The sequence below is a fragment of the Obesumbacterium proteus genome (assembly GCF_001586165.1).
Lineage (GTDB): Bacteria > Pseudomonadota > Gammaproteobacteria > Enterobacterales > Enterobacteriaceae > Hafnia > Hafnia protea.
Map to the genome: position 1 here is coordinate 1,207,385 of NZ_CP014608.1, position 230,686 is coordinate 1,438,070.

Annotated in this window: 183 protein-coding genes, 1 tRNA gene, 1 other RNA gene and 6 pseudogenes (2 of these 191 cut by a window edge); 102 read left to right on the top strand and 89 right to left on the bottom strand. The window is 49.2% G+C overall.

Annotated features, from left to right (window positions below; genetic code table 11):
• The 3 genes from pyrB to ridA form a co-directional block, all read left to right on the top strand.
• Positions 1-796 carry the 3' portion of an aspartate carbamoyltransferase gene (pyrB, locus tag DSM2777_RS05750; RefSeq protein WP_046459714.1) on the top strand. The gene continues 140 nt to the left of window position 1, outside the view, so only the last 796 of its 936 coding nucleotides appear in the window; the start codon falls outside the window, past its left edge; the stop codon is at positions 794-796.
• A gap of 14 nt (positions 797-810) precedes the next feature.
• Positions 811-1,275: an aspartate carbamoyltransferase regulatory subunit gene (gene pyrI, locus DSM2777_RS05755; protein WP_043489007.1), complete on the top strand. Its 465-nt coding sequence runs from the start codon at positions 811-813 to the stop codon at positions 1,273-1,275.
• A gap of 138 nt (positions 1,276-1,413) precedes the next feature.
• On the top strand, positions 1,414-1,800 hold the full coding sequence (gene ridA / locus DSM2777_RS05760; protein WP_025798421.1) for a 2-iminobutanoate/2-iminopropanoate deaminase: 387 nt from the start codon (positions 1,414-1,416) through the stop codon (positions 1,798-1,800).
• A gap of 74 nt (positions 1,801-1,874) precedes the next feature.
• Here ridA and kch read toward each other — a convergent pair whose 3' ends face one another.
• The 8 genes and pseudogenes from kch to glpT form a co-directional block, all read right to left on the bottom strand.
• Entirely contained in the window at positions 1,875-3,059 is a 1,185-nt protein-coding gene (gene kch / locus DSM2777_RS05765) for a voltage-gated potassium channel protein (RefSeq protein WP_046459713.1), read from the bottom strand.
• Positions 3,060-3,205: 146 nt separating this feature from the next.
• Positions 3,206-4,741: an acetaldehyde dehydrogenase ExaC gene (exaC, locus tag DSM2777_RS05770; RefSeq protein WP_061553392.1), complete on the bottom strand. Its 1,536-nt coding sequence runs from the start codon at positions 4,739-4,741 to the stop codon at positions 3,206-3,208.
• A gap of 200 nt (positions 4,742-4,941) precedes the next feature.
• On the bottom strand, positions 4,942-6,810 hold the full coding sequence (selB, locus tag DSM2777_RS05775; protein ID WP_061553393.1) for a selenocysteine-specific translation elongation factor: 1,869 nt from the start codon (positions 6,808-6,810) through the stop codon (positions 4,942-4,944).
• The gene (gene selA, locus DSM2777_RS05780; RefSeq protein WP_061553394.1) at positions 6,807-8,210 is read right to left on the bottom strand and encodes an L-seryl-tRNA(Sec) selenium transferase; all 1,404 of its coding nucleotides are present in this window, start codon (positions 8,208-8,210) and stop codon (positions 6,807-6,809) included. Before selA ends, selB begins: the two co-directional genes overlap by 4 nt.
• A 71-nt stretch (positions 8,211-8,281) precedes the next feature.
• Positions 8,282-8,892, bottom strand: a pseudogene (locus tag DSM2777_RS05785) (glutathione S-transferase).
• A 137-nt stretch (positions 8,893-9,029) separates the two neighbouring features.
• On the bottom strand, positions 9,030-9,308 hold the full coding sequence (locus DSM2777_RS05790) for a YdgH/BhsA/McbA family protein (protein ID WP_025798408.1): 279 nt from the start codon (positions 9,306-9,308) through the stop codon (positions 9,030-9,032).
• A gap of 295 nt (positions 9,309-9,603) precedes the next feature.
• Complete coding sequence (gene glpQ / locus DSM2777_RS05795) at positions 9,604-10,656, bottom strand: glycerophosphodiester phosphodiesterase (RefSeq protein WP_418009387.1); 1,053 nt, start codon at positions 10,654-10,656, stop codon at positions 9,604-9,606.
• 183 nt (positions 10,657-10,839) lie between these two features.
• Positions 10,840-12,195, bottom strand: a complete 1,356-nt coding sequence (gene glpT / locus DSM2777_RS05800) for a glycerol-3-phosphate transporter (RefSeq protein ID WP_061553396.1) — start codon at positions 12,193-12,195, stop codon at positions 10,840-10,842.
• Between the two features lie 452 nt (positions 12,196-12,647).
• On the opposite strand from glpT, the gene glpA reads away from it, so the two are divergent.
• The 6 genes from glpA (at position 12,648) to DSM2777_RS05830 (ending at position 21,388) form a co-directional block, all read left to right on the top strand.
• On the top strand, positions 12,648-14,303 hold the full coding sequence (gene glpA, locus DSM2777_RS05805; RefSeq protein WP_025798402.1) for an anaerobic glycerol-3-phosphate dehydrogenase subunit A: 1,656 nt from the start codon (positions 12,648-12,650) through the stop codon (positions 14,301-14,303).
• Entirely contained in the window at positions 14,293-15,564 is a 1,272-nt protein-coding gene (glpB, locus tag DSM2777_RS05810; protein ID WP_061553397.1) for a glycerol-3-phosphate dehydrogenase subunit GlpB, read from the top strand. The genes glpA and glpB overlap by 11 nt, the downstream gene beginning before the upstream one ends.
• Positions 15,561-16,760: an anaerobic glycerol-3-phosphate dehydrogenase subunit GlpC gene (glpC, locus tag DSM2777_RS05815; protein WP_061553398.1), complete on the top strand. Its 1,200-nt coding sequence runs from the start codon at positions 15,561-15,563 to the stop codon at positions 16,758-16,760. The genes glpB and glpC overlap by 4 nt, the downstream gene beginning before the upstream one ends.
• A gap of 856 nt (positions 16,761-17,616) precedes the next feature.
• Positions 17,617-19,032 carry a PTS trehalose transporter subunit IIBC gene (treB, locus tag DSM2777_RS05820; RefSeq protein WP_043489028.1) on the top strand — a complete coding sequence of 472 codons (1,416 nt, stop codon included), beginning with the start codon at positions 17,617-17,619 and terminating at the stop codon, positions 19,030-19,032.
• Positions 19,033-19,087: 55 nt separating this feature from the next.
• On the top strand, positions 19,088-20,743 hold the full coding sequence (treC, locus tag DSM2777_RS05825; RefSeq protein ID WP_061553399.1) for an alpha,alpha-phosphotrehalase: 1,656 nt from the start codon (positions 19,088-19,090) through the stop codon (positions 20,741-20,743).
• Between the two features lie 177 nt (positions 20,744-20,920).
• Entirely contained in the window at positions 20,921-21,388 is a 468-nt protein-coding gene (locus tag DSM2777_RS05830) for a NanQ anomerase/TabA/YiaL family protein (protein ID WP_040046132.1), read from the top strand.
• A gap of 69 nt (positions 21,389-21,457) precedes the next feature.
• Here the strand turns inward: DSM2777_RS05830 and allS are convergent, their stop codons facing one another.
• The 5 genes from allS to DSM2777_RS05855 form a co-directional block, all read right to left on the bottom strand.
• A complete protein-coding gene (allS, locus tag DSM2777_RS05835; RefSeq protein ID WP_061553400.1) occupies positions 21,458-22,387 on the bottom strand; it encodes an HTH-type transcriptional activator AllS in 930 nt (309 codons plus the stop codon).
• Positions 22,380-23,213: an oxamate carbamoyltransferase subunit AllH family protein gene (locus DSM2777_RS05840; protein ID WP_061553401.1), complete on the bottom strand. Its 834-nt coding sequence runs from the start codon at positions 23,211-23,213 to the stop codon at positions 22,380-22,382. Before DSM2777_RS05840 ends, allS begins: the two co-directional genes overlap by 8 nt.
• A gap of 75 nt (positions 23,214-23,288) precedes the next feature.
• Positions 23,289-24,551 (bottom strand): YlbE family protein, encoded by a 1,263-nt coding sequence (locus DSM2777_RS05845; protein WP_061553402.1) that lies wholly within the window; start codon positions 24,549-24,551, stop codon positions 23,289-23,291.
• 10 nt (positions 24,552-24,561) lie between these two features.
• On the bottom strand, positions 24,562-26,229 hold the full coding sequence (gene fdrA / locus DSM2777_RS05850; protein WP_061553403.1) for an acyl-CoA synthetase FdrA: 1,668 nt from the start codon (positions 26,227-26,229) through the stop codon (positions 24,562-24,564).
• Between the two features lie 15 nt (positions 26,230-26,244).
• Entirely contained in the window at positions 26,245-27,468 is a 1,224-nt protein-coding gene (locus DSM2777_RS05855) for an MFS transporter (RefSeq protein ID WP_046458799.1), read from the bottom strand.
• A 433-nt stretch (positions 27,469-27,901) separates the two neighbouring features.
• Between DSM2777_RS05855 and DSM2777_RS05860 the strand changes: the two genes are divergently transcribed.
• Positions 27,902-28,825 (top strand): carbamate kinase, encoded by a 924-nt coding sequence (locus DSM2777_RS05860; protein WP_061553404.1) that lies wholly within the window; start codon positions 27,902-27,904, stop codon positions 28,823-28,825.
• 49 nt (positions 28,826-28,874) lie between these two features.
• Here the strand turns inward: DSM2777_RS05860 and argF are convergent, their stop codons facing one another.
• The gene (gene argF, locus DSM2777_RS05865; protein WP_174521848.1) at positions 28,875-29,891 is read right to left on the bottom strand and encodes an ornithine carbamoyltransferase; all 1,017 of its coding nucleotides are present in this window, start codon (positions 29,889-29,891) and stop codon (positions 28,875-28,877) included.
• Positions 29,892-30,057: 166 nt separating this feature from the next.
• Between argF and rraB the strand changes: the two genes are divergently transcribed.
• On the top strand, positions 30,058-30,489 hold the full coding sequence (rraB, locus tag DSM2777_RS05870) for a ribonuclease E inhibitor RraB (RefSeq protein WP_061553405.1): 432 nt from the start codon (positions 30,058-30,060) through the stop codon (positions 30,487-30,489).
• 154 nt (positions 30,490-30,643) lie between these two features.
• Here rraB and DSM2777_RS05875 read toward each other — a convergent pair whose 3' ends face one another.
• From DSM2777_RS05875 to pepA, 4 genes are all read right to left on the bottom strand, one after another.
• Positions 30,644-31,147 carry a GNAT family N-acetyltransferase gene (locus DSM2777_RS05875; protein ID WP_061555337.1) on the bottom strand — a complete coding sequence of 168 codons (504 nt, stop codon included), beginning with the start codon at positions 31,145-31,147 and terminating at the stop codon, positions 30,644-30,646.
• Positions 31,148-31,354: 207 nt separating this feature from the next.
• Positions 31,355-34,210 carry a valine--tRNA ligase gene (locus tag DSM2777_RS05880; protein WP_046458791.1) on the bottom strand — a complete coding sequence of 952 codons (2,856 nt, stop codon included), beginning with the start codon at positions 34,208-34,210 and terminating at the stop codon, positions 31,355-31,357.
• A gap of 27 nt (positions 34,211-34,237) precedes the next feature.
• A complete protein-coding gene (locus tag DSM2777_RS05885; RefSeq protein WP_025798359.1) occupies positions 34,238-34,687 on the bottom strand; it encodes a DNA polymerase III subunit chi in 450 nt (149 codons plus the stop codon).
• A gap of 131 nt (positions 34,688-34,818) precedes the next feature.
• Entirely contained in the window at positions 34,819-36,330 is a 1,512-nt protein-coding gene (gene pepA, locus DSM2777_RS05890) for a leucyl aminopeptidase (protein ID WP_061553406.1), read from the bottom strand.
• Between the two features lie 568 nt (positions 36,331-36,898).
• On the opposite strand from pepA, the gene lptF reads away from it, so the two are divergent.
• On the top strand, positions 36,899-37,999 hold the full coding sequence (lptF, locus tag DSM2777_RS05895) for an LPS export ABC transporter permease LptF (protein WP_061553407.1): 1,101 nt from the start codon (positions 36,899-36,901) through the stop codon (positions 37,997-37,999).
• Positions 37,999-39,069, top strand: coding sequence for an LPS export ABC transporter permease LptG (lptG, locus tag DSM2777_RS05900; RefSeq protein WP_046458789.1), 1,071 nt, complete (start codon positions 37,999-38,001; stop codon positions 39,067-39,069). The genes lptF and lptG overlap by 1 nt, the downstream gene beginning before the upstream one ends.
• 58 nt (positions 39,070-39,127) lie before the next feature.
• Here the strand turns inward: lptG and DSM2777_RS05905 are convergent, their stop codons facing one another.
• The 3 genes from DSM2777_RS05905 to ampH form a co-directional block, all read right to left on the bottom strand.
• Positions 39,128-40,642: a methyl-accepting chemotaxis protein gene (locus DSM2777_RS05905; protein WP_237087818.1), complete on the bottom strand. Its 1,515-nt coding sequence runs from the start codon at positions 40,640-40,642 to the stop codon at positions 39,128-39,130.
• Positions 40,639-40,767: a Tar ligand binding domain-containing protein gene (locus DSM2777_RS24875; protein WP_237087819.1), complete on the bottom strand. Its 129-nt coding sequence runs from the start codon at positions 40,765-40,767 to the stop codon at positions 40,639-40,641. Before DSM2777_RS24875 ends, DSM2777_RS05905 begins: the two co-directional genes overlap by 4 nt.
• Positions 40,768-41,001: 234 nt before the next feature.
• Positions 41,002-42,153, bottom strand: coding sequence for a D-alanyl-D-alanine-carboxypeptidase/endopeptidase AmpH (gene ampH / locus DSM2777_RS05910; protein ID WP_061553408.1), 1,152 nt, complete (start codon positions 42,151-42,153; stop codon positions 41,002-41,004).
• A gap of 326 nt (positions 42,154-42,479) precedes the next feature.
• On the opposite strand from ampH, the gene DSM2777_RS05915 reads away from it, so the two are divergent.
• A complete protein-coding gene (locus tag DSM2777_RS05915) occupies positions 42,480-43,400 on the top strand; it encodes a L,D-transpeptidase family protein (protein WP_025798346.1) in 921 nt (306 codons plus the stop codon).
• A 66-nt stretch (positions 43,401-43,466) separates the two neighbouring features.
• On the opposite strand, the gene DSM2777_RS05920 is transcribed toward DSM2777_RS05915, so the two are convergent.
• Entirely contained in the window at positions 43,467-43,868 is a 402-nt protein-coding gene (locus tag DSM2777_RS05920) for a DUF4440 domain-containing protein (RefSeq protein WP_061553409.1), read from the bottom strand.
• 314 nt (positions 43,869-44,182) lie between these two features.
• Between DSM2777_RS05920 and DSM2777_RS05925 the strand changes: the two genes are divergently transcribed.
• The 3 genes and pseudogenes from DSM2777_RS05925 to DSM2777_RS05935 all read left to right on the top strand — a co-directional run.
• Positions 44,183-44,267, top strand: a tRNA-Leu gene (locus DSM2777_RS05925).
• 201 nt (positions 44,268-44,468) lie between these two features.
• Positions 44,469-45,770 (top strand): annotated as a pseudogene (locus tag DSM2777_RS24775) (tyrosine-type recombinase/integrase).
• 154 nt (positions 45,771-45,924) lie between these two features.
• A pseudogene (locus tag DSM2777_RS05935) lies at positions 45,925-46,383 on the top strand (DUF262 domain-containing protein); the annotation flags it as partial.
• Between the two features lie 131 nt (positions 46,384-46,514).
• Here DSM2777_RS05935 and DSM2777_RS23645 read toward each other — a convergent pair.
• Genes DSM2777_RS23645 through DSM2777_RS05950 form a run of 4 tightly spaced genes read right to left on the bottom strand, consistent with a single transcriptional unit; the run spans position 46,515 to position 50,453 of the window.
• On the bottom strand, positions 46,515-46,781 hold the full coding sequence (locus DSM2777_RS23645) for a YkgJ family cysteine cluster protein (RefSeq protein ID WP_064645377.1): 267 nt from the start codon (positions 46,779-46,781) through the stop codon (positions 46,515-46,517).
• Positions 46,778-48,349, bottom strand: coding sequence for a hypothetical protein (locus tag DSM2777_RS05940; protein ID WP_061553411.1), 1,572 nt, complete (start codon positions 48,347-48,349; stop codon positions 46,778-46,780). The genes DSM2777_RS23645 and DSM2777_RS05940 overlap by 4 nt, the downstream gene beginning before the upstream one ends.
• Positions 48,350-48,396: 47 nt before the next feature.
• Positions 48,397-49,494, bottom strand: coding sequence for a hypothetical protein (locus DSM2777_RS05945; RefSeq protein ID WP_061553412.1), 1,098 nt, complete (start codon positions 49,492-49,494; stop codon positions 48,397-48,399).
• Between the two features lie 38 nt (positions 49,495-49,532).
• Entirely contained in the window at positions 49,533-50,453 is a 921-nt protein-coding gene (locus DSM2777_RS05950; protein WP_061553413.1) for a helix-turn-helix transcriptional regulator, read from the bottom strand.
• An 803-nt stretch (positions 50,454-51,256) separates the two neighbouring features.
• Here DSM2777_RS05950 and DSM2777_RS24395 point away from each other — a divergent pair.
• The 8 genes from DSM2777_RS24395 to DSM2777_RS05990 all read left to right on the top strand — a co-directional run bounded on the left by DSM2777_RS24395 (position 51,257) and on the right by DSM2777_RS05990 (position 66,352).
• On the top strand, positions 51,257-51,658 hold the full coding sequence (locus DSM2777_RS24395; protein ID WP_156088284.1) for a hypothetical protein: 402 nt from the start codon (positions 51,257-51,259) through the stop codon (positions 51,656-51,658).
• A gap of 826 nt (positions 51,659-52,484) precedes the next feature.
• Complete coding sequence (gene zorA1, locus DSM2777_RS05960; RefSeq protein WP_061553415.1) at positions 52,485-54,674, top strand: type I Zorya anti-phage system protein ZorA1; 2,190 nt, start codon at positions 52,485-52,487, stop codon at positions 54,672-54,674.
• A 13-nt stretch (positions 54,675-54,687) separates the two neighbouring features.
• On the top strand, positions 54,688-55,431 hold the full coding sequence (gene zorB1 / locus DSM2777_RS05965) for a type I Zorya anti-phage system protein ZorB1 (RefSeq protein WP_061553416.1): 744 nt from the start codon (positions 54,688-54,690) through the stop codon (positions 55,429-55,431).
• Positions 55,407-57,119 carry a type I Zorya anti-phage system protein ZorC gene (gene zorC, locus DSM2777_RS05970; protein ID WP_082790858.1) on the top strand — a complete coding sequence of 571 codons (1,713 nt, stop codon included), beginning with the start codon at positions 55,407-55,409 and terminating at the stop codon, positions 57,117-57,119. The genes zorB1 and zorC overlap by 25 nt, the downstream gene beginning before the upstream one ends.
• A complete protein-coding gene (zorD, locus tag DSM2777_RS05975) occupies positions 57,119-60,367 on the top strand; it encodes a type I Zorya anti-phage system protein ZorD (RefSeq protein ID WP_061553418.1) in 3,249 nt (1,082 codons plus the stop codon). The genes zorC and zorD overlap by 1 nt, the downstream gene beginning before the upstream one ends.
• A 276-nt stretch (positions 60,368-60,643) precedes the next feature.
• A complete protein-coding gene (gene gss, locus DSM2777_RS05980) occupies positions 60,644-62,521 on the top strand; it encodes a bifunctional glutathionylspermidine amidase/synthase (RefSeq protein WP_061553419.1) in 1,878 nt (625 codons plus the stop codon).
• A gap of 210 nt (positions 62,522-62,731) precedes the next feature.
• Positions 62,732-63,856, top strand: coding sequence for a ribosomal protein uL16 3-hydroxylase (locus DSM2777_RS05985; protein WP_043489096.1), 1,125 nt, complete (start codon positions 62,732-62,734; stop codon positions 63,854-63,856).
• A 408-nt stretch (positions 63,857-64,264) separates the two neighbouring features.
• The gene (locus DSM2777_RS05990; RefSeq protein WP_061553420.1) at positions 64,265-66,352 is read left to right on the top strand and encodes a GmrSD restriction endonuclease domain-containing protein; all 2,088 of its coding nucleotides are present in this window, start codon (positions 64,265-64,267) and stop codon (positions 66,350-66,352) included.
• A gap of 46 nt (positions 66,353-66,398) precedes the next feature.
• On the opposite strand, the gene DSM2777_RS05995 is transcribed toward DSM2777_RS05990, so the two are convergent.
• Entirely contained in the window at positions 66,399-67,175 is a 777-nt protein-coding gene (locus tag DSM2777_RS05995; RefSeq protein ID WP_061553421.1) for an NAD(P)H-dependent oxidoreductase, read from the bottom strand.
• 97 nt (positions 67,176-67,272) lie between these two features.
• On the opposite strand from DSM2777_RS05995, the gene DSM2777_RS06000 reads away from it, so the two are divergent.
• Positions 67,273-68,199: a LysR family transcriptional regulator gene (locus tag DSM2777_RS06000; protein WP_061553422.1), complete on the top strand. Its 927-nt coding sequence runs from the start codon at positions 67,273-67,275 to the stop codon at positions 68,197-68,199.
• 16 nt (positions 68,200-68,215) lie between these two features.
• Positions 68,216-69,133, top strand: coding sequence for an alpha/beta hydrolase (locus DSM2777_RS06005; RefSeq protein WP_061553423.1), 918 nt, complete (start codon positions 68,216-68,218; stop codon positions 69,131-69,133).
• Positions 69,134-69,186: 53 nt separating this feature from the next.
• On the opposite strand, the gene DSM2777_RS06010 is transcribed toward DSM2777_RS06005, so the two are convergent.
• The 8 genes from DSM2777_RS06010 to caiF form a co-directional block, all read right to left on the bottom strand.
• Positions 69,187-69,831: an MOSC domain-containing protein gene (locus DSM2777_RS06010; protein ID WP_061553424.1), complete on the bottom strand. Its 645-nt coding sequence runs from the start codon at positions 69,829-69,831 to the stop codon at positions 69,187-69,189.
• Positions 69,832-69,903: 72 nt separating this feature from the next.
• Positions 69,904-71,838, bottom strand: a complete 1,935-nt coding sequence (locus tag DSM2777_RS06015; protein WP_418009389.1) for a TonB-dependent receptor plug domain-containing protein — start codon at positions 71,836-71,838, stop codon at positions 69,904-69,906.
• A 141-nt stretch (positions 71,839-71,979) separates the two neighbouring features.
• Complete coding sequence (modD, locus tag DSM2777_RS06020) at positions 71,980-72,828, bottom strand: ModD protein (protein ID WP_061553426.1); 849 nt, start codon at positions 72,826-72,828, stop codon at positions 71,980-71,982.
• Positions 72,825-73,646: a class I SAM-dependent methyltransferase gene (locus DSM2777_RS06025; RefSeq protein ID WP_061553427.1), complete on the bottom strand. Its 822-nt coding sequence runs from the start codon at positions 73,644-73,646 to the stop codon at positions 72,825-72,827. The genes modD and DSM2777_RS06025 overlap by 4 nt, the downstream gene beginning before the upstream one ends.
• Positions 73,647-73,666: 20 nt before the next feature.
• Positions 73,667-74,416 (bottom strand): ABC transporter ATP-binding protein, encoded by a 750-nt coding sequence (locus DSM2777_RS06030; RefSeq protein WP_061553428.1) that lies wholly within the window; start codon positions 74,414-74,416, stop codon positions 73,667-73,669.
• A complete protein-coding gene (locus DSM2777_RS06035; RefSeq protein WP_061553429.1) occupies positions 74,413-75,405 on the bottom strand; it encodes a FecCD family ABC transporter permease in 993 nt (330 codons plus the stop codon). Before DSM2777_RS06035 ends, DSM2777_RS06030 begins: the two co-directional genes overlap by 4 nt.
• Positions 75,402-76,433: an ABC transporter substrate-binding protein gene (locus tag DSM2777_RS06040; protein WP_061553430.1), complete on the bottom strand. Its 1,032-nt coding sequence runs from the start codon at positions 76,431-76,433 to the stop codon at positions 75,402-75,404. The genes DSM2777_RS06035 and DSM2777_RS06040 overlap by 4 nt, the downstream gene beginning before the upstream one ends.
• Before the next feature lie 212 nt (positions 76,434-76,645).
• Entirely contained in the window at positions 76,646-77,050 is a 405-nt protein-coding gene (caiF, locus tag DSM2777_RS06045) for a carnitine metabolism transcriptional regulator CaiF (protein ID WP_040046101.1), read from the bottom strand.
• A gap of 466 nt (positions 77,051-77,516) precedes the next feature.
• Here caiF and aes point away from each other — a divergent pair, with 466 nt between their 5' ends.
• Entirely contained in the window at positions 77,517-78,485 is a 969-nt protein-coding gene (gene aes / locus DSM2777_RS06050; protein ID WP_061553431.1) for an acetyl esterase, read from the top strand.
• A gap of 53 nt (positions 78,486-78,538) precedes the next feature.
• Here aes and DSM2777_RS06055 read toward each other — a convergent pair whose 3' ends face one another.
• From DSM2777_RS06055 to DSM2777_RS06075, 5 genes are all read right to left on the bottom strand, one after another.
• Positions 78,539-79,855, bottom strand: a complete 1,317-nt coding sequence (locus DSM2777_RS06055; protein WP_061553432.1) for an MFS transporter — start codon at positions 79,853-79,855, stop codon at positions 78,539-78,541.
• Positions 79,856-79,967: 112 nt separating this feature from the next.
• Positions 79,968-80,288 (bottom strand): ferredoxin family protein, encoded by a 321-nt coding sequence (locus DSM2777_RS06060; RefSeq protein ID WP_046458744.1) that lies wholly within the window; start codon positions 80,286-80,288, stop codon positions 79,968-79,970.
• Positions 80,285-81,577, bottom strand: a complete 1,293-nt coding sequence (gene fixC / locus DSM2777_RS06065) for an FAD-dependent oxidoreductase FixC (protein WP_061553433.1) — start codon at positions 81,575-81,577, stop codon at positions 80,285-80,287. Before fixC ends, DSM2777_RS06060 begins: the two co-directional genes overlap by 4 nt.
• Positions 81,578-81,637: 60 nt before the next feature.
• Positions 81,638-82,585: an FAD-binding protein gene (locus DSM2777_RS06070; protein WP_061553434.1), complete on the bottom strand. Its 948-nt coding sequence runs from the start codon at positions 82,583-82,585 to the stop codon at positions 81,638-81,640.
• An 11-nt stretch (positions 82,586-82,596) separates the two neighbouring features.
• Positions 82,597-83,370 carry an electron transfer flavoprotein gene (locus DSM2777_RS06075; protein WP_061553435.1) on the bottom strand — a complete coding sequence of 258 codons (774 nt, stop codon included), beginning with the start codon at positions 83,368-83,370 and terminating at the stop codon, positions 82,597-82,599.
• Between the two features lie 761 nt (positions 83,371-84,131).
• Between DSM2777_RS06075 and caiT the strand changes: the two genes are divergently transcribed.
• From caiT to DSM2777_RS06110, 7 genes are all read left to right on the top strand, one after another.
• Positions 84,132-85,655: an L-carnitine/gamma-butyrobetaine antiporter gene (gene caiT / locus DSM2777_RS06080; protein ID WP_043489156.1), complete on the top strand. Its 1,524-nt coding sequence runs from the start codon at positions 84,132-84,134 to the stop codon at positions 85,653-85,655.
• Positions 85,656-85,708: 53 nt separating this feature from the next.
• The gene (gene caiA, locus DSM2777_RS06085) at positions 85,709-86,851 is read left to right on the top strand and encodes a crotonobetainyl-CoA dehydrogenase (protein ID WP_025798286.1); all 1,143 of its coding nucleotides are present in this window, start codon (positions 85,709-85,711) and stop codon (positions 86,849-86,851) included.
• 167 nt (positions 86,852-87,018) lie between these two features.
• The gene (gene caiB / locus DSM2777_RS06090) at positions 87,019-88,224 is read left to right on the top strand and encodes an L-carnitine CoA-transferase (protein ID WP_061553436.1); all 1,206 of its coding nucleotides are present in this window, start codon (positions 87,019-87,021) and stop codon (positions 88,222-88,224) included.
• 27 nt (positions 88,225-88,251) lie between these two features.
• The gene (gene caiC, locus DSM2777_RS06095) at positions 88,252-89,823 is read left to right on the top strand and encodes a crotonobetaine/carnitine-CoA ligase (RefSeq protein ID WP_061553437.1); all 1,572 of its coding nucleotides are present in this window, start codon (positions 88,252-88,254) and stop codon (positions 89,821-89,823) included.
• 14 nt (positions 89,824-89,837) lie between these two features.
• On the top strand, positions 89,838-90,620 hold the full coding sequence (caiD, locus tag DSM2777_RS06100; protein WP_025798280.1) for a crotonobetainyl-CoA hydratase: 783 nt from the start codon (positions 89,838-89,840) through the stop codon (positions 90,618-90,620).
• Positions 90,621-91,286: 666 nt separating this feature from the next.
• Positions 91,287-92,339, top strand: a complete 1,053-nt coding sequence (gene parM / locus DSM2777_RS06105) for a plasmid segregation protein ParM domain-containing protein (RefSeq protein WP_082790859.1) — start codon at positions 91,287-91,289, stop codon at positions 92,337-92,339.
• Entirely contained in the window at positions 92,332-93,015 is a 684-nt protein-coding gene (locus tag DSM2777_RS06110) for a hypothetical protein (protein WP_061553438.1), read from the top strand. Before parM ends, DSM2777_RS06110 begins: the two co-directional genes overlap by 8 nt.
• A gap of 85 nt (positions 93,016-93,100) precedes the next feature.
• Here the strand turns inward: DSM2777_RS06110 and DSM2777_RS06115 are convergent, their stop codons facing one another.
• Together DSM2777_RS06115 and DSM2777_RS06120 are read right to left on the bottom strand one after the other, a co-directional pair.
• The gene (locus DSM2777_RS06115) at positions 93,101-93,520 is read right to left on the bottom strand and encodes a helix-turn-helix domain-containing protein (protein WP_043489166.1); all 420 of its coding nucleotides are present in this window, start codon (positions 93,518-93,520) and stop codon (positions 93,101-93,103) included.
• Positions 93,517-93,828, bottom strand: coding sequence for a type II toxin-antitoxin system HigB family toxin (locus DSM2777_RS06120; protein ID WP_061553439.1), 312 nt, complete (start codon positions 93,826-93,828; stop codon positions 93,517-93,519). Before DSM2777_RS06120 ends, DSM2777_RS06115 begins: the two co-directional genes overlap by 4 nt.
• A 354-nt stretch (positions 93,829-94,182) precedes the next feature.
• Between DSM2777_RS06120 and DSM2777_RS06125 the strand changes: the two genes are divergently transcribed.
• From DSM2777_RS06125 to tynA, 3 genes are all read left to right on the top strand, one after another.
• Entirely contained in the window at positions 94,183-95,283 is a 1,101-nt protein-coding gene (locus DSM2777_RS06125; protein ID WP_061553440.1) for a DUF1615 domain-containing protein, read from the top strand.
• A 135-nt stretch (positions 95,284-95,418) separates the two neighbouring features.
• Positions 95,419-96,330: a transcriptional regulator FeaR gene (feaR, locus tag DSM2777_RS06130; RefSeq protein WP_061553441.1), complete on the top strand. Its 912-nt coding sequence runs from the start codon at positions 95,419-95,421 to the stop codon at positions 96,328-96,330.
• Between the two features lie 329 nt (positions 96,331-96,659).
• Complete coding sequence (tynA, locus tag DSM2777_RS06135; protein ID WP_156088287.1) at positions 96,660-98,927, top strand: primary-amine oxidase; 2,268 nt, start codon at positions 96,660-96,662, stop codon at positions 98,925-98,927.
• Positions 98,928-99,193: 266 nt separating this feature from the next.
• Here tynA and DSM2777_RS06140 read toward each other — a convergent pair whose 3' ends face one another.
• Positions 99,194-100,693 (bottom strand): aldehyde dehydrogenase family protein, encoded by a 1,500-nt coding sequence (locus DSM2777_RS06140; protein ID WP_061553443.1) that lies wholly within the window; start codon positions 100,691-100,693, stop codon positions 99,194-99,196.
• A gap of 485 nt (positions 100,694-101,178) precedes the next feature.
• Between DSM2777_RS06140 and DSM2777_RS06145 the strand changes: the two genes are divergently transcribed.
• From DSM2777_RS06145 to DSM2777_RS06160, 4 genes are all read left to right on the top strand, one after another.
• On the top strand, positions 101,179-102,252 hold the full coding sequence (locus DSM2777_RS06145) for an HlyD family secretion protein (RefSeq protein WP_061553444.1): 1,074 nt from the start codon (positions 101,179-101,181) through the stop codon (positions 102,250-102,252).
• Positions 102,249-105,008, top strand: a complete 2,760-nt coding sequence (rbbA, locus tag DSM2777_RS06150; RefSeq protein WP_061553445.1) for a ribosome-associated ATPase/putative transporter RbbA — start codon at positions 102,249-102,251, stop codon at positions 105,006-105,008. The genes DSM2777_RS06145 and rbbA overlap by 4 nt, the downstream gene beginning before the upstream one ends.
• Complete coding sequence (locus tag DSM2777_RS06155; RefSeq protein WP_040046084.1) at positions 105,008-106,132, top strand: ABC transporter permease; 1,125 nt, start codon at positions 105,008-105,010, stop codon at positions 106,130-106,132. Before rbbA ends, DSM2777_RS06155 begins: the two co-directional genes overlap by 1 nt.
• 336 nt (positions 106,133-106,468) lie before the next feature.
• A complete protein-coding gene (locus DSM2777_RS06160) occupies positions 106,469-106,888 on the top strand; it encodes a hypothetical protein (protein WP_061553446.1) in 420 nt (139 codons plus the stop codon).
• 66 nt (positions 106,889-106,954) lie between these two features.
• Here the strand turns inward: DSM2777_RS06160 and DSM2777_RS06165 are convergent, their stop codons facing one another.
• From DSM2777_RS06165 to DSM2777_RS06185, 5 genes are all read right to left on the bottom strand, one after another.
• The gene (locus DSM2777_RS06165; RefSeq protein WP_061553447.1) at positions 106,955-107,836 is read right to left on the bottom strand and encodes a pirin family protein; all 882 of its coding nucleotides are present in this window, start codon (positions 107,834-107,836) and stop codon (positions 106,955-106,957) included.
• Between the two features lie 95 nt (positions 107,837-107,931).
• Positions 107,932-108,726, bottom strand: a complete 795-nt coding sequence (locus tag DSM2777_RS06170) for an MgtC/SapB family protein (protein WP_234559435.1) — start codon at positions 108,724-108,726, stop codon at positions 107,932-107,934.
• Between the two features lie 509 nt (positions 108,727-109,235).
• Complete coding sequence (gene dcuC, locus DSM2777_RS06175; RefSeq protein ID WP_040046081.1) at positions 109,236-110,492, bottom strand: C4-dicarboxylate transporter DcuC; 1,257 nt, start codon at positions 110,490-110,492, stop codon at positions 109,236-109,238.
• Positions 110,493-110,505: 13 nt separating this feature from the next.
• Complete coding sequence (locus DSM2777_RS06180) at positions 110,506-111,621, bottom strand: adenosine deaminase family protein (RefSeq protein ID WP_061553448.1); 1,116 nt, start codon at positions 111,619-111,621, stop codon at positions 110,506-110,508.
• A gap of 139 nt (positions 111,622-111,760) precedes the next feature.
• Positions 111,761-112,672: a LysR family transcriptional regulator gene (locus tag DSM2777_RS06185; RefSeq protein ID WP_061553449.1), complete on the bottom strand. Its 912-nt coding sequence runs from the start codon at positions 112,670-112,672 to the stop codon at positions 111,761-111,763.
• A 489-nt stretch (positions 112,673-113,161) separates the two neighbouring features.
• On the opposite strand from DSM2777_RS06185, the gene DSM2777_RS06190 reads away from it, so the two are divergent.
• Complete coding sequence (locus DSM2777_RS06190) at positions 113,162-113,779, top strand: DUF3156 family protein (RefSeq protein ID WP_061553450.1); 618 nt, start codon at positions 113,162-113,164, stop codon at positions 113,777-113,779.
• A 250-nt stretch (positions 113,780-114,029) separates the two neighbouring features.
• Positions 114,030-114,650, top strand: a complete 621-nt coding sequence (locus DSM2777_RS06195) for a DUF3156 family protein (protein WP_237087820.1) — start codon at positions 114,030-114,032, stop codon at positions 114,648-114,650.
• Between the two features lie 27 nt (positions 114,651-114,677).
• Here the strand turns inward: DSM2777_RS06195 and DSM2777_RS06200 are convergent, their stop codons facing one another.
• A complete protein-coding gene (locus DSM2777_RS06200; RefSeq protein WP_025798246.1) occupies positions 114,678-115,499 on the bottom strand; it encodes an IclR family transcriptional regulator in 822 nt (273 codons plus the stop codon).
• A gap of 298 nt (positions 115,500-115,797) precedes the next feature.
• Here DSM2777_RS06200 and yiaK point away from each other — a divergent pair, with 298 nt between their 5' ends.
• From yiaK to DSM2777_RS06270, 14 genes are all read left to right on the top strand, one after another.
• Positions 115,798-116,796 carry a 3-dehydro-L-gulonate 2-dehydrogenase gene (yiaK, locus tag DSM2777_RS06205; RefSeq protein ID WP_061553451.1) on the top strand — a complete coding sequence of 333 codons (999 nt, stop codon included), beginning with the start codon at positions 115,798-115,800 and terminating at the stop codon, positions 116,794-116,796.
• 12 nt (positions 116,797-116,808) lie between these two features.
• Complete coding sequence (locus DSM2777_RS06210; RefSeq protein WP_061553452.1) at positions 116,809-117,276, top strand: NanQ anomerase/TabA/YiaL family protein; 468 nt, start codon at positions 116,809-116,811, stop codon at positions 117,274-117,276.
• Positions 117,277-117,313: 37 nt separating this feature from the next.
• Positions 117,314-118,276, top strand: coding sequence for a DUF4862 family protein (locus DSM2777_RS06215; protein ID WP_061553453.1), 963 nt, complete (start codon positions 117,314-117,316; stop codon positions 118,274-118,276).
• A gap of 124 nt (positions 118,277-118,400) precedes the next feature.
• Positions 118,401-119,738: an MFS transporter gene (locus DSM2777_RS06220; protein ID WP_061553454.1), complete on the top strand. Its 1,338-nt coding sequence runs from the start codon at positions 118,401-118,403 to the stop codon at positions 119,736-119,738.
• A 260-nt stretch (positions 119,739-119,998) separates the two neighbouring features.
• Positions 119,999-121,525 (top strand): FGGY-family carbohydrate kinase, encoded by a 1,527-nt coding sequence (locus DSM2777_RS06225; protein WP_061553455.1) that lies wholly within the window; start codon positions 119,999-120,001, stop codon positions 121,523-121,525.
• Positions 121,526-121,538: 13 nt separating this feature from the next.
• The gene (ulaD, locus tag DSM2777_RS06230) at positions 121,539-122,198 is read left to right on the top strand and encodes a 3-keto-L-gulonate-6-phosphate decarboxylase UlaD (protein ID WP_061553456.1); all 660 of its coding nucleotides are present in this window, start codon (positions 121,539-121,541) and stop codon (positions 122,196-122,198) included.
• Complete coding sequence (locus DSM2777_RS06235; RefSeq protein WP_061553457.1) at positions 122,195-123,067, top strand: L-ribulose-5-phosphate 3-epimerase; 873 nt, start codon at positions 122,195-122,197, stop codon at positions 123,065-123,067. Before ulaD ends, DSM2777_RS06235 begins: the two co-directional genes overlap by 4 nt.
• The gene (gene araD / locus DSM2777_RS06240; protein ID WP_061553458.1) at positions 123,061-123,762 is read left to right on the top strand and encodes an L-ribulose-5-phosphate 4-epimerase; all 702 of its coding nucleotides are present in this window, start codon (positions 123,061-123,063) and stop codon (positions 123,760-123,762) included. The genes DSM2777_RS06235 and araD overlap by 7 nt, the downstream gene beginning before the upstream one ends.
• A 330-nt stretch (positions 123,763-124,092) precedes the next feature.
• A complete protein-coding gene (locus DSM2777_RS06245; protein ID WP_061553459.1) occupies positions 124,093-124,665 on the top strand; it encodes a C40 family peptidase in 573 nt (190 codons plus the stop codon).
• A 147-nt stretch (positions 124,666-124,812) separates the two neighbouring features.
• Positions 124,813-126,216 carry a GH1 family beta-glucosidase gene (locus tag DSM2777_RS06250; protein ID WP_061553460.1) on the top strand — a complete coding sequence of 468 codons (1,404 nt, stop codon included), beginning with the start codon at positions 124,813-124,815 and terminating at the stop codon, positions 126,214-126,216.
• A gap of 157 nt (positions 126,217-126,373) precedes the next feature.
• Positions 126,374-126,637 carry a YdgH/BhsA/McbA-like domain containing protein gene (locus tag DSM2777_RS06255; RefSeq protein WP_040046064.1) on the top strand — a complete coding sequence of 88 codons (264 nt, stop codon included), beginning with the start codon at positions 126,374-126,376 and terminating at the stop codon, positions 126,635-126,637.
• Positions 126,638-126,777: 140 nt separating this feature from the next.
• Positions 126,778-128,226, top strand: coding sequence for an ATP-dependent RNA helicase DbpA (gene dbpA, locus DSM2777_RS06260; protein ID WP_418009154.1), 1,449 nt, complete (start codon positions 126,778-126,780; stop codon positions 128,224-128,226).
• Between the two features lie 1,294 nt (positions 128,227-129,520).
• The gene (locus tag DSM2777_RS06265) at positions 129,521-135,700 is read left to right on the top strand and encodes an inverse autotransporter beta domain-containing protein (protein ID WP_061553462.1); all 6,180 of its coding nucleotides are present in this window, start codon (positions 129,521-129,523) and stop codon (positions 135,698-135,700) included.
• A 239-nt stretch (positions 135,701-135,939) separates the two neighbouring features.
• Complete coding sequence (locus DSM2777_RS06270) at positions 135,940-136,284, top strand: hypothetical protein (protein WP_061553463.1); 345 nt, start codon at positions 135,940-135,942, stop codon at positions 136,282-136,284.
• 98 nt (positions 136,285-136,382) lie between these two features.
• Here the strand turns inward: DSM2777_RS06270 and DSM2777_RS06275 are convergent, their stop codons facing one another.
• The 5 genes from DSM2777_RS06275 to adiC form a co-directional block, all read right to left on the bottom strand.
• On the bottom strand, positions 136,383-138,350 hold the full coding sequence (locus tag DSM2777_RS06275; RefSeq protein WP_061553464.1) for an FUSC family protein: 1,968 nt from the start codon (positions 138,348-138,350) through the stop codon (positions 136,383-136,385).
• Between the two features lie 11 nt (positions 138,351-138,361).
• Positions 138,362-139,381, bottom strand: a complete 1,020-nt coding sequence (gene mdtN / locus DSM2777_RS06280) for a multidrug transporter subunit MdtN (protein WP_061553465.1) — start codon at positions 139,379-139,381, stop codon at positions 138,362-138,364.
• Between the two features lie 11 nt (positions 139,382-139,392).
• Positions 139,393-139,686 (bottom strand): YtcA family lipoprotein, encoded by a 294-nt coding sequence (locus DSM2777_RS23655; protein ID WP_082790860.1) that lies wholly within the window; start codon positions 139,684-139,686, stop codon positions 139,393-139,395.
• 106 nt (positions 139,687-139,792) lie between these two features.
• Positions 139,793-142,099, bottom strand: coding sequence for an Orn/Lys/Arg family decarboxylase (locus tag DSM2777_RS06290; protein WP_061553466.1), 2,307 nt, complete (start codon positions 142,097-142,099; stop codon positions 139,793-139,795).
• A gap of 81 nt (positions 142,100-142,180) precedes the next feature.
• Positions 142,181-143,509 (bottom strand): arginine/agmatine antiporter, encoded by a 1,329-nt coding sequence (gene adiC / locus DSM2777_RS06295; RefSeq protein WP_061553467.1) that lies wholly within the window; start codon positions 143,507-143,509, stop codon positions 142,181-142,183.
• A 677-nt stretch (positions 143,510-144,186) separates the two neighbouring features.
• Here adiC and evgA point away from each other — a divergent pair.
• Genes evgA through DSM2777_RS06310 form a run of 3 tightly spaced genes read left to right on the top strand, consistent with a single transcriptional unit; the run spans position 144,187 to position 148,400 of the window.
• Positions 144,187-144,801 carry an acid-sensing system DNA-binding response regulator EvgA gene (evgA, locus tag DSM2777_RS06300; RefSeq protein WP_046459798.1) on the top strand — a complete coding sequence of 205 codons (615 nt, stop codon included), beginning with the start codon at positions 144,187-144,189 and terminating at the stop codon, positions 144,799-144,801.
• Between the two features lie 4 nt (positions 144,802-144,805).
• The gene (locus tag DSM2777_RS24400) at positions 144,806-145,300 is read left to right on the top strand and encodes a type 2 periplasmic-binding domain-containing protein (protein ID WP_156088283.1); all 495 of its coding nucleotides are present in this window, start codon (positions 144,806-144,808) and stop codon (positions 145,298-145,300) included.
• A complete protein-coding gene (locus DSM2777_RS06310) occupies positions 145,278-148,400 on the top strand; it encodes a response regulator (RefSeq protein ID WP_156088282.1) in 3,123 nt (1,040 codons plus the stop codon). The genes DSM2777_RS24400 and DSM2777_RS06310 overlap by 23 nt, the downstream gene beginning before the upstream one ends.
• A 124-nt stretch (positions 148,401-148,524) precedes the next feature.
• On the opposite strand, the gene glsA is transcribed toward DSM2777_RS06310, so the two are convergent.
• From glsA to hha, 4 genes are all read right to left on the bottom strand, one after another.
• Positions 148,525-149,463 (bottom strand): glutaminase A, encoded by a 939-nt coding sequence (gene glsA, locus DSM2777_RS06315; RefSeq protein WP_061553469.1) that lies wholly within the window; start codon positions 149,461-149,463, stop codon positions 148,525-148,527.
• A gap of 103 nt (positions 149,464-149,566) precedes the next feature.
• Positions 149,567-151,114 carry a glutamate/gamma-aminobutyrate antiporter gene (gene gadC, locus DSM2777_RS06320; protein WP_061553470.1) on the bottom strand — a complete coding sequence of 516 codons (1,548 nt, stop codon included), beginning with the start codon at positions 151,112-151,114 and terminating at the stop codon, positions 149,567-149,569.
• A gap of 152 nt (positions 151,115-151,266) precedes the next feature.
• Positions 151,267-152,667 (bottom strand): glutamate decarboxylase, encoded by a 1,401-nt coding sequence (locus DSM2777_RS06325; protein ID WP_071889870.1) that lies wholly within the window; start codon positions 152,665-152,667, stop codon positions 151,267-151,269.
• Between the two features lie 230 nt (positions 152,668-152,897).
• Positions 152,898-153,107: a hemolysin expression modulator Hha gene (hha, locus tag DSM2777_RS06330; protein ID WP_046459786.1), complete on the bottom strand. Its 210-nt coding sequence runs from the start codon at positions 153,105-153,107 to the stop codon at positions 152,898-152,900.
• A 715-nt stretch (positions 153,108-153,822) separates the two neighbouring features.
• Here hha and DSM2777_RS06335 point away from each other — a divergent pair.
• The 4 genes from DSM2777_RS06335 to DSM2777_RS06350 all read left to right on the top strand — a co-directional run bounded on the left by DSM2777_RS06335 (position 153,823) and on the right by DSM2777_RS06350 (position 156,810).
• Entirely contained in the window at positions 153,823-154,137 is a 315-nt protein-coding gene (locus tag DSM2777_RS06335) for an HdeA/HdeB family chaperone (RefSeq protein ID WP_046459785.1), read from the top strand.
• 213 nt (positions 154,138-154,350) lie between these two features.
• Positions 154,351-155,811, top strand: coding sequence for an NAD-dependent succinate-semialdehyde dehydrogenase (locus DSM2777_RS06340; RefSeq protein ID WP_046459795.1), 1,461 nt, complete (start codon positions 154,351-154,353; stop codon positions 155,809-155,811).
• 256 nt (positions 155,812-156,067) lie between these two features.
• Positions 156,068-156,526, top strand: coding sequence for a ribonuclease domain-containing protein (locus DSM2777_RS06345; RefSeq protein ID WP_061553471.1), 459 nt, complete (start codon positions 156,068-156,070; stop codon positions 156,524-156,526).
• Positions 156,527-156,531: 5 nt separating this feature from the next.
• Positions 156,532-156,810, top strand: coding sequence for a barstar family protein (locus DSM2777_RS06350; RefSeq protein ID WP_061553472.1), 279 nt, complete (start codon positions 156,532-156,534; stop codon positions 156,808-156,810).
• A gap of 87 nt (positions 156,811-156,897) precedes the next feature.
• Here DSM2777_RS06350 and yjgA read toward each other — a convergent pair.
• Positions 156,898-157,454: pseudogene (gene yjgA / locus DSM2777_RS06355) on the bottom strand (ribosome biogenesis factor YjgA).
• 188 nt (positions 157,455-157,642) lie between these two features.
• Between yjgA and pmbA the strand changes: the two are divergent.
• The 3 genes from pmbA to DSM2777_RS06370 all read left to right on the top strand — a co-directional run bounded on the left by pmbA (position 157,643) and on the right by DSM2777_RS06370 (position 160,511).
• Positions 157,643-158,983 (top strand): metalloprotease PmbA, encoded by a 1,341-nt coding sequence (gene pmbA, locus DSM2777_RS06360; protein WP_046459781.1) that lies wholly within the window; start codon positions 157,643-157,645, stop codon positions 158,981-158,983.
• A gap of 620 nt (positions 158,984-159,603) precedes the next feature.
• Positions 159,604-159,996, top strand: coding sequence for a cytochrome b562 (gene cybC, locus DSM2777_RS06365; protein WP_046459780.1), 393 nt, complete (start codon positions 159,604-159,606; stop codon positions 159,994-159,996).
• 14 nt (positions 159,997-160,010) lie between these two features.
• Entirely contained in the window at positions 160,011-160,511 is a 501-nt protein-coding gene (locus DSM2777_RS06370) for a cytochrome b/b6 domain-containing protein (protein ID WP_237087821.1), read from the top strand.
• 61 nt (positions 160,512-160,572) lie between these two features.
• Here the strand turns inward: DSM2777_RS06370 and DSM2777_RS06375 are convergent, their stop codons facing one another.
• The gene (locus DSM2777_RS06375; RefSeq protein WP_061553474.1) at positions 160,573-161,664 is read right to left on the bottom strand and encodes a transglutaminase-like domain-containing protein; all 1,092 of its coding nucleotides are present in this window, start codon (positions 161,662-161,664) and stop codon (positions 160,573-160,575) included.
• Positions 161,665-161,821: 157 nt separating this feature from the next.
• Complete coding sequence (rnk, locus tag DSM2777_RS06380) at positions 161,822-162,232, bottom strand: nucleoside diphosphate kinase regulator (RefSeq protein WP_046459777.1); 411 nt, start codon at positions 162,230-162,232, stop codon at positions 161,822-161,824.
• Positions 162,233-162,662: 430 nt separating this feature from the next.
• Between rnk and DSM2777_RS06385 the strand changes: the two genes are divergently transcribed.
• From DSM2777_RS06385 to DSM2777_RS06425, 9 genes are all read left to right on the top strand, one after another.
• Complete coding sequence (locus tag DSM2777_RS06385) at positions 162,663-163,010, top strand: transcriptional regulator (RefSeq protein WP_040047141.1); 348 nt, start codon at positions 162,663-162,665, stop codon at positions 163,008-163,010.
• A 2-nt stretch (positions 163,011-163,012) separates the two neighbouring features.
• Positions 163,013-163,375: a glycine-rich SFCGS family protein gene (locus tag DSM2777_RS06390; RefSeq protein ID WP_040047142.1), complete on the top strand. Its 363-nt coding sequence runs from the start codon at positions 163,013-163,015 to the stop codon at positions 163,373-163,375.
• Positions 163,376-163,378: 3 nt separating this feature from the next.
• Positions 163,379-163,678 carry a DUF4312 family protein gene (locus DSM2777_RS06395; RefSeq protein WP_025801112.1) on the top strand — a complete coding sequence of 100 codons (300 nt, stop codon included), beginning with the start codon at positions 163,379-163,381 and terminating at the stop codon, positions 163,676-163,678.
• A gap of 172 nt (positions 163,679-163,850) precedes the next feature.
• Positions 163,851-164,627 (top strand): DUF4311 domain-containing protein, encoded by a 777-nt coding sequence (locus DSM2777_RS06400; RefSeq protein ID WP_025801113.1) that lies wholly within the window; start codon positions 163,851-163,853, stop codon positions 164,625-164,627.
• Positions 164,628-164,645: 18 nt separating this feature from the next.
• A complete protein-coding gene (locus DSM2777_RS06405; RefSeq protein ID WP_046459776.1) occupies positions 164,646-165,293 on the top strand; it encodes a DUF4310 family protein in 648 nt (215 codons plus the stop codon).
• Between the two features lie 76 nt (positions 165,294-165,369).
• Complete coding sequence (locus DSM2777_RS06410) at positions 165,370-166,503, top strand: amidohydrolase/deacetylase family metallohydrolase (RefSeq protein WP_061553475.1); 1,134 nt, start codon at positions 165,370-165,372, stop codon at positions 166,501-166,503.
• Entirely contained in the window at positions 166,493-167,605 is a 1,113-nt protein-coding gene (locus DSM2777_RS06415) for a DgaE family pyridoxal phosphate-dependent ammonia lyase (RefSeq protein ID WP_061553476.1), read from the top strand. Before DSM2777_RS06410 ends, DSM2777_RS06415 begins: the two co-directional genes overlap by 11 nt.
• A gap of 16 nt (positions 167,606-167,621) precedes the next feature.
• Complete coding sequence (gene dagF / locus DSM2777_RS06420) at positions 167,622-168,362, top strand: 2-dehydro-3-deoxy-phosphogluconate aldolase (RefSeq protein ID WP_046459773.1); 741 nt, start codon at positions 167,622-167,624, stop codon at positions 168,360-168,362.
• Between the two features lie 373 nt (positions 168,363-168,735).
• Positions 168,736-170,655 (top strand): BglG family transcription antiterminator, encoded by a 1,920-nt coding sequence (locus DSM2777_RS06425; RefSeq protein ID WP_061553477.1) that lies wholly within the window; start codon positions 168,736-168,738, stop codon positions 170,653-170,655.
• A 78-nt stretch (positions 170,656-170,733) separates the two neighbouring features.
• Here the strand turns inward: DSM2777_RS06425 and DSM2777_RS06430 are convergent, their stop codons facing one another.
• The 12 genes from DSM2777_RS06430 to DSM2777_RS06485 form a co-directional block, all read right to left on the bottom strand.
• Positions 170,734-175,110 carry a S6 family peptidase gene (locus tag DSM2777_RS06430; RefSeq protein ID WP_167669502.1) on the bottom strand — a complete coding sequence of 1,459 codons (4,377 nt, stop codon included), beginning with the start codon at positions 175,108-175,110 and terminating at the stop codon, positions 170,734-170,736.
• Between the two features lie 305 nt (positions 175,111-175,415).
• Complete coding sequence (gene npr / locus DSM2777_RS06435) at positions 175,416-175,688, bottom strand: PTS phosphocarrier protein NPr (protein ID WP_025801118.1); 273 nt, start codon at positions 175,686-175,688, stop codon at positions 175,416-175,418.
• A gap of 10 nt (positions 175,689-175,698) precedes the next feature.
• Positions 175,699-176,550, bottom strand: a complete 852-nt coding sequence (gene rapZ / locus DSM2777_RS06440) for an RNase adapter RapZ (RefSeq protein ID WP_046459258.1) — start codon at positions 176,548-176,550, stop codon at positions 175,699-175,701.
• Positions 176,551-176,690: 140 nt separating this feature from the next.
• A complete protein-coding gene (gene ptsN / locus DSM2777_RS06445) occupies positions 176,691-177,155 on the bottom strand; it encodes a PTS IIA-like nitrogen regulatory protein PtsN (protein ID WP_025801120.1) in 465 nt (154 codons plus the stop codon).
• A gap of 124 nt (positions 177,156-177,279) precedes the next feature.
• Complete coding sequence (gene hpf / locus DSM2777_RS06450) at positions 177,280-177,567, bottom strand: ribosome hibernation promoting factor (RefSeq protein ID WP_040047149.1); 288 nt, start codon at positions 177,565-177,567, stop codon at positions 177,280-177,282.
• A gap of 23 nt (positions 177,568-177,590) precedes the next feature.
• A complete protein-coding gene (gene rpoN / locus DSM2777_RS06455; RefSeq protein ID WP_061553479.1) occupies positions 177,591-179,024 on the bottom strand; it encodes an RNA polymerase factor sigma-54 in 1,434 nt (477 codons plus the stop codon).
• A gap of 131 nt (positions 179,025-179,155) precedes the next feature.
• The gene (gene lptB, locus DSM2777_RS06460) at positions 179,156-179,881 is read right to left on the bottom strand and encodes an LPS export ABC transporter ATP-binding protein (protein WP_061553480.1); all 726 of its coding nucleotides are present in this window, start codon (positions 179,879-179,881) and stop codon (positions 179,156-179,158) included.
• A gap of 6 nt (positions 179,882-179,887) precedes the next feature.
• On the bottom strand, positions 179,888-180,517 hold the full coding sequence (gene lptA / locus DSM2777_RS06465; protein ID WP_046459255.1) for a lipopolysaccharide ABC transporter substrate-binding protein LptA: 630 nt from the start codon (positions 180,515-180,517) through the stop codon (positions 179,888-179,890).
• Entirely contained in the window at positions 180,486-181,064 is a 579-nt protein-coding gene (lptC, locus tag DSM2777_RS06470) for an LPS export ABC transporter periplasmic protein LptC (RefSeq protein ID WP_046459254.1), read from the bottom strand. The genes lptA and lptC overlap by 32 nt, the downstream gene beginning before the upstream one ends.
• Positions 181,061-181,627 (bottom strand): 3-deoxy-manno-octulosonate-8-phosphatase KdsC, encoded by a 567-nt coding sequence (gene kdsC, locus DSM2777_RS06475; protein ID WP_046459253.1) that lies wholly within the window; start codon positions 181,625-181,627, stop codon positions 181,061-181,063. The genes lptC and kdsC overlap by 4 nt, the downstream gene beginning before the upstream one ends.
• Positions 181,628-181,652: 25 nt before the next feature.
• A complete protein-coding gene (gene kdsD / locus DSM2777_RS06480) occupies positions 181,653-182,639 on the bottom strand; it encodes an arabinose-5-phosphate isomerase KdsD (protein ID WP_046459252.1) in 987 nt (328 codons plus the stop codon).
• 75 nt (positions 182,640-182,714) lie between these two features.
• A complete protein-coding gene (locus DSM2777_RS06485) occupies positions 182,715-183,698 on the bottom strand; it encodes a calcium/sodium antiporter (protein ID WP_061553481.1) in 984 nt (327 codons plus the stop codon).
• Positions 183,699-184,274: 576 nt separating this feature from the next.
• Between DSM2777_RS06485 and mlaF the strand changes: the two genes are divergently transcribed.
• From mlaF to murA, 7 genes are all read left to right on the top strand, one after another.
• Entirely contained in the window at positions 184,275-185,105 is an 831-nt protein-coding gene (mlaF, locus tag DSM2777_RS06490; RefSeq protein ID WP_025801129.1) for a phospholipid ABC transporter ATP-binding protein MlaF, read from the top strand.
• 4 nt (positions 185,106-185,109) lie between these two features.
• Positions 185,110-185,892, top strand: a complete 783-nt coding sequence (gene mlaE / locus DSM2777_RS06495) for a lipid asymmetry maintenance ABC transporter permease subunit MlaE (RefSeq protein ID WP_025801130.1) — start codon at positions 185,110-185,112, stop codon at positions 185,890-185,892.
• A 4-nt stretch (positions 185,893-185,896) separates the two neighbouring features.
• A complete protein-coding gene (mlaD, locus tag DSM2777_RS06500; protein WP_061553482.1) occupies positions 185,897-186,436 on the top strand; it encodes an outer membrane lipid asymmetry maintenance protein MlaD in 540 nt (179 codons plus the stop codon).
• A gap of 17 nt (positions 186,437-186,453) precedes the next feature.
• Positions 186,454-187,095, top strand: coding sequence for a phospholipid-binding protein MlaC (gene mlaC / locus DSM2777_RS06505; RefSeq protein WP_046459249.1), 642 nt, complete (start codon positions 186,454-186,456; stop codon positions 187,093-187,095).
• On the top strand, positions 187,095-187,409 hold the full coding sequence (gene mlaB / locus DSM2777_RS06510) for a lipid asymmetry maintenance protein MlaB (RefSeq protein WP_061553483.1): 315 nt from the start codon (positions 187,095-187,097) through the stop codon (positions 187,407-187,409). Before mlaC ends, mlaB begins: the two co-directional genes overlap by 1 nt.
• Before the next feature lie 189 nt (positions 187,410-187,598).
• Entirely contained in the window at positions 187,599-187,853 is a 255-nt protein-coding gene (gene ibaG / locus DSM2777_RS06515) for a BolA family iron metabolism protein IbaG (RefSeq protein ID WP_008815209.1), read from the top strand.
• Positions 187,854-187,919: 66 nt separating this feature from the next.
• Complete coding sequence (gene murA / locus DSM2777_RS06520; protein ID WP_040047153.1) at positions 187,920-189,179, top strand: UDP-N-acetylglucosamine 1-carboxyvinyltransferase; 1,260 nt, start codon at positions 187,920-187,922, stop codon at positions 189,177-189,179.
• A 79-nt stretch (positions 189,180-189,258) separates the two neighbouring features.
• On the opposite strand, the gene degS is transcribed toward murA, so the two are convergent.
• The 3 genes from degS to zapG form a co-directional block, all read right to left on the bottom strand.
• Positions 189,259-190,335, bottom strand: a complete 1,077-nt coding sequence (gene degS / locus DSM2777_RS06525) for an outer membrane-stress sensor serine endopeptidase DegS (protein WP_025801135.1) — start codon at positions 190,333-190,335, stop codon at positions 189,259-189,261.
• Positions 190,336-190,457: 122 nt separating this feature from the next.
• Positions 190,458-191,786, bottom strand: a complete 1,329-nt coding sequence (locus DSM2777_RS06530; protein WP_061555342.1) for a Do family serine endopeptidase — start codon at positions 191,784-191,786, stop codon at positions 190,458-190,460.
• Between the two features lie 209 nt (positions 191,787-191,995).
• Positions 191,996-192,391, bottom strand: coding sequence for a Z-ring associated protein ZapG (gene zapG / locus DSM2777_RS06535; protein ID WP_025801137.1), 396 nt, complete (start codon positions 192,389-192,391; stop codon positions 191,996-191,998).
• Between the two features lie 284 nt (positions 192,392-192,675).
• Here zapG and zapE point away from each other — a divergent pair, with 284 nt between their 5' ends.
• The 5 genes from zapE (at position 192,676) to sspB (ending at position 196,441) form a co-directional block, all read left to right on the top strand.
• Positions 192,676-193,824 (top strand): cell division protein ZapE, encoded by a 1,149-nt coding sequence (zapE, locus tag DSM2777_RS06540; RefSeq protein WP_061553484.1) that lies wholly within the window; start codon positions 192,676-192,678, stop codon positions 193,822-193,824.
• Positions 193,825-194,115: 291 nt separating this feature from the next.
• Positions 194,116-194,544, top strand: a complete 429-nt coding sequence (rplM, locus tag DSM2777_RS06545; protein ID WP_004091281.1) for a 50S ribosomal protein L13 — start codon at positions 194,116-194,118, stop codon at positions 194,542-194,544.
• Positions 194,545-194,559: 15 nt separating this feature from the next.
• On the top strand, positions 194,560-194,952 hold the full coding sequence (gene rpsI, locus DSM2777_RS06550; protein ID WP_025801139.1) for a 30S ribosomal protein S9: 393 nt from the start codon (positions 194,560-194,562) through the stop codon (positions 194,950-194,952).
• A 347-nt stretch (positions 194,953-195,299) separates the two neighbouring features.
• Entirely contained in the window at positions 195,300-195,941 is a 642-nt protein-coding gene (gene sspA / locus DSM2777_RS06555; protein WP_004091284.1) for a stringent starvation protein SspA, read from the top strand.
• 2 nt (positions 195,942-195,943) lie between these two features.
• Positions 195,944-196,441, top strand: coding sequence for a ClpXP protease specificity-enhancing factor (gene sspB, locus DSM2777_RS06560; RefSeq protein ID WP_040047157.1), 498 nt, complete (start codon positions 195,944-195,946; stop codon positions 196,439-196,441).
• Positions 196,442-196,563: 122 nt separating this feature from the next.
• Here sspB and DSM2777_RS06565 read toward each other — a convergent pair whose 3' ends face one another.
• From DSM2777_RS06565 to gltB, 6 genes and pseudogenes are all read right to left on the bottom strand, one after another.
• A complete protein-coding gene (locus DSM2777_RS06565; RefSeq protein WP_061553485.1) occupies positions 196,564-197,445 on the bottom strand; it encodes a MurR/RpiR family transcriptional regulator in 882 nt (293 codons plus the stop codon).
• 175 nt (positions 197,446-197,620) lie between these two features.
• The gene (nanQ, locus tag DSM2777_RS06570) at positions 197,621-198,091 is read right to left on the bottom strand and encodes an N-acetylneuraminate anomerase (RefSeq protein WP_046459244.1); all 471 of its coding nucleotides are present in this window, start codon (positions 198,089-198,091) and stop codon (positions 197,621-197,623) included.
• 12 nt (positions 198,092-198,103) lie between these two features.
• Positions 198,104-198,988, bottom strand: a complete 885-nt coding sequence (nanK, locus tag DSM2777_RS06575) for an N-acetylmannosamine kinase (RefSeq protein ID WP_061553486.1) — start codon at positions 198,986-198,988, stop codon at positions 198,104-198,106.
• Between the two features lie 12 nt (positions 198,989-199,000).
• Positions 199,001-199,681 (bottom strand): N-acetylmannosamine-6-phosphate 2-epimerase, encoded by a 681-nt coding sequence (locus DSM2777_RS06580; protein ID WP_061553487.1) that lies wholly within the window; start codon positions 199,679-199,681, stop codon positions 199,001-199,003.
• A 181-nt stretch (positions 199,682-199,862) separates the two neighbouring features.
• The gene (locus DSM2777_RS06585) at positions 199,863-201,281 is read right to left on the bottom strand and encodes a glutamate synthase small subunit (RefSeq protein ID WP_061553488.1); all 1,419 of its coding nucleotides are present in this window, start codon (positions 201,279-201,281) and stop codon (positions 199,863-199,865) included.
• 14 nt (positions 201,282-201,295) lie between these two features.
• Positions 201,296-205,753, bottom strand: a pseudogene (gltB, locus tag DSM2777_RS06590) (glutamate synthase large subunit).
• A 693-nt stretch (positions 205,754-206,446) separates the two neighbouring features.
• On the opposite strand from gltB, the gene mnmL reads away from it, so the two are divergent.
• From mnmL to mtgA, 4 genes and pseudogenes are all read left to right on the top strand, one after another.
• Entirely contained in the window at positions 206,447-207,349 is a 903-nt protein-coding gene (gene mnmL, locus DSM2777_RS06595) for a tRNA modification radical SAM protein MnmL/YtqA (RefSeq protein WP_025801147.1), read from the top strand.
• Between the two features lie 641 nt (positions 207,350-207,990).
• A pseudogene (gene arcB, locus DSM2777_RS06600) lies at positions 207,991-210,412 on the top strand (aerobic respiration two-component sensor histidine kinase ArcB).
• Positions 210,413-210,720: 308 nt separating this feature from the next.
• Positions 210,721-211,374, top strand: a complete 654-nt coding sequence (gene elbB, locus DSM2777_RS06605; protein ID WP_061553489.1) for an isoprenoid biosynthesis glyoxalase ElbB — start codon at positions 210,721-210,723, stop codon at positions 211,372-211,374.
• Positions 211,371-212,108 carry a monofunctional biosynthetic peptidoglycan transglycosylase gene (gene mtgA, locus DSM2777_RS06610; protein WP_061553490.1) on the top strand — a complete coding sequence of 246 codons (738 nt, stop codon included), beginning with the start codon at positions 211,371-211,373 and terminating at the stop codon, positions 212,106-212,108. The genes elbB and mtgA overlap by 4 nt, the downstream gene beginning before the upstream one ends.
• A 71-nt stretch (positions 212,109-212,179) precedes the next feature.
• Here mtgA and dolP read toward each other — a convergent pair whose 3' ends face one another.
• From dolP to DSM2777_RS06630, 4 genes are read right to left on the bottom strand one after another with little or no spacing between them, the layout of a single operon-like run.
• Positions 212,180-212,776 carry a division/outer membrane stress-associated lipid-binding lipoprotein gene (dolP, locus tag DSM2777_RS06615; RefSeq protein WP_025801151.1) on the bottom strand — a complete coding sequence of 199 codons (597 nt, stop codon included), beginning with the start codon at positions 212,774-212,776 and terminating at the stop codon, positions 212,180-212,182.
• Positions 212,777-212,786: 10 nt separating this feature from the next.
• Positions 212,787-213,377, bottom strand: coding sequence for a DnaA initiator-associating protein DiaA (gene diaA / locus DSM2777_RS06620; protein ID WP_025801152.1), 591 nt, complete (start codon positions 213,375-213,377; stop codon positions 212,787-212,789).
• Positions 213,378-213,416: 39 nt separating this feature from the next.
• Positions 213,417-213,827, bottom strand: a complete 411-nt coding sequence (locus DSM2777_RS06625) for a YraN family protein (RefSeq protein ID WP_046459261.1) — start codon at positions 213,825-213,827, stop codon at positions 213,417-213,419.
• Positions 213,785-215,827, bottom strand: coding sequence for a penicillin-binding protein activator (locus DSM2777_RS06630; protein WP_061553491.1), 2,043 nt, complete (start codon positions 215,825-215,827; stop codon positions 213,785-213,787). The genes DSM2777_RS06625 and DSM2777_RS06630 overlap by 43 nt, the downstream gene beginning before the upstream one ends.
• 62 nt (positions 215,828-215,889) lie before the next feature.
• On the opposite strand from DSM2777_RS06630, the gene rsmI reads away from it, so the two are divergent.
• Together rsmI and rnpB are read left to right on the top strand one after the other, a co-directional pair.
• Entirely contained in the window at positions 215,890-216,759 is an 870-nt protein-coding gene (gene rsmI, locus DSM2777_RS06635; protein ID WP_040046162.1) for a 16S rRNA (cytidine(1402)-2'-O)-methyltransferase, read from the top strand.
• Positions 216,760-216,784: 25 nt separating this feature from the next.
• Positions 216,785-217,162: RNase P RNA component class A (rnpB, locus tag DSM2777_RS06640), an RNA gene on the top strand.
• 60 nt (positions 217,163-217,222) lie between these two features.
• Here rnpB and DSM2777_RS06645 read toward each other — a convergent pair.
• Entirely contained in the window at positions 217,223-217,924 is a 702-nt protein-coding gene (locus DSM2777_RS06645) for a YtjB family periplasmic protein (RefSeq protein WP_061553492.1), read from the bottom strand.
• A 111-nt stretch (positions 217,925-218,035) separates the two neighbouring features.
• Between DSM2777_RS06645 and serB the strand changes: the two genes are divergently transcribed.
• The 4 genes from serB (at position 218,036) to DSM2777_RS06665 (ending at position 224,143) form a co-directional block, all read left to right on the top strand.
• Positions 218,036-219,013, top strand: a complete 978-nt coding sequence (serB, locus tag DSM2777_RS06650) for a phosphoserine phosphatase (protein ID WP_061555343.1) — start codon at positions 218,036-218,038, stop codon at positions 219,011-219,013.
• Positions 219,014-219,197: 184 nt separating this feature from the next.
• Entirely contained in the window at positions 219,198-220,580 is a 1,383-nt protein-coding gene (gene radA, locus DSM2777_RS06655) for a DNA repair protein RadA (RefSeq protein ID WP_046459233.1), read from the top strand.
• Between the two features lie 86 nt (positions 220,581-220,666).
• Positions 220,667-221,908: a multifunctional transcriptional regulator/nicotinamide-nucleotide adenylyltransferase/ribosylnicotinamide kinase NadR gene (gene nadR / locus DSM2777_RS06660; RefSeq protein ID WP_046459232.1), complete on the top strand. Its 1,242-nt coding sequence runs from the start codon at positions 220,667-220,669 to the stop codon at positions 221,906-221,908.
• A gap of 447 nt (positions 221,909-222,355) precedes the next feature.
• Entirely contained in the window at positions 222,356-224,143 is a 1,788-nt protein-coding gene (locus DSM2777_RS06665; protein ID WP_061553493.1) for a DUF3300 domain-containing protein, read from the top strand.
• Positions 224,144-224,188: 45 nt separating this feature from the next.
• On the opposite strand, the gene DSM2777_RS06670 is transcribed toward DSM2777_RS06665, so the two are convergent.
• Positions 224,189-225,190, bottom strand: a complete 1,002-nt coding sequence (locus tag DSM2777_RS06670) for a zinc-binding alcohol dehydrogenase family protein (RefSeq protein WP_061553494.1) — start codon at positions 225,188-225,190, stop codon at positions 224,189-224,191.
• A 117-nt stretch (positions 225,191-225,307) separates the two neighbouring features.
• Between DSM2777_RS06670 and DSM2777_RS06675 the strand changes: the two genes are divergently transcribed.
• Positions 225,308-226,213 carry a LysR family transcriptional regulator gene (locus tag DSM2777_RS06675; RefSeq protein WP_061553495.1) on the top strand — a complete coding sequence of 302 codons (906 nt, stop codon included), beginning with the start codon at positions 225,308-225,310 and terminating at the stop codon, positions 226,211-226,213.
• 202 nt (positions 226,214-226,415) lie between these two features.
• Here DSM2777_RS06675 and ettA read toward each other — a convergent pair whose 3' ends face one another.
• Positions 226,416-228,083 carry an energy-dependent translational throttle protein EttA gene (gene ettA, locus DSM2777_RS06680; RefSeq protein ID WP_061553496.1) on the bottom strand — a complete coding sequence of 556 codons (1,668 nt, stop codon included), beginning with the start codon at positions 228,081-228,083 and terminating at the stop codon, positions 226,416-226,418.
• Positions 228,084-228,646: 563 nt separating this feature from the next.
• Here ettA and cspE point away from each other — a divergent pair.
• Positions 228,647-228,859 (top strand): transcription antiterminator/RNA stability regulator CspE, encoded by a 213-nt coding sequence (gene cspE, locus DSM2777_RS06685; RefSeq protein WP_025801164.1) that lies wholly within the window; start codon positions 228,647-228,649, stop codon positions 228,857-228,859.
• Positions 228,860-229,119: 260 nt separating this feature from the next.
• A protein-coding gene (sltY, locus tag DSM2777_RS06690; protein WP_061553497.1) for a murein transglycosylase crosses the window boundary here: on the top strand, positions 229,120-230,686 show its 5' portion. Its footprint extends 362 nt past the window's final position; the window shows 1,567 of its 1,929 coding nt (coding positions 1-1,567); the start codon lies at positions 229,120-229,122; its stop codon lies off the right edge, out of view.

The window sequence follows — 230,686 nt, forward strand, 5'->3', positions numbered from 1 at the left end:
CCTGTTCTTCGAGGCCTCAACGCGTACCCGTCTCTCTTTTGAAACCTCCATGCATCGCCTCGGTGCTTCGGTCGTCGGTTTCTCCGACAGCAGCAATACGTCGCTGGGTAAGAAGGGCGAAACGCTGGCGGATACCATTTCGGTTATCAGCACCTACGTGGACGCCATTGTGATGCGCCATCCGCAGGAAGGTGCGGCGCGACTGGCGACTGAGTTTTGTGGCTCGATTCCGGTGGTAAACGCGGGCGATGGTTCGAACCAACATCCAACCCAAACGCTGCTCGACCTGTTTACGATTCAGGAAACGCAGGGACGTTTGAATAACATCAATATCGCGATGGTCGGTGACCTGAAATATGGCCGCACCGTGCACTCATTGACGCAGGCGTTGGCGAAGTTTGAAGGAAATCGCTTCTATTTCATCGCGCCAGATGCTTTGGCGATGCCCGCATATATCTTGAAGATGCTGGATGAAAAGGGCATTCAATACAGCCTGCATACCAGTATCGAAGAAGTGATGCCGGAGCTGGATATTCTGTACATGACCCGCGTACAGAAAGAGCGCTTGGACCCGTCTGAATACGTCAACGTGAAGTCTCAGTTTGTGCTGCGCGCCGCGTCTTTAGAAGGCGCTCGTGACAACATGAAAGTGCTGCATCCTCTGCCACGCATTGATGAAATCACCAACGACGTTGATAAAACGCCGTATGCCTATTATTTCCAGCAGGCAGGAAACGGCATCTTTGCCCGTCAGGCTTTGTTGGCTCTGGTTTTGAATGCTGAACTGAACTTTTAATCGAGGACGCTAAGATGACACACGATAATAAATTACAGGTAGAAGCGATTAAACGTGGCACGGTGATTGACCATATTCCGGCTCAGGTCGGTTTCAAACTCTTAACGTTGTTCAAACTCACCGAGACAGACCAGCGCATTACTATCGGCTTAAACCTGCCTTCGAATGCGCAGGGGCGTAAAGACCTGATTAAAATCGAAAACGTCTTCTTGACCGAAGAGCAGGTCAACCAACTCTCAATTTATGCGCCTAAAGCGACGGTAAACCGCATCGATAACTACGAAGTGGTTCTTAAGCTCACGCCAACGCTGCCAGAGCAGATTGACCACGTATTGGACTGCCCAAACAGCAACTGCATTAGCCGCAGCGAACCGGTGTCTTCCAGCTTTAAAGTTCGTGTGCGCCAAGATGAAGTGTTATTGAAGTGTAAGTACTGTGAAAAAGAGTTTGAACATCATGCCGTAATGCAGGGTATTTAGATTAAAGCTCAACACAAATTTCTAGATTTAACTCGGGTTTGCGAGGCGGCGGGTGGGTTTTAGCAGGCCGCTTCCCTATAATGGTGACGAATTTATTCTTAATGTTCATCATACATCCGAAATCCTATAGGAGCAGATATGTCACGCATCATCAGTACAGAGAACGCACCTGCCGCAATCGGTCCTTATGTTCAGGGCGTTGATCTGGGTAGCATGATCATCACTTCTGGTCAGATCCCTGTGAACCCGAAGAATGGTCAGGTTGCTGAAGACGTTTCCGCACAGGCGCGCCAGTCTCTGGAAAACGTGCAGGCTATCGTTGAAGCTGCTGGTCTGAAAGTTTCAGATATTGTGAAAACGACCGTTTTCGTTAAAGATCTGAATGACTTCGCGACCGTTAACGCGACCTACGAAGCGTTCTTCACTGAGCATAATGCACCGTTCCCAGCGCGTTCATGCGTTGAAGTTGCACGTCTGCCTAAAGACGTAAAAATTGAAATCGAAGCGATCGCAGTACGTCGCTAGTATCTCGATTATCAATGCTATACAGGCCAGCAAAAGCTGGCCTGTTTTGTTTTTCGCGTATCTGCAAATTAGTTTTAAGCGTCTTTCACTGATGACGTATTACCGAAGAAGAGTTCGGTAATCAGTTTATCGTCGATCGGCTCACCGCTCAGCGTGCGCACCAGCAATTCACTGCCGAGCAGTTGAAGTGAGAACACCATATCAGGCTGCACACGCTTAATTTTCTGTAAGTGCTTGCTGGCATTAACCACCGAAATAGTTTTGGTGTTGGCATTGGCGACCTCTTTCGCCGCCAGCACGATAAACGCATTTTCTGCATCATCATCACGCAGCGCCAGAATGAATTTTGCTTTCGCTGCACCCGCTTCGATCAGCACTTGAGCATTAGACGGATCGCCGATAATTATGTCCGTATCCGGTGGATATTCATGGGAAACATTGGGTGGCACGATGACGGTCAGTGCGTCTCCGCGCTGTTTAAGCCCGAGATAAACGCTCAATGCTAGCGGAGTGGCACCCGCGATAATAAAGTGATTTTTACGCATCACGTGAGAAATCCTGCCTTTCACCAATCGTTTTAAATTACCGCCAATCACTGGCCCAATAATGGCACTGATTGACGTCGCAAATACGGTAATCCCCATAACGATAACGGAGACGGTAAATAGCCGAGCGGTGGCCGTATGGGGAACAATGTCGCCAAAGCCTACCGTTGACATACTGACCACCGAGAAATAGAACGCCGTCGGCATATCTAAAATCGGCGGAACAAATTCGCCACCCAAATAGAGCGAACCAAAAACGGCATACAGTAGTAAAGACGCGAAGCTGACTAACGCAAATAGACCACCGGCAGCTAAGCTGGCATGGTCAAAGCGCCGCCAATAGGCGATGAGTAAAATCAGCAATATCACGGCGTACAGAAACAGGTTCAGCATTTCCTGAGGTGAAAGAAAGCTGAGTAGGCCAGTCACGAATAACAATAATAACGAGAATGCCCACGCCACGCGTGCGCGCAGCAGCAGCCCGAACGCCATCAGTATTAAGCCAAAACCAAGCACAAACTGCGGGATTTCAAGTAGGCCAGTAACAGAAAGCGTCTCTTTCCATGAGCTGAACGAACTGATGGCGTTTGGCACATAGTCAAACGCTCGCAGCATCACCGGACGCATGAAGAGATAGCCATACGCGGCTACCAACACGGCCAGACACCAGTGCGGTTTAAACAAAGATATGAATCTGTGGAATAGTTTTTTCACGGCAAAGGGACTGATTCAAATAAAAAAAGTGTAGCGCGAAACGCCAGTGATGAACAGTTTGAGTCTGGGCGCGTTGCTCGCCAGTTTAACTCTCCCCGGTGAAGGGGAGAGGGAAATAGGGTCTATTGACCTAATACTTTCTCGTATCAGAAGAACCCTTGTGGTTTTTCGCTATAGCTAACCAGCAGGCATTTCGTTTGCTGATAATGTTCCAACATCATTTTGTGGGTTTCACGCCCGATGCCAGACTGTTTATAGCCACCGAATGCGGCATGTGCCGGATAGGCGTGGTAGCAGTTTGTCCACACGCGGCCGGCCTGAATACCGCGTCCCATCTGATAAGCGACGGTGCCATTACGCGTCCATACGCCTGCGCCGAGGCCATAGTCGGTATCGTTAGCCAGCTCAAGCGCTTCCGCCTGATTTTTGAACGTTGTGACGGCCAGCACTGGGCCAAAAATCTCTTCTTGGAAAACGCGCATGCTGTTTTTGCCAAACAGAATAGTGGGCTCTAAATAATATCCGCTGCCTAGTCCGCCCTCTAGAAGCCGTTTGCCGCCGCCGGTCAGTACGCGAGCGCCCTCTTTTTTACCAATCTCGATGTATTTCAGTATGGTATCCATCTGACCTGCGGAAACCTGAGCGCCCATTTGTGTATTGCTATCGAGCGGGTTACCCGAGCGAATGGATTCCACACGCTTAATTGCACGTTCCATAAAGCGTTCGTAGATAGACTCCTGAACCAGCGCGCGGCTTGGGCAGGTGCAGACTTCGCCTTGGTTAAAGGCAAACATGGCAAACCCTTCCAGCGCTTTATCAAAGAAGGAGTCTTCTTTGTCCATCACGTCGGCGAAGAAAATATTGGGTGATTTTCCGCCCAGTTCAAGCGTAACGGGGATCACGTTTTTCGCCGCGTAGCCCATGATCTGCTGGCCAACTTCTGTGGAGCCGGTAAACGCCACTTTGGCAATGCGCGGTGAGGTTGCGAGGTATTCGCCAATTTCACCACCGGCACCGTTTACTACGTTGAGTACGCCTTCTGGCAACAAATCGCCGATCAGCTCCATCATGATCAGCACCGACATCGGCGTTAGCTTAGCGGGTTTTAGTACGATGCAGTTACCCGCCGCCAGCGCTGGCGCCATTTTCCAGCAGGCCATCAGCAGGGGGAAGTTCCACGGAATGATTTGCCCCACGACGCCAAGCGGCTCATGAAAATGATAGGCCACCGTTTCACTGTCAATTTCGCTGATACCCCCTTCCTGAGCGCGAATACAGGAAGCAAAGTAGCGGAAGTGATCGATGGCAAGAGGAACGTCGGCGTTTAGAGTTTCACGGATCGGTTTGCCGTTATCCCACGTTTCAGCGTGAGCCAGCAATTCTAGATTCTGCTCCATGCGGTCAGCGATCTTAAACAGTACGCTGGCGCGTTGTTGTACCGAGGTTTTCCCCCAAGCATCTTTGGCCGCGTGGGCGGCATCGAGCGCTAAATCCACGTCTTTTTTACTGGAGCTGGCCACTTCGCAAAGCGCTTGCCCGGTGACAGGGGTCAAGTTAGAGAAATATTCTCCTTCAACGGGTGGCACCCATTTTCCGCCGATAAAGTTGTCGTAACGTGCTTTGAGTTTGAGGGGGGAGTTGCCGCTGCCGGGAGTGAGAATATCAAGAGCGTGATTCGTCATTACTGTCTCCTTGATTCCATGGTGTCAGGTACAGTGAAACGTTTATACCCTTCATACTTCAAGCTGCTTGCAGTATGGCGGGTATATATAGCTCTATAAGCGTAGCGTGGCTGCACATATGAGGGACAAGGAGGGCGTATTTATTCGGAAGGGATCACAGTTTGGTGCGCAAATGCGCACCAAAAAGCCATGATAGATCGTTAATCGTCTTTGAACAGCGCGCTATCTCGCAGCAGGTGATCGTTTCCACGGCGGCGAGTGAAGCCACTGCGATCAAAAAACTCCAGAATTTGGATCGCTAGCTTGCGCCCCACGCCCAGACGATCGCGAAAATCTGCAGCGGAAGTGCTGCCCTGCGTGGCGTCCATGGCGCGGATCAGATCGGCAAACTGATGCATACGCTCGGTGCGATAGTAACGATCTTTGACCACGGCGGTGATGTAGCCAAGTAATGCCGCCTGACGCAGTAATTGGCGCATTTCATTTTCTTCGGCTTTCACTTCATTGGCCAGATCGCGAACCCACCACGGCGCATCCTGAATCAATGGCTGTGTACGTTCCCACAATGCTTGCTGGGCGTCGCTCATGCTTAAACCATGCTGTGGCAGATGCAGCCAGCCGCGGCTATTGGTGATTTGTTGGTTAGCCAGCAGCTGATTAATGAGGGCAAACACCAGCGACTCGGGTTCGACGGGCAGAGCCATACGGCGCAGGCGAGCACGGCCAACGCCCATCTGATCGTTATGCTGCTCGTGGAACAGCGCCAACGTGTCTAACAAGCGCTGTTGGAAACGTTCCGCTATCTCACGTGATAATGCGTAATCGCCCACGACCAGCAGATTATCGGCATGGAAAAGTTCGCTACAGCGTTCTGCCGTGAGCTGGCGTTCCCAGGCGAACTGAGGAATAGAAAGTGTGCCTTTAGGCAGACGCAAGGCTAATACTTCGGCATCACTTTGGGCATTGGCGAGCTGTTTGAGCCAATCTAAAAATGCAGGCAGACGCTTACCACGGCGCGGTGAGGTGGTTTGCAATACTCGGGCTGCACCCAGCGTGCTGCGGGCTGAAATATCACGCATGATCACCGTGTCATTTTCGACCAGCCACAGCGGGCTATCGAGCACCAACTCAGCCAGCTGAACGCCTTCCATCGGAGCCTGTTCATCCAATAACGAGATACGGCCCGTAATGTGGCTTGCGGCATGATGCAGATGTAACGGCTGCCAATGCTGGATGGGCGCGATGAGATCAAGCGCAACTAAAATACGCGTACTCGCTGTTTCCGAAGGGCGCTGTGCCAGCAGCCAATCGCCGCGGCTGATCTGCTCTTTGCTAACGTCGCCGCTGAGGTTTAGCGCAATACGCTGACCCGCATGGGCATGTTCAGAAGGTTGGTTCTGAGCATGGATGCCGCGCACGCGCACGGGTCTATCACAACCGGTTAGCCATAGGTTTTCACCTACTTCCACGCGGCCTGCGAGCGCCGTGCCGGTAACCACTAAACCCGCGCCTTTTACGCTAAAAGCGCGGTCGATGGCTAAACGAAAACGTTTATCGAGATGGTCTGGTGTTTCGGTTAAGGCAATAAGATGGGTACGCAGCTCATCGATTCCCTCACCTTGAGCGGCTGCCGTGGTAAAAATCGGTGTGTCAGACCATCCCATTTCACGCAGTACGTCAGTGACTTGCTGGTGGACTTCATCCACACGAGCGCTATCGGAGCGGTCGGCCTTGGTTAACGCCACGGTTAATGCCGGTTTGCCCGCTAATCGCAGCAGCGTTAGGTGTTCGCGCGTTTGCGCCATCACGCCGTCGTCGCAGGCCACGACTAACAGGGCGTGAGGAATACCGCCAATGCCTGCCAACATATTGGCGAGGAATTTTTCATGGCCGGGAACGTCGATAAAACCCAACACGTTGCCATCGTCTAATGGCAAATAGGCGTAGCCGAGATCGATGGTCATACCGCGGCGTTTTTCTTCCGGTAAGCGGTCGGCATCCACGCCCGTCAGCGCCTGTAACAGCGTGGTCTTACCGTGGTCAACGTGCCCAGCGGTAGCAATAATCATGGACGTAACTCCTGTAATAACGCGTGTAAAAGTCCTTCTTCATCTTCTAAACAGCGCAGATCGAGCCACAGTTTTCCTTCACTGATGCGACCAATGACTGGGCGGGATAGCGCGCGGCATTGCTGAGACAGCGCTTCGAGTTCGCCGCCCTTACCGCTGTGCGGCATCAGGGTAATAGCAATACTCGGCAGGCGATCAACCGGCAACGATCCGCTGCCGATTTGCGACTGGCAAGGCGTGATGCTCACGTTAAACTGCTTGGCGAAGCGCTGCTGTAATGGCGGTAATAGGCGTTCGGCGCTGGCACGGATTTCGGCTTCGGTGCGCGTCATATGACGCAGCGTCGGCAACGCCTGAGCGAGTTTCTCTGGCTGTTGATAGAGCTGGAGCGTGGCATCAAGCGCTGCCAGCGTCATTTTACCGCAGCGCAGTGCACGCTTAAGCGGGTGGCTTTGCAGCTGTTCAATCAGCTCACGTTTGCCCACGATAATGCCAGCCTGCGGCCCGCCTAATAATTTATCGCCGGAAAAACTGACCAAATCTACGCCGTCGGCAATGAGCTTTTGCGGCATTGGCTCGGCGGGAAGACCGTAGGCGGCCATGTCGATCAGCGAACCACTGCCCAAATCGGTAATAACGGGGACTCCCGTTTCACGGCCTAACGTCACCAGCTCGGCTTCATCTACGGCGGAGGTAAACCCTTGAATCGCATAGTTGCTGGTATGTACTTTCATCAGCAATGCGGTGTTTTCGTTGATGGCCTGACGATAGTCTTTAAGGTGAGTTCGGTTGGTGGTACCCACTTCTGTGAGTTCGCATCCGGCTTGCAACATGACGTCGGGGATACGGAATGCGCCGCCAATCTCAACCAGTTCGCCGCGAGAAACGATAACCTGCTTATGGCTCGCCAGCGCGGCCAGCATTAGCAGCACCGCAGCCGCATTGTTGTTAACGATACAGGCATCTTCCGCGCCGGTTAATTCGCACAGGCGGTCAGCAATAGCGCGATCGCGATGGCCACGGCCTGCGCCGTCGAGATCGTATTCCAGCGTGACGGAGTGACGCATTGCCATGACGCTGGCGTCGATAGCCTGCTCTGCTAACAGGGCGCGGCCGAGATTGGTATGCAATACGGTTCCCGTCAGATTAAAAACCTGCTGGAGTGCGTCTTTTTGGCTGAGCGAAAGCTGATGATCGACTGCGAGAGCCCAGTTTTCACACCATGCGGGAAGCTGTTGCTGAACGCGAATGCTGTCGCGCGCCTGCTGTTGCAGCCTACGTAAGGTTTGGGTGACGAGCTGTGCGCCATAGTTTTCCAACAAGGGTTGGAAAGTTTCGTCGCGTAACAGCGTATCGACGGAAGGGAGCTGGCTATAAAGAGTCTGGCTGTCTGCGGACATGGTGATCTCACGCCTTTATCATCGTAATAGTGAATATGATAAAGGCAGAGAGCCCAAGAATACAGCGAGTATCAGGTTACCGGTGGTTCTGTACGGGTAAAGCTCTCTCGTTGGAACAAACGTTCGGCCAGTTTAACCAGCTCAGGGCGCTCTAAACTCCAGTTTGGCGCGACCCGACGAAAGTTGAGATAGCCAAGACAGCATCCGGTGGCAATATCTGCTAGCGTCATCTGTGCTCCGTTGAGCCACTTACCTTCTTTTGCGTGTCGTTCTAAAGCGTCTAAGCCGCGATCGATTTTGCCACGCTGGCGCACAATCCAGTCGCTATTCTGCTTGTCAGCTGGGCGCATCATTTCCTGAACCAGTAGCACCGCGGCGTCACAGATGCCGTCAGAAAGCGCTTCTAGCTGGCGCACACGCAGCGCCTGTTGGCGATCTTCCGGTACGAATTTTGGCGTGGCGTCTAACAGATCGATATATTCGGCAACGATGGGTGAGTCATAAAAGATCTCACCGTCGGCGGTGACGAGCGCGGGAATTTTCCCTAGCGGGTTATATTGTGGAACATGGCTAGTGCTTTCCCACGGAATGTCGTTAACAAATTCAAATGTCAGCCTTTTTCCAACAACATAACAAAGATTTTGCGCACGTAGGGGCTGGTATAGCTGCCAATGAGTTTCATAGTCCCTGTCCTTATCCACTAACAACGAGTTTATAAAACGATGAGTTTATAAAAGGATACTGGGATGAGTATGGCAGAAACGCTACGCTAGGGAAGTGAGAACCGACCACGGAACAGTGGCCGGTGGCGTAAATAGTTTACTTCTTCTTGTAAATTTCGGCGGTGCCGCGGGCAATATCGCCCATGCCCTCTGTACCGACTGAAGTGATGCGATAAGCATCAGCATCTTTCTCTTCGGCTTTTTTCTCCAGCTTTTTCACGATGTCATCCATGGTGCCATCGCGCACTTCTGCGCTGACATCGCCAATTTTGGTGTATTTTTCCATATCGGAATGTTTGATTTCATCAGCTGCGTTAGAAAATGCAGAGAAAGAGAGCAGAGAGGCACCGGCAATAGCAAGTAGGTATTTGTTCATATCTTATCCTCGATTTTATTTGTGAGTTACCGGCTTTAAAAGTAAAGCCAGCAGTTCATCCTTCAAACGATGGATCTACGACGTATTACAGTACGGAATTTAGGGACGTGGGCGGAGGACAACCGCTTCAATCCTGAACTCATTTTTCAAAACCGCCGAAAATAGATTATTAAAAAAATTAATCAGACGGTTTTTTTATCGCCTTTCAAGCTTAGTGTAGATTCTCAGGATTGATAGTGATGAAGGGGAAATGGTGTTTGCACAGAGGGCAGACGCCCTCTGTGAAGGGTAAATATTATTTATGTTGTCCCTGTTTCTCTAAGAACTGAACGCCCTTGTCTGGGAAGTCAGTGAATACGCCGTCAACGCCCGCTTTGTTGTAGATCAGATCGTAAAGCTGATCGCCGTTGCTGACGTAATTCGGCAAGGCGTCAACGCGAATGGTGTAGGGATGGACCACCATTTTCGCTGCGTGAGCATCGGTTACCATCGCGGTGAGTTTTGGATTAGCTTGGGTGGCATCTTTGCTCACCAGCATGTGGTAATCCGGTCCAATGCCGTCGGCATATTGTGCAATCTGCTTCATCGCACCCGGTTTAAACATCCAGTCGTAGTCGTAGTTCACCCACGTGCCGTCTGGTTTTTTCTCATAGGTTTCATTCCAGTCGGTATAAGCAATCAGCTGAACCAGTTTGAGATCCATGCCCATCTTAGGTTCTAACTCGGTTTTGATACGCTTAAGCTCGTTTGGATCGAAACATTGCAGATAAACATTGTCGTTCTTGCCGGTGTAGCCGTATTGCTTCAGCACCTGTAGCACTTTGGTTGAAATATCTTTGCCTTCTTGCTGGTGGAACCACGGTGCTTTTATTTCAGGGTAAATCCCGATGTTTTTACCTGTTGAATGATTCAGCCCTTGGACAAACTCGATCTCTTCTTCAAAGGTGTGGATACGGAAATCAGACTTGCCCATCGGGAAACGGCCCGGATAGCTTTGCACGCGCTTGCCGTCTTTGATGTCAAAACCTTCGGTGAATTTCAGCGATTTGATTTCATCAAGGGTGAAGTCAATTGCGTAGTAGCGTCCATCTTTACGTGCGCGATCGGGGAAGCGGTCGGCAACATCGGTCACGCGATCCAGATAATGGTCATGCAGAACGACTAATTTGTCGTCCTTGGTCATCACCAAATCCTGCTCGAGAAAATCAGCACCTTGAGCATAAGCCATGGCCTTAGAAGGCAGGGAATGTTCCGGCAGATAGCCGCTTGCGCCGCGGTGTGCAATAACCACTTTATCGGCGGCCTGTGCGCTCATCGCCAGCGTGCCGCTCAATAGTAATCCTGCCATGATGGTATTGAGTCGTAGGGTCATAGAGGTTTTCCTTATTTTTAGAGGTCTATACCCGTCATACTTCAAGCTGCTGATGCGTTGGCTGCGTTCAAGCAACTCGAATTATTTCGGGTCTATTGGGGTAAAAAAAAGGCCGTGACGCAGGAAGCAACGACACGGCCTAGTGAAACGTTTTAAAGATTAGTTCCCGCGGTTTGCCGCGATTTCTGCGTGATGTTTTTTCTCGTTGATCATCACGACTAACAGCAGGATAACGGCGAGGATGCTACCGCCAATCATCACCATAAAGCCGCCGTCCCAGCCGAAGAAGTCAACGGTGTAACCCACGATGGCGCTGGCTGCTACCGAGCCACCTAGGTAACCGAACAGACCGGTAAAGCCCGCTGCGGTACCCGCCGCTTTTTTCGGTGCCAGCTCTAGTGCGTGCAGACCGATAAGCATCACTGGGCCGTAAATCAGGAAGCCGATGATAATCATACAAGCCATATCAACGCCTGGGTTGCCCGCTGGGTTCATCCAGTAAACGATGGTGGCGATGGTGACCAGCACCATGAAGAACACGCCGGTGGCGCCACGGTTACCGCGGAACACTTTATCCGACATCCAACCGCACAGCAGGGTGCCTGGGATACCCGCATATTCATACAGGAAGTAAGCCCAAGAGGATTTATCCAGCGCGAAGTGTTTCACTTCTTTCAGATAGGTTGGTGACCAATCCAGAATGCCGTAGCGCAGCAGATAAACGAACACGTTAGCGATAGCGATGTACCACAGCAGTTTGTTCGGCAGTACGTACTGCATGAAGATTTGCTTAGCGGTCAGCTCTTCTTCAGCTTTTTCAGTGTAATCATCTGGGTAGTCGTTTTTGTACTCTTCAATCGGTGGCAAACCACAAGACTGCGGAGTATCGCGCATCAGGCCAAAGGCAATCAGAGCAACAACAATGGCTGCGATGGCTGGCATATACAGCGCTGCGTGCCAGTCGTTAAACCACGCCATCCCCAACAGGAACAGAAGTGGAGGCAAGCCGCCGCCGACGTTATGCGCGCAGTTCCACACGGAAACGATGCTGCCACGCTCTTTCTGCGACCACCAGTGCACCATGGTACGGCCACATGGAGGCCATCCCATCCCTTGGAACCATCCGCAGAGGAACAGCAGAACGAACATGACCGCAATGCTGGAGGTTGCCCATGGCACAAAGCCCATGAAGAGCATCACCGCGGCGGCCAGAATCAGACCGGCAGGCAAGAACACGCGTGGGTTCGAGCGGTCGGAGACGGAACCCATAATGAATTTCGAGAAACCGTAAGCGATTGAAATCCCAGAAAGGGCAAAGCCCAGATCGCCACGAGAGAAACCTTGTTCGATAAGGTAAGGCATCGCCAGCGTAAAGTTTTTACGTACCAGATAGTAGGCGGCGTATCCGAAGAAGATCCCCATGAAGATCTGCCAACGTAAACGACGATAGGTCGGATCGACCTGTGCGTCAGGCAAGCGCTTGGTGTGCGCTGCGGGTTTAAAAATACTTAACATGTAGATATGCCTCCGATGGCTTTCTCTTCTTTATATGTATCCTGAACCGATTCCCCAGTGAGCTCGGTAAAGGTTTGCTGTGTGCTAATAAGTGGGTAAATAGAACAGCAATGGTGACTTTATTTCGCTATTTTCCGTTCAGTGGTGGTCATTCCATTTTCTTTTTCGAGCGTAGAGTATTCAAACGCGCATATCGTTACTGTGAGAGATCGCGCAAATTGTTACAGTTTTATGAATGCGATGCTGATTTTGAGCGGTTAGTTAATTTTTTGAAACCAAAAATCACATGTATCTAGTGATAATGATCACAAAAATGGTGAAATACGCGCTAATAACTTTCGTTTTGTGCGCGTATTTGCTCCTTATCAAACAATTTCTGTGTGGGTTATGTCTTAATAAGCACAATTACTTATCAGTACATTCATTGTTGTGAATAAGGTCGGGAGCCACACATGCTACAAAGCCCAGCGACACAAGAGACTGATGTCATCATCATCGGGGGCGGTGCTACCGGTGCAGGGATTGCTCGTGACTGCGCACGCCGCGGCCTACGCTGTATTTTATTAGAGCGTCACGATATTGCGACGGGCGCAACAGGGCGCAATCACGGCCTTTTACACAGCGGTGCGCGTTATGCGGTAACCGATGGTGAATCAGCACGTGAATGTATTGAAGAAAACAAAATTCTTAAGCGCATTGCTCGTCACTGCGTTGAACGCTCAGATGGCCTGTTTATCACGCTTCCTGAAGATGATTTGGGTTTCCAATCTGGCTTTATCGAGGCCTGCCAAAAAGCGGGTATTGATGCGCAGGCCATTGATCCTAAAGAGGCGCTACGCCTTGAGCCTGCGGCTAACCCCGCTCTGATTGGTGCAGTACGCGTGCCTGATGGCACCGTTGATCCATTCCGCCTCACCGCAGCCAATATGCTGGATGCGCGTGAGCATGGTGCGCAGGTGCTGACCTATCACGAAGTGAGCGGATTATTACGCCACGGCGATCGTATTACCGGCGTGCGCGTTATCGACCATAAATCGCGTGAAAGCTATGAAATTCATGCGCAAATCGTGGTGAATGCTGCGGGGATTTGGGGTCAGCATATCGCTGAGTATGCCGATTTGCGGGTACGCATGTTCCCAGCTAAAGGCGCATTGTTGATCCTTGGGCATCGCATCAACAATATGGTGATCAACCGCTGCCGTAAGCCTGCCGATGCCGATATTTTGGTGCCGGGCGATACCATTTCTCTTATTGGTACCACCTCAACGCACATCGATTACGATCAGATCGACAACATGATCGTGACGCCGGAAGAAGTCGATATCTTGATCCGCGAGGGTGAAAAGCTTTCGCCTAAACTGGCGAGAACGCGCATTTTGCGCGCCTATGCGGGCGTGCGTCCGTTGGTTGCCAGCGACGACGATCCAAGCGGACGTAACGTGAGCCGCGGCATTGTGCTGCTCGATCATGCGGTTCGTGATGGTCTGGAAGGCTTTATCACGATCACCGGCGGCAAGCTGATGACCTATCGCCTGATGGCGGAATGGGCCACGGATAAAGTCTGCGAGAAACTCGGTATTACAACCGCGTGTACCACGGCGACTGAAGCACTGCCGGGATCACAACATTCAGCCGAAGAGACGCTGCGCAAGGTGATCTCGTTACCTGCCACGATCCGAGGTTCGGCAGTGTATCGTCATGGCGATCGCGCCGATCGTATGTTGGCGGGCGATCGTCTGAGCAACAGTTTGGTGTGTGAATGTGAAGCCGTAACCGCCGGGGAAGTGCGCTATGCGGTTGATTCTCTGACGGTGAATAATCTGGTGGATTTGCGCCGCCGTACCCGTGTGGGTATGGGCACCTGTCAGGGCGAGCTTTGCGCCTGCCGCGCCGCGGGTCTGCTTAATCGTTTTAAAGTTACCACGCCGAAGCAATCTATCGATCAGCTCTCTCATTTCTTGAATGAACGCTGGAAAGGTGTGCGCCCAATAGCTTGGGGCGATGCGCTGCGCGAAAGCGAATTTACGGCTTGGGTTTACCAAGGTTTATGCGGCATGGAAGCACCTGCGCAGAATCAGGGCGCTCAGGAGAATGACAATGAAATTTGACACGGTAATGATTGGCGGCGGTTTGGCCGGGCTATTGTGCGGTATTCGATTAGCTGAGGCTGGGCAGAAATGCGCCATTGTGAGCTCGGGTCAAAGCGCGCTGCATTTTTCTTCTGGCTCGCTGGATCTGTTATGTCATCTGCCTGACGGCAGCGCCGTAGAGCAACCGCTGGCCGCGTTGGAATCTTTGGCGAATCAGGCTCCGCAGCATCCTTATAGCTTAATGGGGCATGATGCGGTGGTACGTTATGCCGCGGAATCTGAACGTTTACTGGAACGCAGCGGATTGGCGTTAGTGGGAAGCTGCCAACAAAACCATTTACGCGTCACGCCGTTGGGAACGCGCAGAGCAACGTGGCTGAGCCCAAACGAAGTGCCGGTGAGCGCACTGGATCAGCCGCTGCAGTGGGAACGCGTGCTGGTTGCCGGTATTGAAGGATTCCTCGATTTCCAGCCGCACCTCGTGGCGAATTCGTTGGCCGAGCAGGGCATAGAAACCAAAATTGCGGAGCTTACGCTGCCCGCGTTAGATCGTTTACGCAATAATCCAAGTGAATTCCGCGCGGTGAATATTGCACGCGTGTTGGATTTACCTGATAACCAACAGTTGCTGATTGACGAACTTAACCGTCTTGCCCAGCAGGTGGATGCCATCATCATGCCTGCCTGTGTTGGCATGGAACAAGCTGATGCATTAGAGCATTTACGCTCGCGGGTGAGAGTGCCGTTATTGCTGTTGCCAACGCTGCCGCCATCGGTGCTGGGAATGCGTTTGCATCATCTGCTTCGCCGCCGTTTTCAGGCGCTGGGCGGCGTGATTATGCCCGGTGATGCGGTGTTAAGAGCCGATCTGGAAGAGGGCTCCGAGGCGAGAATTTATACGCGTAACCACACCGACATTCCTTTGCGGGCGAAAAATGTGGTTCTGGCGAGCGGTAGTTTCTTCAGTAATGGGCTTAAGGCTGATTTCAACGGCGTGACTGAACCCGTGTTTGGCTTAGACGTTATCAGTGAAAACGAGCGGGCTAACTGGAGCACTGAAAATATGTTCACGCCTCAGCCGTATTTGCAGTTCGGTGTGAGCACCGATGAGCAGCTGCGCCCAACGATAGGTGGCAAAGTCGTGAGTAATCTACGCGTCATTGGTGCCGTTCTGGGGGGATACGATCCTATTCAGCAAGGCTGCGGTGCCGGTGTATCAATGCTAACAGCGCTGCATGCGGCGGAACAAATTTTGGCAAAAGCGGAGGGCGCGCTATGAACCTGCTCGCAGATAACAGCTTCGAAAACTGCATTAAATGTACGGTGTGCACCACCTATTGTCCGGTCGCGAAGGTTAACCCGAATTATCCGGGGCCAAAACAGGCCGGGCCAGACGGTGAACGTCTGCGTTTGAAAGATCCTCTGCTTTATGATGATGCGTTGAAATACTGTACTAACTGTAAACGCTGTGAGGTTGCTTGCCCATCAGACGTAAAAATTGGCGATATTATTCAACGTGCTAAGGCGAATTATAGCCAGCATAAACCGACGCTGCGTGACGCAATTCTCAGCCATACCGATCTGATGGGGACGCTATCAACGCCGTTCGCGCCGATTGTGAATATGACTACCGGTCTGAAACCAGTGCGCAAGCTGTTGGATAAAGCGCTGAAGATCGACCATCGCCGTGAGTTGCCAAAATATTCGCTGGGGACATTCCGTCATTGGTACAAAAAACAGGCCGCAGAACAGGCTAAGTTCGCCGAACAGGTCGCTTTCTTCCACGGTTGTTTCGTTAACTATAACCATCCGCAGCTCGGCAAAGATTTGGTGAGCGTGTTTAACGCGATGGGTATTGGCGTGCAGTTGTTGAAGCGCGAAAAATGCTGCGGCGTACCGCTGATTGCGAATGGGTTTATCGAACAGGCGAAAAAGCAGGCTCGCGTTAACGCAGAGTCTTTGACCGACGCCGTGATTGGTAAAGGCATTCCGGTTGTTGCGACGTCTTCAACCTGTGCATTTACCATCCGTGATGAATATCCGCACGTACTGGATGTGGATACCACGCAGGTGCGTGAAGACGTTGAGCTGGCAACGCGCTATCTCTATCGCTTATTAGACGGTGGGCGTGAGCTAAAACTGAAATCGACGCCGATGAAGATCGCTTATCACACGCCGTGTCATATGGAAAAAATGGGCTGGACACCGTATACGCTGGCGCTGCTGCAAATGATCCCCGGCGTGGAGCTGACGGTTCTGGATTCCCAATGTTGTGGTATTGCGGGAACTTATGGCTTCAAGAAAGAGAACTACGAGACATCACAGGGAATTGGCGCAGGGTTATTCCGCCAGATCGAAGAGAGCGGGGTGGATCTGGTGGTGACGGATTGCGAAACCTGTAAGTGGCAGATTGAGATGTCGACGAGTAAGAAATGCGAGCATCCGATTTCGTTGCTGGCACGGGCATTGGGGTAAGGTTTTGTTTGCTGATGCTGCTTATGTGCTTGTGGTGTAAGGTTTCGTTCGCCTATCAATAACGGTTTTCACATGTAACGCCAATCGAAGGCGTCCGATGAGAGCCCCGTTGCGCGGGGGCTCTCAACTCACGCGCTTTTATCCGAGACGCCATCTCCGCGCCGGGTCGGCATGCGCCATCCCTGGCGCCTCCTCCCCTAGTGGAAACATCCTGTTTCCACTGCTCTCACTACCTAAAATTAAACAAGAAACCAGATAGAGTTTTGTCTTTTGTCTTTTGTCTTTTGTCTTTTGTCTTTTGTCTTTTGGTGTTTTCCTGCACATTGTTCTTCAGCTGAATGGAGGAATGTAGGCTAGGATTTGCCGACTGGACGTCGGCAAAAGAACGACGGAGGCATGGATGCCGATTGTCGTTCGTTCCGTTAAAGCCGGAATGACGCAATGAAGGAACCCGCGTAGCGGGCTGGAGAACGGTGCCAAGCCCGGATGCAAGGCGGCGGCGATTGAGCCGCCTTGCTCGGACGCCAGCACTATGCTTATGTGAAACTCGGTATATTCGGCGTACGAAACCCTCCACTGATCTAACATATGCAGTACAGGCGTACGAAACCTTTCACCGCTTCAACCTTTACCACCCCAATATAGAACAAAAATCCGCAATTTCTTGCCCTCTATTCTCCTCCCCCTCCCTCATCCCCCACCACAATTCTTGTGATCAACACCTAGTTTCGGGAACGTTCCCGTTCCATAAAACAATCATAGTGACTACGCTTTATGCAACTCAGTTTTTATGGATCGAATGTATGGCGCCGATCCACGTTACTCTGAAATCAGAACGACTCTACAGGTACTCAATATGAGCAAGGTAAAACAAGATCAGGTTGATCGGCTGATCGCACTGGTGGGCGGGCGTGAAAATATTGCTACCGTCAGTCATTGCCTTACCCGACTGCGGTTTGTACTGAACGATCCGGCGCTGGCTGCGCCTAAAAAGATTGAAGAATTGCCGATGGTGAAGGGCTGCTTCACCAATGCTGGGCAATTTCAGGTCGTCATTGGCACGGACGTGGGTGATTGGTATCAGGCGTTGATTAGCACGGCACACGTCGATGCCAGTAACAAAGAGCAGGCCAAGAAAGCCGCTCGCCAGAATATGAGCTGGTGGGAAATTGCGATTTCGCATTTTGCCGAGATCTTCTTCCCGTTGCTGCCCGCGTTAATCAGCGGCGGTTTGATCCTCGGTTTCCGTAATGTGATCGGCGACATTCCGTTGGTGGATGGACAGCCATTGACGGCATTACATCCGGCGTGGAAAACGGTTTATGACTTCCTGTGGCTGCTGGGCGAAGCAATATTCTTCTACCTGCCGGTGGGAATTTGCTGGTCAACGGTGAAGAAGATGGGCGGCACGCCGATCCTCGGTATCGTGCTGGGGATTACGTTGGTTTCTCCACAGCTGATGAATTCGTACATGCTGGGCCAGCAGTTACCTGAAGTATGGAATTTTGGCTGGTTTACGATTGAAAAAGTCGGCTACCAAGCACAGGTGATTCCATCCGTGATGGCGGGTTTGGCCTTGGGTTGGATTGAGACTCGCTTAAAACGCCTGATCCCCGATTATCTGTATCTGGTCGTCGTGCCGGTGACGTCGCTGCTTCTGGCTGTGTTCCTCGCGCATACCCTGATTGGCCCGTTTGGTCGCATGATTGGCGACGGCGTTGCATGGGCAGTGAAAGCGGTGATGACCGGCAGTTTTGCTCCGATTGGTGCGGCGCTGTTTGGCTTCCTGTATGCACCGTTGGTGGTTACCGGCGTGCATCAGACAACGCTGGCGATCGATATGCAGATGGTGCAAAGCATGGGCGGAACGCCGGTATGGCCGATTATCGCGCTGTCGAATATTGCTCAAGCCTCTGCCGTGTTGGCGATTATTTTCATTAGCCGCAAAGCTAACGAACGTGAAATTTCGGTGCCAGCGGCGATTTCTGCCTACCTCGGCGTTACCGAGCCTGCGATGTACGGTATCAACCTTAAATACCGTTTCCCGATGCTGTGCGCCATGATTGGCGGTGCCTGTGCGGGATTGATTTGCGGCTTGTTTGGCGTGATGGCTAACGGCATCGGCGTGGGTGGATTACCGGGGATTCTTTCTATCCAACCGAAATTCTGGGGAATTTATGCCGTGGCGATGGTGGTTGCGATTGTGGTGCCTCTTGCCCTGACTATCTTGATTTATAAGCGCAAACAGAAACGCGGCGAGTTGCCGGTATAACGAATGAATACGGCTGCGAGTCTCGTGGCCGTAGAGTGGAAATAGGAATATGACGATGAGCGAAACAGTGCCGTGGTGGCAAAACGGTGTGATTTATCAAATCTACCCGAAAAGTTTTCAAGACAGTACCGGCAGCGGCACAGGCGATCTCAACGGGATTATTCAGCGTCTGGATTATCTGCAAAACCTTGGCGTGAGCGCACTGTGGCTGACGCCAGTTTATCCATCCCCGCAGATTGATAATGGCTATGACGTTGCTGATTACTGCGCGATCAATCCTGATTACGGAACGATGGCGGATTTTGAGCGCTTGGTTGATGAAGCTCATCAGCGTGGAATGCGTATCGTGATGGATATGGTATTTAACCATACGTCGACTCAGCATCCATGGTTTGTTGCGGCGCAGGACTCTAGCCACGAAAAGCATAATTTTTATATCTGGCGGGACGGCGAAGCGCAGGCATTGCCGAATAACTGGCGCTCGAAGTTTGGTGGCAACGCGTGGCAATGGTCTGAAAGCGCAGAGAAATATTATCTGCATTTGTTTGCACCGCAGCAGGCGGATCTCAACTGGGAGCATCCAGCGGTGCGTGAAGCACTGAAAGCCGTGTGTCATTTCTGGGCGGACAAAAGCGTTGATGGTTTGCGTTTAGACGTGATCAATCTGGTGTCTAAGCAGCAGGATTTTCCAGACGATCTACAGGGTGACGGGCGTCGTTTTTATACAGATGGCCCACGCATTCATGAGTTTCTCGGTGAGTTTGGCCGTGATGTGTTTAAGCCTCGGGGCTTAATGACGGTTGGCGAAATGTCGTCAACGCAGCTTGAACATTGTCAGCGCTATGCGGCGCTAAACGGCAGCGAGCTTTCGATGACGTTTAATTTTCATCATTTGAAGGTGGATTATCCCGGTGGTGAAAAATGGACGCTGGCGAAGCCGGACTACGTTGAGTTGAAGAAGATTTTTGCCTATTGGCAGCAGGGAATGCATAACCGAGCGTGGAACGCGCTGTTTTGGTGTAACCACGATCAGCCGCGCATTGTGTCGCGTTTTGGTGACGAAGGTGAATGGCGGAGCCTGTCGGCAAAAATGCTGGCGATGGTGTTGCATGGCATGCAAGGCACGCCGTATATCTATCAGGGCGAAGAGCTGGGTATGACTAATCCGGGTTTTACCGATATCGAGCAGTATCGCGATGTTGAAAGCCTGAATATGTTCCGAGAGCTCAGCGAGCAGGGGCGAGACAGCGCAGAGCTGTTAGCGATTCTGGCGACTAAATCACGCGATAACAGCCGCACCCCAATGCAGTGGAATGCGAGTCCAAATGCGGGCTTTACGCAGGGAACGCCGTGGATAGAACCCGCGGGTAATTATACCGAGATTAACGCTCAGGCGGCGGTAGCCGATGAAACGTCGGTTTATTACTGCTATCAAGCGCTGATTAAGCTGCGCAAGCAATTGCCGTTGCTGACCCATGGCGATTATGAAGATCTGCTGCCGAACCATCCGGCGCAGTGGTGTTACTGTCGTAGTTATCAGGGGAAAAGCCTATATGTATTGGCCAACCTGAGCGCGCAAACGCAGACGCTGGAGATTAACCGCGAGTTGCCGAAACAGGGGCATGTGCTGATGAGCAATTATCCTCAGCAAGGCGAAATTCCTCAGTCACTGCGGCCATATGAAAGTATTTATTGGCTTGTAGACGCATAACTGTCTGACGTGAATCCCCCTAAAGTCGAGCTTAAGTTAACGGCGTTACTTGAGTTGGGGGATTTTTGTTGGCGGCAATCCTCACTAAATTGTGGTTGGCACCTCGTTTCAGATATTCCTGTTTCTTTATAATAAAACGATGTTTCAAAATAATATCAGCGAAATGTCGAGGAATGTATGATCACCGGAAATGTTAATCATCTAGAACTGTTGCCGTATTTACCTGCTCAGCTAAAGCAGGCGATTCAATATGTGATGGCAAATTTCAATGCGGATTCTGCGTTAGGCAAGTTTGATATTGATGGCGAAAATCAGTTCGTGATGATTTTTAACGATTCAACTTCTCCAGCGGAGGAGCGTCGTCAGGAATTGCACGGCAAATATTTGGATATCCAAATTGTTTTAGCCGGGCAGGAAAAAATGGTCTTTAGCAATCTAGCCGCGCCGCAAGGCAGCGCTGAATGGCTTGAAGGTAAGGACATTGCCTTTCTACCTCTGACGCAGCAGGGCTTAGAAGAGAAAAGCTTTATCATGAACGCAGGTGATTTCGTGGTGTTCTATCCCGGTGAATTGCATAAGCCTATGTGCGCCGTGGGTGAGAATGCACCGGTTAAAAAAGCGGTCGTGAAGATTTTAGTGAAGTGATTTGATGTAAATAGCTCGGTGATTCATCGCAGCCTGCGCGACTGCGATGATGACGTCTTGCAGATAACCTCATCGCAGCGTGTATTTGTCGATATTGGTTAGAAAACCACGAATCCGCTCATCCCCATGCTTAAACAGTGAAACAATTTCCTGCACCGCTTTGCCATTGCGGTCTTTGCTCCATGCAAGCGACAAAGGTGATGGCTGGCGTTTGTTGTCGACTTCCCGCGTGAGCAACTGGCCGCGATCGATAAAAGGCTGGCAAATATTCTTAGGTAAAAAACCCACGCCGAGCCCGTCAAGATGGCACTCGAGCTTGGTCTGCATATCTGGCACTTTAATTTCTTTTTGACCTGGCAAAAGCCAAGCCACGCGTTTGGTTAAATTCCGCGACGTGTCTTCGATATTGATGGCTGGATAGCCGCGTAATAGCGTGTTGGTTAAAGGCGTTGTGCTGGCGGCTAAGGGATGATTGGGCGCAAGCACAAACACCCAGCTCACTTCACCAAAGGGAAGGGTGCGTATTGAGTTGGAAAGTGACTCGGAGCCGGTAACGCCAATGGCGAGTTGGAAGTCATCGTAAAGCATTGCATCCCAGACGCCCATGTAGACCTGACGTGAAAGCTGAAACTGGGTGAAAGGAAAACGGTGGTTTAACCATGTCAGCAGTTTTGCCGCCGATGCCGCGTTATAAAGCAGGTTATTGACCACAATATTAACCTGCCGTTCTACGCCGTCGTTGACCTGACTGAGCTCATCGGGCATGGCGTCGATCCAGCTTAGCCATTGATGGCAGCGCTCCAGCAAATGAACGCCAGCGGGCGTGAGGCTGACGGTGCGCGTGGTGCGCAGGAACAGCTGTGTTCCCAAGCTTTCTTCCAGCGTTTTAATACGATAGCTGATGGCCGCGGGCGTTTTATGTAGGTATTCCGCCGCCTTAGAGAAGCTGCGTGTTTCAGCGACCCGAATAAACGTGCGGAGCGTCTCTTGATCAAACATCGTATTCAACCCTCCGTTGATGAGCGTATTGCCAGCGCAGAGTGAGATCCATTCCCAACAAAGTGTCCGCCCCCGAAGTATGTCCATGATGCAGGACGCTTTCAAGCGAGCTTTCTGTAGCCTGTGAGCCACGTGCAAGTCGGCGTAACAGGGTATGTATTATGGTGCTGAAATAACCGCGTTTTGCATAATAAAGATAGCTTGCGCTGACGCTGGTGGTTAACGCTATCAGTAGGTTGTCGCTGGGCAGAAGCGAAGGACGCAGCGCCGTCTGTGATGTGGCGTGAAGAATGGCTATCATGCCAACCAACATGTCATCGCCGCTGGGGGTTAAACCGGGGCCTAAACCAATAATAGAACGCCAGTCTGGGGCGAAGCCCTGCGCCCAGCGAGAAAGCTGCTGGGTGAAAATAGCGGTGTAAGGTGACGACGAATGATGAGCTTGATTAAGCGGCCCACACAGTCCGGTGATAGCGCTATGGCGCGAAAGGTATTTTTCAAAGCGCTGTGGCGCAATGGAAAGCTTATCGGACATGCGTAAATACAGCGTTCGCCGTGGTTTGAGCAACTGAATATGCGGGGTAAATAGCCCACCGTTAATCGCCGTCAAACGGGTGCCAGGAGCTAAACAATGGCTGAGTTGGTCAAAGTCAGCGCGGCGTATTAACCATCCCATCGGGCTAATTCCGTGCCCATAACGATGCAAGGTTAATAGCTGATTGGATGCATTACGCAGATTAATGGCGTGATTAAACCGATTTTCGCATACCCAGACGCCATGTATTGGCGGCAGGCAGTCACTGGCGGCTAAAGGAGAGCAAATCATTATCCGTTCTCCTAGGGTTTGAAGGGGAGAAAGCGCCTACGGTGAGGCAGGCGCTTGGTGTGTTATGTATAGACGTTATGCGTGAATATTCATCGCTTCAGCCAGCGCTTCTAGCGCTTGTTCAAAGCAAGGCAGCGGTGCTCGCACGGTGCCTGCGCCGACTTGACCAATACCCGCTTCGCGGTGGGCAATACCGGTATTGATAAGTGGTGTGATCCCCGTTTCGACGACGCGACGTATATCCAAACCTAAACAGGCGCCTTGGAAATTCCATGATGGGATCTGCAGCAGCGGATTGTGTTGCAGATAGATTTCGCTCATCTCTTCCGAAGTTTCTTGAGCTGCATCCATGCCACCGGCACCGACAAAACGGGTTACGCCAGGTGCCGCAATCATCGCCGCACCGCCAATGCCGAAGGTTTCCGTAATGGCGCTATCACCGATGTCAGGATTCGCATCATCTTGGCTAAAGCCGGTAAAGAACAGCCCTTGCGGCGTATTCACCGGAGCTGTAAACCAGCGATCGCCCAGCCCGCTGACGCGAATGCCGAAGTCTCGGCCATTACGTGTCATGGCTGTCACAATGGAACCGGCTTTAATCTCTGCGGCGGCATCCATTACCGCTTTGCAATAGGCCATCGCGAGGTTCAGGAAGAACTGATCGGTCACGCTGAGGAACTGTAATACTTCGCCCAGGCGTGCTTTATCGTCATTCTGTAGCGCAATTTTTGGTGCCAGTGTGCGCATCAGCAGCGCTGAGGCGGCAATATTACGCTGGTGGAATTCATCCCCCATGGTGATGGCCTGAGCCATCAGTGCGCTAAGATCGATGCCGTTTTCCGTTTCGCTGAGTGCTTGTTGCAATACCGGTGCTAAGGTGTCGCGCATCCAGCACAGGCGGCGCTGGACGTCTTCACCGTAGGCACCGAAACGCATAACTTTGCCAATACCTTCGTTCAAATTGCAGTAGGCGCTGTTGCCGTGGACGTGGTTTTTAACTTCAAGCACCGGCATATTGGCCGAAGTGATCCCGCCCATAGGGCCAACGGCGTTAACGTGATGGCAAGGAATAAAGGTGATCTCACCCGTTTCCAACAGCGCATGCGCCTGTTGTTCATTCTGAGCCCAACCTTCATAGAGACACGCGCCGAGACATGCTCCACGCATTGGTCCCGTCATATCCTGCCATTTAATCGGTGGGCCAGCATGCAGCAAGGTTTTTCCTTCACGTAAAGCAGGGATAACCTCTTTAGCCAAATGAACGCCGGTCCAGAATGGGCGGGCTTCTTTAATGCGTGCAACGATCGCCTCATTGGCGTGCGCAATAGATGAGTACATAGCAGACCTCTTAATTTAATTGTTTTAGCAAACTGGCTAAATGAGCATTGCCGCCCGCGATGGGGGCCCATTGGTAATGCACGACAGGGCAACCGGTGCTTTGCAAGTCTTGAGCAAAACTGCGCAGGCCAGCGTTGATGACTTTGACGCCATCAAGCAGTGGATTACGGGGGTAGTGAGGCGTTTCTGGCGCACGAACGATCAGGTGGTGTGCCAGTAACACCGCTTCTTGCAGCGTATTCATAACGACGATGTCGCCGTTAATCAGCGTGTCGATCTGCTCAGCACGTGGCTGAGGATCTTGCTGTGTACCGGTTACGGTTGCGATGACCACCAGTGGATTCTCGGCGCCACGTGCCGCGCGAACTTTATTGACCGCCTCTAACACCGCGGTGGCAGGATCGGCACATGCGCCATAGCCCAACACCACATCGACCAGCAGCACGCCAATTTCTGGCTGGTGGGCAATTTTTTGGATCTCAAGCGAACGGCTGGTAGGGTCAATCATTGGATGTGGGCGGCCAACGGTGTACGCATCGTCACCCAGATCGATAAGGGTATGTCCTTGAGCGTGCAGCATAATGCCGCGATCGTGTTTGCTATCGGTTTTGGCATTTATCTGCTCAGCCAATAACATTGCGGCTTCAGCAGCCAGCGTACCGCCGGCATACAGACCTAGAATTTTCTTGCCGATGACGCTCGGCTGGGCGGCGGCAATTTCTTCGACGCTGGCGAGCATCACGGCAAGGTGAGCAGCTTCGGCTAATGAACTGGCTAACCAAACATTACCTTCATGTTTTTGCTCGGGCTTAGTGCCAAGGAAGAGCGCGACAACCGGCTTTGCCACTGCTTGCATGGCGGTTATCACTCGTTTGCGCACGCTTTCTGCCGGAGGTTTAGACACGAAGGCCAGTACTTTGCTTTGTTCATCACCGGCGAGAATTTCTAGGGCGCTTAACGCGCTGATACCGCCAATGTCCTCGCTAAGATCTCGGCCGCCCAGACCCAGTGCATGAGTGACGCCTTGGCCGAGCAGCGCGATTTGCGACGTAAGTTCTTGAATACCCGTGCCTGAGGCACCAATCACCCCGATAGAACCTTTAGGTAGTACGTTGGCGAAGGCTAACGGCGCACCGGCGACCATGGCGGTGCCGCAGTCTGGCCCCATCACCAGCAGCCCTTTTTCCCGTGCGGTTTGTTTCAGCGCGAGTTCTTGTTCAACGGGGACGTTGTCGGAGAACATCATGACGTTTTTGCCGTTCTCCAATCCCTGACGGGCCAGATCGTTGGCATATTCGCCAGCAACGGAAATGAGCAGCAAATTAGCATCGGGCAGCTTTTGCTGTGCGCTGTCCCAGCGGCGAACCTTTTGTAAGTGTTGCCCAGACGCTTGCCCTTGGGCAATGGCGCTTAGTTCGGTTTCTAGCTGACGGCCGATAAGCTGTGCGATATCGGGGATCTCTTCATGAGTCCGGATGGCTACGCAGATATCATTTGGCGTGGCGCTGGTAAAACTTTCATGCCAAAAACCGGTGGTCTCCAGAAGTGATTTGTTGGCTGGAGTACCCATCATGACGGAGACTTCATCCACCTGAGGTGACTCACTGAGCTTGCGTGATATCAGCATCAGGCTTACAGAATCCTGAAAACTGCCTTTTTTTACAGATGCATAAATCATTTTAATTCCCTCGGATTATTTCTTTTCTTTCAGGAACAACATGCCGCACAGGCCAATGACCAAGAGGGCTGCTGATACATAGAAACTGGAGGCCAAACTGCCAGTGAGATCGCGAGCGGCACCGGCGATGATCGGCGCTAAAATAGAGGAACTCATGCCGATGAAGTTGAATAAACCAAAGGCGGTGCTGTAGTTATTTTCGTCCACGCTATCGGCAACCAACGCCACCAGAACGGGATCAAGCGCCAGCTTGCCCACCAGACCATAAATACAGAGCGCTGCAATAACGCCGCCCATGGTTGGCATCCAAACAATTGAGAGCATGCTCAGAATCGCGAGAGGAACCAGAATTAAAATGAGCGGTTTACGCTTGCCTAAACGGTCTGAAATGGTTGAGAACAGCAGGGCGCCGGGAATTGAAATCCATGCGACTAAGGACGAAATAAAGCCGGTTGCGCTGCCTGGGATCCCACGCTCGCTTTGAAGGTAATACGGCAGCCATGTCAGAATGACGAAGAACCCGAACAGACTGCAAAACACCATCAGATAGACCAGCAGCAGATTGCGGTTTTTAAGCAAATCGCTGAATTTACCTTTTTTAACCGCGACGCCATCGGCGGTGACCGCGCTGCGTTTCTTTTCTTTAACGAAGAACCAAATCGCTAAGCCGGTCAGAATGCTAGGCACGGCCATGGCATAAAATGGCATTCTCCAGCTGTGACCCTGATCGTAAACCAACCAGCTTGACGACATCAGCCCGAGAGCAATACCGAATGCCATACCACTGTTAATGATGGCGCTGCCGAGAGAACGATATTTTTTAGGAATTTGTTCCGAAGATAAACCATATTGAGGGCCGTAATAGGTCCCTTCTCCAGCACCGGTGACGACGCGAGAAAATAGTAGTGTTGTCCATGTTTTTGCCCATCCGGTGACGGCGGTAAAAACACCGAATAATAAAAATCCGGGGACTAATACTTTTTTCTTCCCGATTTTGTCCCCTAAAATTCCGGCGGGAACTTGTAATAGCGCATAGGAAAAATAAAAAACTGAATTAAGTACCCCTAATTGTGTTCCATTTAATCCAAATTCTTTTTGTAGTTCTCCCATAACTGGGTTCAATACAGTACGGTCTGCATACATAAATATCCAGCCGAGCCAGAATAAGAATACGGTTACCCACCAAGCGGGTATTCCTGTTTTTTGCGGTGCGCCCGCATGCTCTATCGATTGTGACATAAGATACTCCCCTGAATACCCTATACTTATCGCTTCTGGAGCGTTAGCTGTTCTGCTTATCCCTATCACTGATTTAATCGGTAGTGCTGGGCATGAAGAATGCTACCGTCCCCAATATTGATATTATTGGGCATAGCTATAATAAAAATGGTTCGTGCCAAATCGCTATGTCGGTAAGCTATAATAATCGTAGGGGGATTCTGGTGAGATAAATCACATTTGATCTATTGTAAGGTAAGTTTTCTTATTTGACGGTCTATTAATAAAAAAAATTAAAAAATCCATTATTCAATTTTATTTAATTAAATGGCGCTGTGATATGTCGATTATAAAAAAATAATAGACTGTATTTTAAATGCAGCAATCATCACATTTTATATTTTAAATAAATTTATGTTTACCCCAACAAATTAACGTTTTTATGGGGAATAAAATGAAACCAACCGTCGTTATTGCGCTGGGAGGAAACGCTATTTTACAGCGTGGTGAAATTCTTTCGGCTCAAAATCAGTACAAAAATATTGCTCAGGTGGCAGAGGTGGTTGCGGGGCTGGTCAAAAATTATCGCGTCGTGATTGTGCATGGCAACGGCCCGCAGGTGGGACTGCTGGCGCTGCAAGGTGCGCTAGATCAGCAAACGCCTGCGTATCCGCTGGATATTTTAGTGGCCGAAACGCAGGGAATGTTGGGCTATATGATTGCTCAGTCGTTAGGGCAGAAAGAGAATATTCCTCAAGTGGTTAGCCTGCTGACGCGTATTGAAGTTGAGGCAGACGATCCTGCGTTCCAGCAGCCGAGTAAATTTATTGGTCCTGTGTATCTTCCCGATCAGCGACATGAACCTAAGCTACGTTATGGTTGGACGATGAAAGCGGATGGCCAATATTTTCGTCGCGTGGTGGCTTCGCCTAAGCCAAGAAAAGTGGTTGAGTTGGCCTCGATCAAGTGTCTGCTAGATAGCGATCATATTGTGGTTTGTGCGGGCGGAGGTGGAATGCCGGTTGTCGCAAGCCAGCAGGGATATTGTGGTGTTGAAGCCGTTATTGATAAGGATTTATCCGCCGCGTTGTTAGCCCAAGAGTTACAAGCGGAATACTTGATGATTTTGACCGATGCGGATGCGGTTTATCAGGATTGGGGAACGCCACAGGCGCGGGCATTGCGTCATGTTACCCCTGAGGTGTTACGTCCGTTTGCGGCTCCTGATGGCGCGATGGGGCCGAAGGCGGAAGCGGTGATTGAGTTTGTTGAACAAACGGGCGGAACGGCATTTATTGGTGCCTTAGCCGACGCCGAAGCGATTTTACGCCGAGAGAAAGGTACCTGTGTTACGCCAGAAACGGCGGCCGTTCTATAAAACAAAATCAGCGCGCCGTGAATATTAGGCGCGCTGATTTATTGAGTTATTACAGTTTACCTAACGTCGCTACCATCACGGCTTTAATGGTGTGCAGACGGTTTTCCGCTTCGTCAAACACGATGCTGTGCTCGGATTCAAACACTTCGTCAGTCACTTCCATTCCGCCATGTAAGCCGTATTGTTCTGCCATCTGTTTGCCCACGGCAGTTTGATCGTCATGGAAAGCTGGTAAACAGTGCAGGAATTTCACCTGTGGGTTGCCGGTCAGTTTGATGACGTTCATGTTGATTTGATAAGGCAGTAGCTGGGCAATACGCTCTTTCCACACTTCTTTTGGTTCGCCCATGGAAACCCAAACGTCGGTGTAAAGGAAATCAGCGTCTTTCACGCCTTCCGCCAGATCTTCAGTTAAGACCAGCTTAGCGCCGGTTTTGTCGGCGATCGCCTGACATTGAGCCACCAGTTCGGCCTCGGGCCAGCAGGCTTTGGGCGCAACTAAACGCAGCTCCATCCCCATCAGCGCAGCGCCTTCTAACAATGAATTGCCCATGTTATTACGCGCATCGCCAAGGTATGCCAGCTTCACCTGCGACAGCGGCTTATTTGGCATATGTTCTTGAATGGTCAGTAGATCGGCTAAGATTTGGGTTGGGTGAAACTCATTGGTTAATCCATTCCAAATAGGCACACCGGCATACTGCGCCAAGGTTTCAACTACGTCCTGTCCCCAACCGCGATACTGGATGGCATCGTACATTCTGCCCAGCACGCGGGCGCTGTCTTTGATGGATTCTTTGTGGCCGATTTGGCTGCCGTTTGAGCCTAAATAGGTGACGTTAGCACCTTGGTCGTAAGCGGCAACTTCGAAAGAGCAGCGGGTTCGGGTGGAGTCTTTTTCGAAGATGAGCGCGATATTTTTGCCTTTCAGCGTTTGAGGTTCATTACCTGCTTTCTTAGCCTGCTTAAGTTCAGCGGCTAAAGTGAGTAGATATGCGATATCTGCAGGCGTGAAGTCCAGTAATCTAAGAAAATGATGCTGATATAGCTGACTCATAGTGCTCATCCCCAGTTGTGTTTTTATTGTGCTGCATGAATTAATATTCACATTATGTGTATTAAAATTCAAAATCAACCCCTGAGAGATAAATATTCACGTTTCTTATGGAGGCATGAGCGCGGCTGTGGGAGAATGAAAGTAGCGTGATTGCATACAGATTGAGGACAAAGGCATGGCAAATCCTGAGCTATTAGAAGAACAACGTGAAGAAACCCGCCTGATCATTGAAGAACTGCTGGACGACGGCAGCGATCCGGACGCGTTATACACCATTGAGCATCACCTTTCGGCTGACAACTTTGAGCTGTTAGAAAAAGCGGCGGTTGAAGCTTTTAAACTCGGCTATGAAGTCACCGACGCTGAAGAGCTGGAAGTTGAAGACGGTACGCTGCTGATGTGCTGCGATGTGATCAGCGAAGTTGGCCTGAATGCGGAAGTGATCGACACTCAGGTTGAACAGCTGGTGAACCTCGCTGAAAAAATGAACGTGAACTACGACGGCTGGGGCACCTACTTCGAAGATCCTAACGGTGAAGACGGTGACGACGACGAAGATGGCGACGCAGAAGGCGTTGATGAAGATGATAATGGCGTTCGCCATTAATCTTTAGATGTTCATCTTTCACGTTGCATGGTTAACGTCATCGTGAGAATAGCGAAATCCGGTGCCAGTGATGGCACCGGATTTTTTTGTGTGTAAAAAGGGAATTTAATGCCAATTCTCGGGCGTTTTTAGGATGAGTGCTTTTTGTTAAACCTTACAGATCTCTCAGCATTCTGACTTCGCAGTCCACATGGCGTGTGCTGCCGAGTGCTTCGGTGATATGGTTAAATCCGAGCTTCTCATAGAGCGCGATAGCCGCAGTGAGAGAGGCCGTTGTTTCTAGATAACATTGGCTAAAACCGTTCTCGCGGGCAAAATCCATGGCTTGGATAGCCAATTGTTTTGCTAAACCTTTTCCGCGCAGCACGGGTAGAAAATACATTTTTTGTAGTTCACACAGGCCGACGTCTGCGCCTTCAAGCGGAGCAACGCCGCCGCCGCCAACAACGTGTCCATCAAGCTCAACCACCCAATAGGCACAGCGTGGCTGGCTATAAACGTCGAAGAGATGATCGAGGTTTGGGTCAGAGACGGTATAGCCTTTGTCTGCGGTGAGGCCGCATTCCGCTGAAACTTCACGAATAACCTGCGCAATGGCAGCGTTGTCGTTTGCCGTCATCCGGCGCACCTGAAGTCGTAAAGGCGTTTCTGTTGTCATAGTCATTACCCGGTTGTTCCGTTGTGTAAGCGTTCTAACGCACATCGCTATTTTAGGCTGTTGTCACGGAGTGTGTCCTCCGCGTGATGGCGCACGAAATTCCTTAATACCACCGCTGATAGTGAGGATGCAAGCGTTCTGCGTGCGAGGTAAAAAAAAGCGGGGAACAATGTTCCCCGCTGATAGGCGTTTTGCTTACCGCGCTAGTTACAGCGCTGCAATTACCGCTTGCTGTTCGATGAGCTTCGCTTTGGCATCGGCGTAGCCGTTCATCTTCTCACGCTCTTTGGCAACAACGGCCTCAGGTGCGCGAGCCACGAAACCTTCGTTAGACAGTTTCGCTTCGATGCGGCCAATTTCAGCTTCGATCTTAGCCACTTCTTTCGCTAGGCGGTCGAGCTCGGCGTCTTTGTCGATAAGGCCAGCCATTGGGATCAGCAGTTCTGCACCGTCAACCAGCTTGGTGACAGAAACTGGACCTTTATCGCCCGCGGCCAGCACGGTGATGCTTTCCAGACGCGCCAGAGCCTGAATGAAGCTTAGGTTTTCCTGTACGCGACGCTGAGCATCCGCGCTGCATTCACGCAGCAGCAGTTCCAGTGGCTTGCTTGGCGCAATATTCATCTCGGCGCGAATGTTACGCACGGCGATGATGGTTTGCTTGATCCATTCCAGATCGGCCAGCGCTTTCTCATCAACCTGAGAAGCGTCGTATTCTGGGAATGGCTGCAACATGATGGTGTCCGCAGTAATCCCTTTTAGGCCTTTCACGCGCTGCCAGATGGTTTCGGTGATGTATGGGATCACCGGATGCGCCAAGCGCAGCAGGGCTTCCAGCACGGTGACCAGCGTATTACGGGTACCGCGCAGTTCAGCTTCAGAACCACCGTTCATGACCGGCTTAGCCAGTTCCAGATACCAGTCACAGAACTGGTTCCATGTGAACTCATACAGAATATTGGCAGCCAGATCGAAGCGGAAGTTATCCAGTGCTTCACGGTAAGCTTTTACCGTCTGGTTGAATTCGGACAGGATCCAACGGTCTGCCAAGGACAGAACCATTTCGCCGCCGTTCAGACCACAATCCTGATCTTCCGTGTTCATCAGTACGAAGCGGCTTGCGTTCCACAGCTTGTTACAGAAGTTGCGATAACCTTCTAAGCGCTTCATATCCCAGTTGATATCACGACCGGTAGAGGCCAGCGCTGCCAAGGTGAAGCGCAGGGCATCAGTACCGTGTGGCTCGATGCCTTCTGGGAACTGTTTTTCGGTACGTTTAGCAATTTTCTCAGCCAACTGTGGCTGCATCATATTGCCGGTACGCTTCTCTAACAGTTCTGGTAGAGAAATACCGTCGATCATATCCAGTGGATCGATGACGTTACCCTTAGACTTAGACATTTTCTGTCCTTCGTCGTCACGGATAAGGCCGGTCACATAGACGGTTTTGAACGGAACCTGTGGTTTGCCATTTTCATCTTTCACGAAGTGCATGGTCAGCATGATCATGCGCGCGATCCAGAAGAAGATGATGTCGAAGCCGCTGGTTAATACGTTCGTTGGGTGGAACGTTTTCAGCGCTTCGGTCTGTTCAGGCCAGCCCAGCGTTGAGAAAGTCCACAGACCAGAAGAGAACCACGTATCCAGAACGTCGTCGTCCTGTTTCAGTTCAACGTCTGCGCCTAAATTATTTTCACGGCGTACTTCGTCTTCGTCACGGCCAACGAACACGTTGCCTTCGTTGTCGTACCAAGCTGGAATGCGATGACCCCACCACAGCTGACGAGAAATACACCAGTCCTGAATGTCGCGCATCCAAGAGTAGTACATGTTTTCATACTGCTTAGGTACGAACTGGATTTCACCTTGTTCAACGGCTTCAATCGCCACTTTCGCCAGCGGCGCAGTGCGAACGTACCATTGGTCGGTCAGCATCGGTTCGATAACCACGCCGCCACGGTCGCCGTAAGGAACGGTAAGATCGTGAGGTTTGATTTCAACCAGCAGGCCAGCTTCATCACAGGCTTTTACCACGGCACGGCGAGCGGCAAAACGCTCCATGCCACGGAACTGCTCTGGGATTTCGTTGCTGTAAACGTCAGTTTCTTCGCCGTTGGTATCCAAGACTTCTGCTTCGTCACGAATGTCGCCGTCGAAGGTCAGAATGTTGATCATTGGCAGTGCGTGGCGGCGGCCAACTTCATAGTCATTGAAGTCGTGCGCAGGGGTGATTTTCACGCAGCCGGTGCCTTTTTCCATATCGGCGTGTTCATCACCGACGATAGGAATGCGACGGCCAACCAGCGGCAGAACCACGAATTTACCGATCAAATCTTTGTAGCGCGGATCTTCTGGGTTAACGGCAACACCGGTATCGCCCAACAGGGTTTCAGGGCGCGTAGTAGCAACCACCAGATAGTCTTTACCGTCGGCGGTTTTAGCACCATCGGCCAGCGGATAACGCAGGTGCCACATGGAACCTTTGGTTTCACGGTTTTCTACTTCCAGATCGGAGATAGCCGTGCGCAGTTTTGGATCCCAGTTAACCAGACGCTTACCGCGATAAATCAGGTCTTCTTTATACAGACGAACGAATACTTCTTTCACCGCATTAGACAGGCCATCGTCCATCGTGAAGCGCTCGCGCTCCCAGTCGACGGAGTTGCCCAGACGGCGCATCTGACGAGTAATGGTGCCGCCAGATTCTTCTTTCCACTGCCAGATTTTGTCGATGAAGGCATCACGACCATAGTCGTGACGAGTTTTGCCTTCTTCGGCTGCAATTTTGCGCTCGACGACCATCTGAGTGGCGATACCCGCGTGGTCGGTACCGACCTGCCACAGGGTATTTTTACCCTGCATGCGCTGATAGCGGATCATGGTGTCCATAATGGTCTGCTGGAAAGCATGACCCATATGCAGGCTGCCGGTGACGTTCGGCGGCGGGATCATAATACAGAAGCTTTCTTTACTGGTGTCGCCATTCGGCTTGAAGTAGCCCTGCTGTTCCCAGTGCTCGTAGAGCGGCTGCTCAATGTCTTGCGGGTTATATGTCTTTTCCATGGTTCGTCTGTTCTTTGATTTGATCGATCAGTGAGTTGGCGGCGTAGCCGTGGTCAATTGAAAGCCGACGCTGCGGTAGATTTTATAGCGCTCACGCGCCAACTGTTTTAAAGCGTCTTCATAAGGAACGAAGTCTATCACTTCATGGAAAGCAGTAGCAAAATCTGCGAACTCGGTCTGCAAGCAGATCATCAGTTCACGCGGCGAATTGCCCCGCTTTCCCGGCCATGAAAGTTCGACTGGAGCGCCATAATGCGGGCCTTCACCGGCCAGATTATGCGGCACAAACTGGTGCGGGTCGCGGGCCCAAAGGGCTTCGTCTAACTTTTGAGCCTGTTCCTGACTTTGGCAAGCCAATAAAATTCGTTTACCGGAGCGCCAGTGTTGGGCGGCGAGATCACAGGCCAAAGCCTCAACGGCATCCAGTTCACCATCAGGCTGATGATGCTCCATGAGATAGAAGGTTGCCTGTTTCATGATGTGATATAGCCTTACGCTTGTGCAGCACTTATGAAGTAATGAAATACAACAACGAAAGACCCCCCTCCCAGTCGCCTCTCAACACAGAGGTCTGGGGTGGGGGTTCTATTTATTTTAACGCATTTTTCTTAATCGTCGCCGTTTAGGCCTGCGCGATTGAGCAAGAACTGAGAAAGCATGGCAACAGGGCGGCCCGTTGCACCTTTTGCTTTCCCTGAACGCCACGCGGTGCCCGCGATGTCCAGATGCGCCCAGCTGTATTTGCGGGTGAATCGAGACAGGAAGCACGCTGCGGTAATCGCTCCGCCAGGACGGCCACCGATGTTTGCCATATCGGCAAAATTGGAATCCAGCTGATCTTGGAATTCATCCATCATCGGCAGACGCCATGCACGGTCACCGGCTTGTTCTGATGCGCTGATAAGCTCTGAAGCTAATGGGTTATGGTTTGCCATTAAGCCCGTCAAATGATGACCCAGCGCGATAACGCAGGCACCGGTCAACGTAGCTACATCGATAACAACGTCGGGTTCGAAACGCTCAACGTAGGTTAACACGTCACACAGAACCAAACGTCCTTCGGCATCGGTATTGAGCACTTCAACGGTTTGGCCGTTCATGGTGGTCAAAACATCCCCAGGACGATAAGCGCGACCGCCCGGCATGTTTTCGCAGCCAGCCAGTACGCCCACGATGTTCAGTGGAAGCTGAAGCTCAGCAGCCATGCGCATAACGCCGTATACGGAAGCGGCACCGCACATGTCGTATTTCATCTCGTCCATGCTGTCAGCAGGCTTGATAGAAATACCGCCGGAGTCAAAGGTTAAACCCTTACCAACCAAGACGATAGGTTTAGCATCTGGGTTTTTGCTGCCCTTATATTCAATCACGGACATCAACGATTCATTTTGTGAACCTTGACCCACGGCGAGATAGGCATTCATGCCCAGCTCTTTCATCTGCTGTTCACCGATAACGCGGGTGCTAACGTTCGGGCTGAAGCTGTCGGCAAGCTGGCGAGCCTGTGAAGCCAAATAGCCTGCGTTACAGATGTTTGGCGGCATATTGCCAAGATCTTTTGCGGCTTTAATACCGGCAGCGATGGCCAAGCCGTGCTGGATAGCGCGCTCGCCGCTGGTGAGTTCACGACGGGTTGGGACGTTGAACACCATTTTACGCAGTGGGCGGCGCGGTTCTGCTTTATTACTTTTCAGCTGATCGAAGGTATAAAGCGTTTCTTTTGCCGTTTCGACCGCCTGACGCACTTTCCAGTAGGTATTACGGCCTTTGACGTGCAGCTCAGTCAGGAAGCAAACCGCTTCCATAGAACCGGTGTCATTCAGCGTATTAATCGTTTTTTGAATGACTTGTTTATACTGACGTTCGTCCAACTCACGCTCTTTGCCACAGCCAATCAGCAAAATGCGTTCTGAGAGTACGTTCGGTACGTGGTGCAGCAAGAGTGTCTGACCCACTTTACCTTCCAGTTCGCCACGGCGCAGTAGGGCACTGATGCAGCCATCGCTGATTTTATCGAGCTGTTCGGCGATTGGGGACAGTCGGCGCGGTTCGAAAACACCGACGACGATACAGGCGCTACGCTGTTTTTCCGGGCTACCGCTTTTTACACTGAACTCCATGCACTCTCCTGAATCTTAAAGGCAGCGGCGCGGGGCGATGACTAAGCTATACTCGTTTCTTGAAGTCAGAAACATTGCTCAAGTCACTATTATCTCGGCCCTTTGCCGTTGAACTGACTGGAACACTCATTCACGGTTTTCTCTGATGGTGGTGGTTTTTATCCACTTTTTCACAGGAAATCGCGCGATTTTCTCTCATTCTGCAAGGCTTTTTTGGGCTGTGCAGAGGGACGTTATATAATCGGTAGTTATTTTCTCGTTTTCGTTGCTAACGATTACGGTACAATTGTTTTACTGTACAATCAGTTTACCCTGCTTATCGCGATGTTGCTGCGGTGTTCGTTGTTTGCTGCAACGACAACAAGTTGGGGTATGTATCACTCGTAGTGGATGATTAGCCATCTACGATGTGTCCGTTATAAGTGTGTTCCTATAGGTTACACTTGAGACACATGCTGTAATGCTATTCTGATTGTAACCGCCGCCATAATCATCATAAAAATGGCGGGTTAGCGTAGAAATTATCTATTTTCCTGCAAAAAGACAAGTTTTCACAGGCGTAATAAGCGTGATCATCATTAGATATCTGGTACGGGAAACGTTTAAGAGTCAGATTGCTATCCTATTTATCCTGCTGCTGATCTTTTTTTGTCAAAAGATGGTGCGGATACTTGGAGCTGCAGTTGACGGCGAAATTCCGACAAACTTAGTGTTATCTCTCCTTGGGCTCGGTGTGCCCGAGATGGCTCAGCTTATTCTGCCTCTTAGCCTGTTCCTTGGGCTATTGATGACGCTGGGTAAACTGTATACAGAAAGTGAAATCGTGGTTATGCACGCCTGCGGCTTAGGCAAAGGCGTGCTGATAAAAACCGCGATGATCCTTGCTTTCATTACCGGCGCGTTTGCATTGGTTAACGCGTTTTGGGTGAGTCCGTGGTCATCGTTTCACTCTGATGAAGTGATGGCTGAAGCCAAGGCTAACCCCGGTTTAGCCTCAATGGTGGAAGGGCAATTCCAGCCGTCGAAAGATGGCAACTATGTGCTGTTTGTGGGTGATGTGAAGGGCAAAAAGTTTGAAAACATCTTTTTAGCTCAGTTGCGTCCTAACGGTACCCAACGCCCATCGGTGGTTGTGGCAGATACTGGCCATATGGAAGGTCGCCCAGACGGTTCTCAGCAGGTGGTATTGGATACCGGTACGCGCTATGAAGGTACCGCGATGCTGCGTGATTTCCGTATCACCGACTTTATAAATTATGAAGCGGTTATCGGCCATCAAGCGGTAGTGCTTAATCCAAGCAATGCCGATCAGGCACCCATGACAGCGCTATGGGAATCCAAAGAAAACGACTTCCGTGCGGAGCTGAACTGGCGTATTACGCTGGTGTTCTCTGTATTCGTGATGGCGTTGATGGTGGTTCCTTTGAGCGTGGTTAACCCACGCCAAGGGCGCGTACTCAGTACGCTGCCAGCTATGTTGCTCTATCTGATCTTCTTCCTGCTGCAAAGCTCGCTACGTTCTAATGCGGCGAAGGGCAAAATTGATCCGTTTATCTGGGTTTGGGTCGTAAACGGATTCTATCTGTTGCTCGCTATTGCGCTGAATATTTGGGATACGCTGCCGATGCGTCGGATCCGCGCGCGAATCACCGGTAAAGGAGTCGCCTGATGCTTGGAGTATTAGACCGTTACATTGGGCGCACGATTTTCAGCACCATCATGGCAACGTTGTTTATGCTGGTGTCGCTGTCTGGGATTATCAAGTTTGTTGATCAGCTGCGTAAAGTGGGGCAGGGCGATTACTCTGCGGCAGGCGCAGGACTTTTCACCTTGCTCAGCGTGCCAAAGGATATTGAAGTCTTCTTCCCAATGGCTGCGCTGCTTGGTGCGCTATTAGGGTTAGGCATGTTAGCCCAGCGCAGTGAGTTGGTGGTGATGCAGGCGGCAGGTTATACCCGTATGCAGATTGCCTCTTCGGTGATGAAAACCGCGATTCCATTGGTCATCCTCACGATGGCCATTGGTGAGTGGGTTGCACCACAGGGCGATCAGGCTGCACGTAACTACCGTGCCCAACAGATGTACGGCGGTTCGTTGCTCTCGACGCAAAACGGGCTATGGGCAAAAGACGGCAACGACTTTATCTTTATTAAACGTGTGACCGGCGAGAAAACTATTCAGGGGATCAGCATTTATACCTTTGATAAAGAACGCCATTTGCAAAAGCTACGCTACGCTAACTCCGCAACGTTTGAGGGTAATCAGTGGAAGCTTTCACAGGTCGAAGAATCCAATCTCACCGACAGCAAAAGGATCACCGGTACACAAACGATTAGCGGTATGTGGAAAACGAACCTAACGCCAGACAAACTGGGTGTGGTTGCCATGAGCCCTGACTCGCTGTCGATTAGCGGCCTCTACCACTATGTGAAATACCTCAAGCAAAGTGGTCAAGAATCTAACCGTTACCAGCTCAATATGTGGAGCAAAATTTTTGCACCGCTATCTGTTGCGGTAATGATGTTGATGGCGCTGTCCTTCATTTTTGGTCCATTGCGCAGCGTTCCAATGGGCGTGAGGGTATTGACGGGTATCAGCTTCGGCTTCTTGTTCTACGTACTCGACCAGATTTTTGGACCGCTAAGTTTGGTATACAGCGTACCTCCAGTGTTAGGTGCTCTACTGCCAAGTCTGCTGTTCTTGTTGATCAGTGTTTATATGCTGCTGAGAAAATCGTAACAGCGTAATGCAATCTATAAATATAAAACGGGCCATATCATGGCCCGTTTTTTTTCGCTTAAATCCAATGTGTATCGTGTGGATCTGGCCTCTGTGTTAGCTCAAGATTCTTTTTGGGCTCTAGCCATAACTGTTCGGTGAGTTGAAAAATAGAGACTGCTTTGGCCAGTGTATCGGCCTGTTCTTCTACATTCGCGGCGGTAGTTGCAACCTGCTCCACTAATGCAGCATTCTGCTGAGTGACCTGATCCATCTGGTTGATGGCAATACTCACCTGAGCAACGCCGCGGCTTTGCTCGTCAGAGGCATAAGAGATGCTGTCGACGATGCTGGTTGCTTTATTGACGTTAAGTACGATGTCAGCCATGGTTTCTCCTGCGTGTTCAACGAGTGACATACCTTCCTTGATATCGTTGCTCGATGTGGCAATGAGATCGTTGATCTCTTTTGCTGAAAGTGAACATCGCTGCGCTAAATTACGCACTTCCCCAGCAACAACGGCAAAACCACGCCCTTGCTCTCCTGCTCGAGCGGCCTCAACGGCGGCATTAAGCGCCAAGATATTGGTCTGGAAGGCGATACCGTCTATTACGCTAATAATGTCACTCATTTTCTGCGCGCTATGGTTGATGGTGCGCATTTTTGCGATGACCGACTCCATTACCTGCTCGCCGTTATGAGCAATATTGGCGGTGCTATTAATCATTTGAGCTGCTTGCTGAGCATTTTCGGCATTTTGCTGCACGGTGGAGGTGATTTGTTCCATGCTGGCCGCGGTCTGAGCCAGCGCTGCCGCCTGTTCTTCGGTTCGGCTTGAAAGGTCGGTATTACCGGCAGAGATTTCGTGGGTGCCAATATTGATAGATTCAACGCCTTGTCGCACGGTCGCAACGGTTGTCTGCAATCCATTCTGCATTTTTTGTAATCCAGACATCAATAGCCCAATCTCGTTGCTATTTTGTATGGTAATGACGCTGCGTAAGTCACCCCGTCCAATAAGCTCAAAGTAGCCAGTTGCTTCTCGTAGTGGGCGAACAAGGACTCTTTTGATCCAAAAGTGCACGGCTAAGCACATTAATACGCATAAAATAATCACGGCAATCAGTAAACGTATGAATTCGGTATACGCTTGTATAGCAACGTCTCTGGCGTCATCGTTATTCTTAAGAGAAATACCAATGTATTTCTTCACCCATCCTTGAAATATGGCTCGCGTTTCCAATTTTTCAGTTCTCAATTGATAAAGCTTATCAACTAATACGTTTGGGGATGGCTCGGTTAAAGCGATATTAATTTGCTTTTCAATGTTATCGGCATTGTTTTGGAATGCATTTTTTATTTCTTCACCTAATTTAAGATCATGATTTGTTAACCCAGGTATCTCCCAAAACAGTTCAAAGGATTTATTAGCAAGCGCCATTTTTTCACGTGCCGCCTGTATAGAATCTTTATTAACAGTCCCTTGTGGGTTGACGGCGTATTCAAGAACAATATTGTTGATGGCCGACTGGGCTTGTTGGAGATAGGCGCCGCTGCTGCTTAATGCATTTTGCTCATCGGCGATGACGCTCATCGCGCTAATGCTATCGCTATTTTTTTGATGAAGTAGAACCCAATCAGGTTAGAGCCTATTTGTATCAGACCAAATAAATACAGCACCAACAGCATGCCGCTGGCGATTTTAATATTTTTGAACATAGGTGTAGCTCCATTAGTAAACCACATCTTTGGAAAGGTTTTTTCCGTGGGTACTTGCGTTATCGGAGATAACCTAAATTTATTTAGGGTAAATATTTTTATATTTAATCAATATAAAAATATTATTATCGCTAAGTAAGAATAAATTTAATGTATATATTTAATCTAATTCCTAGATAGAAAAAAGGGGCATAAATATACCCCTTAATAAATATGATTAAACTCAAGCCAGATTTACTGCTGTTGCTGCGCCAGCTCGCTGACTAACCGATTAACACCATCGCTCATATTAGTAAATTTGGTTAGTTCAGTACGGGCAACAACCGCAAATACGCCAACGTTTTTGTCTGGGATCATCGCCATATAGGTAATGAAGCCGCCGCCGCCGCCAGTTTTTTGCATGATGCCCGGTAAACCGTTTTGCGGTGCCATATATACCCAGCCTAAGCCCAGTGCCGAGGCTTTACCCGGAACGTCCATGCCTTTAACCAGCGTAAGTTTTTCGCGCTGATAATACATTTTCAGCAGCTTGTCAGCATACGGGCTACGAGGATGGGTTGAGGAGGATAAGAACTGCTGCATCCAACGCTGCATGTCTTCCGGTGTGGAATAAACGCCACCGCTGCCGATAGCCGCGAGGCTGCTTTGGCATGGGCTTGCTCCGCGTGCGGGGACGATCATCCGTGAGCATTGTTCAGGGGAGGGCGTATAGGTGGTGTCTTTCATGCCCAACGGCAGAGTAACTTTCTCTTTGAGCAAACTTGGATAGGCTTTGCCCGTAGCTTGTGCAAGCGCATCGGCCAGTAAGTCAAACGCCAGATTTGAATAGGACGCCCGCACGCCTGGTGGCACCGCGACTTTTGCGCTTTTCATCCACTGCCAGCGATCGTATTTCGTTGGCCAAGTAAACACGTCACGATGTGCCACGCCGCCCGGCTGTTCACGCGGTAAACCGCTGGTGTGAGAGGCGAGGTTCATCAACACAATCGGCTGGTTGGCGTTATAGGAGGGTACTCGCATTCCGTTAGGCGCGTACTTTCTCAATGGATCGTAGAGACTGACTTTTCTTTCATCGGCTAGCTTAACCAAGACTTCGCTGGTCATGAGTTTGGTTAGGGAAGCTATACGGATTAAAGAGTCCTTACGTGGGCGGGTATCATTGCCGGGGCGAGTTTCGCCAAAACTTCTAAACACCTGTTGGTTGTTATCGATAGCAACCATGGCCATTGCAGCGGCACCGCTATTATAAAAAATATGCTCCGCGTAACCATCCACCACCTGTGAAGCGAGAGGTTGAGGTTGTTGAGCATAAATTGTAACAGGTATTACCGCACAGGCGACGCCCAGCAGCGTCGCAGGGAAAAATTTCAACACGCGTTTATCCATTTATTCAGGCAAGAGACAGGTCAGAGTTTTTAGTGGGAACATCTTAATGCCAACCGTGTGCGCTGGCAGAGTGGAATTCATCAGTTTTTTGTAAATAAAACCAAACGGTACATGTGGAAACAAAAATGGTTGTGACGTAGCTCACACACGGAGCTAATCTTAGAATAGAACTCAGTATGGTTTGGTGATGACAAAAATACGTTAAGAAGATGAACACTAATGTTTTCCTCTTTTGCGTTTGTGCACATATAATGCGCATCCAGTCTTCACTGGCTAAAATCGACAACCGCCTGTGCGCGGTACTAGCACCCAACAGGAATATAAACATGAAAATGAGTATCCGTGCGCTCTTCACGGTGCTTCTGGCAACGACTGCTTTTATGCAGTCTGCATTTGCCGTGGTATACCCTTTACCGGCGAATAACAGCCGTCTGATTGGTGAAAACATTCAGGTAAAAGTGCCAGAAGATAACAAACAGCCTCTGGAACATTTTGCTGCTCAGTACCAAATGGGCCTGAGTAACATGTTGGAAGCGAATCCGGGCGTAGATGCATACCTGCCAAAGCCGGGTATGACGCTGACTATTCCGCACCAGTTGATTCTGCCTAATACTCCACGTGAAGGCATTATCATCAACAGTGCAGAGATGCGTTTGTACTACTATCCAAAAGGCTCTAAAACCGTTGTGGTTCTGCCGATTGGTATTGGTGAGTTAGGTCGTGATACGCCAATGAACTGGGTCACTTCGGTTCAGCGTAAAAAAGCGGGCCCAACATGGACGCCAACCAAAAAAATGCACGAAGAGTATGCCGCTAACGGTGAGACTCTGCCGCAGGTATTCCCTGCTGGTCCAGATAACCCAATGGGTCTGTACGCGCTGTACATCGGTCGTTTGTATGCGGTTCACGGTACTAACGCCAACTTCGGTATCGGCCTGCGCGTAAGCCACGGCTGCGTGCGTCTGCGTGATGACGACATCAAATACCTGTTTGATAACGTTCCAGTCGGTACTCGCTTGCAGTTCATCAATGAACCTGTAAAAGCGACCGTAGAGCCTGATGGATCTCGCTATATCGAGGTTCACAATCCGCTGTCTACCACTGAGCAGCAGTTCAACTCTGACGCGCCAGTTCCTGTGGTGCTGACCGACGCTATCAACAAAATTGTTTCTGATCCAAGCGTTCAGACCAGCGCAGTTGATAATGCAGTAGCAGCACGCTCAGGCATGCCAATTAAAATCAACTGATTGCATAATCACTTGATGTGAGTTACCGAAAGGCGGGATATATCCCGCCTTTTTTACGTCTCACGCTCAGAGATGCGCTGCGGTTTCATGCAGATGCCGCCATATCACGTTCCCCTGACTGCCTTTTTCAAAGACCGCCGTTGAGAAGCGAACGGTTTTCGGCTGTTCCGGCTGTGTCTGTGTTTCCTTATAGCTAACGACTGCGCCATTTTCCCACTCAACGATGATGGTCATCTCAGAGACTTCGATACTCAGCCCCGCTTTGCCCCCTCCATTTGCACGGAAAAATGCACACACCGCAGGATAATTCAATAGCATGCCACTCATCCCCACCATGGTGAATGCGGGGCTAAAATGCGATAGCAGCTGTTCACAGAGCGCTTCGCTGGCAGAAGCATTAGCAAACCAACGCTGAATGAGCTCATGTGATTCGACAACTTCAACAAAATACGGGTTATTTGCGGACATAAGGTTTCCTAGAGAGAAGCGTATACAGCAATGTAATGATGGAACTTACGAACAGCAACCCCAGCGAGACATGGGCAAACGTCATAATCTCTCCTAAAGGCATACGGAAACGAGATTACGTTAGACAAAAACGACGCCCCACCGGTGTTAGACCGCAGATTAAGCGAGATAATTGCTGATAAAATACTCGCGCAGATGTTTTTTACCGCACCTTCGCCGTTTTTTTAGGCACTTAAACAATTGAATGCAGGATAAGTATTGCGTGAGGGTCGTGGCTAGGTATAATGCACTCGTTTTCCGCATACTACTTCTGTGCCGAAGTGGCGAAATCGGTAGACGCAGTTGATTCAAAATCAACCGCCGCAAGGTGTGCCGGTTCGAGTCCGGCCTTCGGCACCATTAGTATGAAAATTAAGTCACCTCAGGGTGGCTTTTTTTATGCCTGAAATTCAGTCCCCGCAAGGCTTTGCCCCGCTTTTCAGTCAACCGACATCAATCTTAGTTACCCCACATCAACATGCTTGTGAGTATAGAACCGAGTATATATGCTGGTTCGATAATGCTTATATACTCACGGCAGCATATGGAAGGAATACCATCATGGCCCTGACTGATACCAAGGTGCGTTCGGCAAAACCACGGGAAAAGCAGTACACACTTCCTTATGGGGATGGTATGTTTTTGCTAATTCATCCCAGAGGTTCAAAATACTGACGTTATCGTTATCGTTATCGTTATCGTTATCGTTATCGTTATCGTTATCGTTATCGTTATCGTTATCATTATCGTTATCGTGGTGATCAGCACCTTATGGCGTTTGGTGTTTACCCTGAAACATCTTTAGCCGATGCTCGTAAGAAACGAGATGAATCTAGGAGGCTAGTTGCCGCTGGTATTGATCCGCGCGAGCACAAGCGGGCTGTTAGAGAAGAACAGGCGAAAGAGGCCATTACCTTTGAGTCAGTTGCCAGGGAGTGGCATGCAACTAACAATAAATGGTCAGAGGAACACAGTCGGAGGGTGCTGAAGAGCCTGGAAGACAATCTGTTCCCTGCAATTGGGAAGCGGAGTATTGATAGTTTCAGCACACGCGATCTCCTTGTACCTATTAAAGTAGTTGAGGCTACAGGGCGACTTGAAGTTGCTTCACGTCTTCAGCAGCGTACTAATGCGATTATGCGTTATGCAGTGTAAAGTGGTTTGATTGATTACAACCCAGCTCAAGAAATGGCTGGTGCTGTCGCTTCCAGTAACCGTGTCCACCGCTTGATTTGAAACGCTTACCTGAATTACTTCATCGACACGGGACGCTAAATGACGCGTCTGGCTGTTGAGCTCACGTTATTAATCTTTATTCGTTCTAGTGAATTGCGCTTTGCCCGCTGGTCTGAGATCGATTTAGATACGGCAATGTGGACGATACCGGCGGAACGAGAAGCTATTGAAGGAGTGAAGCACTCTCAACGTGGTTCTAAAATGCGTACACCTCATCTGGTACCATTGTCTCACCAGGCTTTAGCAATCCTCAGACAGGTTCACAAGCTTAGTGGCGAGAGCGATTTTGTTTTCGTTGGGGATCACAACCCTCGCAAACCGATGAGTGAAAGCACGGTGAACAAGGCGTTGCGCGTGATGGGATACGACACGAAGGTTGAGGTTTGCGGGCATGGTTTCAGGACTATGGCATGTAGTTCGTTAATTGAGTCGGGGCTGTGGTCGAAGGATGCGGTAGAGCGGCAGATGAGTCACCAGGAGCGTAACTCGGTACGTGCGGCTTATATTCATAAGGCCGAGCACTTGGGGGAGCGTAGACTGATGGTGCAGTGGTGGGCGGATTATCTGGATGCCAATCGTGAGAAGGGGGGTAGCCCGTTTGATTTTGCTAAGTTGAATAAGGGCTGATTAAAAGGGTTTCTATAAGGCGCGCCTCAGGCATGCCTTATTTTTTTGCTAATTTTGGTTTTTGCAAGTTATTGACTCAGCTGTGCCACTGCAGATTTTGCAACGCACTGATTTTGAACAAGGGTCAAAGACACGGCTCCACAAGCAGGGCATAATACAGCTATTAATCATTAGTACGGTTTCGTCTGATATGAGCACAATCACCCCCCACTACCGTAACGTACAGCAGTTGCTGCAAAGCCAATCCTTTTCTATCGATGAGTATCAGCGTGAGTACAAGTGGGAGAAGGAGAACATTGACGAGCTACTGTCTGATCTTCAGGGAAAATTCTATAACTACTACAAGCAGGGTGATGAAACCAGCGCTATTAGTAATTATGGAGAGTATTTTCTTGGCTCTATCATTGTCAGCAAACGCAACAACAAAAATTACTTGATCGATGGCCAGCAGCGAGTCACCTCTTTGACATTGTTGCTGATTTGCCTTTACCGATCTGCCGAGGAACAGAGGCTGCCGGTAGCCCAAACTTTAGCCCCACTTATTTTCAGCGACAACCTCGGTAACCCCAAGTTCAACCTCGACATCTCTGAGCGACTTCCTGTTATTCGTTCTTAAATATAAAACGCCCGATGATGTTCATCAGGCGTTTTACAGGCAGAAAACTGTCAACCTATATCAGGACTAGTCATTTTTGATTACGCGTTATTTGAATGACACATAATTACTCTCACTTCTCTTTCGCTTTATAGTTTTTCTAGAATCAAGCATGCCTCGCGATTTAGAGCAATGAAATCCTGCCAGCTATACTGCTCTTGATAGTTAAGCCTATACTGTGTCTCAATCTGGCAAATTAGCGGACGCGTCTCATAAATCGCGCATAGCTTTGTTTCCATCTGGTAGTGGCGACATATACCGTCACCACGATCGAGAAACTTTGTTTCACTGGCGCGATCGACGTGACGGCAGCATGCTCCGCACTGATTGCAGGGAAACTCTGTAGTAGACTTCATAGTTTGTTTAACCAGCTACGTGTGGAGCGAGTATTTCCAGCCTCAAACGGTAGCACGATATTCCGACGTTCGACCTCGGCCCGCAGCAATAAGCCACGCTCAATTTCGCTATTCACTACGTTAAGGTGTAGGGAAAATTGCTCCAGCTCTGAGGTTTCGATCGTGAATTCTAGCGCTGAAAGCTCCAGCAGGTAGCGATCAAGCTCAGCATTAACCTCTTTATAATACTCAAGTGCTTTTTGGTACTTATCTTTAAATGTGTCTAGAAATGCCCAGACCTTTTTCATCAAAGCGCTATTTTCGAGAAAATAGTTCATCACCAGAGTCAAAATACCTGTCGCCAGCGCGCCGCAGAAGGCAGCCAATTCAGGTCCAAAAGGAAAAACAAGGATTTTTGCTAATGCTTCGTTAACCACCACTCCAGCAGCGACGGCGATGCCCGCAGCGACCAGTTTACTCACCGTCTTTGCTAACTGTCCTGGAGTTAAGCCCTCAGGGTTAAAAACCATCACTTTGAAGGCCTGCACCAAATTGTTCCACATCTCGCGAATCAGCCTCACCATCATCTTCTTTGTAGTAAAGAAGATATTGAAGAGTGTTGTGGTAGTACTGGACAGGATGCCGCCAAGTGCACCGTCTTTAAAGGTCGTTAGGAAGGCGCTGAATTTTTTCTGCATCCGATACCAGACCGCGCGTAATGCTTCAGTCACATCCTGTAAGAACTCTGCGGCGTCGAACGTATGACGATGCTTATCAAACACCACTGGAATACGTTCCCGGAATTCGAACCAGGTCTCCGCCAGAATCAGCCCTAGCATTTGCCGTGTTCCCATGCGAAAGGCATTATTCAGCGTAGCGGTGGCGACATTTCTCGCAAATTTACTACCAGTATAATATTCCTGATTGATAGTGCTGTGGTATTTTTCGCGTGCCTTGTTATCGGCTTTTTTCATGCGTTCGAAATCGGCGGCAGCTTTATTTTCCAGCTTATTTAGCAGCTTTTGTTCTTGCTCGGATAGCGTTGGTTGGCTGCGTAATCGAACAATTTCCTGTGTCGTGGCTGCCTGTTGCCCTTGTAACGTTTGCACGAAGGCATCCATCGTTTTTGCTTTTTTTGCCTTATTTAGCGACTCGTTCGTAAAGGTAAGATTCGATGAGTCATTAGCTAGATCGGCCCCATTGCATTCGGCGAGAACACGTCCGGGATCATTATGAATCTCATGGGCGGAAATTATGTGGTCGAGGTTCTTTTTATCATTGGCCGAAAAATGTTCACCGGTATAGGTGTCTGTCAATGTACCAGCTTGATGGGCTTTTTTACCTTCTCGGTTAGTGGCAATATAGTTTTTGTGACTATGGTAATGATGCGAATTATACCCTTCGCGCTGCTCAAATCGTTGACGTTCGACGTCAGTGGCATATACCCCCTGATAGGCATTATGAATGGTGTTTACATCGCCGCCGTGCTTATCCTCCAGTAGGAGAAAATCTAATCCAAATGAGGTTGTGAGGCTCTTTACTACTGTCTGATGTAACTCTTCACCCCAGTCAAATTTAGCTGTGTTCATTGTGCTTAGCCCATAGCAATGCCGGGCCTATTAGCCCGGCGGGTCGTTTAAATTCGAGAGGAAAATGAGTTGAAATCAGAGGCGGATACCTCTAATTTTTCGTCCAACGCTTCTTTGTTCAGTAAGTTCATACCGTTGCTGTCGGTCTGCAGCTGGATCACGCCATCTTCAATAACGGCTTCACCGTTATCCTGCATTACTGGCTTGAATAAAGGTGTTGTAATTATGTCAGTCATGATGGCGGCTAATTCATAGCCATGATCTATAAGCGTCATGATTTCTTCTGACTCATCAATATCTGTGGTGATATTCTTTTGATGACGCTCAACGATGACTGCGTGCATTGCTTTCAGCGGTGCAAAGTAGTGCTGAACGAAAACTGCATGCATACTGGTGATAGATTCATAAATGCTGTTTACATACTGTTGTACTTTCGTCAGATGTGCTTCAGCCGAATTCATTTTTTCTACTGCAGCGGTTACCTCACGGGAACTTTGATAAGCGTTATCAAGAGCTTTTTCCGCATGGCTATCATAAGCCCAACCTGCGATAGCAATTAGCGGTGCTACCACCGCACCGCCAAGTACCATCGCACCGCCTGCCGTCCCCCAACCACCAGCAGCCAGCGAACCGCCGCCAATTGCAGCCATCGTAGCATTATAAGCTGCCGCGCCAGACAGTGCGGCAATCGGTGTGCCAGTAGAGGCGGCAGCAAAAGCCATAACTCCACTGTACACAGCAAAACCGGCTGCGGCGCCAGAAACCCCAGCGCCGACTACTGTGGTCAAATATTCTGTAGCGGAAATGGCCAAGCTCCGAATTCTATTAATATTGTGCTTTGGCACGGTCAGTTGGAGATCTTTATGTCCATCTTTGGCCATGCGCTCAAGGAGATCAATGGCGATTGTATTGAATTCATTGAAATCGTTACCGATCTTCAACTCTATTTCGCCTAATTCGGCCAGCTTTTTCGATGTGGTTGTGTTGGCCACCTCAAAACTCTCTTTATTCATCTCAAAGCGTCGTTGCGCGCGATCTAATACATCGTCGGCTTCCGATTTTTTTTGGTAACCGTCATACGCCTTTTTACCACCAAATGCAGTTGCCGCTGCCGCGACGCCCAAAATAATGAAAGGTAATGCCATAGGTTATTATCTCCAGTGCTATAGGTCGTTGTTACTAGCTATGCATCACATTCCAAGGCTGGAACTGAGCTGCGATCGCCAGCGATATAGGTGTGCAGCATATTGATGACAGTTATTTTTAACCATTTTGGTTCCAAAATTTCAATATTGGGTAACCAAAATAAAATTAACGGAATAATTTGATTCTGATGTGCTGCTTTGCAGAGTAACGTTATTCCGTTGTCCTCCTCACACAATAATTCTTGCTGGGGAAGCAAATTACGTCGGCTAAAGTAGCTAGCAATGTTGTGGTTAATTCGAACCCGAACTTCAAACGTATCTTCACTTACCCACGGATCACGGTGCTCATCAATTAATAAAAGTGTGGGAGCCTCTACAGAAAAATGCTCTTTTCTTATATCCAACCAATGAATTTTGCTGAGCGAAAATGACTTTAACCTGTCGTTTTCCGTCGCTTGGAGATACCAGATATTTTTCTGGTTCACCAACTTATAAGGGTGAATAACCCGTGTTTTATTTTTGTACAAAATATGGCAAACGCTGTTTTTTTGAATGGCCTTCTCTAATAAATTAAAATACTTTCGCAAATCATTTCTTACCGAATGCTCTGGGCTATTAAACTGAACACTAATGTGCTGTTCTGTAACACGTCTTTCTAGATTGCTCCAAAAATCTCCATCTCTATCAGGAAATACTGTGTCAGCGTCTAGTAGCTTAGCTAGCGGATTATGCAGAGCATCATGGCTATTATTCTGAGCGCGTGAAGAAATTAATCGATATTCACCACCGCCACAGCCTTCAACAAATGGAGATAGCATGTTTAGATCGCGATAAACAGTTCGTTCAGTAATCCTAAATTTCTTCATCAGCCTATAGCGACTAACCACTCCATAAGTTTGTAGCTCCATCAGAATGTCGACTAAACGTTCTGCTGAGCGGCTCCGTGTTGAATCAGCCATAGGCTCCCACCGTTTTGTTTACTTAGTTCGAATTATATATAAAGGACTGACATGCCTTGTCAGTCATCGGCAGATATGCATTTTTTTTTAGAGGTACCAACAATTTATTTGATCATTATCAAATTTTTCCGAGCTGTAGGCTGACAAATAAAACTCTGAAAATTGCCAAGGAACTCCGAAAAAAACCAATCGGAATAATTTTCAACTGTGAGTCGGGTATCTATTATATGAGACTGTAGCTACAGTATTTACTATAGTACTAGCAGAATACGTGAAGTATAAGGCGATGTCTGGAACTAAGGGGGAATAACCCACTGTGGTACTTCTTTTTAGATTCAAAAATGAGTGGAACTGTGTTCCTGAGCGCTTCATCGTATTAACCTTGTTGTGTATATAAAAGTATCTGCAATAGAAACATGAACCAAAATTTGGCAAAAAAAGCAAAGCTTTAATGTGCATAATTTAGCTAAATAGCGTCAAGGTAAAAATGGATCTTAAATCTAAAATCAAGGTGTAAGTTCTTGTAATATTTAATGATGTAGTTAATTATTAATCTCCATTGCTTTAATGGTTTCAGATAGTTTGCGTTGGTGTAGGAGTAAGGATAGATGATTTTTGTTTTTTATGACTATCATCCTTTACATCAGGCTATACCATAATATTTCCGCCAGTGCTAACCTGTCTGGTTAAATCTATATATCGTCTGATCATGATCATAGATTTAGTTTGTTGTTTACGGTTTGATGCCATAATTCAGGTTTATATTGAGTGGTTCTAACAAACAGAGGGTGAGGTAAGTAACGATGTCTAAAGTAAATAACTTGGGGTTTGTTTTATCTCCGTATTCCCAGAAAAAGATTCTTAGAGCACTTGGCAATTATCAGCAAAAAACCGACTCGACAGCTAAACCGCGTGGCAAGCCTACTCGTTATAATATTGCGACCAACGATTACGATAATCTTGTTAGCGGTGAGCATGGCTCGCTGATTCTGAAGGTCAGGCGGGGTAAAATCGTTACCGAAAAGCATTATTGCGCCGAATGCCATACTTACACCAGCCCAATTCGGGCCTATGCTGATAGTAACTATGGCAAGGTTCATCTGTGTACACCTTGCCATTTAGCGACGTTCAATCGAAGCTTTGGTCATGCAGATGCGATGCCGCTAAAGCTAGATCATGCGCATGCGCATAAGGGAAAATGGTGATGTTGAGAAAATTATCTTGCGATTTTCATGTTCTGATTGCGCCTTCTACTGTCTACTGCCGTAAATGCTGCCACCTATAGTACTGACAGCTTTGGCACCGCACGAAATGATCAGGATAGTCTCTGGTGAACGGATAACTTCGGTACTACTCGTGGGGTACGGTTTGGCGTTTCACACTGATAGCTTCGGTAATGCTCGTGTTACGAATTCTCAGAGCAATATAACTGCATACAGAACAGGTTCATTTGAGGCAAATTATTACAATTGATTTAGCGAGGATATTTGATTAATAAAAGAATATTCGAAAAGTGAAAAAACTGCACACTGCATATAATTTTGTAGCGATGGTCATTTGTTATTTTTTTGAGTGGCCTTGCTAAGTAGTCACTTCAGTTGATGAATAGTAATAGCCTGCTAACTATATCATTTTTATTTTTCTCGTATTGTTATTATGCTGTGTGTTTATATTTTTCTGGTGAAAATATTAAGTTTTTATTTTTTTCATCAGATTTTTTACTCATTTTTGGCCTTGCTACTTGTTATCCCAACATACAGCGTTATGATTTGTTGGATTTATCTCATTGTTAACTTTAATCGTAGTCCTGATTGATGTTGAGTTGCCAAACGCCATCAGTTGCTGGTTGTACTGGCTGCTACTAAAAAGGGTCATCTAGTTTGTAATGCTGCCTATAAGCCGCAGAGTCTCAAAACTACCTAAACACAATAAAAATACTTTTATATGAATTATCTATATATCAAAGTTTTGTTATGAATATTTCTTGGTAGTTATACATGAATAGTTCGTATTTAATTTTTAGGACAAAAAATGGATTGGCTTAATTCACTATTGGTCATTTTGACTTCTGTACAACCCGCCAAAGTACCTTTCGTTGTTATTGTATGTGTAACTATAGCATTAGTTTTTTTTGCCATATTTTATGTTTTTCGCGCGATAAAAATTGTCAGTAAACTAAAAAGTAAGGCAAAAAAAATCAGTGTATGGGAAACGGAAAGCCCAGCAGAAAAATTGCACAAACTGAGTGAGCTCTTTGCGCAGTCGTCTATGAAGCATTCATGGAGCGAGTTTGAAGAATCATTGCATCAGCAAAAAAATCTTGTCGAGGGTGAACTAAAGCTGCAAAAGGTTCGAGCGACGGCCCCCAGCGCTGTATATTTTACTGAGCAACAACTGATTGATATTCCTCTTAATACTGAATTTTTCAAACATCTCCCAGGAATTCTTACTGGTATAGGGATTATCGGTACATTTTATGGATTGATGATTGGTCTATTCCACTTTGACCCGAGCACTCCTGAGCAGGTAACTAGCAGCGTTGCGTCTTTGCTACGTGATGTGCTCTATGCTTTTCTCGGTTCTTTTACCGCAATCGCGGCATCTATTGCAGTCACCTGGCTAGAAAAATTTTCTCTCGCTAAATGTTACAAATATCTTGAGCAATTAACAGCAGCTATCGACCAGTTATTTGAAAGTGGTGTTGGTGAAGAGTATTTAGCTGAACTAGTAAAATCCAGCAATGAGAGCGCGACTCAGGCTAAACAGCTTAAAGATAGCTTAGTTACTGATCTGCGCGATATGCTGCAAAACTTAGTTGCAAGTCAGATCCAGGAAAATGAAAAACTAGCCCAATCGCTTTCCTCTACATATCGAGATAGCGGCCAGCAGTTTGCGGAGCAGGTCAGCAATGCTATTGAAAGTAGCCTTAAATCCCCACTGGATAAAATAGCAGGGGCAGTGCAAACCGCTAGCGGTGATCAAAGTGGCCAAGTTCATAACATGCTAGAAGATGTTCTAACCGTATTTATGTCCAAGCTTGATAACACTTTTGGCAAGCAATTCGACAATATGCACCAAATGATGGGGCAATCCGTTGGAGCCATTGAGTCGATGCAAACAGGGTTCTCAGCCCTGTTACAAGATATGCGTAGCGCTAGCGAAGAAAGCAAGCAAGGTAGTGCAGAGCTGATGGCTCAATTGCTTACCGAAATGAAAACCGGCCAACAAGCCATGCAGTCAGGTATGAACGATATGCTGACAAGCTTGCAATCCTCAGTGGCAAAAATTGGTACTGAAGGTGAAAATGCGGGCGAGCGTATGGCACAACAGTTAGAGAAAGTATTTGCCGATAACGAAGCTCGCGAAAAAGCAATGGCAGATCAAATGAAAGAATTTATCGCCACTATTCAGCAAACATCTCAGCAGGGCCAGCACGAAACCATGCAAAAAATGGCTGCATCAGTAGAGCAAGTAGGAGAACAATTAAGTTCATTATTTACTCAACTTGAGCAGGGGCAGAAACAGTTAACGACTCATCAACAGGATACACAAGCATCCCTCCATCAAGAAACACAGCAGATTGTTTCTGGATTTGATGAACAAGTTAAATCGTTGCTTAATGCGTTACATGCACAACAAGAAGCGACCGAAAATGCGCTTCGCAGAATGGCTGAACAGACTACTGCGCACTTACAAGATATGCATACTGGCGCAGATAAAATGCGTGTTGCTGCCGAGCATTTTGAGTCTGCTGGCGACAAGGTTAAAGAAGCGAATCATCTTACTGCAGATGTACTCAATAAAACTCAAAGTGCAGGCAATGAGTTAAGTCAGGCAAGCCGAGAGTTGAGCTCTGTCGTCGCTGATTATCGCAATAACCGAGATTCTGTCGCGAAATCAATCACGTTGCTTGAAGGCATTGTGGCTAACGCGCAGGCGGAATTAGCAACTCGTAGTCAATTCCTTAAAGAGCTAAAACAGCATAATGAAGGCTTACACGATTACAACCGCGAAGCCAAAGAGTTCTTAGAACATTCCGGCCAAGTGCTGGCAAATGGCTTTAACCAATTTGCCGATGGTATGAAAACAAGCTTAGACACAACGTTAGGTGCTTTAGATTCAAATCTGGATAGCGCAGTTAAACGGTTAGGAAGCGGCATTGAAGAACTTGGCGAAAGTATTGAGAGCCTTGAAGAAATGTTGTCTAAAGTGTCAGTTTAAGAGGCGGTGAATCATGTTTGGTCAATATTCTCGCGCTAGAGGCCGCCGCTCAGATGAAGCTGAGAAACCATTTTGGATTTCATATGCAGACCTGATGACCGCGATGATGGTGCTATTTCTGGTAGTGATGGTTGCATCCCTCAGCTCAGTGACTCAACGTATTCAGCGTGTCGAGCAGGGAGAAAAACTGCGCGGGCAAGATATTTCACGCTTATGCCAACGTTTAGAATTACACGCAAAGAGTTTGAATAAAACGATAGTGGTAGATTGCCGGGATAATCGTATTAGTTTTGGTGAAGCAGGGCGCTTTGATCATAATCGTTTTTTTCTTAATGCAGATGGCCAGAAGGCATTACAAGATGCTGTTCCTCTCGTTCTAGACGCGGCTAATAGCGATGAAGGGAAGAAATGGTTTAAGCAGATTGTTATTGAAGGTTTTACTGATACCGATGGTTCATATCTTTATAACTTGCATCTATCCTTGCAGCGTTCTGAATGGGTGATGTGCAGTTTGCTAGATAGTCGAAGTCGTCTTCAACAGCAAATAACTCCGCTGCAGCAAGAGCAAATCCGTAAACTATTTTTGGCCGGTGGCGTTTCGTTTAATAATGCGAAAGAAAGTAAAGAAGCTAGCCGTCGCGTTGAATTGCGTATGCAATTCTTTGGTTTGAAAGATGAGCATGAAAAGCCAGCTGTTGATGTAGAAGATTCAGTTGTGCCAAGTATAGAAAGATGCCAGTTGGAGATGCCTATATGATATCGGCTTTGTCTCAGTTGTCTGCTGATATTGCTGCCACGGTTAAACGACACGTTTCTACGTCTGATAATAAGATCTTTGGTGACTTCCCTAAACTGAAAGCTGCTGAGCAGTATTTAGCTGCGAAAATGGAGAAAAGCGAACGGACAATAGTTCCTCCTCTTGATAAAAGGCTGCGGGCAATTGCAGCGTTACGCCAGTTAAAAGCGCTTACGAGATATGATTGGCAGCTTATATTCGCAGGACTATCGGATAAAGATCCTGATGCAGCATTTCCTATTTTGCTTGAAGATGACACTCTTTATAGTCGTGTGGAGCAAGAGATACAGCAACGTATTGACAGAAAAAATCTTAAGCGCCGAGAATGGAAGTTTTTATGTAGTAGTTATTTTGGGTATCATTCGAAAAAACCAGGCGAAAATAATAACTGGTGCTCTCTACGCGATCTGCTTCGTATTGGCTACGGTGTAGTTAAAAGTCAGGCACGTAAAGAAAAAAGCTGGATGAAAATAATTGATCACTACGGTGATTTGTTTACTCCTGAAGCAGGTTCACTCATTGCAGATAAAATGATTTTGGGGAAGTTTGTCGATTTCTCTGCTTTAGAGAATGTTGTACAAGTACCTGATAATAGCTGGCTCTGGTATCGTGCATTTGTTGTTCTCCTATCTAAAGTCTTAGAGCTTGATGACGAAGAGTTTAAGCTTCGGCTTCCGCATCTTTTAGAGCTTGCACGACAACGAGAGCGATATAAAAATATAATTTTACGCGCTTGTTTAACCCAATATTACCGGTCTTCATATCGAAATATTCCGCACCCTGAGCTTAAGCAAATGGCTTTAGATAGTTGGGGAAGCCCTCAGTTGCGTAGCAAACAGAATCTTTGGTTAAATCATTTAAAAGACCCCAATACAAGCGAAAAAATTTGTGGGATGGTTCGTAGCTGGTTGGCGAAAGAAGATCTGACACATTTCTTCCAATTACTGAAAGGTAATGGTGATGTTGATCAGGCTAGATTGTTCTACTGGCTACGTTTTGCCAATCAAATGGGTTTTACACGAATAGTGATGGGACAGGATGCACGCAACGATATGCACTCTGACTTTGTTGCTTTCAGGCAAAAAAACAAAGGACGCTTGAGCCATTTATTGGGTGGGGCAAGTGCTGACAATGCTGTAATCATGCAAGTTGGAGATTATCTTTTTGTTGAGTTTTCTCGGACTGGGAATGCGCTTTATGTGTATAAGTCTTCGGAAACTCCATTTGATCCTGAAAAGAACGAACTGCATCTCAATGATGAATTAAAATGTGGTGGTTTAAAATTCCGTCATGCCCCAACGGCGGTTGGATACAGTGATAAACATCTTACAGGTTGGATGGTGGCGTATGAAGATATGCTACGCCAACGGGGTATTAAATATATTCCTACAGATATGCAAGCCACGTCTCATCCGGCACAGAATTTTAAATACAGCAGCGCACCAACTCAAAAAAACTCAAAAACAGAGCGTGAACAAGATATACAACAGTTTCTTCGAGGGTTGAAAGCATCTATTAGCGATAAACGTGCCTTAGGAGGTGCTCTACATGTTCGTTTATCTGAGCGAGACCCAAAGGCGATAGCTAAGCTGACGCAGCTTGGTTTCAAACCCAAACACGGTGACCCACTGGTTTTCTGGAGCAACTAATGCTGAAGCGTCTACTCAATAAGTTTATGAGTAATCATCTATCGTCCGAAAAAGCAATGAGCCATCAGTACCAGATAGAAGAATTAGGCCTCTCATTTCCTTTCAGTTTGGCTAATGATGACGCTTTATGGCCATTAATTGCTTATATGGATCAACTCTCGGAAGAAGGCTATGTCACAGAGCTTTCTGACCGCTGGATGCTAACCTGGGATGAATTATATCGATTATCGGAAGACGTAGAGCATCATACTAGTCTGCCTTTATTGGGTGTTCCGGCTGTAATGCAACTGAAGGCAAGCTTAGCTGGACGAGGGGGACTAAGTGACGCAGATTTCAATATTTATATTCAGGAGTGGCAAGAGATAGCGTCGGGGAGAACTATTATTTTTAAGCGCACTGGTGCGGTAATTGATTGCCCTCACGGACAGTTTCTGCTGAGTAAAGAAAACTGGTTGCTATTATCTGCTTTGGAACATTTTCGTTGTGAACAGAAGGAGAAAGCCGGTGAGGTCACAAATCAACTTGGATGGGCAAAAATAAGGCGCTTAGCCAAGAATGCGCATGCTGAACTTGATAACTATCTGACAAAAACTATTGTTGTTAAGCCCGAATCATTGAAAATAAAAGTCAGGAAAGCAACAATTCACGATACATCAGTTATTGAAATTGAACCCACGTTCGAAGATCAACCAGAACAATGGCTGAGTAGTTTTGATAATAATAAGCAGGTGCCTGATCAATACCGTATATTAAGTAGCGATGGTTCACTCAGTCATGTAATTATTTCACCCGAAGTTAAAGATGTCTTATCTTCAGTCCATTCTATTCCTGGACGACGAGTGGCTGGCGACGATGCCATTTCATTTGTACGTAACCCGTATACATTCATTGGTGAGAGTGCTGCATCTGTCGTCCCCCCTGAGCAGCATGAGCAAGCGTTGCAAGATGCACACATATTCTTTCACCATTTCAATATCGAGCCGCTACTGGATACAGAGAGTAATATGATCGACTCGGTATTGCTGACTCTCGAACCTATCGCTGCTATCCCCCAGCCCTCTATTCGATTTTCGCTGTCTAAGCCTCACGAGTTTGAACAATTTATCCAAGAACTTTCAATTAAACTGGCATCTGGATTACCAGCAGGTATATGGAAGGGATATGAATTAGAGCTTAGCCAATTTACGTTGGAACAGTTACAAAACTACCAAGTCTTGTTGTTACGTTGGCAGAATGAGTCTGCTGGTGTTGAATTTGATGATGTCCTAGATCTCAGTAAGTATGGCGATCGAGTCATTGGGATAGGTGAGCTTGAAAAGGTTACCTCTCCCTTTTTGGTTAAAAATGAAAGTGAAAACTGGTTACCTAAAGAACTGGGCGAGACTTTATTTTCAGAAGATTTCTTTGACGAGTTTGATCAACGTAGTGCTGAACTACTCTCTGAGCTTGATGAGCGAATTAAGCTGGCTGAACAACAACAAGAACTATCAGTAAACATGCCGTGGAATGAGCAATCTCTTCCTATTGATGATGCTAAGTCATTTTTAAAAGATTGGCGTAAGAAGGTTGAATCTGAATTATCTAGTGATGACAAAGAAACGAATCTCCAAGATAAACGTGCTGTTTTACAAATAGAGCAGAATATAGAATATGCTAGCTACATTAAACATAGGCGTGAAGCATTGCTGAATGTCCGCGGAGCGGAACCTGTATTACCAGTATTATTGAAGAAACATATCCAGTTACGCGAGCATCAGCGGCAAGGGGTTGCGTGGCTACAGCAGCTTTATCTTAAATCACCGGATGAAACATCGGGCTGCTTATTAGCTGATGATATGGGGCTAGGAAAGACGCTGCAAATTCTTACGTTCTTGATGTGGTATATTGAGAAGAATCCAGCAGGACTACCAACAATGATTGTTGCCCCTGTCTCTTTATTAGATAACTGGGAAAGAGAATTAGATAATTTCTTTTACGTTGCCGGAGTAGAAGTCCTTAAACTTTATGGTGATACAGTTAAATCCTTTAAATTTCATAAGGATGAAATTCCGCCAGAGCTAAAGGCTCAAGGCATTAAAAACCTTTTTCGCCCTGGATGGGTGGGTAATGCACAAATAGTTTTAACGACTTATGAAACGCTGCGCGATCAGGAGTTTTCTATTGCTCGGCAAAAATGGTCGATTATGGTTTGTGATGAGGCTCAGAAAATAAAAAATCCTGCGGCATTAATAACCCATGCAGCTAACGCAGTTCAGGCTCAATTTAAAGTTGCTTGTACAGGAACTCCCGTCGAAAATACCTTAGTAGATCTTTGGAGCCTTTTTGATTTTGTACAACCAGGCCTACTTGGCGCATTGAATGATTTTGGGCAACGTTTTTTACGACCAATCGAAGGTGCTAAAGAACGAGATAATGCAGCTCTTGAATTGCTCCGCCAACTTATTGAACCTCAGACCTTGCGGCGAACCAAAGACGATGTTGCAAAAGATTTACCCCAAAAGTTAGAGGACTTGGCTTGCAAGAATCTTACTATGATCCCGTTGCAACGTGATTTATATATTTCTTCGATCGTGTCTTATCAAAGTAAGCAGCAAATGCAAGATGAACTCGAGGTGGCAGGAATGGGAATGCTTGGCCTTTTGCATCGGCTTAAATTAATTTGTGCTCATCCTTACAGTGTGAAACCAGATAGCCCGCTGCGTAATTATTCGCCGAAGCTGAAATGGATGATGCAGAAACTAGAAGATATCCAAAAGAACAGTGATGACAAAGTCATTATATTTACTGAACTGAGGGATATTCAACGTGAATTACAACATGCCATCCAACAACGATTTGGATTTAAACCGTACGTTATAAATGGCGATACGAGTACTAAAAGCTCAAGTGCAAATAGCAGGCAAAAACTGATTGATCTCTTTCAAGAACAACAGGGATTTGGCGTAATTATTCTATCGACGGTTGCGGTTGGATTCGGCGTTAATGTGCAGAAAGCAAACCATGTGATTCATTTCACTCGATGCTGGAATCCAGCCAAAGAGGATCAAGCGACAGATCGCGTTTATCGTATTGGACAAACAAAAGATGTTTACGTTTATTATCCAACGGTCAGAGATTCGGCAATGCCAACGTTTGAAGAGACTCTGGATGAATTACTACAAAAACGGCGGATGCTTGCTAGAGATATGTTATGTGCTAAAGGTGAACTTCAATCTGAAGATTTTAACCAAATTCTAAGCCCAAATTAGAGCACGAATTTATATTCGTGCGGGTAAGCGGTTTAATTTCAATAAGCGGCTTACCCTCTTGAACAACCTCCCATCCCCCTCATCGCCAAGCATACCCATCCAGCCCCACCCAATTCATCTTTTCCACAGCAGCAACAGTGCTATCATAGTGTTTCTAGCTTTGAACGGAATCAGTCTCATGATTCAGGTGCTGTCTACCGGTTGTTTGCTGGTGATTTAAGATAGATCTTTCCCCAACTGTTATTGCAACAGTGATATTCGCGTAAGGCTCTCGCTATGTGTGTGAACACGCTCGAAAAACATGCCCCTTTCGGTACGTTGTTAGGTTATGCCCCCGGTGGCGTAGCGATTTACTCCTCGAATTATGACTCCCTTGAAAACCTTGATCAGATGGATGATGCGGCATTCCGTCACTATCTGGACAAAGAGTACATGGGGTATAAGTGGCAGTGCGTCGAGTTTGCCCGCCGCTTCCTTTATCTCAACTACGGCACCGTGTTTACCGACGTGCGCATGGCCTACGATATTTTTTCGCTGCGCTATCTGCGTCAGGTCGTGAACGATAATATTCTGCCGTTGCAGGCGTTTGCCAACGGCTGCGAGCGTTTGCCGGTGGCGGGTTCTTTGCTGATTTGGCAGCAGGGCGGTGAGTTTGAGCATACGGGGCACGTCGCGATTATCACCCAAGTGTTGGAAGACCGCATCCGCGTGGCGGAGCAGAACGTGATCCACCATCCGTTGCCCGCAGGGCAGCAGTGGACGCGCGAGTTACCGCTGGTGTGCCAAGACGGCAAATACGTGATTCAGGATACGTTCGACGACACCGAAATATTGGGTTGGATGACCCAAACCGCCGACGATAGTTTTAGTCTGCCGCAGCCGCAGATCCCTGCGCCGTATCTGGCTATCCACAGCGAGCGCGTAGAAAACCGCGGCCAGTTTAGCGGCGCTTGGTTGAACGAGCAGGATCCGTTGCAGCATACCTACGTGCAGGCCAACGGCGGCCATACGTTAAACGCCGATCCTTACCGCTATTTCACAATCTCGCGCAGCGCGGAACAAGAGCTTATTCGTGCCACCAATGAGCTGCATCTGATGTATCTGCATGCCACGGATAAAGTGCTGAAAGATGACAATCTGCTGGCGCTGTTTGATATTCCTGAAGCGCTGTGGCCGCGCCTGCGCCTGTCTTGGCAGCGTCGTCGTCATCATATGATCACCGGTCGTCTTGATTTTTGTATGGATGAGCGTGGTCTGAAAGTCTATGAATACAACGCGGATTCCGCGTCGTGCCATGCTGAAACTGGGCTGATTCTAGGCCAATGGGCAGAGAAGGCGGGAGACGTTCTCGGCGGCGATCCGGGCGAGCATTTGCTGGATGCGTTAGCGAACACTTGGAAGCACAGCGACGCCAGCCCGTTCGTTCATATCTTGCAAGATCATGATGCCGAAGAGAGCTATCACGCGCAGTTTATGCAGCGCGCATTAGCTAAAGCCGGTTTTGAAAGCAAAATTCTGCACGGCTTAGATGAGCTGCATTGGGATGCGTCTGGTCAGTTGGTGGATGGCGATCATCGCGCAGTGAGCTGTGTGTGGAAAACGTGGGCATGGGAAACCGCGCTCGATCAGCTGCGTGAAGAGAGCGAAGCGGAGCACTCGGCGCTGCCAATTCGAACCGGACATCCCGAAAATAGCGTTCGCTTGATCGACGTGTTGCTTCGTCCTGAAGTGATGGTCTTTGAGCCGCTGTGGACGGTGATCCCAAGCAATAAAGCCATTTTGCCGGTGCTATGGTCGCTGTTCCCGCATCATCGTTACCTGTTGGACGCTGACTTTGAGTTAAACGCAGAGCTGGAGCAAAGCGGCTATGCGGTGAAACCGATTGCTGGACGCTGCGGTAACAACATCGGTTTGATAAGCCATGAAGATCAGGTGCTGGATGAAACCTCGGGTAAGTTCTCCGAACAGAAAAATATCTATCAGCAGCTGTGGTGTCTGCCTGAAGTGGCGGGGCGTTATATTCAGCTGTGTGCGTTTACCGTTGGTGGTCATTACGGCGGTGTATGCGTGCGTTCAGAGACGGGCTTAGTGATTAAGAAAGAGAGCGATATCGATCCGCTGCGGGTGATTGATGATAAAGATTTTATCCGTTAATCGACGCTAAAAACTGACGTTATCGGCGTGTCATACCCGCGTGTGGCGCGCCGTTTTTTGTTAGGCAATTTGTTCGACCGTTTGTTAAGTAACGCTTATCTGATTTTCCCCTCTCGACTTATTCAACATTATCCTTGACCAATGACAAGGCAGCCCCACGCTTAGCTTCTTTATAATCGAGCCCGTTTTTCTTCTCACTGGTGTGAACGCATGGCTTATCAACTCAATCTTAATTGGCCCGAGTTCCTTGAAAAATACTGGCAAAAACAGCCAGTTGTATTAAAAAATGCCTTCCCAAACTTTGTTGATCCTATCACGCCGGATGAGCTGGCGGGTTTGGCGATGGAGCCGGAAGTCGATAGCCGTTTGGTTAGCCATAAAAACGGTGAGTGGCAGGCCAGCAACGGGCCTTTCGAAGATTTTGACGGCTTGGGCGAAACCGGCTGGTCGTTACTGGCTCAGGCCGTTAACCACTGGCATGCGCCATCTGCCGAGCTGGTACGTCCGTTCCGCGTGTTGCCGGACTGGCGTTTAGACGATCTGATGATTTCCTTCTCCGTGCCGGGCGGCGGCGTTGGACCACATATCGATCAGTACGATGTTTTTATCATTCAAGGTATGGGCAGCCGTCGTTGGCGCGTGGGCGATAAATTGCCGATGCGTCAGTTCTGTCCGCATCCAGCGCTGTTGCACGTTGATCCGTTCGAACCGATCATCGATGAAGATCTCGAACCGGGCGATATTTTATATATTCCGCCGGGCTTCCCGCATGATGGTTTCACCCATGAAACCGCGATGAACTACTCCGTTGGCTTCCGTGGGCCAAACGGCAGAGATTTAATCAGCAGCTTTGCTGACTATGCGCTGGAAAACGATCTGGGTGGCGAGCATTACAGCGATCCTGATTTGACCTGCCGCGATCACGTGGGTCGCATTGAAGATTATGAAGTTGACCGCCTGCGCGGGATGATGATCGAGATGCTGAACCAGCCGGAAGATTTCAAACAGTGGTTGGGTCGTTTTGCGACTACACCGCGTCATGAACTGGATATCGCGCCTGCGGAACCGGCTTATGAGCCTGATGAAATTCTTGATGCGCTGTTGGGCGACGAAGTTTTAACGCGCCTGAGCGGTCTGCGCGTGCTGAACATTGGCGATAGCTTCTTTGTTAACAGCGAACCGATGAAAGCGGTTGAACCAAAAGCCGCCGATGCGCTGTGCCGTTACACCAGCGTAGGTAAAAAAGAGCTGGGCGACGCGCTGAACAATCCGGCCTTTGTGGCTGAGCTCACTGATTTAGTGAATCAGGGCTATTGGTATTTTGATGAGTATTAATCGGTTTCATTGATATTCAAATCATTCTAAAAGGGGTAGCGATGGCTATCCCTTTTTTCTATCTGCTATTCAGCAATGTCCGCCTTTCTCATTTGAAAATAGGCTGGATGGATTTACAGTAAGTTGTATTTGAATATGGAATCAACCTCTCATGAATTGGGGATAAAACACCAAAGTGGGTAACGCTGTTGATGAGTTTAAGATACATGATTTTACCGTAGGGTGGGGCGCTCCGGCAGCTAAAGCAGTACTTCGTTATGACCTAACACCTAATTTTTAATCAGAGAGTATGAATATTTGTAGCCTGACAAACATTCCCACAATCATTTTTCGCCAAATGAGGGCGACAGGCGTAAATTATCTCCCCAGTAAAATTCGACTCAGGATATTTAATAGGGATGTATCAGGATGAAAGCAAAAGAAGCCAAGTTACTCAATTTTCTCCAGACCGCGCCGCAGTTGGTTATTCCCATCTATCAGCGCCTTTATTCTTGGGGAATCAAAGAGTGCGAACAGTTGTGGGATGATATTATTCGTTGTGGTAAGGATAATGATAATAATGGCCACTTTATTGGTTCGGTTGTTTATATTGAGCATGGTCTGTATTCGGTAACATCTCAATCTCCGCTGCTAATTATTGATGGGCAACAGCGCGTCACCACGGCGTCTTTGCTGATTGCCGCATTGGCTGAAGCCGTTGGTGAAGAAGAGTTTATTGAAGGCTTTAAGCAAGTACAGCTGCGAGGATTCTATTTAACGAACCCATTATTATCTGGCGAAAAACGTTACAAGTTGATCTTGTCGCAAACTGATAACGAAACGCTGCGCGCTATTATTGATGGTAAACCTCGGCCAGAGCCTTATTCATTGCGAGTTCAAGAAAACTTCGAGTTTTTTCAGGAAAAGCTGAAAGATAAAAGTATTCTTGAAACGGTCTGCAAGGGGTTGAGCAAACTGATTGTGGTCGATATTTCTTTGCAGCGTGATCATGATAATCCTCAGCTAATTTTCGAAAGCATGAACTCTACAGGGAAAAAACTGAGTCAGGCCGATCTGATCCGCAACTACATTTTGATGGGCTTAGAAAACGAGCGTCAAACTACGTTGTATAACGATCATTGGCGAAAAATGGAGTTGCTGTTTGGGCAAGAGGCTTATTCAGAGCAGTTCGACTTTTTCATGCGTCATTATTTAACGGTGAAAACCGGCGATATACCTAAGGTCGATGATGTCTATGAAGCCTTTAAGCAATACTTTCATCGCAGCCATCTTTCGGTTGAGTCAGCGGTGGCAGATATTCATCAATATGCCATTTATTACTGCGCGATTGCGCTGGGCGTAGAGAAAAATAAAACCTTAAAAGAGATATTCCAGAACATCCGTGAGCTAAGAATGGATGTGGCTTATCCATTAATGCTGGAACTGTATGATGATTATCATCATGGAAAACTTCAGCTGAATGAGTTTATTGAAGCACTGCGTCTGATGGAAAGCTATGTCTTCCGCCGTGCGGTGTGTGCTATTCCAACCAACTCGATGAACAAAACTTTTGCTGGTCTTAGCAAAAGCTTTAATAAAGAGCACTATTTAGAGAGCTTGAAAGCCGCATTCATGCTGCTGCCATCATATCGTCGTTTTCCTACCGATGAAGAGTTTAAGCGTGATATTCAAACTCGCGATCTCTATAACTTCCGAAGCCGTAGTTATTGGCTGAAAAAGTTGGAAAATCACAATCACAAAGAACCTATTCCAATCGATGGGATCACCATCGAACATATTATGCCGCAGTGCGACAACAACGTAGAAAAGGTGCCTTTAGTCTGGCAGCAAGCATTGGGCGATGAGTGGCAGCGAGTATGGGAAACGTGGCGTCATACGCTGGGTAACCTCACGCTAACCGGTTATAACTCCGAGTACAGTAATAAATCCTTTGCTGAAAAACGTGATGCCGATAGAGGATTTAAATATAGTCATTTTCGTTTAAATGATGACGTGGCCGTGCTAGATAATTGGGATGAAAAGGCGATTATCTCGCGTGCGAAAAAAATGGCGGAAAAAGCAGCCGAAGTATGGCCTAGCGCCAGCCTTTCTCTGGAAACTTTGCATCGCTATAAACCTCAGCATGAAGAAAATATAACCTACAGTTTTGAAGACCACCCATATTTAGCGAAAGAGCATGTGAATAGTTTATTTGAAGCCTTCCGCAAAGAGGTTCTGGCACTCGATCCGTGTGTGACAGAAGTGTTCCTCAAACTTTATATAGCTTATAAGGCCGAAGTGAATTTTGTTGATGTGGTACCGCAGGCAAAACGTCTACGGCTGTCACTGAATATTCCTTTTGCCGAAATTAACGATCCGCGAGGTTTATGTCGAGACGTTACCAACCTTGGTCGATGGGGAAATGGCGACGTTGAGGTTGGCCTTGAGACTTTGTCCGATCTCCCTTACGTGATGACTTTAGTCACTCAAGCCTTCGAACGCCAAATGGATAATTAACCCCTTCAAGGGCTGCATCCCCCGCAGCCCTTAGTCATCTCTACCGTTATTTAATATGCGCCGCAAAGCCGGTTAATTCGGGGGCGATATCGGGTTTCAGCGTTAGATCTGGGATCGTGTAATCACCGCCGTTTTGCTGGCGGAAAGCGATGGGCGTTGTGCTCCATAAAGTATCGAGGCGCTGGCCTAATTTTTCACAGATTGTTGCATAGCTGTCAGGGTTAACTTTGCTGGTGTGGTAAATCACAAATGGTGGCAGTACGTCGAATCCCGGATAGTGCAAGATACCGTGGTGGATCGGGAACAGAATATCGTCGATTGGGCCATTAATACCGCGCGCGCTGTAATGTGGCTGCCAGCCACCGGCGGTGACCATCAGCATAGCGCGTTTGCCTGCCAGTGTGCCTTCGCCGTAGCGGTCGCCCCAATGGCTATCATTATGTTCGCCCACGCCATAGGCAAAACCATAGGCGTATACGCGTTCCACCCAGCCTTTCATAATGGCGGGCATAGAAAACCACCACAGCGGGAACTGGAAAATAACCGTATCAGCCCACAGTAGTTTGCTTTGCTCAAGGGCGATATCATCGCTTTGTAGGCCGTTTTTGAACGCGTGCTGCGAGTCGAGAGAAGCATCGAAATAGGTCTTATCAAGTCGACTTTTGCTGTCATTTGCGTCTAACGCTGCTTTCCAGTTCATCGCGTATAAGTCTGAAACCTGTACTTCATGTCCCGCGTTTTGCAGGTGTTGGATGGTGAAGTTTTTTAATGAACCGTTCAGTGATTTAGGTTCGGGATGGGCATAAACAAGAAGTACTTTCATTGTGGCTATCTCAGTCGCTATCTCAAAATAAAGAGATAGCAGGGTAGAATTTTGTCATATTCATGAGAAATGAATTTCTGATATCTCAGGTATTACTATGAGTAATCTTCGTCGGCTGGATCTGAACTTGTTGGTGACGCTCGATGCGTTACTGACCGAGCACAATGTGACGCGTGTTGCTGAAAAGCTTAATTTTTCTCAGCCTTCAATCAGCGTGCATCTGTCTAAACTGCGCGATATTTTTGACGATCCTTTGTTGCTACCGGGGCCACGAGGCATGCTGCCAACAGCTAAAGCTGAGGCACTGCGCGAACCGCTGCGGCAGGCATTGAATGCATTAGAAGGTGTTGTCGCGCCGACCAAACCGTTTGAGCCTGCAACGGCGCAAAATGATTGGGCGGTTTCTGCTGCCGACTATGGTGAGTCCACGGTTGTTTTGCCGGTTTTAATCGGCTTACGCGCCGTGGCGCCCAATACGCGGTTATCGGTCATTGAGTTGGCGCCCGCTAAAATTGCTAAACAGCTTGAGCAGGGCGAAATCGATATTGCCTTTCACGTAAGCGATGAAGCCGCACCGGAACTTCATCTAAAAAAGCTGTTTTCTGAACGTTATGTGCTGGCTGGGCGGCGAAAGCATCCACAGCTGTCACAGGCTCTAACCTCTGCGCAGTTTTGCGATTTAGAGCATGTTATTGTGTCGCCCAGCGGCGGTGGCTTTTGCGGTGTGACCGATGAGGCTTTAGCGCAGGCGGGACTTACGCGCCGAGTGGTGCTGTCGGTGCCGCATTTTCTGTTTGTGAAGTCTGTGCTTGCTAGCACGGATTTAGTAGCGATGTTGCCTTTGCGCTTAGCCATCGCTAGCCCCGAACTGCAATATATTGAGCCGCCGATGCCCATTGCTGGATATGAAATGTCGATGCTGTGGCATGAGCGATCTCATCGCGATCCTGCTCATCGCTGGCTGCGAGATTTTATCGTCGAACAGGTACATAGTGCCGCACACATCAAAGCTCAGAATCAATAATATCAAGGATATAGATATGCCTTTAGAACCTGCAATCGCTGAACTGGTGAACGATTTTATTGCGGCAGGTCGGCCATCGCCTCGTCGCCAAACCGTTGCCGAGCGGCGAGCGGGCTATGTGGCCAGCACGATATTGGCGGGCGAAAAAGAAACGCGCGTGGACGTGCGCGACGTGAGCCTTGAAGGGATGACGCTGCGCGTGATTTCTCCGCAGGGAGCACATGGAAATAAGCCAACGGTGATTTACTACCACGGCGGCTGTTTTGTCAGCGGTGGTTTTGCCACGCATGAAAAGCAACTGCGGCAGTTGGCCTATCACAGCGGATGCCGAGTGATTGCCGCGCAATATCGGCTAGCACCGGAGCACGTCTATCCTGCTGCGCACGATGATGCTCATCATGCGGCAATGCTTGTGTGGCAGCACGCCGATTTTTTAGGCGTGGATCGCGAGCAAATTTCGTTGGCTGGCGACAGCGCGGGCGGGCATATCGCGTTAGTCACGGCGCTGCGTCTGCGTGATGAGAGCCGTTGGTTGCCGCATAAGCTCTTGCTGATTTACCCGATGCTGGATGCCACGGCCTCTTTTGATAGCTATCAGCGCAACGGCGATGACTATATTATTACCCGCGACGCGCTGCTCAGCGGTTACGAAGCTTATTTTCCAGACATCGATTTTAAGCATCCTGAAGTCAGCCCGCTGTGGCGCAGTGATTTCTCTGGTCTGCCGCCAACGCACATTATTACCGCTGAATACGATCCGCTATGCGATGAAGGTGAGGCGTTGTTCGCACGTCTAACCGAGCAGGGTGTGAGCTGTAGTGCGCAGCGCTATCTTGGCGTGATCCACGGATTTTTCCAGCTCGGTGGCGTTAGCCAAACGGCACGCAATGTGATGAGCGATATTGCCGCTCAGCTTCAAACCGAGCGCTTTTAGTTAAATCAAACAGCAGCGGTACTGCACAAGTCTGTACCGCTGCGCGACGCGGCTTACAGGCTGTCTAATCTTGCTTTAGCTTCGTTTTTCCAGATTGCCGCCAGTAAATCAAGCTTGCTCAGCGCGTCCAGATCGCTGGCAGATGCGTTGGGGTTGAAGATGATGTTTTGCACGCGGCTCAGCGGCCAATCGGCATGAGGGCGCTCAACCAGCGTAATAGCATTACCTGCCTGAACTTCTCCCGGCTGTAAAACACGATAGAACCAGCCGTTACGTGATTGCTGATGCATCAACTCCGGCGCGTTTGGGTCATTTAAGCGGCCTGCCATGGTGTTACAGGCCACTCTTCCCCAAGATATTTGTAGCCGCGCAGTGCCAATGCTGAAGGTATCGCCAATACAGATGGTGTGTTCGGTGATCCCTCTGGTAGCAAAGTTCTCGCCAAAAATACCGGGGGTTTTAAATAGCTCAGCCTGAGCCGGATAGTGTGAGCGCCAAAAATCATAATGCTCAAGCGCATAGTTCATGATGGCGCATTCAGGGTCATCAAAATACTCTTGATGTCCCGCTTCGGTTTCAATTCCGTGGGTGCCTACATAAACGCGCCCGTTAGCTGGTTTTTTTAGCTGTGTTCCATCGGCTTGGCGCTGGTTGCATAAAATCACATCGAGAGTGGCGAGCAGTTGCTGTGTGTTCATTTATTACTCCTATATCCATCATCTTGTTGGATATAAACACCGTTAAACCCCCCGTTTATACGGGGGGATTACTTAGAATTTATACTCGATGCCCGCCCAGTAGTTGCGTCCTTCTTCGACGAAACCTTCGGTATAAGCATAAGCGGTATCGAACACGTTATTCACCGAGGCGTTAACGCTGAGGCCTTTCGCAATTTCGTAATCTGCCCGCACATTGGTTACGGCAAATCCGCCCGCTTTTTGGCTGCCGTCGCTGTTGCTATAGCTTGAAGAACGGGCTTCTTCAGAAAGGGTAAGGCTAAGTGGCTGCCATGGCGTATAAGTGACCCAGCCCATGACCGTTTGAGTCGGGAGTCCGGTTACTTTGCCAACGTCTTTGTCCTTAACATCGCTGTGAATGAGGCTGTAGCTAAGGCCCACTTTCACTTCATTCAGAATCAGTCCGTTAATACCTAAATCGAGGCCGGTGTAGTCAACGCGTCCGCTATTGCGGTTTTGTACCGTATTGGCATCGATGTTCTGTGTGAGAATAGCGTCGCTAATGCGGTTGTAATAAACGCTTGCTTCATAACCCCAATCTTCGCTGAGATAGCCGGTATAGGTGAGGTCGATACTGCGAGCGCGCTCGGCTTTGAGGTTTGGATTAACCAAGGCCACCTGTCCGAACGCAGGGCGAGATGTGGTGTAGCGCTCTTTCAGTGTAGGGAAACGGCTGCGATCGGAAACCGAGAGCGCAATATCATCACGGTTGTCGAAGTGATATTTCGTCATGGCCTGCCAGTTGAAGGCGTTTTGATTATTGCTGTCGTAGTGGGTAATCGAGCCGTCTTTTTCGTGCTTCATCCCTTCAAGGCTATCACGCCAGTCGTAGCTTATCCCTGCCACCACGTCCCACTGATCGTCTACTGCCCATTGGTATTCGCTAGAGAGCGACCATGTGCGATCTTTGTAACGATCGTAAGGTGCATTGCGATATCCCTGCTCGCGGTGAACGTCTTCTTTCCAATGAGCGGCAAACGAAAGCTGGTCACGCTCGCGCATATCAGCCGATAGCTGGAGGCCTGCGCCATCGGTGTAATCATCATAGTGGCTGTAGCTGCCTTTTTTATTTTTCAGATCGCTTAGTGAGTTGTACATCAGCAGGGTGTTTTTAAAGGTATCTCGATAGGCTCGGCTTTTAAGGGTAAAGATATCGCCAAGCTTGGTGGTTCCCTGATAGTAATAACTTTCTTTGTCGTATTCCGGCCACTGCCAATATTTCGGTTTTTGATCGCTGGTTCCGGCATACGGTGGGTTTTCTTTTTCACCATCCTGTTTGATATAGGTAAAGGTGTATTCATCATTTTCACGTGGGGTAAAACCGAGCTTCACAATGCCACGTTTATCGTCAGATTTTGAATTAGTGCGCTTGCCGTCGGTGCCTGCGGTGCGGTTATCTACGCTGTCTGGCAAGCCAACAAATCGTTGTTTTAGCTCGCTGCCGCTGATCTGTAGATAGCCTAAATCGCCTTTCATACCCAGCGAGGCGTTGGTGTCAAAAGCATTGTCTTTGCCACGCGCCCATCCTTGACGGTAGCTAATGTTGCCTTCTAAATCTTTTTTAGGTTTTGTCGTGGTGAGGTTGATTGAGCCCCCCATTTGGTTGGGGCCTTGCAGCAGAGAGGTGTAGCCTTTAGAGACTTCCAGCGAAGCCAAGTTTGACGTGAGGAAGCGGCCTAAATCCAAATTGCCGTCATAGGGAACGTAGATCGGGACGCCATCATAAAAAATAGGAACCTGCCGGTTATCGAACCCACGAACGCGAACCTGTAATTCGTTACGTCCGCCCGATTTTTGCAAGGATACGCCGGGAACCACGCTGAGCGCGTCGGCGACGTTGCGTTTATCGAGTTTGGTGATGGTGTCTTGTGTGACGATCTCGCTGGTGTTTGCTACCGGACTACTCCAAACGGTCATGACATCATCGTCATTGGCAGCCTGAACGTCCATGGCAATGCCGCCTGACATGCATAGAGTTATTGCCGTACATAAAGTTGTTTTTCTCATTTTCATCATTATCCCCAGGATCGATATGTTTATTTTTATATAACGCTTATGGTGTCTATTGGCAGGCCGTCATTAGCCTGCCAATGTGGAACGCTTTGTTATTTAGTCAGAGGGTACGAGCCGAACTTTGATGTCTGCCGGTGGCGCGTAATAAGGCGCGGAGGTGACCAGCAGTGAAATGCCGGTTTGCGCAAATTTATCAATGGTCGCGAGAGTAATTCCGCCCGCTAAGGACAGTCGGCAGTGAGGCGAAAATCTCTGTGCATAGGCTTTGAGCGCGAGAATGTCATCGGGTGAGAATTTATCGAGTTGCACAATATCGGGCATGCCCAATAACGCCTGTTTGGCTTCATCCACGGTATCGGCTTCGACGATGATGGCTTTTTCCGGCGCCTGCTGGCGTAAGGTTGCAATGATGCTCTGCCAGTTATCAGGGGAGGGGCAAAATCGACGGTGGTTGGTGAACAGCAAAATAGTTTCACCGCAGCCCGCACGATGAATAATGCCACCTGCGGCGGTCACGGCTTGCATGGCGAGTAAGTGGGTGCCAGGAATGGTTTTGCGCGTGCAGGCAATTTTTCCCTGCGGCGAATAACGCTGTAGGATCTGACGCATTTGATAGACATAGTCAGATACGCCACAGCTCCACTCCAACAGGTTCTGCACGGCCTTCCAGCCCTGATGCAGCGCATCGGCGCGGCCTTGGGCGGTGAGCAAACATGCGTCTGCCATGGCGATATCGCCGTCGTGGAGGTGCTGCTCAACCTCTAATCCCAGCCGTAAAAGCATACGGCGAGCGGTGTCGATGCCGCTGATACAGCCTCCTTGTCGATGATGAAAGCGCATTGATCCTTGACGCGCACCGATGTTCAGCGCGCGCGTCGTTAGATCCCCGCCCTGTATGTCATCCATCAGCCACTGATCGAGCTGCGCATCAGGGATGAAAATCATAGCGCCCCCTGCGGTGACGTTTTTTTCTCCCATGACACTAGCGCCCAATCACGAGTCGGCGAAGCAATGGTTAATCCGTGCTTTTGCTGGTGGGTGTAGTAATCAAAAAGGCGCTGCTGTTCTTCATCATTCAGCGTGCCCAATGACCAACTGGTGCTTTCATAAAAACGCTCGAAAGTATCCGTATTTCCCTGACAGTTTGGCCCGGCGATGAAATCAACGCGGGCATGAATGCCCATCTGGTACAAGACGTTAACCGCGTAGATATAGTTTGGCAGTTCAATGACGGGGCGACCGATAACCCGCTGCACTTCAGCATTGACGAACGAAGGGCTGACGGTGTGGGTGGTGTAAACGCGCAGCCGTGCCTGCTGATGAAGTTTTTGCATGGCCGAGCGTAAATCACCGACCAGAGTTGAACGCGAGGCAACGGCGATATCACACTGCGGAAGAGCGCTCCAATCATCCTCCCAAGCTCGGCGAAGCAGCGTGACGTTATCGAGCTGCATGGCCTGTGCGCGTTTGGCCGCAACCTCAAGCATCCCCTTGCTGTAATCCACGCCGTAAACATGGCTGAGTTTATGCGCCACATTGAGGCAAACCGAACCGGGGCCACAGCCCATATCCAGTAAGGTTTCCGCGTTGGTAAAATCCATTTTGGCAATAAGCTGAACCAAATATGCGTCTTGCGGGTTCGCGCAGGTTACGGCCATTTTCTCAGCACGTTTATCCCAATGTTCTGGCGCTTTTTCAGTGCGTTGCGCTAGTGCTAACTGCTGTTGGTAGAGTGCAGAAAAGTCGATTTCATCAATCAGCATGTGAGTTCCTTTTTTAGTTTTCATATTCCCAGATGTGCTTCGATTTCCTCTTCACTGACGTCATACAGCTGAGACAATGAAGCGCTATTAAGCATCGTTTTCGGCGTTCCCTGTGATGCCCCGTTTTGTGGGCTGAGGGTCACGATGGTATCGGCCACCGCTTTGGCGTGCATGGGATGATGGGTAGACATCAACAGCGTGATCCCAACCGTTTTTAACTGACGAATACGCTTGAGCAGGGTTATCTGATGGCCAAAATCCAAGCTGGCTGCCGGTTCATCCATCACTAAAAGCGCTGGCTGTTGGACTAGAGCGCGGGCGATTAATACCAACTGCCGTTCACCGCCGCTGAGCGTTGGAAAGCTGCGTTGTTCCAAGTGAAGAATGCCAAGAGCATCCAGTGCATCTCGGGCGAGCTGGTGATCGCGTTGATGAGGGGAGGAAAATAAGCCCAGATGAGCGCTGCGGCCCATGCTCACCATATCCAGTACGCTGTAAGAAAAAGGGCCGCTGTGAGCCTGAGGAACATAAGCAACCAGCTGTGCGAGCTTAGCCGGTGACCACTCCTGCAACGGTTTTCCTGCCAAGATAATATCGCCCTTGAGCGCGGGTAATAGCCCAAGCAGCGTCCGCATTAGCGTGGTTTTCCCACAGCCGTTAGCGCCCAGCAGACAACAGATTTCCCCGCGTTGGATGGCAAAATTAATATTCTGCAAAATGGGGCGATCGCGATATCCCAAGGCAACCTGACTAAATGACACCATGCTCATCCGCGGCCTCCGCGAAGTAACAGCATCAGGAAAAAAGGAGCGCCGATCAGCGCCGTGAGTATCCCCAAAGGCAGCTCGATGGTGAATAGGCTACGGGCCAAGGTATCGGTGAGTAAGAGAAGTAGCCCACCACCCAGCATGGAGGCTGGAAATAAACGCTGATAGTTATCGCCGGTGACTAAGCGGCAGATATGGGGAACCACTAAGCCAATCCAGCCAATGATACCGGCGACCGATACCGCGCTTGCCGTGATCAACGTCGCGCAAATGATAAAGATCAGCCGCAGGCGCTTAACATGAACGCCCATGGTTTTGGCTTCATCATCCGGCAGGCTCAGTAGATTCATACGCCAACGCAGCAGCAAAAGTGGCAGCATGCCCAACAGTAAAACGGGGATACTGCTGTAGAGATCGTCATGGGTGATGGTAGAAAGGCCGCCTAATAACCAGAAGGTGATCGAAGGGAGTTGGGTGTAGGGATCGGCCAAGATTTTAATCAGCGAAATGACCGCGCCGCACAGGGTGCCGATGGCAATGCCAACCAGAACCAGAGATAGCACCGGATCGTGGCGTTTTGCCAGCGAGGCAATCAGACAGGTGAGCGCCACGGCCAGCATACCGCCGACAAAAGCCAACAGCTGAACGATAACGATCGGCAAACCCAGCCACATCGCCACGCATGCCCCCATTCCTGCCCCTGCGGATACGCCCAGAATATCGGGTGAAACCAATGGATTACGGAACATTCCTTGATAAGCCGCTCCGGCAGCCGAAAGCGCGGCGCCAATCATTAGAGCAGCTAAAATTCGCGGCAGGCGTATTTGCCAGAACACGATAGCAACTCGCGGATCTGCCTGCGTCGTGTTTGAATGCACCAACAGATTCAACAGTTCAGTGGGCGTGAGTGGATATTTGCCAACCAAAAGCGCCAATAGAATGGCAACCAGAATACCGCTGGAAAAAAGAGCCAGATTTTTGGTCAGATTCATCCAGCCTCCAACAAGCGCTGGAGTTGGGTTTGGTTTAAATCCGAGTGGTAGAACAGCCGGAAAAACTGCTGGAGGTCATCCATCCAGTTTGCCTGAATCTTGCTATCAAAATGCGCCTGTAGTCGGCGCATGCCTAGCAGGCGATTAATACCCGGTGGCGAATCGAGCCAACCAAAAGGCAAGCCGGAATAACACAGAACCTGACCTTTACGCACCGCCTGAAGATTTTTCCACAGTGCATTCTGAGTGATATAGCGATAGGTGTTGGCGTCCTGAGTCAGAATAATATCGGGCTCCCACAGCAATAGTTGCTCGAAAGACACCTGAGCTAAACCATGCTGCGACGGTTCGCTCACTACGTTGATTAGCCCTAACTGCTCTGCGGCTTCCGTATGCAAAGATCCCTGCAAGCCCGTCTCTAATCCTGTGGCGCCGCGTGCGGAATAAAAACGAGGCGAATTGCCGCTCATCTGCGAAAAACGTTCGGCATCTTGCAGAAAACGCTCTGCCAACTGAGCCTGCTTCTCTGCTCTCGATGAAACCCCTAACAGCGTGCCTACCTGACGCAGTTGGCTGGCTGAATCCCGTAATTTCCCATCCACTAAGACGTAGGGCACGCCAGTTTGTGCTGCGGTTCGCTGCGCGAGTGAGCGGAAGGTTTCATCGGCGCTGCCACAATCAATAATGATGTCTGGAGCCAGCGACACTATCTTTTCGAGGGAAAGCGTACTTGCACGGCCAGATAAACGTCCTAGCTTTGGCAGTTTTCGAATGGTATCGGAAAGAAATTCACTGCCGGAAACTGAGAAATCAAACGAGGATAATCCCAGCAACATTTCGGGTGCTAGCGCGAGCAATAAGAGATCGGCGGGAGCCCCCGCGCTCAATACGCGGTGTGCTTTTTGTGGCGATGGCAAAGTACCGAAAGGGACTAAAAGGGCGTCAGCGGCGTGGGTAGCAAAAGGGCTGACCGATAAAGCTGCGCCAGAAAGCAAATACCCAATCAGCTTACGACGAGTGATATCCATGTCATAACCAGAAGTTTTTTCGTTATATAATTATTTATATAATGAATTGGCAAAAACCCATAGTCAAGCTATGGGATTAGGTAAAACGACGAGGTGTGATCTGGGTAGTGGCTTAACAAAAATGAGAAAAGGAAGACTGGAGTGGTTGGCTTTGAGTCACAAAAAACAGTAGGGAAAAGGGAGGTAGTAGACCTCCCATTAACGGTTCATCTCTACTTTCTTTGTGATTTAGACAGCATCCATTTCCACTTCTGCTCCTGATTCAGCTCTGAAGGAGGAACCGGAATCAGCATTTTAGGCATTGATTCCGAGTCATTTTCTTCTCCATCAACGTTAACCGCATTTTTAATTCGTTCGGCAATGTGATCGTCGATATGATCCACTTGGATCATGCGCTGACACTGACAGCCTCGGCCTTCTAGCTGATTTGGAACGGTTTTGGTTTGGCAGTCAATTTCATCAACGGCAGAAAGGATATAAGAGACAAGGTTTATGGCTTTGCACGGCGTGAGATCAAACTGATCGGCAATCTCTCGCGAGCTTATCCAACGTTGTTGTTGCATTGCCCAACGCGCCACGGACAAATACAAAGGCTCTGGTACGTATTCTCTACACATAGACTCACCTTTAAATTAAAGCAATTTTTTATCAGATTAGCATTTGTTTACCATATAAATGGATGGGCTCAAATATATGCGATCATATTCACATTTATAATCACGGTTTGATCTGAATATACCTATCTAATGACGCCTTCGCTATGGTTTTTATTTGATTTGTTGCGAGGGGTCGTAACCGCAATTATTGTTGTTTTATTGTAGTGATAATGTTTTCTTGCTGTGTGGTGTTAATTTATTTTTGTGATTGAGAATATGTTTATAAAGGCTAATTTTTTGATTTAAAATAATAAACAACATAATTAATTTGATATCACCTGAATAGACAAAAAACTATGCGCATTGGCGCACTTTTTGCTTGCTGATAACGCCATAGCTATCTGGTTTATCATGCTTTTTGTTTCTTAATGCCATGTGGCGTTAGCTCTGTTTTTATAATGAATGAAATCGCTAATGAGAGTGTGTAATGAATCCAATAAATAAAATTAATGTCCCTGATAAAATATCAGCGGAGATGCGTGATGTATTGCGTGTTCAGTATGAAAATGCAAAACCAATAGCAGCAGATGCTGATAATTCAACGATTAGACAAGCTTATATTGAGGAGCGAAGATATTGGAATGAGGGAGGGCCTAAAATGTTTAAGACCCTGCATGAAAAGATAGCCACTTCTCACGGCGATATCGAGACGAAAATATATTATCCACAGAGAGAAACAGTGGCAACGATCTTTTATTTACACGGCGGCGGATTTATTGTCGGTAATCTTGATACTCACGACCGTATTATGCGTTTATTAGCCGATTACACCGGATGTGCCGTGATTGGCGTTGACTATACGCTTTCGCCTGAGGCGCATTTTCCGCAGGCGATCGAAGAGACGGTTGCGGTATGCTGCTATTTTTCTCAGTGCGCTGCGGATTATCAACTCAATATGCAGTCAATTGGTTTTGCCGGAGATTCTGCCGGTGCGATGTTGGCGCTGGCAACGGCATTATGGTTGCGCGATCGCAAGATCGACTGCGGCTACGTCAAAGGCGTTCTGCTTTATTACGGACTTTATGGATTACAGGATTCTGCCAGCCGTCGATTATACGGCGGAGTCTGGGACGGTTTAACCGGACCCGATATTGAATTTTATCAGCACGCCTATTTGGCGAATGAACAAGATAAAGAGTCACCTTATTGCTGCCTGTTTAATAACGATCTTAGCCACAACATGCCTGCCTGCTTTATTGCCACCGCAGAATTTGATCCGCTGATTGACGACAGCATTGCGCTGCACCGCACGCTTTCCGAACACCAACAACCTTGCTGCTATAAAATGTATCCCGGTACGCTGCATGCGTTTTTGCATTATTCGCGCATGATGGAAAGTGCCGATCAGGCATTGCGCGACGGTGCCCGCTATTTTTGCGAGCAGCTTGAAGTATGACGAATATAGGCAAATAAAAGGCGGGCAGTCGGTTAGATTGCCCGCCAGTATTTTTAATACAGATCCATCTGGCTGGTTTTATCCAGTGATAAATTGCGTGTTTCGGGCGCTAAAAATACGGATACGACCATGCCAAAAAGCGAGATCCCCGCACCGGCCAGCATCGTCATCGCGATCCCATGCTGTTGCATAAACAGCGGTAGCGCATAGGTTGACACCACGGTGCCGATCCGGCTGAGCGATATCGCTGCGCCCACGGCGGAAGCACGAATGTGAGTGGGAAAAAGCTCGTTTGGATAGAGCCATTGCAAAATGCCGGGGCCGCCTGAGAAAAATGCATAAAGCGCAAAGGCTGACACAATCAGCGTAATGCTAGGATCTGGAACAATTCCTAATACCGCTAACGCGAGCGTCATAATGGCAAAGCTGCCAATTAACAACGGACGGCGTCCGATACTGTTGAGCCAATACATCGCAGGCAAGCAGCCAATCAGGAAGAACAGGCTAATCACCACGTTGCCGAGTACGGCCTCTTTACCTTCGTTGAGCCCCAGCAGACTGATAATTTGCGGGCCGAAGGTATAAATGCCAAACATCGGTATTACCTGACACGTCCAAATAATGGCGACAAACAAAATCGATGTTAGGTGCCTGCGGGTGAAAATCTGGCTATAACGCGTCTCCTGTGGGGCTTCGTCATCGAATACCACGTTTTCGCCAAACAGCTTAAACATCAGCGCACGGCACTCTTCAATACGCCCTTTGCGAATCAGCCAGCGAGGCGATTCGGGCAGTTCAAAACGTCCTAATAGAATGATAATACAAGGAATAACCGCGCTGCCCAACATCCAGCGCCAGCCGTTTTCGACGTCATATAACAGATAGCCCACAACGTCGGCGGCGGTTGCACCGATGTACCACATCGCGGCGATAAAACCCATGGTGAAAGCGCGCTGACGCGTGGTAGAAAATTCGGCAATCATCGAGGTAGCGATGGGGTAATCTGCGCCGATCACAATGCCTATCAGAAAACGCAGGATCACCAGCTCCAGCGGCGATGTCACAAACATGGTCGCGGCCGAGATAACGCCGATGGCAATAATATCAATCAGAAACATCAACCGGCGACCAAGCACATCGGCGATGTAACCAAACAGTGACGTGCCAATAAACAGCCCAACCAGCGTTGCGATCCCGACTAACCCCACCCAGCGAGCGTCGAGCTGTAACACAGGAGTCAGCTGTTCGAGTGCAATACCGATGATGACCAGCACGTAGCCATCGAGAAAAGGGCCACCGCTTCCCCACAGCATGATTTTGCGGTGGATCGGGGTAAAACTGATGTCATCAAACCTTTTGGATTTTTCCATAATGATGGTTTTAATCAGCCTGATAGCTGCTTAGCTCTGACATGTATCGCAGAGCTAAGTGGCTATAGTGGGTAAAAAAAGTGACAGAGACGGGCAGGCCAGAATATCGGTTTTAACCGTAGCGATATTCAACGCCAAAGGTGCCACGCGGGTAGTTCCACTCATCTAAAACGGAATCGCGGCACAGGATCCGGCAGGTGCCGCATTCTAAACAGCCCGCGTAGTCAAAGCGGATCGTTCCATCAGGCTGAAGCTTGTATAGCCCCGCCGGACAGGCCAGCGTGAGGGTATGAAACGCCTCCATATCAGGGTGTTCGCGAATGATGATATGCGGATGCCCTTCATCAACGTGAAACTTGTTGATGCCTAATTTAACATCAACGTTAACGGGCTCATTGACGGGGGAATTGGCGGATTTGACGGATTCAGTCATAGCGCGGTCACTCCTTTAATGCCGTCTTTCAACAGGTTCAGATAGCCAATTTTCTTGCAATGACGCATCACCATTTTGCGGATTGGCTGCGGCGGCTGGCCGTTGACGGTAAACATATCCGCCATGATGTCGGCGACCATTTGTGGGTATTGGGTAAACATGCGCGGGTTTTCCAGCATGGCAGGGACTTTACGGTAGTGGCGTAAATCCTTCATCACCGGTAATTCTTCTAGCAGCGTGAGATAACTATTCAACCCCTGCTCGCTAAAGTTATTGGCTTCTTTGGCTTGCAGTACGGCGCGTGCGGCCGCTTCACCAGAGGCGATGGCCATATCCATTCCACGAATGGTGAATCCCAGATTCATACACATGCCTGCGGCGTCACCGGCGATAAGTACGCCGTTACCCACCAGTTTGGGCTGCATATTAATGCCAGCTTCAGGTACTACGTGGGCGGCGTATTCTACGGTTTTGCCACCGGCGATTAATGGGCGAACGGTTGGATGCTGTTTGAAATCTTCCAGCATTTGCGGCACCGATTTTCCCGCATCGGCAATATGACTGAGGCCAACGACGATGCCTAAAGACAATGAATCACCGTTGGTATACAGAAAGCCACCGCCCATCAGACCGTTAGACGGCGTTCCGGCAAACAGCCATGCAGCACCTTCGTTCTCGGTTAGGCTAAAGCGCGCTTCGAGCAGTTCACGAGGCAGTTCAATCAGCTCTTTCACCCCAACGGCCACATGCTTGGCAGAAACCTGTTTCTGCACCATACCCAGCTGTTCGGCCAACAGCGCGTTAACGCCTTCGGCGAGGATCACCACGTTGGCTTCTAAAATATCGCCATCGGCTTCAACGCCGATCACTTTGCCATCGCGCTCAATCAGCTTATCTACGCGGATCCCTGGAACGAATTGCGCACCGGCGGCTTCAGCCTGTTCCATCAACCAAGGATCGAATTTACTGCGCAAAACTGAATAGGAATCCTGCGCCGGTTCGGCCGCATTGGCGTGGTGGTAATCCAACGTGACCGCGCTGTCGTCGGTAAGAAATGATATTTTTTCGCGGGTAATGCGGCGCTCAACGGGAGCATGGGCAGCAAAATCGGGAATGATGCGTTCTAAGCTGTGCCCATACAGGCGACCACCGGTGACGTTTTTGGCTCCCGCATGATTACCGCGCTCGATAACCAATACGTTAGCGCCTTCTCGGGCGAGCACCAGCGCCGCAACGCAGCCAGACAGGCCAGCGCCAACAATAATGGCGTCAAAGACATCTTCAGACATAGGCTCTCCAAATTCGATGGAGCACGGAAGCCATACGCTAATCCGTGCTCCGTCGATATTTTATCGTTTTAGTTTTTCTGTCAGAGCAGGGACGATCTTCATCAGATCGCCGACGATCCCGTAATCCGCGAATTGGAAGATCGGGGCGTTTTTATCTTTGTTGATGGCCATCAGGATCTGCGCGCCGTTGGCGCCGACCATGTGCTGAATCTGGCCAGAAATTCCCAGCGCCAGATAGAGTTCTGGTTTGATCATGATCCCCGAAATGCCCACATAGCGTTCACGATCCATCCATTTTTCGTTTTCGGCGACCGGACGCGAGCATCCCAGCTCTGCGCCAATGGCATTGCTTAACGCCGCCGCAATGGCGATGTTTTCCTGTGAACCGATGCCGCGCCCAACGCTCACCACCAAACGTGCTTTGCCCAGATCGACGCTTTCGCCTTGCTTGGCTCGACGTGATACGCAGGAAATCGCATGGGCTGGTGGGATAAAGGCCAGCGTTTCAGCATTGCCTACTAAGGCACTGTCTTCTGACACGGCAGGGAATACGCCGCTGGCCAGCGTGATAACGGCGTAGTCGGTGGTGATTTTCTCTTTGCCGAAGGCTAAACCGCCGTAAACCATATGTGTGGCAACTGGGTATCCGTCTTCGAGGCTCAACTCAGCGGCATCGTTAACTACGCCAGCGTTGAGGCGAGCGCCTAAGCGTGCTGCCAAAGTTTTGCCGCGACGGGTTGCGGGCAGCAGCAATAAAGCGCGAGAGCTATGGCTATGCGCCTTGATCGCCTGAGCCAGAGTATCGGCATAATCTTCAATGATACGGTCGGCGGGCTGTTCGCCAATATGGTAAACGGCGTTAGCGCCGAGACGGAAAGCCAAAGCTGATTGCTCAGCGCTGTGGCTGATGACGTGAATAATTTCGCCCAGCTCGCGTGCGCCGCCAATCAGCTCGGGTAGATGTGAGTGGGTATCGCTGAACACCCATACTGTTGCAAACTTGCTCATATTGCCCCCAATTAGCTAATGACTTTGCGCAGATGCTCTGCGAATTCTGAAATTTGATCGTCGCTATCGCCTTCGATAATGACCCGCCCACGCGCTTTTTGCTGTGGAGCCTGTACGCTCAGCAACTCGGTGTATGGCGTGATCTCAGGCAGTTCCAGATCGGCAGGCTGCCACGCGGTTACCGGCTTTTTAGCCGCGCCGAGAATGGCTTTCATGGAGGGGATTTGAGGCGTATTGATATCAGTGGATACCGAAATCACCGCAGGTAGCGGGATGGTTAAGGTTTCAACTTCGTCTTCTAGCGTGCGTTCAACCTGAATGCTGTCGTCACTGAGGGCCTCGATCCGGCTCACTCCGTTGATGGATGCGACGCCCAGCGCCTCGCCGAGCAGCAGGCCAACCTGCTGTGCATAAAGATCGGCTGAGCCGTCACCACAAAGAATTAAATCAAAACCGGTTTTCCGCGCAGCGGCCGCCAGCAGGGCAGACGTTTGGTGAGGAAGCATCTTCTCCAAACCTGCGCTGGAAACGACAACTAACTCATCAGGGCCGCGAGACAGCACGTCTTTACGGCCTTTTGCGTTGGACAGCGCTTCGCCACCCACGCTCATCGCCGTAATCTGGATAGCGTCATTGAGCGATTTCAAGCCGATAGCTGCTTCGATAGCGTTGAGATCGAATTGACTAATTTTGGCATCCGCTTTGCTGAGATTCAGAGAGCCATCACTATTGACGGTGATATCCTGCTCCTCGGGGATGAGTTTGTAACATGCAATAATTTTCATCACTTCTCCGATTTCGATAGGCAATACAATATCCGTAACACCCTGTACATAAGACGATGCCCGTAATGACAGGTGTAATTATTTCTGCAGCGAGAAACGCTAGGCAAAGATAAATAAAAATAACGAAAGCGAAGGTTCGCTATATATATAAATGTGTGCACGCCATAGCTGATTTAAACGCTATTAGTGGTGTAATTAAAATCACTAAAATAAAGAATGGAGTAAATTAATTAATATCTAATAAAGGTATCCCTGTAAGTTGTTATTCGTGCCTTGTTATCACGCTAATAGAAATACCATGATTCACCAGACCAAAATAATACCTAGATCACCAATATTGAACGACTCAAGGGCAAAAAACCTTCGAGAATAATGTTTTAATTTTGTTATTTTGATGATTTTAAAGGATTTAATTTTCGTTGTTGGATCGTGGTTCTAAGGCGTGCAGTGGGTGTCAGAAAATAGTTTGATTAAGATCACGGATTATTGAACCACCAAATCTCATTATATCTCGGCGTTAAACGGTAAAGGCGACACACATTCAATCAGATACCTTTAACTATTATTAGCCGAAGTTTTAACAGATATTTTTTGCAAGCTAAATAACTCGTAATAACTAGATCCACCATTAATTGAAAATTTACCTGCAAAATTAGTGTTGGTGTTCTGCTTTTTCATAGCAGAAGTTCTGACGTTTATTCTGAATATTGCATCTCAAGTTGTTATGGCAAGGAACTCCTTTCCATGAGGGAAATGTGTAAATGAAGACAGAAACGAGCAAACGGAAAATAGGGATAGAACCGAAGGTTTTTTTCCCGTCATTGATAATTGTCGCACTACTTTGTTATTTAACTATCCGTGATCTGAACGCCTCTAATATCGTTATTAATTCGGTATTCAACTACATCACAACGCAGTGGGGATGGGCGTTTGAGTGGTACATGGTCGTGATGTTTGTCGGCTGGTTCTGGCTGATCTTTGGCCCTTTTGCCCAGCGTCGCCTCGGCGAAGAAGCCCCAGAGTTCAGCACCGTCAGCTGGATCTTCATGATGTTCGCCTCCTGTACCTCAGCCGCCGTGCTGTTTTGGGGATCGATTGAGATCTACTACTACGTTTCCTCACCGCCGTTTGGCTTAACGCCATTTTCAAACCCAGCCAAAGATCTTGGTTTAGCTTATAGCCTGTTTCACTGGGGGCCTTTGCCGTGGGCGACCTACAGCTTCCTCGCCGTGGCATTCGGCTACTTCCTATATGTGAAGAAAATCGACGTGGTGCGTCCAAGCGGAACGCTGGTGCCGCTTTTTGGTGAAAAGCGCTGCAACGGAATTATTGGCACCATCATCGACAACCTGTATTTGGTGGCGCTGATTTTGGCGATGGGAACCAGCCTTGGGCTAGCAACACCGCTGGTGACTGAATGTATTCAGTATCTGTTCGGGGTGCCTCACACGTTAGAGCTGGATGCGCTGATTATCTCTTGTTGGGTAGTGTTTAACGCCGTGTGCGTTGCCTTTGGCTTGCAGCGCGGAGTTAAGGTTGCCAGCGACGTTCGAAACTATCTCAGCCTGATCCTGCTAGCGTGGGTATTTATCATCGGCGCGAGCAGCTTCACCATCAACTATTTCACTGATTCTGTTGGCATTCTGCTCTCTAACTTCACCCGTATGCTGTTCTACACCGATGCCGTCGGCAAGAGTGGATTCCCGCAGGCGTGGACGGTGTTCTATTGGGCATGGTGGATCGTTTACGGCATCCAGATGTGCATCTTCTTAGCGCGTATTTCTAAAGGCCGCACCGTTCGCCAACTCTGCTTGGGTATGGTTGGTGGATTAACGGCTTCAACGTGGTTGCTGTGGACCATCTTGGGCAGCAATACGCTTTCCCTGATCAACAACGGCAAAATCAACATCCCGCAGATCATCGAACAGCACGGTGTGGCGCGCGCCATCATTGAAACCTGGGCCACGTTGCCGCTCAGCACCGTCACGATGTGGGCGTTCTTTATTCTGTGCTTCCTCGCCACCGTAACGCTCATTAACGCCTGTTCCTACACGCTGGCCATGTCGACCTGTAAGGGCGCAAACGGCTATGACGAACCGCCGATTTGGGTTCGCGTTGGCTGGTCTGTGCTGGTTGGCGTGATCGGCATCATTCTGCTGGCGCTCGGTGGGCTGAAACCGATTCAAACCGCGATCATTGCCGGAGGATGTCCACTTTTCTTCGTCAACATACTGATAACCATATCTTTCTTAAAAGATGCCAAGGCTACGCACTGGAAATACTAAGCGTTTTACCCTGTTTGAATTCGAACGATATTAACCACCAAGAGGCCTGATTTATGAATTTTGCACTGTCTGACGAACAAGAGTTATTTGTTTCCGGTATCCGCGACCTGATGGCGCAAGAAAACTGGGAAGCGTACTTCGCGGAATGTGACCGCAATAGCGAATATCCAGAACGGTTCGTCAAAGAACTGGCCGATATGGGGATCGATAGCCTGCTGTTGCCGGAAGAGCACGGCGGTCTGGATGCGGGCTTTGTCACCTTAGCCGCAGTGTGGGCCGAGCTTGGACGCCTTGGTGCGCCAACCTATGTGCTGTATCAGCTGCCGGGTGGATTTAACACGGTGCTGCGTGAAGGAACGGAGGAGCAAATCGATAAGATCATGGCTTTCCGCGGCACCGGCAAGCAGATGTGGAACTCGGCAATTACCGAACCTGGCGCGGGCTCTGACGTGGGCAGCATGCAAACGTCGTATACCCGTAAAAACGGCAAAGTTTACCTCAACGGCAGCAAATGCTTCATCACCAGCAGCGCGCATACGCCTTACATCGTGGTAATGGCGCGTGATGCGGCTTCACCAGATAAAGCAATTTTCTCCGAATGGTTTGTGGATATGAGCAAACCGGGCGTGAAGGTCAACAAGCTGGAAAAACTGGGCCTGCGCATGGATAGCTGCTGCGAGATCCTGTTCGACAACGTTGAGCTAGAAGAAAAAGACATGTTCGGACGCGAAGGTAACGGCTTCAATCGCGTGAAAGAAGAGTTCGATCACGAACGTTTCATCGTGGCACTCACCAACTACGGCACCGCATTCTGTGCTTTTGAAGACGCCGCACGTTATGCCAACCAGCGCGTTCAGTTTGGCGAAGCCATTGGGCGCTTCCAGCTGATCCAAGAAAAGTTTGCGCATATGGCTATCAAACTGAATTCAATGAAAAACATGCTGTTTGAAGCAGCATGGAAAAGCGATAACGGTTTGATGACCTCCGGCGATGCCGCGATGTGCAAATACTTCTGCGCTAACGCCGCTTTTGAAGTGGTGGATTCGGCGATGCAGGTGCTCGGCGGAGTGGGGATCGCAGGCGATCATCGTATTACCCGCTTCTGGCGCGATCTGCGCGTGGATCGCGTTTCCGGTGGTTCGGATGAAATGCAGATCCTAACGCTGGGTCGTGCGGTGCTGAAACAGTATCGGTAAGCCATTTATTAAAAATAATTTATTGAAAATAAAGGGCTAACAGCAAGTTGCGTTTTAACCGAGATACACGGGCATAGCGTACCGCGGGGCGCTCTCCCTAATATCGGGCCTAAGTTATCGCTTGATGAGTCGGTTACACGTTAGCCCTAATTTTGAGGAAACAGCTTATGTCTATGCCAACATTTGGCCCGCTGGCGGGTTTACGCGTGGTCTTTTCAGGAATTGAAATCGCAGGCCCTTTTGCAGGGCAAATGTTTGCCGAGTGGGGCGCTGAAGTTATCTGGATCGAAAATGTCTCCTACGGCGATACGATCCGCATTCAGCCAAATTATCCGCAGCTTTCACGCCGCAATTTACACGCGCTGTCGCTGAATATCTTTAAAGACGAAGGGCGTGAAGCTTTCTTAAAGCTGATGGAAACCACCGATATATTTATTGAAGCCAGTAAAGGCCCTGCCTTTGCGCGCCGTGGTATTAGCGATGAAGTGCTTTGGGAAATAAACCCCAAGCTGATTATTGTGCATCTTTCAGGTTTTGGTCAGTACGGCACGCCGGAATACACCAACTTGGCGGCTTACAACACCATTGCGCAGGCATTCAGCGGATACCTGATCCAAAACGGTGATAAAGATCAGCCGATGCCGGCATTCCCGTATACCGCCGATTATTTCTCCGGCCTGACGGCGACCACCTCGGCGCTGGCTGCCTTGTATAAAATGCAGCAAACGGGCGTGGGCGAAAGTATTGATGTGGCGATGTATGAAGTGATGCTGCGCATGGGGCAATACTTCATGATGGACTACTTCAACGGCGGCGAAGTATGCCCACGTATGACCAAAGGCAAAGATCCGTACTACGCGGGCTGCGGTCTGTACAAGTGCCAAGATGGTTACATTGTGATGGAACTGGTTGGCGTTAACCAAATGCAGGGAATGTTTGAGGATATGGGCATTGCGCACCTGCTGGGCACGCCTGAAATCCCTGTCGGCACACAGTTAATCCATCGCGTCGAATGCCCATTTGGTGAGCTGGTTGAAGCCAAACTGGATGAATATTTGGCGACGAAGCCGTATGAAGAGGCGCTGGCGCGCTTTGCTGAACTCAATATTGCCTCAGCGAAAGTCTTGACCATCCCTGAATTAGAAAGCAATCCACAGTATATCGCCCGTGAATCTCTCACAACGTGGAACACCATCGATGGCCGCACCTACAAAGGGCCAAATGTCATGCCGAAGTTTAAGAATAACCCTGGTCAAATTTGGCGTGGAATGCCAACGCACGGCATGGATACCGCGGCCATTCTTGCCAGCATTGGTTATTCTGATGCCGACATTGAGACGCTGGTAGCTAAAGGTTTAGCCAAGGCTGATTAGGCACTGTAATTATTTGGGTAGATAGATATGGATATGATAGGCAAACGAAGCTTGCGTCAGGCTTGGGATGATTTAGCGGATATGCACGGCGATAAAACGGCGCTTGTCTTCGAAGATCAGGCAAGGCAAGTTTCTCAATATAGTTATATTGAGTTAAATAAAGAGATTAATCGCACGGCTAACCTATTTCATTCACTGGGTGTGAATAAGGGCGATAAAGTTGCCTTGCATCTGAACAACTGCGCTGAGTTTATATTTTGCTGGTTTGGCCTAGCGAAAATCGGTGCAATCGTTGTGCCTATCAATGCCAATCTATTACGTGAGGAAAGCGCGTATATTATTCATCAGTGTGAGGCCAAAATGGTGGTGACCTCCGCGGAATTTTATTCAATTTATGCCGACCTCACGTCAAAGAATTCGCCTTCTTTGTATCCTATTATATTAACTAATCACGGCGTAGAGCCTCCAAATTCCCGTGAGGTTATTTATTTTCACCCATTGCAAAAGACTCAGCCTGATACGCTTATCTATTCGGTTGAGCTTCATAGCGATGATGTTGCGGAAATACTTTTTACCTCTGGCACGACTTCCAGCCCGAAAGGCGTGGTGATCACCCACCATAATTTGTTATTTGCGGGCTACTACACGGCTTGGCAATGCGCATTGCGGGCAGATGACGTCTATTTAACGCCGATGCCAGCCTTTCATATTGACTGTCAGTGTACCGCCGCGATGCCCACATTTACGGCGGGAGCCACTTTTGTGCTGCTAGAAAAATACAGCGCGCGAGCCTTTTGGGGGCAGGTATGCCAATACCGCGCCACCGTGACGGAATGTATTCCTCTGATGATAAAAACGCTGATGATGCAGCCGCCTATGCCGTGGGAAAAACAGCATAATCTGCGCGAGGTGCTGTTTTATCTTAATTTATCCGAGCAAGAAAAAGACGAATTTATTCAGCGCTTTGGCGTGCGGTTACTCACATCGTATGGCATGACCGAAACCATCGTGGGCGCCATTGGCGACAGGCCCGGAGATAAGCGTCGCTGGCCGTCGATTGGGCGGGTTGGTATGGGCTATGAAGCACAAATCAGCGATGCGCAAGGTAATGAAATGCCGGTGGGAAAAACGGGTGAAATTTGGATAAAAGGCATTCCGGGAAAAACGCTGTTCAAAGAGTATTACAAACTGCCTCAGGAAAGCGCGCGAACCCTGAATGCTGACGGATGGCTGCGAACCGGTGATTACGGCTATATGGATGATGACGAATATTTTTATTTTGTTGAGCGCAGCTGCAACATGATTAAGCGCAGCGGGGAAAATATCTCCTGCGTTGAAATAGAAAATATTATTTCGACTCATCCAAAAATTATGGACGTGGCAGTGATTGGTTTAAAAGACTCAATCCGAGATGAAGCGATAAAAGCCGTTGTGGTTTTAAATGACGGCGAGTTTATGACGGAAAAAGAGTTCTTCACATTCTGTGAAAATAACATGGCAAAATTCAAGGTTCCCTCTTTCTTTGAAATAAGAACGAGTCTACCTAGAAGCTGCTCGGGAAAAGTGATTAAAAAAAGCCTGGTTGAAGTTTCTTATTAAGATGAGGTCTTAGCATGAGTGAATTACATATTAAGCGTAATGGCTACATTCTAGAAATTACGTTAGACAGACCGAAAGCCAATGCGATTGATGCCAAAACAAGTTTTGCGATGGGTGAAGCGTTTATCGCTTTTCGTGACGATCCTGAGCTACGCGTCGCTATTATTACCGGCGCGGGCGAGCGCTTCTTCTCTGCGGGGTGGGATTTAAAAGCCGCCGCTGAGGGTGAAGCACCTGATGCTGATTTCGGCCCCGGCGGTTTTGCTGGCCTCACCGAGCTGTTTAATTTGGATAAGCCGGTGATCGCGGCGGTCAACGGCTATGCCTTTGGCGGAGGGTTCGAATTGGCGCTGGCTGCCGATATGATTATCTGCTCGCGCAATGCCAGTTTCTCAGTGCCCGAGGCTAAGTTAGGGATTGTGCCAGACAGCGGCGGAATGCTGCGTTTGCCGAAGATATTACCTCCGGCGATTGCGATGGAAATGATGATGACGGGTCGCAGCATGGACGCCGAGGAAGCGCTGCGCTGGGGCGTGGTGAATGCGGTGGTGGAGAGCGAACAGCTCATGCCACATGCCCGTGAACTGGCGGCGCAAATTGCGGCTAACGCACCGCTTGCTGTTGCAGCGATTAAAGAAATTTATCGTGAAACCAGCGAGCTGGCGGTTGAAGAAGGCTATCGCCACGCACGCAGTGGCAAGCTAAAACACTATCCGTCGGTATTGCACTCTGAAGATGCGCTGGAAGGTCCAACCGCCTTTGCGGAAAAACGTGAACCGGTCTGGAAAGGACGCTAGTTTCATGGCGTGTAAGCCGGAGAGACAGCGGGAGGGAGCCGGTACGGTAAACAATTCAGCACACAACTTAGCCAAGAATGCGAGTATGCAAAGTTTGCTGGAGTCACGCTATGTGATGTGCCCAGGCTGCCGACAGCGCATTAGGGGACAGCTGTATAGCATGCTGAATCAGTGTCAGACGTGGTGCCCAAGGTGCAAGAAAAATGTCTCTTCATGCGTGGGATAGCAGCGCGATAGGATTATCACAGCGGCCAGAAATAGGGCCGCTGCTTTTATTTTGAATGCCATATAAAACATGTTGCTGGAGCAATAGAAGATCAATAGCGACACAATAAATACAGAACTTAAATATTATTTTTTAAAGATCTCACCTTTCTGACATGCATCATAATGCGGTTAGCATTTCCTCAATACGCCGCTGACATAAGATACAATTCACTTAACCTTCTAAGGATATCTCTGCTGATGGCGGGGAGATGAAGCAATATTCTGCAATTGATTTATTCACATTGATTCATTCGCATTGATGTATTCGCTTAGATATCGCTGTCGATATCCCCTCTCCCAATATCCTGTTAATTGGTTTTAAAAATTTTAGACAAAGCCCATCGAAGCGCTCTGCTATGGCTGGCTTTGCCCATACAATATGCTATTGAGACAAACGCTATGACCACCCAAGCCCGCATGAAATTTGCCATTGATGATGGCTCTACCAACGTCAAAATCAGTTGGATTGAGAACGGCACGCTAAAAACCGTTGTTTCCCCTAACTCATTCCGTAAAGACTGGAAAAGCGCAGCACTGCTGCGCGGGCAAAAGGTATTCAACTACACCATTGGCACCACCAAATACACCTACGATGCGACTTCCGATAAAGCATTATCGACCACGCATATTGAATATCAGTATGACGATTTAAACCTGCTGGCGGTGCACCATGCCCTGCTGCAAAGCGGTCTTGAGCCGTGTGAAGTTGACGTGGTGGTGACGCTGCCGATTACCCAGTTCTATAACCCAGATGACTGCCAGCGCAACGAAGATAAAATTGAAGCCAAGCGTCGCAACCTGATGCGCGAAATCTCGCTGAACAAAGGCGAGCTGTTCAAAATCGTTGGCGTTGAGGTGATGCCTGAAAGTTTGCCTGCGGTGCTTTCGCATTTACTGAATTCTGAAACCAGCGAATTCACCCGCTCTTTAGTGGTCGACTGCGGCGGTACAACGTTGGATATGGGCGTCATCGTTGGTGAATTTGACGATGTGTCTGCGATTTACGGCAACAACGAAATCGGTGTGGCGATGGTGACGGATGCTATTCGTAAAGCGCTGGCTTCTGCCGACAGCGATTCAAGCTATTTGGTGGCGAATGAGCTGATTAAACGCCGTCACGATATGGCTTTCGTGCGTAGCGTGGTGAATGACGAAACACGTATTCCAGATATCTTGCAGCGCATTGAAACCAAGATTCGTGAGCTAGGCGATCAGGTGGCCTATGAAGCGAAGAAGTTTGCTAAAAACCCGAACCGCGTTTATCTGGTGGGCGGCGGTGCCACGCTGGTGGAGAATGCGATCCGTGAAGCCTATTCCACGCTGGGCGATCGCATTATCACTATTGATAACCCGCAGAGCGCGCTGTCGCGTGAAATTTGCCTGTATCACTCAGAGGCTGGGGCCGATGCACTGGCAGAGCCTTTGATGCTTGAGGTAGAGGAAAATGAGTAAAGGGCAGACGAGCCGAGTTAACTTCTCGCTTTATCTCAGCCCCGCTCAGTCTCAGGCCGATTTACGTACCATGACGGTGTTGCAACAGCTGCACCGTCAGCTAAAACAGAGCGGTAGCGATCGCAATGATGTGAATATGGAAACCCGTACTTTTCATCGCAATGTGTATCTGGCGGGCTTACAGCTGCATCAGCTCAACCCACAGCTCTGTCATCATGTGGCAGAATCGATTGGCCGTGAACACCTAACGCTGCCCGAACTGGCTGAAGAACTGGTGCGCTGCGAGCTTTTACCGGTAGAAATTCCGGCGGCGCCTTCAGCGCAACATACTGATTTCTCGGCACAGCAGTTAGAGCAACTGCGTCAGGTGTTTGAACAGTCGATCCCTGAAGTCAAAACCGTTGAGTCAGCGCCTTCCGCGGTGAGTGAAACGATACAAACCGAAGGGATTAGCGCTGAGCAACAGGCTGAGTTTACGCATCTGCGCAGCGAGCTTGCGCGGATGAGCAAACTGCTGGAACAGCAAAATTTACAGCTCCAGCAGCTGCGCCTTAGCCAGCGAGCACCAGCATCCGTAGAGCCAATCCGTAACGGCAACGCGGAAGAGGTCGATCTGGCTGATATCGCACCACCGACCGAAAAAATGAAAAAAATCCGTCAGAAAGGGATTTTTTAGGTTGGAGATTTGACCCGATATTCATGAATAAAAAGCCACGTTTAACGTGGCTTTTTTTACACATATTGATACCGACCGAATCGCATTAGAAAAACAGGTCTGGCCTAACGTTAAAGCGCTTGGAGAGTGCTTTGATATGCTCAATGGTTAATGAGCGTTTGCCGGATAAAATCATGCTGACGAGGCTTTTCGAACCGATTTCAGAGGCTAAATCTGAGTAGGAAAGCTGATGTTGTTCGATGAGAACCCGTAGCGCAGCCACGCCAGTAGGCATATCAGTCACGGCCTGATTGAAGGCTTTAAATCGCTCATTGTTATCTTCATATTCAGCAATTTTTAACGCCAGAAAATCTATTAGCGGGCTTTCGTCATCGTGCTCGATAAGATAATCAACCATAGCGAGCGCATCGCGATAGGCCTCCTCAGACGTATTACCGCCTAAAAAAGGCACGGCATCGGCCAATACTTTTGCGGCCTCTAGCGCTTTGGTCGGTTCTAAAATCATTCTTTTATCTCCCGGTACTGCCTCGTTAGCTTGTCATACTCTGCGTGGGTGACGATGTGTTTGACGTAAAAGCGTTGGTTTACAAAGTTGATGTAGGAAATCATCCGCAGATGGTTCCCGCCAATGTTGATTACCCACCACTTGTTCCTATATTTGAAATTATCGAGGTTAGGGAACAGTTTGCGTAATTCCGTAGGGCTTCCAAACTCATTCTCTTTAAGCAATCGATATGCTGCGATGAGAGATGCGGCATCGTTTGGATACTTTCGCGCGGCGTCTTCAAACGGATCCCTAGATATGATGTGCATGTCCGGCTCTCTGTTTACATCATGTGAACATAATAGGCGCGCAATGTTTGGTTTACAATATGTGAACTGAACATTTTTACCCAATCCTTGGTCGCTGATGAGGTCACCACTCAACTAAGATGACGCCTTGTTTCTTGTTCAGAAGAGAATGGCTTGTCTCTCAGCGCGAAAACTATATGCCGACTGTTTTTAAGATGAAATGGGCCGTAGAGCTTGTTCACCGTTTGTTTTTTTATCTGGAATCCACCTCGAATAAATGACCGATATGAACCATGCATCGTTGCAAACCCTAGACCCGTCTTGCTATCTGCGTTACCGTTCCTTATCTCCTGCCCCTATGATAATTCGAGAAAAATGCCAAATTTTCACGCTGTAGCGTTACGTCCCGTTTGTTTATTGGCTCTATTGGTCTTGGCTGGTTGCTCAACCAAAACCAGCCAAGCGCCTGCGCCGCGGCCGGCCGATGTGAAATCACAGTTGGTTAAGCTGATGCCGAGTAACGTGCGCGATCGTCAGGGCTGGGCGACGGATATCGCGGCCGCATTTACCGCACAGGATATTGCGCCAACCGCAGAAAACTTGTGTTCGGTGTTAGCCGTGACCGAGCAGGAATCGACCTTTCAAGCCGATCCACAGGTGCCGGGACTGGGGAAAATTGCATGGAAAGAGATCGACCGCCGCGCCGATCAGATGCACATTCCCAACTTTTTGGTGCACACCGCGCTGTTGATCAAATCTCCCAACGGGAAAAGCTATAGCGAACGCTTAGATAAGGTGCGCAGCGAGAAAGAGCTCAGCGCGATTTTTGATGATTTCATCGATATGGTGCCAATGGGGCAAAAACTGTTTGGCAGTTTGAATCCGGTGCGTACCGGCGGCCCGATGCAGGTCAGCATTGCGTTTGCCGAAGCGCACGCCAAAGGCTATCCGTATAAAATTGACGGGACGATTCGTCGTGAAGTCTTCAGCCGACGCGGCGGTGTTTATTTCGGCACCCTGCATTTGCTTAGTTATCCGGCTAATTACCCACAGCCTATCTATCGTTTTGCTGACTTCAATGCCGGATGGTATGCCAGCCGGAATGCGGCGTTTCAAAGCGCCGTCAGCCGCGTTAGCGGAATTAAACTCGCGCTGGATGGCGATTTGATTAACTACGGCACTGATAAACCCGGCTCCACGGAGCTGGCGGTGCGTTCGCTGGGCAAGCGTTTGGATATGAGCGATTCCAGCATCCGTCGAGCGTTAGAGAAAGGCGATAGCATCGATTTCGAGAAAACGTCGCTCTACAAACAGGTATATGCGCTGGCCGAGAAATCGAGCGGTAAAAAGCTGCCGCGTGAGATCCTGCCGGGGATCACCTTGGAAAGCCCTAAGATTACCCGCCAACTGACCACCGCATGGTTTGCTAAACGCGTGGATGGGCGCTGGCAGAAGTGCATGGCCAAGGCGCGTTAATAATTGCGCGATGCTTCGCATCTTACACTTATCCTTGTTGCTCAACTGTTAATCAGTTGTTATCGTGAAAGGCGTCTACTATTGGACGCTTTTACCACCGTTGAGTTGCAATAAGATATCCGTGTGAGGTAGCGCATGACGACATCCAACCCGTTAAAAGACGCTGATTTTGAGGGCTGGCTGGCCAGTATTAATCAGGCCTGTGGGCGTTTTGCTGCCAAAACACTGGGGGAAGGATTTAGTGGTTCGGTGCAGGAGTTTCGCTCCGGTGCTCTGCGTTTGAGCATGGTTGATATTGCGCAAACCAAGCTTTACCGAACGCCAAAGGAAATTGCCCAGAGCGACGGTTCTTACTTTTACACCGTATTTCAGCTCAGCGGTCATTCTGAAATGGAACAAGAGGGGCAGCGAGCGCTGCTTTCGGCGGGAGATATCACCCTGATTGATGCCGCTAAACCGAGCACTTTTACCTTCAGCGATACCTCTAGCCAAATCTCATTGCTGCTGCCGCGTGGCTATCTTGAACGTAATTTGCAGTTTGCCGATTTGCGCTGTGCGCAACGTTTGGCGGCGGGCGCGCCGATGGTGCGGCTTAGCCAACAGCTGGTGCAAGAGAGTATGCGTAATAGCGCGTTAGATCAGCAGGAAAGCGAAGCGGTTTTAGATGCGGTGGCTACCTTACTGCGTCCGGTGCTGATTGCGCGTGATGATGATGCGCCACAGGATAAAGTATTTAGCCGCACGCTGACTTTTATCGATAAACATATTCAGTCGGAATCGCTGCGGCCAGAGTGGATTGCCAGCGAAGTGGGCGTTTCGGTGCGTAGCCTGTATCGCATGTTTGCTCGCAAAGGGCTGGTGGTGGCGCAATACATCAAAAACCGCCGTCTTGATCTCTGCGCTAACGCTTTGCGCAGTGCGCCGGTGCGGCAAAAACTGTCAGATATTGGCTACTCGTGGGGCTTTGCCGACCACAGCCATTTCTCTACCGCGTTCAAAACGCGTTTCGGCATTACGCCGGGCGAATACCGCAAACAGTATCGTTAGTCTCATCTTCGTGAGTTTGTCATCTGCGACAAAGCTGATGGCATACACAACAAATTAATCCCCCCGATGAATTGCTATGTTTGAGCTGGGTCAGTCGATACTGGCCTTGCATAACCGTAGCAGCGCGTGGCGGCAGACCAACAATAAGACACCAAAAAAGTCTCTAAAAGATCTCTTGAGGAACCGATTTTCAACAGCACGCTCGTATACCAGGTCGAGATTATCCCGCGCACTGATTCACTGACATGAATGCCAACTTTTAGTGGTGAGGTAATAAAGCTATGTTTTATAAAACCCAGTCCTATAAAAAACTGACTCGCAAAACAATGATGAAAAAACGCCTGCCGGTTGCGATTGCGCTGGCGCTCGGGCTGTTGACGTCTGCGGGCTGGCAAAACAGCGCACAGGCACATGGTGCGGCGGCGCATATGGTGCCGATGGAGAAAACGCTGGCTGAATTTGGGGCGGATGTGCAGTGGGATGATTATGCCCGCATGTTCACCATTGCCAAAGACGGCGCTTATATCAAAGTGAAGCCCGATTCCAACGAAGCCATCGTGAATGGCAAACCGTTGAAACTGGCGGTGCCGGTGGTGTTTCGCGACAAAGTGGCCTATATGTCGGAAGACTTTATCAATGAAGTTTTTCAATCTGGCTTAGACCAGACTTTCGCCGTTGAAAAACGCACCCATCCGCTTAATCCGCTGAGCGCAGATGAAATCAAAACGGCGGTAGAGGCGATCAAAGCTTCAGATAACTATCACGATAACTTCCGCTTTACGGAAATCTCTCTGCGGGAGCCGCCAAAAGAGGAGGTTTGGCAGTTTGTGTTGAGCGGAAAAAACGTTGAGCAGCCGCGTCAGGCGAATGTCACCGTGCTGGATGGTAAGCACGTTGTGGAAAGCGTGGTGGATTTAACCGATAAAAAAGTGGTGTCGTGGACGCCAATCAAAGATGCGCAGGGCATGGTGCTATTGGATGATTTTGCCACCGTTCAGGCGGTGATAAGCGCCAGCACTGATTTTGCCGCCGTGCTGAAAAAGCGTGGAATTGCCGATCCCAGCAAGGTGATCACCACGCCGCTGACCGTGGGTTATTTCGATGGTAAAGATGGGCTAACGCAGGATCAACGCTTGCTCAAAGTGATCAGCTATCTGGACGTGGGTGACGGCAACTATTGGGCGCATCCGATCGAAAACCTTGTGGCAGTGGTCGATCTTGAACAGAAAAAAATTATCAAAATAGAAGAGGGGCCGGTGATCCCGGTGCCGATGGCTCCGCGTCCGTATGATGGCCGCGACCGCAAAGCGCCAGATATTAAACCGCTGGAAATCGTTGAGCCGGAAGGTAAAAACTACACCATCACCGGCAATACCATCCACTGGCAAAACTGGGATTTCCACGCGGGGTTGAACTCTCGCGTTGGCCCGATCATTTCGACGGTGACCTACAACGATCAGGGCAAAAAGCGCAAGATCATGTATGAGGGATCGCTGGGCGGTATGATCGTTCCTTATGGCGATCCGGATATCGGCTGGTACTTCAAAGCCTATCTTGATTCCGGTGATTACGGCATGGGCACGTTAACCTCGCCGATTGCCCGTGGCAAAGATGCGCCGTCGAATGCGGTGCTGATCGACCAAACGATCGCGGATTACACCGGCAGGCCGATGGCTATTCCGCGGGCGATCGCCATCTTTGAACGTTACGCAGGGCCAGAATATAAGCATCAGGAAATGGGGCAGCCCAACGTGAGCGCCGAGCGCCGTGAGTTGGTGGTGCGCTGGATCAGCACCGTGGGCAACTATGACTATATTTTTGACTGGGTATTCCATCAAAACGGTACGATTGGCATCGACGCGGGTGCAACGGGGATCGAAGCGGTGAAAGGCGTGAAAGCGCGCACCATGCAGGATCCAACCGCCAAAGAAGATACCAAATACGGCACCCTTATCGATCACAACATCGTCGGAACCACGCATCAGCATATCTACAATTTCCGTTTGGATATGGACATCGACGGCGAGAACAATAGCTTGGTTGAGCTGAATCCTGATGTGAAGCCAAACGATCGTAGCGGCCCACGCACCAGTACCATGCAGGTGGATCAGGTCGATGTGAAAACTGAAAAAGAGGCGGCGCAGAAGTTTGATCCTTCCACTATCCGACTGTTAAGTAACTCGACTATCACCAACAAGATGGGCAATCCGGTTTCTTATCAACTGATCCCTTACGCGGGCGGAACTCACCCAATCGCCAAAGGGGCGAACTTTGGTAAAGACGAATGGATTTATCATCGCCTGAGCTTTATGGATAAACAGCTGTGGGTGACGCGCTATAACCCAGAAGAACGCTACCCTGAGGGGAAATATCCAAACCGTTCTATTCACGATACCGGTCTGGGGCAGTATTCTTCAGACAACCAGTCGATTGAAAATACGGATAACGTGGTGTGGCTGACCACCGGCACCACGCATGTGGCGCGCGCGGAAGAGTGGCCGATTATGCCAACAGAATGGGTGCATGCGCTGCTGAAACCGTGGAACTTCTTCAGTGAAACGCCAACGTTGGATTTGAATGGGAAGAAGGGGGAGTAGGAGGAGTAGTTTATTCTTCGGCTGTAACCCCCTCCCAACCTCCCCCTTCGCAGGGGGAGGAGCAGATCGAACTCTTCATTACTATCGAGGCACATTCGGCTCCCTCCCCTTCGCAGGGAGGAGCAGATCAAACTCTTCATCACTATCGAGGCACATTCGGCTCGCTCCCCTTCGCAGGGAGGAGCAGATCGAACTCTTCATTACTATCGAGGCACATTCGGCTCCCTCCCCTGCGAGGGGGAGGGCTGGGGTGGGGGCAGTTGTTCTCAATACCGCACACACACCGTTTTGGTTTCGGTATAGGCATCCAGCCAATCAGTGCCAAAATCACGTCCGGTTCCTGACTGTTTCACGCCGCCAAACGGCATATTCGCATCGATCAGCGTATGACTATTCACCCACACGGTGCCTGCCTGAATACGCGGAGTATAGGCCATCGCGGTTTGCAGGCTGGTGGTCCATAGGCTGGCGGTGAGGCCAAAGTCGGTATCGTTGGCCTGATGCAGCGCATTTTCGGCGTCTTTTACCCGAATAAGGTTAACGACGGGGCCGAAAACTTCTTCTCGCGATAAATTCAGCGCGGCATCAGGGTTAATCACCAGCGTTGGGGGAATATAAAAGCCCTGCGCATCAGGCCCTGTAGCTCCGCTGATCAGCTCGGCATTTTTGGCTTTAGCATCTTGCAGATAAGACGCGACTTTGTCGCGATGCTGGCGTGAAACCAATGGATTTATTTGGGTGGTGGCATCCATACCGGGGCCGACGGAAAGCGATTTTATCGCTTGTTCAAAACCGGCAACCAGATTGTCGAAAATCGGCGCTTCGATATAGATACGTGAACTGGCGGCGCAAACTTGCCCTTGGTTGAGGAAACTTCCCGCCATCAGGCCTTCAATCACCTGTTGCTGATCGGCGTCTTTCAGCACGATGGCCGGATTTTTACCGCCTAGCTCCAGAGTGACTCGCGTTAAGCGGTCGGCAGCGGCACGGGCAATGCCCTTGCCAACCGGCGTTGAGCCAGTAAAGCTGACCTTCGCCACCAGCGGATGTTCGGTTAAGGCTTTGCCGCATACCGATCCTTTGCCGGTGACGATATTAAATACGCCATCGGGAACTCCTGCTTCGCTGGCAAGTTCGGCCATGCGTAGCAGGGTTAACGGCGTAGTTTCAGACGGTTTAATGACGATAGAACATCCCGCCGCCAGCGCTGGCATGACCTTCCAAATCCCAATCATCAGCGGGAAGTTCCACGGCACGATACCGGCTACCACGCCGATCGGTTCTTTGCGGGTGTAAGCCATATATTTCGCACCGGCGGGCATCGGTATCGATACATCCATGGTTTGCCCGGTGATTTTGGTGGTGAGACCGGCGGTATAGCGCATCCAGTTCAGCGTGCAGCCCACTTCGAAGGCGCGGGAAATATTAATCGATTTGCCTTGTTCCAAGGTTTCTAGCTGCGCCAGTTCTTCTGCGTGTTGTTCTACGAGGTCAGCGTAGCGTAGCAAAATGCGCTCACGCTCGGCGGGTAAACGCTGTGACCACACACCGGCGCAAAAGGCCTGATGAGCCGACGTGACCGCGCGCGAAACGTCTTCGGCGTTGGCGTCAGCCGAAGAGGCGATCTGTTCGCCGTTTGCGGGGTTATAAATTGCTAAGCGCGCATCCGACGTGGAGTCGCACCACTTTCCATCAATATAAAGTCCGTGCTGACGGTCCAGAAAACGCGTAACGCTGTCGAGGATTGCTACTGTGTTGTCGGGCATAAGCCCTCCCGTCGGTCGAAAAATGGATTAGTAGAGTGGGGTTGTCGTGGAGCGACAAAACCAGTCATCACCTCATGAGTCTATAACAAGGATAGTTTTATCTTTTTGCTGTGTCTGACATTCGATTGGTGGGGTATGACAGAGGGAGGCAATGCGCTTAAGCGGTTCTCTAACCGCGGGGATAGTCACGTAGACAATAGGGTTACTCATGTTAGTATATATAAGCAAAAGCTATTGATGTGTTTGTTTCATTCATACAAAGATAGGACGTCTTGTTATGAAAACATCCATTTTTGGCGTTACCCCAATCAGCGTTGATGTCTGCGATTTAGAACGGCAGATGCCTGCTTTCGCGCATTTTTTCTCCTGTTTTAACCTTGTTCAATCGACCGAAACTCTTCCTCACAGAGCGGATTAGCTGCGTCTGTAGTGTAGCCGAGTGCCGCGCTTTTTGTTTTTACTAGCATGGAACACAGCGAGTATTTATGGATATCAAAAATAGAAAACGTCTCACTTTTTACTCAATCATTATCATCGCCATCGTGGTGGCCTTTGCCGCGTGGTGGAGCCTGCGTGCGCCAGGTTTGCCTGACGGATTTGCCAGCAGCAATGGGCGCATTGAAGCCACGGAAATCGATATTTCGACCAAAGTGGCGGGGCGCATCGATAAAATCGTGGTGCGCGAAGGCGATTTTGTGAAGCAGGGCGACGTACTAGCGCACATGGATACGCGTGTTTTGAACGAGCAGCGTATCGAAGCCGAAGCACAGATCCGTGAAACACAAAGCGCAGTCGCCACCGCGAAGTCGTTACTGGCACAGCGGCAAAGTGAAAAACTGGCAGCGCAGGCGGTGGTGAAACAGCGTGAAGCGGAATTGAACTCGGCGAATAAACGCTATGCCCGTTCACAAGCGCTGTCTAAACGCGGGGCGGTGTCGGCTCAGCAGCTTGATGACGATATGGCGGCGGCGCAAAGCGCTCGCGCAGCGTTGGAATCCGCTAAGGCTCAGGTTTCAGCCGCGCAGGCCGCTATCGAATCCGCACAGGCGGGCATCATTCAGGCCAATACGCGCGTGGAAGCGGCTAAAGCCACCGAACGCCGTATTACCGCTGATATTGAAGACAGCGCCTTGAAAGCACCGCGTGATGGGCGGATCCAGTACCGCGTGGCTGAGCCGGGAGAGGTGTTAGCCGCGGGGGGCCGCGTGCTGAATATGGTCGATCTCAGCGATGTTTACATGACGTTCTTCCTGCCAACCGAACAGGCGGGCAGGGTTGCAATCGGAAGTGACGTGCACGTTGTCCTTGATGCCGCGCCAACGTTGCGTCTGCCTGCGAAAGCCACCTTTGTGGCCAGCGTGGCGCAGTTCACGCCGAAAACGGTCGAAACCGATAATGAGCGCCTGAAGCTGATGTTCCGCGTAAAAGCGCGAATTTCCCCTGAACTGCTGGAAAAATACCTCGAATACGTGAAAACGGGTTTGCCAGGTATGGCCTATGTGCGTTTGGATAACAGTAAAAGCTGGCCAGAAGATCTGGATGTGAGGTTGCCGCAATGAGGCCGTTAGGTGCTAATAAAGACCCGCAGGCGGCTCCCATCGTTCGGCTTGAGCAGGTTAGCCAGCACTATGGCAATACTCAGGCATTGCAGCAGATAACGTTGGATATACCGGCGCGAAAAATGGTGGGGCTGATTGGGCCTGACGGCGTAGGAAAATCCAGTCTGTTATCGCTGATCGCGGGCGCCCGCGTTATTCAGTCGGGAAACGTTAACGTTCTGGGTGGTGATATGGCGGACGCCGATCATCGACGCAAGGTATGCCCAAAGGTGGCTTATATGCCGCAGGGTTTGGGGAAAAACCTTTATCACACGCTGTCGGTTTACGAAAACGTCGATTTCTTTGGTCGACTGTTTGGGCAAGGCGCTCAAGAGCGAGAGCAGCGTATTAATGACTTACTGCAAAGCACTGGACTGGCACCGTTTCGCGATCGTCCGGCGGGCAAACTGTCTGGCGGTATGAAGCAGAAGCTGGGTTTGTGCTGCGCGCTGATCCACGATCCTGAACTGTTGATCCTTGATGAACCGACGACCGGCGTCGATCCGCTGTCACGCGCTCAGTTTTGGGAGCTGATTGACCGTATTCGTGAGCGGCAAACCAACATGAGCGTGTTGGTAGCCACCGCCTATATGGAAGAAGCCGAGCGTTTTGACTGGCTGGTTGCGATGGATGCGGGACAGGTACTCGCCACCGGCAGTGGCCAAGAGCTGCGAGAAAGTACCGGCAGTGCGACGCTGGAAGAGGCGTTTATTGCGCTGTTGCCGGAAGAAAAACGCAACGCGCACCAAAAGGTGGTTATCCCACCGCGTGATACTTCGCAGGATGACGTGGTAGCCATTGAGGCGCAGGGGCTGACTATGCGCTTTGGCGATTTTGTTGCGGTTAACGATGTCAATTTGCGCATACCACGCGGCGAAATTTTTGGTTTCCTCGGTTCTAACGGCTGCGGTAAATCGACCACCATGAAGATGCTGACCGGATTACTGCCCGCCAGCGAAGGGAAGGCGTGGTTATTTGGGCAGGAGGTCGATCCCAAAGATATCGAAACCCGCCGCCGAGTGGGCTATATGTCGCAGGCTTTTTCGTTGTATAGCGAACTTACGGTGCGACAAAACCTTGAACTGCATGCGCGTCTTTTTCATCTTCCCGAGGAGGATATTCCTGCACGCGTTGAGGAGATGAATCAGCGGTTCATGCTGAGTGATGTAGAAGATATGCTGCCAGAGGCGCTGCCGCTGGGTATCCGTCAGCGTTTATCTCTCGCCGTTGCGGTGATTCATAAACCTGAAATGCTTATCTTGGATGAGCCAACGTCGGGAGTCGATCCGGTTGCGCGCGATATGTTTTGGAATTTGATGGTGGATTTGTCACGGCGTGATGGCGTGACCATCTTTATTTCAACGCACTTTATGAATGAAGCCGAACGCTGTGACCGCATATCCCTGATGCATGCGGGAAAAATACTGGCAAGCGATACGCCTGAGGCATTGGTGAAGCAGCGTGGTTTAGGCACGCTTGAGGCCACGTTTATTGCCTACTTACGTGAAGCTTCTGGTGATAGCGGTGCTCCGCCGGAGCAGATGCCCGAGACGCCTCAGGTTGAAACGACAACGCCTGCCATCAGCAATCACTTTAGCTTCACGAGGATGTTTAGCTATAGCCGCCGAGAATCTTTAGAGCTGCGGCGCGATCCTATTCGTTCGACTTTGGCTTTACTGGGAACGGTGATCCTGATGTTCATCATGGGTTACGGCATCAGTATGGATGTGGAAAACCTGCGTTTTGCGGTGATAGACCGCGATCAGACCGGCACTAGCCAAGCCTATACGCTCAATCTGTCGGGCTCGCGCTATTTTATCGAACAGCCGCCGATTACCGATTATCAGCAGTTGGAGCGCCGAATGCGCGACGGTGAACTCGCCGTGGCAATTGAGATACCGCCTAACTTTGGTCGTGATATTGCGCGTGGGCATACGGTGAAAATTGGCGTTTGGGTTGATGGGGCGATGCCGAATCGGGCTGAAACCGTGCGTGGCTATGTGCAGGCGATGCACTTGGCGTGGCTAAGTGATATGGCTTCGCGCCAGCCAACGGCCAATATGGGGAATATCCTGATGGATATTGAAACCCGCTATCGCTACAACCCTGATGTAAAAAGCTTGCCTGCCATTGTGCCTGCGGTGATCCCGCTGCTGTTGATGATGATCCCCGCGATGCTCAGCGCGTTAAGCGTGGTGCGTGAAAAAGAGCTGGGCTCAATCATCAATCTGTATGTGACGCCGGTAACCAAAGCCGAGTTCCTGATCGGCAAGCAGCTGCCTTATATCGTACTGGGCATGTTTAACTTTTTACTGCTGTGCGCGTTATCGGTCTTTTTGTTTGGCGTTGAGCATAAGGGCAGTTTTCTCACGCTGACGTTGGCGGCGCTGCTGTACATCATTATCGCCACTGGAATGGGCCTGCTGATCTCGATCTTTATGAAAAGCCAGATCGCCGCGATCTTCGGCACTGCGATCATCACGCTGATCCCTGCTACGCAGTTCTCCGGCATGATCGATCCGGTTTCGTCGTTAGAAGGGATCGGACGGTGGATCGGTAATATTTACCCAACTTCTCATTTCTTAACTATTACTCGAGGCACCTTCTCCAAGGCGCTCAACCTGTTTGATCTGCAAGCTTCGTTTATCCCGTTGCTGATTGCCGTTCCGGTGGTGATTGGGCTCAGCGTTCTTCTATTGAAAAAGCAGGAGGGCTAATGCGCAGCTTACGCAATATCTTTAATCTGGGGATCAAAGAGCTACGCACCTTACTGGGCGACAAAGCTATGCTGGCGCTGATCGTGTTTTCGTTCACGCTATCGATCTACTCCTCGGCAACCGTAACGCCGGGCTCGCTGCACATGGCACCGATTGCGATTGCCGATCAGGATCAATCTCAGCTTTCCACCCGTATCGTGAATAGCTTTTACGCGCCTTATTTTATGCCTCCGGCGATGATCGACTCGAATCAAATCGATCCGCTGTTGGATGCGGGAACCTACACCTTTGCTTTGGATATTCCGCCGAATTTTCAGCGCGATGTATTGGCTGGCCGCCAGCCCGCGATTCAGCTCAACGTTGACGCCACGCGCATGAGTCAGGCATTTCTGGGTAACAGCTATATTCAGAACATTGTGAATGACGAAGTCAGCGAGTTTATGGCGCGCTATCGGGCGGGAAGTGCATTACCCGTTGATTTAGAAGTGAGGGCGCGCTTTAACCCGAATCTCGATCAGTCGTGGTTTGGCGCGGTGATGGCAATTATCAACAATATCACCATGCTGGCGATTATTCTGACGGGCTCGGCGCTGATCCGTGAACGCGAGCACGGCACCATTGAGCACCTGCTGGTGATGCCAATTACGCCGTTTGAAATCATGCTAGCGAAAGTATGGTCGATGGGGCTGGTGGTGCTGGTGGCATCGGGACTGTCGCTGATCTTTATGGTGCAGGGCGTGCTGCATGTGCCGATTGAAGGCTCGATTCCGCTGTTTATGCTGGGCGTGGCGCTTAGCCTGTTTGCCACCACCTCCATCGGGATTTTTATGGGCACTATCGCCCGATCAATGCCGCAGCTTGGCCTGCTGATGATACTGGTGCTGATCCCGTTGCAGATGCTTTCGGGGGGCTCAACCCCGCGAGAAAGCATGCCGCAGCTGGTGCAGGACATTATGCAAACTATGCCAACCACGCACTTTGTCAGCCTTGCGCAGGCAATATTGTATCGCGGTGCTGATTTCAGCATCGTATGGCCGCAGTTTGCTACGTTGCTGGTGATTGGTATGGCGTTCTTTGGTTTTGCCCTGAGCCGATTCCGTAAAACCATTAGCTCGATGGCTTAGGTTAGGGTTGTGAGCTTTTGTTTAAAGTCATCCTAGTGGGGATGCCAATCGTTTATGAGATCGAGATACACGGGTCTACCACACCGTGGGGCGCTCCGGCGGCTTACGCCGCTACGACCCCATCGGTGTGCTCCCCCTAAAATCAGACTTAAATGAACAGCATTATCCGAGTAGGATCAGTTTCTTAATATTGATATTTTGAGCACTGTTTAATTCAGCTACTCGGGTAAATTAAAGCTCGAGACAGGTATCTCTCAGAATGAACTAACTATTTCGGCGGCTTCTCATGTGGGGATGATCCGCATGACCAGTTCTGGATAAAGCAGGGAATCGACTATGCGAAAAAGCACGGTTATTAGTGCAGCTATCATCGTCGGGCTTATTGTTTTTGCAACGCTATACTTTTCTCAGCTTGGAAAGTCTACAGCGCCGAACGTTACGATTGCCGCAGTACAGCCTATTGGGAATGATTTATATCTATACGTTACTCAAACAAATAACGGCGGCGCAACCGTGCCTATGGCTTATCGATACTACATTGGGGAAGAAATCGACCCGCGATCTATCGATATTCAATTAAACCATGAAGAGCCCTTTATTGTGAGTAATAGCGAGCGGTTTACATGGGGGTATGCATCGGGCGAAGTTACGGTCAATGTCACTGGGAGACTATATGATTTCAAATCGTCAGCGTCTTATCTTAAGAAAGGTATAAGAAACCACATGCCAGTAAGAGTCCTAAATACACCACATTGATTCTGTTTCACGATTTTAGGAAATGAACAAATAAATGGCTTCCCGTTTTGGCGAAGCCATACACGCCTATGGCATTTCTGGCGACGGCGTGCGTTCGCCGTTAAAGCCGTGCACGGTGCCAAAACGGCCCGTGTCTTGGTTCCAGTCGGCAATGGATTGACGTAATTCTTCTTTGCTGCGGCCAACGAAATTCCACCACATCAGCACCTGTTCACCCAAAGGCTCACCGCCGAGGAATAACACCCGTGTTTTTGGTGCCAGCGTGACGTTGAGCTGCGTATTTTGCGTGCCAATATAGGCCAGCTCATTTTCCGCAAAACGTTCGCCTTCAATATTGATCTCACCTTGCAGTACAAACAGGCCATATTCAAAATCGGGTTGCAGCGTTAACTGGGTGTTTGAGCCATCGGGCGTATAGAGATCGACGCCCAGTAAATCGGAGAAACACAGGGTTGGTGCATGGTAGCTGGCGTAATCTCCGGCCAGAAGCGTGTGGCGGATGCCATCAGCATCCCAAACGGGCAGCGTTGGATAGTGATCAAAACGCGGTGGCATATCTTTAACCGCTTCGGGCAAGGCTATCCATAGTTGAGCCGCGTGCAGGCGCGAAAAGCCCGGCACCGACTCTTCGGTATGGGCAATGCCGTGTCCGGCCGTCATTAAATTCACCTGACCAGGACGGATGATTTGTTCGTAGCCAAGACTGTCGCGATGTAACACCTCGCCCTCAAGCATCCATGTGAACGTCTGCAAACAGGTATGCGGGTGAGGGGCAACACGGAATCCACCGTTGTCTTGCTTAAGCACTGATGGACCCGCGTGATCGAGAAAACACCATGCGCCAATCAAACGACGTTCCTTAACCGGAATGGCGCGCGAAACGGGGATCCCGCCAACGTCTTTAATACGGGACGTGATGCGCTGTAGGGGAGTTGGGCTGTTGTTCATAGTCGCTCGCTCGTTATTGGGTATAGGATAAGCACCGATATTTCATCCTATACCACTTAGCGTCGAGTTGCAGTGATGCCCTCATCATTCCCACTCTAGCTTGAGCTGCCACCGATTCGGCTGTAGTAGGCCTGCTTGACGAGGCTTTCATCGAGCAACACATTAACCAGATTATCCAAATCATCGGCGGAAACCGATGCAGGGATCAGTGCGACGGTGATCTCCACGTCATCATCGCCGAAAGGCTCAACGTCGAGGTGCGACATAAAGCAGTTTTCCGCTTTTAACGTTTGTTTCACCAGTGTTAGTGCTTCGCGCTGATCGTTTTCTAACGCGATAACGCAAATCTCGTAAGTGGCGTCACCACGCTCGTCGGTGAGCGGCTGGCGGTTGATAATGTTGACCATTGGGCGCAGCAAGGTATTGGAAGCCACGACAAAAAACGTCGCCATACAGGCATCGGCAATCATTCCTGCTCCTGCACAGGCACCTACGGCGGCGGAGCCCCACAGCGTGGCCGCGGTATTAAGCCCGCGGATGTTTAATCCTTCCTTCATGATGGTTCCCGCGCCGAGAAAGCCGACGCCGGAAACCACATAAGAGATCACCCGTACAGCACCGCTAGGCGTATCGATGCTCATCGCTAAATGAACAAAAATAGCGGCGCTGGTGGCAACCAGCGTGTTGGTGCGCAGCCCAGCAGTACGCTGGCGATATTGGCGCTCGTAGCCAATGATGGCACCGAGTAAAAATGCGACCAATAAAATAGAAAATGTTTCGTAATGCAGAGTGAAGTTCATGTAATAAGCCTCAGAAATTGGGCTCTGCTTTTTAGTAACGAAAATAGGCATGTTTTGCCCGTGGCAGTGCCACGAAACTTTCGTCATCATTATTTTGTCGCAATATCTTGCGCAACAAAGGATGAAGAACGTTATTTCCGTTGCGAATAAACAGAAAAATAAATAGCAGCAATTCATCAGAAATAAATCTGATTAATAACCACGTGATTGTGAGATTGAGGCGTGTTAATTCAACGAGGCTGTTTACGCAAAATAGCGTAAGCCTTAACAATGAAACTGCGGTGGTAAGCGGAGAATAGCACCACATCCTTTGTCTATGCAGGATGTGAAGGGGGACAATATCACATCATGCGATCAGCTGAGAAAAACACGCGATCTCGGTCTGTCGTTGTCCATACTATTTCCTTAGATTGGTGTAGATAACGTAGGTATTCAATTTATAACGCCGGTAATTATAGCGGATTGAGTCTGAACCTTATCTAAACGGCCAGTGTAAATAATGAATAAACAGCGAATAAAAGAAAAAATAAAAGAGGACGATAACTATCGTCCTCTTTTATAAATCAAAACATATTTTCTGTCGGGGTATTTTACACCCGTTAAATAAGCACAATTAGCAAAATTAAACCAATCAGCATAACGGGCGCGGTTCGTTTAATCAGGTCGATAGGAGAAACACCGGCCATACCTGCCACTACGATGGCCGCAGCCGAAAGTGGGGAGGCCGTTCGGCCTAAATAGCTGGCAAACGCGGCGGCCGTTCCAAGATTCGTGGGGTTCATGCCAAATTCAGCGGCGTGTGGCGTAATGGCTTCATTGAACGCATAGGCGGTTGCATCGCCAGAGCCAATCACGATGGCCATTAGGAATGGCCCCACGGTACCGCCAAAACGGGCAGCTTCAGGGAAATCAATCAGCGCGCTTTTTGCCGCATCAATCAGCCCGACCGAGGTTAGCCCCGCCACAAACACACCGGCGCAGATGATAATGCCGAATACGTCGCTGTAGGCTTTGCCCATTCCGTCAAAGAAAGCAGGAACCACTTTGCCAGGATGCGTGCGGGTGACGGCGAGAGTGGCAAGAACGCCCCACATAACGGCTTGAGGAACCCCCATTTTTAACCAGCTTACGCCGCCAAATGCACCGAGCATCAGCAGCGCAATAGGTACCAGCGGCATCAGCGCGGCCAAAATATTGATCGGGCCTTCTTGCGGATCTTCAGCGTCAAGGCGCGAATGATAGCCCTTGTGTTCTTTACGCAGCACGGCGGTGATCGTCATGCCAATCATGATGATAAGACCTAGCCAAACAACGGTCATCACGCGGTCGCCGATGATCGTCATGACGTCGCCACCCACGATTTTCGCTACCAGCGCCATGTGCGGGCTACCTGGGTTAAGTAAGCTCGCACCGAAGGTTCCGGCTAATACCGATGCCGCCGCCATCACGGGATGGATCCCCGCGGCCAGCTGTAATGGGATCATGGTTATCCCCGCGGCTGCCGCAGCACCTGCCGCGCTTGGCAGAGCCAACTGTACGAAGGTGGTGAGCAAAATAGTGCCCGGAATGAGAAAGAGCCCAACGTGTTTAAGCGGAGCGCTTAATAGGCGGACTAAATGACGATCGCAGCCGGTGAATTTCATGACGGTCGCAAATCCAATGGCCGACAGAATGGCTTGGATCAGCCCTTCAGACACCATCTTTTCCGCAAAGCTGTTCATCGCGGCCATCGGTTCTAATGAGATTAGGCACATCAACATGCCGGAAAACAGCAGAACGGTGCGGGTGTCCTGCTTTTTAATCAGCAGGATGATGGTTAACAGCAGAATTATTACGCCAAGAGTTAAGGTTAACATGAGGTTCTCGATGCTATGCCGTTTGGGAACGATGATAGGAAATATGCTGAGCCGGATCGATCTGCGGTTCGTGCGCCAGCTTGCTGCGTAGGGCGTCAAATTCGGCGGCCCACGCCTGTCGCCATTGTTGTTTGATTTCTTCAGGCTGCCAGCAGGCATTGATGCCGTTGAGCATCAGTTGGCGAACGCCATCAAGATCGAAGCCGAATTCTTCCACCATAACGCGATAGCATTCGGCACCGTTGGTGTTGTGCATGTGCCAGTCGTCGGTTGCTGGGATGATATTCATACCCGCCAGCGCCATTTGGCGGATGGGATGATGCTTGCGCCACTGGCCTGCATCCGGCCATTTTTTGAGATAGTAGGTATTGCTGGGCACGACGGTAAAAGGAACACCTTCGCGGGCGCAGCGGGCGGTAAGTTCTGGATTATCCAATACGGTATAGCCGTGATCGATGCGCTCCAGATGAATTAAATCCAAGCCCGTTTCTACGTTACGCCAATGCAAACCGAACTCTGAGCAGTGCCCCGTGAGGCGTAATCCACCGAGTTTTGCTTTGCGATAGGCTTTCCAAAAATGCTCGATAGGAGCGTCATTCTCTTTGTAGTCAATGCCAATACCGGGTACTAAAGGATGCGGATAATTCAGCACGGCATCCACCATCGCCACGGCTTCTTCGGGCGATTTTTCACGGTTGATGGAAGGAATAAAGAGCGCACGAATATCCCATTCTTCGCCCGCTTTCGCCATTGCGCTGCTCATCGCCTCGGTGACTTCGGCATAGGAAAGCGCGGTATCAGAGGGATTCCAAAACAGTTCCAAATGACGAATACCGGTTGCCGCGGCGTCTTGCGCGACTTCATAGGTCACGCGGTAGTAATCTTCGGCGCTGCGCATCAGCGGATACAAAAAGTTAAGCGCCGCAATCCCGCCTTTTACCACGCTGGTTTCATGCTGATAACGGCGATAGTAACTTTTGGCTTCGGATTCGGTGAGCGGCACCCCGTATTTCTCTGCCAACGCCAGCATGGTGGTGAGACGAACTCCGCCAAGCAGATGGTAGTGAAGATCCACTTTAGGGAAGGTGGCGAAAAATTCTGGCAACGTAATCGTTTGCGTATCCTGCATTATTAACAGCGCTCATCGATAAAAAAGAAAACGCCATCATAAATAAAGCGGCCTGAGGGGTGAAATGCTATTCCGGCATTGGCGGGTACATTTAGGCACTATGTGGATGGTGAATGGTGAACGGCTTAGTGCGAGACGTTTAGTTTTGCGCCGGTGGCCAAAAAGAGATGCCCTGCGCTATTTGCTGAGACAGGCAATGCCAGAATGTTTCTGCGCGCTGGTGAAGCTGCGCTTGATTGCGATACAGGCGGATTTGATAGGGAATGTGCCAGCGGCTGCGGTTGACGGCCACCAGCTTACCCTCTGCCAGTTCGTTTTCAATCTGACAATCCGGTAACCAAGCCAATCCCTTAGCGCGCAAAGCCATTTGCCGATGCAAATCACACAGCGAAGATTCAAACACCGGCTGACAGGCAAAAGGCTGCTGCGGCATGAGCCGCTCCACCATTCTCGCGCTGTAAGAGTCTGGCGAATAACGTAAATAGGGTACCGGCTGCTGGTGGTTTTCGTCAGGGGTAAATAATGGCCGGCCTTGCTCATCGGCGGCGCTGACCAGCAGAAGATTCCCTTTCCCCAACAGCAAATTGGTGAAAGGGGGCTGAAGCAAGGCGTGGGTATCAAAGGCCAAAAGAAAATCGCTGGCGCCTTCAATTAACGATTCGACGGCAAAATCTACGCGCAGAATATCAACGGAAAATGGCGTTGCGGGATCGATGTGGTCAATTAAATCGAGCAAAAAAGGGGATGAAAGAGAATGCGGGGCGCTAAAACGAACGGGATTAATCATCTCGGACGGTAAGCCATTTATCTTCTGAATACCTTCTTTAAGCTGATTTACCATGCTGTGGGCAATTAAACGAAACTGATATCCAGCAGGCGTGAGCGTTACCGGCGATGAACTTCTGTCGACTAATTTCTGACCGATACTTTCTTCCAATGCGCGTATATGGCGGCCAAAAGCGGGCTGAGTGATGTTGCGTAACTGCGCGGCTCGCGAGAAATTACGCAATTCAGCCAATGCTAAAAAGTCTTCTAACCAGCCGGTATCCATGGGTAAGTATCCTATTGTTCGCGTAGCAATTTATTTCGTTTTGGCAGTATACCGATAACGCGATTTTATCAGCAAAAATAGCCGATATAAAAATGAATAAAATAGCTTTATTTTTGCCTAACTATATTAGTCACTGAAATTATTACTATTACTTCTGACAATAACCTCACTATTAAAGATGATTATCTCTGTTGTATTTGTCGCGGCAAGCTGGCATTTATGAATAACAAGGTCGTGATTACCCACTCAGCTATTCACTAAAACATAAATCAATTGCATTCATATGCGAAATTTATGTGGATTCCCTCACTCTAAATTCAGAGTAGAGAGAAAAATCCGAGAAAAGCCCGAGAGAAGTAGAGTACGCCAATAACGATTTATCCAAACTTAATAGCGCTGTAACGAATGGCCTAACAGCAGGATAAAAACGTAACAACAGCAGCCAAAGTTTGGTTTTGATTCATTTTTGTGAGCACGGGAGATAATGATATGAACAGTGAAGTTCAGGTCGTGAATAATTTATGGCGTTGGTTGAGTGGCCAGCGTGATCCTATCGGTTATCAGCCAGGAAGAGTATTGCATCTGGTTGAAAAAAACCTACAGCCATTTGAATGCAAACGCCTGTCCGATCGCGTGCTCCACGTTGTGTGTCCGCAAGGGTTGGAAGTGGAAGTTGAAGAGCGCGTTGTGACCAGCTTCAGAAGCTATAGCATAACCTGCCATTTCCATCTGCGTGGTGAGACGGGCTTGCAGCAACCGATCCATATTCAGGCCAAAAATACCGATATTCTTGGCCGCGGTGATACCCGCTTTAGTGCTAAAACCAGCAATGACGATAGCCGTCGTTTGATGGCGGTGCTGGATTGCTATCCTGAAATCACCGATGCGTTGGATTGCCTCAATTTCCGCCGCTTGAATCTGCGTTCTGAAGCAGGGCAGTGGCAGCTTGAAATTGAGCTGTTTGCCGCAACCGAATTGGTTGGCCCGCGTCCGGTATGTAGCGGCTATCAACGCTTACCTTACGCGCAGCGTCATCTGATGTTGGACGTGATGCAGATGTTCCAAAAACTGATGGATCGCGTGACGGTGCAAGGTGTGGCGGCTTAAAGAATAAGCGTGAGTCTGTATGCATTGAACAAGACAGCCTCACGCTCACTAAAATGATAGGTTGCACATTAATAAATGTTGCATGGTTGTATGTAAATTGTAATATCTCTCCTGTGATACCTCTCCCCCAAACTCTCTAAACCTCATCCACATGAGTGCTTTTGTATCAGTCTGCGGATTGTGTATATTACGCCGCCTGTTGGCCGTGCTTGGCTAACGCAACAATATGAATCTTGTCGATGGAGAGTGAGTGGTGAACAGCGCAGTTCCGTTACTGAGTCGTGCGTGGCATTGGTTGATGACGTCGCGTGAACCTGTGGGTTATCGACCTGGGCAGATGTTAAATCTGGTGGCGCGTGATTTTCGTCCTTATGCCTGTGAGCGCACCTCACCGTGTAGTTTGACGGTCGCTTTGCCGCAGGGGTTAACGATCGAAATACGTGAAAAAGCGACGGCGCTATTTCGCTCATTTGTGGTGTGTAGCCATTTTCATCTTCAGGGAACGACCGGATTGCAGCAGCCCGTCAGGCTGAAGGCGCGTAATGGCAATATTTTAGGGCGCGGCGGCGTGCAGTTTCGCTGCAAAGATAAAAATGACGATAGCCAACGTTTGTTAGCGGTTTTGAATTGTTATCCGCATATTTTTGCTGCTCTGGAAAACTTGCATTTTCGCCATCTGACTCTGCGTGCAGAGCAAGGCCAGTGGTGGCTCGAAATTGAGCACTACGCGGCGTCAGAAGTGATTAGTCAGGTTCCGGTGGAGCGTCGTTATCAAAAACTGCATCACGATCAGCGCCAGCAGTTAGTGAACGTTATGCAGATGTTTGATGAATTAATGACGCGAGTCGCCAGCGAAGGTGTTGCCGCCTAGGCGGCAACAGCAAACAAAACAGCGAAGCTATTCGTAGGTATTGAGGCCCAGCTCGCGTGATATCGCCGCTGCGGTTTCTTTGAGTGGCTTTAACAAGTTCTGCTCACCAATCATGCCCAACTTGGCGGTTGAAAGGGAAATGGAGACGGAATAACTCACGCGGTGATGAATATCAAATATCGGTACTGCAATACAGGATACGCCCAGCTCGTTTTCTTCTCGATCCATCGCCATTCCCTGCTGACGAATCTGCTCTAACTCTTGGTACATCTGGTCTAGCTGAATAATAGTGTTGCGCGTAAGCGGCTGGATCTCATCTTGATGGCTCTTCCAATAAGGCTCAACGTAATCGTGATGGCCATAGGCCATGTAGATTTTCCCCATCGCTGAACAATACAGAGGCATATGTTGACCGATATAGGCGCGCGTTCGCAGCATGCCGGTTGTTGGCTCTAATTTATAAATCAAAATAGCGTGATCGTCTTCGCGGCTGGAGAAGTTAATGGTTTCTCCGGTGGCAATATTCAGCGCCTCTAAATGAGGAGCAGCCACATGGATAATGTTTAACGAAGACAGCGCTTTTTGCCCAACGGCAATGAACTTGGTGGTTAAACGATAGCTACCTGCCGCCGGTGCCGGAGTGACGTAGCCGCAGGATTGTAGGCCCTGTAATAGGCGATGCACGGTGCTTTTGTTTAATTGCGCTAGCTCTGAAAGATGCGCTAACGGGCAGCCGTTGGGATAGTTGCTCAGGATCTCAATAAGCTGGAGGCCGCGAAAGAGACTTTGGCTTCCTGCTGGTTTTTCTTTGCTTGGCTCGATCTCGGTTTCTTTCTCTTTTGTTTTCATTCGCCTTTAATCTTTCCAGTCAAATCACACTGCAGTAATGTTAACCCAATTTATCGCCATTTTTTGCTATTCCTTTGCATTATTTCCCTTCCAATCTTCTCCCTACCCGAAGTGTGTTTTACGTCACGTTCTTGAATGATAAAAAACAACTGATTGATTTTAATGATTTTTAAAAAACGTCAGTGCTTTGACTTGTTAAAATTTGAGCGGTATTATTTTTTGGAATCTGATTTCACATGGTGAAATTTAAAGATTTAAAAACGAACAGATAGATTGTCTGAATCACGAGGAGAGCGGTATGCGAGTGAGTTTTGCCCAGTTAAAACAGGAGTTTGAACGCGTGCTATTGGCACGTGGCGTTCAGGCTGAAACCGCCAGTGAGTGCGCGACCATGTTTGCCCAAACCACGGAGTCCGGCGTGTATTCTCACGGGGTGAACCGTTTTCCTCGTTTTATTCAGCAGATTGAAGCGGGAGATATCATTCCTGATGCACAGGCAAAACGCGTTTTAGCATTGGGGGCGATTGAGCAATGGGATGCGCAGCGTTCTATTGGCAATCTCACTGCGAAAAAAATGATGGATCGCGCGATGTCTTTGGCCTCAGACCACGGCATTGGTTTAATTGCGGTGCGTAACGCCAACCACTGGATGCGTGGCGGAAGCTACGGATGGCAGGCCGCTGAGAAGGGCTATATTGGTATTTGCTGGACAAATTCGATTGCCGTTATGCCACCGTGGGGAGCGAAAGAGTGCCGCATTGGTACGAATCCGTTGATCGTCGCGATTCCTGGAAATCCGATCACCATGGTCGATATGTCGATGTCGATGTTCTCTTACGGCATGTTGGAAGTGAACCGCTTAGCAGGACGTGAATTGCCCGTGGACGGCGGCTTCGATGATGAGGGTAATCTCACTCGTGAACCGGGCGTGATAGAGAAAAATCGCCGTATTTTGCCGATGGGATACTGGAAAGGTTCTGGCTTATCCATCGTGCTGGATATGATTGCGACGCTGTTGTCGGATGGTGCATCGGTTGCTGAAGTCACCGAGGACAACTCTGACGAATATGGGATTTCACAAATTTTTATCGCCATTGAGGTCGATCGCTTAATTGAAGGTGCGACCCGTGATGCCAAGCTACAACGCATTATGGATTACGTGAAAGGGGCGGAGCGCGCTAATCCTGAGGTGGCGATTCGCTTGCCGGGCCATGAGTTCACCCAGCTGCTGGCCGAAAACCGCCGCAATGGCATCACCATCGACGACAGCGTATGGGCAAAAATTCAGGCACTTTAAGGACGCAATATCATGATATTCGGCCATATTAGCAATGAAAACCCGTGTGTATTGCCAACGGCGATCCAAAGAGCACTCAATTTTTTACGTACCACGGATTTTAGCCAGCAAAAGGTTGGGGAAGTCGAAATCGATGGGCGCAATATCTATGCGCAGATTATTGATATGACAACGCGCCCCAAAAAAGATAATCGCCCAGAAGTTCATCGCCGCTATATTGATATTCAATTTTTAGCCAAGGGTGAAGAGGTTATCTGTGTCGCGGCGGAACGCGGAAATAATAAAATATCTGAATCATTACTTGCTGAGCGAGATATTATTTTTTATCACGATGTGAATGATGAATCAGAATTAACAATGACCGAGGGAAGCTATGCTATTTTCTTCCCACAAGATGTTCATCGTCCCGGATGTATAAAAAATAAAGCGACACCAATTCGTAAAGTTGTCGTAAAAGTCGCACTGAGTGAGCTTATTTAAAGTATTCATTATTTCCACCACCAAGGGATAATTTTCAATGAATCATAATCACGGCTTTATCGTCGGGGCATACCCCTGCGCACCTTCATTTCATCAACTCGACCGCGATCAAGAGACGGCGTTTTGGCGTGGCCTTGCGGACGTTGAGGGAGTTAGTGGGATTGAACAGCCTTGTTTGGAAAACCTTCACCCTTATGGCGATGACTATTTATTTCAACAGATCCCTGCGGACTGGCAGATTGTTGTTACCGCCGTTATGGAAACGGTGCGCCGTCGTGCAGGGCACGGTGGCTTTGGTTTAGCTTCGGCAGATAAAGCGCAGCGCTTGGCCTGCGTTGAATACTATCGCCATATTTTGAATAAAATTAACCGTACTAACGATCGCTTTGGCATGAAGAAAATCCTTGCCTTGGAGATTCAGTCTGCGCCATTGGCGGGCTCTGATGATGTTGCGCTGGCGGCAGAATGCTTTGCGGAGTCTATGCAGCAGATTACCCGCTGGGACTGGCCGTGCGAGCTGGTGATTGAACACTGCGACGCAATGAATAAACCCGACTCGCGCAAAGGCTTTTTGCCTTTAGAGCAGGAAATTGCGGTGATACAGGCGCTGGAAAAAGAGGTTGGGGTAGCCATTAACTGGGCGCGTTCAGCGATTGAAGGACGCAACACGGCATTACCCTTACAGCATCTGCAACAAAGCCAGCAGGCCGGGGTGCTTAAGGCATTGATGTTTTCTGGTACCACGACGGGTGGCGCATACGGTGATTGGCAAGATTTACACGCGCCTTTTGCGCCGTTCGCTAGCGCACGGGTTAACTGTGCTGAAAGTTTAATGACCGTAGAACTGGCGTCTGAAATGTTTGCGTTAGCGCCATTGGAATCATTAAGTTTTGCTGGAATTAAACTATTAGAAATTGATCCGCAAGCCAGCGTCGCACATCGTATTGATATATTGCGCGATGGAATTAATGCTTTAAATATCGCGACACGAAATAAGTAATAAAACTTTATCTTTTTTTAATGGATTAAATGCATTAAGTCTTCACCAAATAAACCCATGTCAATGGGGAAATCTGTGCATTTCAATGTACGGGCCGTATCAATAATGATTAAGGCGTGAAGTTATGAACTCTAACTCTGATACTCTACATAAAAATAACATACCGAATGATATTCCACGCCAGCGATGGCTAAGAATAATTCCTCCGATCTTAATTACCTGCATTATTTCCTATATGGATAGAGTCAATATCGCCTTCGCAATGCCTGGAGGCATGGATGCGGATCTCGGTATTACAGCTTCCATGGCGGGCTTAGCAGGCGGCATCTTCTTTATTGGTTATTTATTCCTGCAAGTTCCCGGTGGAAAAATTGCCGTGCATGGCAGCGGGAAAAAATTTATTGGCTGGTCACTGGTCGCGTGGGTCGTAATTTCCATTTTAACCGGCTTGGTGACAAATCATTACCAACTTCTGTTTCTGCGCTTTGCTCTCGGGGTGGCGGAAGGGGGAATGCTGCCCGTCGTGCTCACCATGATCAGTAACTGGTTCCCAGATGCGGAACGCGGACGCGCTAATGCGATTGTGATTATGTTTGTGCCGATTGCCGGCATTATCACGGCACCGCTTTCGGGTTGGATTATTACCGCGCTTGACTGGCGTTGGCTGTTCATCATTGAAGGTTTGATGTCGGTAGCGGTGCTGATTCTGTGGGTTATGGCGGTGTGTGACCGACCACAAGAGGCGCGTTGGATCTCGGAAAAAGAGAAAAATTGGCTGATCGCCACCTTAGCCGAAGAGCAGCGCGCGATTGCTGGAAAAGAGGTGAAAAACGCCTCTCTGAGCGCGGTGCTGTCCGATAAAACCATGTGGCAGCTGATTGCGCTGAACTTCTTTTATCAAACCGGCATTTACGGCTACACCCTATGGCTGCCGACCATCCTGAAAGAGCTGACGCATACCTCGATGGGGCAGGTGGGCATGTTGGCCATTCTCCCTTATGTCGGTGCGATGGCCGGCATGTTCCTCTTCTCTTCACTCTCTGACCGCACCGGTAAACGCAAGCTGTTCGTGTTCTTACCGCTGCTGGGTTTCGCTGCGTGCATGTTCCTGTCTGTGACGTTGAAAAACCATGTGTGGTGGTCATACGCGATGCTAGTGGGCTGTGGCGTATTTCTACAGTCGGCCGCGGGCGTATTTTGGACCATTCCAGCCAAGCTATTTAGCGCAGAAATGGCGGGTGGGGCGCGTGGGGTAATTAACGCGCTCGGTAATCTTGGCGGATTTTGCGGGCCGTATGCGGTTGGGTTGCTGATTACTTATTACGACAAAGATGCCGGTGTTTATTGCCTTGCGCTGTCGCTGGCGATAGCGGCACTGCTGGCGCTGTTGCTGCCAGCGAAATGTGATGTGCCAACGCAGTCTGGTGCGCAACTGCCAGAAGGCAAACGCACGGCGGCGTAAATAGACCCCACCCTAACCCTCTCCTTCGCAGGGGAGGGAACCGTTCAGGGGAGTTTGTGAAGGCTCTCGATCGGCACCTCCCCCTGATAAGGGGGAGGTTGGGAGGGGGATTGGTGATAACCCCACCCTAACCCTCCCCTTAGCAGGGGAGGGAACCGTTCAGCGTAGTTTGTGAAGATCTCGAGCGGCACCTCCCCCTGACAAGGGGGAGGTTGGGAGGGGGACTGGTGGGGCAATCAATGCAAATAACAGGAATGACTATGAGTGCGACATCCACGGAATATTGGCTGGGTATCGACTGCGGCGGCACCTATCTCAAAGCAGGGTTATACGATAGGCAAGGCGCGGAATTGTGCATTAGCCGCCAAGCATTGCCGGTGATAAGTGAACATCCGGGCTGGGCAGAGCGCGATATGTCTCTGCTCTGGAAAGCCTGCATAGAAACCATCGCCACGCTGTTGCGCCAAAGCGGTGTAAATGGTCATCAGGTACAGGCTATCGGGATATCGGCTCAAGGCAAGGGACTGTTTCTCTTAGATAAAGAAAACAGGCCGCTGGGCAATGCCATGCTGTCATCGGATCGGAGAGCCATTGACGTGGTGTCGCAGTGGCAGCGCGATGGGCTGCCTGAAATGCTCTATCCGCTCACCCGACAAACCCTATGGACCGGCCATCCGGTTTCTTTACTGCGCTGGGTTAAACAGCATCAGCCAGAGCGTTATCAGAAAATTGGCTCAGTAATGATGGCGCATGACTATCTGCGTTTTTGCCTGACGGGAGAACGCGGTTGTGAAGAAACGAACATTTCTGAATCCAATCTCTACAACATGATGCAGGGCGAATATGACCCCCAGCTCACCCAGTGGCTGGGGATTTCCGAGGTTTCTTGTACTCTGCCACCAATAGTGGGTTCCACTGAAATATGCGGAAAAGTAACGCATGAGGTGGCGGAAGCCACGGGGCTATGCGCGGGAACGCCCGTGGTAGGGGGGCTGTTTGATGTGGTGTCTACCGCGATCTGTGCAGGCCTACAGGATGAATTCACGCTTAACGCCGTGATGGGAACCTGGGCGGTAACCAGCGGCGTAGCCAAAAATATTTCCCCGAACGAACCCTATCCCTATGTCTATGGGCGTTATGCCAATACGCCGGGCGATGATGAGAATAATTACATCGTGCATGAGGCCAGTCCGACCTCTTCCGCCAATTTGGAATGGCTGACCCAACAGTACGGCGGTATCAGTTTTGATGAGATTAATCAGTCGGTAGGCGCATTGCCGAAGGCCGGTAGCGACGTGATGTTTTTGCCGTTTTTGTATGGCAGCAATGCGGGTTTGGATATGACCGCCGGTTTTTATGGTCTGCAATCGCTGCATCGGCGCGAGCATCTTTTACAGGCGGTTTACGAAGGCGTGGTGTTTAGCCACATGACCCATCTCAACCGTATGCGTGAACGCTTTACGCAGGTACGCAAACTGCGCGTTACCGGCGGGCCTGCGCGCTCGAAAGTCTGGATGCAAATGCTGGCTGATGTCAGCGGCTTGCCCGTTGAATTACCACAGGTTGAAGAAACGGGCTGTTTAGGCGCGGCCTTGGTAGCGCTGGTGGGCAGCGGTGTGTACTCCAGCGTTAAACAGGCGCAAAGCCAGCTTAACCACGCGATTCAACGCATTGAACCCGATAGCGCGGCGTGGTCTGCCTATCAACTCAAATTTACCCGTTACCAATATTTGATTGAAGCATTGCATGGCTATCACGTGCGCTGCTCATCGTTGTCCAAGTCTTGAGGAGCTATCCATTATGAACCGACCTTTGCTCCAGCTCGCGCTGGATCACACGAGCCTGAATCAGGCTTTGCAAAGCGTGAGTGCGCTGCGAAACCACGTGGATATTATCGAAGCCGGTACGATCCTGTGCATCAGTGAAGGATTGCAGGCCGTGCGGGCGCTGCGTCAGATGTGTCCTGATAGCATTATTGTTGCCGACCTCAAAGTGGCAGATGCCGGAGAAACTTTGGCAACCGAGGCTTTCGACGCCGGTGCAAACTGGATGACGGTGATCTGCGCAGCGCCGTTGGCGACGGTGATAAAAGCGCATCAGGTGGCTCAGTCTCGCGGCGGTGAAATTCAAATTGAGCTATTTGGCAATTGGACGCTCGACGATGCGAAAGCCTGGCGAGCCGCCGGAGTGCGTCAAGCGATTTATCATCGTGGGCGCGATGCTCAGGCAAGCGGGCAATCTTGGAGCCAGCAGGATCTGGATCGAATGAAGCAGCTTTCCGATCTGGGATTGGAGCTGTCGATCACCGGAGGGATCACGCCACAGGATCTCGCGCTGTTTAAAGATATCTCCGTCAGAGCGTTTATCGCCGGTCGTGCATTGTCTGAAGTTGAGCATCCGAAAGAGGTTGCGCAGGCGTTTCATCAGCAGATTGATGAAATTTGGGGGGCATCACGATGAACATCATCAAACGACATCACCCGCTCGGCATTTATGAAAAAGCCCTGCCAAAAACCTTAAGCTGGCCGGAGCGCTTAGCGCTGGCAAAAAGCTGTGGGTTCGACTTCGTTGAAATGTCGGTGGATGAAACGGATGAAAGACTTAGCCGTTTAGACTGGAGCGTTGCTCAGCGAACCTCACTGGTGGGAGTGATGCTGGAAAGCGGAGTTGCGATCCCCTCCATGTGCTTATCGGCGCATCGGCGTTTTCCGTTCGGTAGCCATGACGAAAATGTGCGCCAGCAGGCGCGCAGTATTATGACGAAAGCGATTTATCTGGCGCGCGACTTAGGCATCAGAACGATTCAGCTTGCGGGCTATGACGTGTATTACGAAGAGCAAGATGAAGGCACTCAGCAGCGCTTTACCGAGGGGCTGGCGTGGGCGGTGGAGCAGGCCGCTGGCGCACAGGTGATGCTGGCCGTTGAGATCATGGATACCGAATTCATGAACTCCATTACCAAGTGGAAAAAGTGGGATCGATTGCTTTCGTCGCCGTGGTTTAGCGTTTATCCCGACGTGGGAAATCTGAGCGCGTGGGGCAATGATGTCTCAGCCGAGCTGGAGTTGGGCATCGATAGCATTGCGGCGATTCATTTGAAAGATACCTATCCGGTGACGGCAACCAGCCAAGGGCAGTTTCGCGATGTGCCGTTCGGCGATGGCTGCGTCGATTTTGTTGGTGTATTCCAAACGCTAAAACGGCTGAACTATCGCGGTTCATTCTTGATCGAAATGTGGACGGAAAAATCAGCGGAGCCGGTGCTGGAAATCATTAAAGCGCGGCAGTGGATCGAAGCGAAGATGGTGGAAGGAGGTTTGGTATGTTAGAGCAATTAAAACAGCAGGTTTTAGACGCCAATCTGGCTCTGCCCAAGCATCATTTAGTCACATTTACCTGGGGCAATGTGAGTGCGATCGATCGTGAATCAGGGCGAGTCGTGATTAAACCTTCGGGCGTTGAATATGAGGGAATGCAGGCGGCAGATATGGTGGTGGTGGATTTAGCCAGCGGCCATGTAGTTGAGGGCAATAAAAAACCGTCGTCGGATACGGCCACCCATCTGGCGCTGTATCGGGCTTTTCCGCACATCGGCGGTATTGTTCATACCCATTCCCGTCATGCCACCATTTGGTCACAGGCTGGACTCGATTTGCCTGCTTGGGGCACCACGCACGCAGACTATTTTTATGGCACCATTCCGTGCACGCGTCTGATGAATAAGGATGAAATTGAAGGCGACTATGAGCATGAAACCGGCGAAGTGATTATTGAAACCTTCGCTCAGCGCGATATTGACCCAATGCAGGTTCCCGCCGTGTTAGTGCATTCGCATGGGCCATTTGCGTGGGGCAGCAACGCCGCAGATGCGGTGCATAATGCCGTGGTGCTAGAAGAGTGCGCTTACATGGGCATTTTCTCCCGCCAACTGATGCCAGAAATTGACTCGATGCAGCGTGCTTTATTGGATAAACACTACCTGCGTAAACACGGTGCAACGGCCTATTATGGGCAGGGAAAATAGCGGATTTAGCCCTGTCATACTCCAAGCCACCTGAATTATTTTGGGCATAGACCGCCATTCTTTGGCGGTTTTTTAATTTTTATTCCTGCCAAATTTTCTTATTAACATTCCATTTTGGTTTTAACGCTATGGTTCGCCAAGCAAAACATAAATTCATAAAACATATAATTAACTCATAAGCATAACTTCAAAATCGATTCAGTTGAGGTCGTATCGCGGGCTGTGTCATTTTCACTCCGCAATGGACGTGATTCAGCGTGAAGCCCTTGATGTTGAGGCTAGTCGCGACGCCTCTTAAGGACGTTTTCTTCCCTCTACGATGATCTCAAAATGTTATTCCGAAAACTTATCTCAGCCGTTGTATTTTGCTCTGGCGCGTTTGTGGTTCAGCCTTCATCGGCGTTTGAATTACCCACATATTTTAAATCTGACAAGATGAATGAAAACCTGCATGCAAAACACCGCTCAGCGCTCTCTTCTTACCGAGCCTCCTATCAGGGAGCGCTGAATAGCAACAGCTTCAACGATCCGCAGCAGGCCAATATCAAGCAGATTATTTTGCAGGATTATCGGCGCTGGCAAGGGGTGAGATATCTTTGGGGCGGCGATTCTAAACATGGCATTGATTGCTCGGCATTTACGCGCCGGGTGCTAGGCGAACTCTCGGTTAATCTGCCGAGAACGACCTCAGAGCAAATTCATTTCGGTAACCACATTGCTAAACAGCAGCTCAAAATCGGTGATTTGGTTTTCTTTAAAACCTCGCCGGAGACGCGGCATGTTGGGGTGTATGTGGGCAACGGCCAATTCATTCATGCGTCAAAAAGCATGGGGGTAACAACTTCCCGCCTTGACGACCAATATTGGGAAAGCAGCTACGAAACTTCTGTGCGCGTGATTTAAGCGTGCTTTCCCTTGTGTTTTTTCGATCGTCTTCACACTCTAAGGTAAAAATGAAACCGGTTACTGAAACCGGTTGCAGTAAATGAAAATGGCGTCTTATACTCCATGCATCACGCATAATTTGCAGAATGAACGGAGCGATAAAATATGAGCCAGTTTCCAAAAGATTTTCTCTGGGGAGCCGCAACGGCAGCGTATCAAGTGGAAGGCGCACATGATGCTGATGGTAAAGGGTTATCTGTTTGGGACGTGTTCTCTCATTTGCCGGGCACCACGCATGAAGGAACAAACGGCGACGTCGCGGCCGATCACTACCATCGTTTTAAAGAAGATGTGGCGTTGATGGCCGAGTTGGGGATGACCTCATACCGTTTTTCTATTTCGTGGCCACGCGTGTTGCCAAACGGAACGGGTGAAGTTAATGAAGCGGGGATCAAATTCTACAGTGATTTGATCGATGAACTTTTGCGCCACAATATTCGCCCGATGATCACGCTGTATCACTGGGATCTTCCTCAGGCTTTGCAGGATAAATTTGGCGGTTGGGCAGGGCGTGAAATCGTTGATGCTTTTGATGAATATGCCCGTCTTTGCTATCAACGCTTCGGCGATCGCGTTGATCTGTGGTCAACGTTTAACGAAACCATCGTATTTATTGGCATGGGCTATTTCACCGGCCAGCATCCACCAAAGCTGAAAGATCCTAAGCTGGGCATTCAAGCCTGCCACCATGTTTTCTTGTCCAATGCCCGTGCGGTGAAAAGCTTTCGTGAGATGGGAATCAAAGGCCAAATTGGTTTTGTTAACGTGCTACAACCTAACGATCCGATCAGCCAAGAGCCTGAAGATATTCGTGCTTGGGAAATCGCTGAAGGGATTTACACCCACTGGCTATATGATCCTGTGCTGAAAGGCGAATATCCACGCGACATGCTAGAGATGGCACAGGCCGCATTTGGCGTACCTGAATTCCACCCCGGTGATGCTGAATTACTGAAAGAAAACATCGTTGATTTCATCGGCCTGAATTACTACAAGCGTGAAATGGTGGCGCGTAACGATGACGTGCAAGGGTTCGATCTTAATACGTCAGGCCAGAAAGGCAGCGGCGGCGGAATGGGCTTCAAAGGCTTATTCAAGATCGTAAAAAATCCAAACGGCGTGTACACCGATTGGGACTGGGAAATTTATCCAGAAGGGCTGACCGACGCGATTGGTCGTATTCGTCATCGCTATGGCGAAGTGCCTATTTATATTACCGAAAACGGTTTAGGTGCGAAGGACCCGATTGTTGACGGTGCGGTTTTAGATCAGCCACGCATTGACTATCTGAGCGAGCATATTCGCGCCGTTGGCCGTGCTATTGAGCAGGGCGCCGATGTCCGCGGCTACTATCCTTGGTCATTTATTGATTTGCTGTCTTGGCTCAACGGCTACCAAAAGCAGTATGGCTTCGTGTATATCGACCGTGAAAATAACTTGGCGCGTAAGAAGAAGCTAAGTTTTGAGTGGTATCAAAAGGTGATTCGCTCAAACGGTGATGAGCTCTAGTGTTGTAAGTCTCTGCTTACTTTTTTATCTCCCCGTTCTAGGGGAGATATTTCTTAATTCTGGCCAAAAAAATGGCATTTCCTGCGGTGTTCATGAATCTGTACTACCTTTAATCCTGTAGTTGTTCTATCCAATGGCAAACAACAAGGAGTGATTTATGAAAGCAATTAAAGCTATTACCGCAGCGATTCTGGTGAGTTCAGTATCTTTTGGCGCTTTGGCAGCAGAGGAAATCACGAAAGAAGAAGCCGCAAAATATACGAAAATTGGTACCGTAAGCACCACGGCAGAAACCACATCGCCAATGGATGCCAAGGAAGTCTTGTCTAAACTGGCAGATGAGAAAGGCGGCAAATACTACGTGATTATCGCTGGCCGTGAGCACGGTAAAATCAGCGCCATTGCGGAAGTATATAAATAGCCTAAGGCTGTACGACACGGATTATCACGCGGGGATTCTCCCCGCATTTCTTCTCCCACCCTGTTGTCTATTTTTACTTCTGCTCGACCTACCGCTTCTCTGTTATTATGTGCGCCTATGAGTACAAGTCCGCTGGCGTTATGAGTCTATCATCGCGTTCAACAGCAAACTTGCTCCCCCTTATTTTTTGTCTGATTAGAGTAACCGTTGTGACCCAATCTTTTGCTTCCCTGACGCTGCCAGCGGCGCAGCTAGAAAACCTCGCTGAACTTGGCTATGCCTCAATGACCCCCGTGCAGGCCGCTGCATTGCCTGCCATTTTAGAAGGGCGTGACGTTCGGGCGCAGGCCAAAACCGGCAGCGGTAAAACAGCCGCTTTTGGTATCGGTCTGCTACAGCAGATTGATGTTACTCAGTTTACGACTCAGGCGCTGGTGCTGTGCCCAACGCGCGAGCTGGCGGATCAGGTCAGCAAAGAGCTGCGCCGTTTGGCTCGTTTCACCCAGAACATCAAAATTTTGACACTGTGTGGCGGCCAGCCAATCAGCCATCAACTGGATTCTTTAGTTCATGCGCCGCACATCGTGGTGGGCACACCGGGCCGTATTCAGGAACATTTACGCAAGAAAAGCGTCAATTTGGATGCAATGAAAGTGCTGGTGTTGGACGAAGCTGACCGCATGTTGGACATGGGCTTCGCCGATGCCATCGACGATGTGATCAGCTACACCCCAACCTCACGCCAAACCCTGCTGTTCTCTGCAACCTATCCGCAGGGCATTGAGCGCATTAGCGCACGTATTCAACGTGAGCCTGTGAACATTGAAACCGGTGATGTTTCTGCGCTGCCAGATATTGAACAGCAGTTTTATGAAACCTCACGCGGTGAGAAATTAGCGTTGCTTCAAGCGCTGCTGAGCAATCTGCAACTGGCATCATGCGTGGTGTTCTGTAATACCAAACGCGATTGCCAAGACGTTTACGAGGCGCTGTCTGGGCAGAATATTAGCGTGCTGGCTCTGCACGGTGATTTGGAACAGCGTGAACGCGATCAGGTGCTGGTGCGCTTCTCCAATCGCAGCTGCCGCGTGCTGGTGGCAACCGACGTTGCCGCGCGTGGATTAGATATCAAAGAACTAGAGATGGTCGTGAACTACGAGCTTTCCTTCGATCCTGAAGTTCACGTCCACCGTATTGGCCGTACCGCTCGTGCAGGCCAGAAAGGCTTAGCCGTAAGCTTTGTCGCGCCTTCAGAAATGGTACGTGCTCATGCGCTAGAAGATTATATCGGCCTGAAACCGACTTGGTTGTCTGCGGATAAAATGATGGCATCACCGATGCAGCCACTGGAAGCTGAAATGGTGACGTTGTGCATCGACGGTGGCCGCAAGGCGAAGATCCGCCCCGGCGATATTCTGGGCGCGTTGACCGGTGACGCAGGCCTTACCGCCGCCGACGTGGGTAAAATCGATATGTTCCCGATTCATGCCTACGTCGCTATCCGCAAAGCATCAGCTAAGAAAGCCTACAAGCAGCTTCAGGAAGGCAAGATCAAAGGGAAGAACTGCAAGGTTCGTATTTACAAGTAACTCCTCTATTCTCCTTTCTAGCCTCCCTTATCTGATAAGGGAGGCTCATACATTCCCCTCAGATATTCAAGAATATTGTTCTTATCTAATTTTCAAATTTACTGGAATCCCACGCACGCTAATTATCCTCCTGTTGAGTATTCGGAATAGTTCTTCTCGTTGATTCTATTTCAAAAAATAAATGCCACCTCCTATTTACGCTAAACATAACAACCTGTTTATTATATTAACGGCTGTGATTATCAAGTCTGAGATAATAGATGGAATCCTACGCACGTAGGTTTAAGACTCCACTTGCTAAGGATGTGTCCTATATACTCTAAATATAGAGATGGCTACTATAAATGATGTTGAAATTTCCTATTTATTAACTCATTTGTTGCGCACTAAATAATTAGCTTTCAATGTTATCTCAACGTTTGAATGACATCATTTTTAATTATTTCCGCATAGCTAAAGTTGTAGTTTAAATATTATTTATCAGCATTTGAAAATATTTTTATTTTAAATGGAAACTAAACGATATCAATTGCAGTATTGTTTTATTCCATTTTATTTAACCTGTTTTGATTTTTTTAAACGGAATTAAGTAATCTAAACGCTAGTGAAACAAATAGTGTTAAAAATAAATTCGATATAAACAATCCAAAACTTACTTATTTTTTCATATAAAACACTTGTGGATTGAATAAAAAACAATTAAATAGAATTTAATGCTGTTTTTTGTGTTTTTTTAGATCATATGATCGCGATATTAATTAAATTGGTATAATGATCTGATTAAATGGCGTTTAACGATGATTTTTGGGTCGGGATGTTACGGGGTAGAGACGTTTTTCTAAGCATGTTTTGGGGGTTATGGGGTTTTTGAATCATCTTGAACGCTAGTATGGTAAGCGATACCCGCACATTATATTGCTGTACTATCGGATAAACAGTATCTCTCGTTGATTCTTTCTACGACTCTAGTTAAACCAATCGAGCTTTTATAAGTAGTTTATTTAAGAAATGAAATTCGTTCTCAATCATTGGTAATTGGTTAGAGATATTAATTTCTATTGCTATCTTCGTTATTCGAAAGTTTTTTCTTTCATTTAATCCTTAAGCATTCTAATGGAGTGATGAAAAAAGCAGGTTTAATACCAAATATAAAGTGTATTTAGGTTTTATTTAATAATGCCATTTACAAACACACAGAAAAGTGTGTGTTGATTTTTAATGGCAGTATTTCATTGCAGCAAAAAAACACGTAATCAAAACATCTTATATTTTCATTTATTTATTAGAGCCATATATGAAAAACAAAAAACCTCCGACATCTGGTCAAATAAAAATGACTCAGGGTTGTATCCGTGCTATTGCACATCTCAATATCGGAATGCAGGTCGTATTTCCTCTAGCCCTGTCGTTTACCCCGATGATGGTTGCTCGAGCTGAGACCGGAGAAAAAAAGTTTTTTGCTGCGGCCACCGCAGCGAAAACCATTCCTTATGTTTTACAGCCTAGCGATACGCTTGCGCAGGTCGCTGAGAAGCATCATCTCACCGTGGCACAACTTAAAACGCTGAATCAATATCGAACCTTTGCCCACGGTTTTGAATCAGTGAGCGCTGGTGATGAGATCGACGTTCCTGTTCAGTCCAAAAGCATGGCTACTGATGCTGGCAGTGATGATAGCGCCGAGCTGGCTCAACGCGCCCAGCAAGCCGGTAATTTTCTACAAAATAACCCCAGTGCTGACAGCGCGAAAGATTTGGCGCGCGGCCAAGCGTTGGGTGCAGCGAACAGCAAAGCGAATCAAGAAGTTGCCAGTTGGCTGAACGGTAAGGGAAAAGCGCGGGTAAAATTGGATGCCGACCGTGATTTCTCATTAAAAAATTCTGAGCTGGATGTGTTGTATCCGCTGTGGGAAAGCAATGCCCATCAGGTGTTTACTCAGGGTTCGGTGCATCATACCGACAGCCGTAATCAGTCTAACTTAGGGGTGGGGTATCGTTATTTTGAAGGTACCTATATGTTGGGGGCGAATACCTTCTTCGACCACGACTGGTCACGTAGCCATTCTCGTTTAGGCCTCGGCGCAGAATACCAGCGCGACTTCCTCAAAGTGGCCGCCAACGCCTACATGCGCTTGACCAACTGGAAAAATTCACCGGATTTCGATAACTACGAAGAACGTCCGGCTAACGGTTGGGATATCCGTACTGAAGGCTATTTGCCTGCCTATCCGGGCATCGGCGGTAAGCTGGTGTATGAACAGTATTACGGCGATCGCGTCGGACTGTTTGGCAAAGATAATCAACAAAAAGATCCGGTTGCGGTAACGGCTGGCGTTAACTATTCGCCTTTTCCGCTGATGAAGTTTAACGTCGATCACCGCATGGGCAAAAGCAATCAAAATGACACCCGCGTTGGCATCGATTTGAACTACGTCCTTGGCGCACCGCTCAGCCAGCAGTTGGATAGCGGTATGCTCGCCGCGAGTCGCAGTCTTGCGGCTAATCGCTATGATTTCGTCGATCGTAACAACAACATCGTGTTGGAATACCGCAAAAAAGAGACCATCAGCCTTAGGTTAGCTTCGCAAATCAGCGGTTACAGTGGCGAAAGCAAATCACTGGGTGTGTCTGTCAATAGTACCAACGGGGTTGAACGCATTGATTGGACTGCTCCTGAACTGCTGAGTCAGGGCGGGCAGATTGTTCAGGTTTCTGAGCAGCAGTACAACGTCATTATTCCTGAATACCAATACGGTAGCGATGCCAACAACAGCTATGTGGTGAGCGGCGTTGCCTATGATAAATCAGGTAATGCATCGCCAAAAGCTGAAAGCTTAGTGGTTGTTGCCTCGGCGGCGGTGAGTACGGTTAACAGTACGCTGACGCCAATGGAACTCCAGTTACCGAATGATGGTCATTCAACGGCTGAACTGACGCTGGTATTACGTGATGCCAATAACCACCCGATCAGCGGCATAGCGAGTGATATTAAAACCACGGTTAGCCAGACTGGTCGTGCACAATCTGATGTTACGGTCAGTGGCTTCAGCGAAGATATGAGTCACATCGGCACCTATAAAGCCACCGTTACGGCGGGCAAAACTATGGGGGAATACAAACTCACGCCTGAAATCCAGAATATTAAAATCGCTCCAGCAACGCTGTATGTAGGCAGAGCGCCGATGATCAGCGATTTGACCGTCAGCGGAAAACTGGCATTGGGTGAGCAGCTGTCAGGCCACTATCAATTCGATAGTAATAACGGAAATGCGCAAGATTCTTCCCTCTATCAATGGGGCAATAAAGGACAGACCGCAGGGCTGAATGGCGCTGAGACTATCGTCACCTCAGGCAGCGTGCCGAGCTATACGTTGATCGCAAGCGATGTTGGGCAAGTTAAAGAGCTATCGGTTCAAGCACGTAATGGATTAGATACTTTAGGGAATACACTGACCGTGACCACTGCGCCGGGTGATAACGGTAACAACACTGAAGGCGGCGGAGAAGGCGGTGCGATCGTGGATGAAACCGCAGCACCTAGCATCAGTGATGTAACAATGAGCGGCAAGCTTTCGCTAGGCGAAGCGCTGAGCGGCAGCTACACCTTTGTACCGCACACCGGTAATCCAACCGATGCGTCGGAATACCAATGGGGTGTGGAAGGCACAACCGCAAGCGTGGTCGATAATGGCAGCGGTAAAGCGATTAGCCAAAGCGGCGTAGTACCAAGCTATACCCTGCAAAGCAGCGATGCGGGTCAGGTGTTAGAGATGTCGGTACGCGCTAAAAACGGCGCTAATGTCTACGGCAACAGCACCACGGTAACCACGGCGCAAACCGGCGGCGGTAACAACACCGAAAACGGTGGCGAAGGCGGCACAATCGTGGATGAAACCGTAGCGCCAAGCATCAGTACCGTGGCCATCAGTGGCAAGCTGGCGGTGGGCGAAGCGCTAAGCGGTAGTTACACCTTTGTACCGCACACCGGTAATCCAACCGATGCGTCGGAATACCAGTGGGGTCTGGAAGGCACAACCGCAAGCGTGGTCGGTAATGGCAGCGGTAAAGCGATTAGCCAAAGTGGCGTAGTACCGAGCTATACCCTGCAAAGCAGCGATGCGGGTCAGGTGTTAGAGATGTCGGTACGTGCTAAAAACGGCGCTAATGTCTACGGCAACAGCTCCACGGTAACCACGGCGCAAACCGGCGGTGGTAATAACACCGAAGGCGGCGGTGACGGCGGTGCGATCGTGGATGAGGCCGCAGCACCAAGCATTAGCAATGTGGTGATGAGCGGCAAGCTGTCCGCGGGCGAAGCGCTGAGCGGCAGCTACACCTTTGTGCCGCACACCGGTAATCCAACCGACACGTCTGAATACCAGTGGGGTGTGGAAGGCACAACCGCAAGCGTAGTTGATAACGGCAACGGTAAAGCGATCGGCCAAAGCGGCGTGGTACCAAGCTATACCCTGCAAAACAGCGATGCAGGTCAGGTGTTGGAGATGTCAGTACGCGCTAAAAATGGCGCTAATGTCTACGGCAACTCTGCCACGGTAACTACGGCACAAAGCGGCGGTGGCAATAACACCGAAGGCGGTGGCGAAGGCGGCACAATCGTGGATGAGACCGCGGCGCCAAGCATCAGCAATGTGGTGATGAGCGGCAAGCTGTCCGCAGGAGAAGCGCTGAGCGGCAGCTACACCTTTGTGCCGAATACGGGTAATACAACCGATGCGTCGGAATACCAGTGGGGTCTGGAAGGCACAACCGCGAGCGTGGTCGATAATGGCAGCGGCAAAACAATCGGCCAAAGTGGCGTAGTACCAAGCTATATCCTACAAAGCAGCGATGCGGGTCAGGTATTAGAGATGTCGGTACGCGCTAAAAATGGCGCTAATGTCTACGGCAACAGCTCCACGGTAACCACGGCGCAAAGCGGTGGTGGTAATAACACCGAAGGCGGCGGTGACGGCGGTGCGATCGTGGATGAGACCGCGGCGCCAAGTATCAGTACCGTGGCCATCAGCGGCAAGCTGGCGGTGGGCGAAGCGCTGAGCGGTAGCTACACCTTTGTACCGCACACCGGTAATCCAACTGATGCGTCGGAATACCAGTGGGGTCTGGAAGGCACAACCGCGAGCGTGGTTGATAACGGTAACGGTAAAGCGATTAGCCAAAGTGGTATGGTACCAAGCTATATCCTGCAAAGCAGCGATGCGGGCCAGGTGTTAGAGATGTCGGTACGTGCTAAAAACGGCGCTAATGTCTATGGCAACAGTGCCACGGTAACCACGGCGCAAACCGGCGGCGGTAACAACACCGAAGACGGTGGCGAAGGCGGCACAATCGTGGATGAAACCGCAGCGCCAAGCATTAGCAATGTGGCAATGAGCGGCAAGCTGGCGGTGGGCGAAGCGCTGAGCGGCAGCTACACCTTTGTGCCGCACACCGGTAATCCAACCGATGTGTCGGAATACCAGTGGGGTCTGGAAGGCACAACCGCAAGCGTGGTCGATAATGGCAGCGGTAAAGCAATTAGCCAAAGCGGCGTGGTACCAAACTATACCTTGCAAAGCAGCGATGTGGGTCAAGTGTTAGAGATGTCGGTACGTGCCAAAAACGGCGCTAATGTCTACGGCAACAGCACCACGGTAACCACGGCACAAACCGGCGGTGGTAATAACACCGAAGGTGGTGGTGACGGCGGTGCGATCGTGGATGAAAGCGTCGCACCGAGTATCAGCAATGTGGCCATCAGCGGTAAGCTGGCGGTGGGCCAAGCGCTGAGCGGCAGCTACGCCTTTGAGCCGCACACCGGTAATATAAAAGACAGCTCGGAATACCAGTGGGGTGTGGAAGGCACAACCGCAAGCGTAGTTGATAACGGCAACGGTAAAGCGATTAGCCAAAGTGGCATCGTACCGAGCTACACCCTGCAAAGCAGCGATGCGGGTCAGGTGTTAGAGATGTCGGTACGTGCTAAGAACGGCGCCAATGTGTATGGCAATAGTGAAACGGTGAGCACCGCCCAGACCGGCGGTGGTAATAACACCGAAGGTGGTGGTGACGGCGGAGCGATTGTTGATGAAACCGCAGCACCAAGCATCAGCAACGTGGCAATGAGTGGCAAGTTGGCTGTGGGTGAAGCCCTGAGCGGCAGTTACACCTTTGTACCGAACACCGGTAATCCAAAAGACAACTCGGAATACCAGTGGGGCTTGAAAGGCAAAACGGCAAGCGTGGTGAACAGCGGCGGCGGCAGCGCAATTAGTCAAAGTGGTGTAGTACCGAGCTACACTCTGCAAAGCAGCGATGCGGGTCAGGTGTTGGAGATGTCGGTACGCGCTAAAAACGGCGCGAAGGTTTACGGCAATACTACCACGGTAACCACCGCGCAAAATGGCGGCGGCAACACTACCGAGGGCGGGGGTAACGGTGGCGCGATCGTTGATGAATCCGTAGCACCAAGTATCACTACCGTGGCCATCAGCGGCAAGCTAGGAGTGGGCGAAGCGCTGAGCGGCAGCTACACCTTTGTGCCGAATACGGGTAATCCAGCCGATAAGTCGGAATACCAGTGGGGAGTGAAAGGCACGACCGCAAGCGTAGTGGGCAACGGCAGTGGTAAAGCAATCAGCCAAAGCGGCGTGGTTCCAAAATACACTATTCAGGCGACTGATGCTGGTAAGGTGTTGGAGGTTTCTGTACGGGCTAAAAATGGTGCGAGTATTACGGGCAATACCCAGACAGTTAATACAGCACAAACAGGGGGCGGTAATAATACTGATGGTGGTGTTGGTGGCGAAGTGGTCGAGCCATATAAATTTACTGTAAGCCCGAGCAGCAGAACTGTTGGTGAAACATTACAGTACCAGTATTCCTTAACTGCTACTGCAAATGGTAAACAAGTGAATGTACCTAATGGCAATATTACATGGTCCTCAAGTAAAACCAATGTTGCCACTATTGCTTCATCTGGGGTGGCTACTGCGAAAACTGAAGGTAATACAATAATTAGAGCAAAGGGAACATATAACTCAGAAGCTTTTGATGCAACTGCAACATTAAATGTTTCTCCGTTGGTTTACTCAAAACTATATGGGGTTACAAATACTCAGAACGCCAGTGTTGTTGTTAAACCACCTAGTTACACTATAGATATGAGCTGCGGAGATATAGTGGATAATATGGGAGGTGTCGGTGGTCAAGGAGGTGACCATACAGTGATATCTAACACCGAGAATATCACTAAAATAATAACAACCACAGGTTCTTATCAAGGGAATAATGTAGTTGCAAAGATAGATTTTATATCTTCCACTGGTAATACTCAGACGTGTGGAAAGGGGTTGACGGTAGGAGGAAACCCTGTAACTGAGACATATACGGTGCCTGGAGACTATAGAATTCAAGGGTATAAAGCATATGGAAACAAATATGTTTCAGGTGTTCAATACATTACAGTTCTAAAGTAATAACGAAAGAATTATGTAATCAGATAGTTCAGTAAATTATAACCATCAAATAATTTACTAAATGAAAGCAACTCCCGCCTATTCATGATCTTATTCAGGATTATGAATGGGTGGGAGTACAGTCTTTATATATTCAATTATTTTGTACGGGTGAGTGAGTGCGAAGAAATGTATTATTTATACTCCTGGTTGTAAGTTTTTCTTGCTTTTCAAAATCTGACATTAGCCTTGAGTTTCATATGGGAGTAGGTACCAATGGCCATTATGAAATTGGCGGAACGATGGAGAATAAAAGTTCAGAAACATTGCCATATAGCGCGCTGACTTATATCACTATCGATAAAAACTGTGTGCCAAGCGGTGCGAAAGTAGCTAATCTTGGCTCAATAAAAGCGAATGGTACGTTGGAATTTAGGATCCCCGTTGACGGTGTCTTATCTTCATACCGCGTTTTAAGCGTATCGGCCTGGAATGATATGGGGGTTCCTGTCGATGTTGATGATAAAACGGCGGAGATAATTAAAAACCGAGATGCGGAGTTTATGAATAGCTGCAAGTTAAAACGTGCGGGCGGCGCTCATTGATTGGCGAAAGATGTAAAATTAAAGGGAGTCAGTAAAATTACACTAACTCCCTCTTATTTATTCCATAATAATGGTTCACTCATTAATTGTAGAAAGAATTATATTTCGTGAAGGAGCAACCAAAAGCTATAAATCGAGTCGCTGAGCAAAGTAAGCATAGATGATACTTCTTTGGATAATCCTTCCGGTAAATCAGGCAGAGTCATATTATCGTCTTTCTCCCCCGTTTTTAGCCGCTTAACAATAACGCCGAGATTTTCTACGTTTTGCTGGATAAAACATCCTACTACGGGGTTAACAGGCGCGTTTTGCTGACACCAAAGCACCACCGCATCAGTACTGATCAGCATGCTTTTTGCCTGTTGCAGGATCTCCTGTAGTTTCTGACAGGTCCCATCATGCGAACCTTCTGCTTTCATCCAAGTAGGTTCAAGGGCAATCTCGGTGGCTAAATCCTCACACCCTTTAAAGCTCACCATCAAAGCGCCTCGTTTATCTTCGGCAGCATTTTTCATGGATAGGCTAGTTTTCATTAAGTCCATTAAGCCAGCGAGTTTAAGCTGTAATACTTCGCCATTTCGTTCGGGCTTAATTAAGGTTTGAATCAGCCCAGCGATAATGATGCCTAGAATAACGCCAACAATCCTGTCACGTACCTCGGTGAGATCGTTGACCGGCGTAAAGCCATTGAGTACGGCAAGTGAGAAAGTTAGCAGCATTTGAATGCCAGCATAGCTAATATTCTCTGAGCCAGTGGCAACCCATGAACAAAACATAAAAATAGGCGCAGAAAGTAATAACAGCCCAAACAGCGTGGTTAAATTTGGCAGAATAAAAACAATAGCAATCAGTGCCGCAATACTTCCAGCAATAGCACCTAATAAACGTAGCGTGATTTTTCGCTGTGTTTTGCCTAAACCGGGCTGGGCAACAACGAGGCAGGTTAGCATGATGGTGTGAATACCAAACCAGTCTGTGGCGGTATAAAAAATATAGCAAATCAGCGCGCTAAGTAATGTTTTTAATGCATAGGTAACATAGATTTTATTTGAGAATGCATCAGGAACGAAGAATGAGAATTTTTTCTTTGGGTTAGAGTGGGTATCGTAAGAGACTTTTTTATTTTGATCGTAATTATTTATCACCTTCGCCATTTCACGTAGGGTTGTATCTTCTGCATTCGTATTAATAGCCGCTGGTGTAAGAGGCTCTAATTGATTTTTTAAACTGGCTATCATAACTTCACAAACAGACTTAATCCTTAAGGCTGTTTCACGGGATTTTTGGTTGATTATCTCCACTGGAAAATGGCACGAAAGGGAGCGTAGTTCAGAAACCATTGTCACCATTGCTAATTGCGCCGTATGATCGTTAGAGCTTAACCGATCGCGGGATTTAGTATATTGCAGCAGTTTATACAGCGATTGTAAATCTTGCCCAATCGAAGCGAGGGTATTTTCTTTTCTCTTAAGCTCATTGTCTGGCGTTAAGAGATCCGCTATATGCTTAAGCTGCGATATAACCGTTTTGTTGAGTAATTTTTCCGGCTCTGAGGGAAGAAATAAAGCATTAATAATGAGAGTGACGGCAATGGCATAGCTCATCGCCACCCATACCCACAAAATATTTCTGATGATTTCTTCTGAATCTGAACTTACATCAACAAAACTTTGTGAAAAAATAACGATCAGAGCGACTAAATAGAATATCACGCCATATTTTGAGGCTCGCATCATAAATAGGCTGATAAAGGCCACTAATGATGCCAGTAAAATGCGTAAAAATGGGACGTCCCAGGTTACTTTTAAAATTAACAGCGACGTTGCTACGGCCAGTGCGATAGAAATTATAAAAAACAGGCCAGTGAGTTTGGTCACCACAATATTGGTTTGGGTGACAAAAAACACCACGATAAGTGATAGTGCTAGATCGGGGATTTGTAACGTTTGGCTGAGAATAACCACAATGATACAGGCCACGGTGGTTCGTAGGATCTGGTTTGCTCGGCCCGGATAAAACCCAAGTCCCTGATAAAATCGAGAGACGAAGAGGTCAAATGATTTCATTCTTATTTCCTCTAGGGGGCGGTATCTCGATAGACGATAGCAATCGCCGAGGCACCAACGCGAAAGAGCGCGGGTTCTGGGTTATCGACGCGAATTTTGACAGGAAAACGTTGGGATACATGCACCCAGTTGATGGTGCGCGCTACTGACGGGAGTCCGTTGCTCACGCCGCCATCTTGAGGAGATACGCCGTAACCTACGGAATCAACGCTGCCGCTAAAGGATTTACCGGTATCACCCATGACGTATATACGCGCGGGAACGCCGCTACAGACATTTTTTAGATCGGTTTCGCGAAAATTGGCCACCACATACCATGCTTGAGTATCAATGAGCGTCATTACCGACTGTTGCGGCGAGGCATATTGCCCAATCGTGGTATTCAGGGATGTCACTCGACCATCGAAAGGCGCACGAATCTCACTGTATTGCAGGTTTAATTGGGCCTTTGCGATATCCACGCAGACAACTTTACGCTGTGCAATAAGTGCATCTACGCTGCTTACCGCGGATTGTGCTTGTTCTACTTCACTGCGAGAGGCTTTATACATAGCCTCGGCGCTATTTTTTGCCGTTCTCGCTTGATCAAACTCTTCCGCTGAAACGTACCCCTTACCTTTAAGTGCGAATATACGTTGGTAGGTACTGAGTGCTTGTCGGTAATTTTCCTTGGCGCTGATTTCTTTCGCTGCAACGGCCTGAGCATTGTATTGCTGGGCATCAACGGTTCGCTGTGCGAGCTTTATTTGCTCATCTAAAGTAGCAAGCTGAGCGGTGCCAGATTCAATGGCATGCTCATAGGGTCTTGGATCGATTTTAAACAGAAGATCGCCTTTGGAAACCAGCTGGTTATCTTTGACCGGGATCGTCACTATATGCCCTTCAATAACCGGTACCACATTAATAGTATCCGCATAGATAAAAGCATCATCGGTCTGTGGGGCTTCATCAATCTTTAGCATCACAATGCATAGCGCAATCAATGTTATTAATACGAGAAAAAAAATATAAAGTTTATTCTTAAGGGACATTCTGTATTCTCTTAATGGGTAAAAAATAATAACCAAGTCAACATTGCGCTAAGAGCGGTAACACAGGGATAGACAATGAAGGCAGGCTCAAGCCAGCACTGGTGCTCTCCTTTTCTGAGTATTGTGTGCATGAGTGTCATAGCAATAACGCCAATGCCTGAACATATCAGCCAGTCAGGAAAAGAAGCGCCAAAGAGAACGATTGATGGTGCACAGGAACAACCTGTTAGAGACAGAAGAATAAAAGCTAAACCGATCGCTTTTGCTAAATGGACCTTGATGCGTTGAGTCGCTAATTTCCGCATATATATTTCTGCATAGGATTTTTCATAAAGTAACGAAGTGGGTGTTAGGAATGGAACAGAAGAGATTCATAAAGAATCTCTTCTGTAGATTATTTTATCGAGGGACTTAGTCTTTCAGTGCCCATATATAATATTGGCCATCTTTCAGCTCAGCGCCCTCGAGTTCCTTTTCGAATCCAGGGAATTTTTTCCCCCACTGTGCAATGCTGTAAATATATTGCAGCCATGGTTGCTCAGTGGTACCGAAGCTCTCGCCTGGCATCACAATTGGAATACCCGGTGGGTAAGGGATCACCCCAACGGCGGAAATACGTCCTGCAAGTTTATCAAGCGACAGTAATTCGCAGCGTCCGGCCATATGATCTTGGAATGCGGCGCGAGGAAGTTTAACCGGCGTTGGAATGTGGCTGAAGGCGGCTGCCTGAAGCTTATCCATCTGGCTAGTTTTCATATAGGTAAACATCTCATCACACAGATCTTTCATTCCCATGCCGGCATAGTTCTCAACATGAGATGCGGCAAGGTCGGGTAAGCAGACGGTGAGTGGCGTATTGCTGTCGTAATGCTTTTTGAATTCGATCAGAACGTTAATCAACGTTCCCCATTTGCCCTTGGTGATCCCCACTGAGAACAGGCATAGCACCATGAAGTCAGTGGTGCGTGAAGGCACAATTCCGTGCTGGTACAGGAATGCGGTCACCACAGCGGCAGGAATGCCAGTTTCCTGCATCTCGCCGTCGTCGCCCATGCCCGGTACTAAAATGCCGGCTTTGATTGGGTCGAGCATGCACCAATCGTCTTCCAACTGCTCAAAACCATGCCAGTTTTCGCCTGGACGAAGCACCCAGCATTCGGGATCGGTGGTGAGTTGCTCTTTTGAGGCATTCAAGAAGGGCACTTTTTTGCCCGTTTCTGCATCAATCACGTCGGGCGCATTCCACGGTGAGAAGAACCATTCCCCTTTGGCGGCAAAGGCGGCGTGAGCTTTTGCGAGTGCCAAACGGAAATCTACCGCTTCATCAATCACTTCCTGCGTCAGCGTTTCACCTTGTTGGTCATCCATCATGGCTGCGCCGATTTCATTGGCCGCAATAATGGCATACAGCGGCGAAGTGGTGGATTGCAGCATGTAAGACTCATTGAAACGTGAATGTTCAATGGGTTTTTTGCCATTACGAATATGAATGTAGGAGGCCTGAGAAAGCGCCGCTAAAAGCTTATGGGTAGACTGTGTCGCGAATACCGTTGGGCCTGTGGCGTCGTGTTCAGCTGGATTCCCACGCATTGCGAAGCGATCGCGATAGAGTGGGTTAAAACGAGCATAGGCATACCATGCTTCATCAAAATGAATGGTATCAACACTTTCAGCAAGTAGGTCTTGAGCCTGTTTTGCGTTGTAGCACATTCCGTCGTAAGTACAGTTGGTGACCACGGAGTAAACCGGTTTAGGGTCAACGGCAAGCTGTTTCAGTGGATGCGCATCGATTTTCTGCTGGATAGATTCTGGTTGGAACTGTGATTTAGGGATCGGACCAATGATGCCAAAACGGTTACGTGTTGGAATGAAGAACACAGGGATCCCGCCGGTCATCACCAGCCCTTGCTCGATGGATTTATGGCAGTTACGGTCGCAGAGTGCAAACTGGCCCTCTCCGACGACGGCTGACATGACGGCACGGTTAGAGCCTGATGTGCCATTCAGAACGGAATAGCTTTGGTGAGCACCAAAGACTCTGGCGGCATAAGCTTCAGAATCTTTGATTGGGCCGCTGTGATCGAGCAACGAACCAAGCGAATCTCGTTCAATACCCGTATCGGTACGGAAAAGATTTTCACCGAAGAAATCGAGGAATTCACGACCAACCGCTGATTTGGTAAATGCCACACCGCCCTGATGACCAGGGGCCGCCCATGAGTATTCAGGTGAGCCGTTGGTGTAGTCGAATAGGGCTTTTGTGAAAGGAGGTAGCAGTTGATTAAAGTATTTTTTGATCAGTGCTTCACTACGTGCGGCAATGAATTCAGCGGTATCTTCTTGCATCCACACAAACTCATTCGCCAACTCCATGGTGTCGAGCGTTAGCGTTTCTAGGCAGGCGTGTTCCGCCATCAGTAATACGGGTACGGTTTTATTTCGACGACGAACTTCCTGCAAAAGCGCTAATGCATGGCTGTGTGAATCAGCGTTATTTTCTTCAGATGTCCAATCTACGAATACACAGCAGATAGAGGCGTCAGAGGTAATGCTCGCGATTCCGTCTTTGTAGGTTGTTGCAATGATAACCGAGAGATTTCTTTCTTCTAAAGCCTCGATTAAATTACAGATAGCCTGTCCGTTAGCCGTGTTTTTATTTTCGATATTACTATTTACTACTAACACTTTGCGTTTTTTGAGATGATTTAATTCAATCATTTTTAGTCCTATCTATTTATTAAAGATATTATTAAATAACTTTGCGTGACCTAAAAATAATTAGGCCACGCAGTATTCTTATTAAACTTGAGCATCCAGCGGGAATGGATTTTTGTGTGTTCGGTTATAATTCAAAGCGTAAAGTGCAGTCACGACCATCAACGCAACAAACGACCACATGACTTCTTGTGCGCCGGAGCCAATTACAGCCCATATGCAATAAACAAAGGCAACAGATGTAATAAAGGTAAATAGCCCTTTTTGATTCCCTAAGTGCCCATGTCCAACAAGCAGTAATGCAGCGCAGGTGTAAAGGTAAGGTACTAAGGTGAAAATAACGGAAACCGAAGAGACGACACCAAATTGCGCAGCTGCATTAGGCGATATCGAAGCGACTTGGAATATTGTCATCAGAATGCCGATCACAATAAGACCTTGTACCGGAACCCCTTTTTTATTCACTTTAGCGAAGATGGGTGGGAATAAACCATCGTCAGCGGCTGCTTTAGCGGTTTGGCTGGCAAGTAATGTCCAGCCACCTAACGAGCCAAGGCAACCCGCGGCGGCGCAGAATGTCACGATAGCGCCCGCGGTTTCACCCAATGCCATACGCGCGGCATCACCGAACGGAGAGGTTGAAACGCGCAGCGCTGCATTCGGGATCATACCCATAATGGCAGTGGTCGAGAGTACATAACAAACTGCGGCAATCAGCACACCACCGATGGTGGCAATCGGGACGTTTCTCTTCGGGTTTTTTACCACCGCGGCGGCAACGGACGCGCTCTCTACGCCGATAAATGACCATAGCGTGACGTTTAGGGTGCTTTGAATGGCGCCCAGCGTGCCTTTCCCACTGACGTTCCATGCCGCCATATAGGTATCACCACTGAACCAGAACCAGCCAAAAATAGCGACCGACAGAATAGGAACCAGTGCTAACACCGTTGCTACTGCCTGCACGCGCGTTATCATTTTTGCGCCGATAATGTTCAAAATAACAAAGAACCAGAGAACTAAAACGCAGGTCAGCGTCATGATCATGGGGTCTTTGAGTGCGGGGAAGAAGTAGCTGAGATAGCCAACGCCGATAACAACCATTGCAATGTTGCCGACCCAGCAGGCTAACCAATACAACAGGTTAGTTTGATATCCGATAAATGGACCGAAAGCGCGACGAGCATAGGCGTAAGATCCACCAGGGCTGGCATCCAGCGAGGACATTTTGGCGTACACCATGGATAGCGCTAAAGCCCCAATGATGGTGACCAGCCAACCATAAATAGCGACGCCGCCCGTGGATGCGAGGTTTGCAGGAAGGAGAAAAACACCTGACCCCATAATATTGCCTGAAACCATTAAAGTTACAGGTATGAGCCCTACTTTATGTGAATCTGATTCAATTGCCATATATAAAACCTTAACGGATCCTATTTGTTTAATTAAATATTGGGTTTAACAACGTTATTTGAATGAGTTTTAGTATTATTCGCTACGATGTGGCTTATATTAAATTCTCGATAATATAAAACAGATGTCGTTCGGATTAGCGCTGGATTAAAAAGTTTGTGGGTGAAGTTTATGTAGAAAACTATAACTATTTCAGTAATGCAATTATATAAGACTCAGCATTTTTGAAGGGTAGGTAGCGTCCTACGTCTGTAGGTGTCAGGCAGTGTATGTGTATGATATGTGAGGGATTAATGGAGTCTGGAGCAGTGGGTGAGGAATGAAATTAAGCATGTGGAATATATAAACCAATGGTTTCATTTAGCTGCTGTTTATTTTATTAGCATATAATCAACTCAATTCTACATTTGCGCTATCTAGAATATATTACCAGTCTTATGTTTATAAGATGACGTTGTAGCGTGCTTCTTGTTTGCAATCAATGAACCTTTCCTAGCAAAACTGGCGCTGGTAAGGCGTGTTCAAGGTTGTCTACATCAATAAAAGTGATAGGGCTCTCATCACGAGAAACGTTATGGCCTTCGCCATTGCTGACATCGCTGTTGAGGTTTTCCGCTATATTTATCAATACAGTAAGATTTATTTTTGAGGTGGCAATGTTGAGTGAAAATAACAAGTTGAGCGCAATAATTATAGACGATCATCCTCTGGCAAGAGTGGCTATCAGAAATTTGCTGGAAAATGATGATATCAACGTCATTGCTGAATCTGGAGATGGTGCAGAAGCCTTACAGGTTATTAAAGAAATGCAGCCCGATATTGTCGTTGTTGATATCGATATCCCTGTGCTAAGCGGAATTGAAGTTGTCGAGAAGCTGAGAAAACAACAGAATAGCTGCATCATTGTGGTTGTTTCCGCTAAAAACGATCGCTTTTATGGCAAACGCAGCGCTGATGCTGGCGCAAATGCATTTGTGAGCAAGAAAAAGGGTATGTCTAATATTGTGGCGGCTGTAAAAGCGGCGCGAAATGGCTATAGCTATTTTCCTTTTTCACTGGATAGCTTTGTCGGTAAGTTAACGTCAGAACAAGAAAAATTAGACTCCTTATCAACACAAGAAATAAAAGTTATGCGCTATATTTTAAATGGCGTGGACAACATACACATTGCTTCTGAGATGAATATTAGCAGCAAAACGGTGAGCACTTACAAAAGTCGCCTAATGGAAAAACTGGAGTGTAAGTCACTGATGGAATTATTTAATTTATCAAATAGAAATAAAATTGGCTGACTTTATGCTACAACGTTTGATCGGGTTTATGCTGTGTATAATAGCAACACTATTCGTTGCTCAGGGGGCATTGGCGAGTAAGGAGCCGATAAGGCTTGAGATTTTTAGTAACAGTGGCCCGATGATCCCTAATCTCAAATTGAGCACTGCTGAGCAACTGTGGCTGGCGAAGAAAAAAACCTTAGTTGTTGCTGTCTACTCCCCTGAGTCACCTCCGTTAATGTTGGATAGTTCCTCCGGCCGTTTCTGTGGGATGAATGCTGAATATCTGTCTTTGTTGCAGAGAGCGTTGGGTATCAACGTTAAAATTGACCGCTATGACAGTGAAGAGTTAGCGCTAAATGCTGTCAAAGCAGGCAAAGCTGATCTAGTGCTGACTTCGCTTAGAACAAATTTTAATGCCGTGGCACCATTTATTGCATCTTTGCCCATGGTAAGCGCCTATCCTGCTTTAGTCACCACGCAAAAAAAATGTTATGCAACCGCTACATACGGATAGTCCGGTAACCATTGCTATTGCAGAGGGATATCCTAGCGAACAGTTTGTGAAAGCTTCATTCCCGAATGCAAAAATTGTTCACTATGAGACTGCATATCAGGGTCTTGCTTCGTTATATAACGAAAAAAGTAATTATTTCATTGGTAATAATCTTGCCAGTGGTACAAGTATCATGCGTGATTTCCATCAGTCATTAAGTATTATAAAATTCTGGCGTACTTCACCGATACATAATCAGTTTATCGCTCTAGATACGCAATCGCCTCTAATTCCTATTATTAATAATTTTTTAGCAGGATTGACAAATCCTATTACTAATCATATCTCTCAGCCGTGGCTAGAGAGTGGTAATCCTGCGCTTTTGACGAAACCTCTATCTCTAACCCCTCAGGAACAGCGTTGGTTAGAGAAACATCACAAACTCAAAGTATTAATTAATCCGTATTATGCGCCGTTTACACTCTTGGATGAGAATAATGAAATCAGAGGTGTGACAGGCGATATCCTCAATCTCATTCATTTGCAGACGGGGTTAGAGTTTGAAACGGTGACGGCTAACTCCAATACCGAAATGGTTGATAAAATGCTAAACGGTGATTGGAATATACTCCCTACGGCAACATATAGTCCTAGCCGTGAGGAGTTAATTTCATTCACTCATCCCATTATTACGACGCCTTTTGCTATCGTAGTGAGAGCTTCTTCTAGCAAAGCTGAGCTGTTGCCCGGTATGAAAGTAGCAGTGACTACTATGCATATACTTACGGAAAAATTGCCTACCAAATATCCAGGAATCAAGATTGTGCAGGTCGAAAATACCAGCATTGGACTCAATCTATTGGCTGAGGGAAAAGTTGATGCTGTCATATCAACACAGCTAACCGCCCGTTACATGATAGACCACTATTATCCAAATCAACTCAAATATGAGATCATGGCGGATGAAGCTCCGGCCTTAGTCAGCTTTGCTATCCCGCGTGGGGATCAAGAGTTAAAGCAGATATTGAATAAAGCGTTGGATAATATCCCGCCAAAATCGATATTATTTATTTCCTCAAAATGGGTTAAGCTACCTGATATAAAAATTGACACTTGGCATCTATATAACAAGCAATTTTATATTGTCATTACGTTGTCTATTTTTATTATTTTGAGCTTCTTATTATGGGGCGGATATCTATCACGAGAAGTACGCATGAGAAAACAGTCTCAGGCGGATTTAGAAAACCAGCTTAGCTTTAGAAAAACATTATCTAATTCGATTCCGATACCTGTTTATACTATTTCTCTCGATGGTCAGGTGCAAAGCTATAACAGCGCGTTTATGTCGTTTTTTTCAACGGACCAGAAAAATGTGACCGCTACATCTTTATTCGATAGTCGTAATCCACTGTCTGATATTTTCTCGGTTCTCAATCGAGATATTCAAAATGGTCTAATCCCGGATAAGGTTATTGAACACAGCATTATGCTGAATAATGGACGAGAAGATCGTCATATTATTCATTGGATTACGCTTTGTGTTATGCCATCCGATAATGTTCTGCCAACGCTAATCTGCGGATGGCAGGATGTGACGGAATCTCGACAGTTGCTCAGTGCATTACAAACTGAAAAAGATAAAGCGATTCAGGCTAATGAGGCGAAAAGTACCTTCTTAGCCAGCATGAGCCATGAAATTCGCACGCCAGTCAGTGCAGTGATGGGTTTCCTTGAATTATTGGCGCTACATAACCAAAGTCCTGAAGAAGATAAAGAGTCTATCTCGTTGGCCTACGCCACGGCTCAGTCATTGCTGGGGTTGATCGGCGATATTTTAGATATGAATAAAATCGAGTCTGGGAGTTTTGAGTTATCGCCAGAATGGGTCAATCTTGAGGTGCTGATTACGACGGTGATGAGAGGCTTCGAAGGCCTTGCCAAGCAGAAACAGCTAAAGCTCACCTTTGTTAATCGACTGATCAAAGGGGAATATTTACGCCTAGATCCTCAGGCTACTAAGCAATTGCTGTCTAACCTGTTGAGTAATGCCATAAAGTTCACTGAATATGGCGGTGTTGAAGTGAGTGCCGAGTCAATCGCCACGCGTTCGGGTCAAACGCAGCTTATATTACGTGTGACAGATACCGGTGCGGGCATTAGCCAAGAAGATCAGGAACGGCTCTTTAAACCATACAGTCAAACTGAAACCGGTAAACGGCAAACAGGCTCGGGGCTAGGACTGTTGATTTGCCGAGAGTTAGTGACGCGCATGAACGGAAAACTGGGTCTGCTGAGTCAGGTTGGGCAGGGGACAACGATGACGATCGATCTGGTAACGGCGGTATCTCATGAAGATATAATTAGTTCTGATGCCCTACAGCCAGCCGTGTATCCAGCCAAGAAACTTAGAATATTAATCGTTGACGATCATCCGGTGAACCGTCTGTTGTTGCGCCGCCAATTAGATACGCTGGGATATAAAGTAGATGAGGCGAGCGATGGAAATGTTGCACTGATATTGATAAATGAAAATAGCTATGACTTGGTAATAACGGATGTCAATATGCCGAATATGGATGGAGTGACTTTGACCCGTCATATTCGAAGCTTTGATAGTGATATCGTTATTTGGGGCTTAACCGCGAATGCGCAAACGCAGGAAAAAGAGCGGTGTCTTGCCACTGGTATGAATGCCTGTCTTTTTAAACCAATCAATTTGCAACAATTGGCCTCCGCATTGGCCTCGGTAGGAACAGTAAATATGACTTACCAGCTAGACGAGATTATTGATCTTGCGACACTAAAATCACTGGCGTTAAACGATCCAAAGTTAATGCAGCAGATGCTGGAACAATCTCAGCAAGAAAATAGTAATGATTTTTTAGCTGCTCAGGAGGCTAAAATAGCCGGTGATTGGATTGCATTTAAAATGCATATGCATCGTATTAATGGCACCGCTCAAATTCTTGGCGCAGAAAAATTACAGGAGTTAGCGGAAAAATTAGAGAACTATTCAGTTGTTCAGAGTGATGATTCAGCCATTGAGCATGGAATGAAGCTGCTTGAGGTTGAGCTAAATCGCTTAAGAGAAGCGATTAATAGTTTTTCACCGACATGATTGGTGTCTGCGTAAAATAAATGGCTCCATTAATTTTTGTCAAAATTGAGAGAGGATGGAGCCACCAAATTCATTTATCTGTTTCAATCGAGTTGTTCATCGGCAGAAACAGCAACGCTAGATCCTAGCGATTCTTATACAGGTTATAACCCAACTGCTGGGTGAAGGATGCTGTCATCTTTTGGCCTCGGACGCTGTTACCCATTGCATCAAGCGGTGGAGAGAATGCCGCAATTCCCATCACTCCCGGAACGACCGTAAGAATTCCGCCACCGACGCCACTCTTGGCGGGTAAGCCAACGGTATAAGCCCAATCGCCAGAGCTGCCATACATCCCTTCCATGGTCATTTCAGCAAGCAGGAAAGGAATATTTTCTGTGGTTAATACTTTTTTCTGGGTAATTGGATTTATACCGCCAGCGGCAAAGGTGGCCGCCATGGTCGCAAGCTCAACGGTATTAACTAATGTTGAGCACTGACGGGTATAAACATCGCAGGCTTCCATGGGATCACAGTACATAGCGTCCGCAGAATAAAGCAGCCACGCAATGGCTCTATTATGAAAGTTAGTGGTTTGCTCTGAGTGGTTGAGCTCTTCGCACAGGGAAATCGGCGCACCGGCGAGCTGTTGCTGAATATCTAGAATGCGCTCCCATCGGTGTTCGCTGCTACTTGCTTTCAGGAGACTAACGGTAGACATGGCACCCGCGTTAACCAATGGCGATAAGGGTTTTCCGTTATGTAATTCCAACGCAATCACTGAATTAAAGGGTAGCCCCGTCGGATCGGCTCCAATTTTGTTCTGTACCTCTGCTGGCCCTACGTCTTCGAGTGCTAAGGCAAGGGAACATACTTTAGAAATAGATTCTAACGCAAACCTGAAGTCAGAATCTCCCTGAGACAGAATATCGCCATCAACGGTGACAATAGCCATGGATGAGACGTTATTTGGGATGCTTGCTAAATAAGGAATATAGTTTGCGTTTTCCCCGCCCTCGAGTAGTGAGAATTGGGAATAGGCGTTCACTAATGCATCTTGTACATTATTTAGAATCATGGTCATAAAGTTAACCCTACTGTGAAATATTTTAATCTCTAAAGAGTAAGAAACGCCTAATGAATAATTAGGCGTTTCAGGGGACTCTTTTTTTGAGGAAAAATGCTAACTATTTACTATCAATTTTCTTTTCGCTGCCAACAACAAAATGATGTGTTGAACGTGCGCGTGGGTGCATGAAGAAATGCCCCTCTGGCGCGTTGTGAGACTTGATAGGTACGAGGGTCGCATTGGTTGTTTTCCCTTTCTTGGTATGTAGCGCATAAACGATGAAAGGTATGGACAATACAATCAGGAAACTAACAACCAACAGTTCAACGTAAACATCATTTGCCTCACCGCCTGGTAATGAACTTGGCGGGAAGAATGAAACAATGAAGGCAAGGATTGAAATTGCTAGCCCAACAACAGCAATCAGAATTTTGAAATTCTTGCCACCAGGGATATGGAAGGCACGCTTTTTCTCAGGCTGCTTACGGATTAATTGAATATAACCCAAGAACAACATGAAGTAGCTGCAAAGATAAATAACTACCGTCAGCGATAATGCGATAAGGAACGACATATTGCTGCCGCCACCGGTATTCGTCAAAATAGTTAACGCAATAGTCGTAATAGCCAATTGAGAAATAACTAAAGCAACGGGCACTCCATTCTTGTTCACTTTCGCAAAGCTTTTAGGAAGTACGCCCTTCTGTGCAGTGACAAACATTCCTCGTGATGGCCCTACGATCCAAGAGGCAACCTCAGCTAAAACACCCAGCATCAACAGTGCGGCAATGATACGAGTCGCCCATTCAAAGCCGGGTCCGTAATGTGAAATAAGCACGTTGAATGTCTGAACGACACCGCTAGACAAGTTAATGTCATTGTGTGGGATAACGGAAGCAACAGAAAGTCCGCCGATTGAGCTCAAGCAAATAGCGGCAACCATCAGCAGTATCATCGCAATAGGATAATCTCGGCCGGGGTTTTTCATTTCATTGACGTGCGTTGCTGACGCTTCTACGCCCATGTAGCTCAGAATAAAGGCAACGAATACGACCAATGTTCCAATTTGTGTGAAGTCAGGGAAGAACGTTGCGGTGCTCATTTCAATTTGTAATGGTGCGCCGCTCGCTAAGTAGCTAATGGCCAAAACAACCAGAATCAGCGCAGGCAGTAAAATACCCGCAAAGAAGCCGATTTTTGCGATACGCGCGGTATATTTTGTGCCGCTGAATTGGGTAATAGCTAATGCCCAGAGGATAATTAATCCAGCAATCGTTTTTGTTATCGGATCTTCATTGAGCGCCGGCCATTTTAGGATGAAGGATAAAGCACCTAAAATAAAATACAGCATCGGGATAAAGCCTACTGCAATTTGCAGATACCCAAATGAGATTGCGGCAAATCCCCACCGTTCACCGAGAGTCTTGGATACCCAAGTAAAAACACCGCCTTCTTCCCAGCCTTCAACCGTGGCCATCTCTGCGGCACACAGGCCAACGGGAATAAACCATAGAATACCGCCGAGCAGCAGAAAGAAGACTAAGCTAAACCCTGATGTTGCAAAGGTGGGATATTCATATACTGCCATAACCATTGATGCAGTTATGGCAAAGAAACCTAATAATGATAATTGGTTTGTTACCGGTGAGGCTTTTATATTCGCCATTGTTATTTCCTTCAAACAACAATTACCCTCTCTATCCCGCATGGAATATATTTGTGAAAGGGCAGCTGTTGTCTATTAAATATAGGGAGGCCTAGATCATTTCAATCTAATAAAGTTATTGATTAAATAATCCTAGGAAAAACCAATAGAATTTAACCGTGATTAAATCCACTGGCTTCTTTTTCCGATAGAGCATGGCTGACTGGATGTTTTTCGAAATAATCTAGTGCCCGCTTCATATCATCAATCAGTAGGCTACCGAGATCGCGGCTAACGCCATGTCGCACTAAAATGCGTTGAACCACGAGATCTTCACGCTCAGCAGGCATGGAATAGGCTGGTACCTGCCAACCACGACTGCGCAGTCTGTCAGCCAAGTCATACAAGGTATAGCCATTTGTTGCTGCGTTGTCTTTGAGCTTCCAAGCCAGTGCTGGGATGCCTTTTTCGCAATCGCCATCAAAGATCATTTCGAATGGGCCAAGTTTTTCAATTTCTTGTGCTAAATATTGAGCCGTTGAATAACGGGCATTGTGAATTTTGGCATAGCCTTCGCGGCCTAAGCGCAAGAAGTTGTAATACTGCGCAATAATTTGGCCGCCTGGGCGCGAGAAATTCAGCGCGAAGGTTGGCATGTCGCCACCCAGATAATTGACGTTGAAAATGAGTTCTTGAGGTAGGTCAGCCGCTTCACGCCAAATCACCCAGCCTGTCCCGAGTGGTGCAAGGCCGAATTTGTGGCCGGAAGCATTAATAGATTTTACGCGAGGTAAACGGAAATCCCACTCAAGATCCGGTGCACAGAATGGGGCTAAGAAACCGCCACTTGCGCCATCAATGTGCATTGGGATATCCAGACCTGTTTCTTTCTGTAGCTGATCGAGGGCGTCATGGACCTGCTTAACAGGCTCATATTGGCACGTGAAAGTGACGCCGAGCGTTGGCACTACGCCAATGGTATTTTCGTCGACGCGCTTAAGGACTTCTTCTGGGCTCATAATGAGACGATCGCCTTGCAGCGGAATTTCACGCAGCTCAACGTCAAAATAGCGAGCGAATTTATGCCAGCAAATCTGTACCGGGCCACAGATCAAGTTTGGCTTATCGGTTGATAGACCTAAGGCTGCACGCTTTTTACGCCATTGCCACTTAAGCGCTAATCCACCCAGCATGGCGGCTTCTGATGAACCAATCGTTGAACAGCCTAGCGTCGTTTCTGGTGATGGAGAGTTCCAAAGGTCGGCCAGCATATGAACACAGCGAGTTTCAATTTCGGCAGTTTGCGGATATTCATCTTTATCAATCATGTTTTTATCAATTGATAAATCCATCAGATCGCGAATTTCTTCATCAACCCATGTTTGGCAAAAAGTTGCCAAATTTTGACGAGAGTTTCCGTCTAACATTAATTCATCGCGCACAGCATTGAAAATATTACGCGGGTCATGCTCTTGGGTTGGGAATTTTGTTTTTGGTAATGAAGATGCTAATTCAATGGAAGCGTAAACATCGTCTAGTCCATCATTGCATTTCAGCGTTTGTTTATTATTCATTTATTACCTCTAAAAGTTTGATGTCATATTTAAGCTAGATACTAGATTCACTCTAGTTACATGATTAGACATTATTATTGCTCTCAGTTTTATCAACGAAGGTGCTCTTATTTTCACCATGAGAGTATTTCAATTAACAGTTTCAGACAGGTCTTCCGAAAATGAAATCATATTCCTACGTGTGTAGGATTCTGCTGTCGATTTATATCTTATATGCGAGAATTGTTTTTCTATCTTACAAAAGACCAGACGCTCGTCGGGATTTTATCGTAGAGTTTATTCATCGTTAGTTCAGCAAGTCGATGATCGGCCGCAGAGTAAAAAATGATAAGGTCGCTTTTGCTGAGTTTATAATTATTAACTTCAATGACTTTTTCTAGTGTGTCCTTACATGTACAACGGCGAAGCTGGAGTAGCCAATCTTGTTTTGTTTTCTTCATGCTAATGGGGCTCAAGTTTATTTCTTTAACTGTGCGGTGGTTTTTATAAAGTTAATTATTTTGTGAGGTGGATTTCTTTTAGTGTATATGTTTTGTAAAACACCTCAACGTCAGCGCGAAGCATTTTTTATTACCATTTAGCAATGGGCTATTCATAATGCTCTTTGTAGTGTCTTTTAAATTAACCTTTTGAATTAGATAGGTAATTGATGCTTTTTGTATACCGTGCTCACGGTCTGAATGTAGGGTGGATATGCACATAATACCGATAATAAAAATATATATAATCTTCACAAAATTCCTTTGCATTATTTAACAGGTTTATCATATACGTTAGCGCACAGCTCTATATAGTGATACGCATGTTTTGGCAACTGGCTACGATGAATTTATTTTTATTATAGGCTAATAAAGCATATTAACTTAAAGCAGGTTTATGTTTTTTATAATGTCTTAATGTTACTGTGGATATGGTAAGTTTTTGAGGTGTTACCGTCTATAGGGCAGGCACTAAAAATGCGTAGGTCATGGATTACAGGTGTCAGATAACTCATAAAGTATTATTTTGAAATTATATTCTCTTTATCTATTGTCGCGGTATTTAATTAATGGTTTATAAACTTTATATAAACAGAGTGTTTTATTTAATTGAGTTTGTAATTTTAGAATGTATTGTTCTTTTATCAACAACTCATCATTAATTACTAGAGGCTTTATGAAAAAATCAATCCTTGTCGCCACTCTCTCTGCTGCATTGTTTATTCCCCTGAGTGCAAGTTTTGCTGCTAATGTAGATATGACGCCTAAGAATATGAGCTGCAAAGAATTTCTCGATCTTAACCCTAAAGCTATGGCTCCGATAGCCTTCTTTATGCTTGATGATGTAACCGACTATAAAGGCGGTGATTCTGTTTCTTTGCGTGAATCAGCCGTTATTGCTGTGCCACCGATGGTCGAATTCTGTAAGAAGAACCAAGATAAAAAAGTTTATGAATTTAAAAATAACTTACAGAATTTAGTTGCGCACTAAGATTTAAACCTAAAGCCAAGTACTAAGATTTCTTAGGCTTGGCGAATAATAACGCTCCTTGATTAAAATGAGGGGCGTAGCTAGCACTTGTTAAAATTCATCGACTTCTTATCTCCACCTCAAAAATCTTCCTCTATACTCTTCGGTGTGCATTTTTTTTACCACTCACAGTGAATCTCATTTGTGAGCATCGCGGCGATTCTGGAGGCAGAAGTGAACCCATTACACGAAAAACTTAAGAAAAATGAATTCTTTAAAACCGGCTTCTTTGTTGCTGGTCAATGGCAGGACGCCTCGGATACCTATGAAGTCACTAACCCAGCAACGGGTGAAGTGGTAGCTAAAGTCGCCAATGCAGGGCAAAAAGAGACTCAGGCCGCAATTCGTGCCGCCAGCGAAGCGTTACCTGCATGGCGTAAAACGACGGCCAAGCAACGCTCTGAAATCCTACAGAATTGGTATCATCTGATTGTTGAAAATAAGCCATTTTTAGCCGAGCTGATGGTCGCAGAGCAGGGCAAGCCGCTGAAAGAAGCGCTGGGTGAAGTGGATTATGCCGCCAGTTTTATTCAATGGTTCGCTGAAGAAGCCAAGCGTGCCAACGGCGAGATCATCCCTCCTGTGAAGCCAGGATCGCGCATTTGGGCTACGCGTGAACCTGTTGGGGTAGTGGCGGCGATTACGCCGTGGAACTTCCCGTTAGCGATGTTAACCCGCAAATTAGGCCCTGCGCTTGCTGCGGGCTGTACCGGTTTGATTAAACCCGCCAATGAAACTCCGCTGTGTGCCTTTGCGTTGCTGGCGCTGGCGCAGAAAGCCGGTGTTCCAGATGGCGTGTTGAACGCAGTTTCGGGGGATACGCTAGCTATCAGTGACGTGATCATGGCCAGCAAAGACGTGCGTAAAATTTCGTTTACCGGCTCAACGGGCGTGGGTAAAACCTTGGTGCGTAATGCCGCTGAAACCATGAAAAAGGTGTCAATGGAGTTGGGTGGCAATGCGCCTTTCATCGTTTTTGAAGACGCTGATTTAGATGCCGCAATTAAAGGCGTGATGGCAAATAAATTCCGCAATGCGGGACAAGTGTGCGTATGCATCAACCGTATTTATCTTCACGACAGCATTTACGATACGTTTGTTAGCCGTTTGGCGGATGAAGTACGTAAGCTGAAAGTGGGCAACGGCATGGACGACGGCGTGAATGTTGGCCCGTTGGTGAGCGAGAAAGGCGTGGATAAAGTGGAACAACACGTCAAAGATGCCCTAGAAAACGGCGGGAAAGTGGTTGTAGGTGGTCAGCGCCATGCGCTGGGCGGCAATTTCTTCCAGCCAACGCTGATTGCTGAAGCTAACGAAGACATGCTGATGGCATCGGAAGAAACCTTCGGCCCGGTTGCTGCTTGCTACCGTTTCAAAACTGAAGATGAAGTGATCAAACGCGCCAACGATACGCCGTTTGGTTTAGCGGCTTATTTCTATACTCAGAATCTGTCGCGCGTGTTCCGCGTATCTGAATTATTGGAAAGTGGGATGATCGGCATTAACGAATGTTCGGTTTCAACGGAACTCGCGCCATTTGGCGGAGTGAAAGAGTCTGGCTTGGGCCGCGAAGGCTCCACGCTGGGTCTGGAAGAGTTTATGGAAGTGAAAACGTTGCACCTCGGTAACCTCTAAATCCTGACGGGCGAACTGCGTGTGTTTACGTATTTCGCCCTTATAAGACAAACTCTACGCTATTTTCCTATTTGTTCAGTCCATACCTACTGGTGTTTCCTTATTCTGCGATTATGATAAGTACGAGGGCTGGTTGTTCAGTTCTGCGTAATCACGTGGATGGCGCGGCCTAAAATAAAAATGTGGGTTTCATCTGTGCTTCATTTTTCGCAATTATTTTAGTTAGATCCTTTATGCAATGGTTGGGTGAGGATGTATGGCAAAGCGTTTATGGACAGGATTACTGATTATTCTGGCATTGAGCGGGGTGGCATTTCTTAATAGTCAGGCCGCCAATAGTAGTAGCAGCAATGAAGGGCAATCAGTCTCGACGTCAGAAGATATTGAGCAGCTTACCAAGCAGGATCGTGTTATCAGCTACTTACGCGAACATCAACGGCTGCCTAGTTTTTACATTACGAAAAAACAGGCGAGGGCGGAAGGATGGGAACCTAGCGCGGGGAATTTATGCAGCGTACTTCCTGGCAAAGCGATTGGCGGCGATCGTTTTTCGAATCGTGAAAAACGCTTACCTCAAAAAGCTAAGCGAGTGTGGCGAGAAGCTGATATCAATTACCGCTGCGGGCGTCGGCAGGCCGATCGGTTGATCTACTCTAATGATGGGCTGATTTATATAACGCGAGATCACCATCGCAACTTTACTAAAATGGAGTGATCAGCATGAATAAAGTTAAGTTTGATTTTAGTCATATTGCCGATCTTCCGGCATTTTATCGCCAGTTTAGCCAAACATTTTCTCTGGATAGTGAGTTTGGCAACAATCTTGATGCGCTCTGGGATGTGGTGACGGCGGGCATCAAATTGCCGGTAGAGATTGAGTTTATCAATTTTAATGGGCATAAAAAACGTCGCTTTGCCGCACTGGTTCTGCTTTTTGAAGAAGCTGAAGAGGAGCTGGAAGGGGCACTACGTTTTAATACGACAGAGAAAGCTCTTTAGAACCGCATACACATTGTTGGCGGCTGCAACAGTGCATCCTTCAAGCGGCTATCCGCTTGGCTGAAAGATGCACTGGCAGGGGCGCCATTACTCGCTTTCTTCAGACAGTTCGCGCAGGTATTGGAAAATCTGGCGGGCTGACTTAGGCGGCTTGTTAGTCGCTTTTTCTTTCTTCGCATTGCGGATCAGCGAACGTAGCTGCTGACGATCGGCCTGCGGATAGAGATCCAACACAATCGAAATCGCTTCATCACCTTCATCAATCAAACGGTCACGAATTTGTTCCAGTTTATGGAACAGAGCAACCTGCTGGTTGTGACGGTTGTTGAGTTTATCAAGCGCAGTTTGGATTGGCTCTGGATCGCGTTGACGCAGCATTTTACCAATCAGCTGTAGCTGACGGCGGCGGCCTTCTTTTTGATGCGCTGTGCCAGCTCAACGGCGGCACGCAGATCGGCATCCAGCGGGATTTTATCCAGCGCGTTTTTGCCGAGATCAACCAGCTCTGCGCCAAGATCTTTCAGGGCTTCCGCATCGCGTTTAATCTCGCTTTTGCTGACCCAGATGATCTCGTCGTCTTCGTCTTTATCAATGTCGTTTTCGGGTACTTCGTCTAACCAGTCTTCGTCTGGATGCTTCTGCATATCTGATTCCTTAAAAAAAGACGCTAATCCTATCAGGTTGTAGCGATTGTGCGAAATTGATCTCAGTTCCTGATAAACTCAGAACTAGCTAAGCTTTAGAAACAGGCACGTTAAGGTGCCTATCATAACGGCCTACGGCGATGATTGCGCCGGTGGTTTAATCCATTTCTGATAATTATGGCAGATTGATGAAAGTAATCACTCAGGTTGCAGAACAACGCAAGACGCTGGAAAACGCGGTTGCACAGGCGTTGGAACTGGCTAAAGTCGGCGCCGATGCCGCCGAAGTGGCCGTCACCAAAACCACCGGTATCAGTATTAGCACCCGTTTTGGCGAAGTTGAAAATGTTGAATTTAATAGCGATGGTGCCTTAGGTATCACCGTTTATCACCAGCAACGTAAGGGCAGCGCGTCGTCGACTGACCTGAGCCCTGATGCAATTGCCCGCACCGTGCAGGCCGCGCTGGATATTGCGCGTTATACCTCTCCCGATCCGTTTGCTGGCCCCGCAGATAAAGAGCTGCTGGCGTTTGATGCGCCGGATCTTGACCTGTTCCATCCGGCAGAGCTGGATGCGGAGCGCGGTATTGAATTAGCTGCGCGTGCCGAGCAAGCTTCTTTGAAGTTTGATCCGCGTATTACTAATACTGAAGGCGGCAGCTTTAACAGCCACTATGGCATCAAAGTTTTTGGTAACAGCCACGGTATGCTGCAAAGCTATAGCTCCAGCCGTCACTCGTTGTCTAGCTGCGTAATCGCCGAGCATGAAGGTGATATGGAGCGTGATTATGCGTACACCATTGCGCGTGATATTAACGAGCTGAAAACGCCTGAGTGGGTCGGTGAGGAGTGCGCTCGCCGTACACTTTCACGCTTAGCGCCACGTCGCTTGCCGACCATGGAAGCGCCGATTATGTTTGCAGCAGAAGTGGCGACGGGGCTATTTGGTCACCTCGTGGGCGCAATTAGCGGCAGCAGCGTTTATCGTAAATCAACCTTCTTACTGGATAGCCTTGGCAAACAGATCCTGCCTGAATGGCTGACCATCAATGAACAGCCGCATCTGCTGAAAGGCATGGCCTCTACGCCGTTTGACAGCGAAGGTGTGCGCACCGTGGAACGCAATATTGTCGAAAATGGTGTGTTACAGACTTGGCTGATGACCAGCTATTCGGCGCGTAAGCTGGGTATGCAAAGCACTGGGCACGCGGGTGGTATTCATAACTGGCGTATCGCAGGTCAAGGCTTGGGCTTTGAGGATATGCTGAAGAAAATGGGCACCGGCTTCTTAGTGACCGAGCTGATGGGCCAAGGCGTGAGCGGCGTAACCGGCGATTATTCTCGCGGAGCGGCGGGTTTCTGGGTTGAGAATGGCGAAATCCAGTATCCAGTTAGCGAAGTGACGATTGCCGGTAACCTGAAAGATATGTGGTCGAATTTGGTCACTATGGGTGATGACATCGAGCTGCGCAGTAATATCCAGTGCGGTTCAGCGCTGCTGGAAGCGATGAAGATCGCGGGGGAATAGGGCTTAGGAGCGATACAGAATTTATTGTATTGATGATAGGTTTCGAACGCTAGTTAGCAAATGTATTTCCATTTAAGTGCTGACGTAAGCGTCCGAGAAAAGGTTGCTAGCGCGCAACCTCTTCACTCTCGCGCTTTTTCCTGAGTTGTTTGGCCGACCGGCTTCGGAGCGTGCATCCCTGCACGCCCTCAACCTTTCGCCATCATCCCTGATGGCGAATCTAAAATGTGCTTCATGGAACACTAAAAATACAAAACCGGTTATTTTTGTTTTTAAAGGTTAAGTCATGGTAGTTCGAGCAACGTCGACAGGATGTCGACGTTAGGTTTGGGGCCACCAGGGACGGTGGATACCAAACCGGAGCGGAGATGGCATCACTGGTAAAAGCGCGCGGGTGTTGGGTGCGCGCGCTGGCGCACCCGACTCGGACGCCTTCTGACCAAGTCATATATGAAAGCCGTTACTGATAGGCGGTCGAAACCTTTCTCAAAATCTTCAAATTACGCACAATTACCCCGTCAATAAACGTAAATTCCTCTTTCATATCTTGCACATCCCGCCCCTACTCTCTATGTTGATAAACGTGAGTAAATGTTATCAATAAGTAAGGATAAAATAAGATGCGTAAAACACTACTGATGTTGGCAAGTGCAGCAATGTTGATGGGGAGTTCTTTGGCCTATGCAGCCGGAGAAGACGTGGGCGATGCAATGGATACCATCGCCAGCAACTATAAAACTGCGTTAAAGACCGATAACCCGCAAGAGTTTAAGAAAGCGCTGGAAGGTATGAAGGCAGGGGCTCAAGAGGCACAAAAAGGCACTCCGCCCAAGCTGGAAAAAGAGCCTGCTGATGGTGCGAAAATGACTGATTTTCGTCATGGATTAGATATTCTCATCGGCCAAATCAATGATGCTGAGAAACTCGCGGATGCTGGGCAGTTTGAGCAGGCTAAAGCCGCCGCTGAGAAATTTAAAGACACGCGAAACGCTTACCATAAGAAGTATAAGTAATTATGGTGCGGGGGATGCGTTGGGACATTGTGGTGCGCGTCACTCATTGGGGCGTCGCGTTGGGCTTTTTGCTTAACCGTCTGCATGTCACCAAACCGGGCAGTGATTGGCATCAGGGGATTGGGCTTGCCGTGGCAGGTCTGGTGATCCTGCGCCTGTTGTGGGGGCTGACGTTTGCTAAAGGCCCTGCGCGTTTGTCGGCGATCGTTCCAACGCCCTCATCTCTGAAGAACCATTTTCGCGAGCTGAAAACGCGAACTTCCCCTGCGGAGCTACACCATAATCCGCTAGGCGCGATTGGTATTTGGCTGTTCTGGATTTTGTTGCCGCTAGTGGCACTCACCGGCTGGGCACAAGATACGGATTTCATCGATCTTTATCCGGTCGATGATTGGCATTATTGGTTAGTGAACACGGTCACGGCGCTGGTTTGTGTACATATTGTGGCAGTGATTGCGATGTCGATTTGGCTGCGTAAAGACTTGGTGCGTGCGATGTTGCCGGGTAAGCGATGAGCGATTCGGTAAACGACCAACCCTCTCTTCGTGTGAGGAAAGGGTTGGCGTAGCGCGATGATTAAAGTTTCACGCTATTAATCGAGTATTTAAATGTGTCTGGTTTCAAACTATCCAGTTTTTTATCCCCGACCTGCGCTTGTGGATACATCAGGTAAGCCGCCTGATCTTGGGCGCCTGGCAGTTTGAGATCGTGGGCATGATTGTAGGCCATCCAGTTCATCTCCCATCCGCCAAACATCCAGTCGTTGGCTTTTTGTACCTTAGGATCGCTAAACGGTAGGCCACCGGCTTGTTCTTCCAACATCATTTTACGTACATCCGCAGGATCGACAGGGATCCAACCGTAACCTTCCATATAAAACTCTGCGCGGCAGTGCTGGGCTTTGGTGATATCGCCATCTTTGCCTAGGCTGTTAAAGCCCATGTCAGATTTACCCAAACGCACACCATAGGCATCGCGAGCAGGAATACCAACCGAGCGCGCAAGCGCGACAAACAGCGCATTGATGTCGGCACATTTGCCGGAAAGATTACCGCTGTCGAGCATTTGCTTAACGTTGCCGTCGCCGCAGCCCAGCGTTTTGGGATCTCGTTGCGTATTGGCCACGACCCAGTCATAGATCATTTTGGCGCGATCGATGTTGTTGTCACCGCGTCCTTGAATGATTTTGTTGGCTGTTTTAGCCACGATGCCGTCGGTAGGTAAAAAGCGTGTTGGCTGCAAATAGAGCGCCATTTCTTCTGCTGTGAGCTTAACGGGATTGGCCGGAGGCGTTTTAAGATCGATATGGCGGTTACGCGTGCTCACGCTTTGCGTCATGGTCACGCTATGTTGGTTGGCGGTGGTAGGCCAAGTGACATGTAGCACCAGCGTATTGTATGGCTTTATCAGCATCAGTTTGGCTTTGCCATCGTCTGACACTTTCCAGTGCGGTGTTTGAGCGCGTTGATAGTCGCCTAAGCGAGTTGCGGGCAATGGCAGCCACAGCTGTACCGCTTCGTTGGTTGCCGGAACATCAACCTGCGTTGTAACGCGATAGTGGTTCCAATCTTTGGTTTCATTCGCTGCGTTAGCGGGGTTAACGCCCATAAGAGCCGAGGCAATGAAAGGAACGGCAGCGCTGAGGCGGAGAAAACGACGTCTGTTCATGAATTTCCCAAGTTTAAGTTGTTGGAAAAGGAAGCCAGCAAGTTTGCTGTGGCTTCCCGATTTTCATCCGCCGTTTCTGTTTGCCTGAAGCCAACCGCTAACCCAGCGAGGTGAGGGAGATATTTTACCCGTTAAACATGGTTACGAAGGGTGATGATTAACGATGATACTCACCGGCCGCTTCGGGCTGGTACTGTAATTCCAATACTTCGATATGGGTTTTCTGGCCGTTCGGTAGTTCCCATGTAATAGCATCGCCCACGCGCAAGCCGAGTAATGCAGCGCCAATAGGTGCCATGACGGACAACTGAGTTGCGCTGTCTTTCAGGCTCGCAGGATAAACCAACGTGCGCACGTGTTCTTCTTTGGAAGAGAGGTCGCGGAATTTAACCCGGCTGTTCATGGTCACCACGTCAGCAGGCATGTTTTCAGGGCTTAGCATTTCAGCGCGATCGAGCTCATTGTTTAATGCTTCAGCGACCGGCAGGCTGGCGAAAGCAGGCTGCTCAAGCAGCGTGTCTAAGCGGGCAGCATCGAGTTCGTTCAGAATAATGGCTGGTCGTGACATAGTTCTCTCCATGTAAGGTAGACAGGAGGCTTTCCTGTTCTGGTTGTCTTGTGTCAAAAGAAAACCCTCGCGCCCGTAAGCGCAAGGGTTCAGAGTTCTTCTAAATTTCTATAACGTGATAATAGATAGCTTGTCAGATTTTTAAAAGTGAGCTGTATCACGAATCGGACAGTCTATATCCGACGCATCGATAGTATCAAAATCTCTCTGGGTTTATAACCACCCAACTGTTTTTTCCTGATAAATCAGGGAATAAAATATTTTCCACTGCCGAACTTTAAACGAAATTTGAACTGGAAATGGTTTTTGGCATTAATTTCCAGTTTGAATTGGAAAAAGACCCTCTGCTCACTTTTATTTATCCGCTGTAGGGTACAAACATCAACAGAGATAACGCTCCGGTTGAAATGAATAATAGGGGAGAGAAGGCGTGGCAGAACAACAACTCTCAGTGGATGAGAAAATAGTAGAATCAGAAACGAATACGACGCTTGAAAAAGTTGTCAGCCTGCTTACGGATAAAGGTATTTATCCTAATGACGTGCAAAAGCAGATGTTATTTTCGCACGTTAAAGCCATGGTGTTACGTTCTCATACGGGTGAAGCATTACCTGAAGTCGATATTTCTCTCTTCGATGAAATTTCGCCTTTATCTCTAAATTTAGCAGAGCAGGTTGTTAGTTGGTTTAATAATCTAGCTTATGAAGAAGCGCATTTATTATCTGTCCACTTTGAAGTGGCCAAAGAAAATGAATTAAGTTGTGTAACGGGAGAATAATCATGACTGCAATTAAGGTGGTAATCGGTGATCGTCTGGGTAAAGGTCAGAAAGTTGGACAGGGTGTCGAAGCTGCTGGCGGTGTTGCGGTTGTCATCCCAGGGGTTGCGGCTGATATGAAGCTGGGTGACGTAATGAAGAAAGAAGAGGCCAATCTGGGGATCTCTTTCTGCGGCAGCGGCGGCGCTGGTGCAATTACGGCTCAAACTAAGCATGGCTATAAAGCAAAATACGGTATGCGTTCGGTTGAAGAAGGCGTAACCGCAATTAACGAAGGCTATAACGTGCTGGGTTTTGGCTTTATGGATAAAGAAGAGTTAGGCCAGAGATTAGTTGAAGCGTATGCCAAAAAGTACGGTTGCTAATTTATGAAAGAAAATATCACGACGACGGTAACCGTCAGTGGTAAAAGTGATACCAAGCAAAAAGCTTTTGCCGCCGCTTTAAGTAGCGTTCAGGGTGCATTACTGCGGGAGTCCAAAAAAGTATTCCTGAGAATTGAACCAGTCGATATTAAAGTTATAAAGGCAGAAGAGAAAATAACGACCGAAAAGTTTCTTTTCTTTTTCTTGCCAAGAAAGAAATATCTCTATTCTGTAACCATTGACGTTACGGTGAATATGACGACGGTCGATACCGATAAGATTGATTTTAAATTAATGCCCTAAATACTTGGCTCTGAGCCAAATATAACAGGGGTATAACCACTCCAGTGTATTATCACAATAGGAGAATATTAATTATTTAATGTTCTCCTGTACTCCATCGTTTTCAGTTCGTCGTGCTCAAAAGCGGCAGTTTGAAAGGCGAAGGGTATATAACATTATAAGGAATATGCTGATGTTTCTAATTATCCTCCTGAAGTCGATTATTATCGGCGGATTGGTTGGCGTGGGGGTTGGCGCAGGGGCTGCGCGTATGTTCCATGCGCCCACGGTTCAGGGTATGGGGGCGTTCCGTACTTTAGGTGAGCTGAACTCCTGCGAAGGCGATCCGGCTTCCCACTTCTCTTTTGGCCTGGGCTTCTTCTTTAACGCCTGGGCATCTTCCGTTGCCGCCGGTGCATTCACGCAGGACGTCGATCACCGCATCATCCCTAACTGGGGTGCTGCCGTATTGCTGATGAAAAACCGCGACTTAGCTACGACCATGCACGATCCTAAAAAGATGGCGATTGCCTGCGGCATCATCGGTGTGATCGTGGTTGCCTTCCTGAATTCCACGGCTTCAGCGGTCCCCGCCGCGTTGCAAATCACCGCCGTTAAAGTGTTGGTGCCTGCGGCGAACCTGCTGGTGAATACCGTGATGCCGGTGATTTTCTGGTTAGCCGCCATCGATGCAGGGCGTCGCTCTGGCTTCTGGGCCACGATTTTCGGTGGTTTGGCGCAGCTTATCATGGGGAACGCCGTGCCGGGGTTGGTATTGGGCATCCTGATTGGTAAAGGCGTGGAAGAGAGCGGTTGGAACAAGGTCACTAAGATTATGATGGCGGTTATCGTGCTGCTGTTTGTGCTGAGCGGGTTCTTCCGTGGTTTCGACATGAAAATGCTGGAGTCCTTCCATCTTGGTGTGCCGTTCTGGTTAGACCAAATCCACAATACCCTTAGCGGCAAATAATCAGGCGGAGTGCAGATAATGGACGAGAAATTAAAGAATAACTTCTGGTACGCCGACTGGTCATTCCCGATCTTTGTTGGTTTGCTCTCTGCCGGTGTGTTCGCCGGTACACATATGTACTACCTGTATGGCATCGGCGCATTTAACGAAGTGGCGTTTGTTTCTATGCTGCGTGCGGGTATCGATACGGGTTCTTACGGTGCGGTCGCGGCATTCGGGGCGAGCTTCCTGTTTGCTCGTATTATCGAAGGTTCTCTGGTGGGGATTTTGGATATTGGCGGTGCTATTCAAACCGGCGTTGGTTTAGGGGTTCCTGCACTGTTACTCGGGGCTGGCTTTGTTTATCCGGTAGAGAACTTTGGCGCTTCGCTGGTAACCGGCTTGGCGATTGGTTTAGCTATTGGCTATCTGATTATTCTGGCGCGTAAATTTACCATCAATCAGAGCAACTCAACCTACGGTGCTGACGTGATGATGGGCGCGGGGAATGCTTCCGGTCGCTTCTTGGGGCCGTTGATTATTCTGTCTGCGATTACCGCGTCGATTCCTATCGGTATCGGCTCACTGATTGGCGCTCTGCTGTTCTATCTCTGGCAGAAACCGATCACCGGTGGTGCAATTCTGGGTGCCATGATTTTTGGCTCAATTTTCCCAGTCGCGATTTAACCATTCAAATCTCCTCAATGCCCGCGCCACGGCGCGGGACATTCTTCACCTGAACTAAGAAGTAAGAAGGTGTGCGATGTACGATTTAATCATTAAACAGGGAAAATGTGCCGACGGCAGCGTAGTGGATATTGCTGTCAAAGAGGGAAAAATCGCGGCGCTAGGCTCGTTGGAGCATAATGCGACGGCAGCGAGAACAATCGACCTGCAAGGCCGATATTTCCTCAGTGCAGGCTGGATTGATTCCCATACCCATTGTTATCCCTCCTCTCCCATTTATAACGACGAACCCGATCTGGTGGGTGTTTCCAGCGGCGTGACCTCCGTTGTCGATGCGGGAAGCACCGGTGCTGATGACATCGACGAGTTTTATCGCCTAACCCGTAGTGCTAAAACCAACGTGTTTGCGTTTCTGAATATCTCCCGCATTGGCCTGCTGCGCCAAAATGAGCTGGGAGATATGAATGATATTGATGATGCGCTGGCGCATAAGGCGATTCGGGCGCATCAAGGCTTTGTAGTCGGTATTAAGGCGCGAATGAGCAGCAGCGTGGTGCAGCAAAACGGGATCCAACCGCTGGTTCGCGCCAAAGAAATTCAGGCCAACAACGGCGGTTTACCGCTAATGGTGCACATCGGTAACAATCCACCAAACCTCGATGACATTGCTGATTTACTGACTCAGGGTGACATCATTACCCACTGCTATAACGGCAAACCGAACCGCATTCTGACCCCAGAAGGGGAGCTACGCAGCGCCGTGAAGCGTGCGTTGGATCGCGGTGTTTTACTCGATGTGGGACACGGTAGCGCCAGCTTTAGTTTTGATGTGGCTGAAGTGGCTATCGCGCAGGGGATTTACCCGCACACCATTAGCTCTGATATCTACTGTAAAAATCGTATTAAGGGACCGGTTTATAGCTTGGCCTATGTGATGTCTAAATTCCTGCTGGTCGGACTCTCGTTGCCACAAATTATCAACTGCGTCACCGCTAATGCCGCTCAGGCGCTGCGTTTGCCAAATAAAGGCCGCTTAGCCGTGGGCTGCGACGCTGACTTTACAATCTTTGATGTGGTTGAACAGGCGCAGGTTTTTGCAGACTCAGAACAACAAAGCAGGAGCGGGCAAACCCTGATCCTGCCGCTGGCCGCCATTGTGGCAGGGCAGCCAATGCTTACTCAGGATGGAGAATCCAGAAATGTCTTCTAATCAGTCTATCTACCAGAAATATAACCTGAAAACGGTGATCAATACTTCAGGCCGTATGACCATTTTGGGCGTGTCGACGCCGCGCGAAGACGTGGTCGAAGCCGTCAATTTTGGCCTGAATCACTATTTTGAAGTCAAAGATTTGGTGAATAAAACCGGCCGCTATATTGCTGATTTGCTTGGCGTAGAAGATGCGGTCGTGGTGTCTTGCGCTTCTGCGGGGATCGCCCAGTCGGTAGCCGCGGTAATCGTTAAAGATAATCTGTACCGCTTGGAAAACCTGCATGCGCATCCGCATGATGTTCCCAGCGAAATTGTGGTGCCAAAGGGCCATAACGTGAACTTTGGTGCGCCGGTGGGCACCATGGTGCAATTGGGCGGTGGTACGCTGCGCGAGGCGGGATATGCCAACGAATGCTCTCCAGCACAGCTGGCTGCGGCGATTACGCCAAATACGGCCGCCATTCTGTATATCAAATCCCATCACTGTGTGCAGAAAAGCATGCTGAATGTGGCACAGGCCGCTGAAGTCGCGAAAGCGCATCAACTGCCGCTTATTGTTGATGCGGCGGCTGAAGAGGATTTGCAGTGCTATTACCACATGGGCGCCGATCTGGTGATTTATAGCGGCGCTAAGGCGATTGAAGGCCCAACCAGTGGTTTGGTGATTGGTAAGCAGCAGTATGTTGAGTGGGTGAAGCTTCAGTCCAATGGGATTGGGCGCGCGATGAAAGTGGGTAAAGAGGGCATTCTTGGCCTGACTCAGGCTATCGCCAGCTATATGACGCTTGAAAAAGAGAGCGGCCAGCAGATGGTCGAAAAAATGACGGCGTTTATCGAGAACCTGAACTCACTTAACGGCGTACAGGCCAAAGTCGTTTGGGACAGCGCGGGTCGAGATATTGCTCGTACTGAAATCACGTTCGATCATGCGGCGCTGGGGATCAGCACGCAGGAGATCGTTGACCGTTTGAAGAACGGCGATCCCGCGATTTATTTCCGTGGCTATAAGGCTAACGAAGGAAAAATCGAAGTGGATGTGCGTAGCGTTAGCGCCGAGCAGCTGCATACCGTTTACCAGTGTATTAAAGCATTGTTCTAATTAAGGGAGTTAACTGATGCAACTGACACCTAAATTTTATAAAAATCGTGTTTGCCTGAATGTGCTGGCGGGTTCCAAAGAGAATGCCCGCGAAATTTATGAAGCGGCCGAAGGCTATGTGCTGGTTGGGGTGTTATCGAAAGACTACCCTGACGTTTCTTCTGCCGTGGCGGATATGAAGGAATACTCAGCGCTGATTAATAATGCGCTTTCCGTGGGGCTGGGCGCTGGTGATCCTAATCAATCGCTGATGGTGTCGCAGATTTCAGCGCAGGTGCAGCCACAGCATGTGAATCAGGTATTTACCGGCGTGGGCACCAGCCGTGGGATGCTGGGGCAGAATGCATCGGTGGTGAATGGTTTAGTATCGCCTACCGGTACGGTCGGGCAGGTGAAGATCTCTACCGGCCCGCTGAGCTGCCAAGGGCCTGATGCGATTGTGCCTGTCGAGTCTGCGATTGCGCTATTACAGGATATGGGCGGCAGCTCGGTGAAATACTTCCCGATGGGCGGGTTGAAATGCCGTGAAGAGTTTGAGTATGTGGCTAAAGCCTGTGCGAAACAGAATTTCTGGCTAGAGCCAACGGGCGGGATCGATCTAGATAACTTTGAAGCGATCCTGAAAATCGCGCTGGATGCTGGCGTAGAAAAAGTGATCCCACATATCTACAGTTCGATCATTGATAAAGCCTCGGGGAATACGCGTCCGGAAGATGTTGCGCGGTTGCTGGAGATGGTGAAGAAGCTGGTGGGGTAGTCTTTTTTGGGCTGGGAGAGATAGCCTCTCCCAGTCGCCTTTGTTGGCAGAGGGAAGAGCCGATCGAGCGTCATTAAACGACTATGAATGATTCCCTCTTTTGAGCAGGGATAGGGTGAGGTAAATTTTAAGGTTGTTTTTCAGCCATTCTCTTTTTTCTCGCCGCGAAGTAATTCCGAATTCTGCCCGTTAGATCACATTACTTGCCTGTCTGCATCTGCTAGTGAACGATATAATTCCAATGCAACCATCCACCGTATGATTTGATACATCAGTGTAAAGTTGGTCCATAAATTGCCTCTGCATATTTGGTTTTCTCTATGATTTTTTTGCGCAGGGTTGCGTCCATCAGTAAGTTAGCAGCGGTATTAGCATGATCTCATTTCCTTATCCTCGTTTAAATCAGGTGTTTGATGCGCTTCTTGAGGAAACATTGCCTCAAGAGGAGTTAGCACGGCGTTTTGCTGTCTCAACTCGAACCGTGCGAACCGACATCACTACGCTGAACGATATTCTGAGCCAATATGGTGCCGAGTTTGTGCATTTGCGGGGCAGCGGCTATCGATTAGACGTGCATGATGCCGACCGTTTTTCACTATTACAGCAGCAAAGCCGAGCGACGCGAAGCGTACCGCGCTCGGCAAAAGATCGTGTCACTCATCTATTGCTACGTTTTTTGGCGCAGGGCGAGCCAATCAAACTTGATGATGTAGCGGATAGCTGGTTCGTCAGCCGAGCATCACTGCAAAGCGATATGACCGATGTGCGTGACATGGTGGGAAAGTACGGATTAACGATAGAAAGTAAGCCGCACTATGGTATGAAGCTGTTTGGCCGTGAGAATGCGGTGCGCGCCTGTTTGGCAAACCTGCTGTTTCAGTATCCTGCGGGCGACCCGCTGTTTGGCGAGCTGCGAGGCAAAGTATTACCTGAAATTGATATTGCTCAGCTGCGCGAACAGCTTCACCTCACCATGCAGCAGTATCACATCCGTTTAACGGATGAGGCTGAGCAGCAGCTCCTAATTTATTGCGGCATTATTTTGCACCGTATCCGCACCGGTTTTCTGTTAGATGAACTGGATGTTAGCGATGTTGAACCGGTGTTTACTCAGGCTGCGCGTGACGTTGCCCGCTATTTGGAAGCGCGATTTGGCTGCGGTATTCCTGAAACCGAAGTGGCCTATCTGAGCGTGCAAATTGCGGCCCGACGCATCACGGATGCCAGCAGCCTGCAAAATATCGACGGCGATGAAAACCATGCGTTGGTGAAGCATATTCTTGGCTTTATCAACGAGCACTATAACTACGATTTACGCGGCGATGAGCAACTGAGCAGCGATTTGCTGTCACATATTGCGACAATGATGACCCGCGCTAAGTATCAGATAAATATCCCTAACCCTCTGCTTGAGCATATCAAACAGCATTATCCATTGGCGTATGATGTGACGCTGGCCGCGGTGTCGAGTTGGGGAAAGAATATGCCCTATACCATTACCGATAATGAAATTGGCTATCTGGTTTTGCACATCGGAGTGGGGTTGGAGCGCCATTATGACATTGGTTACGAGCGTCACCCGCAGGCGCTGTTGGTCTGTGATTCCGGTATGTCTACGCTACGCCTGCTGGAAACTAAGCTGAAACGTGAGTTTCCACAGCTGATCGTCAATCAGGTTGATTCGCTAAGAGAGTATGAAAAGCTCGAGCACATCGAAGAAGACTTTGTTATTTCCATGGCGAAGGTGCCAGAAAAGAATAAGCCGGTTGTCACCGTCGCACCTTTCCCAACCAGTTTTCAGTTAGAGCAGTTAGCTAAGCTGGTATTGGTGGATCGTACTAAGCCTTATATGTTGGAAAAGTTTTTTGATGCGACTCATTTCTGTGTCTTGAATGAGTCTGTTTCGCAGGCGGATTTGTTTGCCCGCATTTGCCATCAAATCCAGCAGGAAGGGTACGTCGACGCAGATTTCCATCCTTCTTTGGTTGAGCGTGAAAGCATCGTGTCTACCATGCTGGGCGAGGGCATTGCGCTCCCCCATTCCTTAGGATTGCTGGCCAAGAAAACGGTGATTTATACCGTGCTTGCTCCGCAAGGCGTGCGTTGGAGCGAGAACGAAACGGCGCATGTGATTTTTCTGCTCGCGATTAGCAAGCAGGATTATGAAGAGGCGATGGCTATTTACGACTTGTTCGTGACCTTTATGCGAGAGCGCGCGGTAGGGCGACTGTTGGCCAGCACCGACTTTGAGCAGTTTAGAGATATTGCGATGGACTGCTTGAGCCGTAGTTAATTTTTACTTGTACCCTGAATGAAAAAGCCAGTCATTGTCATGACTGGCTTTTAGATGATGCATTGAGAGCTTTCGGGTTTAGAACGTCACTCTAATCCCCACATTTGCCTGCCAAGAGTTGATCCCTTCATCATCATTACTGAGCCTTTGTTGATACTGAACGCCGGTATTGATCGCAAACGTTGGTGTGATTTCATTGATAATACCTACATCAATCGTCGCTGAGCTACCGACTTTCCCCATATCAAACGTTGAGGATGCCCCATTGGTATGGGTGCTGCCGATCCAGACGTCAGGCGTTTTGCTGAAGTCTTTGTTAAGGTAACTGTTGGTATAGAAAACAAAATTACCTAACTCAGTATCACGAATCTTGTAATTATAACGAACCCCCAACTGGCCTGTCGGGCGGGTGATAGTGCCGTAGTGAACGCGTATATCATCCACATCAGTAAAATCATCCACTTTCAGCACTTGTATGCCTGCACCGAGAACTGGGGAAATTTCATGATTGCCCAACTCAAACGGATAGCTAACTTCGGCATTGCCACTATAGGAATAGGCTTTGATATTCGCAACGTGACCGCTTCTGCTATCCGTTGTGACATACCCATCGTATTTGGTGGCGTCGGCTCCCACATCAAGCGTTAAACCGCTCTGATGACGAAGTGTCAGCAACGAGGTTAGACCATAGGTGGTGTAATGTGACTGGCTGTTTCCATCCTGTGCATCCGGCGTGATTTTCAGCGTCGAGTTAGCAAAGCCCAGATTCCACGTCAGGTATTGATGTTCATCACCTAGCTGCAGTACACGGCCCCCTAATAACCAACCTTGTTCTTTCTGGGTGTAGTCATAGCCATAATCGAGGAAGCCCATGGATGTGTGGTATTTATCCTCCCCATTGATGTACTGCAACCAAACTGGGTAGCTATCAACTGTTTTCCCACTCGAATCAGGTGATTGCGCAAGGTTACGGAACATCTGATTGACTCGGCTGTTATAGCTTAATAGTGCTGATGGCAGAGACAAATAAGATGGCACCTGCGGAACCACTGCAATTCGCCGCGGTTTTGGTGGTGTTATGCCGCCTTGGTCAGGTGGTGGAGGTGTGCTGCCCCCTTGATCCGGTGGTGTGTTGCCGCCATCGTCAGGTGGCGTTGTGCTGCCGCCATCGTCAGGTGGCGTGGTGCCGCCGCCGTCATCAGGTGGCGTGGTGCTGCCGCCATCGTCAGGTGGCGTTGTGCTGCCGCCATCGTCAGGTGGCGTTGTGCTGCCGCCGTCGTCAGGTGGCGTTGTGCTGCCGCCGTCGTCAGGTGGCGTTGTGCTGCCGCCGTCATCAGGTGGTGTTGTGCTACCGCCGTCGTCAGGAGGCGTTGTGCTGCCGCCGTCATCAGGTGGTGTTGTGCTACCGCCGTCGTCAGGAGGCGTTGTGCTGCCGCCGTCGTCAGGAGGCGTTGTGCTGCCGCCGTCGTCAGGTGGTGTTGTGCTACCGCCGTCGTCAGGTGGTGTTGTGCTGCCGCCATCGTCAGGTGGAAGTGTGCTACCGCCGTCGTCAGGTGGCGTGGTGCTGCCGCCGTCGTCAGGTGGCGTGGTGCTGCCGCCGTCGTCAGGTGGTGTTGTGCTGCCGCCGTCGTCAGGTGGTGTTGTGCTGCCGCCGTCGTCAGGTGGCGTTGTGCTACCGCCGTCGTCAGGTGGCGTTGTGCTACCGCCGTCGTCAGGTGGCGTTGTGCTACCGCCGTCATCAGGTGGTGTTGTGCTACCGCCGTCGTCAGGTGGAGGTGTGCTGCCGCCGTCGTCAGGAGGTAGTGTGCTACCACCTTCATCTGGTGGCGTGGTGCTGCCGCCGTCATCAGGTGGCGTTGTGCTACCACCATCGTCTGGTGTCGGCTCATCACCCTCGGTGAGATAACGAGTCTCTAAACGGTAATCCCAGTATTGGTCGCCGTTACCGCTAATCAGGCGTTCGTCCTCGGAGCTTTTGCCGGGAGCGAAGGCATAGAGCGAATATTGCCATGGCCCATTGGCAACGTAACCGCCCATAAGCTGGAAGCTATCTTTGGTTGAATGGCCTCCAACTTGCACCAGAGAAATACCCTCTGTGGCGCCTGCGATCCCACTATTATTGGTATCGGTCAGGTATCCATCGCCCGAGAGATCGACATTGATAAAGGTAGAACCAGCAGAAGAGTCAACGTCACCATTAATCAAAAAGTGATCGGAATCCGGCTGTGCTTCATCCATATGGCTACGCAAATAAAGCTGTGTTCCTGCGCCCGTGGTGAAGTTTTTCTGCACGGTCATTGTCTGAGAACTGAAGGCGCTTGCGGTGAGTAAGTTTGAGCTCGGTGCAGCGTATGGACGCAGGGTGACGCCATCTTCCAAGGTTAAATTTTGTACGCTTAAATTACCCGCTAGCTCCGTTCCGCTCATCATTTTAAGATCTGAAGCGAGTGAGCCAACAAGATTTAGCGCACCCCCATACACCGTAGTGAGACCGGTGAGTGTGCTATCGCCGATCCAGTGTAATATCCCGCTGCCATATTTATTGACGCTGCCCATACCAGACACGTTTGATGCTAGCCAAGAATCAGTGGTGCCATCGGTGCTGGCAAGGTTAGCTTGGCTGGTATCAACGATAAGTGACGATTCATCGCCAAGGTCCAAACTACCGGTAAAGCGAGATTTTCCGGTCATGGTCAAGGTCGCATGTTCGGCAACCGAAACATCACCGTACAATGATGCATGCTCATAAAGATGTAACTGTGAGCCATTTTCCACTTGAATGTGGTTTACGTGGTAAGCCTCATCAATCCAATCATCCTTAAATATTACCCCCGCCGCGTGCGGCGTTGCCCGGCCACTCATCGCAAATACGCCGCCATGGAGGGTTAACTCATTAATGTCTGCTCCACCGCCAAGGGTCCATTGCTGATCCCCAACTGGAGCGTAATTAATATTGAGCCAATTCGCCGTGTCGACTGAGCCGAAATGGCCGATAAAGGCCTGAGAGTTTTTATTGTTAAGCGTAATGGTTGAAAGGGTATCGGCATTGCCATTTATGATTCTGGCACCTGAATCGTTATGATTGATGGTGCTGAAACTCATATCGTAGCCGTTGAGATCGAGGATCCCGCCACGTGAGCCGAACTGAATGTTTTCGCCGCTGATTTGATCTGTATCGCCAAGCTTAACGGTAGGTCGACCGCTGACGAGCGTCACGGTGGAGAATGCCGAACGCTTGCCGTCTTTATCTGGCTGTTGCGCGAGTACTACGGTGCCATCGCCTACTCGTAGGCCGCCGCCGTTTACGCCGGTAGCGTTAACGTACAGGGTTCCTTCGCCAATTTTATGCAGCGTGTCACCGGCCAGCCCGTTAATTTCCCAATCGACGGTTTTATCTGCATCCACTTCGATACCGCCGCCGACCCAGGTGGCATTCGCGCCTTCGGCAGAAATCACGCGATAGTCATTCGAAAATTGAAGCTTCGCAGCGCCATGGTTGACGGAGCTATCTAATACAATTAAGCCCCCATCGCCGTTAAAACGTAGGTCTTTGGTTGCATCTAATTCGGCATTGGTGGCACTGGAGGGAAGTGCTTTATTAGCAATACCATGCCATCCCCAGCTGTTGTCTCCTTGAGTTATGGCATCTTTAGACCAGTGAATGTCTCCGTTGTTAGCCATATCGATAACATCAGGATCGGTATTACTGGCGATGATTTGGTTAATAAATGCTGTCTGCAGATCTAACACATAAGTTGTTACGTTGTAGGTGCCATAGTCCGATCCGCTCGTCAAAACACCATAGAGCTTCCATTTTTTTTCAAGGCTGTCATAGACGAATAGTGGGCTGCCGCTATCACCGGCTTCGCCTGCAGAACTAAAGGGCTGTGCTCGGGTATCCGGTGGGCCGTAATCGGTCCAGCGCAGGCGCCAATTTTCAAACGTGGGATTAACGATTGTTCCGACGGTCTTCCAGTGATACGCACCGGTTATATATACCGGTTTGTGCGTTATGGATGATACTTGATACTGAGTTCCTGACCCCACGCGGGCGAAATATTTATAGCGTGTTTTATCGTGGCGGGCATCATCAGGAATAACCATATCAGCGGGAGCTATATCGGTGACGACTTTATTTAATCGTGGAATATGAAAATCTTTAGTAGCATGCACATTACGATTAATTATTTTATAACTGACGCTATATTTCGCACCGTTACCAAATTTAACACCGGTATACCCCGTATTATGTGCCACGCTCACAATATAGGAGGGGGCAACGAGCGTAGCGACGGCGCTGTCATCTGATGCGCCGAAATCAGGGATTGGGAAATCAAGTATTCCAGCAGAAGTGCCGTCTGTTTTAAATACCTCAACATTTTCAGCGCCGGGTGTATATTTTCCTAAATTTTCTGCAAAATCTCGATAATCTTGAACTGATACATCTTCACGCATAATACTAGCATTAGCATGCGATATTATAATGGATGTCAGCAAGCTAAAAACTTTAGGTTTCCATTTCATAGGTTTTTCCGTTTTCCAAAAAAAGGAATATTCCTATTTATTATCATTTTTTATTTATCTTGAAATAAATATCATATTAATTAATTCAAAGTTAATCTTTGTTTAATGATTATATTAATCAACGCTTTTTTATAACCGCGGGTAAAAAATTTTGTTAGGGGGAGGGAGATAATGATGCTTTTATAACAAAAAAACCCCGAAAATCGGGGTTCTTAGTAATGAAAATAGGGAATCAACTAGTCTTCATCAAATCCAGCTTCAAACAGCGAAATAACGGCTTCTAGCGCTTTATCTTCATCTGGCCCTTCGGCCTGAACCTCAATATGACCGCCTTGAGCGGAATCTAACATCAGAAGAGCGATAACGCTGCTGGCTTCGGCTTCAACGCCGCTTTCATTACGTAGCAATACTTCAGCATCAAAGCCTTGAACCAGTTCAAACAATTTCATCGCTGGGCGAGCATGCATGCCCAAGCGGTTTTTGATTTCCACGGTTTGCTTTACGGTCATTCAACGGTGCCTATTTACGTTTTTCTAGCGTGCGGTGACGAGATTGCACGTTTTTCCCGCGTGAGCGGAAATAGTCTGCAAGCTGTTCAGCCACATAAACAGAACGATGTTTGCCGCCGGTACAGCCGATGGCTACCGTGAGATAGCTGCGGTTGTTGGTTTCCAGCATCGGCAACCATTGTTCTAAATAGCTGCGGGTCTGATAAATAAAGTTATGCACTTCGGTATGGCGATCCAAAAATGCAGCTACCGGTTTATCAAGACCTGTCATTGGGCGTAGTTTGGGATCCCAGTGTGGGTTCGGCAGGAAGCGAACGTCGAAGACATAATCGGCATCAATCGGGATACCGTGCTTGAAACCAAATGATTCAAACACCATCGTCAGCTCGCGCTCACGTTTGCCAAGCAGGCGTGTACGCAGCATTTCGGCCAATTCATGCACCGACATTTCGGAGGTATCGATAATTAGATCGGCGCGTGAGCGTAGTGGCTCCAGCAAATCACTCTCTTCATCAATGGCGCTTTCCAGCGACAGATTTTTAGCCGAGAGAGGGTGCAGACGACGGGTATCACTGTATCGGCGGATCAGAGTATTACGATCGGCATCTAAAAACAGCAGCTGTGGAGAGAAGCTGTCAGGCAGACTGTCCATCGCTATTTCCAAAACTTCTGGAGATTCTGGCATGTTACGCACGTCAATACTAACGGCGGCGGAGGTTTCGCGATCGGCCAGAGAGCGAGCTAAATTCGGCAAGAGCTCAACGGGAAGATTGTCTACACAATAAAATCCCATGTCTTCAAGCGCACGTAACGCAACGGATTTCCCTGAACCGGAACGGCCGCTGACAATCATCAGCACCATGTCACAACTCCCCTTAATTTCGGACAGCCCTATGACTGTCTGTGGAAATTTGACCTCCAAAGAGGTCTATCACAAATTGTTATAACCAATGTAACGTGACGCAGCACATCCTGCCACTGTTTTGACAGCGTGCTAACGCTTTATTCTGTAATGATTTTGTACAGTTCATCATCGCTTTGGGCGCTGCGTAATTGGCGGCATACGCCTTTATCGGCCAATTTTTGCGCCATGATAGCGAGTGTTTGTAAGTGGGTTTTGCATTGGTCTGCTGGAACCAGCAATGCAAACAGCAGGTCAACGGGCTGATTGTCGATAGCGTCAAAGCTTATCGGCTGTTCTAGATGAATGAAAACCGCAATGGCTCGCAGGGTATCTTCCTCAAGCTTGCCGTGAGGAATCGCAATGCCGTTGCCAATGCCGGTGCTCCCCATACGCTCACGCGTTAAGATCGCATCAAAGACGATCTGTGGTGGCAGGTTCAGCTGTGCAGCTGCCAGTTCGCTGATGATTTCCAGTGCGCGTTTCTTGCTGGAACAGTGAACCGCATTGCGCGTGCACTCCGGACTCAGTACGGAGGTTAATGGCATAGTTAAATCGTTACTCATCTCATCTTCTTCATTTAAATCAGACCAAAGGGCTGATTTTTCATGCTCCCCATGATGGCTTATCGGCCCGTTTCATGGAAGAAACAGGCCGATGAAGTCAGCAGGCGTTTAAACTATTTAAACGCTAGTGTTGTTTCAATTTGTCTTTATGTTTATTGAGCTGGCGCGCCAGCTTATCAACCAGAGTATCAATCGCAGCATACATGTCTAGCTGCTCCGAGGTAGCATGCAGCTCACCGCCGTTAATATGTACCGTTGCTTCCGCAATGTGCTGGATTTTCTCCACGCTCAGTACCACATAAACCTGATTTATTCGGTCAAAATATTGCTCTAGCTTGCCAAATTTTGTGGTAACAAATTCGCGCAAAGCCTCGGTAATTTCGACATGGTGTCCGGTAATGTTGAGCTGCATAGTGTCTTCCTTCTCTGTTATGGTCAAACCAATTGTTTGCGTTGGTTTGACGGTGGGATGGACAAAGACTCTCGGTATTTAGCAACGGTACGTCTGGCAACCATAATACCTTGATCGGCAAGCAAGGTCGCTAGCTTGCTGTCACTCAACGGTTTGGCAGGGTTCTCCGCCGCAACGAGTTTCTTCACGAGTGCACGAATCGCCGTTGAGGAGGCTTCGCCGCCATCTTCGGTACTGACGTGACTCGAGAAGAAATATTTCAGTTCAAATATGCCTCGCGGGCTGTGCAGAAACTTCTGCGTTGTTACGCGCGAGATGGTGGATTCATGCATTTCGACCTGCTGGGCAATATCGGCCAGCACCATCGGCTTCATGAACTCAGCACCATTATCAAAAAATGCCTGCTGCTGTTCTACGATACAGCGTGACACTTTCAGCAAGGTTTCATTACGGCTTTCCAGACTTTTAATCAGCCACTTCGCTTCCTGCAGATTACTGCGGATGAACTGGGTATCGCTATCGCTTCGGGTTTGTGCGCTGAGCGAAACGTAATGCTGATTAATTTTAAGACGTGGAACGCTATCCTGATTTAATTCAACGGCCCAACGCCCTTGATGTTTGTGTACCAGAACATCAGGGATCACGTAGTCAGACTCACCGGTGTTAATAGAAAGTCCTGGGCGTGGATCGAGCGTTTGGATCAGCTGCATCGCCGCTTTAAGGACATCTTCTTTTAGCTTAGTCGAACGCATCAGATTACGGAAATCGTGATTCGCTAAGAGATCTAAATGCTTATCAACAATGAGGCGGGCTTCGATAAGGAACGGCGTTCCATCGGTAAACTGTGAGAGCTGAACGAGCAGGCAATCACGCAGATCGCGGGCGGCGACGCCGACGGGGTCGAAACGCTGTACGCGTTTAAGTACCGCCTCGACTTCATCCATCATGACGTGTTCATCGCCCATGCTCTCTAAAATATCGTCGAGAGAAGAGGTGAGGTAGCTGGTATCATCCACGGCATCGACGATGGCGGTGGCAATAGCTAAATCGGTATCGCTAAACGGGGTGAGTTCAACTTGCCACATCAGATAGTCTTGCAGGGTCTGGGTCGTCTCACCCTGATAGATCGGCAGCTCGTCGTCGCTGTAGTCCGTTCCTGTACCTGATGGGGTGCCAGCCGTATAGATTTCATCCCATGTGGCATCGAGAGGAAGTTCTTCCGGCATATCCGGCTGCTCTAGCTGTTCGCGTGTGTCCAGCTCTTCGTTGACTTCTTCCGTTGAAGTTTCGATTTCATCGTGAGTGTCATCTTGTTCAAGCAGCGGGTTGCTTTCTAATGCTTGTTGAATCTCTTGCTGAAGCTCTAGCGTTGATAATTGCAACAGGCGAATCGCCTGCTGCAGCTGTGGAGTCATCGCTAACTGCTGACTTAGCCTGAGTTGCAAACCTTGCTTCATAATCGCGAGCTCATTTCCATTGGTGTAAGCAGAGTGCCTGCTAAACTAAAAAGAGTCCGGCCGCATGAAGACCACCGTGCGGTATACCCTGCTCGATGGCACAGGGTAAATATGACGCAAGATAGCCGCCGTTACAGACGGAATTCTTCACCCAGATAGACGCGTTTAACCTGCTCATCGGCCAAGATTTCAGCTGGCGTACCATGAGCAATGAGGTTGCCCTGGTTCACGATATAAGCACGTTCACAAACGTCTAGCGTTTCACGCACGTTATGGTCGGTAATCAATACGCCCAAACCGCGGTCGCGCAGGTGTTCGATAATTTTTTTAATATCAATAACAGAGATTGGGTCAACGCCCGCAAACGGTTCATCTAACAGGATAAACTTAGGATTTGCGGCTAATGCACGTGCAATTTCAACGCGACGGCGTTCACCACCAGACAGCGATTGCCCGAGGTTGTCACGCAGATGAGCGATGTGGAACTCTTCCATTAGCTCATCTGCACGATCGGCGCGCTGCTCTTTGGTGAGATCTTCGCGAATCTCTAACACGGCCATAAGGTTGTTATACACACTCAGGCGGCGAAAGATAGAGGCTTCTTGCGGCAGATAGCCGATCCCACGACGAGCACGCGCATGCAGCGGTAGTAGGCTGATGTCTTCATCGTCAATCTCAATGCGGCCCGCATCACGAGGCACGATACCAACAACCATATAAAAGGTGGTGGTTTTACCCGCGCCGTTAGGCCCTAGCAGCCCTACGATTTCGCCTGAGTTAACGGTGAGGCTAACGTTTTCAACGACGCGGCGGCCTTTGTAGGCCTTGGCCAGATTTTCAGCAATTAAAGTTGTCATAACGAATTAGTTACTCTTGGTCTGTGAGGACTGACTAAACGGAGATTTACCCTGCGGCGCTGCAGGTTTGCTCTGCGGTTGCGATTTAGCTGGCGCTGCCGCCGGAGCCGCTTTGCCGCTCTTATCCTGTAGCTGAGATGGGATCAGTACCGTGGTTACGCGCTTGCCTTTGTCGCTAAAGGCTTCCATCTGCTGCTGTTTAACTAGATAGGTGATTTTGTCGCCTTTGATGCTGCTATCAACCTGTTTCAGGAAAGCGTCGCCGGTCAGGATGACAAAGTCTTTATCCAATTCATAACGCAGTTTCTGCCCATGGCCGCTAACGGGTTTGCCGTTGTCTTGCATCTGGTAGAAAGTGACGGGGTTACCGTAGCCTTCAACGACTTCTTTGCCTTGGGCACCGTTAGGACGGATCACCACAACTTTATCTGCGTTGATTTTGATGGTGCCTTGGGTCACGACCACATCACCGGTAAAGGTGACGGTGTTGCCTTGCATGTCTAAAGACTGCTGAGCCGAATCAATGTGGATCGGCTGCTCTGTATCTCCGGTCAGTGCCAGCGCAGGAGCGCTGGCTGCGATCAATGAACCGGCAATGATAAGGCTAAGGATTTTGTTGTTTGTTTTGAATTTCATAATAGGTTTTTACCTTGTCAATCAGCCTTGCGGATTTTTCCCGCATGTTCCCGCGCATCTTCAGACCATGGGAGGTGAAGTTTGACCCATAAAGAGTGACTTCATCATCAGAGCTGACGTCCTGAGTCACTAGATTTACCTGCGCATTATCGGTGGTAATCCTTTCCAATTGCGAGGTCGTCGTCAAACTGTTTACTTCAACGTTGCCGTATAAATAAAGCATACGGTCATCGGTAAGTTTTGCTTTATCAGCGCGAATAGACCAGGTCGGTTGAACATCCTGATCGTAAGTCGTTAGCACCGGATGGGTAAACCAACTGGTTTTATCCCCGGCGAAATGCTGAACATCTTCTGCTACCAGCTTATAGCTTAGTTTACCTGTCGGGTCATAAACCACGGTCAGAGTATGCTGGCTGCGGTAGGTCGGCTCCTGATTATTGGTGGGAGCTAACACGGAATCGGAATCATTTTCGGTCAGATTCCATCCAATTAGCGCTAATGCAATAACCGTTAATAGCAGGATGACCCAGCGTTTGGTTTTACTCATATTGATAGCCCTTTGGCCTCATCCAGTTTGCCCTGTGACTGTAGGATAAGGTCGCATAACTCACGAACTGCACCGCGCCCGCCTGCAATACGGGTAACATATTGAGCGCGCTGCAATAAAATAGGGTGCGCGTCTGCTACGGCAACAGAAAGTCCTACTTTGGCCATGACTGGCCAGTCAATCAAATCATCGCCAATATATGCAACCTGATGAGGCTGCAAATTCAGATCGGAGAGAATTTTCTCAAAGGCAATCAGTTTATCAGATTGCCCTTGATATAGGTGTTCAATTCCCAGCGTAGCCGCGCGGTCGGCGACTAGCTTGGATTGGCGACCGGTAATGATCGCCACATGAATGTTTTCGGTAATGAGACAGCGGATACCATAGCCATCGCGCACGTTAAACGCTTTGAGCTCTTCGCCATTGTTACCCATGTAAATCAGGCCATCAGATAACACACCGTCTACGTCGCAGATGACGAGACGAATATCTGCTGCGCTGTCCATGATTTTACGGGCAACTGGGCCGTAACAGGTAGCGATATTCATACCTTGTTCATTCATTAATTTTTCACCTAAACGTTAAATCTTAAACCACGCCAGCGCGCAGCATATCATGCATATGAACGACGCCGATCAGTTGATCGCCGTCGGCAACCAACAACGACGTGATATGACGTGCCTGCATCAGGTTTAATGCATCAACCGCTAGAGCGTTTGGACGAATACGAATTCCGCCGGATGTCATCACGTCGGCAATTTTCGCATTGTTTAAATCAACACCCAAATCAAAAATCCGGCGTAGGTCACCATCGGTGAAAATCCCTTCGATTTTCATCAAATCATCACAGATGACGGTTAACCCAAGATTTTTACGCGTAATTTCCAACAGGGCATCGCGCAGAGAAGCATCGCGGCTGACGTGTGGTAATTCGCTACCGGTGTGCATGATGTCGCTCACGCGCAGTAATAATTTACGGCCCAATGCGCCGCCAGGATGCGACAGTGCAAAATCTTCGGCGGTGAAACCACGTGCTTGCAGCAGTGCAACGGCCAGCGCATCGCCCATGACCAGCGTTGCGGTCGTACTGGTGGTTGGCGCTAACCCTAATGGGCAGGCTTCCTGCGGGACTTTAACACACAGATGGATATCTGAAGCTTTACCCATTGAACTTTCAGGGTTATTCGTCATGCAGATAAGCTTAACTTTTTGGCGTTTTAGAACCGGAATCAGCGCTTGTATCTCGTGAGATTCGCCAGAGTTAGAAATCGCCAGCACGATATCATGGGAGGTGACCATGCCGAGATCGCCGTGGCTAGCTTCACCTGGGTGCACAAAGAACGCCGGGGTTCCTGTGCTGGCGAGCGTGGCGGCAATTTTTCGGCCAATATGACCGGATTTGCCCATGCCCATGACGACAACTTTCCCCATACAGGCCAGAATCGCCTCGCAGGCGTGGGTGAAGTCCTGATTAATATATTGATCTAGCTGTGCCAGTCCTTCGCGTTCAGTCTGAAGAACCTGCTTTCCCACATGCTGGAAATCAAATCCCGGCTGTAAATCCAAATGTGACATGTTTTTTTCTCACTCGATTCAGCGGTTTAATCGGCGGTACGTTTAATGAATCGGTACTCACCGTCTCGTACTTATTTAATACATATCGATTGGCTGATGTATGAACAGCAGCACGACGTAGGCAACGAATCCGCACAGCAGCAGCGCCCCGGCTTTTCGTCCAATTTTGTGCTTTCGCCTAATACACAGGGCCGTCAGCATCACACTCACACCAAGCATGACCCAGTAGTCGCGGCTAAAGGCGCTAGGATCGAATTGGGTATCCCCTTGTGATATGAGGGCTGGAAGACCAAGTACAATCAAAATATTGAAAATATTGGAGCCAATAATATTACCCAACACGATATCGTGCTCGCCTTTTATCGCTCCTGCGATGGACGTCGCGAGTTCTGGTAGGCTTGTACCAATGGCGATAATGGTTAGGCCAATCACCAATTCACTCACGCCGAAATAACGGGCGATTACCGTTGAATTATCAACGATTATCTTGGCTGACAGCGGTAAAATAATCAGTCCCAAGGCAATCCATAATAAAGCCACCGTATTGCTGGTATCCTTGGGAAGTTCTGCCATCTGCTCATCGGTGAGCGGATCGTTGCCGTCGCGCATCGCCAGTCGCGCCATCTTTAACATCAGCCACATAAAAGCCGCAAAGGCGAGAATCAAAAGTGCGCCGTCCACCCGCGTGAGCTGATTGTCATAAAGGACAAAACCACACAAGATAGTGACGCCTAACATTAACGGCAGTTCGCGCCTGAGAATATCAGACCGAACTGAAAGTGGGCGTAATATCGCGGCGCTGCCTAAAATAAGTAAAATATTCGCGATGTTTGAACCAATGACAGTACCGACTGCGGTGTTTATTTGATTATTCATTACCGCGGTAAGGGAAACCGTCAGCTCGGGCAGGGATGTGCCTATCCCCACGATGGTCATCCCAATAATCATCGGTGGGACGCCGAATGAGCGAGCTATAGCTGCGGCACCGTAAACTAAGCGGTCTGCGCCATAAACTAATAGTATTAAACCAACGATCAACAATAGGGTGGCGAGCAGCATGCAGAGTCCTTTGTTGGGTATAATCCAGCGTTTTGCAGGTTCTGTACCCGTCATTTTGACGTTGCTTCTATGTTGGCTGCATTCGTTAATCCGAATCACTTACGCGAGTAAGTCCATTGGGATTCTCTCTCTTGCTGCCTTGATGCAACCTCAATTTTTTTGGGTATAGTAAAAAACGTTAAGCGAAAAACTTATTTCCGAAGGTTTGGCTTATCAAATGAGGGAGAAACTCTTAAAAATAAGCCCCCCATGTAGCGCTAAGCCATAATTTTCGTGAATCTTAACAATTCTGACTGTCGGAGAGGGAAAAGTAAAACCCATGGCACCTTTAGCCAGAAAAACATGAGAATTATTTGTCAGAATGAGCCAGATAACTCTGGTTTAAGCGTCGTAACCGCAAAATTGTTATAAATATAGCCAAAGTATTGGCGCGGTATTGGGTCAGAACGTGAGAGAATCCCGATCTTTGGAATACCGTTTGGAACGCGTGTGCTGTGAAACCTAATGCAGCTTCATGGATGAAGGCGAAAATCGCCATAAATTAGTGCCATAAAGATGACTAAGAGAATCTTGCTCATGAATCAACAGGCAACAAATTTGGTGGAAATCAACGGCATGAGTTTTAGCCGTGGTAACCGGCAAATTTTTACCGATATAACGATGACCGTCCCGAAAGGAAAAATTACCGCCATCATGGGGCCTTCGGGGATTGGTAAAACTACGCTACTGCGTTTGATTGGCGGGCAGATCCGCCCAGATAAAGGTGAAATTTGGTTCGACGGGCAGAATATCCCATCGCTTTCGCGTCATAAGCTGTTTGAAGCTCGCAAAAAAATGAGCATGCTATTTCAATCTGGCGCGCTGTTTACCGATCTGACCGTATTCGATAACGTGGCGTTTCCGCTGCGTGAACATACCCAACTGCCAGAATCGTTAATCCGCACGACGGTATTGATGAAGTTAGAGGCGGTAGGGCTGCGCGGTGCCGGCGGTTTAATGCCGTCAGAGCTGTCGGGTGGGATGGCGCGCCGCGCCGCGCTGGCTCGTGCCATTGCGCTTGATCCTGAAATGATTTTGTTCGATGAACCTTTTGTTGGACAAGATCCAATAACAATGGGTGTGTTGGTCAAATTGATTGATGAGCTAAATCACTCGCTGGGGATTACCTGCGTGGTGGTGTCGCACGACGTGCCTGAAGTATTGAGTATTGCGGATTACGCCTATATTGTGGCGGATCAGCGCGTTGTGGCTCAAGGCGGCTCAGCGGAGCTCAGCGGTAATAGCGATCCGCGAGTACGACAATTCCTTGACGGCATCGCGGATGGTCCCGTGCCATTCCGCTATCCGGCTGGCGATTATCGCTCCGCGCTGCTTGGATTAGCCCCATTAGGATCAGGGAGTAAGTGATCTCATGCTGTTAAATGCGTTGGCGTCGTTTGGACGCCGAGGAATCAACGTCTGTGCTTCATTTGGGCGCGCAGGCTTGATGATGTTTAATGCCTTGATAGGTAAACCAGAATTTGCCAAGCAATGGCCGCTGCTGCGTAAACAGCTTTACAGCGTTGGCGTGCAGTCTCTGCTTATCATCGTGGTTTCTGGTTTGTTTATCGGCATGGTGCTCGGTTTACAGGGCTATCTCATTTTAACCACCTACAGCGCTGAGGCGAGTCTTGGCATGATGGTGGCGTTGTCGCTGCTGCGTGAACTGGGCCCGGTTGTCACCGCGTTGCTGTTTGCTGGCCGTGCCGGTTCCGCGGTGACGGCGGAAATTGGTTTGATGAAAGCCACAGAGCAGATCTCCAGCATGGAGATGATGGCCGTCGATCCGCTACGTCGTATCGTTGCACCACGCTTTTGGGCTGGCCTTATCAGTATGCCTTTGTTGACGGCGATTTTTGTGGCCGTTGGTATCTGGGGCGGATCGGTGGTGGGCGTCGATTGGAAAAGCATTGATAGCGGTTTCTTCTGGTCCGCGATGCAAGGCTCGGTCGATTTCCATACGGATTTAGTCAACTGCATGATTAAGAGCGTGGTGTTTGCCATTACTATTATGTGGATTGCCTTGTTCAACGGATATGATGCGATACCCACTTCTGAAGGGATTAGTCGCGCAACCACGCGCACCGTCGTGCATTCGTCACTGGCGGTCTTGGGATTAGATTTTGTGCTGACAGCACTGATGTTTGGGAACTGATGCAATGCAAACGAAAAAAAGTGAAATTTGGGTTGGCGTATTCATGCTTATCGCGCTGTGTGCGGTAGTATTCCTGTGCTTGCAGGTTGCAAACGTTAAATCGCTGGGCAATGAACCAACCTATCGTATCTATGCGACATTCGATAACATCGGTGGTTTGAAAGCACGCTCGCCAATCAAAATCGGCGGCGTCGTGATTGGGCGCGTTGCGGATATTACCTTAGATCCTAAAACGTACCTGCCTCGCGTCGCGATGGATATCGACGAGCAATATAACCAGATCCCAGATACCAGCTCATTGGCTATTCGCACGTCAGGGCTGCTGGGTGAGCAATTCCTCGCATTAAACGTGGGCTTTGAAGATCCTGATATGGGAACGTCTATCCTTAAAGATGGCGGCACTATTCAAGACACCAAGTCGGCGATGGTATTGGAAGATTTGATTGGCCAGTTCTTATATAAGAGCGGCAACGATGACGCCAACAAGAAAGACAGCACTTCGGGCGACGCATCTGCGCCAGCTGAAGCTCCGGCAGCACATTAATTTAAGGGGATTTATTCATGTTTAAACGTATGTTAATGGTGGCACTGCTGGCGGTAGCCCCACTGGTTCCAACACTGGCAAATGCTGCCGTCGATCAGACAAACCCTTACAAGCTGATGGATGCCGCAGCCAAGCAAACTTTTGATCGTCTTAAAAACGAACAGCCTAAAATCAAGCAGGATCCTAACTATCTGCGCACCATCGTGCATGAAGAGTTGATGCCGTATGTGCAGGTCAAATACGCAGGCGCGCTGGTACTGGGTCAGTATTATCGTGGTGCGACGCCTGAACAGCGCGAAGCGTACTTCAAGGCATTCCAGTCATACTTAGAACAGGCTTATGGTCAGGCTCTGGCGATGTATCATGGCCAGACCTACAACATTGCACCAGAGCGCGCTTTGGGCGATGCGACCATTGTACCTATTCGCGTCACCATCATTGACCCACAGGGGCGCCCTCCGGTTCGCCTGGATTTCCAATGGCGTAAAAACAGCCAAACGGGCAACTGGCAGGCATTTGATATGATCGCAGAAGGCGTCAGCATGATCACCACCAAACAAAATGAGTGGGCATCTATTCTGCGTCAGAACGGCGTTGATGGCTTAACCAAACAGCTGATCTCGTCTGCGCAACAGCCGATTACGTTGGACCAAAAATAATGACGCCGAATGTCCTGCAATGGCGTAGCGAAGAAGAGACGCTCAAGCTGATTGGTATTCTCGATCGAGATTCACTCATGAGCTTTTGGGACGATCGCCACACGTTGCTAGAAGGTAAGAAACGTCTGGATTTAAGCGAGTTGGCGCGCGTGGACTCTGCGGGCCTCGCCATGCTGGTTCACGTGCAAAACACGCCTGCCGCTGGCAGCTCTCCGATATTGATTACCGGTGTGAGTGAGCGTTTACGCACGCTGATTGCGCTCTATAACCTCAATGACATCCTGATCGCTGAAGGGGCTGAATTAGCCTCCTAACCCAGTGCAATAATTAGGATTATTTCTAAAGCCCTCGATAACGATGCTATCGGGGGCTTTTCTTTGTTTAAGATAGAGCATATTTACTCTAATATGGGCGGCTTAGTCCTTTTGGCTGCAAAGAGCATTTATGCCAATAATGCCAAAACGATGTTCATATTTTTTTCTTTATTCAATGATTGAGCGCCCATGGACAACAACGAAATTAAAGATGTGTTGATGAACGCATTATCCCTGCAGGAAGCCCATGTAACCGGTGACGGCAGCCACTTTCAGGTGATTGTTGTCGGCGAACAGTTTGCTGGTATGAGCCGTGTTAAAAAACAACAGACGGTGTATGCACCGCTGATGGAATACATCGCAGATAACAGAATTCACGCACTGTCGATCAAGGCTTTCACTCCTGAAGAATGGCAGCGCGATCGCAAGCTTAATGCGTTGTGATCCCAATACTCGCTATTACCGTTCGCGGTGATGGTTGTTTCAAATATTTAACTGAGATCGGTAATAATGGATAAATTTCGTGTGCAGGGGCCCACTCGCCTAAGCGGCGAGGTCACCATTTCTGGTGCAAAAAATGCAGCCCTGCCAATTCTTTTCGCCGCGCTGCTGGCGGAAGAGCCTGTAGAAATTCAAAACGTGCCGAAGTTGAAAGACATCGACACCACGATGAAACTGTTAAGCCAGTTAGGCGTGCGCGTTGAGCGTAATGGTTCTGTTCACGTTGATGCAAGCAACGTGAATGAGCTGTGTGCTCCTTACGATCTGGTGAAAACCATGCGTGCTTCTATTTGGGCGCTGGGCCCGCTGGTTGCTCGCTTTGGCTATGGTCAGGTTTCCTTGCCGGGTGGCTGCGCGATTGGCGCTCGTCCTGTCGATTTGCACATCACCGGTTTAGAACAGCTGGGTGCAGAGATCAAACTGGAAGAAGGCTACGTGAAAGCGTCCGTTGATGGTCGCTTGAAAGGCGCGCATATCGTTATGGACAAGGTGAGCGTTGGCGCTACCGTGACCATCATGAGTGCTGCTACGCTAGCAGAAGGCACAACGGTTATTGAAAACGCCGCGCGTGAGCCGGAAATCGTGGATACCGCGAACTTCCTGAACACCTTAGGGGCAAAAATTTCAGGCGCGGGTTCAGACCGCATCACCATTGAAGGTGTTGCGCGCTTGGGCGGCGGTGTTTATCGTGTGCTGCCAGACCGTATCGAAACCGGTACTTTCCTGATCGCCGCTGCGGTTACACGCGGCAAGATTATCTGCCGTAATACTCGTCCTGATACGCTGGATGCTGTTTTGGCAAAACTGCGTGAAGCGGGTGCGGATATTGAAACCGGTGAAGACTGGATCTCCTTGGATATGCACGGTGAACGTCCAAAAGCCGTCACCGTTCGTACTGCTCCGCATCCTGGCTTCCCAACCGATATGCAGGCTCAGTTCAGCTTGCTGAATCTGGTGGCTGAAGGTACCGGTGTTATCACCGAAACCATTTTCGAAAACCGTTTCATGCATATCCCAGAGCTTATCCGTATGGGCGCTCATGCTGAAATCGAAGGTAATACTGCGATTTGCTACGGCGTTGAAAAACTGTCTGGTGCGCAGGTAATGGCGACCGACCTGCGTGCGTCTGCTAGTTTAGTTATTGCTGGCTGTGTTGCGGAAGGTACAACTATCGTCGATCGTATTTACCACATCGACCGTGGCTATGACCGCATCGAGAACAAGTTAAGCGCCTTGGGCGCAAATATTGAGCGCGTAAAAGGCGAGTAATTTAGCCCACGCTTGAAAACAAAAACGCCATCTTTCGATGGCGTTTTTTTATGGCATTTTTTCGTTGCTATGAACGTTATTAATCGACGTTTGGAAACTCTTCGATGGTCACGCTTAGCGTCATGCGTTCACCGTTACGCATGATAATCACCGGCACTACCGTTCCTGGGCGAATTTCAGCCACCTGATCCATGGTTTCGGCTGCGCTGACCGCGGGTTTTCCATCCACGTTGAGAACGATGTCGCCCGGCTGAATTCCAGCATTAGCCGCGGGGCCGTTAGCGGCCACGTCACGCACGATAATACCTTGAATACGCTCCATCGCATTCGCCTGAGGCTGATTGCGCGCCGGTGCAATCTCTCTGCCGCTCACGCCGATAAAGCCACGAATAACGCGTCCATCGCGGATCAGCTTCGCCATAATCTTAGTGGAAAGGGCGGTTGGAATAGCAAAACCAATGCCTTCAGGCGTTTCACCATCGTTGCTCTTATCAAGCGATAGAGTATTGATTCCCACCAATTCACCCAGCGTGTTGACTAATGCGCCGCCTGAGTTGCCGTGGTTAATTGAGGCGTCGGTTTGCAAGAAGTTCTGATGCCCATAGGTACTTAACCCCACGCGGCCTGTGGCGCTGATAATCCCTTGGGTTGTGGTTTGCCCAATGTTATAGGGGTTGCCGATAGCCAGTACCACATCGCCAATGTGAGGAACGCGTTTTGGGTTGATGGTGATAACGGGCAGATTGGTCGCCTGAATTTTCAGCACGGCTAAATCGGTGAGCGTATCTGAACCGGCGAGCATAGCTTCAAAAACGCGGCCATCTTGGAGAGCAACCACGATTTGGTCTGCGCCGCTGACAACATGTTTATTGGTGAGTATGTAGCCTCGGCTATCCATAATAACGCCAGAGCCTAGGGTTTTGATTGCTAAGCCATTGTTGCCCTGACCACTATTATTCATGCTGCCGTTATAAACGTTAACGACGGCGGGTGCAGCTCGTTTCACCGCAGAATTGTAGCTAATAGGTGCTTCTTCGAAAGAGGCCGCTTTAAACAGCGAGAAAAGCCCTACCGGACGCAGTGATGGCACCGCAATCAGCAAAATGATGGCTACCACAAGCCCCAGAAAAACTGAGCGTAATATCTTAGTAAACATGAAGTTTCTGAAAGGGTAAGAAAAGATAGGCGAAGAATAACAGAGAAAATCGGGCACGGCACACGCCTATGCCCGATTTTTGCGCAGTTTTTGTTTAAATCACTCTTTTAGTGAAGCCGCATTTAGCGAATCAGCAAATACAGGCCTTCACCGTTGCGTAATAAGTGCAGCGCAATGACCGGTGGGTTTGCCGCCAGTGCCTTACGCAAAGAGGCGATATCACGAATACGTTCGCTGTTGATACCGATGATCAGGTCGCCTTTATGCATGCCCATTTGTGCAGCAACAGAGCCTTTGGCAACGTCATCAATTTTAATTCCCGGCGTACCTTTCACATCACCATCGCTCAGCGTTGCACCTTGCAGTGAAGGGCTGATGTTTTCTGCCTGAGTGGTGGTAACACCGCTATTTTCCAGCGTAACGGGAACGGTTAATGGTTTGCCGTTACGCAGTAAACCGAGTTTTAGCACGGTGCCCGGTGCGGCAGAGCCAATTTTGGCACGCAGTTCGGCGAAGCTGCTAAGCGGGTTGCCATCCAGTGCGGTAATCACGTCGCCTGCTTTAATCCCCGCTTTGGCAGCGGCAGAGTTTGGTAAGACTTCGTTCACGAAAGCACCGCGCTGTGCATCAAGCTTGAAGGCCTGCGCGAGGTCAGCCGTCATTTCTCGACCGCGAATACCGAGAACGCCGCGTTTAACTTCGCCGTATTTGATCAGCTGAGCGCTGAGGCTTTGCGCCATGTTACTTGGGATTGCAAAACCAATGCCGATATTCCCGCCGCCGGGCGCTAAGATCGCGGTGTTAATGCCGATCAGCTCGCCGTTGAGGTTAATCAAGGCACCGCCGGAGTTACCACGGTTGATGGCAGCATCCGTTTGAATAAAGTTTTCCAGACCTTCGAGATTTAACCCGCTGCGGCCCAAGGCAGAAATAATGCCTGAGGTGGCTGTTTGCCCAATACCAAACGGGTTGCCTACGGCAACGGCAAAATCACCCACGCGCAGTTTGTCTGAGTCTGCGACTTTTATCGCCGTCAGGTTTTTCGCATCGGTGAGCTGAATTAACGCAATATCCGATTGTTCGTCACGCCCAATCAGCTTGGCGGCATATTCGCGCCCATCATTGAGCTGCACTTTGATGGTGGTCGCATTGCTGATGACGTGGTTATTGGTCAGCACATAGCCTTTGGCAGCATCAATAATGACACCTGAACCTAAGCCTTCAAACTGACGTTCACCGCCTTTGGCCGCCGGCGTTGGTTTGGCATTTTGCATCCCTTCAACGTGGACGCTAACCACGGCTGGCAGCACTTTCTCCAACATTGGCGCTAAGCTTGGCACATTTTGCCCAGCAACAATGGGTGGTAACGCGGCATTGGCAAACGGTGCGGATAACATTGTTAAGCCCATGCTTAAAGCAAGCGCACTGAGCAATAAAGATTTTTTCTTCATCATGGAATGTTTTCTCATGGCCTTCAAAAGGGTCAATGTGTCTTGGGCGAATTAATCCGATGTGCTACTCAGAACGAACAGCGCGCATTAAGTTCCATATTATTCAGAATAACAAAGTGGGGATTAAGAAGAGTAATTAAAATAGGTGGCTGTTAGAAAAAACAGCCACCGAAGTACCTTATACCCGTGAATTATCTTGGGTATATTTCTTATTTATCGCGACGTTCGGCGCGCAGTAATCCAGATGCACCATCGGAGTAATCACGTGGTGGGAACTCAACGGGTGCCTGATCGTTGTCCGCTTCGGTCAAACGGTAACGGAAAGGATTATCCTGCGGCGGCATATCTGGCAGCAGGTTGTTTGAGCTTTTCGCCATGTGTTGATAAAGCTGGCGATAGTCGCTCGCCATGTTATCGAGCAACTCGGCGCTGTGAGCAAAGTGGCTCACCAGTTCTTGGCGATATTGCTCCAACTCGTTTTTACTTTTTTCGAGCTCGTTTTGCAGCACCTGCTGCTGGCGAAGTTTTCGGTTGCCGAAACGCATCGCTACCGCACCAATCACGATACCGACGACTAAACCAATAAGCGCATACTCCCAGGTCATGATGACTCCTATCTGTATATAGAATGTGCTTGCGTTAGCTATTTTACTTAGTAGGGATTCAACGACATATCCTACACATAAGCACACTATAACCGTTAACCTTGCCTGAGTGGAATCCTGAAGGTGCATTGCTGAGAGGTTTGCGAGCAAAAACAATTGCCGATACAAGACAAAAGTCAGTTAACAGGCGACAATCAGTCGCTAAGCTGCACGAAAAGCAGCGTTTATGATTTTTAAAATTGTTTATAACTAATGATAAAAATTGAGTAGGGATCCTGTACCTAATGCCATCAAATCGCACAACGTCCGTATTGACGCCAACTATGCTCTATCAGCAGGCGCTCGATGCCGGAGACTACCAACCTGACGCCGTTCAGCGGCAAACCGTCGAGGCTCTAACCGCCATTCAGCAAGCGCTTATCGAGAGAGAACGGGCTATGCCCGTCGCCGAAAGTCGAGGGTTGCGGGGGCGCTTGCAGAGCCTGTGGGGAAAATCTGCCGCAAAGTCGCAGGAACCGGTGCAAGGTCTGTATATGTGGGGCGGCGTAGGGCGCGGCAAAACATGGCTAATGGATCTGTTTTTCCACAGCATTCCCAGCGAGCGGAAGCTGCGTTTGCATTTCCACCGCTTTATGCTGCGGGTACAAGAAGAGCTGGTTGCGCTGCAGGGGCAAGAAAACCCATTAGAAATCATTGCCGATGGTTTTAAAAATGAAGCGGATGTACTGTGTTTTGATGAGTTTTTTGTGTCGGATATCACGGATGCCATGCTGTTAGGCACGCTGTTGCAGGCTCTCTTCGCCCGAGGCATTACGCTGGTTTCTACCTCAAATATTCCTCCTGATAATCTTTATCATAATGGCTTGCAGCGCGCTCGCTTTCTCCCCGCTATTGACCTGATTAAGCGCTATTGCACCGTAATGAACGTGGATGCGGGGATCGATTATCGTCTGCGCACGTTGACGCAGGCTGGTCTGTATTTCACGCCGATTACTGCCGAGACGCGGCAGAGCATGGATGAAATGTTTGCCAAGTTAGCGGGCAGCGTGGGGGAGATTAACCCGGTGTTAGACATTAACCATCGACCACTGCCTGCGCTGTGTAGCTCGGGAGGCGTATTAGCCGTCGAGTTCTCGGTTCTGTGCGAGGAGGCGCGTAGCCAGCTTGATTACATTGCGCTTTCGCGCCGCTACCACACGGTCTTTCTGCATCACGTCAAGAAGATGGATACGCTGAATGAAAATACTGCGCGCCGCTTCCTTGCCTTAGTGGATGAGTTTTATGAGCGCCATGTAAAACTGATCATCAGCGCAGAGCTGTCGATGTTCGAAATTTATCAGGGTGACCATTTGAAGTTTGAATATCAGCGCTGCTTGTCTCGTTTGCAGGAGATGCAAAGCGAAGATTATTTGCGTCTGGAGCACTTGCCGTAACGTTTTGTTTAAAAAACACTCGCATCCGGTGCTACTGTCTACCGGATGCAATCATAAAATCAATTTTAGCCCGAAAAATTATTCGATCTTTAGATTCTACTTCTCTATAATCTTGCGACCCCACGTTACAACGAAGTTTTTTTTCCCAAAAACTTTATGTGCCGGCATTGGCTATTCGAAGGGGTAGGTTTGCTGGACGATGGTCGTGTGAGCCTCTAATACATTTACTTTTTTAAACAGGTAAGCGTTTGGGTGTTCACCAACGTGTAACTTAAATTGGGTAAGCTTTTAATGAAAACTTTTACAGCTAAGCCAGAAACCGTAAAACGTGACTGGTACGTAGTTGATGCAGACGGCAAGACTCTGGGCCGTTTGGCTACTGAACTGGCTCGTCGCCTGCGTGGCAAGCATAAAGCGGAATACACTCCGCACGTTGATACTGGTGATTACATCATCGTTCTGAACGCAGAAAAAGTTGCTGTAACCGGCAACAAGCGTTCTGACAAGATCTATTACCATCACACCGGCCACATCGGTGGTATCAAACAAGCGACCTTTGAAGAGATGATTGCTCGCCACCCTGAGCGTGTCATTGAGATCGCGGTTAAAGGCATGCTGCCGAAGGGCCCGCTGGGTCGTGCTATGTACCGTAAACTGAAAGTTTACGCTGGTAACGAGCACAATCACGCGGCACAGCAACCGCAAGTTCTTGACATTTAATCGGGATTATAGGCAATGGCTGAAACTCAATACTACGGCACTGGTCGCCGCAAAAGCTCCGCCGCTCGCGTGTTTATCAAACCGGGCAGTGGTAAAATCGTAATCAACCAACGTTCTCTGGAACAGTACTTCGGTCGTGAAACTGCCCGCATGGTAGTTCGTCAGCCGTTGGAATTGGTTGATATGGTTGAGAAATTCGATCTGTACATCACCGTTAAAGGTGGTGGTACTTCTGGTCAGGCTGGTGCGATCCGTCATGGTATCACCCGCGCTCTGATGGAGTACGACGAGTCCCTGCGTGGCGAACTGCGTAAAGCTGGCTTCGTTACTCGTGATGCTCGTGAAGTTGAACGTAAGAAAGTCGGTCTGCGTAAAGCACGTCGTCGTCCTCAGTTCTCCAAACGTTAATGTTTTTCTGCTTCGGCAGAGCATTAATAGTAAAAGCCCGGCTTGCCGGGCTTTTTTGTATCTGTAAACAGTCAAAAAACGCGGAAATTTACGTGTCGTAAACTTATTACGCCATGAAATAACCAACGCTTCCCCACAACACCGTCAAATTCTGTTAAACTATCTCCCACTTTTGCGCCCTGTTATCCGTACAATTGTTGAGCAATAGAGGCACTAAATAGCCTAACCTGTTATTTATGCTTCATTTTTATTGCTTATACGGCTGTCAGGAGTGACAACAAATATCTGGATAGCGCTGCCCGATGGCGGCTATTCATACCGTTTTCTAGATAAACTTGGAGGTTTTCATGGCTGTCGCTGCCAACAAACGTTCGGTAATGACGCTGTTTTCCGGCCCGACCGACATCTTTAGCCATCAAGTACGTATCGTACTGGCCGAAAAGGGTGTCAGCGTCGAGATTGAGCAGGTTGAGATGGATAACCTGCCGCAGGATCTGATTGACCTCAACCCGTACCGCACAGTACCGACGTTGGTTGACCGTGAGCTGACTCTGTATGAATCCCGTATCATCATGGAATATCTGGACGAGCGTTTCCCGCATCCACCATTGATGCCAGTTTATCCAGTTGCCCGTGGTGAAAGCCGTCTGATGATGCATCGCATCGAAAACGACTGGTATTCACTGCTACACAAGATTGAAAAAGGTACTGCTCAGGAAGCTGACAACGCGCGCAAACAGCTGCGTGAAGAGCTGCTGGCTATCGCGCCTGTATTTACTCAGAAGCCATTCTTCATGAGCGACGAGTTCAGCTTGGTTGACTGCTATCTGGCGCCGCTGTTATGGCGTTTGCCGGTTCTGGGCATTGAATTGTCTGGCGCTGGTTCTAAAGAACTGAAAATCTACATGACTCGCGTCTTTGAGCGTGATGCATTCTTGGCTTCTATGACTGAAGCTGAGCGTGAAATGCGTCTGCATACCCGAGGCTAATCATGGAATTGTCTCAAATGTCGCCACGCCGCCCATTCTTGCTGCGTGCCTTCTATGAGTGGTTGCTTGATAACCAGCTTACGCCGCACTTGGTGGTTGATGTTAACCGCCATGGCGTGATGGTGCCGATGGAGTTTGCTCGCGATGGTCAAATAGTATTGAACATTGCGCCGCGTGCCGTTGGTAATCTTGAGCTGGGCGATGATGCCGTTCGCTTCAATGCGCGTTTTGGTGGCGTTCCTCGTAATGTCTATGTGCCTATCTCCGCAGTCATGGCGATCTACTCGCGTGAAAATGGGGCTGGTACGATGTTTGAGCCTGAACCTGCTTACGAAAACGAAATGCCGTTGATGTCGGTAGAAGACGATGAAACGACAAGCGAGCCAAGCATGACGGTTATTGATGGCAATTTGCCAGACGTTCCCGTTGAGTCTGATGACGATGGCGATGAACCAACGCCGCCGCCTCGCGGACGACCTTCATTGCGCGTTGTTAAATAGCAATGCTAAATCACAACGTTAAATAACAGCGTGAAGCTAGGTTGTTAAGTCAGTGAAAAGCCAGTCATTTGACTGGCTTTTTTGTATCTGAAACCGGGTAAAACTGTGGCGCTACGGAAGGATTATTTTGTTATATCCAAGGCTCTCATGGTGCGCAGTTTCGTCTCTCTCGCCTGCTCTGGCGCGCTCTGAACCAACAAGGTATACAGCAAATCTAAGACGAATAACTGCGCTGTTTTGGTGCCAATAGAGTCTCCCTGCAACGTACCTTGTCGATTACCGTTGATGAGGCTGAAATCTGCTACCTCGCTCAATGGAGAGCCTAAATTATGCGTTAGCGCAACGGTGGTTGCTCCGGCCTGTTTCGCTAACGTGAGCGCATGCACCGTTTCTGGCGAACTTCCCGAGTGGCTGATGGCTATCGCAACATCGCCAGCGTTGAGCAGCGTAGCCTGCATATACATAAAATGATTATTGGTCACGGCATCAACACGCAGCCCAATGCGCATTAGCTTATGTTTCATGTCTTCTGCGGTGATGCCCGAGGAACCCACGCCAAAAATATATACCGACTGGCTGTTTCTCAGCGCCTCAACCACCTGACCGACCTGATGCATATCTAACAAATTGAGCGTTTCAGACAACACGTTGTTGATCGTATTTTGGAGTTTTAAGCCAATGGTGTGCGCATCGTCGATATCTCCAATTTCAGCATCGAGCAACGGCGCATTGGCTTCAGGTTCTGCGGTGGCCAACTCGATAGCCAAATCCATTTTGAAATCTTGAAAGCCTTTATAGCCCAGCGTGCGGCATAAACGGATCACGGAGGCTTCGCCCGCCTGTGTTTCTCGGGAAAGCTCGGCAATGGAAAGCTGCGTAACGCGCTGAGGGGCACGAAGAATGTACTGCGCAATGCGTTGGGCAATACGAGTCAGGCTGTTTTGCATCGCACCTAAGGTGTCGAGGATTTTCCCCGGTTTAAGGCGAGGGGCTTGAGGCTGCATAATTTCCCTGTTTTCACCTGCTTAAGGCGATCGTGGCTGCGGAGAGTTGATGTGTTAGAGCGTAGCAAGACTAGGGGGGTAAAAAAAGCGCGATGTACATATAGGGGGTATATACACATCACGCGGTCAAAGAGAAACAGTCGTCTTAATGCATTGTTATTATGATTTGGAAATCTTAGCGGGTGAGACAGCGCTGCCGCACTTTGATCACCGCTTTTTTAATCGTCTGTGATTGGTTTGTGATGCATCCCGGCTTATGCGGTTCACCGGGGAGAAACACCGCAAACATGCCCGCTTGCATGTGGAGCGTTTGTCGCGGTTCTACCTTGCTGCACAGCTGATAGTCATCGTCTTCATGATAAGTATCGAGCTCTAGCCCAGAGTTGGCAGGACCAAAATCGATACGCTCATTGCCGCTAAGCAGGATTTGAATATCGGCATAGTCGCGGTGCTGTTCATAACGCTTGCTTTGCGCATCGGCGGTTTCAAAGGCCATCACATTGATAAAGATATCATTGCCGTCGATTTCATAGCGCCCAGGTTCTAGCGTTTCTGGCGCTAAGGCTAATGCTTGTTTGACGATCGCACGTAGCGCGGCAGGGAGATCGGCCTGTTGGTCAATATCGGTTATTTTTCCCAAAATCATAAAGCCATCCTTTTAATGTTTATTCTGGTTCTGTTCGGCAGCAAATAACGCGGCGCCAATCAGGCCTGCATCATGTTTGTAGTGGGCAGACAACACGGGGATATGAAACGGCGGTGGCAATAAGGCAAGGCCGTTCTCGACCTGCTGACGATAACCCTGCGCCAAACCAACGCTCCCTCCTAAAACCACGCATTCCGTATCTAAAATAGCTTTAAGATTGGCGATCAACTGGCAAATAGCCTGAGCTGAATGGGCAATAAGCTGCTGGGCTTGGTGGCTGCCGTTTTGTGCTGCGCTAAAAATCTGGCGCGCATCTTTTCCCTGTAATTCATTTTGAGCCGCGGCGGCAATCGCTCGGCCTGAAGCAATCGACTCTACGCAGCCTGTGCGACCACAGCCGCAGCGAGGGCCGTTAGGATCGGCCTGCGTGTGACCGATGTGTCCGGCAAATGCATGAGGTCCGGTTAGGAGCTGGCCGTTGATAATCACGCCGCCGCCGACGCCGGTGGAAACCGTAATAAACGTGATGTGCTTAAATCGGTCTGCCAGATAGTGATATTCAGCCCATGCGGCGGCCTGCGCATCGTTTAATACCACACAGGGAAGTGCAGTTAATCGCTGTAGGGTTTGCTGCAATGGAAACTGATTGAGTCCACCGAGATTGTCGGGGTTGAGCGCGGTCAGTATGCCTTGATCAATAATGCCGGTTGAGGCCACGGCAACGCACTGCGCTTTACCTTGATAAGGCGCAACCAGCTGCGCTAAGGCTTCTTCCAAAGCCTGTAGTGATGAGCTGGCTGGCGTCGCGATTTCAAGACGCTGCGATATCTGGCGGTTTGCATCAATCAGCGCCGCGGCCAGTTTGGTTCCACCAATATCAATGGCGAGTATGTTCATCGTGCGCTCCGTCTAGCGTTTAACGGCGTGACTAAACCATTGGCATATATGCTCAATACGCGTAATCGCTGAACCTACGGTAACGGCCCACGCGCCGTGCTCAACGGCTTTAGCGGCAAGAGCAGGGGAGTTGTAACGACCTTCGGCGATCACTCGACAGCCTGCATGGCTGAGTTCTGACACCATCGTCAAATCCGGTTCCTCCGGTATGACCGGGCCGGTATAACCAGATAGCGTGGTGCCAATAAACTCAACGCCTTTTTGCTGGCAGTTGAGCCCTTCCTCTACGGTTGAGCTGTCTGCCATCGCCAATAAACCATGCTGGTGGATGCGTGCAATGAGCGCGTCGACATCCACCGGGCGTGAACGGAAAGTGGCATCAAAGGCGATGATATCGGCTCCGGCCTCCGCTAGTGCATCGACGTCTTCGAGAAAAGGAGTAATGCGTACCGGTGAGTCGATGAGATCGCGCTTAACGATCCCGATGATCGGTACTGCAATATGCGGGCGCACGGCTTTCAGATTTTCAATTCCTTCAATGCGTATGGCAACCGCGCCCGCGGATACGGCGGCTTGTGCCATGGCCGCTACGATCTCTGGGCGATCCATTGGACTGTTGGGCACTGGCTGGCAAGAAACAATCAATCCGCCCTGATCGCGCACGCATTGTTCTAAATCGGTTAAGAGTGACATTCTGCTCCATCCTGAAAATTTTATTGAAGTTAAACTCCAAAATACAATATGAGATGGAGCTATGCCGCTTCAAGTAAAAGGTGACTAAAACGTGAACAGCGTCATAAAGCAGAGGACAGACAGAATAAAAAACGGAGCCGAAGCTCCGTTGGGTTATGGGGAATTTTGCGCTGATGACGTTCTACACTTCTAAATAGCTCATGATCCCTTCAGCCGCTTTACGGCCTTCCGCAATGGCGGTTACCACTAAGTCTGAACCACGAACCGCATCGCCACCGGCGAAGATTTTCGGGTTGCTGGTCTGGAAGGCATTATTGCTGCCTTCTGGTGCCACGATACGCCCCTGTTTATCCAGAACTACATCATGTTCAGCCAGCCAGCTCATGGCGTGAGGACGGAAACCAAATGCCATTACCACGGCATCGGCATCCAGAATGTGCTCAGAACCCGCGATAGGTTGTGCGCTACGACGACCCGCGGCATCAGGAGCACCCAGTTCAGTACGTACCATTTTCACCCCGCAAACGCGGCCAGCGCTGTTAAGCTCAACGCTGAGCGGTTGCAGATTGAACATGAACTCCACGCCTTCTTCTCGCGCATTTTTTACTTCGCGCTTCGAGCCCGGCATGTTTTCTTCATCACGGCGGTATGCGCAGGAAACCTGCGTTGCACCTTGGCGAATAGACGTGCGCACGCAGTCCATCGCCGTATCGCCGCCACCGAGCACGACTACGCGCTTGCCTTCCATGCTAACGTAAGGTTCTTCTTCCGTGGCCGCGTAACCCATCAGCTGCTTGGTATTCGCAATCAGGAACGGTAGCGCATCGAATACGCCGCTGGCGTCTTCGTTCTCCAGACCGCCACGCATCGATTGATAGGTACCCACGCCCAGGAAAACGGCATCGTATTCATTGAGTAAGTCGCTAATCTGCACGTCTTTACCCACTTCCGTGTTCAAGCGGAACTCGATACCCATGCCGCTGAAGATTTCACGGCGTTTGGTCATCACTTCTTTTTCCAGTTTGAAGGCCGGAATACCAAAGGTAAGTAGGCCGCCGATTTCTGGATGACGATCGAACACCACCGCCTGAACGCCGTTACGGGCGAGGACATCGGCACAGGCCAGCCCCGCAGGACCGGCACCAATCACGGCAACGCGCTTGCCGGTTGGCTGCACGTGTGACATGTCGGGCTTCCAGCCCATCGCTAAGGCTTTGTCATTGATATAACGCTCAATGTTGCCGATGGTCACTGCGCCAAACTCGTCGTTTAAGGTGCATGAACCTTCGCACAAACGATCTTGCGGACAAACGCGGCCACACACCTCAGGCAGGCTGTTGGTTTGGTGCGCCAGATCGGCGGCTTCCATAATCCGCCCTTCATTCGCCAGCTTCAGCCAGTTTGGAATGTAGTTATGGACCGGACACTTCCACTCACAGTACGGGTTGCCGCATGACAGGCAACGATCGGCCTGCGATTTCGCCTGTGTTTCAGAAAAGGGTTCGTAAATTTCAACGAACTCGATCTTACGGATCTTGAGCGGTTTCTTTGGCGGATCTACGCGCTGTAGGTCAATAAATTGATAAACGTTCTGGCTCATATTCTTCTCCGCCCTTACTGCGCCTGTACCCGCAGCTCGGCTGCGGAACGACTACGGTGACCTAACAGTGCTTTTACATCGCTGGATTTTGGTTTGATCAAAGCAAACTTTGGTGCCCATTCAGGCCAATGTGCCAAGATCTCTTCGCCACGGCTTGAGCCGGTCAGTTGCACATGCTCGGTGATTAACCCGCGCAGATGCTCTTCGTGGATTGCCAGCTGTTCCATACTCAGTACTTCAACCAGTTCTGGGTTAACGCGTTTGCGGAATTCACCGTCTTCATCCAGCACGTAAGCGAATCCACCAGTCATGCCTGCGCCGAAGTTGATACCGGTGCGACCCATGACGCAGACGATCCCGCCGGTCATATATTCGCAGCCGTTATCGCCGATACCTTCAACCACGGTAATAGCACCGGAGTTTCGCACCGCAAAACGCTCACCGGCGCGGCCTGCTGCAAACAGCTTGCCGCCGGTTGCACCATACAGGCAGGTGTTGCCAATAATGCTGGCTTCATGGCTACGGAAGGCGGAACCCACCGGAGGGCGAACCACAATCTTGCCGCCCGCCATGCCTTTACCTACGTAGTCATTGGCGTCGCCCGTTAGCGTTAGCTCTACGCCACCGGCGTTCCACACACCGAAGCTTTGACCTGCGGTGCCGGTGAACTGCGCTTTGATCGGATCGCTTGCCAGACCCTGATCGCCATGTTGTTCAGCAATGGCTCCAGACAGCGATGCGCCAACGGAGCGGTCGGTATTGCGGATATCAAAGAAAACGGTTTTGCTTTGTTTTGCTTCGATATTGGCCTGTACCTGCGCCAGCAGCTCTTTGTTGAGCAAGCCTTTATCAAACGATGGATTGCTTTCGGTGCAGTACACCGCTTTACCCTGTTTAGGCTCTGCCGTTTTCAGCAGCGCGGACAGATCCAGCTTGTTTTGCTTAGCGGTGAAACCGTCGAGCTCCAGCAGCAGATCGGTACGGCCAATCAGATCGACTAAACGAGTAACACCCAGCTCAGCCATCAGCTCGCGAGTCTCGCGGGCGATGAACTGGAAGTAGTTCGCAACGCGCTCTGGCAAACCATGGAAGTGGTTGCGACGTAGTTTTTCATCCTGAGTTGCCACGCCGGTTGCACAGTTGTTGAGATGGCAAATACGCAGGTATTTGCAGCCCAGCGCCACCATCGGCCCTGTACCAAAACCGAAGCTTTCTGCCCCTAAAATTGCGGCCTTGATAATATCGACGCCGGTTTTTAGCCCGCCGTCGACCTGCAAACGAATTTTATGACGCAGACCGTTGGCCACTAACGCCTGTTGAGTTTCAACCAGTCCCAGCTCCCACGGGCAGCCAGCATATTTCACTGACGACAATGGACTTGCGCCGGTACCGCCGTCGTAGCCTGCGATGGTGATGAGATCGGCATAGGCTTTGGCAACGCCGGTCGCGATAGTGCCAACGCCCGGTTCAGACACCAGTTTGACGGAAATCAGCGCCTTTGGATTCACCTGCTTTAAGTCGAAAATCAGCTGGGCCAAATCTTCGATAGAGTAAATATCATGATGCGGCGGTGGTGAAATCAGCGTCACGCCGGGAACCGAATAGCGCAGTTTGGCGATGTATGGCGTCACTTTGTCGCCCGGCAACTGGCCACCTTCGCCCGGTTTTGCACCCTGAGCGACTTTGATCTGAATCACGTCGGCGTTGACCAAATAAGCCGGGGTGACGCCAAAACGGCCTGAAGCCACCTGTTTGATGCGGGAAACTTTATTGGTTTTGTAACGCGCAGGATCTTCGCCGCCTTCGCCGGAGTTAGAAAAACCGCCTAAGCCATTCATGGCTTCAGCCAGTGCTTCATGGGCTTCTGGGCTCAGTGCGCCAATAGACATGGCTGCGGTATCAAAACGTTTAAACAGTTCATTGGCAGGTTCAACGCTTTCGACGGGAACCGCATCGCCTTGCGGCGTGATTTTCAGCAGATCGCGCAGCGTGGATACCGGACGTTCGTTGACCAACTTGGCATACTGTTGGTAGTCGCTGTACTCACCGCTTTGTACCGCAGCTTGCAACGTGTTCACCACATCAGGGTTGTACATGTGGTATTCGCCGTCGTGCACGAATTTCAGCAGCCCGCCCTGATCCAACGGTTTGCGTTTCAGCCAAGCACGTTTAGACAGGTTTTGCAGATCCTGCTGGAAATCACCGAATCCAGCGCCACCGATACGGCTAACCACGCCTGGGAAGCACAGGTTGCTAACGTCACGATGTAAGCCCACGGCTTCAAACAGCTTAGAGCAGCGATAAGAGGCGATCGTGGAGATCCCCATTTTTGACATGATCTTGTACAAGCCTTTATTGATGCCGTTGCGGTAGTTCAGCATCACGTCACGGTATTTTTTGTCGATAGCGTGGGAGTCTGCCAGCTTAGCCAACGTTTCATAGGCTAAGTAAGGATAGATAGCCGTGGCACCAAAGCCTAATAGAACGGCAAAGTGGTGCGGGTCTCGTGCGCTGGCGGTTTCAACAATGATGTTGGCGTCGCAGCGCAGATTTTTTTCGACCAAACGCTGTTGGATAGAGCCCACCGCCATTGGCGCGGGTACCGGCAAGCGTTCTGCACTGATGTTTCTATCTGATAACACCAACAGTACGGCACCGTGGCGAACTTTTTGCTCGGCCTCTTCGCAGAGTGCATGAATAGCCTGCTGCAAATCGGTTTGCTGCGGATCGAACGTGAGATCAAGCGTATCCGCACGATAATGTTCGCTGTCCTGCGTGGTGAGCTGAGTAAAGTCAGAGTACAGCAGGATCGGCGATTTGAAGTTCAAGCGATGTGCCTGTCCTTCCGCTTCGCTGAACACGTTCATTTCGCGGCCAATGCTGGTGGACAGCGACATCACATGGGCTTCGCGCAGCGGATCGATTGGCGGGTTGGTCACCTGCGCAAACTGCTGACGGAAATAGTCATAAATGATGCGCGGGCGACTAGAGAGCACGGCAAACGGGGTATCATCGCCCATCGAGCCGGTGGCCTCTTGTCCGTTTTCGCCCAGCACGCGCAGGATCTGATCTAATTCTTCGCTGCTATAGCCAAACTGCTTCTGGAACGTCAGCAGTTCATCGTCGCTCAGTTCACGTTTGCCGACTTGATCGTCAGGCAGATCTTCAAACGGCACGAGGCGCTTAACGTTGCGCTCCATCCACTCTTTGTATGGATGGCGGCTTTTTAAATCATCGTCGGTTTCGGCTGAATGCAGAATGCGTCCGCTACGGGTGTCGATGACCATCAGCTCGCCGGGGCCAACGCGGCCTTTTTCCAGCACTTCGTCCGGCTGATAATCCCAGATCCCCACTTCAGACGCGCAGGTGATGAGCTTATCTTTGGTGATGACATAGCGAGCAGGGCGCAGGCCGTTACGATCGAGGTTACAGGCGGCAAAGCGTCCGTCGGACATCACGATACCGGCAGGGCCATCCCACGGCTCCATGTGCATGGAGTTGAAGTCAAAGAAGGCGCGCAGATCGGCATCCATATCGGGGTTGTTCTGCTATGCCGGTGGAACCAGCAGGCGCATGGAGCGCACGATATCCATCCCACCGCTGAGCAGCAGTTCGAGCATGTTATCCAGCGAGCTGGAGTCCGAGCCGGTTTCATTAACGAAAGGCGCGGCGTCCTGAAGGTCTGGGATCAGCGGAGTTTTAAATTTATAGGTTCTGGCGCGCGCCCATTGGCGGTTACCTGTGATGGTGTTGATTTCACCGTTGTGAGCCAGATAGCGGAACGGTTGGGCCAGTGGCCAGCGCGGAACGGTATTGGTGGAGAAACGCTGGTGGAACAGGCAAATCGCCGATTCCAAACGCAGGTCAGCCAAATCGAGGTAGAAGCGCGGCAGGTCGGCGGGCATGCACAGACCTTTATAAATCGTCACCAGATTAGACAGGCTGCAAACGTAGAAATCTTTATCTTCAATACGTTTTTCAATGCGGCGACGAGCCACAAACAGACGGCGTTCCATATCGCGTGGACGCCAGCCCGCAGGCGCGTTAACAAATATCTGTTCGATGCGAGGCATGGAGGAAAGGGCGATTTCGCCTAACACATCCTCGTTGATAGGAACTTCGCGCCAGCCGATAACCGACAGCGTTTCATTTTGGAGTTCTTCTTCAACAATCCGGCGGCTGGCAAGGGCTTCGCTTTCGTCTTGGCTGAGAAAGATCATGCCCACGGCATAGTTTTTGGCTAAACGCCAGCCACGTTCTTCGGCCACCATGCGGAAGAAGCGATCGGGTTTTTGCAGCAGCAGACCGCATCCGTCACCGGTTTTGCCATCTGCCAAAATCGCGCCACGGTGTTGCATGCGTGCGAGCGCATGGATCGCGGTACGGACGACTTTGTGGCTTGGCTCACCTTCTATATGGGCGATCAGACCGAAACCACAGTTGTCCTTTTCAAGGGATGCATCGTACAACATATCAGTGAACCTCCCCAGGCTCTGCATTACTAACCATCTTTACTGCGAGTGGGATAGTGCATAACCATTCGGCACGCGCATCCGCCTCGGCTATTGTTCACTTGGGATAAGCCCGCAAGCACTCAACAGCGTGTTTCGAGGGAGTCGTAAATGACTGCATAAAAATGACGAGACGTTAGCCCGTCTAGAAAAAATCGTTAAAAAAACATTTAGCTTCCAGCGGTCTTTCAACTTATCTAGAAAGAGTACGTAGGTCAAATGTGGGGATGCTCACACTTTAGGAGATGTTATTTTCATTCAATAGTATGATTTTAAAATGAAAATAAGGTGTTTTCGCTGTTTATGGAAGTCAAGCTAGGCCTAGCAAAATGTGAGCTGACTCACTGTAGTGCAAGGCTATTATTTATGCACCGTGCTAGAGCAATTCACTTTAATAGTGAATTATATTGTAAAATTAAGTTTTCGCGTTGGTTATCACTATTTTTCATCTCAGCAACATCATTGTGTCAGCAGCTTGAAAATAATAAGAATTCTTCATTACCGATGGATTGAATTTATTATCATTAATAGTGATTTTTTATTCTTAATGATGATAGGGAGGGGATTGATCTCTATCAGCGCAGGCTATCGCGGTATGCGGTAGGATCTGCGCCCTCAGTTTTTTCGTGATGTGTACAGGCGACCTCCTAGATTATGCAGTTGCAGCAACTCGTGAATATGTTCGGTGCCGATCTTCAGCGCCGCTATGGTGAAAAAATTCATAAACTTACCCTTCATGGCGGTTTTAATTGTCCGAATCGTGACGGCACTTTAGGGCGCGGCGGCTGTACTTTTTGCAACGTTGCTTCTTTTGCCGATGAACAAATGCAGCGCCAGAGTATTGCTGAACAGCTTGCTGCGCAGGCGCGTAAGGTGAATCGGGCAAATCGTTACTTGGCATATTTTCAGGCCTATACGAGTACTTATGCAGAAGTCTGCACGCTGAAGAACATGTATGAAGAGGCATTGCAGCAGGCAGATATGGTCGGAATCTGCGTGGGTACTCGCCCAGACTGTGTGCCGGATAGCGTGCTGGATTTGCTGAGTGAGTACCGCGATAAAGGCTATGAGGTGTGGCTCGAGCTTGGTTTGCAGAGCGCACAGGATAAAACCCTGAAACGCATCAATCGCGGGCATGATTTTGCCTGTTATCAAAAAACCACGCGTGCAGCGCGTGAGCGTGGTTTGAAAGTGTGTAGCCATCTGATTGTTGGTTTGCCCGGCGAAGCGAAAGATGAATGTATGCAGACGCTGGATCGCGTAGTTGAAACCGGTGTGGACGGAATTAAGCTGCATCCGCTGCATATCGTTACTGGCAGCACCATGGCGAAGGCTTGGCAGGCAGGGCGCTTGCGCGAACTCCCGCTGGAAGAGTATGTGAATATTGCGGGCGAAATGATCCGCCATACGCCGATGGATATCGTCTATCACCGTATTTCCGCCAGCGCTCGCCGCCCAACGTTGCTAGCCCCGTTATGGTGCGAAAATCGCTGGACGGGAATGGTGGAGTTAAATCGCTATATGCTGGAGTTTGGGGGGCAGGGTTCAGGTTTATAGCGTGAGCGTCTTTAGGGCTACTGTGTAATATTCCGCCCGCCTGTTCATACCGAGTTTCAATATCAGTGCTGTGTAGGCGTACGGGCAGAGACCACCAGCGCGTGGTCTCTGCACTCGCGCGCTTTTATCCGAGATGGCATCTTCGCGCCGGGTCGGCATGCGCCATCCTTGGCGCCTCCTCCCCTCACGCTAACATCCTGTTAGCGTTGCTCTTTCTCCCAATACTTAAACAAATAAAATCTTTTGAATTTGATTTTTACCTTTTCTGGCACGTTGTTTTTCAGCCGAAGAGAGGAATGAAGGCTAGGATTCGCCGACAGGGACGTCGGCGAAAGAACGGAGGAGCCAGGATGGCGATTGCCGTTCGTTCCGTTAAAGCCGGAATGACGATATGAGGGAACCTGCGAAGCAGGCTGAAAAACGGTGCCAAGCCGGGATGCAAGGCGGCGGCGATTGAGCCGCCTTGCTCGTACGCTTGCACTGTACTGATGCAAAAATTGTGGCTTTTAAGCGTGCGAAACCTTACACCGCTTTGGCAAAGTAGAACTTAACTTTTTGATATCCCATTTCAATCTCAGAAATCTCCCTTAACAATCGTTTTACGGTATGATTTAAAAGACCGTAATCCAAGGGAGTTGCATATGAAGCAAATTCGGGTATTAGCCCAGTACTACGTCGATTTAATGGTAAAACTGGGGCTGGTGCGCTTTTCCATCCTGTTGGCTTCGGTGCTGGTTATATTAGCTATCGTGGTGCAGATGGCTGTGACTATGCTTTTACGCGGGGAAGTTGAGAGTATCGACGTTGTCCGCTCGGTATTCTTTGGTTTACTGATCACGCCATGGGCCGTTTATTTTCTTTCCGTTGTCGTGGAGCAGTTGGAAGAGTCACGCCAACGCCTGTCTAAATTAGTGAATAAGCTGGAAGAGATGCGTTATCGCGATCTTGAGCTTAATCAGCAGTTAAAAAATAATATCGTTCAACTGAACCAAGAAATCGCCGAGCGTGTGAAAGCTGAAGAAGCGCGTTTGCAGGTGCTTGATACTTTGCAGCACGAAATCGATCAGCGTGAACAAGCACAAATCGAGTTGGAACAGCAGTCGGCGCTGCTACGCTCTTTCCTTGATGCTTCGCCCGATCTGGTTTACTACCGTAATGAAAATGAAGAGTTCTCTGGCTGTAACCGCGCCATGGAACTGTTGACGGGCAAGAGTGAGAAACAGCTGATTGGCTTACAGCCGGGTGATGTTTACGATGAAGATATCGCCAAGAAAGTGATTGAAACCGATGAGAAAGTTTTCCGCCATAACGTCTCTCTGACCTATGAACAGTGGCTCGTTTATCCCGATGGGCGTAAGGCCTGCTTCGAGCTGCGCAAAGTGCCGTTCTATGATCGCGTCGGTAAGCGCCATGGCTTAATGGGCTTTGGGCGTGATATCACCGAGCGTAAGCGTTATCAGGATGCGCTGGAAAACGCCAGCCGCGACAAAACCACCTTTATCTCCACCATCAGCCATGAGTTACGCACCCCGCTGAACGGTATCGTCGGCCTGAGCCGCATTTTGCTCGACACCGAGCTGAATCAAGAGCAGCTTAACTACCTTAAAACTATTCATGTGAGCGCCATTACCCTCGGCAATATTTTCAACGACATTATCGAAATGGATAAGCTGGAACGACGTAAGGTTCAGCTTGATAACCAACCGATAGATTTCACCGGCTTCCTGACTGACTTAGAGAACCTCTCTGGGCTGCTGGTGCAGCCGAAAAAACTGGACTTCACCTTAGAGCCACAGCCGAATTTACCGCATAAAATTTTGGCAGACGGTACGCGGCTGCGCCAAATCCTGTGGAATCTGATCGGTAACGCGGTCAAGTTTACCCAGAAAGGCGGCGTAAACGTGAAGGTATGGCGTGAAAACGATGGGAAATTGTTCTTTGAAGTGAAGGACAGCGGCATCGGTATTCCGCAGGATGAGCAAGATAAAATCTTTGCCATGTATTATCAGGTGAAAGATCAGAATGGTGGTAAGCCCGCAACGGGCACCGGTATTGGTCTTGCGGTTTCCAAGCGTTTAGCGCAAAACATGGGCGGCGATATCGTGGTGCGCAGCACACCGGGCGAAGGCTCATGCTTCACGCTCTCGATTGATGCACCGGTGGTGGAGGAAGCGCTATCGCCACAGCCGGAAGATGCTGAGTTACCGCTTCCAGCGCTGCACGTGCTGCTAGTGGAAGACATTGAATTAAACGTTATCGTGGCGCGTTCCGTGCTGGAAAAATTAGGCAATAGCGTTGACGTTGCGATGACGGGACAACAGGCGTTAGATATGTTTACGCCGGGTGAATACGATCTGGTGCTGCTTGATATTCAGTTGCCAGATATGACGGGGTTGGATATCGCTCGCAATTTATGTGAGCACTATGATGATTTGCCACCGCTGGTGGCGTTAACTGCTAACGTGCTGAAAGACAAGAAAGAATATCTTGATGCTGGTATGGATGATGTATTGAGCAAGCCGCTGTCGGTTCCGGCTCTAACCGCCATGATCAAGAAGTTCTGGGATGAGGCGCCGAAGGCTAAGGAGAAAAAGGTGGAGAGTAAAAAAGTGGCCCACAATACCGAAGACCTTTTAGATACTGACATGCTGCAACAGTACATTGATTTAGTCGGACCGCAACTCATCTATCAAAGCGTTGAGATGTTTGAAAAAATGATGCCAGGCTATTTGGCGGTTCTTGAGTCCAATATGACCGCTCGCGATGAGAAAGGCATTACCGAGGAAGGTCACAAGATCAAAGGCGCGGCCGGGTCGGTGGGTTTACGTCATTTACAACAGGTTGCTCAGCAGATCCAAACGTCATCATTGCCTGCATGGTGGGACAACGTTCAGGAGTGGGTTGATGAGCTCAAACATGAATGGCGTCATGATGTGAAAGTGTTGAGAGATTGGGCGGATAAAGCGACCAAGAAATAGAAAAAATGACCCCAGCCTAGGCTGGGGTGCGCAACGACTGCGCCAACACCAGGGAAACAGGGTGTCTACGCTTAAGTTTTTCTAAAGGTATTGCATTGAAGCAATTGCGTAAACATAACTTATGAGTTTCACGCGAAGCCGAACCAACATACCAACATGTTTTACTGCGTGTTAGTTGATTCATTAAAATGTGTGATGCAGCCTAGTGTTTCCTAATACAAACGTTTTAAGGATTGACTTAACTCTAGATAGTTACTAGGAAAATTCCAGTAAAAATGTTCCTTTGCATTGAGAAAAAGCAAACTGTTAAATATTTCTAATGCTTAGCATGCATACCTTTAGCTTTGTTAAGTGTCGAGTAAGTATGCTGAGCTACCATTTTTGGAGAAAGAAATGAAAAAAGTCGGTGTAGTTTTGAGTGGCTGTGGTGTTTTTGATGGTGCTGAAATTCATGAGTCGGTTTTAACTCTGCTGGCCTTGGATCGCGCAGGCGCGCAGGTTCACTTTTTTGCTCCAGATAAACCTCAAATGCACGTGATTAATCATCTGACCGGTGATGAGAGCCACGAAAGTCGCAATGTGTTAGTGGAATCTGCACGTATCGCACGAGGTGATATTAAACCGCTGTCCCAAGCTAACGCCGAAGAACTTGATGCGCTGATCGTTCCCGGTGGCTTTGGTGCGGCGAAAAACTTGAGTACGTTTGCCGTGCAGGGGGCTGAATGCTCCGTTGATGCCGATCTGCAACGATTGGTTCAGCAGCTGCATCAGGCGGGTAAACCGCTGGGCTTTATGTGTATTGCGCCAGCGATGTTGCCTAAATTGTTAGGCGTGCATACACGGTTAACGATTGGCAACGATCCTGATACCGCTGAGGCCATTGATAAGATGGGCGGCGAACACGTTGTTTGCCCGGTGGATGACATCGTGGTTGATTTGGAACAGAACGTTGTCACTACACCTGCCTACATGCTCGCAAACTCCATCAGCGAAGCGGCAGCAGGGATTGATAAACTGGTTGCGCGGGTGCTGGAACTGACTGAATGAAGAAGCGGCGCGGGCAGGGAAATAGCTTGCTGAAACGACTGCGCTTTTGGGCGGTCAGAGCGGTTCTCGCCGTGATTGGTGTATGGGTTGCGGGGATTGTTATCTTTGCTTTTTTGCCGGTTCCATTTTCAGCGGTGATGGTTGAGCGCCAGCTGGGCGCTTGGCTTAGCGGTGATTTCGGCTACGTAGCCCACCAAGACTGGGTGCCGATGGATGAAATTTCTCCGTATATGGCGTTAGCCGTGATTGCGGCTGAAGATCAAAAGTTTCCTCAACATTGGGGTTTTGATCTTGGCGCGATTGAATCTGTGATCGACGGCGGCGATAAAGGGGATAAGCCGGTGCGCGGCGCATCAACGATTTCCCAGCAAACGTCTAAGAATCTGTTTTTATGGGATGGCCGTAGTTGGGTACGTAAAGGATTAGAGGCTGGACTGACGCTGGGCACGGAAGTGGTATGGACTAAACGCCGCATATTAACCGTTTATTTGAATATCGTGGAGTTTGGCCCCGGCGTTTTTGGCGTTGAAGAAGCCGCCAGACGCTATTTCCATAAACCGGCCAGTCGTCTTACCGCATCTGAAGCCGCTCTTTTAGCTGCCGTATTACCTAACCCGCATCGGTTTAGTGCTAAAGCACCTTCCGGCTATGTTTTACGTCGGCAGCAGTGGATTTTACGCCAGATGAGACAGCTTGGTGGTGAAGGTTATCTGAAACAGAATAAGCTGTATTAGGATTGCGTTACCCGAGCCGACAAATAAAAAACCCCGTATCAACGGGGTTTTTTATTATGGCCTTTTGGACGTTACTTCAAAACGGTAAATGCCGTGGTCACATGTTTAACGCCGCTAACCTGACTGGCGATTTTCGCCGCGGCCTGGCCTTCTTCCTGCGTGACTAAACCTAGCAGGAACACTTCACCATTTTCCGTCGTCACTTTGACGTTAGAGGATTTAACCGCATCGCTGGTTAACAGCTGAGAGCGAACCTTCGTCGTGATCCATGTATCGCTTGAGGCGGTGCCTAAGCTTACCGGTTTGCCGGTACGAATTTCGTTGTAGACCGATGTTGTACCGTCAACGCCCATGGCTATCTGTTTAGCGCGAGCGCCGAGATCTGCCGTTGGTGCCTGACCGGTTAAGAGAACGGTGCCTTGATAGGCGGTAGCAACAATACGCGCTTCTTTCTTCAGCTGTGCATCTTTGCCTAGCGCATTCGATACGCGAGCTTCGAGCGTACCATCATCAACCTGTGTCCCTACGCTGCGGGGATCGGTGGCGGTTTTCGTGGCCACGGCAGCACTGCCAACAACGGCAGCGGCGATACATCCCTGAAGCAATAGCGCACTCACGACAACGAATGCGATAGGAAAACAGCGGGTGAACGGGGAACGCTTAGTCATCGAGACTCCTTCAATCATCCTGATGGGGGAACAACGTATTATCAATTAAGTCACAAAGGCAGTTAACCGTAAGCATATGCATTTCTTGTATGCGTGCGCTACGGTGTGAAGGAATGCGGATTTCCACATCCTGCTGGCCAAGTAAACCGGCCAGCTCACCGCCGTCATAGCCTGTCAGCGCAACAATCGTCATATCGCGAGTTACCGCGGCTTCCACGGCTTTCACGATATCGCGGCTATTCCCGCGCGTTGAAATTGCCAGTAGCACATCACCTGCATGGCCGAGTGCGCGAACCTGTTTGGCATACATTTCATCATGCAGCCGATCGTTGCCTATGGCAGTTAAGACCACGTTATCGGCATTTAGTGCAATCGCCGGCAAACTTGGGCGTTCAGTTTCATAACGGTTGATCATGCTGGCGGCAAAATGCTGGGCGTTTGCGGCAGAGGTGCCGTTACCGCAGCAGAGAATTTTATTGCCGTTCAGTAATGACTGTACCAGCGTCATTGCTGCACGCGAAATAGCGTCAGGCAAGGCTTCAGCCGCAGCAATCTGAGTTTGAATACTTTCTGTAAAACAGCCTTTGATTCTTTCCAGCACGGTAAAATTGTCCATTGGTTCAAGGCGCGACGGGCGAAATTATTCGGCCGCTGCAAATGCGTTTGGCAACCATTGTAACTGGCTACCGGTGATTGCCAAAACATCAAAGCGACAATCCGTGGTGTCGAAGCTGCCACCGCGTTCCGCCAACCAGATTGCTGCACTGTGCAACAACCGGCGTTGTTTGGTGTAACTGACTGACGCAGCCGCGTCGCCATAAAGAGAGGTGCGACGATAGCGAACTTCAACGAAAACCCACGTTTCGCCATCGCGCATAATAAGATCTAACTCGCCGCCACGTAGCGTGACGTTAGCGGCGTAAAAATGAAGTCCGGCACGTTCAAGGTATTGGCGCGCAATCATTTCATACTGTGCACCAATTTGGCGTCGGTCTACTTTTTTCCTACTTACTGCATCGGCACTATGCTTCCTGCACGGTACTGGAGCCATGGCAACTTCCTGTTGATGACGCAGTTGCTGTCCGCACTGAGAACACCGGTGGAGCCATTCAATTGGAAACCACCAATTTGGCGCATCTGCGAGAAGTGATTTGCCAGCACCCAAGCATCGGCACCCATGGCATACAGGCGAACCAGAGAGTAGTCATTTTTGAACTGAGATGCGGCTTGTTGCAACAACGCAGGGTTGCTTCCCGCCAGCAACGGAATATCGCTGAACTGCAATCCGTCCATTTCTAAACGGAAATCAGGGCCAGAGCCCGCTTGGTAGCTGCGTGAGCTCGCGTACAGGCCTAATCCGCTATGCGAACCGTTAGCCAGATCGATCATCGGCTTAATCAGCGTCAGTTCCGCAGGCGTGGCAATGATGTATACCGCATCGACTTTACCGCTGGAGGTGGAAACCGCGCCAGCATCAGCCGGAGGCGCAGGGATAGTTAAACCAGCGATGGTCACGGATTGAGGCTGTGAGGCTGAGGCTACCATAACGGGTTGCCCTGTCATGCGAATACCTGTGCCGCCGTTAATTGACTGACGCAGTTCACCCGTTGAGCCGAAGCCCTGTTGTAACACGGTTGAACCACCCAGTTGCTGCCATTCCTGAGCAAAGGCTTTCGCTACGCGATCGCCTAATGAGCCACGTGGGGTCAAAATGAGCGGAGTACGTTTGCCTTGCTCCCAAATATGTTTAGCCGCATCGCGTGCTTCATTTTCAGGAGACAGTGCGAAGTAGCAGATATTGGGATTGTTTTGCACCTGTTCTGGCTGATTCAGCGCCAGTACGTTTAATGGCGTGCTGCCAGCGGATAACTGATCCACGTTTTCTTTCAGCAGTGGACCAACAACCAACGTCGCACCGTCTTGCTTCGCCTGAGCGAGCAGGGCGGGTAGAGGCTGAGAGCTGGTGTCATACACTTTAATCTGCGCATTGCTGGCAGACGGCGGCACGATAGGGGCAACAGGCATGCCGTCAGCGTCGGTTTGTGCTGCTGGCGTCGCTTCCGCTACGGGCGCGGCTCCACTGGTGCTGACGGCGCCGTTAGCGTTAGGATCGGTGCTGGTTGGCTGGGCGGCGTTGGCATCGTCTGGGGCTGCCGCTGGCTGTGGCTGGCTTGGCGCGCTTTGGGTGATAACGCCATTTTTAGCGGCGTTAAAACCTGCTTGGATCGCGTTAGCGAAAACCTGTGCCTGACCGTTTAGTGGCAACAGCAGAGCTACGCTTGAGGTTGATGCCTGTTTAAAATTCAGCACGTTATCCAGCGCGGTTGGCAGTACTTTGGAGGCCGGATTGTTTGGATAGCGAGTTTGCCAATCTTTGATCGCGGCTTTCAGCAGGCTTGGATCTTGCTTGTTGTCTTGATACAGACGCAGCAAATCCAGCCAGCCTTGCAGAATATTTTCGTCGGCGTTAATCACCAGACTATTCAGGTCTGCCTGCGTTAGCTGAGTTAATGCAGCCCAAGTACCATTGATATTTTGCAGACGCAGTTTGTCATTGAGCAACGGCTCTTGAGCGATATAGGCGCGAATAACCGGCAATGAGGCTTTGCCTTGGCTGGCGTCGATAACCGCTTGGTAGTAGCGGGCTTTCTGGCTGTTAGACAGCGAGTCGACGTTTAATTTGGCTAAAATCGCCGAAGCGTTAGGCATGTTTTTTTGCGCGATGCTGAGCTCAGCGCTAACCAACTGCTGTTCCTGACGTTGGACATCAGTTAGCTCTTGCGGTAGTTTGCCCAGCAATTCCGCCGCTTGTGGGAGCTTTCCTTCGCGGATCAGGGAACGAATGGCGAGTAATTGCCAGTCAGCCTTGTTATCATCGCTGCTCTGCTGCATTTGTTGCAGATAGTATTCGGATGAGGCCGATGCTTCAGCCTGAATATTTGCCGCAGGCGTCTGTGGAGCTTGTCCCGAGCACGCAGCCATTAACATAGCGGCGAGAACTACGGGGATAATGCGTCCGGACTTGGTGCGGACAATGAGTGAGGAAAGCATACTGTATCCAGTGCAGTTTTTTCAAAGATGCTCAATATTAAATCGGTAAACCGGATGAAACAATGAATCAAGACGATCAAGCTGTAATTTCTGCTGCAACGCTGTATGTCGTTCCTACGCCAATCGGGAATCGCGGTGATATTACCCAGCGAGCGTTGGATACTTTGCAAGCGGTCGATTTGATAGCAGCAGAAGATACGCGACACACTGGCCTACTGCTACAGCATTTTGCTATTAATGCCCGACTATTCGCTTTGCACGACCATAATGAACAACAAAAAGCAGACCAGCTTATTGCAAAACTTCAAGAAGGTCAGAGTATTGCGTTGGTTTCTGATGCGGGCACGCCGCTGATTAACGATCCGGGCTATCACTTGGTTCGTCGCTGTCGTGAAGTGGGTATTCGCGTGGTTCCGCTGCCGGGCGCCTGTGCCGCAATTACCGCGTTGTGCGCGTCTGGCATTGCGTCCGACCGCTTCTGCTATGAAGGCTTTCTGCCTGCCAAAACAAAATCGCGTAAAGACACGCTTCAGGCTTTATTAGAAGAGCCTCGCACGCTGATTTTTTATGAATCAACGCATCGCTTGATTGATAGCCTGAAAGATATGGTTGAAGTCATGGGGCGCGACCGCTACGTGGTGTTAGCGCGTGAGCTGACCAAAACGTGGGAAAATATCCACGGTGCGCCAGTCGGCGAGCTACTCGACTGGGTATTGGAAGATGATATGCGACGCCGCGGTGAAATGGTGCTGATCGTCGAAGGCCATAAAGCCGATGAAGATGCATTACCAGCCGATGCGCTGCGCACATTAGCACTGCTGCAAAAAGAGCTGCCGTTGAAAAAAGCCGCTGCTTTAGCCGCCGAAATTCACGGCGTGAAGAAGAATGCGCTGTATAAATACGCGCTTGAGAATGCAGAGGGTGACAAATAGGGCGTAATGCCCTATTATCCGCCGCGGAGTTGACTAGACAGTCGCCGCTTCATTGCCGTCCCCTTCGGGGAGACAGATGGAGGGGAGGAAAGTCCGGGCTCCATAGGGCAGGGTGCCAGGTAACGCCTGGGAGGCGCAAGCCTACGACAAGTGCAACAGAGAGCAAACCGCCGATGGCCCACGCAAGTGGGATCAGGTAAGGGTGAAAGGGTGCGGTAAGAGCGCACTGCGCGGCTGGCAACAGTCCGTGGCATGGTAAACTCCACCCGGAGCAAGGCCAAATAGGGGTTCACATGGTACGGCCCGTACTGAACCCGGGTAGGCTGCTTGAGCCAGTGAGCGATTGCTGGCCTAGACGAATGACTGTCCACGACAGAACCCGGCTTACCGGTCAACTCCCTCATTCGTTAAAAAGCCCCGCGAAGCATATGCTTGGCGGGGCTTTTTGCATTCAGCGACTTAATTACGGTTTCTTCGGGTCTTTTTCCAATGTGTCAGGGCGTTCGGTGGTAGAATCATCATCGTTTTGATCGTCAGGATCTTCTTCCACCGGCGTATTTGCCGTCAGTAAATAAGTTGATTGTTGCCAACGTGAACGACGCGTTTGCAGCAGTGAGCGCGCCAAGATAATGCCAATCGCCAGCGACAGTAACATCATCAAACGCAACAGGTTCGTGGTGTTATCCACCTGCTGAGATTCCGTGGCTAACACATGTGTATCCAGCGTTAAGCGCAGAAAGCCAATTGGGCCATCTTTAGCCTTAATCATTTGCACGATTTGATGATTGAAATAGCTGCCAGCGCGCTTTCCATCCAGCGCTAACCTGTCACGAACGGCCACCTTTTCGCCGGAACGCGCAACCATGGTGCCATCAACGTCATACACACTGGCGTCTAAAATACGACTATGCTCTGTCAGTCGATTCAGAATCTGAGTAATTTTGTCGCTGTCAGGATCGTCATTGCCGGTATTCATCAACGGGATGAGGCGATCGGAAACCTGTTCGGCCAGCGTTTGTGCCAGTTCTTCAACCTGCTCAGAACGCGCCATTTGGTGGCTCAAACTGAAATAGGATGCTCCCTGCATCAGAAGCACCAATAAGGCCAAACAAATCAGCACAATAGCGGTGCGGTGTAGCCTGAATTTAATTTTAGCCTTAACCATAGCTAGCCCTATAAGACGTTTATTACTTTATGTTGCCAGAAGCCTTACCGATAGGATAGCTTGATGCTCGGTTTTGTGGTGGCGAATGAAGTCTTCCAAGGAGTAGTTGTTATGCCAAACAGTCTGACTTATTGCGATTTGCCAGCAGAAATTTATCGTTGGCCGGGTTTACCCCTTTCTCTCAGCGGCGACGAAGTCATGCCGTTAGATTATCGCGCAGGTCACACCGGATGGCTTCTGTATGGACGCAATCTGGATAAGACCGCGTTATGCGCCTTCCAGCGCCGTCTTGGTGCCGCCATGGTGGTGGTGACCGCATGGTGTATTGAAGATTATCAGGTGATCCGTTTAGCGGGTAACCTGCCGTCGCGGGCGAAAAAGCTGGCCGATGAGCAAGGGCTAGACATTGCTACGCTGGGTAAAATCCCGCATCTTCGCACGCCCGGTTTGTTGGTGATGGACATGGATTCCACCGCGATCCAAATTGAATGCATTGATGAAATTGCTAAACTGGCCGGTGTGGGGGAAGAGGTTTCTGAAGTCACCGAACGTGCGATGCGCGGCGAATTAGACTTTAAAGCCAGCCTGCGAGAGCGTGTCGGTAAGCTGAAAGATACCGATGTTTCAGTGCTAGAAACGGTGCGTTCTTCGTTGCCGCTGATGCCGGGGTTGAGCAGCTTAGTACGTAAGCTTCAATCGTTAGATTGGCATGTAGCCATTGCCTCCGGTGGTTTTACCTATTTCGCCGATCACCTGCGCGATCGTTTTGATTTGGTGGATGCGGTGTCTAATCATCTGGAAGTTAAGGATGGTAAACTTACCGGCAAAGTGGTCGGCCCCATTGTGGATGCTCAGTACAAAGCTGAGACGCTGATAAAACTCGCCGAAAAATTGGAGATCCCGCTGTCGCAAACTGTTGCGATTGGCGATGGTGCCAACGATTTAAAAATGATTCAGGCGGCGGGATTAGGCGTAGCGTTTCATGCGAAGCCGAAAGTCTATGCTCAGGCCTCGGTGGCTATTCGTCATGCTGATTTGATGGGCGTGCTGTGCGTGCTGAGTGCCAGTTTGAAGCACGAGGAGCGGTAATTTTCCTCTCTTCCAGCCTCCTCCCTGATAAGGGGGGAGGAGCACTGCGTATTTTATCCTTTCTCTTTTATGCAAAGGAGAGAGTTATTACCGTAAAGTCTGTATAAAAAAACAGTAATATTCTCTCATCTCCTGTTAGAATTCCCCCTATCTATTTGTGACTAAAACCGTTCTAGGAGTCTCCGTGGCGAAAGCAATTAAACGAGCCTTTGTCTGCAACGAATGTGGCGCTGATTACCCGCGTTGGCAGGGGCAGTGCAGCGCCTGTCAGGCGTGGAATAGCATTACTGAAGTACGCTTGGCGGCTTCGCCAGCGGTGGCGCGTGCGGAACGGTTGTCTGGCTATGCGGGCGATGCTGGCGTTAGCAAGGTGCAAAAACTCTCGGATATCAGCCTTGAGGCGTTGCCACGCTTTTCAACCGGATTTGCTGAGTTTGACCGCGTGTTAGGCGGCGGCGTGGTGCCGGGCAGTGCGATTCTGATCGGTGGTAACCCCGGTGCGGGGAAAAGTACGTTGCTGCTGCAAACCCTGTGCAAATTGTCTCAGCAAATGAAAACGCTGTATGTCACAGGGGAAGAGTCGTTGCAGCAGGTCGCGATGCGAGCGCACCGTTTGGGACTGCCTACCGATGGCTTGAATATGCTGTCAGAAACCAGCATTGAACAAATTTGCCTGATCGCCGAACAAGAGCAGCCGAAGCTGATGGTTATCGACTCCATTCAGGTGATGCACATGGCAGACATTCAATCGTCGCCGGGCAGCGTGGCGCAGGTACGTGAAACGGCGGCGTATTTGACCCGTTTTGCTAAAACGCGCGGCGTGGCTATCGTGATGGTTGGCCATGTAACCAAAGACGGCTCGCTGGCGGGGCCGAAAGTGTTGGAGCACTGCATCGACTGCTCCGTGCTGTTGGATGGGGATGCTGACTCGCGTTTTCGTACTCTGCGCAGCCATAAAAACCGTTTTGGCGCCGTGAACGAGCTGGGCGTATTTGCCATGACAGAGCAGGGGCTGCGTGAGGTGAGCAATCCTTCGGCTATCTTCTTGAGCCGTGGCGAAGAGATTACCTCCGGAAGCTCTGTGATGGTGGTATGGGAAGGTACGCGCCCGCTGTTGGTGGAGATTCAGGCGCTGGTGGATACCTCGATGATGTCAAATCCGCGCCGCGTTGCGGTGGGATTAGAGCAAAACCGTTTAGCAATTTTGCTGGCGGTGTTGCATCGTCATGGGGGCTTGCAGATGGCCGATCAGGACGTTTTCGTTAACGTTGTGGGCGGGGTGAAAGTGACTGAAACCGGCGCAGACCTCGCGCTGCTGATGTCTTTAGTCTCTAGCCTGCGCGATCGTCCGTTGCCGCAGGATTTGGTGGTATTTGGTGAAGTTGGGCTAGCGGGAGAAGTTCGTCCGGTGACCAGCGGTCAGGAGCGCATTTCTGAGGCGGCAAAACATGGCTTTAAACGTGCCATCGTTCCCCATGCCAATATGCCGAAAAAGCCGTTGCCGAATATGCAGGTCTTTGGAGTGAAAAAGCTGTCTGACGCCTTGGATGTCTTGCAAGATTTATGATGATTACAGCGGCACTTGTGCTACTTTTGTTTAGTTAACTAAACCCGTTAGTTGAATTATTTTGGGTATAAACAGAGGAAGCGCGAATGTCGCAATTTGATTATCTAAAAACCGCCATTAAGCAAAAAGGCTGCACGTTACAGCAGGTGGCGGACGCTAGCGGGATGACCAAAGGCTACCTTAGCCAGTTGCTAAACGAGAAAATTAAAAGCCCGAGTGCGCAAAAACTTGAGGCGATTCACCGCTTCCTCGATATTGAATTCCCGCGCAAGGTTAAAAGCGTTGGCGTGGTATTCGGTAAGTTTTATCCCCTGCACACGGGCCATATCTATCTTATACAACGCGCATGTAGCCAAGTTGATGAGCTGCATGTGATTTTGTGCCATGACGAACCACGCGATCGTGAGCTGTTTGAAAACAGCGCGATGTCACAGCAGCCAACGGTAAGCGATCGACTCCGCTGGTTGTTGCAGACCTTCAAGTATCAAAAAAATATTCGCATTCACTCCTTTGATGAGCAAGGGATTGAGCCTTATCCCCATGGCTGGAAAGTGTGGAGCGATGGCATGAAGGCGTTTATGGCAGAAAACGGGATTACCCCAAGTGTGATTTACTCGGGTGATAGCCAAGATGCGCCGGTGTATCACGAGTTCTTTGGCATGGAAACCTTGCTGATTGATCCTGAACGTTCGTTTATGAATATCAGCGGTGGGCAAATCCGCCACGATCCTTTCCGCTATTGGGATTATATCCCTACTGAAGTGAAACCTTTCTTTGTCCGTACCGTGGCGATCCTCGGTGGAGAATCCAGCGGGAAATCGACGCTGGTCAATAAGCTAGCCAATATCTTTAATACCACCAGTGCTTGGGAATATGGCCGCGATTATGTCTTCTCACATCTTGGTGGCGATGAGATGGCGCTCCAATATTCTGACTATGACAAAATTGCCTTAGGTCACGCGCAATATATTGATTTTGCAGTGAAGTATGCGAATAAGGTGGCTTTTATCGATACCGATTTTGTTACTACTCAGGCGTTTTGCAAAAAATATGAAGGCCGTGAACACCCATTTGTGCAGGCGTTGATCGATGAGTATCGCTTTGATCTGATTATTCTATTGGAAAACAATACGCCGTGGGTGGCTGATGGTTTACGTAGTTTAGGTAGTTCGACAGAACGCCGCGAGTTTCAGGATTTGCTTGAGCAGATGCTGCGAAAAAATAATATGGAATTTGTGCGCGTCGAATCCTCCGACTACGACGAGCGTTTTTTACGCTGCGTTGAGCTGGTGAAACAGATGTTGGGGGAGAGCGGTGAGCGCTCTTAGCCCGTATAGGCGATAATGTCTGAGAGCCGCATGACTTTATTATGTGACTTATTGTTATTAAGTATGTGTTTCTCCGACAAGAAGCATTCCTTATTTGAATAACTTCGTTTTTTATATTTAAACTTATAATGCTTAAGCGGCTTTATTCTGTGTTATCTATGGTTTGAACCTATTTGGTGTTTATTTTCTCATTGATTAATATGACTTTTTTTATGCCCTTAATACCCTTGTTTGTATTGTGTGTATTGACGGGTTTATAGAGACAAAAATATCTGCTTTATTTCTCCTTTATTCCCTCTGCTTCTCCCCATCAACTAATGCTGTAGTGTGCTGTCATACATAATATTGAAACGGTCCATTTTAATTAATTGAGTTTCTGTGTTTGAGCGTGCGTTGTGATTAAGCACAGCACTATGCATTCAGAATGTTGATTTCTGGAGAGTCAGAATGAATATGTCATTTAAACCGTCAGTGATTGCGCTGCTTTGCGGCGTTGGTGCGGTTGCCATTGCGGGGACAGTATTAGTGAAAAATGGGTATATTTCGTGGCAACAGCCTCAGGCCGCACAGACTCAGCCTGAAGCGCCAACGTCGGCTGCCGTAACGAAAACTTTTACCCAGCCGCAGCTTGATCAACTGGTTGCGCCAATCGCGCTTTATCCCGATCCGGTGCTGGCGCAAATTCTGATGGCTTCTACTTATCCCTCTAACGTTGTTCAGGCGGTTCAGTGGTCGCGCGATAATCCAAAGGCACAGGGAGATTCAGCGGTTAAGCGGGTGGCGAATCAACCGTGGGATCCTAGTGTGAAATCGCTGGTCGCGCTGCCGCAGCTTTTAGCGTTGATGGGAGAAAACCCTGAGTGGGTGCAAAACCTAGGGGATGCATTTTTAGCTCAGCCAGATGACGTGATGAATACCGTGCAGAAATTGCGGCAGGCGGCGCAGAAGAATGGCTCGCTAACGTCAAATGCTCAGCAGAAAGTGATTATTCAGCCAGCGAATACGGCCCGTATTCCCAGTAAATCAACGACCGTGGTGACCTCCCAGCCACAAACCATCATTATTGAGCCAACTAATCCGCAGGTTGTGTATGTCCCAAGCTACAACCCGAATGTGGTGTACGGCACTTGGGCTACGCCCGCCTATCCGCCGGTTTATCTACCGCCGCCTCCGGGGGAACAATTTACCAATGGATTAGTTTCCGGCATCGGGTTCGGTATTGGAGTGGCGACCACCTATGCTCTGTTTAGCAGCCTCGATTGGCATGATGACGATCACCATCACCATGACGACGATCACCATCACGATGACGATCATCACCACGATGATGGGTATCATGATGACGGCCACGGCGGGAATTACCATCAGGGTAATAACTACGTGAACAACAGCCATGTGAATATCAACGTTAATAACTATAACCACATTACCGGCGGGAACATCGGTGGGGCGACTCAATGGCAGCACAATCCTGCTTATCGCGCTGGCGTACCGTATCACGATCCTGCTACGTCGCAGAGATTCGTATCTGGAGCAACACAGGCCAACGTGGGCGGCAATTCGGCCAATAAAATTGACCTCAGCTCGCTGCATCAGCCAGTTGGAAATCAGCCGGTTTTATCAGGACAGACTCATTTATCGGCGAACCCAAATCTCACGCCCAGCAACCACAGTGCTAACTTACCTCGGCCCGATGGTGGGGCAGCCCATATGAATAGCGCAGGCTTGCAACGTCAAAATGCAGCCGCGGTGTTTAATCGTCAAACGAATGGGGAGTCATTGGGTCATGCGGCGGTTAATCAGCCCGAGCTGCGTCGGCAAAATGCGGAATCTGTGCTGCATAATCGTACTGAATCATCAACGCCGATGCGTGCACCCATAAATCAGCATACCGCCGTAACCAGAAATACCGCGGAACAGCGTGTTGAGCGTGTGAGTCAGCCCAATATTCAGCATGTTAATGCTCCGCAAAACCATATGTTGCAGAATAATTTTCAACAGCAGGAGCGACAACAGCAGGTTCGGCAAGAACAGGCTCGGCAACAAATAGTGCCGCGTTTTAATCAGCAGCATGAGAATCTTTTTAGCGGTAACGCCGGTGGGGCACCGAATTGGCATCCGCAGCAAGAACGTGGAAATCAAGGTCACCCCATGATGCGCAGCCTGCCGGAACATAGCGTACCGGCGCATCCGGTATTACCAGAACATAATAATTTTCAGGTGCATCAGCGCTAAATAGCACATTAAGCCTCTCCGTGGGGAGAGGCTTAATACTGTGAATTAAAACTCAATCACCATCTTGCCACGCATCCGGCCTTCGGCAACTTTGCTATGCGCCTTTTCCAAATTTTCGATAGAGAAGCCGTGCAGCGTGTCGCTGAGCGTGCCCTGCAGTTTGCCCTCATCGACTAACTTAGCCACCTGCTGAAGGATTTTGCCTTGTTCAGCGATATCTGGTGTGTTGAACATGCTGCGGGTGTACATGAATTCCCAATGCAGAGCCGCACTTTTCATTTTTAACGCAGACTGATCCAGCGGCTGGCTGTTTTCTACGATGGTACAGATTTGTCCCTGTGGGGCGATTAAATCGCAGATGGCGGCCCAGTGTCCGTCGGTATCATTCAAACAGAAGATGTAATCGACCTGTTTGATATCGTGCTTGGCAAGCTCACCTTTTAGGTCATGCCAGTCAACGGTGAGATCGGCGCCACGATCGAGACACCATTGCGCAGACGAGGCATTTGAAGCCGTCGCAATCACTTTTACTTTGGCGTTTAATGCGGCAAGTGAAATCGCCAATGAGCCAACGCCGCCTGCGCCGCCGATGATCAACAAGGTTTTGTCGGCGTCAGCATCTTGAACTTTCAGGCGTTCGAATAAGCCTTCCCAAGCCGTTAGCGTGGTTAATGGCATGGCTGCGGCCTGCGCCCAGTTCATGCTTTGTGGCTTATGTGAAACGATACGCGAGTCGATCAGCTGCTGAGTGCTGTTACTGCCAGGGCGAGTAATGTCACCCGCGTACCAGACTTCATCGCCAACCTTGAATCCAGTGGCCTTGCTTCCAACGGCGAGTACCACGCCGCTGGCGTCCCAGCCTAATACACGCGGCTGTTCCAAACCGTTTTTAATCAGGCTCTCACGTACTTTGGTATCAACCGGATTAATCGAGACGGCTTTAACATCGACCAGCAAATCGTAATCAGCTGGCGCGGAGATGTGTGGGTGAATAACGGTGAATTCTTTCGGGTTAGCAGGATCGATGGCGATAGCGGTTATAGTCATTGTAGGGCTCCAAAATAGAAACTGCGTTGAATGAAGTTAGTGTAGTTGAGCTGTTTTTCGATGATAAGATGGACAATCATTAACGCAGTGTTCTTTTATGGCGAACAATGAGGCGAGATGTTTAATCAACTACAGGACATGGCGCTGTTTGCGCTGGTGGTGGAGTGTGGAAGTTTTACGGCTGCTGCACAGCGAGCCGGGCTACCTAAATCCAGCGTTAGCCAGCGAGTCAGCAATTTAGAGCAGCAGCTTGGACTGCGGCTTCTCAATCGCACCACTCGGCAACTCAATCTTACCTACGCGGGAGAGCGTTATTTGGTGCATTGCCGCGAAATGATCCAAGCCGCTGAGCGCGCGGATCTTAGCTTGCAACGCCTGAAAGAGAATCCGAGTGGACGCCTGCGGATCACGGCACCCGCGGGGATTGCTGTAACGCTATTGGCGCATGTGTGTAGTGATTTCCGCGTAAGCTACCCAGACGTGAGCTTAGAAGTTTACGTTTCAGACGTGATGAACGATCTGGTTCAAGATGGGTTTGATGTCGCGCTGCGCACGGGGAAGCCGCAGGATTCTTCGTTGGTGGGGCGCCGTCTGGGATATTCTCCGCGCTATCTTTTGGCCACTCCGACTTATCTTTCGCGCTTCCCGTCGCTTGAGCATCCTAAACAGTTAGAGCAACACCAGTGTATCGCGCACCGTGCATGGCATGAGTGGGTGTTACAGCGTAAAGGGGAGTTCTATCGTTGGGAGCTGCCGATGGATCACGCCGCCGATAATTTGTTGTATGTGCGGGAGTGCGTACTAGCTGGTGCGGGGATCTCATTACTGCCTGCGTTTTTGTCGCAGGATTTGGTCGATCAAGAGCGTTTGGTGCGTGTCTTGCCCGGTTGGGAAGCTGAGGGGAATGAGCTGTATCTGGTTTATCCAAGCCGCAAGCTGAACTCACCTGCACTCGACCGATTCATTGAGGTTGCATTAAATCATCGCGCTTTTGCTCAATACAATCAGGCGCTACGCGATTAGTTGGCAGGCGTTGAGAGAGATAAAAGGCTCCCTTTGATAGGTAATGCCGTTCGTTTAAGAGATCGAGATACACGGGGCTAGCACACCGCGGGGCGCTCCGGCAGCTAAAGCTGCTACGACCCCATCGGTGTACTTCCCCTAAAATCACGCTTAAGTGAACAGCATTACTCCTCGATAGGAACCTTATTCACAGAGACTAAAACTATTTAGTCATCTTCTTATACTTAATACGGTGCGGTTCTAATGCTTCTGCGCCCAGAGTACGTTTTTTGTATTCTTCGTATTCGGTGAAGTTACCTTCGAAGAACTCAACTTTACCTTCATCCTGATAATCCAGAATGTGGGTGGCGATGCGGTCAAGGAACCAACGGTCATGGGAAATAACCATTGCGCAGCCTGGGAATTCCAACAGGGCGTTTTCTAAGGCGCGTAGGGTTTCGATGTCGAGGTCGTTGGTCGGTTCATCGAGCAGCAACATGTTGCCGCCGACCTGTAGCAGTTTCGCTAAGTGCAGACGACCACGTTCACCACCGGATAGCTCGCCGACGCGTTTACCCTGATCGACGCCTTTAAAGTTAAAGCGGCCAACATAGGCACGGCTTGGCATCTCAAAGTTACCGATGCGCATGATGTCTTGGCCGTTAGAGACTTCTTCCCAAACGGTTTTTTTGTCATCCATGCTGTCACGGAACTGATCTACTGACGCTAGCACGACGGTTTCGCCGAGATCGATATTGCCGGAATCAGGCTGCTCTTTGCCGGAAATCATACGGAACAGGGTAGATTTACCCGCACCGTTCGGACCGATGATACCCACGATGGCGCCTTTCGGCAGCGCAAAGGAGAGGTCTTCAATCAGCAGGCGGTCGCCGTAAGATTTTGACAGGTTCTGAACTTCCAGCACTTTGTCACCCAGACGAGGTCCTGGTGGAATGAACAGTTCGCTGGTTTCGTTACGCTTTTGATACTCAACGTTGTTAAGTTCTTCAAAGCGAGCCAAACGCGCTTTACCTTTAGACTGACGGCCTTTCGCTCCCTGACGTACCCACTCCAGCTCTTTCTCGATAGATTTGCGACGAGCGGCTTCAGCTGAAGCTTCCTGCGCCAAACGCTGATCTTTCTGCTCCAGCCAAGAAGAGTAGTTACCTTCCCATGGAATACCTTCACCACGGTCAAGTTCGAGGATCCAACCGGCAACGTTATCCAAGAAGTAACGGTCATGGGTAATCGCTACCACGGTACCTTCGTAGTCGTGCAGGAAGCGCTCCAGCCATGCCACGGACTCGGCGTCCAAGTGGTTGGTTGGTTCGTCGAGCAGCAGCATGTCTGGTTTTTCCAGCAGCAGGCGGCAAATTGCCACGCGGCGACGTTCACCACCGGACAGGTTAGCAATCTGTGCATCCCAAGCAGGCAGACGCAGCGCATCGGCAGCACGTTCTAACTGGTTATCTAAATTATGGCCGTCGTGAGACTGAATAATCGCCTCCAACTCGCCCTGTTCTTTGGCTAACTTATCAAAGTCCGCGTCTGGATCAGCATACAGCGCATACACTTCGTCCAAACGGGTCAGTGCGCGTTTCACTTCACCAACGGCTTCTTCAACCGCTTCACGCACGGTTTGGTCTGGATTGAGTTTTGGTTCCTGCGGCAGATAACCGATTTTGATCCCCGGCTGTGGACGGGCTTCACCTTCGATTTCGGTATCAATACCGGCCATGATGCGCAGCAGGGTTGATTTACCTGCGCCGTTTAGACCCAGAACACCGATTTTGGCTCCGGGGAAGAAACTAAGGGAAATGTCCTTCAAAATGTGACGCTTCGGCGGAATAATCTTGCCGACGCGGTGCATAGTATAGACGTATTGAGCCACGGCTATATACTCCTTGATTTATAAGGGTTTTACCTCTATCTCACAGATTCATGGGCGAGAGGCGGGGCATAAGCATTTAAATGACGTTCTGTCATTGGCGCGACAGGGCATTTTATGAAGGCGGAGTTTAGCCCGTTTTCGATTTTTATCCCAGCCATCGTCGCATGACAGGGGCGTTTAACGCGTAAAATTTGTAGGTTAAGTTATGCAAATATAGGACATTTGGTGCTTATTTCACCGTTCGGATAAATATTGAGTTAAGAATTTTCTTTCCTGTAGGCCGCGTCCGCGTTGGATTCTCCCCAAAATTACTACGGTTTATTCAAGAAGATTCAAAAATAGGTGTTGCTTATAAACCTAAGGCATGAGTAAATAGCGTCATCGGTTTGGAACACAGACCTTATGTGAAAGCAGTTTTAGTAAAGCAGTCCTCAGTTCAAGCGTTATCCTTAGATACCTCTTCTTCCGTGAGTCTCCTCCTAAGTGCACCCCATAAGCTAGCTCTGACGACGAACCTCGTTCGCTGCAATAATGTGGCTTAAAAAATTGAAAGGAAGTATCTAATGTCTAACAAAATGACTGGTTTAGTAAAATGGTTCAACGCTGATAAAGGTTTCGGCTTCATCTCTCCAGCTGACGGCAGCAAAGATGTATTCGTACATTTCTCTGCAATCCAGAGCGATAGCTACAAATCTCTGGACGAAGGTCAGACCGTTGAGTTCACTATCGAGAATGGCGCTAAAGGCCCAGCAGCAGCTAACGTAGTAGCGCTGTAATCTCTATAGTTTAGTATTGTTTACGATAGCGATGACGGCATAGACCTGAGCAGTTAAAGAATACTGAAAAGAAAAACCCGCCTTGAGCGGGTTTTTTTATGCCCAAAATTCACTATCCCTTTGTTTTCCCTTCACGGTTGTTTATGTTAGTGGCTAGGCAACCTAAACGTAAAAGTTGTGAAGAAAGGCAGGGGCTAATGGAATGCTCTGCTAAAATCGCTGTCTATGAGTGGTATCGGTTTAAAGCGAGGAAAGGTGAGATGGTCATGGCGGACAATTGGCGTGCTTGGGGTATAGGTTTATGTTTAGTCGCTGTGTCCGGGAGCAGTTTTGCTGACTCTTTGGATGCTCAGCGTCAGCGTTATTTACAGGTAAAGCAAGCTTGGGATAGCAATCAGATGATGACGGTGAATCAGCTGATGCCTACGCTGCGCGATTATCCGCTTTATCCTTATCTAGAATACCGCCAGCTAACTCAGGATCTCGGTCAGGCAACAACGATTGAGATTAAAGATTTTATTGCTCGCAATCCGACCTTGCCTCCCGCTAAATCATTGCCGTCTCGTTATGTGAATGAGCTTTCTCGCCGTCAGGATTGGACAGGATTGTTGGTGTTTAGCCCTCAGGCTCCCAAGCCTATTGCGGCTCGCTGCAATTATTACTATGCCCAATACGCAACGGGCCATCAGCAAATCGCATGGGATGGCGCTCGTGATATCTGGCTAAGTGGCCAGTCACTGCCTACCAACTGCGACAAACTGTTTGATGCGTGGAAAGCCTCTGGCGATCAGACGCCGCTGACCGTGCTTGAACGCATGCGTTTGGCGCTGAAGAAAGGTAATAACGGGCTAGTGAGCTTCTTAGCCAAGCAGCTTCCGCCAGATTATCAAACCATGGGGGATGCCCTTGCTAGCCTTCAGGCCGATCCTCGCAATGTCGAGGCTTTTGCGCGTAGCGTGGGGCCAACCGATTTTACCCGCGACGCGACTGAAATCGCATTCTCCAGCTTGGCGCGCCAGAACGCTGATGAAGCACGTGCGATGCTACCCACTTTGGTGCGGCTGCAAAAAATTGGCGATAAACAACGTCAGGCCATGGAAGATAGTATTGCATGGCGCTTGATGGGCAGCGACGCCACCACCGATGATATTCGGTGGCGAGATAATGTGATTAAAAATAGTAATAGTGCTTCACTGATTGAGCGCCGCGTGCGGTTAGCGTTAGGCAATGGCAACAAGCAGGAAATCCGCACATGGTTGGCTTTATTGCCGCAAGAAGTGCGCAATAAAGACGAATGGCGCTACTGGAATGCGACCGTCATGATTGAGGATGGCAAACGCAGCGAAGGTGAAAGCATCCTTCGTTCGTTGACTCAGCAGCGCGGATTCTATCCGATGGTGGCGGCTCAAAAACTGGGTATCACATATCCATTGCAGGTTGAGGTTGCGGATAAGCCATCTTCCAAGCTTACCAACGATCCTGCGATCGATCGTATCCGTGAACTGATGTATTGGAACATGGATAACACCGCACGCAGTGAATGGGTTTCGCTCATTAGCAGTAAGTCTAAACCGGAGCAGGCGGCTTTAGCGCGTTATGCATTTGAGCAGAACTGGGCCGATCTCAGCGTTCAGGCGACGATCACCGCGAAGCTATGGGATCATTTAGAAGAACGCTTCCCAATGGCGTGGCCGCAGCAGTTCCGTCAAGCAACAGAAGATAAAGGAATTTCTCAGTCCTATGCGATGGCTATCGCACGCCAAGAAAGTGCTTGGAACCCAAAAGCCCAGTCACCGGTAGGGGCTAGTGGGTTAATGCAGGTGATGC

Coding starts and splice junctions, on each gene's coding strand:
- DSM2777_RS06005 (WP_061553423.1), top strand. CDS start 68,216: ATGCCTTTAGAACCTGCAATCGCTGAACTGGTGAACGATTTTATTGCG.
- DSM2777_RS06290 (WP_061553466.1), bottom strand. CDS start 142,099: ATGATTGAATTAAATCATCTCAAAAAACGCAAAGTGTTAGTAGTAAAT.
- DSM2777_RS06485 (WP_061553481.1), bottom strand. CDS start 183,698: ATGCTGCTCGCCACCCTATTGTTGATCGTTGGTTTAATACTATTAGTT.
- npr (WP_025801118.1), bottom strand. CDS start 175,688: ATGACCGTAAAGCAAACCGTGGAAATCAAAAACCGCTTGGGCATGCAT.
- DSM2777_RS06215 (WP_061553453.1), top strand. CDS start 117,314: ATGAATCATAATCACGGCTTTATCGTCGGGGCATACCCCTGCGCACCT.
- glsA (WP_061553469.1), bottom strand. CDS start 149,463: ATGACCATGATTCTAAATAATGTACAAGATGCATTAGTGAACGCCTAT.
- DSM2777_RS06275 (WP_061553464.1), bottom strand. CDS start 138,350: ATGAAATCATTTGACCTCTTCGTCTCTCGATTTTATCAGGGACTTGGG.
- DSM2777_RS06375 (WP_061553474.1), bottom strand. CDS start 161,664: ATGAACAGACGTCGTTTTCTCCGCCTCAGCGCTGCCGTTCCTTTCATT.
- DSM2777_RS06145 (WP_061553444.1), top strand. CDS start 101,179: ATGGATATCAAAAATAGAAAACGTCTCACTTTTTACTCAATCATTATC.
- zorD (WP_061553418.1), top strand. CDS start 57,119: ATGCTGAAGCGTCTACTCAATAAGTTTATGAGTAATCATCTATCGTCC.
- DSM2777_RS06155 (WP_040046084.1), top strand. CDS start 105,008: ATGCGCAGCTTACGCAATATCTTTAATCTGGGGATCAAAGAGCTACGC.
- lptG (WP_046458789.1), top strand. CDS start 37,999: ATGCTTGGAGTATTAGACCGTTACATTGGGCGCACGATTTTCAGCACC.
- rraB (WP_061553405.1), top strand. CDS start 30,058: ATGGCAAATCCTGAGCTATTAGAAGAACAACGTGAAGAAACCCGCCTG.
- zorC (WP_082790858.1), top strand. CDS start 55,407: ATGCCAGTTGGAGATGCCTATATGATATCGGCTTTGTCTCAGTTGTCT.
- DSM2777_RS06030 (WP_061553428.1), bottom strand. CDS start 74,416: ATGAGCATGGTGTCATTTAGTCAGGTTGCCTTGGGATATCGCGATCGC.
- DSM2777_RS23645 (WP_064645377.1), bottom strand. CDS start 46,781: ATGAAGTCTACTACAGAGTTTCCCTGCAATCAGTGCGGAGCATGCTGC.
- DSM2777_RS06055 (WP_061553432.1), bottom strand. CDS start 79,855: ATGGAAAAATCCAAAAGGTTTGATGACATCAGTTTTACCCCGATCCAC.
- caiD (WP_025798280.1), top strand. CDS start 89,838: ATGAGTGAATTACATATTAAGCGTAATGGCTACATTCTAGAAATTACG.
- DSM2777_RS05950 (WP_061553413.1), bottom strand. CDS start 50,453: ATGGCTGATTCAACACGGAGCCGCTCAGCAGAACGTTTAGTCGACATT.
- DSM2777_RS06125 (WP_061553440.1), top strand. CDS start 94,183: ATGCCAAATTTTCACGCTGTAGCGTTACGTCCCGTTTGTTTATTGGCT.
- adiC (WP_061553467.1), bottom strand. CDS start 143,509: ATGGCAATTGAATCAGATTCACATAAAGTAGGGCTCATACCTGTAACT.
- caiB (WP_061553436.1), top strand. CDS start 87,019: ATGTCTATGCCAACATTTGGCCCGCTGGCGGGTTTACGCGTGGTCTTT.
- DSM2777_RS06250 (WP_061553460.1), top strand. CDS start 124,813: ATGAGCCAGTTTCCAAAAGATTTTCTCTGGGGAGCCGCAACGGCAGCG.
- DSM2777_RS06180 (WP_061553448.1), bottom strand. CDS start 111,621: ATGCAGGATACGCAAACGATTACGTTGCCAGAATTTTTCGCCACCTTC.
- DSM2777_RS06110 (WP_061553438.1), top strand. CDS start 92,332: ATGAGTAAAGGGCAGACGAGCCGAGTTAACTTCTCGCTTTATCTCAGC.
- glpQ (WP_418009387.1), bottom strand. CDS start 10,656: ATGGCAGGATTACTATTGAGCGGCACGCTGGCGATGAGCGCACAGGCC.
- pyrI (WP_043489007.1), top strand. CDS start 811: ATGACACACGATAATAAATTACAGGTAGAAGCGATTAAACGTGGCACG.
- zapE (WP_061553484.1), top strand. CDS start 192,676: ATGCCATCAAATCGCACAACGTCCGTATTGACGCCAACTATGCTCTAT.
- DSM2777_RS06630 (WP_061553491.1), bottom strand. CDS start 215,827: ATGCTTTCCTCACTCATTGTCCGCACCAAGTCCGGACGCATTATCCCC.
- DSM2777_RS06210 (WP_061553452.1), top strand. CDS start 116,809: ATGATATTCGGCCATATTAGCAATGAAAACCCGTGTGTATTGCCAACG.
- DSM2777_RS06425 (WP_061553477.1), top strand. CDS start 168,736: ATGATCTCATTTCCTTATCCTCGTTTAAATCAGGTGTTTGATGCGCTT.
- dolP (WP_025801151.1), bottom strand. CDS start 212,776: ATGACTAAGCGTTCCCCGTTCACCCGCTGTTTTCCTATCGCATTCGTT.
- parM (WP_082790859.1), top strand. CDS start 91,287: ATGACCACCCAAGCCCGCATGAAATTTGCCATTGATGATGGCTCTACC.
- mlaD (WP_061553482.1), top strand. CDS start 185,897: ATGCAAACGAAAAAAAGTGAAATTTGGGTTGGCGTATTCATGCTTATC.
- allS (WP_061553400.1), bottom strand. CDS start 22,387: ATGTTTGATCAAGAGACGCTCCGCACGTTTATTCGGGTCGCTGAAACA.
- zorA1 (WP_061553415.1), top strand. CDS start 52,485: ATGGATTGGCTTAATTCACTATTGGTCATTTTGACTTCTGTACAACCC.
- DSM2777_RS06070 (WP_061553434.1), bottom strand. CDS start 82,585: ATGAGCAAGTTTGCAACAGTATGGGTGTTCAGCGATACCCACTCACAT.
- mdtN (WP_061553465.1), bottom strand. CDS start 139,381: ATGTCCCTTAAGAATAAACTTTATATTTTTTTTCTCGTATTAATAACA.
- DSM2777_RS24400 (WP_156088283.1), top strand. CDS start 144,806: ATGCTACAACGTTTGATCGGGTTTATGCTGTGTATAATAGCAACACTA.
- rnk (WP_046459777.1), bottom strand. CDS start 162,232: ATGTCACGACCAGCCATTATTCTGAACGAACTCGATGCTGCCCGCTTA.
- tynA (WP_156088287.1), top strand. CDS start 96,660: ATGAAAAAACGCCTGCCGGTTGCGATTGCGCTGGCGCTCGGGCTGTTG.
- rbbA (WP_061553445.1), top strand. CDS start 102,249: ATGAGGCCGTTAGGTGCTAATAAAGACCCGCAGGCGGCTCCCATCGTT.
- selB (WP_061553393.1), bottom strand. CDS start 6,810: ATGATTATTGCTACCGCTGGGCACGTTGACCACGGTAAGACCACGCTG.
- DSM2777_RS06310 (WP_156088282.1), top strand. CDS start 145,278: ATGCAACCGCTACATACGGATAGTCCGGTAACCATTGCTATTGCAGAG.
- araD (WP_061553458.1), top strand. CDS start 123,061: ATGTTAGAGCAATTAAAACAGCAGGTTTTAGACGCCAATCTGGCTCTG.
- lptA (WP_046459255.1), bottom strand. CDS start 180,517: ATGAAATTCAAAACAAACAACAAAATCCTTAGCCTTATCATTGCCGGT.
- DSM2777_RS06220 (WP_061553454.1), top strand. CDS start 118,401: ATGAACTCTAACTCTGATACTCTACATAAAAATAACATACCGAATGAT.
- feaR (WP_061553441.1), top strand. CDS start 95,419: ATGACGACATCCAACCCGTTAAAAGACGCTGATTTTGAGGGCTGGCTG.
- DSM2777_RS06430 (WP_167669502.1), bottom strand. CDS start 175,110: ATGCGTGAAGATGTATCAGTTCAAGATTATCGAGATTTTGCAGAAAAT.
- DSM2777_RS06160 (WP_061553446.1), top strand. CDS start 106,469: ATGCGAAAAAGCACGGTTATTAGTGCAGCTATCATCGTCGGGCTTATT.
- exaC (WP_061553392.1), bottom strand. CDS start 4,741: ATGACGAATCACGCTCTTGATATTCTCACTCCCGGCAGCGGCAACTCC.
- DSM2777_RS05855 (WP_046458799.1), bottom strand. CDS start 27,468: ATGTCACAATCGATAGAGCATGCGGGCGCACCGCAAAAAACAGGAATA.
- DSM2777_RS06015 (WP_418009389.1), bottom strand. CDS start 71,838: ATGTCAGGCGGCATTGCCATGGACGTTCAGGCTGCCAATGACGATGAT.
- gss (WP_061553419.1), top strand. CDS start 60,644: ATGTGTGTGAACACGCTCGAAAAACATGCCCCTTTCGGTACGTTGTTA.
- DSM2777_RS06670 (WP_061553494.1), bottom strand. CDS start 225,190: ATGACTATAACCGCTATCGCCATCGATCCTGCTAACCCGAAAGAATTC.
- DSM2777_RS05905 (WP_237087818.1), bottom strand. CDS start 40,642: ATGAGCGTCATCGCCGATGAGCAAAATGCATTAAGCAGCAGCGGCGCC.
- glpB (WP_061553397.1), top strand. CDS start 14,293: ATGAAATTTGACACGGTAATGATTGGCGGCGGTTTGGCCGGGCTATTG.
- degS (WP_025801135.1), bottom strand. CDS start 190,335: ATGTTTACTAAGATATTACGCTCAGTTTTTCTGGGGCTTGTGGTAGCC.
- DSM2777_RS06405 (WP_046459776.1), top strand. CDS start 164,646: ATGGACGAGAAATTAAAGAATAACTTCTGGTACGCCGACTGGTCATTC.
- DSM2777_RS06185 (WP_061553449.1), bottom strand. CDS start 112,672: ATGGATACCGGCTGGTTAGAAGACTTTTTAGCATTGGCTGAATTGCGT.
- DSM2777_RS06120 (WP_061553439.1), bottom strand. CDS start 93,828: ATGCACATCATATCTAGGGATCCGTTTGAAGACGCCGCGCGAAAGTAT.
- DSM2777_RS06410 (WP_061553475.1), top strand. CDS start 165,370: ATGTACGATTTAATCATTAAACAGGGAAAATGTGCCGACGGCAGCGTA.
- DSM2777_RS05940 (WP_061553411.1), bottom strand. CDS start 48,349: ATGAACACAGCTAAATTTGACTGGGGTGAAGAGTTACATCAGACAGTA.
- DSM2777_RS06000 (WP_061553422.1), top strand. CDS start 67,273: ATGAGTAATCTTCGTCGGCTGGATCTGAACTTGTTGGTGACGCTCGAT.
- aes (WP_061553431.1), top strand. CDS start 77,517: ATGAATCCAATAAATAAAATTAATGTCCCTGATAAAATATCAGCGGAG.
- DSM2777_RS06140 (WP_061553443.1), bottom strand. CDS start 100,693: ATGCCCGACAACACAGTAGCAATCCTCGACAGCGTTACGCGTTTTCTG.
- DSM2777_RS06040 (WP_061553430.1), bottom strand. CDS start 76,433: ATGGATATCACTCGTCGTAAGCTGATTGGGTATTTGCTTTCTGGCGCA.
- glpT (WP_061553396.1), bottom strand. CDS start 12,195: ATGTTAAGTATTTTTAAACCCGCAGCGCACACCAAGCGCTTGCCTGAC.
- ridA (WP_025798421.1), top strand. CDS start 1,414: ATGTCACGCATCATCAGTACAGAGAACGCACCTGCCGCAATCGGTCCT.
- argF (WP_174521848.1), bottom strand. CDS start 29,891: ATGAGCACTATGAGTCAGCTATATCAGCATCATTTTCTTAGATTACTG.
- dcuC (WP_040046081.1), bottom strand. CDS start 110,492: ATGTTAACCTTAACTCTTGGCGTAATAATTCTGCTGTTAACCATCATC.
- fixC (WP_061553433.1), bottom strand. CDS start 81,577: ATGTCTGAAGATGTCTTTGACGCCATTATTGTTGGCGCTGGCCTGTCT.
- ibaG (WP_008815209.1), top strand. CDS start 187,599: ATGGACAACAACGAAATTAAAGATGTGTTGATGAACGCATTATCCCTG.
- DSM2777_RS06335 (WP_046459785.1), top strand. CDS start 153,823: ATGAAAAAATCAATCCTTGTCGCCACTCTCTCTGCTGCATTGTTTATT.
- DSM2777_RS06245 (WP_061553459.1), top strand. CDS start 124,093: ATGTTATTCCGAAAACTTATCTCAGCCGTTGTATTTTGCTCTGGCGCG.
- rapZ (WP_046459258.1), bottom strand. CDS start 176,550: ATGGTGCTGATGATTGTCAGCGGCCGTTCCGGTTCAGGGAAATCCGTT.
- DSM2777_RS05860 (WP_061553404.1), top strand. CDS start 27,902: ATGAAACCAACCGTCGTTATTGCGCTGGGAGGAAACGCTATTTTACAG.
- DSM2777_RS06325 (WP_071889870.1), bottom strand. CDS start 152,667: ATGAATAATAAACAAACGCTGAAATGCAATGATGGACTAGACGATGTT.
- selA (WP_061553394.1), bottom strand. CDS start 8,210: ATGTCCGCAGACAGCCAGACTCTTTATAGCCAGCTCCCTTCCGTCGAT.
- DSM2777_RS06170 (WP_234559435.1), bottom strand. CDS start 108,726: ATGATGACGAAAGTTTCGTGGCACTGCCACGGGCAAAACATGCCTATT.
- lptC (WP_046459254.1), bottom strand. CDS start 181,064: ATGAGTAAAACCAAACGCTGGGTCATCCTGCTATTAACGGTTATTGCA.
- DSM2777_RS05880 (WP_046458791.1), bottom strand. CDS start 34,210: ATGGAAAAGACATATAACCCGCAAGACATTGAGCAGCCGCTCTACGAG.
- kdsD (WP_046459252.1), bottom strand. CDS start 182,639: ATGTCACATTTGGATTTACAGCCGGGATTTGATTTCCAGCATGTGGGA.
- cybC (WP_046459780.1), top strand. CDS start 159,604: ATGCGTAAAACACTACTGATGTTGGCAAGTGCAGCAATGTTGATGGGG.
- mlaB (WP_061553483.1), top strand. CDS start 187,095: ATGACGCCGAATGTCCTGCAATGGCGTAGCGAAGAAGAGACGCTCAAG.
- kdsC (WP_046459253.1), bottom strand. CDS start 181,627: ATGAATGAACAAGGTATGAATATCGCTACCTGTTACGGCCCAGTTGCC.
- DSM2777_RS05845 (WP_061553402.1), bottom strand. CDS start 24,551: ATGTACTCATCTATTGCGCACGCCAATGAGGCGATCGTTGCACGCATT.
- DSM2777_RS06585 (WP_061553488.1), bottom strand. CDS start 201,281: ATGAGCCAGAACGTTTATCAATTTATTGACCTACAGCGCGTAGATCCG.
- DSM2777_RS06265 (WP_061553462.1), top strand. CDS start 129,521: ATGAAAAACAAAAAACCTCCGACATCTGGTCAAATAAAAATGACTCAG.
- mnmL (WP_025801147.1), top strand. CDS start 206,447: ATGCAGTTGCAGCAACTCGTGAATATGTTCGGTGCCGATCTTCAGCGC.
- DSM2777_RS05995 (WP_061553421.1), bottom strand. CDS start 67,175: ATGAAAGTACTTCTTGTTTATGCCCATCCCGAACCTAAATCACTGAAC.
- elbB (WP_061553489.1), top strand. CDS start 210,721: ATGAAAAAAGTCGGTGTAGTTTTGAGTGGCTGTGGTGTTTTTGATGGT.
- ulaD (WP_061553456.1), top strand. CDS start 121,539: ATGAACCGACCTTTGCTCCAGCTCGCGCTGGATCACACGAGCCTGAAT.
- DSM2777_RS05985 (WP_043489096.1), top strand. CDS start 62,732: ATGGCTTATCAACTCAATCTTAATTGGCCCGAGTTCCTTGAAAAATAC.
- treB (WP_043489028.1), top strand. CDS start 17,617: ATGAGCAAGGTAAAACAAGATCAGGTTGATCGGCTGATCGCACTGGTG.
- DSM2777_RS06665 (WP_061553493.1), top strand. CDS start 222,356: ATGAATATGTCATTTAAACCGTCAGTGATTGCGCTGCTTTGCGGCGTT.
- DSM2777_RS06390 (WP_040047142.1), top strand. CDS start 163,013: ATGACTGCAATTAAGGTGGTAATCGGTGATCGTCTGGGTAAAGGTCAG.
- rplM (WP_004091281.1), top strand. CDS start 194,116: ATGAAAACTTTTACAGCTAAGCCAGAAACCGTAAAACGTGACTGGTAC.
- hpf (WP_040047149.1), bottom strand. CDS start 177,567: ATGCAGCTCAACATTACCGGACACCATGTCGAAATTACCGAGGCTTTG.
- DSM2777_RS06060 (WP_046458744.1), bottom strand. CDS start 80,288: ATGACTGAATCCGTCAAATCCGCCAATTCCCCCGTCAATGAGCCCGTT.
- caiC (WP_061553437.1), top strand. CDS start 88,252: ATGGATATGATAGGCAAACGAAGCTTGCGTCAGGCTTGGGATGATTTA.
- DSM2777_RS06225 (WP_061553455.1), top strand. CDS start 119,999: ATGAGTGCGACATCCACGGAATATTGGCTGGGTATCGACTGCGGCGGC.
- DSM2777_RS06370 (WP_237087821.1), top strand. CDS start 160,011: ATGCGTTGGGACATTGTGGTGCGCGTCACTCATTGGGGCGTCGCGTTG.
- ptsN (WP_025801120.1), bottom strand. CDS start 177,155: ATGAGTAACGATTTAACTATGCCATTAACCTCCGTACTGAGTCCGGAG.
- caiA (WP_025798286.1), top strand. CDS start 85,709: ATGAATTTTGCACTGTCTGACGAACAAGAGTTATTTGTTTCCGGTATC.
- glpC (WP_061553398.1), top strand. CDS start 15,561: ATGAACCTGCTCGCAGATAACAGCTTCGAAAACTGCATTAAATGTACG.
- nanK (WP_061553486.1), bottom strand. CDS start 198,988: ATGAACATACTCGCCATTGATATTGGTGGAACCAAACTGGCCGCGGCG.
- lptB (WP_061553480.1), bottom strand. CDS start 179,881: ATGACAACTTTAATTGCTGAAAATCTGGCCAAGGCCTACAAAGGCCGC.
- murA (WP_040047153.1), top strand. CDS start 187,920: ATGGATAAATTTCGTGTGCAGGGGCCCACTCGCCTAAGCGGCGAGGTC.
- gadC (WP_061553470.1), bottom strand. CDS start 151,114: ATGGCGAATATAAAAGCCTCACCGGTAACAAACCAATTATCATTATTA.
- caiT (WP_043489156.1), top strand. CDS start 84,132: ATGAAGACAGAAACGAGCAAACGGAAAATAGGGATAGAACCGAAGGTT.
- yiaK (WP_061553451.1), top strand. CDS start 115,798: ATGCGAGTGAGTTTTGCCCAGTTAAAACAGGAGTTTGAACGCGTGCTA.
- DSM2777_RS06165 (WP_061553447.1), bottom strand. CDS start 107,836: ATGAACAACAGCCCAACTCCCCTACAGCGCATCACGTCCCGTATTAAA.
- DSM2777_RS06415 (WP_061553476.1), top strand. CDS start 166,493: ATGTCTTCTAATCAGTCTATCTACCAGAAATATAACCTGAAAACGGTG.
- pepA (WP_061553406.1), bottom strand. CDS start 36,330: ATGGAGTTCAGTGTAAAAAGCGGTAGCCCGGAAAAACAGCGTAGCGCC.
- DSM2777_RS06350 (WP_061553472.1), top strand. CDS start 156,532: ATGAATAAAGTTAAGTTTGATTTTAGTCATATTGCCGATCTTCCGGCA.
- DSM2777_RS24395 (WP_156088284.1), top strand. CDS start 51,257: ATGTCTAAAGTAAATAACTTGGGGTTTGTTTTATCTCCGTATTCCCAG.
- serB (WP_061555343.1), top strand. CDS start 218,036: ATGCCAAACAGTCTGACTTATTGCGATTTGCCAGCAGAAATTTATCGT.
- DSM2777_RS06270 (WP_061553463.1), top strand. CDS start 135,940: ATGGGAGTAGGTACCAATGGCCATTATGAAATTGGCGGAACGATGGAG.
- nadR (WP_046459232.1), top strand. CDS start 220,667: ATGTCGCAATTTGATTATCTAAAAACCGCCATTAAGCAAAAAGGCTGC.
- DSM2777_RS06580 (WP_061553487.1), bottom strand. CDS start 199,681: ATGTCACTCTTAACCGATTTAGAACAATGCGTGCGCGATCAGGGCGGA.
- DSM2777_RS06115 (WP_043489166.1), bottom strand. CDS start 93,520: ATGATTTTAGAACCGACCAAAGCGCTAGAGGCCGCAAAAGTATTGGCC.
- DSM2777_RS05875 (WP_061555337.1), bottom strand. CDS start 31,147: ATGACAACAGAAACGCCTTTACGACTTCAGGTGCGCCGGATGACGGCA.
- DSM2777_RS23655 (WP_082790860.1), bottom strand. CDS start 139,686: ATGCGGAAATTAGCGACTCAACGCATCAAGGTCCATTTAGCAAAAGCG.
- DSM2777_RS05790 (WP_025798408.1), bottom strand. CDS start 9,308: ATGAACAAATACCTACTTGCTATTGCCGGTGCCTCTCTGCTCTCTTTC.
- nanQ (WP_046459244.1), bottom strand. CDS start 198,091: ATGATTTTGGGAAAAATAACCGATATTGACCAACAGGCCGATCTCCCT.
- caiF (WP_040046101.1), bottom strand. CDS start 77,050: ATGTGTAGAGAATACGTACCAGAGCCTTTGTATTTGTCCGTGGCGCGT.
- mlaE (WP_025801130.1), top strand. CDS start 185,110: ATGCTGTTAAATGCGTTGGCGTCGTTTGGACGCCGAGGAATCAACGTC.
- mlaC (WP_046459249.1), top strand. CDS start 186,454: ATGTTTAAACGTATGTTAATGGTGGCACTGCTGGCGGTAGCCCCACTG.
- rsmI (WP_040046162.1), top strand. CDS start 215,890: ATGAATCAAGACGATCAAGCTGTAATTTCTGCTGCAACGCTGTATGTC.
- mtgA (WP_061553490.1), top strand. CDS start 211,371: ATGAAGAAGCGGCGCGGGCAGGGAAATAGCTTGCTGAAACGACTGCGC.
- fdrA (WP_061553403.1), bottom strand. CDS start 26,229: ATGATTTATGCATCTGTAAAAAAAGGCAGTTTTCAGGATTCTGTAAGC.
- DSM2777_RS06645 (WP_061553492.1), bottom strand. CDS start 217,924: ATGGTTAAGGCTAAAATTAAATTCAGGCTACACCGCACCGCTATTGTG.
- DSM2777_RS06235 (WP_061553457.1), top strand. CDS start 122,195: ATGAACATCATCAAACGACATCACCCGCTCGGCATTTATGAAAAAGCC.
- DSM2777_RS06395 (WP_025801112.1), top strand. CDS start 163,379: ATGAAAGAAAATATCACGACGACGGTAACCGTCAGTGGTAAAAGTGAT.
- sspA (WP_004091284.1), top strand. CDS start 195,300: ATGGCTGTCGCTGCCAACAAACGTTCGGTAATGACGCTGTTTTCCGGC.
- DSM2777_RS06675 (WP_061553495.1), top strand. CDS start 225,308: ATGTTTAATCAACTACAGGACATGGCGCTGTTTGCGCTGGTGGTGGAG.
- DSM2777_RS06200 (WP_025798246.1), bottom strand. CDS start 115,499: ATGAAAACAAAAGAGAAAGAAACCGAGATCGAGCCAAGCAAAGAAAAA.
- DSM2777_RS05885 (WP_025798359.1), bottom strand. CDS start 34,687: ATGAAACAGGCAACCTTCTATCTCATGGAGCATCATCAGCCTGATGGT.
- DSM2777_RS24875 (WP_237087819.1), bottom strand. CDS start 40,767: ATGTTCAAAAATATTAAAATCGCCAGCGGCATGCTGTTGGTGCTGTAT.
- DSM2777_RS06035 (WP_061553429.1), bottom strand. CDS start 75,405: ATGAATCTGACCAAAAATCTGGCTCTTTTTTCCAGCGGTATTCTGGTT.
- dagF (WP_046459773.1), top strand. CDS start 167,622: ATGCAACTGACACCTAAATTTTATAAAAATCGTGTTTGCCTGAATGTG.
- DSM2777_RS06190 (WP_061553450.1), top strand. CDS start 113,162: ATGAACAGTGAAGTTCAGGTCGTGAATAATTTATGGCGTTGGTTGAGT.
- DSM2777_RS06400 (WP_025801113.1), top strand. CDS start 163,851: ATGTTTCTAATTATCCTCCTGAAGTCGATTATTATCGGCGGATTGGTT.
- DSM2777_RS05915 (WP_025798346.1), top strand. CDS start 42,480: ATGAAAATGAGTATCCGTGCGCTCTTCACGGTGCTTCTGGCAACGACT.
- zorB1 (WP_061553416.1), top strand. CDS start 54,688: ATGTTTGGTCAATATTCTCGCGCTAGAGGCCGCCGCTCAGATGAAGCT.
- modD (WP_061553426.1), bottom strand. CDS start 72,828: ATGATTTTCATCCCTGATGCGCAGCTCGATCAGTGGCTGATGGATGAC.
- dbpA (WP_418009154.1), top strand. CDS start 126,778: ATGAGTCTATCATCGCGTTCAACAGCAAACTTGCTCCCCCTTATTTTT.
- DSM2777_RS06625 (WP_046459261.1), bottom strand. CDS start 213,827: ATGGCTCCAGTACCGTGCAGGAAGCATAGTGCCGATGCAGTAAGTAGG.
- rpsI (WP_025801139.1), top strand. CDS start 194,560: ATGGCTGAAACTCAATACTACGGCACTGGTCGCCGCAAAAGCTCCGCC.
- DSM2777_RS05990 (WP_061553420.1), top strand. CDS start 64,265: ATGAAAGCAAAAGAAGCCAAGTTACTCAATTTTCTCCAGACCGCGCCG.
- DSM2777_RS05830 (WP_040046132.1), top strand. CDS start 20,921: ATGATCACCGGAAATGTTAATCATCTAGAACTGTTGCCGTATTTACCT.
- rpoN (WP_061553479.1), bottom strand. CDS start 179,024: ATGAAGCAAGGTTTGCAACTCAGGCTAAGTCAGCAGTTAGCGATGACT.
- DSM2777_RS05920 (WP_061553409.1), bottom strand. CDS start 43,868: ATGTCCGCAAATAACCCGTATTTTGTTGAAGTTGTCGAATCACATGAG.
- DSM2777_RS06075 (WP_061553435.1), bottom strand. CDS start 83,370: ATGAAAATTATTGCATGTTACAAACTCATCCCCGAGGAGCAGGATATC.
- sspB (WP_040047157.1), top strand. CDS start 195,944: ATGGAATTGTCTCAAATGTCGCCACGCCGCCCATTCTTGCTGCGTGCC.
- zapG (WP_025801137.1), bottom strand. CDS start 192,391: ATGACCTGGGAGTATGCGCTTATTGGTTTAGTCGTCGGTATCGTGATT.
- DSM2777_RS06255 (WP_040046064.1), top strand. CDS start 126,374: ATGAAAGCAATTAAAGCTATTACCGCAGCGATTCTGGTGAGTTCAGTA.
- treC (WP_061553399.1), top strand. CDS start 19,088: ATGAGCGAAACAGTGCCGTGGTGGCAAAACGGTGTGATTTATCAAATC.
- hha (WP_046459786.1), bottom strand. CDS start 153,107: ATGAAGAAAACAAAACAAGATTGGCTACTCCAGCTTCGCCGTTGTACA.
- DSM2777_RS06025 (WP_061553427.1), bottom strand. CDS start 73,646: ATGCTGATTGATGAAATCGACTTTTCTGCACTCTACCAACAGCAGTTA.
- DSM2777_RS06010 (WP_061553424.1), bottom strand. CDS start 69,831: ATGAACACACAGCAACTGCTCGCCACTCTCGATGTGATTTTATGCAAC.
- DSM2777_RS05840 (WP_061553401.1), bottom strand. CDS start 23,213: ATGATTTGCTCTCCTTTAGCCGCCAGTGACTGCCTGCCGCCAATACAT.
- cspE (WP_025801164.1), top strand. CDS start 228,647: ATGTCTAACAAAATGACTGGTTTAGTAAAATGGTTCAACGCTGATAAA.
- glpA (WP_025798402.1), top strand. CDS start 12,648: ATGCTACAAAGCCCAGCGACACAAGAGACTGATGTCATCATCATCGGG.
- pmbA (WP_046459781.1), top strand. CDS start 157,643: ATGAAAGTAATCACTCAGGTTGCAGAACAACGCAAGACGCTGGAAAAC.
- DSM2777_RS06565 (WP_061553485.1), bottom strand. CDS start 197,445: ATGCAGCCTCAAGCCCCTCGCCTTAAACCGGGGAAAATCCTCGACACC.
- DSM2777_RS06530 (WP_061555342.1), bottom strand. CDS start 191,786: ATGAAGAAAAAATCTTTATTGCTCAGTGCGCTTGCTTTAAGCATGGGC.
- DSM2777_RS05945 (WP_061553412.1), bottom strand. CDS start 49,494: ATGGCATTACCTTTCATTATTTTGGGCGTCGCGGCAGCGGCAACTGCA.
- ampH (WP_061553408.1), bottom strand. CDS start 42,153: ATGGATAAACGCGTGTTGAAATTTTTCCCTGCGACGCTGCTGGGCGTC.
- mlaF (WP_025801129.1), top strand. CDS start 184,275: ATGAATCAACAGGCAACAAATTTGGTGGAAATCAACGGCATGAGTTTT.
- DSM2777_RS06345 (WP_061553471.1), top strand. CDS start 156,068: ATGGCAAAGCGTTTATGGACAGGATTACTGATTATTCTGGCATTGAGC.